This window comes from Streptomyces sp. NPDC001828 (assembly GCF_042892175.1).
Classification (GTDB): Bacteria; Actinomycetota; Actinomycetes; order Streptomycetales; family Streptomycetaceae; genus Streptomyces.
In genome coordinates this window covers 171,869-398,905 of record NZ_JBIATV010000007.1, presented here as the reverse complement: position 1 = coordinate 398,905, position 227,037 = coordinate 171,869, and the positions used below count along the sequence as shown (strand labels likewise).

Genomic DNA, 227,037 nt, shown 5'->3' with positions numbered 1-227,037 from the left:
GCACCCGCCGACGCCCCCTGCACCCTGCCCTACGACCTGGCGGACTTCACCGGCCGGGAGCGGGAACTGGCAGAGCTCCTCGACTGCGCCGGGCGGGACTACGCGCGTCATTCGCGGATCGTGGCCCTGGACGGCATGGGCGGCAGCGGCAAGACCTCGCTCGCCGTCCACGCGGCCCACAGTCTGGCCGGCGAGTTCCCCGACGGGCAGCTCTACATCGACCTGCACGGTTACACCCCCGGCGAGGAGCCCGTCACGCCGGGCGGGGCGCTGGACAGCCTGCTGCGCGCGCTCGGCGTACCGGGCGAGCGCATCCCGGAGGACCTCGCGGGCCGCACGGCGCTGTGGCGGGCGACGATCACGGGCCGACGGCTGCTGCTCCTGCTCGACAACGCCGCCGACGCCGCCGACGTGCGCCCGTTGATGCCGACCGGGCCGGGCTGTCTGGTGCTCGTCACCAGCCGGGCCCGTCTGGTGGAACTGGACTCGGCGCAGTGGATCTCGGTCGACGTGATGTCGCCGCAGGAGTGCGCGAAGCTGGTCGCGGAGACCCTCGGTGAGCAGCGGTACGCTGCCGAGCCGGAGGCCGCCGCGGAACTGGCCCGGCTCTGCGGCCATCTGCCGCTGGCGCTGCGCATCGCCACGGCCCGGCTGCGCAACCGGCCCCGCTGGACGCTGCGTTATCTGGCCGACCGGCTGCGCGACGAGGCGCGCCGCCTGGACGAGCTGAGTTCGGGCCAGCGCAGCGTCGCCGCCACCTTGCGCCTGTCGTACCAGGCCCTGGACCAGGAGTGCCGGACCGCGTTCCGCATCCTGGCCCTGCATCCGCGCGGCGACATCGACGTGCACTCCGCCGCCGCGCTGCTCGGCACGGACCCGCGCGACGCCGAGGACATCCTCGAACTCCTCCTCGACGTCCACCTCCTGCAGCAGCCGGAGATCGGCCTCTACACCTTCCACGACCTGGTGCGCAGCTTCGCGCACAGCCTGCGGTCCGGGGCGACGGAGGGGGACGACGACGCGTCGGTGCACCGGCTGCTCGACTACTACCTGGCGGCGACGGATTCGGCGTGCCAGGTCATGTTCCCGGGACGCCGCCGGATACCCGCCGGCCCCGAGGAAACGTCCGTGGCGGCGCCGCGGTTCGCCGGGCGCGGGCAGGCGGAGCACTGGTTCGCACGGGAACAGGGCGCGCTGCTCGGGATGGTGGGTGTGGCCCGGCGGCTCGGATGCGACCGGCACACCGTGCTCCTGACCCGCAACCTGGCCTTCCAGCTCAGCGCGCGCGGCCAGTTGGAGGAGTTCCGCTCGATGGGCCTGGAGGCGGTGTCCGCCGCGCGACGGCTCGGCGAGCTGTCGCTGCTCGGTGTCAGCCTGTCCAACCTGGGTGTGGCCTGCTGGAAGTTGGGGCGGTTCACCGAGGCCGTCGAGATCGCGACCGAGGGCCGGAACGTCGCCGAGCAGCTCGGCGATCTCCAGACCCTGGCCCACAGCGAGAGCACACTGGGGCAGCTGAACAGTCTGCTCGGGCACTTCCCCCAGGCGCTTTCGCATCTGGAGAAGTCGATCGGCCACGAGCGGGAGCTGGGCACGAGCCGTGCGGAGGCGGAGAGCCTCACACTGCTCAGCACGCTGTACGAGCAGTGGGGCCGGCACGAGGAGGCCGCGGCGGCGGCCCGCCGGGCGATCGCGCTGTGCGACGAACTCGGGCGGCACGAGAACAAGTTGGTCGCGCTCACCGACCTGGCGTTCGCGCAGGCCTGCATCGGGGACGACGAGGCGGCCGAGGTGAGCCTGAAGCAGGCGCGCGCCCTGTGCGAGGAGAACCGCGACCCCGGCCAGGTGGCGCTGGCCTTCGCCCTGTCGGCGGAGGTCTGCCACCGGCTCGGCCGTACCGAGCAGGCCGTCGAGTTCGGGGACCACGCGCTGAGCACCGTCAGCTCAAACGTTTCTCCACTGCGCCGCGCCAAGATCGAGAACACCGTCGGCCGCTATCTGTGCCGTCGGGGCGACGCCGTGGCCGCCCTGTCCCTGCACGAGCGTGCGTACGAGCTGGCGGGCTCGCTCGACTTCCGGATCGAGATGGCCTACGCCCACTCCGGCATCTCCCGCGCGCAGGCGGCACTCGGCCGGACCGAGGAGGCGGCCCGGCACGAGCGGGCCGCGGAGGAGCTGTTCACCGCGATGGGGGTGCCCGCGGACCGGCGCCGCTGAACCGGCCCCGCCGCCACCCCCGTACGGCCGCGCCCCGCCACTCGCTCCGGAGGGAGCGGGTGGCGGGGCGCGGTGGTGGCCGGGGTGCCTCAGGCGGCGGCGCCGGTCGGGCCGCGGTCGTCGGCGGGCTTGGGGGTGGGGGTGGGGGTTCCGTACGGGGCGATCACGGTGGGACCGCGGTCGTCGGCGAGCGTGACGGTGGACGAGCCGTGCGGAGTGATCACGGTGGGGCCGCGGTCGTCGGCGACGACCTGCACGCCGGCCGGCCGGACCTGCGGGTGCCCCGCCTCGATCGTCGCCCCCAGGCCGAAGGCGAGGACAGCGGCGACGATTCCGACGAGACCTGCCGACTTGCGCCCCATGACGTATCCCCTTTACGTGGTATCCCCGGTTTGGCCCGGTTCCTCTTCCCGACACCACGAACTCTCCCGAGACCCGTTCCCGGACCGTTCCCACACCGATACCGCCTCCCGCGCCGAGGCGGGAAGGCAGACGGTATCCGCAGGTGGGAGGGGGTTTCACGGCCGCTCGGAGCCGTGCTCGGGGCGGCCCGTTCCGGGGTTGCGGACGGCCCGGGACGGGGCCCGCGGGACCGCCGTCCGAAATCCGACCCCCGCAACCCGGTATCCGCTCCCCGCTCCCCGCCCTTCTCTCCTCTCCCCTTCTCCCTCTCCTCTCCCCTCCCCTCGCCTCTCCTCCCCTCCCCTCCCCTCCCCTCCCCTCCCCTCACGAGTGCCGAGGCTCAGTCCCGCCCCGGCACCGGCTCCCGGGTGAACACCGGCTCGCCCGCGCCCAGTTGGCAACTGACCACGCGCGGACCACGCGCGGTCAGCACCACGGTCGTCCAGGCGCGTCCGGAACCGACGTCCGCCAGATCCAGCAGCGCCCGGACGGTCGAGCGCAGTGCCGCCACGTCGTCGTCGCTCGGTCCGTCCCGCCCGGCCCGCACCGAGCCGGAACAGCGCCGCGGGACGATGTCCACGACCGTGTGCATGCTGCTGTCGCTGACCGTCTCGACGCTGAACTCGGGCCCGTCCCAGGACTCTTCGTCCGCGTACGGCACGGGTGGCGCGGCCCCGCCCTCGGTCCACCGCTCCACGGCCGACAGGTCCTGAAGGATGCGGCGTAGCCCCGCGGCGACATCGATCCGGTCCGGGGGATGCTTCATTGGAGACTCCTCTTGGAGAGAACTACTCCAGCACCCTGAAGCCTCCCGTTCCCGTCCGCGTCCCGCCCGGCTCCCGCCCGCCGTCCGCAGCACCGCGCGGTAGCCGAACTGCCCTGCCGATCAAGCGAGTTGGCTGGAGTTCACCGCACGCTCCGCAACCGCGGCAGATGCAGATCGCGGAAGATCGCGGTGAGGCGCAGGGACAGGACCACCCCGGCGGCGACGACCGTCGTCAGGGCCGGGCCCGCCTGGAGCCAGTGCAGCAGCTGGTAGCAGATCGCACCGGCCAGCGCGGCGGTCGCGTAGACCTCCTCGCGGAGCAGCAGCGGCGGGAACTGCCCGCACAGTACGTCGCGTACGACCTCACCCGTGACGCCGGTCAGCACGGCGAGGATCACCACGGCGGCCGGGGTGACATGGGCGTCCACGGCGGCGCGGGCGCCCATCACGGTGACCACCGCGAGGCCCACCGCGTCCACCACCATGAGCGACCGCTGCGGCAGCTCCCCCCTGCGCAGATACAGCATCGTGCCGATGGCGGCGCAGGCGATGACGGTCAGCAGGAGCCAGTCGTGGGTCCAGTACAGCGGGTGCCGGCCGAGGATCAGATCGCGCAGGGTCCCGCCGGACACGGACGCGGCGAACGCGAGCACGAGACCGCCGAAGGGGTCCATGTTCGCCCGGTGCGCGGCCAGCACACCGCTGGCCGCGAACGCGGCGACGCCGATCAGGTAGAGCACGTGCAGCATGAGGGCACCCCCGGGTGACGCGAGAAAATGCGGTGGCCCGCAACGGGCCGGAGCAGGAAGGGACTTACGGGCAGGAAGCAGGCGGCCGGTGCCGCGCCTCATCGTTCGCTCAGCGTTCGCTCAGCGCTTGCTCAGCGACTGTTCAGCGCTTGCGGCGCGCGAGCAGCAGCCCGCCGGCGGAGGCGAGGGCGGCAGCCGATACGGCGACGACGTCGAGCATCGGATCACCACGGTCGGCCGCGCGGGACGCGGGCTCGGGCTCGGGCTCGGTCGTCCGGCCCGGGCCCACATGCCACGGCGCCGTATGTGCTGCGCCCACATGCTTCGCCGGGGCAGCCTGCGCCGGGGCGGCGGGCGCGGCCGGAAGGACGACGGCTCCCGCGAGCACCGCGGTCACCGCGATACGACGGGTGAGGTCCATCCCCCGATGGTGCCGGGCGCCACCGGCCCCGCGGATCGGCCGTAGGGCCACGGCCCACCCGGCCGAAAGCACGAGCCCAGCACCCCTGCCGGCCCGGCCCTCACCCCGCCGCGATCCCGCCCGCGACCGGGACCTTCGGCCCTACTTTCACGTCCGCGCAAGTATGCTACTTTCGTATCGACGCAAATAACCGTGCGGCCGCCGTCTCGCGCCGCACCCGTGGCGAGGAGGTGTTCGGGATGAGTCCCGACCGAAGTCCCCGCCGCGCCCTGCCCGTCGGCTGACCAGCAGTCCGACCGGCCCTCCCCTTCCGCCGCGCCCACCCGCACCACCCGCGTCCGCACCCCGTACGCACATGGACGCACCCGGACGCACCCCGGACACCGCCGCGCGGCACGCGATGCGCACCCCCGTGCCCCGAGGCACCCCCATGCCCCGAGGCGCCCCCACACGCAAAGCCGAAGCCATACCCACACACCCCTGACGACCCCAGGGAGGTCTCGTCATGACCACACTCACCCCCACCCCCACGCCCCAGAAGCTCGCCCCGCCGGGCCGGCGCCGTGAGCGGCGGGCCGCCGAGCTGGAGGCCCGCACCCGCACCGTCGCCGAGCGGCTCGGCACGATCGCCGGGCAGCCCACCGCGCACGTGCTCAAGGAGTACGGCGTCGACCGGGACGGCCTCTGCCAGGCCGAAGTACTCGACCGGCAGGAGCGGCACGGCCTGAACACGGTCGCCCAGGAGCGCGCCCCGCGCTGGTACGTCCAGCTGGCGAAGGCGTACGCGAACCCCTTCATCGGCGTGCTCGTCTTCCTCGCGGCCGTCATGTACTGGCAGGACCCGGCGGACCCGGGCGTCGTCATCCTGTCCGTCATGGTCGCCATCAGCGGACTGCTGCGCTTCTGGCAGGAGTTCCGCTCCGGGCGGGCCGCCGACGCCCTGAAGCAGCTGGTCACCACGACCACCGCCGTACAGCGCCGGGCCGGACGCGGCGCGGTCGGCACCACCGTCGAGGTGCCGATGGACCAGGTGGTCCCGGGCGACGTGGTCAAGCTGGGCGCGGGCGACCTGATCCCGGCGGACCTGCGCCTGATCACCGCCAAGGACCTGATGGTCAGTCAGGCCGCGCTGTCCGGCGAGTCGTTGCCGGTCGCCAAGACCGACGTACGGGCCGGCGAGGACAACCGCAGCGCCGCGTCCGTCGGCGACCCCGTCGAGGCGGGCAACCTCTGCCTCATGGGCACGTCCGTGACTTCCGGCACGGCGACGGGAGTCGTGGTCGCCACCGGCGCCGACACCTACTTCGGCTCGATGGCGGGCTCGCTCGTCGGGGAGCGGCCGCAGACGAACTTCGACAACGGGGTGCGCAAGGTCAGCTTCCTGCTCATCCGCTTCATGCTGGTGATGGTCCCGGTCGTCTTCGCGATCAACGGGTTCACCAAGGGCGACTGGAACGAGGCGTTCCTGTTCGCCATCGCCGTGGCCGTCGGGCTCACCCCCGAGATGCTGCCGATGGTCGTCTCGGCGAACCTGGCGCGCGGCGCCGTGGCGATGGCGAAGAAGAAGGTCGTCGTCAAGCGGCTGAACGCGATCCAGAACCTGGGCGCGATGGACGTCCTGTGCACCGACAAGACGGGCACCCTCACCGAGGACCGCATCGTCCTCGACCGCTACCTCGACGTGCACGGCGCGGAGGACAACGAGGTGCTGGAATACGGGTACTTGAACGCCCACTTCCAGACCGGCCTGCGCAACCTCATGGACCAGGCGGTCATCGACCGCGTCAACGAGGCCGAGGAGGTTGTCGTCGACGCACGGTTCACGATGGTCGACGAGATCCCCTTCGACTTCGCACGGCGCCGGATGTCCGTCGTCCTCAACCGCAACGGCCTGCTCGGCGGCGCGGGCCGCCCCGAGCACGTCCTGATCACCAAGGGCGCGGTGGAGGAAGTCCTCGCCCTGTGCACGCACATGAGGGACCGCGGCGAGCGCGTGGAGCTCACCGACCAGCTGCGGTGGCACGTCACGCGCACCGCCGAGGACAACAACCGCCAGGGGCTCCGGGTCCTCGCCGTCGCCACCCGGACGATGCCGACCGCGCGCGACACGTACACGGTCGCGGACGAGTCCGGGCTCACCCTGGTCGGCTTCCTCGCCTTCCTCGACCCGCCCAAGGCGGACGCGGCGGACGCACTGCGCGGCCTCGCGGACAAGGGCATCGCCGTGAAGGTCGTCACCGGCGACAACGAGCTGGTCGCGGCCCGGGTCTGCGCGGACGTCGGCATCGAGGTCGGCACCGTCGTCACCGGCCCGCGGGTCGACGCGCTCGACGACGCGGCGCTGCGTCAACTGGCGTCCACCACAACGGTGTTCGCCAAGGTCAACCCCGTACAGAAGGCCCGGATCGTCCGCGCGCTCCAGGCCGACGGGCACACGGTGGGCTTCCTCGGTGACGGCATCAACGACGCGGCGGCGCTGCGCGACGCGGACGTCGGCATCTCCGTCGACACGGCGGTCGACATCGCGAAGGAGTCCGCGGACATCATCCTGCTGGAGAAGGACCTGACCGTCCTGGAGCAGGGCGTGGTCCAGGGCCGCACCACCTTCGGCAACACGATCAAGTACATCAAGATGACGGCGTCGTCGAACTTCGGCAACGTCTTCTCGGTCCTGGTCGCCTCGGCCTTCATCCCCTTCCAGCCGATGCTGGCGATCATGCTGCTCGTGCAGAACCTGGTGTACGACATCGCCCAGCTGGCCACGCCGTGGGACCGCATGGACGAGGACTACCTGCGCAAGCCGCGCAACTGGGACGCCAAGGGGATCGGCCGGTTCATGGTGATGATCGGGCCCATCAGCTCGATCTTCGACATCGCGATGTTCGTCATCATGTGGCACGTCTTCGGGGCGAACTCCGAGTCCAACCAGGCGCTGTTCCAGTCGGGTTGGTTCATCGAGGGCCTGCTGTCGCAGACCCTGATCGTCCACATGATCCGCACCCGCAAGATCCCGTTCATCCAGTCCCGGGCGACCTGGCCGGTCATGGTGATGACGGTGCTCGCGGTGGCGACCGGCCTGTTCCTGCCCTTCTCGCCGCTCGCCGCGACGATCGGCTTCGTGCCGGTGCCGATGGGCTACTTCCCCTGGCTGGTCGGCGTCCTGCTGGCGTACTGCACGCTGACGCAGCTGGTGAAGGGCTGGTACATCCGCCGGTACAACACCTGGCTGTAGGCGCGCGTCACGAACGGCCCCGGCCACCCGCCCCGTACGGCGGGCGGCCGGGGCCGTTCGCACGCCGCCGCGCTACGGCCGGCGCTGCCAGACCGGTTCCTCGTCCCGGAGCCTGTCCCTCCGGCGTTCGACCCAGTCGAAGAACTCGTTCGGTTGCGCTTCGAACGCGGCTGACAGGAGCTGATAGAGGCGGACGGCGTCGGCGTCCATCTCGTACTCACATTCCGGGCACGCGCGCCAATCGCCGCGGGCCCTGGTGAGGTCAGCCGCACACCGGGGGCAGGCCGGGTCAACCGCGTCTACGCAGGCTGGGAAGTCCCGCAGGGGTAGCAGATCCACCAGCCGTCCTGTGTCGTCGTCATCAGCTGTCCGCAGTTCGTGCACTGCATCGGTCTTCCTCTCGATGGTCCGCATGGCGTACCACATGGGTGGCTACCCAGATAGGGGGACGGCCCATCCCGATCGCCCGAACGGCCGAGATCGACCTGGCGGATCCCCCCGTCCGCCGGTGCCGGAGCGCCGGGCGGACGGGCGGAGGACAGCGGGGTCAGGACGGAGTCACCAGACGGGACTCGTACGCGTACACCGCCGCCTGCGTACGGTCGCGCACCCCCAACTTCACCAGGATCCGGCCGACATGAGTCTTCACCGTCTGCTCGGCGAGCACCAGCGCGCCGGCTATCTCCGCGTTCGACAGTCCCTGCGCGATCAGCGCGAGGACCTCCGTCTCGCGCTCGGTCAGCGCTCCCACCCGCTCCTTCAGCGGGGCCTTCGGCGCCTGGCTCAGCCGGGAGAACTCGGCGATCAGGCGCTTGGTGACGTTCGGGGCGAGCAGCGCCTCGCCGGCCGCCACCACCCTTACCGCATGGGCGAGTTCATCGGCGGAGGCGTCCTTCAGGAGGAAGCCGGACGCCCCCGCGCGCAGCGCCTCGTACACGTACTCGTCGAGGTCGAAGGTGGTCAGCACCAGGACCTTGACGGCCGACCCGGCCACCTCGGTGATACGTCGCGTCGCCTCGATGCCGCCGAGCTCCGGCATGCGGATGTCCATCAGGACGACGTCGGGGGCGAGTTCGGCCGCCCGGGCCACTGCTTCGAGGCCGTTGACGGCCTGCCCGGTCACCTCGATGTCCGGCTCCGCGTTGAGCAGCACCGTGAATCCCTGACGGACCATCATCTGGTCGTCGGCTATCAGCACCCGGATCGTCACGGCCCGTCCTCCGGCTCCAGTGGCAGCGTCGCACTCACTTCGTACCCCCCGTCCGGCGTGGCGCCCGCGGCCAGCTCGCCGCCCAGCATCGCAGTACGCTCCCGCATCCCGAGCAGCCCGTGCCCGGCCCCGGGCGACGGGGCGACCGGGCGGCCCGGCGCGGTGTTGGTGACCCGCACCACGAGCCCGGCCCGGTGGTAGGCGATCAGTATCCGCACCGCCGCGCCCGGCGCGTGCCGCATCGCGTTGCTCAGCGCCTCCTGCACGATGCGGAAGGCGGACAGCTCCACCCCGGGCGAGAGCGCGCGCCGGGTGCCGAGGACGTCCGTGGTGACGGAGAGACCCGCGCCCCGGACGTTGGCGACCAGCTCGTCGAGCCGGTCGAGCGAGGGCTGCGGGGCGTGCCGCACGGCCTCCGCCGACGGGTCCTCCGAGCGCAGCACGCCCAGCACGCGGCGCAGCTCGGTCAGCGCCTCGACCGCGTTCTGCCGGATGCCCGCCAGGTTCTCGCGCAGCTCGTCGGAGGGGTTCTCCACCAGGTGCGGGGCGACCTGCGCCTGTATGGAGATCACCGACATGTGGTGGGCCACCACATCGTGCAGTTCTCGTGCGATGCGGCTGCGCTCCTCAAGGAGGGTGCGCCGGGCGCGTTCCTCGGCGGTGATCTCCTCCTGTGCGACGAGCTGCTTGCGGGCCACCCGCCGTCCGCGCAGCGCGGCGCCCACCACGACGGCGATCGCGAACAGCACGAGCGCGAGGCCGCCGCTCGGCGAGTTGTGCCGCTCCCCCGCGAGGGCCACGCACAGCATGCCCGCGCCGTAGCCGATCACGAATGTCTCGATCGCGACCCTCGGCCGGTGCGTGATCGCGACGAAGAAGAGGATCAGGGCGGAGATCCCGACCCCGACGCCGCTCCACGGATAGAGCACGGCCGGATCGGCCCGGCCCCCCGCCCACACCCCGGCGACGAGCGTGGCCGCCGTCGTCACCCACCACGCCGCCAGCGGCCGGTACAGGGCCGCGACCAGCGCCCCCGACTGCACCCCGGCGAGCGCCACCCCCGCCTGCACCCCCAGGTGGAACCGGTGGGCGTACTCGTCGGTGCCGCCCACCATCACGATCACGGCGCCGATCACCAGCGGCACGACGAGTGCCGGGCGCCACGCGAGCCAGCCCTCCGCCGCCCGCCCCCGCTCCGTCACCGGCTCCGGCACGGTCAGCAGATCCTGCCGCAGGGCGCGTGCCACCGCCCGCAGCCGGTCCCCCGCCAACTCCTGCACCCCGCGCCCGCTTTCGCCATCCCCCGTCTTCACGACGCTCACCCTAGGCACGCCCCATCTCCCTCGTCTCCCGCGTCCCGATCGGACGCCCCTGCCGCACCACGCGCGAGGTCCGGCGGCCCGGCTGTTCGTACGTGCGGAACGCGCGCCAACACAGCGTCAGCATCAGCGCGAACACCGGCAGCCAGCACAGCCGTGCCGGCACCCAGCCGCTGCCGTCGGGCACGGTGTGCAGTCCGGGCAACGCGCCTCCCGCGAGCAGCCCGAGGCAGGTGACCGCGATCATCGAGGTCTGGTGCCACAGGAAGATCGTCATCGCGGACAGGTTCACCAGGGCCACCGCCGCCCACAGCGCGGGCCTGCGCAGCACCCGGCGCAGCGGCCCGAGCAGCAGCAGAGCCGCGCCGCACTGGGCGAGCCCGAAGGTGACGGCGGCCAGCGTCGGCGGGTTCAGGTTGGAGATCGCCGCACCCGGCACCCCGACCATCGACGCGGGATAGCCCGCGAACCGTACGAGCAGGGCCGTGGCCCCGGCGCCGCCCACCAGCAGCACCCACCCCGTCGTGCGCGGCGAGGCGCCCGCACCGCGCCTGGCCCACAGCGCGCCCAGGCAGTACGGCACCAGCCAGCCCGCCGGCAGGTTCAGCCAGCCGGTCAGGGCGGCGCCGTCCTGACCGAAGCGGTACACGTCCACGTACAGGACGACCGCGAGCGGCCACAGCGGGTGCATCCGCGAGACGAGCGGGGTCGCCGCCGTCAGGGCCGCGAAGACCAGCAGGAACCACAGCGGGGACAGGACCAGTTTGATCAGGGTGTGCAGGGTGTCGAGGCCGACACCCGAGACGAGCAGACCCGCCGCCGCCACCAGCCACACCACGAGCACCGCCGCCACCGGCCGGAACAGCCTGCCGAGCCGGGCCCGCAGCCACTGCCCGTACGTCTCGCCCCGGGCGCGGGCGCCGGCGTAGCTCTTCGTGGCGACCTGCCCGCCCACCAGGAAGAACACGGCCAGGGTCTGGAACGCCCAGGATATGGGCGCCAGTTGGGGCTGGTACTGGAGCGGGCTCGCTCCGTGGACCGTGCCGCTGTCGACGACGAGTGCGGTGACCAGCCAGTGGCCGAGCACCACCCCGAGGATCGCGAGGGCGCGCAGCGCGTCCACGGCACGGTCCCGGTCGGGCGGGGTCGCCGCCTCGATGCGCCGGACGAGTTCACGCACACCCGTCGTACGTCTGCCGGTTTCACACATGCCGGTTTCACGCATGGCGGGCCTCCCCCGTCTGCTGTGGCGGCCGGCCGTTCACGATCCGGGCGAGGTTGCGCAGTGGTACGGACCCGGGCCGCAGGTAGTCGCTGTGGCCGCCGGGGCCCGCGTCGAAGAGGTGCGCCCCGAAGTGCCGCGATACCGGATCGGTGCCGAACCCGACGGTGCGGAAGGGGAGTTCGATGCTGATGTGCGGAACGTCGGCCACCCAGTCGTCGCCGCCCCGGCCCGCCCAGACGGTGGCGCCGGTGTGCAGCGCGGCGGCGGTGTCGAAGCCCGTACCGGGGCTGCCGAAGAGGACGATGTCGGACACCTCGGCCCCGGACGCCGCCCGCGCGCACACCACCGAGCCGTAGGAGTGGCAGAGGAGGGAGATGCGGGCGGCCGGTGCGGCGGACCTCAACGACGCTACGAATGAGGTGAGTTGGGCGGCTCCGGCGGCAGCGCGGCCCGAGGTGAGGACCTCGGGGCTGATCGTGGCCGGGGTCTCGTACCCCATCCAGGCGATGACGGCCGCGCGCGGGCCGAGCTGGTCCGCGAGGGCCCGGGCCCCGTCGCGCAGGCGCCCGTACAGGTCGAGGCTGGTGTCCGAGCCGGGGACGAGCACCGCGATCCGCTCGGCGTGCGCCAGGTCGCCGAAGACCTCGGCGGTACGGCCGCCGTCGCGCCCGTCGAAGGAGAGGAAGTGCCGGTCCGATGCGGCCATCGCCTCCAACGCCCGTGCCCTGCGCCGGTTTCCGTGGTCCTCGGCCATCTTCTCGGCGTCCAGGATGTTGCCCCGGTTGGCCGCGTACCGGGCGTCGAGCCCGGCGAGGGAGAGCGGGGCGAGCACCGCCGGGGCGGGCGCGGGCACCGCCTCCGGGCGGGCCGCGCCCGACAGCGGCACCGCGACCGAGGCGGCGACGAGGCCGGCGGTCAGGGTGCGCCGCAGCCGACCGGAGCGCGGGCGTGCGGGGCGCGGGGTTCTGCCGTCGGGATCCTGCTGTTCGTGCGGGCGGCGCGACGCCATGAGGAGGCCTTCCGTACCGAAGTGACCGGGGTGAAGCGGTGCTGTCGGTAAGGAAGTTATGAAGCGAGGTCCCTCGTCGGCGTCGCGCCGGGGAGCTCACTTGGCGGGTGGCTCCCCGGGGGTAGGGGTGGCTCTCAAGTACTACGGGACCGGCCGGGGCTCAGCGCTTGGCCGGCTGCTTCCGTTCGTCCTTCCCTCTCGCCGACTCCAGCCGGTACGGCACGTCGATCACGGTCACGCCGGGCATGAAGAGCAGCCGCGCCTTCAGGCGGAACGCGTTCTGGTTGTGCAGCGGCTGCTCCCACCAGTGGCCCACGATGTACTCGGGGATCACCACCGACACCATCGCGCTCGGATCCGCGTCCGCCGTCTCCTTCACATGGGCGAGGACCGGCCCGACGACCTCCCGGTACGGCGAGTTGATGATCGTCAGCGGTACGCCCAGGTCGTACGAGGCCCACTGCTCGCGCAGCCGGACCGCCTCCTCGTCGGCGGCCACCGTCAGCGCGGTCAGGGTGTCGGGCCGCAGCGCCTGCGCGAAACCGATCGCCTTCAGGGTCGGCGCGTGCACATTGGAGACCAGGACGAACGCGTGATGGCGCGAGGGCCTGCGCGGCTTGGCGTCCGGCTCGACGGCGACCTCCCGGGCCACCTGCTCGTAGTGGCGCCGCACGCCCTTCATCCCGAAGAACAGGATCGGCATCGCGATGATGACGAGCCACGCGCCGTGCGTGAACTTGGTGATCAGGACGATGACGAGGACGAGCCCGGTCAGGGTCGCGCCCACCGTGTTGATGGCGAGCGCGCGGTGGATGTGCCGCCGGTTCGCGCGGCCCTCGTCCGTCGCCAGCACCTTGCGCCAGTGCTTGACCATGCCGGCCTGCGAGAGCGTGAACGAGACGAAGACGCCGATGATGTACAGCTGGATCAGCCGCGTCAGCTGCGCGTCGAACGCCACGATCAGCGCGATCGCGGCGAGCGCGAGCAGGACGACGCCGTTGGAGTAGACGAGCCGGTCGCCCCGGTTGTAGAGCTGGCGCGGCGCGTACCGGTCCCGGGCCAGGATCGAGGCGAGCATCGGGAAGCCGTTGAACGCGGTGTTGGCGGCGAGGATCAGCACGCCCGCCGTGAACGCCTGCACCAGGTAGAAGAGCAGGTCGAAGTCGCCGAAGGAGGCCCGGGCGATCTGGGCGAGCGCGGTGGCGGTGGCGGTACCGGAGGGGAGCCCCAACTCCGTTGGATCGGCCGCCACATGGACCTTGTAGACCATGGCGAGGGTGGTGATCCCGGCGAACATCGTGACCGACAACAGGCCCATCGCTGCCAGGGTGTTGGCGGCGTTGCGGGCCTTCGGCTTCTGGAAGGCGGGCACGCCGTTGCTGATCGCCTCCACGCCCGTCAGGGCCGTACAGCCGGAGGCGAAGGCCCGCAGCGCGAGCAGCACGACGGCGATCCCGGCGTAGTTCCCGGCCGCGTGAATGGGCAGGTCGGCGGACTCGGCACGGATGGTGGCGCCGGTGGCGAGCCGCACGGCGGCGAACGCGAACATCAGATAGATGACGCACACGAAGCCGTACGTCGGGATCGCGAAGATCCGCCCGGACTCGCGGACCCCGCGCAGATTCATCAGGGTCAGGATCACCACGAAGCTCACGGACAGGGCGACTTCGTGCGTCGCGAGCGACGGGACCGCCGAGGTGATGGCGGCCACGCCCGACACGACGGACACGGCGACGGTCAGTACGTAGTCGACGAGCAGCGCGCTGGCCGCGGTGAGCGCGGCGGTCGGCCCGAGGTTCTCGGCACTGACGACGTAGGCGCCGCCGCCCCCCGGGTAGGCGTGGCAGGTCTGCCGGTAGGAGGCGATCACGACCACGAGCAGGAAGACGATGGCCGCGGCCGCGTACCAGGTGAGGTGCAGCAGGCTCGCCCCGCCGAGCGCGAGGATCAGCAGGATCTCCTCGGTGGCGTACGCGACGGACGAGAGCGGGTCGCTGCAGAAGATCGGCAGCGCGAGCCGCTTGGGCAGCAGCGTCTCACCCAGGCGGCTGGTGTCCAGCGGCCGCCCGACCAGCATCCGTTTGGCGGAACTCGAAACTCCCATAACCCAGGAAAGTAGCCGTAATGCCGCATATCTAATGGTTTGCCGCACCGGCTGACGCCATCCGGGTGATTTAACGTTCCGTATGCGCGACGTCACGTTACGCAGCTACGCTCGTGCGGGGGCCGCGTGTACCCCCGCAACGACGTTGACGTACAAGGGAGTTGCTGCCCGTGCGACCCAAAGACCTCAACCCCTGGGACTCACCCCGCGCGTTCTACGGCGCCGAACTGCGCGGCAAGCGGGAGGCCGCCGGGCTCTCCCAGGACGAGCTGGGCGCGCTCGTCTTCTGCTCGGGCGCGTACATCGGCCAGATGGAGAACGCGACCCGCCGCCCCCCGAAGGAAATGGCCAAGCTGCTGGACGCCGCGCTGCATACGGACGGGATCCTGACCCGGATGTGCGAGGCGATGGATCAGGCTTCGCAGCATGCGGAGTATTTCCAGCTCGCGGCCGAGCTGGAGTCCATGGCCTCCGCGATCTACCACTGGACGCCCATGGTGGTGCCGGGCCTCCTTCAGACTCCCGCGTACACCCGCGCCCTGACCCGTGCGGGCCGACCGTTCGCCTCCGAGGAGGACGTCGAGCGGAACGTCTCGACCCGAAGGGAACGGGCCAAGCTGCTCGAAGGCGATGCGGCGCCGGAGTTGTGGTGCATCCTGCACGAGTCTGCACTGCGGATTCCCGTGGGCGGCGCCGACGTCATGCACGAACAGTTGGGCCACATCTGCGAGTTGGCAGGAGCAGGCGCCGTGGCAGTTCAGGTCCTGCCGTTCTGCGCGGGGCCGCTGCCACTCATGCACGCGTCGGTCAAGGTGATGACGTTCACCGATGCGCCGCCGGTCGTCTACCTCGAAGCGGCCCATTCTGGCCAGCTGTTGGACACACCGGCCCTGGTCGGCAGCTACATCAAAGCCTACGATCTCGCCAGGGCCGTGGCATTGTCGCCAGACGCGTCCCTGGCCATGATCCAGGCGGCGATGGAGGACTTCGCAGCATGAACATACCGAGCTCTTTGGCCACTGCCCGCTGGCGGAAGTCGTCCTACAGCAATGCGGAGGGCGGCGACTGCGTCGAGGTAGCCGAAGGCGCATGGCGCAAGTCCTCGTACAGCAACGAAGAGGGCGGGGACTGCGTCGAGGTGGCGGACGGTTTCGGGGACGTCGTGCCCGTGCGGGACAGCAAGGTGGCGGCCGGGCCGGTTCTCGTCGTGGGGGCCGGGGCGTGGGCGCGGTTCGTGGGGGCCGTCAAGGCGTCCTGAGCCGGGCGGCGCACATGCGAGGGGCCCCGTGCCGCGGGTGCGGCTGGGGCCCTGTCGTCGTTCGCTCTCGGTGCCGGGGTCAGACGGTCTTGGCCTGCGCCGCCTGGGCGTGGCGGAGGGTGCGGAGGATGAGCCACTGGTCGCCCCAGGCCATCGCGGTGCCGATGACCGCCATGACGATGCCGAGGGTCAGCTGGCCGGCCGCGGCCCCGAGCGCGAGGCCGGCGACGCCGAGGCCGTAGCGGATGGCGAAGCGGACCACGAGCAGGCCGAGCGCGAGGAGGCGGGTGCGCTTGTTCTTCCACAGCGACTTCATGTACCGGATGCGGGCCTTCAGGACCGTGAAGGCGAGCACGATCTGGACGATCGCCACGACCGGGATCAGCGCGTACAGGACCGGGTAGGCCCGGGCGATGTCGAAGATCCCCGCGAAGAGGCCGACGAGCGGGAAGTACCAGTTCGGCAGACCCTTCAGGACCGAACCCCCGTCACCCGCAACGCCGTTGACCTCCGCGTTGACCTGGACCGGCATCTCCATCGCGACCGTGGCGCTCATGGCGTTCCCCTCACCTTTTCCCCGTGCCCGCCGGCCCCTTGCCGACATCACTGATACTCCCGCCCGGGGCAGGGGCGGCGGCAGAGTGAAGAATCCCGACTCCCGCAGGACAAATGTCCTGGGCGGATCGCGGCGTGCGAGCCGTGCGTTCAGACGAGGGCGGTGACGAGGAGGGCGAAGGCGGCGACGATGACGGCGACGCGGACGTAGTGGTAGCGGTCCCAGCGCTTCATCTGGTCCTTCCAGTCGGCGGGCCGGTTCTCGGCGGTCCACGTCTTGCCCCGGTTGTTGATCGGGACGAGCAGCAGCAGCGACATGATCACGCTGGAGATCAGCAGTGCGGCGGCGATGACGACGAGGACGACTCCGTCGTGGTGCCATCCGGCGACGGCCCATATCGCGGCGAGGACGAGTGAGCCGATGTACCAGAAGGGCATCACGGCCCCGAGCATCCGGCCGCCGTGGGAGCGGGCACGCTGATTGCTGTCGTCGGGGAGGCCGTTGAAGATCGGGTTCATGACGAAGGCGACGGAGAACTCCACCCCCACCATCAGGCCGACGAGCACGGTGGTGATGACCTCAAGTGCGGCGAGCATGATGACCCTCCCGGGTTTCTAGCGCTGCTAGGCGATGAGGCAACGCTAGACCTACTGCCGCTCGATTGTCTAGCGGTGCTAGGATCGAATCATGTCGGTACAGGAACGCAAGGAACGCGAACGGGCGGACCGCGAGCGCCTCATCGTGGCGACGGCCCGCGAACTCGCCGAGCACCAAGGCTGGGACGCGGTGACCACCCGCCGCCTTGCCGAGCGCATCGAGTACAGCCAGCCCGTCCTCTACAGCCACTTCCGCGGCAAGCGCGAGATCATCGGCGCCGTCGCCCTCCAGGGCGCGAGCGAGCTGGCGGCGGCGGTGCGGGCGGCGACCGCCGGCGCCGAGGGTCCGCGCGCCCGGGTCGCCGCCCTCGCCCGGGCCTACCTCGACTTCGCCACGCGCAATCCGGCGGTCTACGACGCCGTCTTCCAGCTCGACGGCGGCCTCCCCTACGCCCGGGAGGACACCCCCGAACCACTCAAGGACGCCTTCGCCGCGCTGCTCGAAACGCTCGGCGAGGTCGCCGGGGACGGAGTCGAGCCGGGCCTTTTCACCGAGACGTTCTGGGCGTCCCTGCACGGCCTGGCGACCCTGACCCGGGCCGGGCGGCTCCCCCCGGAGCACACCGAGCAGCGGGTGGAGCTGCTGGTGAACCGGCTCCCCGCCGCCAACTGAAAGCGCCCCGCCCACAGGCCAACTGCGGCCTGGGGACAGGGCGTTGACGTACACCTGCACACACCTGACGGTATGTCAGCTCTTGAGCGTGTCGTCGAGCCAGTTGAGGATGCGGGCCATGGCCAGGCGCTCGGCGCCGGTGTGGCAGTGGGCGCCGGCACCTTCCGCGACGGTGAAGCGCATGAGGGTCCTGGGGCAGGTCAGGTGGTCGTAGAGCTGCTGCGGCTGGCCGTCGAAGAACAGGTCGTCCTCGGCCTCGCAGACCAGCGTCGGACAGGTGATCTTCTCGGCCACGCCGTCGGCGAGGCTGTAGTCGAGGTAGGAGGCCAGGAACTGGCGCGGGGTCGAGACGTCCATGACGTACGAGCCGTGCGTGATCGCCCAGCGCATCGTCGAGTTCGTCTTCATCAGGGCCTCGATCGAGGCATCGATCTCGGGGGCGTGCTCGGCCCGCAGCAGCGCCTCGGCCTCGGGGCGCGGCATCGGCATGTTCCGGGTGGCGAGATCGCCGAGGTCGTAGACGCCGTCGACCGCGATGACGGCGGCGAGGCGGTGCTCGAAGGCGGCGGCGCGGGGGGCGAGCAGGCCGCCCATGCTCAGGCCGAGCAGGCTGATGCGCTCGGGGTCGACCTCGGGGCGGGTGTCGATCAGCCAGTCGAGGACCGGGGTGATCACGCTCTCCCAGTTGGGGCGGAAGGGGAGCCCGTCGCGGAAGCGGGCGGCGGGCTGGCCGGGGCCGTCGAAGGTCAGGACGTGGTAGCCGCGCTCCACACCGGCCGCGCCGCCGAAGAAGTGCATCTCCTCGGCCGTGCCGTCGAATCCGTTGTGCATGACGATCGTCGGCGCGGGCCCCTCGACCGGGGCGCGGTAGAAGTAGCCCCGCAGCACCGTGCCCTCGAACGGGATCTCCACCGGCTCGATCCGGGGCTCGAAGAGGCGGGCGGCGGCGTGGAAGGCGGCGACGGCGCGCTCGTAGGAGGCGGCGATGCGCGGGTCGTCGGGGTTGCCGTGGAGGAAGAACTCGGCCGAGCGGAAGTAGTTGTTCGCCCGCAGGAACCCGTCCCGCGCCGAGACGTCGTGACCCCCGGCGAGCGCGGCCCGCGCTTCGGCCTCGGTGCGCTCGGCGGTGGCCATCCACTGCTCGTACCAGCCGTCGTAGTCCCCTGCGGTGATCTTCTCGGCGGTCGCGACGACCTCGCCGAAGTCGGCGCCGCCGTACGCGGCGTGGCCCAGCGCGCGCAGGGTCTCGTACCAGAACTGCGGGTCGTCCTCGAACAGCATCGGCTTCATGACCGTCTCCCTTAACGCAGTTTTTCCTTGCGTTAAGAACGTAGCGCGACCGAGAGCACTAACGCAAGTGCACTTGCGTTAGCCTTTCGATGTGACCGAAGAACAACGCGACACCACCGACGACCACGAGCCGGGCCGGGGAAACCGGGCGGAGCCGGAGAGCGGGCCGCGCCGGCGCACCGGCGGCCGGAGCGCGCGTGTGCGGGAGGCCGTCCTCAAGGCGACGGCGGAACTCATCGCCGAGCAGGGCCACGAGCGCATCCCCATCGCCGAGATCGCCGAACGCTCCGGCGTCCACCAGACGTCCATCTACCGGCGCTGGCGCACCACCAACGCCATCGTGCTCGACCTCTCGCAGGAGCGGCTGACCTCCCTGTGGGCCGTTCCCGACACCGGCAGTCTGCGCGGGGACCTCCTCGCCTACGCGCGGCGGGCGGCCGCCTCGATGGCGGAGCCGGACGGGGCCGTGCTCCTGCGCGCGCTCATCGCCGGGGCCGCCGAGGAGGCGGGGACCGGGGCCGATGCGGGGGCCGATGCCGAGAGCGTGGCCGCCTACGTCGACGCGGGGAACATCCCCGCCACACACCCCCTCGCCGAACGCGGCCGGGACCTCCTGGACATGCTCGACCGGGCGGCCTCCCGCGGCGAACCCCGGCTGCGCCTCTTCGACGTCCTGGACGGGATCCTCGCGCCCATCTATCTGCGCACCCTCTTCCGCATCCCGGGCACAGACGACGCCTACCTCGGCTCCCTGGTCGACAAGTGCCTTGCGCACGCGGACAGTTGAGGAAACCGAGGACGACGACTCACTACACCGCCGGGCCGTTCGGGCGGGCGGGTCACATGTGGACGGGCCCTTCCGCCGTGCCCACCGCCGGCCTCGGCGGACCCTTGCGGTAGAGCACCACGGACACCAGCAGGCCGAGGGCGAAGAAGGCCGCCGACCACCAGTACGCCGTCGAGTAGCTGTGGAGCTGGGCCTGGACCCTTGCCGCCGGGGTGGGCTGACGGCCGACCAGGTAGCTCGTGGCGGCGCTCGTCGCGAGGGTGTTCAGGAGGGCCGTGCCGATCGAACCGCCCACCTGCTGGCTGGTGTTGACCATCGCCGAGGCGACGCCCGCGTCGTGGGCGGCCACGCCCGCCGTGGCCATGCTCATCGCGGGAGCGAAGATCAGGCCCATGCCTACGCCCATCACCAGCAGCGGGGGCAGGACGTGCCCCGCGTAGCCGCTGGTCGCGTCCAGGGCGGTCATCCAGGCGAGCCCGGCCGCGCCGAGGCCCATGCCCAGCGGCACGATCGGCTTCGCGCCCAGTCTGGGGACGAGCTTGTTCTGGGCGACGACCGAGCTCACGATCATCGCGAACACCATCGGCAGGAAGGCCAGCCCGGTCTTGACCGGGGTGTAGCCGAGGATCTGCTGGAGGTAGTACGTCAGGAACAGGAACACGCCGAACATGCCCGCGCCCGAGATGAACATGGCCAGGTAGGACGCGGCCCGGTCCCGGTCCAGGACGACGCGCAGGGGGAGCAGGGGGTGCTTCGCCCGCGTCTGCCACCAGGCGAAGGCGGCAAGCAGTACACCGCCGACCGCGAGGAAGCCCCACGTCTGCACCGAGCCCCACGCGTGCGTCTCGGCGTTGGAGAACCCGTACACGATGCAGAACAGTCCGGCCGAGACCAGCACCGTGCCCGGGATGTCGAGCTTGGGGCGGTCCAGCGGGGCGCCCGGGTGCAGCAGCCGCAGCGCGCCGAGGAAGGCGAGGGCGGCGAAGAGCAGGTTGACGTACAGGCACCAGCGCCAGTCCAGGTACTCGGTGAGGACGCCGCCGAGCAGCAGTCCCACCGCGCCGCCCGTTCCGGCGACCGCGCCGTAGATGCCGAACGCCTTGGCGCGTTCCTTCGGGTCCGTGAACGTCGTGGTCAGCAGGGACAGCGCGGCCGGCGCGAGCAGCGCGCCGAACACGCCCTGGAGCGCGCGGGCGGTGACGAGCACCTCGAAGTTGGGCGCGGCACCGCCGATCGCCGAGGCGAGCGCGAAGCCGACGAGTCCGACGAGGAAGACGACCTTGCGCCCGACGAGGTCGGCGATGCGGCCGCCGAGCAGCAGCAGCGAGCCGAAGGCGAGGGCGTACGCCGTGACGATCCACTGGCGGTTGCCGTCGGAGAAGCCGAGGTCCTGCTGGGCGGAGGGCAGCGCGATGTTCACGATGGTCGCGTCCAGGACGACCATCAGCTGGGCGAGCGCGATCACGCCGAGCACGAGCCAGCGGTGTTCGTGCCTGGCCCCGGTGTGCGGGGCCTGGGGCGGCGGCACGCCGTCGCCCGCGTACGCGACGCCTGGCGGCGGGGCGCCGGCCGTCGACGGGTGTGCGCCGGATCCCGTGTGCTCGGCGTGCTCGGCGTGCTCGGCGTGCTCGGCGTGCTCGGCGGCGGAAGCGGCCGACAGCCGCTCGGACGCGCTCGCTATCCGCTCGGCGCGTCCGACCTCGACAGAGTCCTTGGTGTGACGGCCCATGTGCCGGTCTCCTCGGTGATCTCCCGTTGGTGACCCGATCCCCCGGTTCCCCCGGGTGACCGCGCCTCCCGTGATCGCCCCTCACTCACGCTAAGTGAGGCCCAGGTCTTCCGCCACGCGAGTGAACGGGCGCGGACGCGAGCGGCACCGCGCGGCTCCAGTGGCGGCCCGGGCCCCAGGGGCCCGTCCCCATTCGTCCCAGGCACGGCTGGGACGAATGTCCGCGTCGCGCTCCGGACACGATTGCTGACACAGGGTCACTTACTCGGGGACCCCGCACCTTGGAGAAGACACACATGAACCGAAGCACCGTGCGCAACGCCGTCGTCGCCGCCACCGCCCTGCTCGCCCTGTTCCCGGCCGCCGCGATGGCCGCGACCCCCACTGCCGCACCGGCACAGACGACCGTCGCCACCGCCTACCACCACAAGATTCACGCGCAGGGTGTGGTGGTCACCGGGAACGGGCGCGCCCTGCACGTCCGTACCGGTGCCGGCACCACATACCGGACCACCGGGACCCTGCGCTCGGGCCGACAGGTGTCGCTGGTCTGCAAGAGGAACGGGACCTCGGTGCACGGCAACCGGGTCTGGTACCGCCTGGCCGGACACCACGGCCGCTATGTGTCCGCGCACTATGTACGGGTCGCGGCCGGGTCCTCCGTCCCGTGGTGCTGACCGTAGGCAGGGGAGGGACCGGGACCGACACCGGTCACTGAATCCACAACTTCGCCCGTTCGCCCCGGGGGCCGGAGCTTGGCTCCGGCCCCACTGGGGTACAGATGGCCCCTGAACGGGACTTTGTGGACTTTTGGGAGGGACCGCGTGGCCCAGTGGCGACCACTGCCCGACTCGACCCGGCCCGAACTCCGGCTCCTGATCGAGGAGTTGAGGCACCTCAAACAGACCTCGGGCCTGAGCCTGGCCGGGCTCGCCGCCCGCACGGCGTACAGCAAATCGGCCTGGCACCGCTATCTCAACGGGGACAACCTCCCGCCGCGCGACGCGGTCGACGCCTTCGGCACCCTGGGCGGCGCCGAGCACCACGCCCGTCTCCTGGAACTCTGGGACCGCGCGACCCGGCCCCCGGCCCCGCCGCCACCCCGCCCCGAGGCCGCCCCCGCTCCGGCCGCGGCCCCGCGGCCCCGCCGTACGCACCACCGGACGGTGACCGTCGCCGCAGCGCTCGCCCTCGTGGGCGGCGCCGCCTGGGCCGCGATCCCGCACCTGCGCGAGACGGCCCCGGCCGCGCCCGCGCCGTCCGCCTGCCAGGGCGCGAGCTGCCAGGGCGACGACCCGGCCCGCACCTCCTGCCGCACCGACGCCCGCACCCAGAGCGCCCTGAAGACGGCCTCGTACGCGGTGAAGCTCCGGTTCAGCCCGTCCTGCGACACCATCTGGTCGGAGGTGCGCAACAGCTCGACCGGCGCCCGCACCGAGAGCCCGATGCTGGTGGCCTCCGACCCCCGTCAGGCCGAGGCGTGCGCGGAGGTCAACCACAAGATGCTGTGCACGGGCGGCGTGCCGCCGGGCTAGCCCGCGACGGCCGTCCCGGCCTTCTTCCAGTTGTCCCGCAGCCGCGTCAGGTAGTCCGACGCCTGGCTCCCCGGCTTCACGCCCCGCGCGAACGCCGCCATGTTGCCGCCGCCCGCGTTGTATCCGAGCGCCATCAGCTCGTCGCGCGAGAGCGAACCGGTCACGTGCGAGGGGAGCTGCGCGGACATGTCGTGCAGGTACCAGGCCGCCGCCTCGACCGCGAGCGCGCGGTCGTCGGGCAGCTCCTCCCACTTGCGCGCCGAGAAGTCCCGGCCCCGCTTGGTCTGGTCGAACGCGGCCCGGTGCATGTTCGCGATGCCGAACGCGGCGTCCGGCTTGTACTTCTGCCAGCTCCGCTCGAAGGCCGGGTCGTGCGGCTTGTAGTCCTCGTTGTAGAGGATCGCCATCACCAACTGGGCGCTGACACCCGCCCGTTGGGCGTACTTGCGCACCTGGGGCGCGTAGGCGGCCGGATCGTACGTGCCGCTCGGCGTCGACGGACCGGCCGACGGCTCGGCGGAGGACGAGGCTGAAGGTGCGGGCGTACGCGCCGGGCTCCCCGTGTCCGATCCGCCGCGTACGCATCCCCACGCGGCCAGCGCGACCACCGGCAGCACCAGCCACCGGGCCCGCCCGCCACGCCTCCGCTCAGCCTTCACCATGCGGTCAGCTAAACACGCCTTGCTCGGCCGCCGCCACGAAGGCCGCGAACGCGGCGGGGGCGGCGGTGAGGTGGGCCCCCTCCGGGTCCTTGGAGTCCCGGACCGCCATCCGAGTCCCGCAGGCCGTTTCGCGCGGTTCCCCGCGCCCCTGTCAGTACCGGTGCTGGGGCACCTACAGCCCGTCATGGGGGTCCCCCCTGGCCCTTAAGGCCTTGGGGGAGTTTGAGGACGAGCGCCCTTAAGGCGCGACCGGGGGTGCAGGGGGCGGAGCCCCTTGCGGGGGGCGGGGTCAGGGGGTCATGCCCATGGCCCGGCGGACCTCCGCCAGGGTTTGGTCGGCTACCGCGTTCGCGCGAGCGATCCCCTCGCGGAGCAGCCCCCGTACGTAGGACATGTCCCCCGCATACTCCGCACGCCGAGCCCGCATCGGCGCGAAGTGCGCGTTGACCGCCTCCGTCGCCGCCGCCTTCAGCCCCGCCGCCCCACCGTCCCCCACCGACTCCGCCACCTCGTGGGGAGACCGCCCCTGGCACAGCGCGGTGAGCAGCACCAGGTTGCTCACCTCCGGCCGGCCCTCGGGGTCGTACGAGATCCGCCGGACCGCGTCCGTCCTCGCCCCCCGGATCAGCCGGGCCGTCTCGTCCGAACTCGCCCGCAGCGCAATGGAGTTGCCCCGGCTCTTGCTCATCTTCGTGCCGTCCGTACCGAGCAGCAGCGGCGCCTCGGACAGCAGCGTGCGCGGCTCCGGGAAGACCGGACCGTACCGCTCGTTGAAGCGGCGCGCGATCGTACGGGTCAGCTCCAGGTGTGGCTCCTGGTCCTTGCCGACCGGCACCAGGTTCGCCTTGCAGAACAGGATGTCGGCGGCCTGGTGGGCGGGGTAGGTGAACATCAGGCCCGAGACGGCGGCCTGCCGGGAGTGGGCGATCTCGTCCTTCACCGTGGGGTTGCGGCCGAGCTCGGCGACCGAGACCAGGCTCAGGAAGGGCAGGAGGAGCTGGTTGAGCGCCGGGACGGCACTGTGCGTGAAGATCGTCGCCCGGTCCGGGTCGACGCCCGCCGCCAGGTAGTCCAGGACCAGGCCCTCCACGTGTTCGGAGAGCCGTTCCGCCACGTCCCGGTCGGTCAGCACCTGGTAGTCCGGGATGACCAGGAACAGGTCCGTGCCCTCGTTCTGGAGGCGGACCCGGTTCTGGAGCGTGCCGAAGTAGTGGCCGAGGTGCAGCGGGCCGGTGGGCCGGTCACCGGTCAGGACTCGGTCCTTGACCGTGGCCACGCCCGTCGTAGTCGTGGCCGTGGCGCTCGTCGTAGTCGTGGTCATGCTCGTCGTGGTCATGCTCGTCGTGGTCATCGTGGCTCCTTGCCAGGCAGTGGGTGGCGGGCGGGCCTGGACGGCGGTGGCCACTGCGGGATCCCGGCGAGGGCAACGAAAAGGGCCGTCCAGTGATGAACGGCCCGGTGACGATGTCGCGCGTGTGTGTCGTGGCCGCTCCTAGGAGGAGCGCCACCAGCAGAGGTGAGAGCGGTGCTGCGATGCGGACGACATGGGTTCACTGTAGCCCGGCCATGGGGCCGGAGCCCAGGGCCCAACGGCCCACCGGTCAGTTCTCGTGTGTGTAGAACACATAGAACGCCGTCAGCAACATCCCCGCCCCGAACGCCGCCCCGATCCCGGCCGACCGCAGCACGCTGTGGTCGGACAGGCTGTACAGGAACCCCATCGCGCAGCCGAACAGCGCCCCGTACGCCGCCGCCCGGATCTCGCGGGGCAGGGCGGACTGGATGCGCAGGAGGCCGAGGCCCAGGGCGATCAGGAGACCGCCCGCGACGACGCCCAGGATCACCTGCCCCCAGGTGATCACGCCGTTGCCGCCGTTGCGCTGGATGCCGGCGGCCCAGATTCCGTACGCCACTCCCAGGACGACGGGGACCGCGACGGCGGCCCTGCTCGGGTGGTGAGCCGTGGGCCGGCTCCTCACGGGTGCCGAAGCGTGTGAAGCGTGTGCGGCCATGGCGGCACTCCTTCCGCTTGCCCGGAACACGTACCGGGGCACATGCCGGAACACGTACCGGGACACCTGCCGGGAGCCGTACCGGGGCCCGTCCGGGCACCCTGTGTGCCTCCCCCATACAGCCCACACCCGCGCGCGCCGACCGGCAACCCGGGATTACGTGGACGGGTGCGCAGCTTCCTGTCGGTGGTGCTGACCGTGCTCGCGGCCGTGCTCGTCCCGCTCGGCGCGATCGCCGCCTGGGCGAAGACGGAGATCGGCGACAGCGGCCGGTACGTCGCCGCCATGGCCCCGCTCGCGCGCGACCAGGCCGTGCGCGGCGAGGTGACCGCCAAGGCCACCGACGCGATCATGAAGAACATCGACGTGGGCCCGCTCCAGGACTCCGTGGCCGCGCTGATCGGCGGGGCGGTGCGGTCCTTCACCACCACCCCCGCCTTCCAGGGCGTGTGGAACACCGCCAACCGGGCCGCGCACGCGAGCGTCGTGGCCGCCCTCACGAAGAACGGCGGCGGCAATGACGTACGCATCGACCTGGCCCCCGCGATCGAGCAGATCAAGCGGCAACTGGTGGCACAGGGCGTGCCGTTCGCGAACAGGATTCCCGTGGAACACACCGACCTGACCGTCGTCGAGTCGACGAAACTGGGCCCGGTCCGCACCGTCTTCCGATGGCTCCAACGCATCGGGATCTGGGGTGCGGTCGGCGCTCTGGTGGCGGCGGCCGGCGCGGTGCTCGTGGCGGTACGCCGTCGGCGCGCGCTCATCGGGGTGGGGATCGGGCTCGCGGTCGGCGCGGCGGTGCTGCGGGCGCTCGTCGCCGTCGGCAGGTCGCGCACGCTCGGCGGGCTGCCCGCGGACTCGGACCCGTCGGCGGCGGGGGCGGTCTACGACGCGCTGACCGACTTCCTCAGCACCGCGGCGTGGGCCGTCCTCGCGTTCGGGCTCGCGCTCGCGCTCGGGGCCTGGCTCACCGGCCGGCCGTGGCGGCGAGGGCGGCCGGCCGCCGAAGGGCCGCGTCCAGGACCGGCACCGGCGGAGTAGCCGGTCCGCTCCTGACCGGGCCCTGCGCGGCCCGCTTTCCCGGGCGGCGGCACGGGCAAAGGCTTGAGCAACCGTGCCGGGCGGGGGCCCGTCCTTGAGGGAGGATGCGAGCTCTGTGACCAGCTAGCGGGAGGCGGGCCGCCGTGGACACCATGGGTACCGGAACCATGCAGTACCGGGACCGGGTGGTGGGCGTCCGGCGCCGGCACCCCTGGCGAGTGGTGTCCGCACTGGCCGGGGCCCTGCTCCTGGCCGGGGTCAGTGTGGTGGTCGGCTGCCGGGCCGCCGATTCTGACGGGGTCACCCCGGTCCCGCAGGCCCTCGCCTTCCTGCCGTGGCTGCTCGTGCCGGGCGGCGCCGGGCTCGCGCTCGCCGTGCTCGGGCGGTGGCGCACCGGCATGGTGTGGGGGGTCGCGGTCCTCGCGGTCACCGGCTGGTACACCCAGCCCTACGGCGCGGACTCGACGCGGCCGAAGGGTGCGATCCTCGCCGAGTTCCAAGTCCTCACGTCCAACACCGAGTTCGGGTGGGCGACGGACGATCTGATCGCCACGGTCAAGCGTGAGCGGCCCGACCTCGTGTTCGTCCAGGAGTGCAGCTTCCGCTGTGCCGACGCGCTCGCCGCCGACGTGCCGAAGGCCGACTACCCGTACCGGGACGTCGTGCGTGAGGACGGCTCGGCGGGCTCCGCGATCCTCAGCCGCTTCCCGCTCAGGGCGGTCGAGCCCATCGAGTCGGTGATGGCCATGCCGGGTGCGGTGGTCACCATCGGCGGCCGGGACGTACGGATCCAGCTCGCGCACCCGTCGCCTCCGCTGCCCGGCGACGACGCCAAATGGCATCAAGAGCTGGGCAGGGTAAGGGAGTTCGCGAAGTCGGCGAAGGGCGGCCCGGTCCTCGTCGCCGGCGATTTCAACGCCACCCAGGACCACGCGCTGTTCCGTTCGGTGCTCGAAGGCGGCGCCCTGCACGACAGCGCCCGCCTCGCGGGCCAGGCCGGTGCCTGGTCCTGGCCGGCCGACCGCAGCACGCCGTTTCGCACCCAGATCGACCACGTCCTGGTGAGCGGCGACTTCAAGGCGACGTCCGCCCGCTTCCTGAAACTGCGCGGCACGGACCACCGCGCGCTGCTCGTCGGCCTGAGCCTCTACGGCGGCTAGGTCCCCGATATCCACAGGCGGTGGGGCGGGCGGCGCGCGGGGCGGGCCCGGTTTCGCCGTGCGGGGCGGGGGTCTCGGGGATGATCCGGGAGCGGTGATGCGGCTTCGCGATCAAATTCGTAAAAACTATCCACAGGCTGTGGACAACTTTTACGGTTTTGTTGGGCGTCCCGTTTGCACCAAGTGATCTTTTTACGGTGTCGTGTGCTCATGGCTGATCGGAAGCGGGCGGACGAGCGCGGGCGGCAGGGGCGGCTCGCGCCGCCGGAATGGCTGATCGGGGGGCTGCGGCCGGCCCCCACGCCGATCCCCTGGCCCGCGGTCGCGCGCGCCGCGGTCGCGATGGCGGCGCCCCTTGCCGTGGGCATGGCGACCGGGCAGAGCGCGTACGGCGCGCTCGCCTCCATGGGCGCGCTCAGCGGGGTCATCGGCGACACCGCCGACGCGTACCGGATGCGGATCTTCAACATCGCGGTGCCGCAGCTGTACGGCGCGATCGGCGTGACCGTCGGCAGCCTGGTGTTCGGGCACGGCTGGCTCGCGGTCGGCGCGCTGACGCTGGTGGCCCTGGTGTCCGGGATGATCTCCTCGATCGGCGCGGTGGCCTCCGTCTCGGGCCTGCTGCTCCTGCTCAACGCCGTGGTCGGAGCGGGTCTGCCGATGCCGGGCCCCTGGTGGAAGGCGCCGCTCCTGCTCAGCCTGGGCGGCCTGTTGGTCCTCCTGCTCAGCCTGCTCGCCTGGCCGCTGCGGCGCACCGAACCCGAACGCGACGCCGTCGCCGGGACCTACCGCGCGGTCGCCGAGGCGATCGAGGCCGCGGCGACCGACGCGTACGACACCAGACGCCAGGCCGTCACGCACTCCCTCAACACCGCCTACGACCTCATCCTCGGCCGCCGCACCCGCGAACACGGCCGCCGCCGCGAGCTGGTGCGGCTGTCCGCCCAGCTCAACGTGCTGATCCCGATCGTGGAAGCGGCCCCCGCCGTGCACCTGCGCGGGTGGGGCGTGGACCCCGCGATCCCGGCCGCCGTACGGCAGTTGGCGGACGCGGTCGACGAGGGCCGCACCGGCACCGTCGAACCGGAGCTCCCCGAGCCCACGACCCCGGCCGAACGCGCCCTGGACTCGGCGCTGCGGTACGCCTTCGACGTGGTGCACCACCCCGACCCCGACCACACCAACATCGACGACCGCCTCGGCCGTCCGGCGGCCCTGCGCATCCGCTTCCGCCGCGCCGCCCGCAACGTCCTGCTCTCCGGGGCCTCCTGGCGCTACGGGCTGCGCCTGGCCCTGTGCATCGGGCTCGCGCAGGTGCTGGTCTCGGTGGTGCCGGTGGAACGGTCGTACTGGGTCGCCCTGACCATCGTCTTCGTCCTCAAGCCCGACTTCGGGTCGGTCTTCGCCCGCGCCCTGACGCGGGCGATCGGCACCGCGCTCGGACTCGTCATCGCGGCGGCCGTCCTCGCGGAGGTGCCGCGCGGATGGTGGGACGTGCCGGTGATACTGCTGCTCGCGGCGCTGATCCCGGCGTTCTCCGCGAAGGGGTACGCCTTCCAGACCGCGGCCATCACGCCGGTGATCCTGCTGCTCTCCGACGTCCTCAACCACCAGGGCTTCAACCTGGTCATGCCGCGCCTGTGGGACAGCCTCATCGGCTGTGCGATCGCGCTGGTCGCGGGGTACCTGCTGTGGCCCGAGAGCTGGCACACCCGGATCGGGGCGCAGCTCGCGGACGCGGTGTCGGCGACGGCGGAGTACGTGGAGTACGCGTTCGGCGCGGAGGACGACCGGGCCGAGCGGGTCCGGCGCCGGCGCCGGCTCTACCGGGACCTGTCGACGGTGCGCAGCGAATTCCAGCGGGCGCTGACGGAGCCGCCGCCGATGGGGGCGCGGGCGGCGGCGTGGTGGCCGTTGGTCGTCGCCGTCGAGCGGATCGTGGACGCGACGACGGCGGCGCGGGTGCGGGTGAATCACGGGGCGGTGTGGCCCGCTGCCGGGGAGGCGGCGGAAGTCGCGGTCCAGCTGCGCGAGTTGGCGGACGGGCTGCGGCGCAGCTCGCGGCTCGTGGGCGTTCGGGTCGCTCTGCCCGGCCCCGAGGAGAGCGTTCTCGACCCCCTCCGCCAGGAGGTCCGCGCGGCCCGCGCGATCGCCTCCCCGGGCGGGTAGCCCCCTGCGGGGGGTGCCTGCTCCCGCTTGCCGGGGTGCTCTGGGGCTCTGCCCCGGGCCCTGGGTTTTCGCCCCTCCCCGCCCCTTCCCTAAACCCGCCGGGGGTGGAATGGGGATGGTTGGGCTTCCGGGGGCTGCGCCCCGGGCCCCCTCTTCTTCGGCTGCGGACCGTAGGGGCCGTTCGCGCAGTTCCCCGCGCCCCTAAATGCCCCGGATACAGGCAAACCCAGCCCGTCCGGCGATTGAGGACGAGCGCCCTTAAGGCGCGAACGGGGTCTGGGGCGGAGCCCCAGGGGGTGGCTAGAACAGGGGGAGTTGGCCCGGGGTCGGGGCCAGTTCGAAGGCCGCCAGGGTTCGTTGGGTGGCGTCCAAGGGGGCCCGGCGCTTCGAGCCGGGGCAGAGCTTCAGCTCCGCACCCTCGCGCGTACGCGGATCGTGGCGCACGAACTTGCCCGCCACCACGGCGACGGAACGACCGCAGGACGGGCAAGATCGGCGGGGGGAAACGGACGTCATCCCCCCATGCTGCCAGAGGCCTACGCGGCCGGCTTGAACGCCGAGGCGAGCCCGTTGCGCCACAGGCTGTTCACGCGGGACTTCTCCGTGCTGTTCGGGTACGCGTTGCGGCACGACGTGCCGGGCCCACCGCCGGACATGAGCTCACTGCACGGCCCGGAGTAGTGGTCGGGCAGACCCAGCACGTGGCCGGTCTCGTGCGCGACGACCCGCACCGAGTAGTACTGCTGGTTCTGGCCGTAGTCCAGGAAGATGTAGCCGTTGCCGTGCCCGTCGGTCGAGGCGTACGAACCGTTCTGCGGGTCGTTGCCCTCGTAGTAGTCGAAGTCCGCGCCGGAGCTGCTCTCGGCGAGGCGGACGTTCTGCACCGAGCCGTTCCAGATCTGCGCGGCCTGCGATATCTGGGAGCGGAAGCTCGGCGCGTTCGAGGTGCTGTAGTACACGGTCACCGCGGCGGCCAGCGGGTTGGCGGCCCGCTTCTTGGCCACCGACTTCATGACGGCGTCGTAGAACGCCCGGTCGTTGGCGGCGGAGTGCTTGCCGGCGGCGGTGTAGTGCGCGGCGGCCTGGGGAGCCGCCGAGGTGGGGGTGGCGGCGGTGGCGGGGATCGCGCCGAACCCGGCGAGGGCGAGGCCGAGGGCAGCGGTCACGGCGAAGGCACGCGGGTGTCTCATGGGGGGTTACCAATCGTCGGGGGATCCGCGTCCGGCTGGGTGGGCCGGCCACGGGTGGGGGTGTTCCCGGTGATTGTGGAGGCCACAGCGGCGTACGGGAATGATGCCGATCTGCGATAACTCCCGTGTATCAGATCGGTTTTGGTCATCTGGTGCGAAGACTTGGCTCCGCTTAACCTCTGCCGCATGGAGCTGGAGGTGAGACATCTGAGGCTGCTCTGCGCGATCGCCGACGCCGGCAGTCTGCACGGCGCCGCGCGGGCGCTCGGCACGAGCCAGCCCGCCCTGACGACCCAGCTGCGGCGCATCGAGAACACCCTGGGCGGCCGGCTCTTCACACGCGAGCGAACGGGCTGTGTGCCCACGGCACTTGGGCAGGGCGTGGTCGGCCGGGCCCGGCCGCTGCTCGCCTCGCTGAGCGCGCTCGTCACCGAGACGCGGGCCACGGCCGCCCGCGCCGGCGGCGGTCCGCGCCTGCGCATCGGGTCCACCGCGAGCCGCGCGATCCCCGGCTGGCTGCGCCGGCTGCGCGAGCGCCTGCCGGGCACGGAGACCGAACTCCAGGTGGCGGTTTCGGCCACCGCGCTGCTGCGCCGGGTCGCGGAGGGCGAGCTGGACATGGCCTTCGTCCACGAGGTGGAGGGCTGCCCGCTGCGGCTGCCGCCGGGCCTCGACATCCGTACGCTCGTGGAGCGCGAGCCCCAGTTCGTGTGCCTGGCCGTGGACCACCCGGCCGCCCACCGGGCGATCGTGGACCTGGCCGACCTGGCCGCCGACCAGTGGATGATCGACCCGAGTGTCGACGGCGAGTGGGAGGGGCTGCGCCGGGTCCTCAACGCCGCCGGGCTCAACCCCCGCGTCCTGCACGGCGATTACCTGACGGCGGCGGGCCTGGTCGCCACCGGCGAGGTGGTCACCCTGTGCCAGCCCACCTCCCGGCCCCGTCCCGACATGGTCGTACGCCCGCTGCGCGGCGACCCCCTGGGCGTGCGGCTCTTCCTCGCGGTGCGCAGTGGGGCGTACGGGGGTGAACTGGCCGGGGTCGGGGCGGACTTGGCGTCGGCGTACTGGGAGGCCGCCGCGCACTCGCCGCCGTACCGCGTCTGGCTGAGGGAGCGCGGCCTGCCGTAGCCGCCCGAGCCGTCCGGTCCAGACCACTGGGGGCAGGGCGCGGCGACTACGATGCCGTCGACTTCGGGTTGTCGTGGTACCGCAAAGCGTCTCAAGACCCGGAGTTTCTGACATACCGCCATATGTCGCGCCGTCAAAGGATGTTCGGGCCATGAGCAACAGCACCGGTGGCAGAGGTCTGCAACCCAACGTACTGTCCACGTTCGACACCGTTGTCATGGCGGTCGCGGGCAGCGCGCCCGCCTATTCGCTCGCCGCCACCACCTCCGTACTCGTGGCGGCGGTCGGGCTCGCCAGCCCGGCGGCGCTGCTCTACTGCGCGATACCCATGCTCGGCATCGTGCTCGCCTTCGGGCGGCTCGGCCGCATCGACGTCAACGCGGGGGCCGCCTACTCCTGGGTGGGCCGCACCCTGCACCCCTTCCTCGGCTTCATCAGCGGCTGGGCGCTCGTCGTCGCCGCGACCCTGTTCATGGTGGCCGGCTCGCTGCCCGCCGGACAGATGACCCTCGGGCTCTTCGACCCCGCCCTCGCCCACCACACCGCGCTCGCCACCGCCACCGGCGCCGGGTGGTTCCTGCTGATGCTCGCCGTCGTCCTGGGCGGCGCCCGCCTCTCTGCCCGCGCTCAACTCGTCGTATCCGGCGTTGAGTTGGCGATTCTCGGCGGCTTCTGCGTCGGCGCGCTCGTACACATCGGGGAGGGCGGCGGGGTCGTCGCGTTCGACTGGGGATGGCTCGGCTTCGGGCACTTCGACGGGGTCTCCGGATTCGCGGCGGGCACCCTCATCGCCGCGTTCTACTACTGGGGCTGGGACGTCACCAGCAACCTCAGCGAGGAGACCCGCGACAGCCGCCGCACCGCCGGACTCGCCGCCCTGGTCGGCGTCGCCGTCGTCTTCGCCCTGTTCGTCGCCTGCACCGTCGCCGTGAACGCCCTGCTCACCAGCGGCGAGATCGAGGCCGGGCAGACCAACGTCCTCGCCCTGCTCGGCGAGCGGATCTGGCCCGGCGTCGGCGGCAAGCTCATGGTGCTCGCCGTGGTCCTCTCCACCATCGCCACCCTGGAGACCACCCTCATCCAGGTCACCCGCTCCCTGTTCGCGATGGGCCGCGACCGCACGATGCCGGGCGCGCTCGGCGCCGTGCACCGCCGCTGGAACACTCCGTGGGTAGCGATCCTCGTCGTCGGGGCGGTCGCGCTGCTCCTGTTCGTCGCCTCCAACGCGCTCGGCTCGGCGCGGGACATCATGGCCGACGCGCTCGCCGCGATCGGCCTCCAGACCACCCTCTACTACGGCCTCGCCGGGCTCGCCGCCGTCGTCGCCTACCGCAGGACGCTCACCGAGTCCCTCGGCTCCTTCCTGCTCGGCGGCCTCTGGCCGCTGCTCGGCTCGGTCTTCATGTTCTGCGTCTTCGGCGCCTCGCTCACCCGGCTCAGCGCCGCCGCCGTCACGATCGGCATCGGCAGCCTGCTCGCCGGGCTCATCCCCATGTTCTGGTACTGGCGCCGGGGCAGCGCCTACTACCGGCCCGCCCGCCTGGACGCGGCCCGCTCCTTCGAGGCCGGCGCCGGGCACCCCAACTCCCCTACGCGAGGGCCCAGTTACGTCAACGCCGGGCATCCCACCGATTTCTGAGAGGCGTACGCGGATGGCAGCACTGCGCCGCCGCCCCGACCGGAGGGCGGACCTGCGTTTCGACGCCGACCTCGGCGACCGCGCGCTCACCACGGCCCGGCACGACATCGTCATCGGCCGCTGGCAGGGCGTACGCGATCTGCTGCGGGCCACCGGCGACCACTGGCCGCTGCGCACCCACCGGATCCGGGCGCTCGCGAACGCCGCCGCCGGATCGTCCGTCGTCGAGGCCTGGCGGGCCGCCGAACCGGACAGCCCGGACGCGGCGGTCCTTCGGGCCGCGACCGAGGTGACCCGCGTGTTCAACGGCGCCATCGCGGCCGGACGCGGCGCCGGAACCGACCGCGACCGCGTCGACGTCGCCGTCATGGCCTGCCTCGGCGCGGCCGACGCCCGCCCCGCCGACCCGACACCCTGGGCCTCGCTGCTCAGCGTGGTGCGCCTGTACGAGGGCGGGGTCGCGCGCAGCGAACTGCGGTCCTGGTGGGAGGAGTTGCGGCGGCGCGACCCGTACCACCTGGAGGGGCACGTCCAGATGCTGCGCTACTTCTCGGCGCGCTGGCACGGGACGCACGGCACGATGTACGACTTCGCGCGGGACGCGGCGGGCGCGGCCCCGGCCGGCTCCCCGCTGCCCGTGCTCGTCCAGATCGCCCGCGTCGAGGAGTACCGGTATGTCTCCGATGCCGCGAAGGGGCGGCCCGTGCGCGGGTTCGGACAGCACTGGAACCACGAGCTCGCCGTGACAGAGCTGCTTCGCACCTACGACCGCTGGCTCGGCGGGCGCGCCCCGGGGCCCATCCGGGCGGAGGAGGCCGGCGAGCTCAACTACCTTGCGCACGCGGCCTGTTGTGCGGGTCTCACGCGTGAGGGGGCGGCTCTGGTCGGGCTGCTCGGAGAGCGGATCGCGCTCGTGCCCTGGGTCTACACGGGCGATCCCGCCCGCCAGATCGCGCGCTGGCGCGGGGGCGCTCCGCCGAGTTAGCCCACCGGGTCGCTAACCTTACGTGTCTGCGCTGGCCAGGGGTCTCCTCCCGGATCTGTGGCGCAGTGCGGTACGTATCGCACCCAACTCATGCGAAAGGCCTCGCCCATGGGCATTCGGAGCTTGCTGCGCAAGGTGTTCGGACGCGAAGGCACGGAGCGTGCCGAGCCGACGGCGGCTTCCGTACCGCCCCAGACGGAACGCACCGCCGAGGCCGCCGCCGCGCCGGCCGACGCGGCTTCGCCCTCCGTCCCGGCGCCGGGGCGGCGCGATCTGTCCCCGGCGGAGAAACTCGTCGCCGCCGCGTTCGACGGACCCCGGCCGCCCGCCGGGACCCCGGGTGACGCCTCCCCTTCCGACGGCTCACCGGCCGTCGCCGAGGTGCCCCAGCCCCGCACTGAGGCGGAGGCCAAGCCGGAGCCCGCGCCCGCGGCCGCGGCCGAGGCCGCAGAGGTGAAGGCCGAGGTCGCGCCCATCGCCGAGCCCGAGCCCGCCCCGGAGCCGGAGCCCGCCAAGGCGGAGCCCATCGCCGAGCCCGAGCCGGAGGCCGCCAAGGCCGAGGCCGTCGCCGAGCCCGAGCCCGAGCCCGTCGCCGTACCCGAGCCGGAGGCCGCTCCCGTTCAGACGGAAGCCGCGCCCGAGGCCGTCGTCGAGCCCGTCTCCGGGCCGGAGACCGAGGCCGTTCAGGCCGAGCCCGTCGTCGCCAAGCCCGCCGTTTCCGCCGCCCGGGTCAGGTCGCGGGCTCCGGGGCTCGCCGGGGCGTACAAGGCCGCCGGGGCCGCGCTCAAGAAGGCGGGGCTCACGGGGGCCCGGATCAAGGTGTACCTCGTGCTCGACCGGTCCGGGTCGATGCGGCCGTACTACAAGGACGGCAGCGCCCAGGGGCTCGCCGAGCAGGTGCTCGCGCTCGCCGCGCACCTCGACGAGGAGGCCACGGTGCACACCGTGTTCTTCTCGACCGACATCGACGGGTCGGTGGACGTGACCCTCGACGCGTACGAGGGCGTCGTCGACGAGACGCACGCCGGTCTCGGCCGGCTCGGCCGGACCAGCTACCACCGGGCCGTCGAGGAGGTCGTCGAGCACGTCGAGAAGTCGGGGCACGAGGGGCCGGTGCTCGTCGTGTTCCAGACCGACGGCGCCCCGGACGCCAAGCTGCCCGCCCGCCAGGCCCTCACCGACGTCTCCGACCGGCCGCTGTACTGGCAGTTCGTGGCGTTCGGCGAGGACGACTCCAAGGCGTTCGACTTCCTGCGCGGCGCCGAGGGCGAGCACGACCACGTCGGGTTCTTCCACGCCGGGCCCGCGCCCCGCGAGCTGAGCGACGCCGAGGTCTACCGGGGGCTGCTCAGCTCCTACCGCCCGTAGCACGCGGCCGGGGTCGCCTTCGGGCGCGAGACGGTCACGGTGAGCCCGCCCTCGGCGGCGGGTTCCGCCGTGGCCGTTCCGCAGGTGGTCGTCCGCGCCGAGGTCGCGGCCGTCGACCCGGTCGTCCGGCAGCCGTCCGGCATCCGGACATCCCGGGCGGGCGTGGCAACCGTGCCGGATAGGATTTAGCGCATGCCTTCGCCGACGTACTACGTTTCTACGCCCATCTACTACGTCAACGATGCCCCGCACCTGGGCCACGCCTACACCACCGTCGCCGGTGACGTGCTCACCCGCTGGCACCGCCAGCGCGGCGAGAAGGTCTGGTACCTGACGGGCACGGACGAGCACGGCCAGAAGATCATGCGGACCGCCGAGGCGAACGGCGTCACCCCGCAGGAGTGGTGCGACAAGCTCGTCGGCGAGGCGTGGCAGCCGCTCTGGGAGCACCTCAACATCGCCAACGACGACTTCATCCGCACCACCCAGAAGCGGCACACCGACCGGGTGCAGGAGTTCGTGCAGGACCTGTACGACAAGGGCGAGATCTACAAGGGCGGCTACGAGGGCCCGTACTGCGTGGGCTGCGAGGAGTACAAGCTCCCCGGCGACCTGATCAAGGCGGAGGACGGCACCGAGCTGTGTGCCATCCACAAGAAGCCGGTGGAGCTCCTCAAGGAGGAGAACTACTTCTTCAAGCTGAGCGAGTACGGCCCGAAGCTCCTGGAGTTCTACGAGTCGAACCCCGGCTTCATCCAGCCCGAGTCGGCCCGCAACGAGGTGCTCAACTTCGTGAAGCAGGGCCTCCAGGACCTGTCGATCTCCCGGTCGACGTTCGACTGGGGCGTGCCGGTGCCGTGGGACACCAAGCACGTCATCTACGTGTGGGTGGACGCGCTGCTCAACTACGCGACGGCGGTCGGGTACGGCGCCGACCAGGCCCGCTTCGAGGAGATCTTCCCGGCCGACGTGCACCTCGTCGGCAAGGACATCCTGCGCTTCCACGCGATCATCTGGCCCGCGATGCTGATGGCCAACGGGCTTCCGGTGCCGGGCCGGGTCGCGGCCAACGGCTGGCTGATGGTCGGCGGCGAGAAGATGTCGAAGTCCAACCTGACCGGCATCAAGCCGCAGGACCTGACCTCGCACTTCGGCGTGGACGCCTACCGCTGGTACTTCCTGCGGGCCATCGCCTTCGGCCAGGACGGCTCGTTCTCCTGGGAGGACTTCACCGCCCGCTACACCTCCGAACTCGCCAACGACTACGGCAACTTGGCGTCCCGGGTCGCCGCGATGGTCGGCAAGTACTTCGGCGGCGAGCTGCCCGCTTCGGCCGCCGACGGGGACGCCGAGAAGGCCGTACGGGAGGGGCTCGCCAAGGCGGTCGCCGAGGCGGACCGGCGCATCGGCGACGAACTCGACTTCCAGGGCGGCATCCTGGCCGTCTTCGACTTCGTGAAGCAGGTCAACGGCTACCTCACCGAGCAGGAGCCGTGGAAGGTCGCCAAGGACGAATCGGCCGAGGGCCGGGCCCGGCTCGCGACGATCCTGTACACCGCCGCCGAGGCGCTGCGCGGTGTCGCGGTGCTGCTCAACCCGGTGATGCCGGAGACCTCGCAGAAGCTGTGGGACTCGCTCGGCGCCGAGGCCCCGCTCGGCGCGCTCGCCGACCAGCGGGTCCAGGACGCGGGCGCGTGGGGCGTGTTGACGCCGGGCGCGAAGGTCACCAAGGGCGCGGTGCTCTTCCCCCGCCTGGAGGAGAAGCCCGCGTAGGGCGGTGACTCGATCGGTGCGGGGCCCGGGATCGGTACGGATCCCGGGCCCCGCACCACTTTTACTGCCGACTTCGACTGTTCTTGGCAGTTTCCGTGGCCCATTCAACGGTTGTTGATTCGCTGTTGATCGGGGCCGACCAGTCTGTGTCGGTCGGTTAGCACGGGGAAGGAAAGGACAGGGAATGCCATTGCTCGCGAATCGTGTCACGGTGACCGTTCACGCCTCCGATCCGCTGAGCCGGGCCGGGGTCATCAGCCACCTCCAGCACCAGCCGACCGTGGAAGTCCTGCGGGACAGCCGCGAGGCCCGTGAGACCGACGGCCGTCCCGCCGACCCCACGGTCGCCGTCATGCTCGTCGACCAGGTCGACGACGCCGCGTCGGCCGAGCTGCGCCGGGTGGTGCGCGGGGGCGAGCAGCGCGTGGTGCTCATAGCCCGCGAGCTGCGCGAACCCGATCTCCTGACGGTGGTCGAGTACGGGGTGCGGGCCATCCTGTGGCGCCACCAGGCCACCGAGCAGCGCCTGTTGAAGGCCGTGCACAGTGCGGCGCGCGGCGAGGGGGAGCTGCCGCCGGACCTGATCAGCCGGCTGCTCGTCCAGGTCGGACGGCTGCGCCGCTCGGAGACCACCTCCGCCTCCGCCGGATCGTCCTCGGCCGCGCCGCTGTTCGGGATGGCGCCGCGCGAGGTCGACGTGCTGCGGCTGGTCGCCGAGGGGCTCGACACCCGGCAGATCTCGGAGAAGCTCGCCTACTCGGAGCGGACCGTCAAGAACATCCTGCACGCGCTCATGACCCGCCTCCAGCTCACCAACCGCGCGCACGCCGTGGCCTACGCGCTGCGCGAGGGCTACATCTAGCCGCCGCGGCCCGCGGTCCCGGCCGGGCCGGCCGCCGCGGGCCCGCACCGCTCACTCACCGCCGCACCCCTGCGGTGCGGCCGTGTCCGGGAACTCGGGAAACTGGCTCCATGATCCACGAAATAGACGAGGCGCTGCGGCGCATCCTGCGCGGCGGAGCGCTGCCCGAGGGAACGGGGGAGGTCGTCTTCGAGGCCCCCACCCGTGACTGGGCGGCCCGCCGCAACACCCCGACCCTCAACGCCTATCTGTACGACATCCGCGAGGACGTGGCCCGCCGCGAGCGCGGCTCGTACGCGGAGCGGGACGCCAACGGCGTGGTGCTGCGCAGGCGGCAGCCGCCGCGCTGGTACCGGCTCTCCTACCTCCTCACCGCGTGGACCAGCCGCCCCGAGGACGAACACCGCCTGCTTTCGGGCGCGTTGGCGTGCCTGCTGCCGCACGAGATGCTGCCGCAGGAGTTCGTGCCGCACGCGCTCGACGCCTACAACGTGTCCATACCGCTGACCGTCGCGGTGCCGCCGGCCGAGTCGCGCTCGCTCGCCGACATCTGGTCGGCCCTCGGCGGCGAGCTGAAGCCCTCGCTCGACGTGGTGATCACGACACCGTTCCCGGTCACTCCGGTGTACCCGGTCGCACCGCCGGTCACCGAGGGCGTCATCACGGTACGGGGCCGCGACGGCGTCCCCGCCGACGCGAAGCCCCGGCTGATGCGGGGTTCGCGGACCGGTGGCGGGAAGGACATCGCCGTGCCCGCACCGGACGGCGGGGCCGCCTCCGGTGGCGCCAGGAACGCCGACTCGCAGGACGGTGGCGCCCGATGAACGAGGCCGCCCGCGCCCTGCTGCTCCGGCTCGACCATCTGCGTACGACGGTGGCGGCCCTGGTCGAGGCCCGTTCCGCCGACGACCCGACGGCCCAGGACCCGCTGCGGGGCCTGTACGTCTCGGCGGAGACCGCCTCCCGCCTGGCCAACGCCCCCACCCCCACCCCTGACCCCCAACTCCCGCCCTTGGACGGGTCGTTCACACCCGCCCCGGGCGACCGGCTCGCGGCACTGGCCCGGAACTTCGGGCTCGGCGAGCTGGACACGCTGCTCCTCGTGGCGGCGCTCGCGCCCGACGTGGACCGGCGCTTCGAGCCGCTGTACGGCTACCTCAACGACGACGTGGGCCGCCGCCGCGCCTCGGTCGCGCTCGCCCTTGAACTCGCGGGGACCGGACCGTACGACCCGGTCGCGCGCGCCCGGCTGCACGCGGCGGCGCCGCTGATCACCGGCGGGCTCGTGACCCTGGAGGACGAGGAGCGACCGCTGCCGGGCCGCGCGCTGCGGGTCCCCGAGCGGGTGGTGGCCCACCTCCTGGGCGACGACACCCCCGACGGCCAACTGGCCGACGCCCGGGTCGAGTTGCTGCCACCCGGCGGGACCGCGCCCACCGAGGGCCTCGCGGCGCGGATCGCCCTCGCGGCCGATCCGGTCGCCGTCCATCTGCGCGAGCGGCGGGCCGGGAGCGGCGCGGACGCGGTGACCTCCGCCCTGCGCGGCGCCGGGCGGGCCGTCCTTCGCCACCGCCCCGAGCGGGCCGATCCGGCCGCGGCCCGCGCCCTGCTGCGCGAGGCCCGGCTGCGCGGGGAGAGGACCGCCGTGGTCGTCGAGCTGCCGGACGAGCAGCCCGGGCCGCTGGTGCGGGAGCTTGCGGCGCCGGACGTGACCGTGGTGTTCGCCGGGACCGACCCGTACGACCCCACGTGGGCCCCCGGTGCGGCGTTGCTCGCACTGGAGGACACGACCGTCGAGACCGACCCGCTGACCGCCTGGACCGAGGAACTCCCCTCCTACGAAGGCGACTTGGCGGAGGCCGTCGGGCCTTACCGGCTCGGCGCCGGTCAGGTGCGGCGGGCCGCGCGGGGCGCGGTGGCGCTCGCCGGGTTCGAGGGGGCGCCGGTGGGCCTTGCGCACGTCCAGCGGAGCGCGCGCCTGCTCTCGGCACCGCTGCTCGACCGGCACGCCCGCCGGGTGCGGCCGGCCGTCGGCTTCGGTGACCTCGTCCTGCCCGAGGAGCCGCTCGCCATGCTGCACGAGCTGGCGGGTCGGGCCAGGCACCGGGACCGGGTGCTCGGCGAGTGGCGGCTGCGCACGGGCGGCGGACGCGGGCGCGGGGTGGTCGCGCTGTTCGCGGGCGACTCCGGCACGGGCAAGACGCTCGCGGCGGAGGTCGTCGCGGGTGAGCTGGGCCTGGACATGTACGTCGTCGACCTGTCGTCCGTGGTCGACAAGTACGTCGGCGAGACCGAGAAGAACCTGGAGAAGATCTTCGTCGAGGCGGACCGGACGGACTCGGTGCTGCTCTTCGACGAGGCGGACGCGGTGTTCGGCAAGCGGTCCGAGGTGAAGAGCTCGCACGACCGGTACGCGAACCTGGAGAGCGCGTACCTGCTCCAGCGGCTTGAGGCGTTCGACGGGATCGCGGTCCTGACCACGAACCTGCGGGCCAACATCGACGAGGCGTTCACTCGGCGGCTCGACCTGGTGGTGGACTTCCCGTTCCCGGACGTGGCGCTGCGCGCCGTGCTGTGGCGGAGCTGTCTGGCAGGGGTGCCGCAGGAGGCGGGCCTGGACGCGGAACTCGACGCGTGCGCGAAGGAGTTCGAGCTGGCGGGCGGGGCGATTCGCTCCGCGGCGGTGACGGCGGGGTATCTCGCGGCGGGCCGGGGCTCCGCGGTGTCCATCGCGGACGTCCGCGCGGGCGCGCGGCGCGAGTACGTGAAGTCCGGCCGCCTCGTCCCTGGCCTGGGCACGGCCTGGGCCCCCTAGGTTGCCCGGGGCTCGCCCCTGAACGCCGGGCACCTGCGCGTGCGGCCCGCTCGCGCAGGTGCCCGCACCCCCAACCCCGCTTTTGCCTGCGGACCGTGCGTGGCCGTTCGCGCAGTTCCCCGCGCCCCTAACCCCGCCTTTGCCTGCGGACCGTGCGTGGCCGTTCGCGCAGTTCCCCGCGCCCCCAATCCCGTTTTCGTCCGTCCACCGTGCGTGGCCGTTCGCGCAGTTCCTCGCGCCCCCGACCCCGATTTCGTCCGTCCACCGTGCGTGGCTGGGCGTGGCCACGCGGTGGAGCCGCAAATGTCACAGCCCCGCCCGTCATGGGGGTCCCCCCTGGCCCTTGAGGCCTTGGGGGAGTTTGAGGACGAGCGCCGTTCAGGCGCGAACGGGGTCTGGGGCGGAGCCCCAGGGGGCTACGGGACTATGCGCCAGCGTTGTTGGTCGGCGGGGAGGGCTCCGCAGGGGCGGACCTCGATCACCTGGAGGTGCTTCGTGTCGTTCGGGGTCAGGTCGGACATGCACCAAGCCCCGTCCTTGCTGACCAGGCGGACGAACCCGTCCGCCCCCTCGATCGGCTGGATCGACCACTTCTGGTTGCTGGTCATCTGCCCGTTCGTGAGACTGGGCTCACCACCAGAGGCCCCCCACATCTGCACCTGGTTCCCCTCGCGCGTGTTGTCGGCGACGGCCCACGGCTCGGAGGAGGAGGTGAAGGCGAACTCGTCCTTCGGCAGCGGCCGGACGTACCAGTACTGGTCCCACGTGGGGTTGTCCCGGATCTCGTGCGCGGCGTAGACGTACCGCCCCTCCGGCTTCTGGTCCGTCGCCGTCGTCAGGTACATCCCGAGCCCGGACTGGATCCGGACCAGCTTGGTCGGGTCGTACGTGGGCTTCTTCGGAGCGCCACCACCGCCACCACCGCCCCCTCCGGAACCGCCGCTCTCCGGCTTCGGCTTGGGCGCGGGCGGCGCGGGGGCCGACGGCGGCGGGGACGGCTGCGTCGACGGGGAGGGCGGCGCGGACGGCAGCGGGGTCTGCGAACCCTGCGGCAGCGGCACCTGCTTGGCCGGTGCCTGCTCCGCCGCCTGGCTCTTGACGCCGGTGTCGTGCCGGAGCCAGATCATCACGAACGCGACGAGCAGCGCCAGCAGGATCGAACCCACCGCCAGGACCCAGCGCGGGAACACGGACGGCTGGAGATAGGTGCCGCGCAGCTCCTGCGGGGCCGCGTCGCCCGACCTCAACACCGAGACGGTGAACGGGTGTTGACGCGTCCCGCCGAACCAGGTCACGTTCACGGCCGTGAGCGCCACCTCGGCGAATCCGGCCCGGCCGGGATCGACCCGCACCGCGGTCGGGTTGGCCTCGACATTGGCCGCGTCCCCGTTGTCACGGGTGGAGAACGACGCCGTCAGCGGCTGATTGCCCAGGTTGTCGACGGCCAGGCGCCCACGCGCGCGACGCCGGCCCCGCACCGAACGCGGAACCAGTTCCGCCCGCATCTCGGCGAACGGACCGATCGTGAGACGGCCCTCGACGACATCCGCCTCGTACGGACGCTCACGCGGCTCCACCCGGATGCCGAACACACTCGGCCCGGCGACGGCGTCCGAGGTACGCGGCGGCGCGAACGTGATGTCGGCAGTGCCCTCCGCCCCGGGATACAGCCGCAACGCGGCCGGCTCGACCCGCGCCCACCCGGCCGCCTCACCGACCGGCGTAAGCCGGTACTCCTCGACGGTGTCCCCCGTATTGCGCACCCGCAGCCTGACGACGGCGCTGTCACCGGGGGCGACGGTGGTGGCGGGGGGCTCCAGGGCAGTCCACATACTCACGCCACGAGTCAAGTGGGGCAGGGGTTGAAGTACAGGGCCGGAAGGGGCAGTTCCGGGGGCAGGACTCGCTGCCCGACCGGCCATCCCCGCTGGTCCGGTGGCTCTGCGGGGGCCACCGGACGGAGCTGGACCCGGGCGGTCGCGGGGGAACGACCGCCCGGGAGTCTGAAGAGGCGAGCAGCCTCTCAGGCCTCGGTCAGCAGGGACTAACGCCCGCTAACGCCGGCGCTAACGGCCCGGGTTTCCACGGCCCTTCACGTCGCCGCCGACGAGCCAGTTGAGGGTCTTCGTGTCGGCGACCCCGGTCGCCGGGAGACCGACGGCCGACTGGTAGTCCTTGACCGCCTTGGCGAGGTTCCCGTCCGACTTCATCGGGTGACCGTTCTTCTGGCCTGCCTTGAAGTAGTCGATGCCCTTGTTGGCGTAGTCGCGGTCGCGGTTGAGGTCGACGTCCGAGATCTGCGCCTGATTGGCCCACCACAGGGCCGCGGCGAGCTGCGTGACCTGGTAGTTGTTCGCGCCGCTCTTCACGTCGTCGGCCCGGATGCCCTGCGCCCACATCGAGGTGAGGGTGGCCCGGCCCAGGGTGCCGAGCTTCTTGTCGGTGGCCGTCAGCTGCATGCTGCTCTTCTTGTCCCGCATGACGTGCTGCTGGTAGCAGGTCAGCGAGGCCTGGGTGGCCTGATCGATGATGCCCGCGGTCCAGCCGGACTTCAGCGTGCACTCGTTGCCGAGCGTGGCCAGGCGGTACTGGGCGAACGTGACGATGTCGTCCGGCTTGTACCCCACGTCCCACACCGGGCCCACCGGCGCGTTCGGCGCGGCGGCCGCCTTCTTCGGGGGCGGCGGCACGACCGGCGGCCCGCCGCCGAGCTCGGAAGCGGCATCCCCGCCACCGCCGCCACCGCCTGCGCCGCCCGAGCCGTCGCCGGCCGGGGCGGACGCGCCGGTCTGGACCGGGGGCGCGGACGGAGGGGCGGAGGGCAGCGGGGACTCGGCGCCCTGCGGCACCGGCTGCGCGGCGGCGCCCGCCTGCATCTCGGCCGTCGCCGTGTTCACCTTCGGCTGGAAGGCCAGCCACAGTGCCACGGCCGCGATTGAGGCGGTGACGAGACCGCTGCCCACCATGAGCAGCCAGCGCGGCAGCACGGCGCGCTGTTCAAAGGCGCCGACGACCTGGAGCGGGGTGTCGTCGCCGGAGCGGCGCACCGACAGGGTCATGCGGTGGTGTTCGGCCGAGCCGGTCCAACGCACCTGCTGGGGGCGGATGTCGAGCTTGGCGAACGCGGCCCGGCCGGGCGCCGCCTGCACCGAGTTCGGCGTCAGCTCGTAGGTGAGCCGGTTGGTTTCGTCGCGGATGATCAGCGACGCCGTGAGCATGGTGTTGCCCAGGTTGTCGACGGCGACCGAGGCCCGCCCGCGGAACCGGCCCACCAGGCTCGGCGGCAGCAGTTCGGCACGCACCTCGGCGAAGGGCGCGACCGTGACCTGGCCTTCGAGGACGTCCCGCACCTCGGACCGCTCGCGCGCCGCCACGCGGATGCCGTACGAGGACGGTCCCGCCAGGGCGTCGGGGGTGCGGGGCGGCGCGAAGGAGATCTCGGCGGTGCCCTCGCTGCCGGGGTACAGACGCAGGGTGTCGGGCTCCACCCGGGCCCAGCCCGCGGGGTCGCCGACGATCGAGAGCCGGTACTCCTCGACCGTGTCCCCGGTGTTGCGCACGCGCAGCCGCGCGGTGGCCCGCCCACCGGGATCGACGGCGACAGCGGCCGGGTCCAGAGACGTCCACATGGTCATGGGGGAAGGCTAGGGGGCACGCCGGACGGCCCCCTGCCCAAAAGGCTCTGTCAGAGGGCAGCCCTGGCTGCACTCGCGGCCCCGGCGGCCGAACAGCCCGGCGGGGCGCCCGGCTGTCTCGGGACCGTGGGAGCGGTCCACAGCAGCGAGGTCAGCTCGTCGGCCTCCGCCGCGCCCCGTGCGCTCAGCAGCCGGTGCGCGGTGCGCAGCGAGGCCAGCGCCGAGAGCGCCGGTGTCTCGCCGAGCGCGAGCAGCGCCCGGCCGCGCGCCGCGAGCGCGAGGCCGCGACAGAACGGGTCACCGAGGTCGCCCTCGATGGACAGCGCCTGCGTCGCACAGGCCGCCGCCTCCCCGGGCCGTTCCCTGGCCAGCGCGCAGTGCGCGAGCCGGGCCCAGGCCAGCGCTTCCCAGCGCAGGTCGCCGACCCACTGGTGGTGCTGACGCGACTCGCGCAGGTGCGCCGCCGCCCGTACCGGCCGGCCGCCCGCGAGCAGCGCGCAGCCGATCTGGTACAGCACATGACCGAGCGTACCCCGGTCCCCCAACTCCCGTGCGGAGCGCAGTACTTCGTCCGCGGCGGTCTCGGCGCGCTCGCGGTGGCCGAGGACCATGTGGGCGCGTACGACATGGGCGAGGACGCGCACCGCGTCGCCCTGGCTGCCCACTTCCACGAAGCGGGCGTAGGCCTGCTCGAACAGGGGCAGCGCCTCGTCGGTGCGGCCCATCGCGGCCAGGATCATGGCGAGTTCGTACGAGGCCTCGGACTCGGTCAGCGGGTCCGCCGCGAGCGCCGCGAACCGCAGGGCCTGGCGCAGGGTGCGTTCGATGCCCCGGTAGGTGTCGGCGCCCGGCTGCGGCACGGCGGCGATCAGGCGCAGCGCCCGGCCCGCCGAGCGGGAGTCGCCGTGGCAGTGCGCGGCGGCCAGCGCGCGCCGCGCGGGGCCCTGGAGTTCGCGGCGCCGGGCGGTGCCGAGGACGAGGTGTGCCCAGCCGGTCAGGAGGTCCACGGCGGGCGCCAGCGCCTCCTCGCCGAGGTCGGCCCAGGGCCCCTTGCCGAGCGCCTGCTCGGCGGTGGCCCGGATCAGCTGGTGCGAGTCCTGGAGCCAGGCCCGGGCGGCCTCGGCGTCGACGGGCCGGTAGCCGGGCGCCTGCGCCGCGTACAGCAGATCGGGTACGCCGCTGAGCGGGCGCAGGCAGCGCACGACGTGGGTGACGGTGGCCAGGACGTGGTGGAGCAGCCTGCGCTGGGCGGCGGGCCGCTCGGCGGCGTCCGGGGAGTCGGCGAGCACGCGCCGGGCGAAGATCCGTACGAGATCGTGGAAGCGGTAGCGGTCGACCCCGGACGCCTCCAGGAGCCCGGCGTCGACGAGGGCCTCCAGGGCGTCCTCGGCCGCGTCCTCGCCGATGTCGAGCAGGGCGGCCGCGGTGGCCCGCCCGAAGAGCGGTACGGCGGCGGCGGACGTGAGCCGGAAGGCGCGGGCGGCGTCCGCGTCGAGGCCTTCGTAGCTGAGCCGGAAGGCGGCGTCCACGCCGAGGCCGTCCGCCTCCAGCTCGTCCAGGCGGTGGCACTCGTCGCCGAGCCGGGCCGCCAGGTCGGCGACCGCCCAGTCGGGGCGGGCGGTGAGGCGGGCCGCCGCGATGCGTACGGCGAGCGGCAAGTACCCGCAGGCGGCGACGAGTTGGCGGGCCGCTTCCGGGTCGGCGGCCACGCGCCCGTCGCCCACGATCGTCTCCAGCATGGCGAGCGCGTCCCGCTCGGCCATCGCCTCGACGTCCAGGAGCCGGGCGCCGGGAAGCCCGACGATCCGGGTGCGGCTGGTGACGAGGACGGCGCTGCCGGGGGTGCCGGGGAGCAGCGGGCGTAGCTGGGCGGTGTCACGGGCGTTGTCGAGCAGGATCAGTACGCGCCGGCCCGCGAGGAGGGAGCGGAACAGGGCGCCCCGCTGGCCCGCGTCGTCGGGCACGGCGCCCTCGGCCACGCCGAGGGAGCGCAGCAGGTGGGTCAGGACGTCCGCGCTGTCGGCGGGCTCGGCGTCCGCGCCGCGCAGGTCCGCGTACAGCTGCCCGTCGGGGAAGGACCTGCGCATCCGGTGCGCGGCGGCGGCGGCGAGCGCGCTCTTGCCCACACCGCCGAGGCCGGTGAGCACGGCCACGCCCACGGCCCGGGCCTGCGAGGCCTCCTGGAGGAGGGTGGTCAGCTCGCCGAGCGGGCCTTCGCGACCGGTGAAGTCCCTTATCGGGGGCGGCAGTTGGGTGGGACGGGAGCGGGCCGGCGGGCTCGCGGGTGCGGGGCGCGCGGGCGCCGTGACCCGTTGCGGGCGGGCGGCGGCCGGCACCGGGAGCGCGGGGCCGGGGGCGGAGACCGGGGCCGCCGCGGGCGGGGTGAGGCGGGCCCGGACCGGGGGGCGGGAAGACGTGGCGGGCGGGGTGGCGGACTCCTGCCGGGGGCGGGGAGGGGTGGCGGAGTCCTGCCGGGGGCGGTTCAGCAACCGGGTGTGCAGGGCGGTCAGTTCCGGGCCCGGGGGGACGCCGAGGTCCTCGGCGAGGGTGCGGCGGGTGGACTCGTAGACCGCGAACGCGTCCGCCTGGCGGCCGGCCCGGTGAAGGGCCAGCATCAGGAGGGCCTGGGTCCGTTCGCGCAGGGGGTGTTCGGCGGCGAACGCGCGTAGAGAAGCGATCGTGGAGACGTGGCGGTCGAGCGCGAGGGCGCCGTGGAAGTGGTCCTCGCGGGCGGAGAGCCACAGTTCGGTGAGCCGGTCGCGCTGGCGCTCGGCGTGCGGACCCGGAAGGCCGGCGAGCGGGCTGCCGCCCCACAGATCGAGCGCGCCGGACAGCTCTTGGTGGGAGGCCGCGACGTCGCCCACGCCCCGCAGCCGGGCGGCCTCGGCGAGCCGGGCCTCGAAGACGGTGGTGTCGAGCGCGGCCGACGGCACCCGCAGCGCGTAGCCGTCGTCGGCCGACACCAGGAGCCGGGCCGGGGTGCGGGCGGGGCGGCCCGGTTCGAGCAGGGTGCGCAGCCGCGAGACGTAGGTGCGCAGGGTGCCCACTCCGCGCGGGGGCAGCCGTTCGCCCCAGATCGCGTCGAGGAGCTCCGGCATGGACACCGGCCGGCCGCCGCGCAGCAACAGGACGGCGAGCAGGGCCCGTTGCTGGGGCGGACCGAGCCGCAGGGGCCGGCCGTCGAAGTCGCCCTCCACGGGTCCGAGCATCCGGAACCGCAGCCGGTCGGCTCCGCCGCCGGTTATGCCACTTACGCCCGCTCCGCCGGATTCCGTCACGCGCCGCCGCCTCTTCCTGTCACTCCACCCCGGCCGATTCGTCCCCCGACGTTTGCCCTTCCGGCCCCCCGGATCCTGTTCGTCCGGTCACCGAAACGCTACGCCAGGAGGCCTCCGAGGCCCGCATCCGCACACCTGTCGCACCGGGGGTTGGCTTGAACTGCCCCCTGTTGCCCCCGGGTAACGGGCCAAAAGGGCACGGCTCCTGCCCCCAAGACGGGCCGGGCGCCTCTTACGTTCCGTATGGGCCAGGTAAATAGTCGCGAGTCGTCGCGGAAGGCTCAGGGGGCGCGCTCCGAACCCCCTTGAGCGAGGACGCGGGTTCGCTGCGCGGGGTTCCGGGAGTGGTTGTTCGGCTGCGGGCCGTGCGGGGCGTTCGCGCCCACGCGGCGGGGCCGCAAATGTCACAGCCCCGCGCCCCTGAAAACCCGCTTTCGGCTGCGGGCCGTGGGGCCGTTCGCGCCCACGCGGCGGGGCCGCAAATGTCACAGCCCCGCGCCCCTGAACCCGGTTTCGTCCGTCCACCGTGCGTGGCTGGTCGCGCAGTTCCCCGCGCCCCTAAATGCCTTGGTGCGGGCCCGCACCAAGGCATTTCAGCCCGTCATGGGGGTCCCCCCTGGCCCATAAGGCCTTGGGGGGAGGCGGCCGGCCCCTGGCCAGAGGGGGCCCCGGGGGAGCACGCTACGTACGGACAGCTACTGCACGATCACGGACTGGGGCGGCGTGGACGGAGCCGGCATACGTGCCTAGGGGGTACGCGCCATGAGTGACAGCAGTGCGGAACAGCAGGCGGCGGAGGACCGGCGACGGAGGGAGGAGCTGTTGGAGAAGGTCCGCGAGGCGAACCGGCTGAGCACCGGACGGCTCTGCTCCCCGTCGGGCCCGGCGCTGCCGGACGACGACGAGGACGAGGGCTGACCGGCCCCTTCCGGGGTATTCACCACGGAGGGACCGGTCCGGATCCGGCATGAGCCGTACCCGATCCGGCCGGGCGAACCCGCGCCGATGACCGGAAGGGCAGCTTGTGCTGCCCTCGTCCACGCACCTTCTTCCCTCCCCGCGCCGCCCGCGCTACGCGAGGCTGGACCGGTAATTGGCCGGTGGCAGCGTTTCGGGGGGCGGGACAACCGCATGCAGCTCGGATTCGGAGTGAGCCTTCCGCCCCGCGCTCAGCTAGGCCCCTCAGCTTCTGGGCGCTAGCCCACCCTCCGTACACCCAGCATCAAGGAGCAGCTTCCCGTGCCCAACTACCTGTCCCCCGGCGTCTACGTCGAGGAAGTCGCCAGCGGATCCCGCCCCATCGAAGGGGTCGGCACCTCGGTGGCCGCCTTCGTCGGGCTCGCACCCGTGGGGCCGCTCAACGAGCCGACGCTGGTGACCAACTGGTCGCAGTACGTCGCCGAGTTCGGCGAGTTCACGGACGGGTACTACCTGGCGCACTCCGTCTACGGCTTCTTCAACAACGGCGGTACCGCCGCCTACGTGGTCCGCGTCGGCGGCTCCGAGGACGGCGCCGGCAAGGCCGCCGCCCCGCAGTCCTCGGCCACCTCCGCCCCGCAGGCGATCACCGCCGGCGAGGCCGTGGCGCTCGGCACGTTCAAGGTCTCCGCCATCACGGCCGGCACCGCCAACAACGGCGCGCTGACCGTCGAGGTGCAGGACGCCGAGGGCGAGGGCAACGGCGACCGCTTCAAGCTGGTCGTCAAGGACGGCGAGACCGTCGTCGAGAACTTCGACGTCAGCGCCAAGAAGTCGGCCCGCAACTACGTCGTCACGCAGGTCAAGCAGCGCTCCAAGACGATCACCGTCGAGGAGGCCGTGGCCGGTGGCCAGCTGGCCAAGCCGGACGCGCAGGCCGTCACCCTGGCCCCGCCGGCCCCCGCCGCGGCGCCCGCCCCGACGAGCAGCGGCACGGTCGCCCGGATCGAGTCCGGCCAGTTCATCGGCGACTCCGCCGACCGCACCGGCTTCGGTGGCCTGGAGGCCTACGACGAGATCAACATGGTCTCGGTGCCGGACCTCATGTCCGCCTACCAGCAGGGCCTGATCGACCTGGAGCAGGTCAAGGCCGTCCAGCTCGGCCTGGTCGCGCACTGCGAGCTGATGGGCGACCGCATGGCCGTCCTCGACCCGCCGCCCGGGCTCAACGCGCGCGACATCCGCAAGTGGCGCATGGACGTGGCCGGTTACGACTCGCGCTACGCCGCCCTGTACTACCCCTGGATCAAGGTCTTCGACCCGTCGAGCGGCCAGACCAAGGTCGTCCCGCCGTCCGGTCACATGTCCGGCATCTGGGCCCGCAACGACTCCGAGCGCGGTGTGCACAAGGCCCCCGCGAACGAGATCGTGCGCGGCGCCGTCGACCTGGAACTCCAGATCACCCGCGGCGAGCAGGACCTCCTGAACCCGGTCGGCGTGAACTGCATCCGCGCCTTCCCGGGCCGCGGCATCCGCGTCTGGGGCGCCCGTACGCTCGCCTCCGACCCGGCCTGGCGCTACCTGAACGTGCGCCGCTACTTCAACTACCTCGAAGAGTCGATCCTCATCGGCACCCAGTGGGTGGTGTTCGAGCCGAACGACCAGGCGCTGTGGGCCCGCATCCGCCGCAACATCTCCGCGTTCCTGGTCAACGAGTGGCGCAACGGCGCCCTGTTCGGCCAGCGCCCCGAGGACGCCTTCTACGTGAAGTGCGACCAGGAGACCAACCCGCCGGAGTCGGTCGACCTCGGCCGCGTGGTCTGCGAGATCGGCATCGCGCCGGTCAAGCCCGCCGAGTTCGTCGTGTTCCGACTCGCCCAGTTCTCGGGCGGCGGCGGCGAGCTGGAGGAGTAGACCGCGCCCCAACTCGCCTGTCCCACAGCCTTTTTCGCACGAACAGGAGTAAACCAGCATGTCGCTTCAGCCTGGTGATGCGCTCACTACCCACAACTTCGGCCTGCAGATCGACGGTGTCATGGTCGAGTACCTGCAGGAGGTCAGCAGCCTCTCGATGGAGCAGGACGTCATCGAGTACCAGCAGGTCTCGGCCGACGGCAAGCCGATCATCAAGAAGCTCCCCGGCGTCAAGAAGGCCGGCGAGTGCACGGTGACCCGCGGTGCCACGCAGTCCGCCACGTTCTCCGAGTGGATCAAGCAGTCCATCGACGGGAACATGGGCTCGGCCCGCAAGAACGCCTCGATCATCATGATGGACTACCAGGACAGCCCGGTGAAGCGCTACAACCTGCGCAACGCCTGGTGCACCAAGGTCGAGGTCAGCGCGGTCAAGGCGGGCGACGCCTCGGCCATGACCGAGCAGGTCACCATCACCTTCGAAGAGCTGGTCATCGAGTAATGCGCCGCGAAGGTCCTGGAATGGCCGGCGCGCCCGGGGTGGACACCACCACCCCGGCCGCGTCCGGCGCGCGGGAGACCCTGCGCACCGAGTTCGAGTTCGAGCTGCCGCGCGGGTACGTCGACGAGTCGGGCACCGTGCACCGGCGCGGCGCGATGCGGCTCGCCACGGCCCGCGACGAGCTGGTCCCGCTGCGGGACGTACGGGTCCGCGAGAACCCGGCGTACCTCTCGGTGGTCCTGCTCGGCCGGGTCATCACCCGGCTCGGCACGCTCGGGGACGTCCACGACGGCACGGTGGAGAGCATGTTCGCCTCCGACCTGGCCTTCCTCCAGGACTTCTACCGGCAGATCAACGCCGAGGGCCACACCCGCGCCGCGGTGGCCTGCCCGCACTGCGAGCAGTCCTTCGAGGTCGAGCTGGCCGGGAGCCGCCTGGGGGAATCGTGACGTACGCGGCCGACCGGATCGAGGAGGAGACCGCGTACCTCGCCTACCACTTCCACTGGGACATGGACTCCATCCTCGACCTGGAGCATGCGGACCGGCGGGCGTACGTACGGCGGGTGGCGGCACTGGTGGAACAAGGCGAAGGGGAGCGGTGACGGGGGATGGCCCTGTTCAAGCGCCGGCGTAACCGGCCGTCCGAGGCCGGGGCGGCCACGACGGCCCAGGCGGCCACGGACGCCGTGACCCCGGTCGTCCCGTCGCCGTCCCCCGCCCAGGGGGACGGCGGCTGGGCCGCCGCGCCCGTGATGCAGCGCGCCCTGGCGGCCCCCCGCCTCACGGCCGAGTCGGGCTTCGGCTCGACGCTGGCCGCGCACCAGGACCTCTCGGTCGTACGTCCGCTGACGCACGCGGTCTCCCCGACGGCCCCGCACGGCGTTCTCCACAACGCCCTGACCCCGGTCGTCGGCAGCCCGTCGCCCCTCCCCCTGCCGGTGCTCCGGCTGCCGGTGGCGGTACGGGACACGGCGAGTGCCGGTCCGGGTGCCGGTGCCGGTGAGTCCGTTTCCGCGCCGTTCGGTGGGCCCGCCGTCCAGCGGTCGGCCACGTCCTCGGCTCCGGCCACTCCTTCGACTCGGGGTGCGGCTTCGAGCGACAACTCCCGTTCGCCTGGGCGTAGTTCAGCCACGACGTCCGGTGGCTCCGCCTCCGTGCCCGGCGCTTCGGCTCCGGCCTCGGGTGGTGCGGCCCCCGCCTCTGGGCCTTCGGCCCGGGGGCTCGCTCCTTCCGCTCCGGCCAGTGGTGGGACGCGTCCCACCACTGGTGGCTCCGCCCCGGCCCCTGGCCGTTCGGCCGCCGCGCCCGGCTCTTCGGCGCCCGCCTCCGGCGGTTCGGCAGCGGCTCCGGCTGTGCGGCGGTCCGCCGCGTCCTCGGCCACCCCTGCGGCCGGCCCGGCTCCCGCCGTACAGCGCGCGGCGACGCCTCCGCGCGCCACGCGGGGGAGCGCCGGTACGACGCCGGATTCCTCCATGCAGCCCGCTCCCCCGGCTCCGGCACCCTCAACCGGCGCCGCACAGACGCCCGTTGGGCCCGCATCCCGCCCCGCGAGCAACTTCGGGCCCTCGGCTCCGGCCACCCCGGCCGCCCCTGGTCCGGGGCCCGCCGTGCAGCGAGCCGCTCAGCCTTCGTCCGACCGGTCCTCGTCGGCCCAGCCCATGCCGGTCAAGTCTTCGCCCGGCGCCGCCAACACCCCCGCGCCGACGGCCCCGACCGTCCAGCGGGCGGCCACCCCGCCGAGCGCTTCGGCGAACGGTCCCTCCACGACACCGCCGGCGGCCGCGCCCCGCTCAACTACGCCTGCGCAGAACCCCGTTCAGCCGTCACGAGGGTCCACGAACACCCCCGCCACGCCGAGCCCGGCCCCCGCCGCCCCGCGCCCCGACGCAGCCGGGCGCGCCTCGGCCGGCAATCCCTCTTCGGGCCCGACGGACGCCGTGCAGCGGCGAGTCGAACCCGCCGCCAAGCCTGCGCGGCCGACCGGTCCGGCGCCCTCGACACCCTCGACGCCCCCGACGCCGCCGTCACCCGCCGTTCAGCGAGCCAAGACGCCGGCGCCTCCCGTGTCCCCCGCGCGACCCGACGCCCCGCAGGGCGACATGGACCTCCCCGTGCGCAAGAGCGGGCGCGACGAGACCCGCTCCCCGGGCCCGACCGGCATTCCCGCCGTGCAGCGGACGGCCGCGCCTTCCGCCAAGCCCTCGACCGACGGCCCCGGCAAGGCGCCCGCCCCTTCGGCTCAGGCGGCCCCGGCGTCCGCTCCGGCCGCGCCCGCGACCCCGGCCGCCCCCGCCCCCGCCGTACAGCGCCCCGTGCCGCCGAGCCTCGCCGCGCCCGAGCCCATGCCCGTACGCGGTGAGGCGTCCAAGCCCGGCCCCGGCCCGGCCCAGGCCCCGACTCCGGCTTCGCCGGTCCAGCGGGCCGCGTCCGCCCCGGCATCGCAGGCCACGCCGCCCGCGCCGCCGGTCCGGCCCACCCGTGCGGACAAGCCCGTTCCGGCGAGCCCCATCGGGCCCCCCATCCAGCGGTCCGCCATGGTGCCGCCCGGCACGGCCGCCAACCCCGCAGGCGGCAACCCCGCCGGTTCCCGCCCCGCCCCGCGCCCCGGCACCACTCCCTCAGGCCAGGCCGCCCCGGCACCGGCTCCCCGGGCTGCCGACGCGCCCGCCGTCGTTCAGCGGGCCGGTACGAATGCGGGCGGGACGAATGCGGGCGCCGCGAATTCGGGCGCCGCGAATTCGGGCGGTACGCGTTCGGGCGCTACGAATGCGGGCGCTACGCATTCGGCAGGGACGCATTCGGCCGGGACGGTGGAGCCGCCGCGTGCTCCCGTGACGCGGCCGACCGTGGGGTCAACTCCGCCCATTCACATGCCGGTTGCTCCATCGACCGGCAGCCAGGGCAGCCCGTCGGGCGGTTCCGGGCAGGGGTCGCCCGGGGTCGCTCAGGGGGCTGCCGGGCCCGGGTCGGGCCCGGCGGGTCCCCGCTCGACGGCGGCGCCCCTCGGTGGGTCCGGGGCGGCTCCTTCGGTACAGCGTGCTGCCACGGGGCCGTCGAGCCACGCCGGTCCGGCCGCACAGTCGTCGGGCCACGCCGGTCCGGCCGCGCCCACGCCGAGCCCGGCCGCACAGTCGTCGGGTCACGCCGGTCCCGCCGCGCCCTCGGCCTCCCCGCAGCGCGCCGCTCGGAACTCGCCGCAGGCCGCGGTGCCCGTACGCCGCACCACGTCGGGCGGGTCAACTCCCGTGCTGCCCATGCCCGTTCAGCGCGCGGCCGCGTCCGGCGGGCGTTCGCTCACCTCTGCTCCGCGATCGGTGGTGCCGTCCTACCAGCTCGACCCGGTCGGCGTGGTGCGCCGTCCCGTCGCGCCCGCCGAGCCCGCACCCGCGCCCACCCCCGCCACGGCTCCCGCCCCCGCTCCCGCCCCTGCGCCGGCCGAAGCCGCGCCCCCGGTGCAGCGCAAGCCCATGGTGCGCCGGGTCAGCCGGATGCAGAGTCCGGCGGGTCCGGACACGGGGCGGCGGCGGCCGCTCATCGGGGCGCCGATCACCCCGGCCCCCGCCCCTGCCCCCGTGCGGGCCCCGGCCCCCTCGCCCTTCGCCACACCGGCACCGGCACCGGCTGACGTCCCCGCCGTCCAGCGTGCGAGCGCACCCGAACCGGTGGCCCCGGTCACCCCGGTCGCGCCCGCCGAGCCGCTCCGCAAGGTCCGCCTGCCCGGGCCAACCCCCTTGCAGCGTGCGGCGGTCGACGGGCCTCCGCTCGCCTCCGCCCGTCCGCTCACCACCCGGCACCAGAGCGCGCCGAGCCTTCCCGGCGTGCCCAACACCCCGGGACCGGGCCCGAGTTCGTCCCCGCTGCCCGCCCCGCTCAAGCGCGCCCCGGCCACCGGCGACAGCCGGCCCGTCGTGCCGCTGCGCGGTCCCGCCCCCAGGCCCGGCCTGGCGCAGCCCACCGTGCAGCGGGCCGTCGCCGAGCCGGCCCCGGCGCCCGTCGTCCCCGTACGCCGGAGCGCTCCGCCCGCCCCGCCGGCCCCGGCCCCCGCGCCGAAGCCCGCGCACTCCGCCCCCGTACAGCGGCAGGCGGGTCCGGCCGTCGTGCAGCGGACGGAACCGGCCGGTCACGCCACCACGAGCGCCCCGCCCGCAGGGGACGCCGAGCCGCCGGCGCACGACATCGACGCCCTGGCCCGCAGACTCGTCGCCCCGCTCTCGCGGCTGCTCCGCGCCGAGCTGCGCGGGGACCGCGAACGGATCGGGCGGCTGCGCGACCGCTGACCGCCACCACCTGCCCGTAACCACTCCCACCGACGGAAGACCACCCCATGCCCTCCACCCTTGACCCCGGCTCCACCGTCTTCTTCAAGCTGACCATCGACGGCCAGAACCTCGGACTGTTCAACGGGTGCGACGGGCTCGCGTCGGAGGTCGAGGTGGAGCAGCGCCAGGAGGGCGGCAACAACGGGTTCGTGTGGCAGCTGCCCACCCGGGTCACGTTCTCCACGATCCGGCTGACCCGGCCGCTGACCGCCGACACCTCCAAGGTGGCGTCCTGGATCTCCTCGCTCGCCACCGGCATCACCCGGCCCACCGCGCAGATCGCGGCGCTGCGCGCGGACGGTTCGATCGTCGCGCAGTGGGGTCTCGTCGAGGTCCTGCCGGTGCGCTGGACGGGGCCGAGCCTCGACCCGGCGAGCCCGAGCGTGGCCACCGAGACCCTGGAGATCGCCCACCACGGATTCACCGACGCGGGAGGTGCGTGAGCATGGCCGCTCCCACCGGAGGAAAGTCGGCGGGCCTGTCCCGCGCCACCCTCGCCATCCACCAGCCGCCCACCGATCTGGGCGGCTCGATGGGCGGGCGCATCGGCGAGGTGAAGTTCCAGTTCAACCCGTCGCAGGTGCAGCTGGGCCGGTCCGCCAACTGGATCACCACGCCCGCCGTCTCCTACAGCCGGGGCGCGCCGCCGAAGTTCACCGGCGCGATGCCGGCCTCGCTCCAGCTGGAGGTGTTCCTCGACGCCTCGGGCACGCCCAGCTCCAACACCGTCCAGAACCAGGTGGAGTTGCTGCTCTCCTGCTGCGAGGTGACCTCGCAGAGCATCAGCGCGAAGGCGCCGTCGCCGCCGTGGGTGGAGTTCAGCTGGGGTTCGTTCTCGACGGTCCAGTTCGTCGCGTACGTCACCAGCGTCAACGCCAACTACACCCTGTTCAGCCCCAACGGCATGCCGCTGCGCGCCACTTGCTCGCTGGCGCTGACCGAGGTGTCCAGCGAGACCAAGCGCCAGAACCCCACCTCGGGCGCCCTCTCCGCGCGCCGGGTGCACCGCACGGTGTCCGGGGACACCCTGGCCTCGCTCGCCTGGCGCGAGTACGGCGACGCCACCCAGTGGCGCGTCATCGCCGAGGCCAATGAGATCGACGACCCGATGCGACTGAGGCCCGGCACCGAGCTGCTGCTGCCCGCTTCCTCCGAGGACATCGCGTGACCGAGAAGACCTTCACCACCGTCCTGCACGTCCAGCTGAACGGCACCGTGCTGCCCGACGCGCTGGCCCTGCGCCTCATCGAGGGCTGGGTGGACTCCTCGGTCAACGTGCCGGCCGCCTTCCAGCTGACCTTCAGCGACAAGGACAGCCAGCTCACCACCAAGTTCCCGATGCTGAAGATCGGGGCGAAGGCGATCCTGAGCCCGTTCACCGACGGCAGGCGCGGCGACCCGATGCTGACCGGCGAGGTGACCGCGATGGAGGTCGACGCCGAGCCCGGCGCCGGCCGCACCCTGGTCGTGCGCGGCTACGACCCCGGCCACCGGCTGCTGCGCAACCGCCGTGTCGAGGGCTACCCGAACATGACGGCCTCCGACATCGCGCGCCGCGTCGCCGGCATGAACAGCCTGTCCATCGGCAAGATCGAGTCGACGTCGACGGTGTACGACCTGGCGACCCAGCCCAACATCACCGACTGGGACTTCCTGTCCCGCCTGGCCGCCGAGAACGACGTCCGCCTGTCCTTCGACAACAAGGGCAAGTTCAACTTCGCGGGTCTTGCCCCCGCGTCCGGCGCCCCCTCCGACACGACGGCGGCCGCGCAGAGCCCGTACGTCCTCGACTTCGGGGCGAACACCCTGCACAGCCGGGCCTCGATGACGGCGGCCGGGCAGGTCCGCAAGGTCAACGTGCGCGGCTGGGACATGCGGACCCGGCAGCAGCTCAACGCGCCCTCCCCGGCGGTCACCAGCAAGGACATCGTCGCCGACATGACCCCGGGCCAGGTGACGCTGCCCTTCGGCCCCGCCGAGCTCACCGCCACCCAGGTGCCGCACACCACCCTGTCGGAGGTCACGCACGCCTCGCGCGCCCTCGCCGACGACGTGACGGGCGCGTTCGCCGAGCTGGAGGTCGCCGTCACCGGCAACCCGCAGCTCAAGCCGGGCACCCCCATCGCCGTGAAGGGCGCGGGCTTCCCGTTCGAGGGCAAGTACACCGCGACCGGCGTACGCCACGTCTTCGCGTCCGGCGAGAAGTACACGACCTGGCTGAACGTCTCGGGCCGCCAGTTCCGTTCGCTGTACGGGCTCGCCTCGGGCGGCTCCGAGCAGGCCCCGCAGATGCCGGGCGTCGCGGTCGCCCTGGTCACCAACACCAAGGACCCGCGTCGGATGGGCCGAGTCCGGCTGCGCTTCCCGTGGCTGTCCGCGACGTACGAGAGCGACTGGTGCCGGGTCGCCCAGTTCGGCGGCCGGGACGGCGGCGGGCTGCTGCTTCCCGAGGTCAACGACGAGGTGCTCTGCGCCTTCGACCGGGGCTCCCTTGAGCACCCGTACGTCATCGCCGGCCTCTACAACGGCATCGACAAGCCCACCCGCGAGCCCGACAACTACCCGGCCGTCGACCCGACCAGCGGGCAGATCAACTGGCGCTCCCTGACGGCCCGCAGCGGGCACACCGTCGAGCTGCTCGAAAGCGGCGGGGCGGCGCGCATGGCCAGCGGCATCCGGCTGCGCACCGGCAAGGGCAGGCTGCACATCCAGCTGAACGAGGCCCGCACCTCCCTGACGATCAACAGCGACGGCAGCGTCGAGATCAAGGGCATGCGCACCGTCGACATCGAGGCGGGCGGCAACCTGTCCCTGAAGGCCGGCGGCAACCTGAGCCTGAAGGCGGGCGGGGCCATCGAGATCGACGCGGGCATGGCCATCAACGTGAAGGCGGGCCTCGCCCTGGACATGAAGGCGGGCGGCGAGGCCTCCATCGGCGCGGGCGGCCTGATGGCGCTGAACTCGGTCGGCGCGACGACCATCAACGCGATCGCCAACCTCACCATCGACTCGGCGACCGTCCTCGTCAACGCGCCCGCCTTCTCGATCCAGTCGGCGGCCCCGCTGGTCAACGGCGCGCCGATCATCTAGGAGAGTTGAGATGAGCGAACACTTCGTCGGGGCCGGCTGGGCCTTCCCGATGCGCACCGAGCCGGGCGGCGGCATCGCCCTGGCCCGGCGCGACCGTGAGATCGAGGAGTCCATGCGCCTGGTGCTCGCCACCGCGCCGGGCGAACGTCCCATGCGTCCCGAATTCGGCTGCGCGGTCCACGACTTGGTGTTCGCGCCCGTCAACGACGCCACCGCCGGGCGCATCCGCTACGAGGTGCGCACCTCGCTCGACCGCTGGGAGCCCAGGATCGAGGTCGAGGACGTCACGGTGACCCCCGCCCCCGACGAGCCGACCGTGCTCCACATCGACGTGCGCTACTCGGTGCGGGGCACCAACAACCCGCGCAGCCTCGTCTTCCCCTTCTACGTCATTCCCTCCGAGGGCGGCGACCAGCCAGGCCCGACGCCCGGCGAAAGCGAACGAAACTGATGGCCCTGCCCGCACCCCACCTCGACGACCGCCGTTTCCAGCAGTTCGTGGACGACGCCAAGCGCTACGTCCAGCAGCGCTGCCCCGAGTGGAGCGACCACAACGTCTCCGACCCGGGTGTCACCCTGATCGAGGCCGTCGCGCACATGGCGGACCAGCTGGTGTACCGGCTCAACCGGGTCCCCGAGAAGAACCAGCTCGCCTTCCTGGACCTGCTCGGCGTGACCCTGTTCCCGCCGTCGGCGGCCAAGGCCTCGGTGACGTTCTGGCTGTCGGCTCCGCAGTCGGAGCCGGTCGTGCTGCCCCGGGGCACCGAGGTCACCACCGGCCGCACCGAGACCGAGGAGGCGGTGGTCTTCGCGACCGACGACGATCTGACGATCGTGCCCTGCCGGCTCGACCAGGTGCTGCGCCAGCCGGCCGGCTCCGCGCCCGAGAACTGCTCGCAGGACGTGCTCGGCGGCAACGACGTCTCGGTGTTCAGCTCCGGCCCGCTCCCCGGCGACGTCCTGCTCTTCGGCCTGTCGGCGGCCCTGCCGAACTGCACGGCGGCGCTGCGCCTGGAGAGCCGCGTCGACGGTGTCGGCGTCGACCCGCGCCAGCCGCCCCTGGTGTGGGAGGCGTGGACGGCCGACGGCTGGGCCGAGTGCGAGGTCGCCGAGGACAGCACCGGCGGTCTCAACCGCCCCGGCGAGGTCATCCTGCACATGCCGCCCGCGCACATCGTGTCCCGCATGGGCGGCCTGGACGCGGGCTGGCTGCGCTGCCGCGTCGTGGAGGCCGCCCCCGGCCAGCCGTTCTACAGCGTCTCGCCGACCGTGCGCGGCGCCTCCGCCTTCACCATCGGCGGCACCACCCGCGTCTCGCACTCCGAGTCGGTGCGCGACGAGTCGCTCGGCGACTCCGAGGGCGTCCCGGGCCAGCGCCTGATGCTGGCGCACGCGCCCGTCGTCGGCGGCGTACGCCTGGAGATCTCGGCGGGCGAGGGCTGGGAGGAGTGGGAGATGGTGGGCGACTTCGCGTCCTCGTCCCCCTTCGACCGCCACTTCACCCTGGACGCGGCCACCGGCGAGCTCGCCTTCGGCCCCTCGGTGCGTCAACCGGACGGCTCGGTACGGCAGTTCGGAGCCGTACCGATCAAGGGCGCGGCCATCCGCGCCTCCCAGTACGGCACCGGCGGCGGCCGCTCCGGCAATGTCGCCCGGGGCGCGATCCAGGTGCTTCGCAGCTCCATCCCGTACATCTCCCGGGTGGAGAACCGGGAGGCGGCTCGCGGCGGGGTCGACGGCGAGACCGTCGAGGAGGCCAAGACGCGGGCTCCGATCGCGCTGCGCGCCCAGGAGCGCGCGGTGACCGCCCGCGACTACGAGGAGCTGGCCCGCCGGGCCGCCCCCGAGACCGCCCGCATCGCCTGCCTCGCGGCGGACGCGGACGACTCGGGCGAGAACGCGGTCCGCGTCCTGGTCGTCCCGCAGGCCGTGCCCGACCGGGGCGGCCGGCTGCGCTTCGAGCAACTGGTGCCCGGCGACGAGCTGTTGGGCCGCGTCACCTCGTTCCTGGACGACCGCCGCCCGCTCGGCACCCGCCTCGCGGTGGGCCCGCCGTTCTACCAGGGCGTCACGGTGGTGGCGACCCTGCACTCGTTCCGCGCGGCGAAGGCCGACCACGTGCGCGACGAGGCCCTGAACGCGCTCTACTCCTACTTGGACCCGCTGACCGGCGGCGCCCACGGCACGGGCTGGCCCTTCGGGCGTCCGCTGCGGGCTGGCGAGATCTTCGCGGCGCTCCAGCGGGTGCCGGGCGTGGAGCTGGTCGACGAGGTGCTGCTACACCCGGCCGACCCGCTGACCGGCCGCCGCGGCGACGCGACCGACCGCATCGAGCTGTCGCCGTCCGCCCTGCTGTTCCCCTTCGACCACCGCGTCCGCGTCATCGAGGCCCGATGAGCGCGCGCGGATCCGTCGACGGGCTCGCCTCCTCGCACCCGCTGGGCGGCCAGCTGCCCGCGGTGTACGCGGACGACGACTTCGCCCAGCGTTTCGTCGAGGGCCTGGACGTGGTGCTGGCCCCGCTGTTCAACGTCCTGGACTGCCTGGAGGCGTACTTCGACCCGGCGATCGCGCCGGAGGACTTCGTGGACTGGCTGACGGGCTGGGTCGGCACGGAGCTCGACGGCACCGAGCCGCTGGAGATCCGCCGTCACGCGGTGGCGACGGCGGTCTCCCTGCACCGCGTCCGGGGCACCGCCGAGGGTTTGTCGCGCGCGGTCGAACTCGCCTTCGGGGTACGCCCCGAGATCAGCGAGAGCGGCGGTGCGGCCTGGTCGGCCCGGCCGCTCGGCCCGTTCCCCGGCGACGCGAAGCCGTCCCTCCGGGTGACCCTCAAGGTGTCCGACCCGTCCACCGTCGACTCCCACCGCCTTGAGGCGGTGGTGGCGGCGGCCCGTCCCGCGCACCTCCCTTTCACGGCCGAGGTATCCGCTCGCAAGACCCTCACCCACGAAGGGAACTGACCTCTCATGTCCACCCCGGCCATGGTCCCCTGCCCCGACTGCGGCACCCCGGCCCGCGCCACCGGGCAGTCGTTCTGCGACTCCTGCGGCGCGTTCCTGCGCTGGACCGCGCCGACGGCACCGCCGGCCGCGGACGCCGCCCCGCCCGCGGCCGCCCCGGATCCCGCCCGGCGGAGCATCGCCCCGGACGCCCCGACGCCGCCGGCCGGCACTCCGGTCTTCGTCCCCGGGGCCGCGACTCCGCCCGTGCCCACGACCCCGCCCACCCGGCCGGACGCGATGACCGTCCCGACCCCGGCGGTGCCGAGCGAGCCGCGCAACACCCAGGCCGCGCAGGCCGCGCAGAACTCCCAGGCCGCCCGTGACGCCCAGGCCGCACAGGCCGCGCGGGACGCCCAGGCCGCGCGGAACGCCCGTGACGCACAGGACACCGCCCCGGTCCCCGAGACCCGTGCCGCCTCGGCGTCCGACGCCGCCCGGGCCCTGCTCGTACCCGTGGCCGAGGCCTCCGCGCCCGCCCCGACGCCCGAGACCCCCGGCACCGTGCTGCCCGGCCGCCCCGAGGCGGCCCGCCCCCGGGTGCGCTCGGCCGGTCCGGTCGAGGAGACCGGCGAGCCGTGCCCGGCCTGCGGCACCCCCAACCACCAGCACCGCAACTTCTGCCGCAGCTGCGCGACCCCGCTCACGCCGCGCCGCCAGGACCACGCGACCGGCCCGTACGCCGGCCAGCGCCCCGCGCTGCACCGCAACCGCAAGCGCTGGATAGCAAGGGTCCTGATCGCTGCTGCCGTCGTGGGTGTCGTGGTGGGCGGCATCGTCGGCGGCCCCCCGGCGGCGCGGGCGGTACAGGACCACTTCGCCAAGCGCGTGGCCGTCCACCCCACGGAGTGGAAGGCGTCCCACTCGGACTCCAAGCACGGCCCGGAACTGGCCGGCGACAGCTACTCCAACACCTGGTGGGGCACGGGCTACGCGGGCGACGCGGAGGGCACCTACCTGGAGGCGACGTTCGGCCAGCCGACCGACCTGCTGGCCCTCCTGATCACCCCGGGCACCTCCAAGCGCACGGGCCAGCAGTCGGAACAGGCCCGCCCCCAGGAGTTCGACCTGATCGTCACCGACACGAGCGGCAAGCAGCACCTCTCGCACCGCTCGATCAACGACGGCGGAGTCCAGCAGATCAACGTCCGCGTACGCGACGCCGCCTCGGTCCGCCTGACCCTCCGCTCCGCCTTCGGCGCGGCGAAGGACAAGCAGGTGGCGATAGCCGAACTGGAATTCTTCGCCCGCTCGAAAACCAACAACTAGCCCTCGGCGCAGGTCTGTTGCGCCCCCTTCCCCGCCGGGGGGAGGGGGCTTTCGCGTGCCCGGCGAGCCGTCGGCCGGGGCGCGGGAAAACAGCCCCCGCTCGGCCGGGCCGCTACAGAACAACCCCCCGGGCCGAAGCCCAGGGGGTTGCGAAAGGGGGACAACTGCCCCTGTGAGACTGCCTACTTGTCGGCCACCGGCTTGCGCAGGGCGATGTTCAGTTCGCGCAGGCGCGACTCGTCCAGCTCCGTCGGAGCGCCCATCATCAGGTCCTGCGCGTTGCCGTTCAGGGGGAACGCGATGGTCTCCCGGATGTTCGGCTCGTCCGCGAGGAGCATCACGATGCGGTCGACGCCGGGGGCGATGCCGCCGTGCGGCGGGGCGCCGAGGCGGAAGGCGCGGAGCATGCCCGCGAACTCGGCCTCGACCGTCTCGCGGTCGTAGCCCGCGATCTCGAACGCCTTGAGCATCAGCTCGGGCTCGTGGTTGCGGATCGCGCCGGAGGACAGCTCGATGCCGTTGCAGACGATGTCGTACTGCCAGGCCAGGATGTCGAGCGGGTCCTTCTCCTCCAGGTCGGCGAGGCCGCCCTGCGGCATGGAGAACGGGTTGTGCGAGAAGTCGATCTTGCCGGTCTCCTCGTCCTTCTCGTACATCGGGAAGTCGACGATCCAGCAGAACCGGAACACGCCCTCCTCGAAGTGCCCGGCCCGCTTCGCGGCCTCGACGCGCACGCCCGACATGATCTTGGAGACCTCGTCGAACTCGCCCGCGCCGAAGAACACCGCGTGCCCGGGGACCAGGCCGAGGCGCTCGGTGAGCACCTTGACGTTCTCGTCCGTGAGGAACTTCGCGATCGGCCCGGACAGCGAACCGTCCTCGCCGACCCGCACCCAGGCCAGGCCCTGCGCGCCGAGCGAGACGGCGTACTCGCCGAGCCCGTCGAAGAACTTGCGGGACTGACCGGCCACGTCCGGCACCGGCAGGGCGCGCACGTGCTTGCCGGCGAACGCCTTGAACTCCGAGCCCTCGAACACGTCGGTGATGTCGGCGAGTTCGAGCTTGGCGCGCAGGTCCGGCTTGTCGTTGCCGTACTTCAGCATCGACTCGCGGAACGGGATCCGCGGGAAGGGCGACGTCACGTGGCGGCCGCCGCCGAACTCCTCGAAGAGCTCCGTCATGAGCTTCTCGATCGGCTGGAAGACGTCCTCCTGCTCGACGAAGCTCATCTCGACGTCGAGCTGGTAGAACTCGCCCGGCGAGCGGTCCGCGCGGGCGTCCTCGTCGCGGAAGCAGGGCGCGATCTGGAAGTACCGGTCGAAGCCGGAGATCATGAGCAGCTGCTTGAACTGCTGCGGGGCCTGCGGCAGGGCGTAGAACTTGCCCGGGTTCAGGCGGGACGGCACCACGAAGTCACGCGCGCCCTCGGGCGAGGTCGCCGTCAGGATCGGGGTGGCCATCTCGTTGAAGCCGAGCGCGACCATCTTCGAGCGGATGGAGGCGATCACGGCGCTGCGCAGCATGATGTTGCGGTGCATGCGCTCGCGGCGCAGGTCGAGGAAGCGGTACTCAAGGCGCCGCTCCTCGTTGACGCCGTCCTCGGCGTTGATCGTGAACGGCAGCGGGTTCGCGGTGCCGAGCACCTCGACCTCGCCGACCTCGATCTCGATCTCGCCGGTCGCCAGCTCGCCGTTCACGTTCTCGGTGCCGCGCGAGACGACCTTGCCGTCGACGCGGACGACGGTCTCCTTGGACAGCTTGTCCAGGGCCTCGGCGCCGGCCGTGCCGGGCCGGGCGACCAGCTGCGTGATGCCGTAGTGGTCCCGCAGGTCGATGAAGAGAATGCCGCCCAGGTCTCGGCGATTGTGCAGCCAGCCGCTCAGCCGGACGTCGCTGCCGACGTCGGAGGCGCGGAGCTCGCCGCAGGTGTGGGACCGGTACCGGTGCATCATTCATCCAATTCTTCGCGCGACGGCGCGACTCTTCGCGAGATTCTTCGCGAGACAGGCGGGAATCAACCAGTCCAGGTTACCGCCCGGTGCGCGGCCGACTCGCGGTCCCGTGGCCCCGCCCCCGGTGACGATCCGTACCGGCCCCCGGTGACGATCCGTACCGGGCCTCGGTGGCGATGAGTCCGCGGATCTTCTTAAATAGGGGCAATGCGCACAGAGGACGTCCTGGCCGCGATCGCGACTGGCCTGTGGCGCTGGGACAACGGATCCGGGACGGTCACCCTCGACGCAGAGGCCGCCCGGCTCCTCGGGCTGCCCGCGAAACCGGCCACCCTGACGGAGTCCGCCGTACGGTCCCGGTTCCACCCCGTCGACTGGAACGAGGTCGACGGCATCGTGAACCTCGCCGTCGCCGAGAACACCCTCGCCGAGGTCCGGCTGCGGATCATGGACGAGAACGGCCGGGTCCTGCGCACCGTACGCAGCCGCTCCAAGCCCGTGCTCAGCGGCAAGGACTACCTGCTCATCGGCACCATCCAGGAGGTGGCCGAGCCCCAGCCGGGCACCACCGCGGCCCACCCCTCGATCACCGGCGACTGGCGGCGCTCGCGCGAGGCCTTCCTGCTCGACGCGGGCCGCGCGCTCGCCGAGGCCCGCTCCACCTCCGAGGTGCTCCGGGTCGCCGCGTCCCTGTCCATGCCGGGGTTCTCGCCGGACGGCCTCGCGGTGTTCGGGGTGGCCGGCGAGCGGCTGACGATCATCGGGCACCACGGGCACAACCCCGGGGACGACGGCCCGTTCGCGGACATGGCGCTCGACATGGACTACCCAGCAGCCGACGTCGTGCGCAACGGGCGGGCGATCTACCTGCCGACCCCGCAGGAGTACCGGCGCCGCTTCCCCGCCACCTGGCCGCTGGCCCAGCGCTTCGACCGCCACTCGTGGGCGTTCGTCCCGCTGATCGTCGCCGGGCGCACGATCGGCGCCTGGATGGCCGCGTTCAAGCACCCCGTCGCGTTCACGCCCGACGAGCGCTCGGTGCTCACCACGGTGGCCCGCATGCTGGCGCAGGCCCTGGCCAGGGCGGGCGAGGCGGAGAGCGAGCGCGAGCTGTCGCTGGGCCTGCAGCGCGCGATGATGCCGACGCTCGGCCCCGAGATCCCCGGCATGACGGTCTCCGCCCGTTACGTACCGACCGGCGGCGGCCTCCAGGTCGGCGGCGACTGGTACGACATGATCCCGCTGCCCGGCGGCGGCTCCCGCACGGACGGCGACGGCGGCAGGTTCGCCCTGGTCATCGGCGACGTACAGGGCCACGACGTACGGGCGGCCGGTCTCATGGGCCAGCTGCGGATCGCGCTGCGGGCGTACGCGAGCGAGGGGCACAGGCCCGACGCGGTCCTCTCGCGCGCCTCCCGCTTCCTGTACGGGATCGCCGAGTCCTACGGGGTGCCCGACCCGTACGGCGACGGCTACGAGGACTACGCGCCGCGCTTCGCGACCTGCCTGTACATCGAGGTCGACCCGGCGACCGGCACCCTCGACATCGCGCGGGCCGGCCACCCCGACCCGGTGGTCCGCACCGCCGACGGCACCGCCCTGATCCGCTCCACGGCGGGCGGGCTCCCGCTCGGCATCGAGGCGGACTCCGACTACCCGACGACCCGGCTCGTCCTCGACCCGGGCGAGACGATCATGATCTGCACGGACGGTCTGATCGAGACCGGCGGCCACGACATGGCCAGCGGCTGGACGCGGCTGCGCCCGGTCCTGGAGAAGCACACCGGGGACAGCCTCGAACAGCTCGCCGACGAGCTGGTCCAGGCCGTGCACGGCCCCTCGTCGCACCACACCATCGGCCCGCTGGTGGACCGCCGCGAGGACGACATCGCCCTGCTGCTCCTGCGCCGCAACGCCGTCGTCGGCCGGACCGGGCCCGTCCGGCCCGCCGTGGTCCGCCGCACCGCCCTGACGGTCGCGCAGGCCGAACCGGAGCAGATCGCGGGCGCCCGCAGGCAGCTGCGCGAGCTCCTGCACGACTGGGCGGACGAGGAGCAGGTCGACTCGGCGGTTCTGATGATCTCCGAGATGATCACCAACGTCCTGGTCCACACCGACGGCGACGCCCTGCTGGTGGCGGAGGCCAGGGGCCCCCTCGGCACCCGCCGCCTGCGCGTCGAGGTGGCCGATGCCAGCGACGAGCTCCCGCACCGGCGCCGCCCCGGCGAGATGGCCTCCAGCGGGCGCGGCCTGATCCTGATGGAGATGCTGGCGGACGCGTGGGGCGTGGACCCGAGGGGCGACGGCAAGTCGATCTGGTTCGAGCTCTACGAGACGGGCCCGGAGGGTTCGCCCGACGCGAGGCCGGCGTCGGCCGAGCCTCCGGGGCCGGCCGAGTAGCGGTCGCGCAGCTCCCCCACCACCGCGAACCCGGCCGCCGCGACCGGGACCGACAGGAGCATCCCGACGAGCCCCGCCACGCTCGCGCCCGCCGTCAGCGCGATCATGATCATCGCGGGGTGCATCTGGACGGTACGGCTCTGGATGACCGGCTGGAGGATGTGCCCTTCGAGCTGCTGCACGGCGAGGACGATCCCGAGGGTCCACAGCGCGGTGCCGAACCCGCGGTCGGCGAGCGCGACCAGCACGGCGACGGCGCCGGACACGAAGGCGCCCAGGTAGGGGATGTACGCCCCGATGAAGACGAGCGCGCCGAGCCCGAGGGCGCCGGGGACGCGCAGGATCAGCAGGCCGACGGTGATGCAGACGGCGTCGATGAACGCGATGAACGTGGTCCCCCGCATGAACCCCTCGACCGCCTCGAACGCCCGGCGCGCCATGGCCTCGACGACGTCGCCCGCGCCGCGCGGGGCGAGGGTGTGGGCGAGGCCCACGGCCCGGTCGGAGTCCTTGAGGAAGAAGAACGTCAGCAGGAGCGCGAGCACGCTGGTGGCGAGCAGCGAGCCGAGCAGGCTGAGCCCTTCGAGCACCCCGCTCGCGGCGCCCGCGCCGAACTTGGCCAGGAGCTGCTTGGCGTTGTCGGCGAGGTTCGTGACGCCGTCCCCGCCCGCCACCCCGAAATGGTCGGCGACCCACTGCCCGGCCTGTTTGAGCGAGGCGACGATCTGGTCCCCGGTGTCGAGGAGCGCGGTGACGACGACGTATCCGGCACCGCCGACCACCGCGACGAGCGCGACGCAGGTCAGCGCGGCGGCGATGGACCGCTTCACCCCGATCCGGATCAGCCACCGGTGTACGGGGCCGAGCAGGGCGGTGCCGAGCAGGGCGAGCAGGACGGGGGTGACGGCGGTCTTGAAGATGATGCAGAGCCATACGGCGACGGCGACGACGCCGGCGACGAGCAGCACGACGACGCACCATGCGGCTGTGCGCCGGGCGGTTTCGGGCAGCAGCTGCGGCCGGGGCGTCTCCATTCCGCCAGCCGATCATGGCGCGGGGGGCTGCGCCTCAGGTACGGGTCTGGATGAGTGACGGCCCGTCAGTTCCATGGCTGCGCCGCGTGGCCTCAGGGGGAGAGCTCAACGGCTGCGGACCGTAGGGGCCGTTCGCGCAGTTCCCCGCGCCCCCAACCCCCTCTCGTCCTCACACCGTGCGTGGCTGGTCGCGCAGTTCCCCGCGCCCCTGAATGCCCGGTGCGGGCCAGCACCGGGCACCTACAGCCTGTCCGGCGTTTGAGGACGAGCGCCCTTTAGGCGCGAACGGGGGTGCAGGGGGCGGAGCCCCTTGCGGGGGTTCGAGGGGCGCAGCCCCTCAGGGGGGTCTGGGGCGGAGCCCCAGGGGATCCGGGGTTACATGCCGTGGACGGCCGGGATCGAGCCGAGGCGGCCCTTCTGGAAGTCCTCGAAGGCCTGCTCAAGCTCCGCCCGCGTGTTCATGACGAACGGCCCGTAGTGCGCCATCGGCTCACGGATCGGCTGCCCACCAAGCAGCACGACCTCCAGGTCAGGCGCGTTGGAGTCCTGCTTCTCGTCCGCGCGGACGGTCAGCGAACCGCCCTCGCCGAACACCGCCGTCTGCCCCATGTGCACCGGCCGCCGCTCCGCGCCGACCGAGCCGCGCCCGGCCAGCACGTACGCGAGGCCGTTGAAGTCCTCGCGCCACGGCAGCGTGACGGACGCACCCGGCCGCAGCGTGGCGTGCACCATCGTGATCGGGGTGTGCGTGATCCCCGGCCCGTCGTGCCCGTCGAGCGAACCCGCGATGACCCGCATCAGCGCGCCACCGTCCGGGGACGTGAGCAGCTGGACGGAACCGCTGCGGATGTCCTGGTAGCGCGGGGCCATCATCTTGTCCCGGGCCGGCAGGTTCACCCACAGCTGGAGCCCGTGGAAGAGCCCGCCCGACATGACGAGCTGCTCCGGCGGCGCCTCGATGTGCAGCAGACCGGCGCCGGCCGTCATCCACTGGGTGTCACCGTTGGTGATCGTGCCGCCACCACCGTTGGAGTCCTGGTGGTCGAAGATCCCGTCGATGATGTACGTGACGGTCTCGAAGCCGCGGTGCGGGTGCCACGGGGTGCCCTTCGGCTCGCCCGGCGCGTACTCCACCTCGCCCATCTGGTCCATCATGATGAACGGGTCGAGGTACTTGTAGTTGATCCCGGCGAACGCGCGGCGCACCGGGAACCCCTCGCCCTCGAACCCCTGCGGAGCAGTGGTCACGGCAAGGACGGGACGGGCCGCGGCCCCCTCCGGCGCGGCTACGCGCGGCAGGGTCAACGGGTTTTCGACGGTCACAGCAGGCATGGGACGGCCCTCCTTGCGGGGATGCTCTACGTTCAAAGTAGTTGAATGGTGAACAGCTTGCAAGGCGTGCCCATTCCCGCCCCCCTTCCGGCCCCGCCCCAAACGCACTGCGGGCCCGCACCCCCGAGGGGTACGGGCCCGAAGAACGAGCGCTCAGCCGGTCCGGCCGGCTATCCGTACATCCGCCGCATCGCGAAGTCGACCATCTGCTCCACGGCCTTCGCGTCGAACACCATCCGGTGGTCGCCCTCCATGTCGAGCACGAAGCCGTACCCGGTCGGCAGGAGGTCGATCACCTCGGCGCCGGTGATGACGAAGTACTTGGACTCCTTGCCGGCGTACCGGCGCAGCTCCTTGAGCGAGGTGAACATCGGGATCACCGGCTGCTGCGTGTTGTGCAGCGCCAGGAACCCGGGGTTGTCACCGCGCGGGCAGTACACCCGGGCCCCCGCGAAGATCTGCTGGAAGTCCTCGGCCGAGAGCGAGCCCGTGGTGAAGGCCCGCACCGCGTCGGCGAGCGAGGGCGGCGACGGCTCCGGGTACAGCGGCTGCTCCCCGTAACCGCCCTGCATCTGCTGCTGCGGCGGGGCGTACTGCTGCTGCGCGCCCGGGTTCTGGTCGTAGCCGTACATGCGCCCAAGACTACCGACGCGGGGTCCTGGCGGACAGCGGGTCTCAGCGGCGGAGGCCCGTGCCCTTCACGGCCTCGACGAAGGGTGCCCAGGCGCTGGCCGCGATGATCAGTGCGGGGCCGTTCGGGGTCTTGGAGTCCCGTACGGGGACGACCCCGGGGAGGTTGTCGGCCACCTCGACGCAGTTGCCGCCGTCGCCGTTGCTGTATGAGCTCTTACGCCAGCGGGCCGCACCGACAAACTCTTCAGCCACCTCGACGCAGTCCCCGCCGTCCCCATTGCTGTACGAGCTCTTACGCCAGCGAGTCGCGCTCAAGTCCGGTGCTGCGCCCACCATTTCGGTACTCCTCGGCCGCCTGGTCGAGCAGGGCAAGGGACGCCTCAAGCGGCAACGCGGCGGCCCTCAGCCGATCGTATGCCTTGTGGTACCGCCTCACGAGGGCCGGATCGTCGATGAGCTGTCCGTGATAGATGCCCTCCGTATAGACGATCGGCGGCTCGTGATCGAACTCCATGAGCGTGAGTGACGACAGCATGAAGTGCCGGGTGACGTCATTCCACGGAAGGATCTGCGGAACGATGCGCCGGCTGTGCGCCAACGAGGCAATGTGGTCCAGCTGTTCGGCCATTTCGGCAGGCGGCAGCATCGGGCTCCCCAGCAGCGACTCATGCAGGACGACCCAGTACTCGGGGCGCTTGGGGTCATCGAAGATGCGGGCTCGTTGCAGTCGGGCGTGCGCCTTCGCGTCGACCTCCTCGGGCAGCGCCAGGGGGTGCGTCGCGTGAATGACGGCTCGCGCATACGCCTCCGTCTGAAGCAGCCCGGGGATGAGGGCGTTGGCCCATTCCTCGATGACCAGTGCCCGGGTCTCGCTCTCGGCGACGGGCGCGAAATACGCAGCGTGGGCGCCCTGCCGAGCCTTCCGCACATCCCCGCAGCGGCGCTGGAAGAACCCGTCCGTCTTGAGTGCTTGATCGACATGTCGGGCCAGATCGGGCGGCATCCGGCGCTGCCCGCGCTCGATCTCGCTGAGGTAGCTCACTCCATAGAAGCTGCCCTCAACCAACTGCTCAAGCGTGAGCCCGGCCCGCTCGCGCTTCCAGCGCAACTCCTTGCCGTAGAACTCCGGAACGCTCGCCGAGCCGTCAATCTCCTTGCGCACAGCCATGGTTGCCGCCTTCCACCACCCGGGCCGTGGACCCCGAACCTCTTCCGAACGTACGGGAAGCGGCACCACTCTGTGAGGGATTCGTCACACACCGCACTCACAGGAGGCACCCCATGGGCAAGACCCCCCTTCCGCCCCGCCGGGACGACACCTACGCCGTCGTCATGGAGCTGCGAGCCGCGCTCGCAGAACACGGCATCACGCTGCCCTCCCTCGGGCGGGACTTCGGGACGCCCGCGCTCGTCATCCTCGGGAACTGCAACACCGCCACCGCGCGGGCGCTCGCCGGGGCGCTGGGGCGGGCGCCCGGGACACGGGCGGGTGCCTGACACGTCACAGTTCCCGGCCAGAGGTTGCGCGTTATTACCGGTGGGTAGCATCATCGGAGGTACTGACCTACTTGCTGGTAGATGTAACCGACACCCTGCTTACGGAGCCGTCGCCATGGGGCACTACAAGTCGAATCTCCGCGACATCGAGTTCAACCTCTTCGAGGTGCTCGGACGCGACAAGCTGTACGGCACCGGCCCGTTCGGGGAGATGGACGTCGACACCGCCAAGTCGATCCTGGAGGAGATCGCCCGTCTCGCCGAGAACGAGCTGGCCGACTCCTTCGCGGACGCGGACCGCAACCCGCCGGTCTTCGACCCGGCCACGAACACCGCTCCGGTCCCGGCGTCCTTCAAGAGCTCCTACAAGGCGTTCATGGACTCCGAGTACTGGCGGCTCGGCCTGCCCGAGGAGATCGGCGGCACCGTCTCGCCGCGCTCCCTGATCTGGGCGTACGCCGAGCTGCTGCTCGGTTCGAACCCCGCGATCTGGATGTACTCCTCCGGCCCGGCCTTCGCCGGCATCCTCTTCGCCGAGGGCAACGAGGCGCAGAAGAAGGTCGCGGAGATCGCGGTCGACAAGCGCTGGGGCTCGACGATGGTCCTGACCGAGCCGGACGCCGGTTCGGACGTCGGCGCCGGCCGCACCAAGGCCGTGCAGCAGGACGACGGCTCGTGGCACATCGAGGGCGTGAAGCGCTTCATCACGTCCGGTGAGCACGACATGGAGGAGAACATCCTCCACTACGTCCTCGCCCGCCCCGAGGGCCACGGCCCGGGCACCAAGGGCCTGTCCCTCTTCCTCGTGCCGAAGTTCCACTTCGACTGGGAGACCGGCGAGCTGGGCGAGCGCAACGGTGTGTACGCGACGAACGTCGAGCACAAGATGGGCCTGAAGGCGTCCAACACGTGCGAGATGACGTTCGGCGACCAGCACCCCGCCAAGGGCTGGCTGATCGGTGACAAGCACGACGGCATCCGCCAGATGTTCATGATCATCGAGTTCGCCCGCATGATGGTCGGCACGAAGGCGATCGCGACGCTGTCGACGGGTTACCTCAACGCTCTCGAGTACGCCAAGGAGCGCGTCCAGGGCAGCGACCTCTCGCAGTTCATGGACAAGACCGCGCCGAAGGTGACGATCACTCACCACCCGGACGTGCGGCGCTCGTTGATGACGCAGAAGGCGTACGCGGAGGGCATGCGCTCGCTCGTCCTCTACACCGCCTCCATCCAGGACGCGATCCAGGTGAAGGAGGCGGCGGGCGAGGACGCCAAGGCGCTCGTCGGCCTGAACGACCTGCTGCTGCCGATCGTGAAGGGCTACGGCTCGGAGAAGTCGTACGAGAAGCTGTCGTCCGAGTCGCTCCAGACCTTCGGCGGCTCCGGGTACCTCCAGGAGTACCCGATCGAGCAGTACATCCGTGACGCCAAGATCGACACGCTGTACGAGGGCACGACGGCGATCCAGGGCCAGGACTTCTTCTTCCGGAAGATCGTCCGGGACCAGGGCGCGGCCCTGAACACCCTCTCCGAGGAGATCAAGAAGTTCCTCGCCGAGCAGAACGGCAACGCGGAGCTGGGCGGCGCGCTCGACTCGCTCGCCAAGGCGGCCGTCGACCTGGAGGCGATCGTCGGCACGATGATCACGGACCTCACGGCGACGGGTGAGGACGTCAAGAACATCTACAAGGTGGGTCTCAACACGACCCGTCTGCTGATGGCCTCGGGCGACGTCGTGGTCGGCTACCTGCTCCTCAAGGGTGCGGCGGTCGCCGCCGAGAAGCTGTCCTCGGCCTCGGCGAAGGACGTCCCGTTCTACACCGGCAAGATCGCGGCCGCGAAGTTCTTCGCGGCGAACGTGCTGCCCGGTGTCGGTACGGCTCGCTCGCTGGCCGAGTCGGTGGACGGCTCGCTGATGGACCTGGACGAGGCGGCCTTCTAGGTCTCCGTCGAGGAAGGGGCTCGGGGTGGTCGGACCCCGGGCCCCTTTTCACGCCCGCACCGCGCGCGGCCGAACCGCCCGGGCACACCCGTCAGTCGTCGTCGCGGTCCTTTTCGTCCATGCGGATCACGCAGATCACCACCGCGATCATCAGCGCCGCATCCGCATCCTCCCGCACCACGTTCACCGCGTACGTCTCGCGGACCCGGAACCACTTGCGCGAGACGTGGGCAAGGAGTTCGCCGTCGTACTCGATGGTGAACTCGCGGTCCAGGATCCGGCCGGTGACGTCGAGCTCGGTGCCCTCGACCAGGCGGACGCGGTAGTGGTTGCGCAGCAGCGAGAGGCGCTTGCGGCGGACCGTCGCGAGGGTCTGGTCGTCCCGCTCGATGGTCATCGCGTCCCGCAGGCTGAACATCTTCTCCCGCAGCGTGATCAGGACCCGCCCCGCGGGGTCCTTCAGCTCCAGGGTGTCGCGCAGCCGCAGCGCCTTGCCGTCGGCGAGGAACGCCTGGCGGCCGTCCTCGGTCTCGATCCAGTAGTCGTCGCCGATGGCGAAGATCTTGTCGCGCACGAGGTATTTCATGGCTACACATCTGCCCGCCCCGAAGGCCCGCCGAACGGCGACACAGGGTGTTCATACCGGGATGGCAAGCTTGAACCATGAACGACGCAGCCCCGGCGCCCACCCCCGCGCCCGCCCCCCGCCGTGCCCGAGTCCGTGCCCCCGAGCTGATCGGCAAGGGCGGCTGGCTGAACACCGGAGGGAAGGAGCTGAGCCTCGCCGAGCTGCGCGGGCGCATCGTGATCCTCGACTTCTGGACGTTCTGCTGCATCAACTGCCTCCACGTGCTCGACGAGCTGCGCGAGCTGGAGGAGAAGCACCGGGACACCGTCGTGATCGTCGGCGTGCACTCGCCGAAGTTCGTGCACGAGGCCGAGCACCAGGCCGTGGTCGACGCCGTGGAGCGCTACGGGGTGGAGCACCCGGTGCTCGACGACCCCGAGCTCGCGACCTGGAAGCAGTACGCGGTACGCGCCTGGCCCACGCTCGTGGTGATCGACCCCGAGGGGTACGTCGTCGCCCAGCACGCCGGCGAGGGGCACGCTCACGCCATTGAGCGGCTCGTCGAGGAGCTGGAGGCCGAGCACGGCGCGAAGGGGACGCTGCGGCGCGGCGACGGCCCCTACGTGCCGCCGGAGCCCGTCGCCACCGACCTGCGCTTCCCCGGCAAGGCGCTCGCGCTGCCCGGCGGGAACCTCCTGGTGTCCGACACGACCCGCCACCAGCTGGTCGAGCTCGGCCCGGACGGCGAGGGCGTCGTGCGCCGGATCGCCGGGGACGGGCAGTTCAAGGAGCCGCAGGGCCTCGCGCTGCTCCCGGACGGGAAGGTCGTCGTCGCCGACACCGTCCACCACGCGCTGCGCACGTTCGACCCGGTCAGCGGGGAGATCGAGCTGCTCGCCGGCACCGGCAGGCAGTGGTGGCAGGGACAGCCCACCTCCGGGCCCGCCCTTGAGGTCGACCTCTCCTCGCCCTGGGACGTGGCCTGGTGGCGGGGCAAGGTGTGGATCGCCATGGCCGGGGTGCACCAGCTGTGGACGTACGACCCCGAGACGAGGACCGTCGAGGTCGCGGCCGGGACCACGAACGAGGGGCTCGTGGACGGGCCGGGCCACGAGGCCTGGTTCGCGCAGCCGTCCGGGCTCGCGGCCACCGAGGACCGGCTCTGGGTCGCCGACTCGGAGACCTCGGCGCTGCGCTACGTCGACACCGGGGGCGCGGTGCACACCGCCGTCGGCACCGGCCTCTTCGACTTCGGGCACCGCGACGGGGACGCCGCCCAGGCACTGCTCCAGCACCCGCTCGGCGTCACCGCGCTGCCGGACGGCTCGGTCGCCGTGTCCGACACGTACAACCACGCGCTGCGCCGCTACGACCCGGCGAGCGGTCAAGTGACCACCCTGGCAACGGACTTGAGGGAGCCCAGCGACGCGGTGCTGGTCGGGGACGACATCGTCGTCGTCGAGTCGGCGCGGCACCGCCTCACCCGGCTCCGGCTGCCCGACGAGGCGGTACGGGTCGAGTCGGTGGCGCACCGCACCCAACGCGCGGCGACCGAAGTCGCCCCGGGCAGGCTCCAGTTGGACGTGGTGTTCCAGGCACCGGCCGGCCAGAAGCTGGACACCCGCTACGGCCCGTCCACGCGGCTGCTCGTCTCCTCGACCCCGCCCGAGCTGCTGCTCGCCGGCGAGGGCACCGGCACCGACCTCGCGCGCGAGCTCAGCCTCGACCCGGCGGTCGGCGAGGGCGTGCTGCACGTGTCGGCGATGGCCGCCTCCTGCGACGACGACCCCGAGAACGAGTACCCCGCCTGCCACATGCACCAGCAGGACTGGGGCGTGCCCGTACGCCTCGTCGAGGGCGCCGCGAGCAGGCTGCCGCTGGTGCTGGCCGGGATGGACCCGGCCGAGGCCTCCTAGCCGACCGGGCCCGGGGCCGTCGCGCCCCGGGGCCTAGGCGAAGCCCGGCTTGAACGGGCCCGTCCTCGGGGCGGGCCCGCACAGCGCCAGAGCGGCCGGGTGGCCGTGCTCGTCCAGGACCGCGACCGTGATCGCGGCGTCGGAGCCGGGCAGCGCCACCCGTACCGCCGAGCCCACCGCCGGGCAGCCGCGGCGCGCGAAGTAGTGCACCCGGGCCACCCCGTTCGCGCCGGGGTGCAGCGCGAACGGCTTCGCGGACGGCTGGGCCGGCGTGGCGGAGAGCGGGGTGCCCCGGCCGCCGGCGTCCAGGACGGTCAGCGTGGGGGTGCCGTGCAGCACACAGGTGTGCCCGGAGGTGTTGCGGGCCACCAGGACCGCGTCCCCGCCCGACCGCACCTCTGCGCCGTGGCGCGGGCCGCCCTGGCCGGGCGGGTCGACGACGCGGAAGGTGAAGGACAGCGCGGTGGGCGAGCAGAAGACGCGGGCGTCCTCCCCGCCGTCGTCGACCGGGCCGGTGTGCGGATCCGCGCTGCCTGGCGTTCCCGGCGTCGCGCTCGCCGAGGGCGAGCCGGACGGGGTCACGGAACCGGCGCCGGGCGACGGGCCCGGCCCTGGCGTGCCCGGCCCCGACGCGGCGGCGGACGGAACCGGCCGCTCGCGGGGAGTGGCGGACGCCGGCGCCGACGAGCTGTGCGCCACCGACCGCACGGCGGTGCCGGGTGCGGCGGCCGGGACGCGGTCCGTGCAGGCGGTCAGGGCGCCGAGCAGCACGGCGGCGGCGACCAGGCCGACGACGGCCGCACTCCCCCTGCCCCTGCGCATCGCGTCCCCCGCTCCTGCTGAATGGCCTTATGAATAGCCGTACTTGCAGCTGTACTTGCAGCTGTATTTGTATCCGCATTTGTAGCTGCCTGACGTGCCGTACGTATGTGCCGCACCAGCCTCGCGGCCGCCGCTATCGCCCGGCTAACGCGCCGGCGCTTACGTGGGTGCCAGCTTGGCCAGTTCGGCGCGGGCGGCGGCCGCGCCCTCCTCGTAGCCGTGGTCGTCGGCCTCGCGGGCCGCGGTCGCAAGCTGGCGGCGGGCCTCCTCGGTGCGGCCGAGGCCGGCCAGCGCCTCGCCGTAGCTGGTGCGAAGCAGGACCCGGCGCGGAATGGCCTCGGGCGAGGGTCCGAGGTCGAGGCCGTCACGGGAGTGGCCGAGGGCCCGGTCGTGGTCGCCCGCGTCGAGGAAGTGACGGGCCAGGTGCTGGTGGGCGAGCATCTCGGTGGACCGGTCGCGGGCCCGGCCGGCCAGCGCGAGGGCGTGGGTGAGGAGCTCGCCGGCCCGCTCGGCCTCGCCGTACTGGGCGAGGATCAGGGCGAGGTTGATCCGGGCGATGGCCTCGCTGGTGACGGAGCCGGCCCGGCGGGCCAGGTCGGGCGCCTTCTCCAGCTGGGCGAGCGCCTCGTCGTAACGCCCCTCCTCGTGCAGCACCCAGCCGAGCAGTGCGCGGGTGCGGGACTGCGCGTCCAGCTCCTGTTCCAACTCGGCCGATTCCAGGGCCTGTTCGAGCAACGGCACCCAGCCGTCGCGGACCCGCCACAGGATGAGCGGCCACTGGAGCAGCACGAGCCGCCAGGCCCGGTCGTGCATTCCGGCCGCGACGGCCGCGGCGACCGCGCCGCGCAGGGTGGCCCGCTCGGCCTCGTACCAGGCGAGCGCGGCCTGGCGGTCCTCGAACTCGCGCACCGCCGCCGGGCGCCGGGACGCGGGCGGCGGCACGAAACAGGGCTGGCTGCCGGGCTCGGCCGTGGCGGTCGCGACCAGGCCGGTGTGCAGATAGTGGTCCAGGAGACGGGCGAGGCCGTCCGGGTCGGCCTCGGGGGCGAGCGCCCGGGCGTAGAGGCGTACGAGGTCGTGCAGGGCGTACGAGTCCGGGGTGCGCGGGTCGGGGCCGTGCGGGCCCGACTCGACCACGAGGTGGGCGGCGGCGAGGCGTTCGAGGGCGGCGGCGGCCTGGTCGGGGGTGCAGCCGGCCAGGGCGGCGGCCGTGTACCGGTCGAGTTCGGAGCCGGTGTGCAGGCCGAGCGCGCGGAACATCCGGCGCGCCTGCTCGGGCAGTTGCTGCACGGTCAGGCGCAGGGCGGCGGCGACGCCGGTGTCCTCGACGCGCAGCAGCCCCAACCGCCGCTGCTCGTCGGCGAGTTCACCGGCGAGGGCGGCCAGCGTCCACTGGGGGCGGGCGGCCAGGCGGGCGGCGGTGACGCGCAGGGCCAGCGGGAGGCCGTCGCAGAGCTCGGCGAGGCGGGCGGCGGCCTCGGGTTCGGCGGCGACCCGGTCCTCGCCGAGCACCGCGCCGAGCAGGGCGGCGCAGTCGGCGGCGGGCAGTTCGTCGAGACGGACCGGCCGTGCGGCGTCGGAGGCGACGAGACCGCCGAGCCGGTCGCGGCTGGTGACCAGGGTGACGCAGTGGTCGCCGCCCGGCAGCAGCGGGCGGACCTGCTCGGAGTCGCGGGCGTTGTCGAGCACGACCAGCATCCGGTGGTCGGCGGTCAGCGAGCGGTACAGCGCACCCATGCCGGCCTCGGTCTCGGGTATGCGCTGGACGGGCACACCCAGGGCGAGCAGGAACTCCCGCAGCACGACGGTGACTTGGCGGGCCGGGGTGTCGCTGTATCCGCAGAGGTCGACGAAGAGGCGGCCGTCGGGGAAGTCGCCCCGGCGCTCGTGCGCCCAGTGCACGGCGAGCGCGGTCTTGCCGACGCCGGCACCTCCGGTGACCACCGCGACCGCGCCGTACTCTCCGGTGGCGGCCGCCCCGAGCGCGTCGAGCTCGGCCTGCCGGCCGGTGAAGCCACGCGGCCTGCGCGGCATCAACTCCGGTACGCAGAAGGCCGGTTCGGGCTCGTCGGCGACCGGCTCCACGGGGGTGGCGGGGGTTCCGGCGCGCAGGATCGTGGCGTACGCGTCGGAGAGCGCGGGGCCCGGGTCGACGCCCAGCTCGTCGGCGAGCAGGCGGCGGGTGCGGTGGAACCATTCGAGGGCGTCGGACTGGCGCCCCGAGCGGCTCAGGGCCAGCATCAGCGCGGCCGAGAGGGGCTCGCGCAGGGGGTGGGCGACGGCTTCGGTGCGCAGTACGGCGGCGGCCCGGCCGTGCTCGCCCAGCTCCCCGTACGCCTCGGCGAGCGCCTCCACGGAGGCGATCCTCAGCTCTTCGAGGGTGTGGGCGGCGGCCTGCAGCGGCGGGCTCGTGACGGTGCCGGTGAGGGCGGGGCCCTGCCACAGGGCGAGCGCCTCGCGCAGCATCAGGACCGCGTCACCGGGGCCCCGCTGGCCCCTGGCGAGCGAGACGAGTTCCTCGAAGCGGTGGGCGTCGATGAGGGTGTCGGGAAGCCGCAGGACGTACGCCGGTCCCTGGGTGGCCAGTTCGATGCCGTACGCCTCGGCGCCGTGCTCGGCGAGCAGGGCGCGCAGCCGCGAGACATGGCCCTGGAGGACGGTACGGGAGTGCAGCGGCGGCTCTTCGTCCCACAGGGCCTCGGTGAGGCGCTCCACCGGGACGGCGGTGTTGGGCTGGAGCAGCAGCATGGCCAGCAGGCTGCGGCGCTTGGCGGGGCCGAGCGGGAGGAACGCGCCGTCCTCCGTCGCCACGGCCACCGTTCCCAGGACGCGGAACTCCACGGTGGCGGCACCCCCTTGCTCCCCGTTCCCACCCGGACCTGGTCAGGGCCCGGACAGTCGAGGATACGCGGGGTGGAAGCAGGGGTCACATGAGGTGGTCGCGGTGCGGGGGACCGGGGATCACATGAGGTGGTCGCGGTCCTCCTCGACGATGGTGGCCCCGGGCACCATGCGCCGCCTGCGCAGCACGCTGGTGAAGACGGCGACACCGATGATGCCGACGGCCATGAGTATCAGGCCGACGACGTGGACGTTCACGCCGCTGGTGTGCCAGTCCGTCGCGAAGGTGAGGATGGCCCCCACCGCGATGAGGATGATGCAGCCGCCCAAGCCCATGGTTCTCGCCTCCGTGAAAGGTGGTGGACCGTCCGAGTACCCGGGCCCCGGACGGCCAACCCCCATGCACCGCAAGCGAGTTCGGGCTATTGGTTCATTCTGGATGTTTCAGGCGGCGAGGAACGCGGTCAGGGCGTTGGCGAGCAGGTACGGGTCGTCCGCGCCGCACAGTTCGCGCGCGCTGTGCATCGACAGGATCGCCACACCGATGTCGACGGTCTGGATGCCGTGCCGGGCCGCCGTGATCGGGCCGATGGTGGTGCCGCAGGGCATCGCGTTGTTGGAGACGAAGGTCTGCCACGGCACGTCGGCGCGCTCGCAGGCCGCCGCGAACACGGCGCGCCCCGCGCCGTCGGTGGCGTACCGGGCGTTCACGTTGACCTTGAGGATGGGGCCGCCGTTGGCGCGCGGGTGGTGCGTGGGGTCGTGCCGCTCGGCGTAGTTGGGGTGGACGGCGTGGCCGGTGTCGGAAGACAGGCAGACGGTGCCGGCGAAGGCGCGGGCGCGGTCCTCGTAGCTGCCGCCACGGGCGAACACCGAGCGCTCCATGACGTTGCCGAGCAACGGGCCGTCGGCGCCGGTGTCGGCCTGCGAGCCGTCCTCCTCGTGGTCGAAGGCGGCGAACACCGGGATGAAGGGGAGGTCGTCGGCGCCGGACACGGCGGCGAGGGCCGCGACCCCGGCGTGCACGGAGAGCAGGTTGTCCATGCGCGGGCCGGCCACCAGCTCCCGGTCGCGGCCCAGGTAGGCGGGCGCCTCGACGGAGTGCAGCATCAGGTCCCAGCCGGCCACGTCGCCCTCGTCGAGCTCGGCCTCCTGCTCAAGGAAACGGATCAGGTCGCCTTCCCGCACGTCGTCGCCGAGGCCCCAGATGGGCTGGAGGTGACGCTGGCGGTCGAGCTTGAGCCCGTCGGTGTTCACCGAGCGGTCCAGGTGCACGGCGAGCTGCGGTACGCGCAGGAGCGGACGGTCCACGTTGACCAGGCGGTGGCTGCCGTCCTTGAGGGTGAGCCGGCCCGAGATGCCGAGGTCCCGGTCGAGCCAGGTGTTGAGCAGCGTCCCGCCGTAGACCTCGACGGCGACCTGGCGCCAGCCGTACGCCCCCGAGTCCGGCTGCGGCTTCACGCGCAGGTTCGGGGAGTCGGTGTGGGCGCCGACGATCCGGTACGGGGTGTGGGGCTGGGCGCCCTCGGGCACGAACCAGGCCACGATGGCGCCGCCGCGCAGCACGTACTTCCCGCCGTACGTGCCGTCCCAGGCGTCCGTCTCCTGGACCTGCCGGAACCCGGCCTTCTCCAGGCGAGCGGCCGCGTTGGCCACGGCGTGGTACTGCGACGGGCTTGCCGCGAGGAAGGTCATCAGGTCGTCGGTGTGGCCGCGGTCGAAGCGGGGCGGTGTGCTCATGCCGCCACCCTAGCGGCGGGCCGCCCCCGCCCTCCGGCCCCGAGCGTCTTGCCCCGTTTGGCCCCGGCGGATCTGCCCTCCCGCCCCCACGAAGCCGTCCTTCCGGCCCGGGCCCCTGGGGCTCCGCCCCGGACCCCGTTCGCACCTCAAGGGCCAGGGGGGACCCCCATGACGGCCTGAGGTTGCCTGATGCCGGCCAGCACCAGCCCTGCCAGGGGCGCGAGGACCCACGCGAACGGCCACGCACGGCCCGCAGCCGAAGAGGGGGTTAAGGGGCGCGGGGAACTGCGCACTCAGCCACAGCCGACCCGCACCCACGGACAGACCGCACCACCCCAAGGGGCGCGGGGAACTGCGCGAACCGACCGGTACCGGTACCGGCCCGCACCCACCCGAACCCCCGGCGGAGCGTCAGAGCACCCTGTCCTTCAGGGCCGGGAAGACCTCCCGGGTCTCGGCGACCCGCGCCGGGTCCAGCGACACCGTCAGGACCTCCTCACCCGCCCCCGCCTCCGCGAGGACCTCGCCCCAGGGGTCGACGACGATGCTGTGGCCCGCCTGCTCCACCCCCGCATGCGTCCCCGCCGTACCGCAGGCCAGCACGTACGCCTGGTTCTCGACCGCCCGCGCCCGGGCGAGCAGCGTCCAGTGCGCGCGCCGCCGCTCGGGCCAGCCGGCCGGGACGACGAAGGCGTGGGCGCCCGCGTCGACAAGGCCCCGGAACAGCTCGGGAAAGCGCAGGTCGTAGCAGGTCGCGAGGCCGAGCGTGAGCTCGGGCAGCGGGACGGTGACGAGCTGTGAACCCGCCCCCATCAGCACCGCCTCGCCCTTGTCGAAGCCGAAGCGGTGGATCTTCCGGTAGCTGCGCACCAGTTCGCCGTCGGGCGAGAAGACGAGGGAGGTGTTGTAGAGCGTCCCGTCCGCACCCCGCTCCGGCACGGACCCCGCGTGCAGCCAGACCCCGGTCTCCCGGGCCGCGTCGGACATCTCCCGCACCGTGGCCCCGACGGGCGTCCCCGCGGGCGCCCCGGCCAGCGACTCGGCCTCGTCCGCGAAGCGTTCGTACGCGAACGCCCCCACAGTCCACAGCTCGGGGAGCACGACCAGATCGCTGCCGCGCTGCTCACGGATCAGCGAACCCACGCGTCGGCGGCGGGAATTGATGGACTCGTCCGGGTTTACGTCGATCTGAATCAGCGAGGCGCGCACAGTACCACCGTCCTGTCCTTCGAGCCGTCAGCACTATGGGAAACAGCCTACGATCGTCACACCAAAGCACTGCCGGGGTGCTGCCCGGCAGCGTAACTTAGCGACCAAGCCTCCCACGCAGTCCCGCAGTCCAGCCCGCGTACAAAAGAACCGCCGAGGGGTCCCGTGACCGTCCATCCCAGCCTTCAGACCTACGCCGATGCCTGGACCCATTCCATCGAGGCGATATCCGAGCTGGTGATGCCGCTCGTCGAAGGCGAGTGGAACCGGGCGACGCCGTGCCCCAACTGGTCGGTGCGGGACATCGTGTCGCACATCATCGGCATGGAGAGCGAGCAGCTGGGCGACCCGCGGCCGATCCACACGCTCCCACGGGACATCTTCCATGTGCAGACCGAGTTCGCTCGCTACATGGAGATGCAGGTCGATGTGCGCCGCCACCATACGGCGCCGGAAATGACCTCCGAGCTGGAGTACACGATCATCCGGCGGGCGCGTCAGCTGCGCAACGAGAACCGGGACCCCGAGACCAAGGTGCGCGCTCCCCTCGGCGCCGAGCAGACCCTGGAACTCGCGCTGCGGATGCGGGCGTTCGACGTGTGGGTGCACGAGCAGGACCTGCGCTGGGCCCTCAACAAGCCGGGCAACCTGGACTCGCCGGGCGCGTACGTGACCCGGGACGTCCTGCTGCAGGCCCTGCCCAAGATCGTCGCGAAGGACGCGGGCGCGCCGCCGAGCTCCGCCGTCGTCTTCGACATCCACGGCCCGGTGGAGTTCCTGCGGACGGTACGGGTCGACGCGGACGGCCACGGCACGGTGGACGGCGCGCCCTCGCTCGGCCCGCTGGTCACCCTCGTCATGGACTGGGAGACCTTCGTGCGGCTCGCCTGCGGCCGGGTCCGCCCGCACGCGGTCGCCGACCGTGTGAAGGCCGAGGGCGACCAGGCACTGGCCGACGCGATCCTGCGGGAGTTCGCGGTCACCCCGTAGCGCCGATGGGCCGCGGCTGCCCGCGCTACACGGGTACGTGACCCGCGCGACACGGGTACGTGACCCCGCTACACGGGTACGTGCACCGCTTCCACCCTGCTCGCCACCAGGTGCTCCCGCTCGCGGCGCTGGGCCCGCGCCCGCAGCCGCAGGATCTGGACGAGGCCGAGGGCCTCAAGGAAGAACACCGACGAGAACGCGATCCGGTAGTCGTCCCCGGTCGCGTCGAGCAGCACGCCCACCGCGAGCAGCGTCGTCATGGAGGCGATGAAGCCGCCCATGTTGGTGATGCCGGACGCGGTGCCCTGGCGCTCCGGCGGGTTGGCCGGGCGGGAGAAGTCGAAGCCGATCATCGAGGCCGGTCCACATGCCCCGAGGACCACGCAGAGTGTGACGAGCAGCCACATCGGCGCGTGCGCGCCCGGATAGGCAATGGTGGCGGCCCACATGAGCGCGGTAGCTCCTACGGTGCCGAGCGCCAGCGGGAGCCGGGCCGCGTGGTGGCGGGCGATGACCTGGCCATACACCAGGCCCACGACCATGTTGGAGAGCACCACCAGGGTGAGCAGCTCCCCGGCCGTCCCCCGGTCGAGGCCCTGCGCCTCGACGAGGAACGGCATCCCCCACAGCAGCAGGAACACCATCGCGGGGAACTGGGTCGTGAAGTGCACCCACATCCCGAGCCGGGTGCCGGGCTCGCGCCACGACTGGGCGATCTGCCGGCGCACGAAGGCGGCTCCCGCGTGGTGCGCGGGCGGCGGCTCGTGGCCCTCGGGGTGGTCGCGCAGGAAGAGCAGCAGCAGGACCAGGACCACCACTCCGGCGAGCGAGCTGCCCGCGAAGGTCTGGGTCCAGCCGATCCCGTGCAGCGCGCGGGCGATGACGATGGTCGACACCAGGTTGCCGGCCATCCCGAACAGCGCGGCGACCTGCCCGATCATCGGCCCGTGCTTGGCGGGGAACCAGCGCGAGCCGAGCCGCAGCACGCTGATGAACGTCATCGCGTCACCGCAGCCGAGCAGCGCCCGGGAGCCGAGCGCGGTGGCGTACGAGGGCGAGAGGGCGAAGCCGAGCTGTCCGACGGTGAACAGGACGGTCCCGAGGACGAGGACCTTCTTGGTGCCGAGCCGGTCGACCATGAGGCCGACGGGTATCTGCATCCCCGCGTACACCAGCAGCTGGAGTATGGAGAAGGTGGACAGCGCCGAGGCGTTGACGTGGAAGCGCTCGGCGGCGTCCAGGCCCGCGACGCCGAGCGAGGTGCGGAAGATGACGGCGACGAAGTAGACGCCGACGCCTATGCCCCACACGAACACGGCCCGGCGCCCGCCCAGCGGCTGTGGTGCGGGCAGTGCGGCTGAACTCATCGGTCGTCCCCCCTGACCAGGACCTTGACCCAGCTGAGGTGCTGGCGCACACACTGCGCGGCGCGCTCGCCGTCACCGGCCCTGATCGCCTCCAGCATCTCCTCGTGCTCGGCGATGTTCTTGGCGACGCGGTCCGGCTGGGCGTGCATGACGGCGACCCCCATGCGCAGCTGGCGGTCCCGCATCTGGTCGTAGAGCCGGGCCAGGATCTCGTTGCCGGCGTTGCGCACGATCTCGGCGTGGAAACAGCGGTCGCTGACGGCGACGGCGGCCAGGTCCCCGGCGGCGGCGTGGGCCTTCTGCTCGGCCAGGAGTTCCTGAAGGCGCCCGATCAGACGCTCGGGGGCGGGGACGGCTCTGCGCACCGCGAACTCCTCGACGAGCAGCCGGGTTTCGACGACATCGGCGGTCTCCTGCGCGGAGACGGCGAGCACGAGCGCGCCCTTCTTCGGGTAGAGCTTGATGAGCCCCTCGACTTCGAGCTTCAGGAGCGCCTCGCGCACCGGCGTCCGCGACACCCCGACCGCCTCGGCGAGCTCTCCCTCGGTGAGCAGCGTGCCACCCTCGTAATGACGGTCGAGCACCGCCTGCTTGACGTGCATGTAGACGCGGTCGGCGGCGGGCGGCTGCTTGGTGGCGGGGGCGGGGGCGGAAGGCATGCGCACAGGATAGATACAACAGGGGTGCATCAGAAAGCGCCGTCCGGATCGCGGAACGGGCCTAGGTCCCGGCTCCGTGGAGCCGGCAGTTCCCGGGCAGCCGGGGGAAGTCCTGGACCTGGTACGGGGCCTCGGCGCCACCCTCGACCTTGGTCCGCAGCCGGGGGGCGGGCCCGTACGGCGTGAGGATCTCGGCGCGGATGCCGGCCGACGCGGGCAGCGCGGGGTGCTTGCGGTCGAGCCTGCCGAGGCCCGGGATCGGGGTGCCGGGGCCGTCCTCGAAGGTGACGGCCGGCCCGGACGGACTCAGCGTCAGGAGCGCGGTGACCCCGGCGCCGATGGACGCTTCGAGGGAAGCGGTGCAGGCCTTCGCGGAAGACGTGGAGGGCGCGGGCGGCAGCACGGAGACCGTGGGAGGCACGGCCGGGCGGGCTGCGGCCGGGTCGAGCAGGGCTCCGGCCAGGGCGGCCCCGGCGAGCGCGGCGCCGAGCGAGGCGCGGGCGTACGTCCGCATGCGCTGCCTCCCTCGGGTCCGGGCTGCCCCCTGCCTTCACTTTCGGCCCGGCCCGGGGCCCTGTCCACCGGGACCGGGCGCCGGTGGCTCCTCCACCCCGGCCGGGGCGAGAGCGCGGGTACGCCTCGGCCCCCGGTGCGCGGGGATGCGCGCCGGGGGCCGAGGGAGGGGCCGGTCAGGCCCAGGTGATGAGCCGCTTCGGCTGTTCCAGGACCGCCGCCACATCGGCGAGGACCTTCGAGCCGAGCTCGCCGTCGACCAGCCGGTGGTCGAAGGACAGCGCGAGCGTGGTGACCTGGCGGGGCTTGACCTTGCCCTTGTGGACCCAGGGCTGGAGCTTGATCGCGCCGACCGCGAGGATCGCGGACTCGCCCGGGTTCAGGATCGGGGTGCCGGTGTCCACGCCGAACACGCCGACGTTGGTGATGGTCACCGTGCCGCCCGACATCGCTGCGGGCGACGTCTTGCCCTCGCGTGCGGTCGACACCAACTCGCCCAGGGACTGAGCAAGTTGGGGCAGGGTCTGGTCGTGGGCGTCCTTGATGTTCGGGACGATCAGACCGCGCGGGGTCGCCGCCGCGATGCCCAGGTTCACGTAGTGCTTGAGCACGATCTCCTGGTTCGCCTCGTCCCACGAGGCGTTGACGTCCGGGTTGCGCTTGATCGCCACGAGCAGCGCCTTGGCGATCAGGAGCAGCGGGTTGACCCGCAGGCCCGCCATGTCCTTGTCGGACTTGAGCTCCTCGACCAGCTTCATCGTCCGCGTCACATCGACCGTCACGAACTCCGTGACGTGCGGTGCCGTGAACGCCGAGCCGATCATGGCCTGCGCGGTCGCCTTGCGCACGCCCTTGACGGGAATGCGCGTCTCGCGGGCGTCACCCTGAACGGGCGCCGCCGGAGCGGGAGTTGTTTCACGTGAAACAGGGGCGTCCTCGGCGACCGGAGCCAGCGCCGCGTGGACGTCCTCGCGGGTGACGATGCCGTCGGGGCCGGTCGGCACCACGGTGGCGAGGTCGATGCCGAGGTCCTTGGCGAGCTTGCGGACCGGAGGCTTGGCGAGCGGGCGGGCCGGAGCGGGCACCTGACCGTTCAGCTCGGTCTGCACGGCACGCAGGGCCTCGGCCGGAGCCTGCTCGGGAACTTGGGCGCCCTTGCGCGGGCGGCGCTTGGTCGAGGCCTCGGAGACGCCGTATCCGACGAGCACGGGCTGGCGGCCCTTGGGCGCCTCGTCCTCGGCGGGCTCGGCGGGCGCCGTGGCGGCAGCGGGCGCGGTCGCCTGCGCGGCTTCGGCGAGCGGGGCGTCGTCCCCGCTGCCGGGGGCCACGTCGATGGTGATGATGGACGTGCCCACGTCCACCGTCACGCCCTCGTCGAAGTTCAGCTTCTGCACCACGCCGTCGTAGGGGATGGGCAGTTCGACGGCCGCCTTGGCGGTCTCGACCTCACACACCACCTGGCCGTCGGTGACGGTGTCACCGGGCTGGACGTACCACTTGAGGATCTCCGCCTCGGTGAGCCCCTCGCCGACGTCCGGCATCTTGAACTCGCGGTAGCGGGCTGCGTTCTCAGTCATTGTCGTCACGACCATTCCCTCAGTACGCCAGCGAGCGGTCGACGGCGTCGAGCACCCGGTCGAGGCCCGGCAGGTACTCCTCCTCCAGGCGGGCCGGCGGGTACGGGGCGTGATAGCCGCCGACCCTGAGCACCGGGGCCTCCAGGTGGTAGAAGCAGCGCTCGGTGATCCGGGCGGCGATCTCCGCGCCGGCGCCGTAGAAGACCGGCGCCTCGTGCACGACGACCAGGCGCCGGGTGCGCTCGACCGAGGCCTGGACGGCGTCGAAGTCGATGGGCGACATCGAGCGCAGGTCCACGACCTCGATCGACTTGCCCTCCTCCTGCGCGGCGGCCGCGGCTTCGAGGCACACCTTCACCATCGGCCCGTAGGCCACCAGGGTCAGGTCCGAACCGTCGCGCACCGTGCGGGCCTTGTGCAGCGGGCCGGGGATGGCCTCTGTGTCGACCTCGCCCTTGTCCCAGTAGCGGCGCTTGGGCTCGAAGAAAATGATGGGGTCGTCGGACTGGATGGCCTGCTGCATCATCCAGTACGCGTCCGACGCGTTCGACGGGCTGACCACCTTGAGGCCGGCCACGTGCGCGAACAGCGCCTCGGGCGACTCGCTGTGGTGCTCGACCGCGCCGATGCCGCCGCCGTACGGGATGCGCACGACGACCGGCAGCTTGATCTTGCCGAGCGCGCGGGCGTGCATCTTCGCGAGCTGGGTGACGATCTGGTCGTAGGCCGGGAAGACGAAACCGTCGAACTGGATCTCCACGACGGGCCGGTAGCCGCGCAGGGCCAGACCGATCGCGGTGCCGACGATGCCGGACTCGGCGAGCGGGGTGTCGATGACCCGGTCCTCGCCGAAGTCCTTGAACAGGCCGTCGGTGACCCGGAAGACACCGCCGAGCTTGCCGACGTCCTCGCCCATGATCAGGACCTTGGAGTCGGTCTCCATCGCCTTGCGCAGCGACTCGTTGATCGCCTTGGCGATCGGCAACTTCTGTACGGCCATGGCTAGTTGCCCTCCCCGTCCGAGAACGACGCCTGGTAGGCGGCGAACTGGGCGCGCTCCTCGTCGACCAGCGCGTGGCCGTCGGCGTAGATGTTCTCGAAGATCGCCATCGGCTCGGGGTCGGGCATGGCGCGCACGGCCTCGCGCACCCGCTTGCCCAGCGTCTCCGACTCGGTCTCCAGCTCCTCGAAGAAGGCGGCGTCCGCGTGGCCGGCCTTCTCCAGGTAGCTGCGCAGGCGCAGGATCGGGTCCTTGGCCTCCCAGGCCTCGCGCTCCTCGTCGGCCCGGTACTTCGTCGGGTCGTCGGAGGTGGTGTGCGCGCCCATCCGGTAGGTGAACGCCTCGACCAGGGTGGGTCCTTCGCCCCGGCGGGCCCGCTCGAGGGCGGACCGCGTCACGGCCAGGCAGGCCAGCACGTCGTTGCCGTCGACCCGCACGCCGGGGAAGCCGAAGCCCTGCGCGCGCTGGTAGAGCGGCACGCGCATCTGCTTCTCGGTGGGCTCGGAGATGGCCCACTGGTTGTTCTGACAGAAGAACACGACGGGGGCGTTGTAGACGGCGGAGAAGGTGAAGGCCTCCGCCACGTCGCCCTGGCTGGAGGCGCCGTCGCCGAAGTAGGCGACGACCGCGCTGTCCGCGCCGTCCTTGGCGATGCCCATCGCGTACCCGGTCGCGTGCAGCGTCTGGGAGCCGATGACGATCGTGTACAGGTGGAAGTTGTTGCTGTTGGGGTCCCAGCCACCGTGGTTGACGCCACGGAACATGCCGAGCAGGTTCGTCGGGTCGACGCCACGGCACCAGGCGACGCCGTGCTCGCGGTAGGTCGGGAAGACGTAGTCGTCGTCCCGCAGCGCACGCCCGGAGCCGATCTGTGCGGCCTCCTGACCGAGCAGCGAGGCCCACAGGCCCAGTTCGCCCTGCCGCTGCAGGGCGGTGGCCTCGGCGTCGAAGCGCCGGGTCAGAACCATGTCGCGGTAGAGACCGCGCAGTTCTTCGGGGCTCAGGTCGACGTCGTAGTCAGGGTGCTCGACCCGCTCGCCCTCGGGCGTCAGCAGCTGTACGAGCTCGGGCTCGGCGGCCGTCTTCCTTGCGCCGGCCCCGGCGGTGCGCTTGCTGCTGCGTCGCGGTTTGCGCGCGGCAGTGCTCTCCACGGTCACGTGCGTGCTCCTCCGTCTGTCCGGCTCCCGGGTTCGCCGGTGAGCCTGGGGGTCCCCCCGGCTCGACCAGAGCTTGGGGGAGGCTCGCCTGTCCGTCTCAAGTGCACGGGGTGTGCGCGCTCGGCCGGGGATCAGGCGTGACAGGTGCCCCGGCGAGCGCCCTGACAAAAAGCACGTTACCCAGTGCTGCGCATTACTGCGAAACCCCACTTGACCTGCGATTTTGCTTGGATTTCCAAGTAAATCGAGAAAGTAGGGAACAGTCGCTGGTCACAGCCTTGCAGGCCGCCGGAACAACGGCACGTTATCCCGGCCGCGCAGGTTCGGGAAGGGGTCTCTTATGGCACCTTCCGGCGTCCTTCGGATGAATGTGTGAGACTGATTCCGTGCGCGAAACAGGCAAAATCACCGTATTCCTGCTCGACGACCACGAGGTGGTCCGTCGCGGCGTCCACGAAATGCTCTCCGTAGAGGACGACATCGAAGTGGTCGGCGAGGCCGGCACCGCGGCGGACGCCCTGGTCAGGATCCCCGCCACCCGTCCCGACGTCGCCGTGCTCGACGTACGGCTCCCGGACGGCAGCGGAGTCGAGGTCTGCCGCGAGATCCGTTCGCAGAACGAGGACATCAAGTGCCTGATGCTCACCTCGTTCGCGGACGACGAGGCCCTCTTCGACGCGATCATGGCCGGCGCCTCGGGGTACGTCCTCAAGGCGATCCGGGGCAGCGAACTCCTCACGGCCGTGCGTGACGTGGCGGCGGGCAAGTCGCTGCTCGACCCGGTGGCCACCGCCCGGGTCCTGGAGCGGCTGCGCGACGGCGGCAAGAGCAAGGGCGACGACCGCCTGGCCAACCTCACCGAGCAGGAGCGCAAGATCCTCGACCTCATCGGCGAGGGTCTGACCAACCGCGTGATCGGCGAGCGCCTGCACCTCGCGGAGAAGACGATCAAGAACTACGTCTCCTCGCTGCTCTCCAAGCTCGGCATGGAACGCCGCTCCCAGGCCGCCGCGTATGTGGCCCGCATCCAGGCGGAGAAGAACCACTGACCCCCTGAGCGCCCTTCCTGACGGCGTCCGGCCCGTGCGGCGCCCCGCGTGCGGAACCCCGCCATTCGGGACCTACGGCCCGGACGCGTGGGGCGCCGGGCTCTTCCAGCGGGCCGGTGCCGGGCGCGAGGGTGGGGGCATGTCCTCCGAGGAAGCCCGCGCCATCGAGCTGCTCGGCCGTGTCCCGTACGGCCGCGTGGCAACCAGCATGCGAGCCCTGCCGTTCGTGGCCCCGGCCCGCCACATCGTGGTCGACGGCTGCGTGCTGCTGCGGCTGCACGCGGGGCTCGGCTACCACCACGCCTGCCTGGGCAGCGTGGTCGCCTACGGCGCCGACAACCTCAGCACCGGCGAGCAGGACGTCTGGTCGGTGCAGTTCACCGGCACCGCGGAGCCCTTCGAGCCCACCGCCGCGCAGCTGGAGCTGTTCGGCACGGACCCGCGCGAGGTCGACGGGGAGCCCTTCGACGCCGTGTACATGCGGATCGAACCCCAGTTCGTGACCGTCCATTCGCTGGACTACTCCACAGAGCGCCGACTCAAACACGTTGCGTGATCTAACATCTGACGAGTGCCGCGCTCATCTGCAACTCCACCCGTGGGCGAGCTCCTGCGCCGCTACGAGGCCCCCGGTGAGCCGCTCTCCTGCGAACGGGTCGCCCAGGGCCTGCTGAACCGCGGCTACCGGCTCGCCACCACCCGCGGCGACTACTTCCTCAAGCACCACCTGGACGGCGACCACGAGGCCATCGCCCGCCAGCACCGCGCCACCGAACGCCTCCAGGCCCTCGGCGTGCCCGTCGCCCCGCCCGTCCCGGACGCCGACGGCGACACCGTCGCGGTGATCGGCGGCCACTGCTACGCGCTGCACCCCTGGGTGCACGGCCGCCACCGCGACGGTGCCCAGCTCTGCACCGTGGAGTCCCGCAGGCTCGGCGCGCTGCTCGGGCTCGTGCACACCTGCCTGGCCCAGGTCATGGAGCCCGACGTGTCCCCGGCGGAGCACCTCAGCGCCGACCCCGCCGACACCCTCGCCCTCATCGACGACCTGGTGGCGCGGGCCCGCAGGCACCAGCCCCGTGACGCCTTCGACGAGCTCGCCGAGCACCGCCTCCTGGAGCGCCGCTTACTGCTCGGGCTGCACGCCCACCGCCGCCCGGCGGCCCCCGCGACCGGCGCCTGGGTGCACGGCGACTTCCACCCGCTGAACCTGCTGTACCGGGGCGAGGGCCGCTCGGCCGAACCCGCCGCGATCGTCGACTGGGACCGGCTCGGCGTCCAGCCCCGCGCCGAGGAGGCGGTCCGGGCCGCCGCGATCTTCTTCGTCCGCCCCTCGGGCGAGCTGGAACTGGCGAAGGTACGCGCCTACGCCCGCGCCTATCGCCGGGCCGCCGGCGCCGACGCCGAGGAACTGGCGGCCGCCGTGCACCGGGTGTGGTGGGAGCGCCTCAACGACTTCTGGATCCTGCGCTGGCGCTACCAGCTGCACGACCGAAGGGCCGACCCGCAGTTTCCTGCGGCGTCGGCCCTTGCGGTCTGGTGGACCCGCGAGTACGAGGCGGTGTGCGAGGCCTTCGCGGGGTGAGGGGTCCCGCTCAGGTCAGGGGTTAGCCGGCGGCGTGCCGCCGGAGCCGGACGAGGTGCCCTTGCTCGTGCCCTGGTCCGCACCGGACGAGGTGCCCTTGCTCGTGCCCTGGTCCGCACCGGACGAGGTGCCCTTGCTCGTGCCCTGGTCCGCACCGGACGAAGTGCCCTGGTCGGTGCCCGCACTCGTACCGGACGTCGTGCCCTGATCCGTGCCCTCGCTCGTCCCCGACGACGTTCCCTGGTCGGTGCCCGGCGAGTGCGAGGACTGCGACTTGCTCGGCGTCGGTGAGGCGGAGCGCGACCGGTGACGCGAGGGCGACTCGCCGTTGCCGTTCGAGCTGTTGCCGTAGGTCTGGCCCTGGCTGGTGCCCGGGGTGTCCGGCGTCGAGGGGGTGTCGGAGGCGGAGACCGACGGCGAGGTCTTCGGGGAGTTCGAGGTCGTGCCCCCGCCGCCACCGGAGCTTCCGCCCGTGTTCTGCGTGGCGTTCAGGGCGAAGGCCACGCCCGCGGCGATCGCGACGATCGCGAGCACCACGAACAGCACCATCTTGCCGCCCCGGCCGCCGCCGCCCTGCTTGCGGCCGCCGTGGTCGTAGCCGTCGTAACCGCCGTCGTTCGGGTTCATCGGCGGCAGGATCGGGCCGCCGAACTGCGAGGTCTCCCCGTGCATCGGGTGGCCCATGGCCGCCGTCGCGCCGGGGCTGCCCATCGCGGGGGTGTGGGCGCCCTCGTGCATCAGCTCGACCGGGCCGGTGTTCCAGGTACCGGTGTGGCCGCCCTGCGCCTGGAGCATCTGCAGGCCGTACTGGACCAGGCCGCGCATCTCCTCGGCGGACTGGAAACGGTCGTCCGGGTCCTTGGCGAGAGAACGCATGACGAGGCCGTCGAGTTCGGGCGGCGCCACATGGGCCACCTGCGACGGCGGCACCGGCATGTCCTGGACGTGCTGGTAGACCACGCTCAGCGGCGTCTCACCGATGAACGGGGGCCGCAGCGCGAGGAGTTCGTACAGCAGGCAGCCCGTGGCGTACAGGTCGGAGCGGTGGTCGACGGCCTTGCCGAGCGCCTGCTCCGGCGAGAGGTACTGCGGGGTGCCCATGACCATGCCGGTCTGGGTCATCGTCGACTGGGCGCCGTGCAGCGCCCGCGCGATGCCGAAGTCCATCACCTTGACCGCGCCCGTGTCCGTGATGATCACGTTGGCGGGCTTGATGTCCCGGTGCACGATGCCGTGCTGGTGCGAGTAGGCGAGCGCCTCCAGGACACCGGAGACGATGATCAGCGCCTGCTCCGGCGGCGGGGCGTCCGCGTCGACCAGGAGGTCGCGGATGGTGCGGCCCTCGACCAGCTCCATCACGATGTACGGGACGGTCTGGCCGCCCACGAAGTCCTCACCGGAGTCGTACACGGCGACCACCGCGTGGTGGTTGAGCCCGGCCACCGACTGTGCCTCACGCGTGAAGCGCGCCTTGGACACCGGGTCCTCGGCCAGGTCGGCGCGCAGCAGCTTCACGGCGACGGTGCGGCCCAGACGCACGTCCTCGGCGGCGAACACCTCCGCCATGCCGCCTCGGCCGAGGCGGTGCGTGAGGCGGTAACGGCCGTCGCCGACGAGTCCGCCGACCCACGACTCGTGGTCCTGCGCATCGGCCATCCCGGCGCCGTTTCCGTCGGGTTCGGGTGCCATCAGTCCTCGCCGTCGTATCTGGCCGCGTCCGCGGTCTTCTTTACGGTCTTCCGTCGTGCTCATCACCTGGTTGTGCAGTAGTGCACGCTACAGCGTTCGCAAGGGGCGCCGGTCCGGGATGGACCGGCCATCCAATCGGTTCCGCGTGTACCCATGCAAATCCCGTACGTTTTCGATGCTGGTCCTGTAACGCTTGCGAGACTCTTCCAGCGCGTACGGTCACGGAACGGGCACGCGGCTTGACGTGACCGACCCCTCGGGCAGACTTGGCCTGAAAAATCGAGGATCGGCACTGGCCACCGCGCCAAGGGGGAAGCACAGTCATGAGCCAGGACGGCGCACACGGCCGCTATGCGGGCGGTTCCATCGCGGGCGGGCGCTACCAGCTGCGCGACCTCCTCGGCGAGGGCGGCATGGCGTCGGTGTACCTCGCGTACGACTCCGCTCTCGACCGCCATGTCGCCATCAAGACGCTGCACACCGAACTCGGCCGGGAACAGTCGTTCCGCGAGCGGTTCCGCCGCGAGGCCCAGGCCGTCGCCAAGCTGCAGCACACCAACATCGTCTCCGTCTTCGACACCGGCGAGGACACGGTGACGTTCAGCGGCTCCGCCGAGGACGGCGGGGTGATGCCGTACATCGTCATGGAGTACGTGGAGGGCGAGCCGCTCGGCTCGACGCTGCACCGCGACATCCAGCAGTACGGCGCGATGCCCGCCGACAAGGCCCTCAAGGTGACCGCCGACGTGCTGGCCGCCCTGGAGGCCAGCCACGAGATGGGCCTGGTCCACCGGGACATCAAGCCGGGCAACGTGATGATGACCAAGCGCGGCATCGTCAAGGTGATGGACTTCGGCATCGCCCGTGCGATGCAGTCCGGCGTCACCTCCATGACGCAGACCGGCATGGTCGTCGGCACTCCCCAGTACCTGTCGCCCGAGCAGGCCCTCGGCCGCGGCGTGGACGCCCGCTCCGACCTGTACTCGGTCGGCATCATGCTCTTCCAGCTCCTGACCGGGCGGATCCCCTTCGACGCCGACTCGCCGCTGGCGATCGCGTACGCGCACGTCCAGGAGGAGCCGGTCGCGCCGTCCTCCCTCAACCGGTCGATCACCCCGGCGGTGGACGCGCTGGTCGCCCGCGCCCTGAAGAAGAACCCGAACGAGCGCTTCCCGAGCGCCCAGGCCATGCACGACGAGATCCACCGGATCGCCTCGGCGGGCCAGACGGGCGCCGCGCCGGTCATCACCGGCGGCGCCCCGCCGGTCAGCGGCACGGGGGTCGGCGCGACGGTCTTCCCGCCGCTCGACTCGCAGGCCGCGCCCGGGCTCCAGGGTCGTGTGCAGACGCCGTACCCGTCGGGCCCCTACGGCCCGCCCACCCCCGCGCCGACCCCGCAGCCGCAGCCCTCGTACGGCTATCCGCAGCAGCCCGCCCCGATGGCCGCCCAGACACCGCCGCCGTACTCGATGTCCCCGGCGCAGCCGTCCGCGACGGGATCGGGCGGTTCGAAGCGGAACACCCCGGTGATCGTGGGCGCGGTCGCGGTGGCTCTGCTCGCGGTCGGCGGTCTGATCACGGCGCTGACGCTGAACAACAAGGACGACACCGGGGGCGGCGGCGGTGACGCCAAGGCCAGCAGTTCCGCGGCGGCCGGCCACAAGGGGCCGGAGCGCGAGCGCACGATGGACTCCGACAAGTGCACCTCGCCGCAGACCTCCACGCTCGACCCGGGCAAGGTCCAGGCGCCCGACTTCTCCTACAAGGACATCCTGTCGGTGAAGTCCTGCATCCAGGCCGCTGGCTGGAAGGTCAACACCGAGACGGTCGACAACGGCCAGTGGGGCCAGGACGTGGTCATCACCCAGTTCCCGGCGGCCGGTGTGGACGTGGACAAGAAGAACGCCCAGTTCACACTCCAGATCTCCTCGGGCAACGCGCCCGCGCAGTAGACGCGCACGGCTCGTCCGACGAAGGCCCGGCACCCTGGTGCCGGGCCTTCGCGCGTAGGTGGCGGGTGACGGCCCGGCCCGTTCGGCGCAGGCCCGACGGCTCCCGGGATGCCGGGCAACTCCCCCCGTGTGACGCTGATTCGGTCACCCAGGCGTTACACGTCCGTACGGGAGGGGGCCCTCGCATGGCTCCAGGGGTCCGGTCGCTCACGGCGGCCGTTTCGCTGACGGGAGCGCTGCTCCTGACGCCCCTGCCGTACGCGGTCGCCACAGGCGTCCCCTCGCCCGGCCCGCCCTCCAGTGCGGTTCCCTCCGGCACGGCACGCCCGTCGCCGCGCACCGACCCATCGCCGCGCGCGGACCCCTCGCTGCGCGCCGCTTCCTCACCGCAGGCCGTCTCCGAGGAGCAGCACCTCGCGGGCAGCCGGGCGGGCGAGGGCCGGACCCGGCCGGGCCGCCTGGAGCCGCAGCAGAACCTGTACCCGGACGCTTCCGACGTGCTGGCCCCCGACGAGGCGGCCTCCGAAGGTACGGCCCCGGCCCAGGAGCCGGGCAACCCGCCGCCCCCCGCACAGGTCCGGCCCGCCGAACCTCCACCACCATCCCCAGCGCCGATGGCCACCCCCACCGCCGACGGGGTGCTGCCCACGCCCCGCCACCATCACCAGCCGCAGGCGCTTCCCAGCAATTCCGACCTGCGGGCCCACGTCCTCTCGCTGGGGGCGGGGCTCACCCTGACCGGGCTTGGGCTCGGGTTTCTGGCACTGCGGCTGCGCAGGCCGTGAACCGGGCGACCATTCCCACCGGGTGGTTGCCGTTTCACGTGAAACATCGTCTGCCCGGTGGGAATGGTCGCCCGTGAAGCGGTGGATCAGGCCTTCCCGGGGGCACAACGTGATGTGAGGCACGTGTGCGAGAGAATGGGCGGCATGGAGATGCCGAGGAACGATAAGTCGCCGGACAGCCCCCACATCCTGGTCGTAGGCCAGGACGGTATGGCCATCGGCGGTGGAGACGACGAGTCCCGCGAGGTCCCGGTGACGGAAATGGTCGAACAGCCCGCGAAGGTCATGCGTATCGGCAGCATGATCAAGCAGCTCCTGGAGGAAGTCCGCGCGGCTCCTCTCGACGAGGCGAGCCGCGTTCGCCTGAAGGACATCCACGCCTCTTCGGTGAAGGAGCTGGAAGACGGCCTGGCGCCGGAGCTGGTCGAGGAGCTGGAGCGGCTCTCCCTGCCGTTCACGGAGGAGGCGATCCCCTCCGAGGCCGAACTGCGCATCGCTCAGGCCCAGTTGGTGGGCTGGCTCGAAGGTCTCTTCCACGGGATCCAGACGGCTCTGTTCGCCCAGCAGATGGCGGCCCGCGCCCAGTTGGAGCAGATGAGGCGCGCGCTGCCGCCCGGGTCGTCGCACGAGGACGACGAGGAGGACGGCCCGCATGCGGGCGCCCGATCGGGCCCGTACCTGTAAGCAGGCCCGCCGGACACGGCATGGGAGAGGGGGCGCCATTCCGGCGCCCCCTCTCCGCGTTCGCACGGCCCGTCAGGCCGTGAGCAGCACCTTGCCGACGTGGCTGGAGGCTTCGAGCACCCGGTGCCCCTCGGCCGCGTCCGCGAGCGGCAGCGTCCGGTCCACGACGGGACGCACCCGGCCTCCCGAGATCAGCGGCCACACGTGCTCGCGCACGGCCGCCACGATGGCCGCCTTCTCCGCCGCGGGGCGGCCGCGCAGCGAGGTCGCGGTGACCGCGGCCCGCTTGGTGAGCAGCGCGCCCAGGTTCAGCTCGGCCTTGGCGCCGCCCTGCAGGCCGATGATGGCGAGGCGCCCGTTGACCGCGAGGGCCCGCACGTTCCGCTCCAGGTACTTCGCGCCCATGATGTCGAGGATGACATCGGCGCCGACGCCGTCCGTGGCCTTCAACACCTCGTCCACGAAGTCCTGTTCGCGGTAGTCGATCAGGATGTCCGCGCCGAGCTCGGCGCAGCGCGCCAGTTTGTCGGGGCCGCCCGCGGTGACCGCGACCTTGGCGCCGACCGCCTTGCCGAGCTGGATCGCCATGGTGCCGATCCCGCTGGCCCCGCCGTGCACCAGGAGTGTCTCGCCGGGCCGCAGGTGGGACACCATGAACACGTTGGACCAGACGGTGCAGACGACCTCGGGCAGGGCCGCCGCCGAGGCCAGGTCCACGCCCTCGGGGACGGGCAGCAGCTGCCCGGCCGGCACGGCCACCTTCTGGGCGTAGCCGCCGCCGCTCAGCAGGGCGCACACCTCGTCGCCGACGCTCCACCCGGACACTCCGGGGCCGAGCGCGGCGATCCGCCCCGAGCACTCCAGACCCGGGTAGGGGGAGGCGCCGGCCGGCGGGTTGTAGAAGCCCTGTCGCTGGAGCACATCGGCACGGTTGACTGCGGCGGCGGCCACCTCGACGAGGACCTCGCCCTCGCCCGGTACGGGATCGGGCACCTCGGCCCAGACCAGTGCCTCGGGACCGCCCGGCTCAGGAATCGTGATCGCATACATGCGGCCGACGCTACTCCGGACCGTCCTCCGCCGCCGTACCGCCGGCTCGTACGATCGTGATGAGCCGGTCGGTCAGCTGGAGCGGGCTCGCCTTGACGTCGTCGTACGCCAGCAGCCGGTGGCCGCGCAGCACGCTCACCACCAGGTCGTCGGTGTCCCGCACTCCGCGTCCGACCTCGCTCTTCTTCACGGGCCGCTCCACCATGTCGAGCCCGCTGCCCTGCTGGATCAGGTCCTCCATCACGGCGCCGGCGCTCGGGCTGAGCACGGAGAGGCCGAGCAGCCGGCCGGCGGCGCTGGCGCTGGTGATGACGGCGTCCGCGCCGGACTGGCGCAGCAGCGGCGCGTTCTCCTCCTCCCGCACGGCGGCGACGATCTTCGCGCCCCGATTCAGCTGGCGGGCCGTCAGCGTGACCAGGACGGCGGTGTCGTCGCGCTGAGTGGCGATGATGACCCGGCCGGCCTTCTGCACCTCGGCCCGCAGGAGTACGTCGCTGCGGGTGGCGTCGCCGATGACGCCGACGAAGCCTTCCGCATTGGCGGTCTCGATCACCTTGGCGCTCGGGTCGACGATGACGACCTGGTCCTTCTTCAGGCCCCTCGCGCACAGGGTCTGGATCGCCGAGCGGCCCTTCGTCCCGAAGCCGACGACGACGGTGTGCTGTCGCAATTGAGCCTTCCAGCGGTTGAGCCGCCACTCTTCGCGGGTCCGTTCGGTGAGGACCTCGAGAGTGGTTCCGACGAGGATGATCAGGAACAGCACGCGCAGCGGTGTGACCAGCAGGATGTTGGTGAGCCGGGCGCTGTCGCTGTAGGGGACGATGTCGCCGTAGCCCGTCGTGGAGAGCGTGACGGTGGCGTAGTAGACGGCGTCGAGGAAGTCGACCTTGCCGTTGGCGTTGTCGTGATAGCCGTCTCGGTCGATCCAGACGATGAGCGTCGTCAGCATCAGCACGGCGAGCGCCATCAGGATCCGCTTGGCGACCTGGCGCAGCGGCCGGTCGACGACCCGGCGGGGCAGTGCCACCCGCCGGGTGATCAGGTGCTCGCCCGCTTGGCGGGCCATGACGTCATGGCCGGGCAGTTTCACGTGAAACGCCCTTCAGCAGGCGGCGAGTTGAGGGTCAGGATGTGGTGTTTCACGTGAAACAGCCTTTGTGGTGGCGGGAGTTGGCGGAGGGGTGGTTCGCGAAGGCGGCCCCGCGTTTCACGTGAAACACCCACCGCCCGAGCCCGCCTGAGACCACGGAAGGTCGAGGATCTCGACCTCCTCACCGGCCCGCGCCCCGCCGGGGGCCACGACCGCGAGCCCGTCGGCGGCCGCGATGCCGCGCAGCATCGCCGGGCCGTTGTAGTGCAGCGGCACCACCCGTTCCGCGCGGTGCACCACCGGGACGAGCCGGGTGTCGTGCGGATGCCCCTGCACCTCGTTGCGCAGCGGCGCGGTGTACGTCACCGGCTTGGGCCGCCCGGCGAGTTCCCGCAGGAGCGGTTCGGCCAGGGTGAGGAGCCCGGAGACCGCGGCGAGCGGGTTGCCGGGCAGCCCCACCAGATGCTTGCCCACCCCGATCTGGGCGAGCAGCATGGGGTGGCCCGGCCGCACCGCGACGCCGTCGACGAGGAGCTCGGCTCCCGCCTTGCGCAGCACGGGGTGGACGTGATCGACGGGGCCGGCCGCCGTGCCGCCCGTCGTGATCACCAGGTCGGCCGAGGAGCTGGTGACGGCGGCGAGCAGCGCCCCCGCGTCGTCCTTCAGGCGGCGGGTTCCGATGACGTCGGCGCCCAGCGCCCGCAGCCAGAACCCGAGCATCGGTCCGAGCGCGTCGCGGATCAGCCCGTCGTGCGGAAGCCCCTGGGTGAGCAGCTCGTCGCCGAGGACCAGGATCTCGACCCGGGGCCGCGGCACCGTGCTCAGCTCGTCGTATCCGGCGGCCGCGGCGAGGCCGAGCACGGCCGGGGTGACCAGCGCGGTGGCGGGCAGCAGTACGTCGCCCGAGCGGCACTCCTGGCCGCGCGGACGGATGTCCTGGCCGTGCAGCACCACGCGGTCGGCCTGGAGCTGGGTGCGCGCCTGGTCGCTGCGGGCGTGTTCGCTGCGGATCACCGCCGTGGCGCCGGCGGGGATGCGGGCCCCGGTGGCGATGCGTACCGCCTCGCCGTCGGCGAGGGTGCCGGGTGCGGAGTGTCCGGCGAGGACGCCGCCGTCCCGCACCGCCCAGGGGCCGGGTCCCGCGACGGCCCAGCCGTCCATGGCGGAGGTGTCGAAGGAGGGCAGGTCGGTCAGCGCGGTGAGCGGCTGGGTGAGGACCTCGCCCAGGGCCGACTCCAGCGGCACCCGGTGGGAGTGGCCCGGAGCGGCGCGGCCGGCCCGGGCCGCCACCGCACGGGCGTCGTCCCAGACCGCTGCCGGGCGGCGGGGAGCCGTGCGGTCGGACGGCGGCCCGGGCTCGGCGGAGCCTCCGCCGGCGGGCGGGGTCTCGTGTTCGGGGGGCGCGGGCGGGGCTTCGCGCAGCAGGGCGAGGGCTTCGTCGGATCCGTCGTCGGCCCCCGCGCTCCGGGCGGTCATCCGGCGTCGTTCGTCGGGCCGTCGGCGGCCTCGGTCTCGGCCGCCCAGCGCAGGGCGAGCGCGGCCGCCTTGTGGGCCGACTCCGCCACGTCCTTGCCCGAGCCGCCCGCCTGCGCGGCCGCGTAACCCACCAGGAAGGTGGTGAGGGGGGCGGCGGGCCGGGCGACGCCGTGGGCGGCGTCCCTGGCCAGGTCGAGCAGGACACGGGTGTCGACGTCCAGCTCGATGCCGAGTTCGTCCTTGACTGCGGTGATCCATTCGTCCAGCACGTCCCCATGGTCCCTGATCCGGGCCCGAGCGGCGGCGAGGTCCTCCCAGGTGTCGCAGTCGAACGAGGCGAGCGGGTCCGCCTCGACGCGGGCGAGTTCGAGTTCACGGGTGAGCAGCCGTAACGGGAGCCCGGCCAGCGAGCCGTGCTCGCCGGCGATCCGCGCGAGTCCGCGGCGCAGTGGTTCGGCGCGATAGACGGCGACCAGCGGCTGGTCGCGGCCGTCGGCGTCGGTGCAGAGCGCGCCGTCGCCGCCGACGCGCCGCAGTTCGCCGAGGAGGGCGTCGACCGTCGGAGCGGCCAGGAACGGCAGATCGGCCGAGAGCACGAGGACGTTCCCGGCCGATGTGCGGCGCACCCCGGCGTCCAGGGCGGCCAGCGGCCCGCCGCCGGCCGGCTCCTCGCGCGTCCACACCACGGGCCGCGCGGTGGGCCGCCGGCCGCCGACCACCACGGTGGTGGCGGCACCGGCGCAGGCGGTCAGCACCCGGTCGAGCAGCGCCCGGCCGCCCACGCTGAGCCCTGGTTTGTCGGCGCCGCCCAGCCGCTTGGCGGCGCCTCCGGCGAGTACTACGGCGTCATACGCGGGTGCTGCGGCGTCATACGCGGTCATCCCCCGAGTATGTGCTGCCGGACGATCACGACCACCCCCGCGAACGTCCCGAGTTCGCGGGGACGTTCGTCACAGCGTGCGCAGCAGGACCGCCGGGTGTTCCACGCAGTCCGCGACGTAGCGCAGGAAGCCGCCCGCGGTGCCGCCGTCGCACACCCGGTGATCGAAGGTGAGGGAGAGCTGGACCACTTGGCGCACGGCGAGCTCGCCCTCGTACACCCAGGGCTTGGGGATGATGCGGCCCACGCCCAGCATCGCCGCCTCGGGGTGGTTGATGATCGGCGTGGAACCGTCGACGCCGAACACCCCGTAGTTGTTCAGGGTGAAGGTGCCTCCGGTCAGCTCGGCCGGGGTCAGTGTGCCGGTGCGGGCCGCCTCGGTGAGCCGGGCCAGCTCGGCGCCGACCGAGTCGACGTTGCGGCCGTGGGCGTCGCGGACGACCGGGACGACCAGGCCGCGCTCGGTCTGGGCCGCGAAGCCCAGGTGCACCTCGGGGATCCGCACGATCTCGCGGGCCGCCGTGTCCACCGTCGAGTTGAGCTCGGGGTACCGGGCGAGGGCCGCCGTGCAGATCCGGGCGAGCAGCGCGAGGACGGACACCTTGGGGCCGCCCGCGTGGTTCATCGCGGCGCGGGCCGCCATCAGCTCCGTGGCATCGGCGTCCACCCAGCAGGTGGCGTCGGGGATTTCGGTGCGGCTGCGGCTGAGCTTTTCGGCGACCGCGCCGCGAATGCCCTTCAGGGCGATGCGCTCACCGGCGGGAGCCGCGGCGGGCGCCGCGGCTGCGGCAGGCGTGGCGACGGACGCGGCGGGCTCGGGAGCCGGGGCCCGCACGGCGGATTCGACGTCCACGCGCAGGATCAGGCCCTGGGGGCCGGTCCCGCGCAACTCCCGCAGATCCAGGCCGTGTTCACGGGCCAGTTTGCGCACCAAGGGCGAGATGACCGGCACGGGCCCCGGCGCCTGCGCGGGGGCGCTGTCCACCACGACCGCCACAGCGGGCGCGGGCGCTGTCGCGGGCCGCACGCGGGAGCGGCGCCGGGTGGTGGCCGCGGCCGTCCCGTAGCCGACCAGGACGTTGCCCGAGTACTCGGAGGACTCGGCGTCCTCGGCCTCCGACCGCTCCTGCGGCGGACCGACCGCGACCGTCAACAGGGGAGCGCCGACCGGCAGTTCGGTGCCCTCCTCGCCGAAGCGGGCGGTGACGACACCGCCGTAGGGGCAGGGCACCTCGACCATCGCCTTGGCCGTCTCCACCTCGACCACCGGCTGGTCCACGGCCACCACCTCGCCGACCTCGACGAGCCAGCGCACGATCTCCGCCTCGGTGAGCCCCTCTCCGAGGTCGGGCAGCTTGAACTCGAGCACCTTCGGCATCAGTGCTCCGCCTCCCACTGCAGCCGCGCCACCGCGTCCAACACCCGGTCCACGCCGGGCAGATGGTGCTTCTCCAGCATCGGCGGCGGGTAGGGGATGTCGAAGCCCGCGACCCGCAGCACGGGTGCCTCCAGGTGGTGGAAGCAGCGCTCGGTGACGCGCGCGGCGATCTCGGCGCCGGGGCCGGCGAAGCCGGCCGACTCGTGGACGACCACGGCCCGCCCGGTGCGCCGCACCGAAGCGCACACCGTCTCGTCGTCGAACGGCACCAGGGAGCGCAGATCGACGACTTCGAGGTCCCAGCCCTCCTCGCGGGCCGCCTCGGCGGCCTCCAGGCACACCGGCACGGACGGCCCGTAGGTGAGGAGCGTGGCGCTGCGCCCGGCGCGCCGCACGACCGCCTTGCCGATGGGTTCGACGGGCGCGGGGTCCTGCGGCGACCAGTCGGACTTCGACCAGTACAGCCGCTTGGGCTCGAGGAAGACGACCGGGTCGTCGCAGGCGATGGCTTCCCTGAGCAGGCCGTACGCGTCCTCCACGGTGGCGGGCGTGACGACCTTCAGGCCGGGCGTGGCCATGTAGTAGGCCTCGCTGGAGTCGCTGTGGTGCTCGACGCCGCCGATGCCGCCGCCGTAGGGCACGCGCACCACGATGGGCATCGCCATGGCGCCCCGGGTGCGGTTGCGCATCTTGGCGACGTGGCTGATGAGCTGCTCGAACGCCGGGTAGGCGAAGGCGTCGAACTGCATCTCGACGACGGGCCGCAGCCCGTACATCGCCATGCCGACGGCCGTGCCCAGGATGCCGGCCTCGGCGAGCGGGGTGTCGGTGCAGCGGTCCTCGCCGAACTCCTTGGCGAGCCCGTCGGTGACCCGGAAGACGCCGCCCAGGGTGCCGACGTCCTCCCCGAGGACGTGGACGGTCGGGTCCTCGGCCATGGCGTCACGCATCGCGCGCTGCAGGGCCTGCGCCATGGTGGCGGGTTTTCTGTCGGTGGCGGTGGTCATCACCGGGCCTCGGCTTCCAGCTCGGCGCGCAACTGGGCCGCCTGCTCGCGCAGTTGACCGCTCTGTGCGGTGTAGACCTCGGCGAACAGGTCCATGGGGTTCAGGGACGGCTCGGCGTTCATCTGCTCGCGCAGGGCCGCGGCCATGGTCTCGGCGGCCTCGGCGGCGGCACGTATGCCGTCCTCGTCGATCAGGCCGCGGGCGGTCAGCTCGCCCTCCAGGAGGCGGATCGGGTCGTGGTCGCGCCAGGCGTCGACCTCGGCGGAGCCCCGGTAGCGCGTCGCGTCGTCGGCGTTGGTGTGCGCCTCCATGCGGTACGTGACGGCCTCGATGAGGGTGGGGCCGCCGCCGCGCCGGGCCCGGCCGACGGCCTCGGAGAGCACCTGGTGCACGGCCGGCGCGTCGTTGCCGTCCACCAGGCGGCCCGGCATTCCGTAGCCGACGGCCTTGTGGGCGAGGGAGGGCGCGGCGGTCTGCTTGGCGAGCGGCACGGAGATCGCGAAGCCGTTGTTCTGGACCAGGAAGACCACCGGGGCCTGCCAGACGGCCGCGAAGTTCAGCGCCTCGTGGAAGTCGCCCTCGCTGGTGCCTCCGTCGCCGACCAGGGCGAGCGCCACCACGTCGTCGCCCTTGAGGCGGGCCGCGTGGGCCAGGCCCACGGCGTGCGGCAGCTGGGTGGCGAGCGGGGTGCACAGGGGCGCGATGCGGTGCTCGCGGGGGTCGTAGCCGGTGTGCCAGTCGCCGCGCAGCAGCGTCAGGGCCTGCACGGGATCCAGGCCGCGGGCGACGGCGGCGAGGGTGTCGCGGTAGCTCGGGAACAGCCAGTCGCGCTCCTCCAGGGCCAGCGCGGCGGCGACCTCGCAGGCCTCCTGGCCGGTCGACGAGGGGTACACGGCGAGGCGGCCCTGCTTGGTGAGGGCGGTCGCCTGCGCGTTGAAGCGGCGGCCGCGGACCAGCTCGGCGTACAGCTTCAGCATCAGCGCGCGGTCGAGCTCGGCTCCGGTGCCGAGGACCCGGAACGGCTCGGCGTCCGGGAGGAGCGGCGCGGGGTCGGTGCGGGGCCTCCAGGCGGGGGGAGGGGTCGGCCGGTATGCGGCGGCACCGGGGAGCTCTTGGACCGTCATGCCAATGCACCTCCTTGTCGGAGCGGACATCCAGGGCGAGGCGCGACTGTGACGCCCCTCACCTACCGATTGTTCGGTCGTGGACGCATTTTGGCTACAGGCACCTTCAGCCTGTGGACAAACGGTTCTCCACAGCCTGGGATGGGAACAGGTCGTCCACAACAGGAAGGCGGGGGGACATGGCAGCTGAACAAATGGCCACCGGCGAGAACCGGCCGGTGCCGCCACGCCCGCTGGACCAGATCGATCACGACATCCTGCGCATCCTGCAGACCGACGGCCGGGCCTCGATACGCTCCGTGGCCGAGCGGGTGCACGTCTCGCGCGCCAACGCCTACGCGCGCATCAACCGGCTCGTCGAGGACAGCGTGATCCGCGGCTTCACCGCGCGCGTGGACCACGAGCGGGCGGGCCAGGGCGCGGCCGCGTACATCACGCTCAAGATCGTGCAGAACTCCTGGCGCACCGTCCGCGAACAGCTCAAGGAGCTGCCGGGGGCCGCCCACATCGCCCTGGTGAGCGGGGACTTCGACGTGCTGCTCCTGGTGCACACGCCGGACAACAGGGCGCTGCGCGAGCTGGTCCTGACGCGGATCCAGTCCATCCCCGAGGTGCTGTCGACGCGCACGCTGCTGGTGTTCGAGGAGACCGACCTGGACCCGGCGTAGGGCCGTGGCCGCGGCTGCCGTCCGCAGTACTTACTGCTGACCCGAGTACTTACTGCCGACCCGAGTGCTTACTGCTGACGAGCTACGGCTCGGCACCCGCGGCCCCGCCGCTCAGGTGCAGTACTTCTTCAGGAAGGCGAGCACGGTGTCCCAGTTGGCCGGGGTGGCCAGCAGGGCCACGCCGTGTGCCGCGGTGCCCTTGACCTGGACGAGCCGGTTCTCCGGGGCCTTGGCGCTGGCCCCGCTCAGCTCGCGGGCGGCCGTGGTGAAGGTGCCGTCCTGGTCGCCGGCCATGTAGAGGACCGGCACGGTGAGGTTCTCGACGGCTTCGCGCGCGTCCATCGAGCCGTACCTCTCGGGGGCGGAAAGGGCGACCACCGCGTCCGGTTTCAGGGGCATGCGGGTGGCCGCCTGGAGAGTGGCGGTGCCGCCCTTGGAGGCGCCCATGAGCAGCAGTTTCCAGGCGCCCTCGGCGCGCAGGGTGGCGGCCGCGCCCTCGATCTCGGCGGCCTCGTCGTCCGTGGTGCTGTTGACGGCGAGGACCCGGAAGCCGGCCTTGCCGAGTTCGACGGCCTTGTCCTTCCACTGGCAGACGTTTCCGTCGGCCTGGTGGGCGAGGACGATCCCGGTGTTGCCGCTGCCGGTCAGAAAGCCGCCCGTGGGCGCCCCGGTCGCGCTCTTGAAGACGACGGAGCCCGCCATGGCCTGCGCGGGCGTCAGACAGCCGAAGTCGTCACCCTTGACCGGGGCCGGCGCGGCGGACGGCACTCCGGCCTTCTTGACGGCGGCCCGCGTGTCCTGCGACCGGCCCGCCGCGTCGTCCTTGCCGCTCCCGCCGCCGCATCCGGCCAGCGTCAGGCCCACGAGCAGCACCGTGGCACAGCCGGACACAAGGGACGCAGGAGTTCGCAAGGCAGCCATGACCGTGGATGTTGATCCGCTTCGGTGTCTCAGTCAACGGCACCGGGACTCAGTGGCCGGTCCGCAACCCCTCGAAGGCCATCCGCACCACGGTATCGGCCACCTGGTCCCCGTCCGCCTCCCCCTCGCGCTGCGGCCGGTACCACTCCACCAGCGAGTTGACCATGCCGAAGAGCAGCCGGGTCGCCAGGCGAATGTCCAGGTCGGCGCGGAGATCCCCGTCCGCCACTGCCGCCTTGAGCAGATCGGAGACACGCTGGTCGAACTCCCGGCGGCGCTCCATCGCCCAGCGTTCCGTCTTGGTGTTACCGCGGACGCGCAACAGCAGAGTGACGTAGGGAAGTTCCGCCGTCAGGACTTCGACCGTACGTCGAGTGACGTACTCGACCCGCTCGATCGACCGGCCGCGCCCGGCGCCCGGCTCGTCCAGGACGCCGAAGAGGCCGTCGATGGCGCGGCTCACGGCCCGGTGGAGGAGCTCCTCCTTGCCGGCGACGTGGTGGTAGATCGACGACTTGGAGATCCCCGCCGCCTTGGACAGGTGCTCCATCGAAGTGCCGTCGTAGCCACGCTCGTTGAAGATCCGCACCGCGACCGTGAGCAGCGTCTCGGGCGTGTAGGTGTCACGCTTGGGGGTGGTCATGAGCCCGTCTCCTCATCGCCCGCGTACGCCTGCCGGTAGAGCGCGAGCGAGGGGGCGTAGCGGCCGGTGGGGCAGCGCTCGTGCAGCGCCGAGAGCAGGTCGTACGCCCAGTCCTGGCCCAGGCGCCGGTTCCATTCGACGGGCCCCAGCGGGTAGTTGACGCCGAGCCGCATCGCGGTGTCGATGTCCTCCGGCGAGGCGACGCCCTTGGCGACGGCGTCGGCGGCGAAGTCGACGAGCATCGCGACGGTACGGGCGACGATCATGCCCGGCACGTCACCGATGACGCTGACCTCCTTGCCGAGCTTCTGGAACAGGCCGACGGCCTCGCTGACGGCCCTCTCGGAGGTGTCCTCGCTCGCGGAGAGCGCGATGCGGGTCGCGCCCCGGTAGTCGAGGGCGAGGTCGAAGTAGACGACGTCGGCGAACTCGACGGACGTCTTGCCGTCGGCGGGCACGAGCTGTCCATCCCCCGGAAGCTCGATGTAGGGGCCGCCCTCGTTGACGGTCTTCACCGCGATGCCGGCCTCGCCCATCATCGCCACCAGGTCGCGGGCCGGGCCCAGGTCACCGACCACGGTGACGGCCTCGGGCGCCCGCGCGGGCGGCGCGGTGTGCGGCGCGGGGCGCACCGCCTCCTGAGAGGACGCGCCGGGCGCCTCGTAGGCGTACCAGCCGCGGCCGCTCTTGCGCCCGTGCAGCCCGGACTCGACCAGGCGGCGCTGGGCCAGGGACGGCGTGAACTTGGGGCTCTGGAAGAAGGAGTCCCAGACCGAGCGCGTCACCGCCTCGTTGACGTCCTGGCCGATGAGGTCGGTGAGCTCGAAGGGGCCCATGCGGAATCCGCCGCACTCGCGCAGCACCGCGTCGATGGTGGCCGGGTCGGCGCCGCGCTCCTCGTGGATCGCGAAGGCCTCGGCGTAGAAGGGCCGGGCGATGCGGTTGACGATGAAGCCGGGGGTGTCGGTGCAGCGCACCGGCGTCTTGCCCCAGGCCTTCGCCGTCCCGTATGCCCTGGCCGCCGCGGCCTCGTCGGTGGCGAAGCCGCTGACGACCTCCACCAGCGGGAGCAGCGGCGCCGGGTTGAAGAAGTGCAGGCCGACGAAGCGGCCCGGGTGCCGCAGCTTGCCCGCGATCGCGGTCACCGACAGCGATGAGGTGTTGGTGGCGAGCAGGCAGTCCTCGCCGACCACGTCCTCGAGAGCGGCGAACAGCTCCTGCTTGACCGGGAGTTGTTCGAGGATGGCCTCGACGACGAGCGCGGCGTCGGCGAGCTCGGCGAGTCCGTCGGCCGGGTGCAGCCGGGCCAGCGCCGCGTCGCGCCCGGCGGCGTCCAGGCGGCCCTTCTCGACCAGTCGGCCCAGGCGTCCGGCGAGGGCGTCGGCGGCCTCGCGCGCGCGGCCCGGCACGGCGTCGTAGAGCCGTACGGGGTGCCCGGCGACGAGGGCGACCTGGGCGATGCCCTGCCCCATGGTCCCGGTGCCGACGACGGCGACGGTACGGCTCGGCGCGATCGCTGAGGCGCTGGCGGTTTCGGTCATGGACGCGATCCTCCCCTACGGCTTGCCCACGGGCCCGGCGGGCCCCCTCCCGGGGCCGCACGACAGGGCCTGCGGGGGGCTTGGCCGGCAGTTGTCCACAGGTTTCCCCGGACCCTCTTGTCCCGACCGATCGTTCGGTTACTCTAACGGTGTCCGGCTCTCCCTGCCCACCTCGAAGACTCGACGAGGAGTTGCTCGCCATGCAGCTGACCGAGAAGCACAGGCCCACCCTGGACGGGGCCCTGGAGGCGATCCGCACGCGTGCGTACTGGTCGCCGCATCCGGAGCACCCCAAGGCCTACGGGGAGACGGGCGCCGAGGACGGCAAGGCGGCCTTCGACGCGCTCCTGAACCGCCGCTTCGACCTCGACCAGCCGGGCACCGACGACTGGACGGGCGCCGAAGTCTCGCCCTACGGAATCGAGTTGGGCGTCCAGTACCCGCACCCCGACCTGGACGTGCTGCTGCCCGCGATGCGGGCCGGCATGGCCGCCTGGCGGGCCGCGGGTCCCGAGACGCGGGCGCTGGTCTGCGTCGAGATCCTGGCCCGCATCGGCGCCCGGACGCACGAGTTCGCGCACGCGGTCATGCACACCAGCGGCCAGGCCTTCATGATGGCGTTCCAGGCGGGCGGCCCGCACGCCCAGGACCGCGGCTTGGAGGCCGTCGCGTACGCCTACCAGGAGCAGACCCGCACCCCCTCCGGCAGCGCCGCCTGGTCCAAGCCGCAGGGCAAGCGCGATCCCCTGGAGCTCACCAAGACGTTCACGCCGGCCGGGCGCGGCATCGCCCTGCTGATCGGCTGCAACACCTTCCCGACGTGGAACGGCTACCCGGGCCTGTTCGCCTCGCTGGCCACCGGCAACCCGGTCCTGGTCAAGCCGCACCCGCGCGCGGTCCTGCCGCTCGCGATGACCGTGAAGGTGGCGCGCGAGGTCCTGTCCGAGGCGGGCTTCGACCCCAACCTGGTGGCGCTCGCGGCCGAGCGGCCCGGCGAGGGCATCGCCAAGACCCTCGCGGTCCGCCCCGAAATCAAGATCATCGACTACACGGGCTCCTCCGCGTTCGGCGACTGGCTGGAGGCCAACGCCCGCCAGGCGCAGGTCTACACGGAGAAGGCCGGCGTCAACACGGTGGTGATCGACTCCACCGACGACTACAAGGGCATGCTCGCCAACCTGTCCTTCTCGCTGTCCCTGTACAGCGGCCAGATGTGCACCACCCCGCAGAACCTGCTGATCCCCCGCGACGGCATCACCACCGACGCGGGAAAGAAGACCTTCGACGAGGTGGTCGGCGACCTCGCCGGCGCGGTCGGCGGCCTGCTCGGCGACGACGCACGGGCCAACGCGCTGCTCGGCGCGCTCGTCAACCCGGACGTGAAGTCCCGCCTGGAGGCGGCCGCCGGCCTCGGTGAAGTCGCCCTGCCCTCAAGGGAGGTGGCCAACCCCGAGTTCCCGGACGCGGTGGTGCGCACCCCGGTCATCGTCAAGCTGGACGGCGCGAAGCCGGACGCGGAGTCCGTCTACCTGTCGGAGTGCTTCGGCCCGGTCTCCTTCGCCGTCGCCGTCGACTCCACGGCGGACGCGGTCGAACTGCTGCGCCGCACGGTCCGCGACAAGGGCGCGATGACGGTCGGCGCGTACACCACGTCCGAGGAGGTGGAGCGCGCGGTGGAGGACGTCTGCCTGGACGAGTCGGCCCAGCTGTCGCTGAACCTGACGGGCGGGGTGTACGTCAACCAGACGGCCGCCTTCTCCGACTTCCACGGCTCGGGCGGCAACCCGGCGGCCAACGCGGCCCTGTGCGACGGGGCGTTCGTGGCCAACCGGTTCCGGGTGGTGGAGGTACGCAGGCAGGCCTGAGCCCCTTGGGACCAGGCAGGCCGAGCCCGTTCGGGGGAGCGGGCCGGTCCGACGTGCGGCAGGGGTACGTCCGCCGGGGACGACGGGCGGCACGGGTACGTCCGCCGAGGACTACGGGCGGCAGGGGTACGTCAGCCGGGGACGACGGCGTGCCTCTGCACCCAGGCGTGCATCGCGATGGCGGCCGCGGCCCCGGCGTTGATGGAGCGCGTGGAGCCGAACTGGGCGATGGAGCACACCAGTTGGGCATGCTTACGGGCTTCCTCGGTGAGGCCTGGGCCCTCCTGGCCGAAGAGCAGCACACATCGGCGCGGCAGTTCGGTCCGCTCCAGCGGCACCGCGCCGGGCAGATTGTCGATGCCGATGATCGGCACGCCCTCCGCGAGCGCCCACGCGGTCAGCGACTCGGTGTCCGGGTGGTGGCGTACGTGCTGATAGCGGTCCGTGACCATGGCGCCGCGCCGGTTCCAGCGGCGCCGCCCCACGATGTGGACCTCCTTGGCCAGGAACGCGTTCGCGGTCCGCACCACGGAGCCGATGTTGAAGTCGTGGCCCCAGTTCTCCACGGCCACGTGGAAGTCGTGCCGCCGGGTGTCGAGGTCGGCGACGATCGCCTCGCGCGTCCAGTACCGGTAGGCGTCGACGACATTGCGCCGGTCGCCGTGCGCGAGCAGCTCGGGGTCGTAGCGCTCGCCCTCGGGCCAGGGCTCCGGGTGCGGGCCCACCCCGACCTCGGCCGGGCCGAAGCCCTCGTCGTACTGGATGGGGTCGCCGGCCGGGGCGTCCTCGGCCGGGGCCGGCTGTTCGGTGCTGCTCACCCCACGAGCGTACGTGGCCGCTCGGGCTCCTCCGCCCGCTCCCGGCGCTGCTCGGGAAGGCGCGCGCCCGGCCGCAGCCGGCCCGCGTACGCGCCGACCTTGCGCAGGAAGGACGTCGGCAGGAACACCGCGTCGGCCGCGATCATCGCGAGCGAGAAGAACGGCAGGCCGAGCAGGACCGCGATCCCCGCGTGCTCCAGCATCATCGCCACGAGCAGCACGTTCTTGACCCGGCGGTTGAACAGCGTGAACGGGAACGCCACCTGCACCATGACCGTTCCATAGGTGAGCAGCATCACGATCACCCCGCTCGTGCCCAGCAGGGAGGAGAGTTCGGGCCACGGCGAGAAGTAGTCCAGCTTCAGCGGGTAGAACAGCGCGGTGCCGTCCTGCCAGCGGCTGCCCTGGATCTTGTACCAGCCGGCCGTCGCGTAGACCAGGCAGACCTCCGCCATGATCACGACCATGGCCGCGTTGTGGACGAGGTTGGCGAGGACGTCGAGCAGCGCCCGCGCGTCGGCGTCGGCGTAGCGACCCACCGCCCACCACAGCCCCTGAGCACCCCACATGCCCCAGAACACGACCCACAGCCACCACTCGCCGCCGCCGAAGACACCGGACCCGGACGTACGCCAGGTGGCGACGAGCAGCCCGAGGCCGCACACCGCCCACAGCACCGGGCCGACGCGGTCACGGCCCGGCCCGCGCGCCACGCGCCGCGCGTCGAGGGACCAGACCTGGGCGCAGCGCGTGAAGACCAGATAGACCGCCATCAGATGGATGACGTTGTCCCCGCCGTCCCCCATGAAGACGGAGCGATTCTGCAGCGACAGCACACCGATCATGAAGACGACGGACATCGTGCGGGTGCGCCAGCCGAGCAGCAGGAGCGCGCTGGACACGATGGCCAGCGCGTACACGAGCTCGAACCAGACGGTGCTGTCGGTCCAGAGCAGCGCGGTGAAGGCGTGGTTGCCGGACACCAGGCGGCTGCCGAGGCCGAAGCTCCAGGGCCCGTCGGGGCCGTACAGCTCACGGCGGTTGGGCAGTTCGCGCAGCAGGAAGAACAGCCAGGTCGCCGAGAAGCCGATCCGCACGACCGCGCTCTGGTACGGGCCGAGGGCGGCGGCCGACACCCTCCGCACGGCCCGCGCCGCCCGCGTCTCGCCACCGTCCGCGCCGGGGGCGGGAGGGGTGGCGACCGAAGTGGCGGCGGGTGCGGTCCCGGCCGGGCCGTCGTGGTCGTGCGTACTCACCGCTTCGCCTCCGTACGTGCGTCGTGCGTACTCACCGCTTCGCCTCCGTACGTGCGTCACCGGCGCCCGAGGGCAGGTCGGCCGGGGTCACCGTCCACCACGGCACCTCCCGGTAGGACGGCCGCGTGTCGCTCTTCTCGTCGCTCCACGAGGGGCTCTTGACCGAGGTGGTCATGGACCTGACCTGGACGCGGTCGACGGTGCCACCGTCGCGGTGCGTGCCGAGGCGGAGCAGCACGATGCGGCGCAGGTACTGCTCGGAGAGCTCGCCGCGCAGGCCGTTGGGCTTGTTGTCGTCGGTGTGCGAACCCACGAAGAAGTCCCAGCCGCGGCGCAGTTCGTTCTGCTCGGTGTGGCTGGGCAGCGGGTTGTGCTGGATCGCGGCGCCGTCCTGCGCCGAGAAGTCGATCCAGCCGGTGGTCCTGACGCTGCCGTCGGGCATCTTGATCTCGGCGCGCGCCTGGACGTCGATGTTCTGCTGGAGCGGGTTGGGCGCGAAGAGCTTCCAGTTCTGCTCGAACTCGGGGTAGATCCAGTCGTCCACGGCCTTGCCGTACTGCTTGCTGATCGTGTTCGGCGGCGCCACGTGCAGGAAGACCATCCCTATCTGGACGCAGGCGATCACGCCGATGACCGCGAGGGCGAGCGCGGCCACCACCTGGAAGCGGAAGGGCAGCCCGGCGATCCCCCGGGAGGAAACGTCTCCGCCGGGGCCGGTGCCGGGGCCCGTGCCGGAGCCGGAGCCCGTTCCGGAGTCGGAGCCCGTTCCGGGGCCCGTGGGGCCGGCCGGGTCGGGCTCGGAATTGGGAGCGGCTGGGCCGGGCCCGGCGGTGGCGGCCGACGCCGATCGCGGGCCGGCGTCCGCTCCCGCGTCCAGCCGCGGCCACGGGGTGCGGCCCCGGCCGGGGGCCGCGGGCTCGGCGGGCGGGGTGGGCGCGCTGGCGGAGGGGCGGTGCTGGTCCCCGGAGGCAAGGGGGTGGTGCTGGTCCTCGGAGGGCCCGGCGGCGGGATTCGGGGCCCGATCGGGCGCCGCCCGCGTGGCGGATTCCCGGTCCGAAGTCGTCGGCGAATCGAAAACGGCCCCGTCGGCGGGGCCGGACGCGGGTCCCGTTCCGGTGTCCCCACCCCGTTCGGCCGAACCCCCGCCGCTGCTCCCCGCTGGGCCGGCGGACCCGGCCGCAGTGGCCTTGACCTGCCCGGATTCCGCTCCGTCGGCCTTGCCGCCGGCTTCGGTCCCGTCCCTGTACGAATCCATCCCGCCCCGATCGGCACCCACTGAGTTATCCACAGGGTTGACACCCTACGGGCCGTCGACTCACCATTGAAGTCATTGAACCGAACGATCGGTCGGTTGGTGGACAGCCGCACAGCAGCTCGGCAGGGGGCCGGAATGACCGGAGTGACCGCGACAGCCACGGCAGCCGCAGGTACGGACGCGTCGTACCAGGCGGTGTTCGACGCGGCAGTCGCCGCGGACGAGCGGATCGAGCCGCGCGACTGGATGCCCGAGGAGTACCGCTCCTCGCTGGTCCGCCAGATGGCACAGCACGCCCATTCCGAGATCATCGGCATGCAGCCGGAGGCGAACTGGATCACCCGCGCCCCGTCCCTGCGCCGCAAGGCGATCCTGATGGCCAAGGTCCAGGACGAGGCGGGCCACGGCCTCTACCTCTACAGCGCGGCCGAAACCCTCGGCACCGGCCGCGACGAGCTCCTCGACAAGCTGCACTCGGGCCGCCAGAAGTACTCGTCGATCTTCAACTACCCCACCCTGACCTGGGCCGACGTCGGCGCGATCGGCTGGCTGGTGGACGGCGCGGCGATCACCAACCAGGTCCCCCTGTGCCGCTGCTCCTACGGTCCCTACGCCCGGGCGATGGTCCGCATCTGCAAGGAGGAGTCCTTCCACCAGCGTCAGGGGTACGAGCTGCTGCTCGCCCTGTCCCGGGGGACGCCCGAGCAGCACGCGATGGCGCAGGACGCGGTGGACCGCTGGTGGTGGCCCTCCCTGATGATGTTCGGCCCGCCCGACGACGAGTCGGCCCACTCGGCGCAGTCGATGACCTGGAAGATCAAGCGGCACTCCAACGACGAGCTGCGCCAGCGCTTCGTGGACATAGCGGTCGGCCAGGCCGAGGGCCTCGGCCTCACCCTGCCCGACCCCGATCTGCGCTGGAACGAGGAGCGCGGCCACCACGACTTCGGCGCGATCGACTGGACGGAGTTCTGGGAGGTCCTCAAGGGCAACGGCCCCTGCAACGAGCAGCGGCTCACCCAGCGGCGCCGGGCCCACGAGGAAGGCGCCTGGGTACGTGACGCGGCCGCCGCCTACGCGACGAAGCAGCAGACGCGGCAGGTGCGGCCGGCGCGGCCGGAGGACGCGCACGAGACACAGCACGCGCAGGAAACGCACCCCGCGCACTCCGCACAGCAGGCACAGCAGGCACAGCAGGCACAGCAGGCACAGCAGGCACAGCAGGCACACGCGAACGGAGAGGCAACGGCATGAGCACGCACGACTGGCCGCTCTGGGAGGTGTTCGTGCGCTCGCGCCGCGGACTGTCCCACACCCACGCCGGAAGCCTGCACGCGCCGGACGCCGAGATGGCCCTGCGCAACGCCCGGGACCTCTACACCCGCAGGTCGGAGGGCATCTCGATCTGGGTCGTGCCGTCCAACGCGATCAGCGCGTCCTCGCCCGACGAGAAGGACTCCTTCTTCGACCCGGCCGCCGACAAGCCCTACCGCCACCCCACGTTCTACGAGATCCCGGAAGGGGTGAAGCACCTGTGACCGCCACCGTCGCGGCCAACGCCGCCCTCGCCCTCGGCGACGACGCCCTCGTGCTGTCGCACCGGCTGGGGGAGTGGGCCGGACACGCCCCCGTCCTCGAAGAGGAGGTCGCCCTGGCGAACATCGCTCTCGACCTCCTCGGCCAGGCCCGGCTGCTGCTCTCGCAGGTCGGCGACGAGGACGAGCTGGCCTACCTCCGCGAGGAGCGGGCCTTCCGCAACCTCCAGCTCGTCGAGCAGCCCAACGGCGACTTCGCCCACACCATCGCCCGCCAGCTGTACTTCTCGACGTACCAGCACCTTCTGTACGGCGAACTGGCGTCGGGCGACGGCGAGTTCAGCCCGATCGCGGCCAAGGCGGTCAAAGAGGTCGACTACCACCGCGACCACGCCGAGCAGTGGACGCTGCGCCTCGGCGACGGCACCGAGGAGAGCCACGGCCGGATGCAGCGGGCCTGCGACGCTCTGTGGCGCTTCACCGGCGAGATGTTCCAGCCCGTGCCCGGCGTCGACCTCGACTGGACCGAGCTGGAGGCGCGTTGGACGGACTCGGTGACCTCCCTCCTGGCCCGGGCCACCCTGACCGTCCCCGAAGGCCCGCGCACCGGCGCCTGGGCGGCCGGAGCCGGCCGGCAAGGGCTGCACACCGAGCCGTTCGGGCGGATGCTCGCCGAAATGCAGCACCTGCACCGCAGCCACCCAGGGGCGTCATGGTGACCGACACCGCCCCCACCCCGCTGGAGACCGAGCTGCGGCGCATCGCCGGCGCGGTCCCCGACCCGGAGCTGCCGGTGCTCAGCCTCGAAGAGCTGGGCGTGCTGCGTGCCGTGCACGTCGAAGGTCCGGGCCGGGTGCGCGTCGAGCTCACCCCCACCTACACCGGCTGCCCCGCCATCGAGGCCATGTCCTCGGACATCGAGCGCGTGCTCCACGACCACGGCATGGAGCACGTATCGGTCCAACGGGTGCTGTCCCCCGCCTGGTCGACCGACGACATCAGCGCGGAGGGACGGCGCAAGCTCGCCGAGTTCGGCATAGCCCCGCCGCGTCCGCACACCGCCGAGGGCCCGGTGGCGCTCACCCTGTCGGTGCGCTGCCCGCACTGCGGATCCACCGACACCGAGCTGCTCAGCCGCTTCTCCTCGACCGCGTGCAAGGCGCTGCGCCGCTGCGCCTCGTGCCGTGAACCGTTCGACCACTTCAAGGAGTTGTAGATGTTCCATCCGCTCCGGGTCAGCGAGGTCGAGCAGCTCACCGACGACGCGGTGGCCGTCACCTTCGCCGTGCCGCCCGAGCTCCGCGAGGCCTACCGGCACCTCCCGGGCCAGCATCTCGCCCTGCGCCGCAGCGTGCGGGGCGAGGAGATCCGTCGTACGTACTCGATCTGTGCGCCCGCCGTCGAAGCGCCGGGCGAGCCGGTGCTGCGGGTCGGCATCCGCCTGGTGGAGGGCGGCGCCTTCTCCACGTACGCCTTCAAGGAGCTGGCCGTCGGCGACACCGTCGACGTCATGGAGCCGATGGGCCGTTTCGTACTGCCCCCGCGCGCCGGGCACTTCGCGGCGATCGTCGGCGGCAGCGGCATCACCCCGGTCCTGTCGATCGCGGCGACCCTGCTCGCCCGCGAACCGGAGGCGCGGTTCTGCCTGATACGCAGCGACCGCAGCGCCGCGTCGACGATGTTCCTGGAGGAGGCGGCCGACCTGAAGGACCGCTACCCCGAGCGGTTCCAGCTGGTCACGGTGCTGTCCCGGGAGGACCAGCAGTCCGGCCTGCCCTCGGGCCGGCTCGACCACGAGCGGCTGAACGGGCTGCTGCCCGCGCTGCTTCCGGTGGCGGACATCGACGGCTGGTTCCTGTGCGGGCCCTTCGGCCTGGTGCAGGGCGCCGAGCGGGCCCTGCGCGGGCTCGGTGTCGACCGCGGCCGCATCCACCAGGAGATCTTCCACGTCGACGCGGCCCCGGCGCCCGCGACCCCCGCCGCCGCGCCCTCGCACGCCACACTCACCGCGACCCTGGACGGCCGCTCGGGCAACTGGCCGGTGCGGGAAGGCGAGTCCCTCCTGGAAACGGTGCTGCGCGCCCGCGCGGACGCCCCGTACGCCTGCAAGGGCGGGGTGTGCGGGACGTGCCGGGCCTTCCTGGTCAAGGGCGAGGTACGGATGGAGCGCAACTTCGCGCTGGAGCCGGAGGAGACGGAGGCGGGCTACGTCCTTGCCTGCCAGTCGCACCCCGCCACGGGGGAGGTGGAGCTGGACTTCGACCGGTGATCCGAACGAGGTGCGGCGGCCGAGCCCGAGGGGGCCGTGGTCGCGGCGAATCGTGGGGACGCGGAGCCCGGTTGTGGGTGAGGTGTGAGGTCCGCTCCCGGGAGCGTGCCCATTCCCATCCCGTAGAACCTGTTCTATCTTGACGAACCGTCAGATCCGTTCGGAGAGCGCACAGTTCATGGCATCGTGCGCGCCCGGCCCGGACGGAACCGGTGCGTGCGGGAGGACAAAGCCGTGGACTTCACCTTCACCGAGGAGCAGCAGGCTGCCGTCGAGGCGGCCAAGGCGGTCTTCTCCGGCGTCGCACCCGACGCGGTACCCAGCCCCGCGCTCACCGCCGGCGCCGTCGCCGAGGACTTCGACCGCCCGCTGTGGGCCAAGCTCGCCGCGTCGGACCTGCTGAGCCTCGTCCTCGACGCCGAGTACGCGGGGGCGGGCCTCGACCCGATCGCCCTGTGCCTGGTGCTGCGCGAATCGGCCAAGGTCCTCGCCCGGCTGCCGCTCCTGGAGACCAGTGCGGTCGCCCTTGCCGTACAGCGTTACGGGCAGGCCGAGTTGGCGCGGGAGCTGCTGCCCGCGATCGGCCGGGGCGAGCTCGCCCTGACCGTCGCCGCCAACGGCCGCACCGGCCACGACGGAGCCGAACTCGCCGTCACCGCCCGCCGGGACGGCGATCACTGGGTGCTCGACGGCAGCCAGACCGGCGTGCCCTGGGCCCAGACCTGCGACCGCATCGCGGTACCCGCCCACACCGCCGACGGCCACACCGTGCTGGCCCTCGTCCCCCGCACTCAGCAGGGCATCACCCTCGACGAGCAGATCTCCACCAGTGGCGAACGCTTCGCCGAACTCCACCTCGAAGGCACCCGGGTCGAGGCGGGCTCGGTCATCACCACGGACGGAGCCTGGGAATGGCTGCGCAACCTGCTCGCCACCGGAACCTGTGCCCTAGCCCTGGGTCTCGGCGAGGCCGTGCTCGCGATGACCAGCCAATACACCGGAAAGCGCGAGCAGTTCGGGCATCCGGTCGCCACGTTCCAGGCCGTCGCCGTCCAGGCGGCGGACCGCTACATCGATCTGCGGGCCATGGAAGCGACCCTGTGGCAGGCGGCCTGGCGCATCAGCACCGGCGCCCAGAGCGCGCTGCCCGTCGCCGGTGATGTCGCGGTCGCGAAGATCTGGGCATCCGAAGGGGTGCGACGTGTCGTCCAGACCGCCCAGCACCTGCACGGCGGCTTCGGCGCCGACACCGACTACGCACTGCACCGCTACCACGCCTGGGCCAAGCAGCTGGAGCTCTCACTCGGCCCGGCAGCCGCCCACGAGGAAGCCCTGGGCGACCTCCTCGCCGCCCACCCCCTCGGACAGCCCGCGTAGGCCCTCGCGGAGACGGGCCGTCGAAGGGCGCACTCGGAGGCAGGCGGTTGCAACCCAGGCTTTCGGAACGCGGGTCGTCTTAACGCAGGCCGTCACAGCGCGGGGCGTCGGAACGCAGGCGTCAGAGCGCGGGTCGTCGGAAGGCGGGCCGCCGGAACGGAGGTCGTCGTAGCCCGAGTCGTCGCAGCGCAGGTCAGACGACGGTGCCCGGCGCGCCCTGGTCGTCGACGACCTTGCGGCCCAAGGACTCCCACACCTGCATACCGCCGTCGACGTTCACCGCGTCGATGCCCTGCTGGACCAGGTACTGGGTGACCTGCGCCGACCGTCCGCCGACCCGGCACATCACATACGCCCGGCGCCCGTCCGCCACCGCCTCGGTCACCTCACCGAAGCGGGCCACGAAATCGCTCATCGGCACATGGAGCGCACCCTCGGCGTGCCCCGCCGCCCACTCGTCGTCCTCGCGGACATCGAGCACCAGGGCGTCGGCCGGCACCTCAGCGACATCCACCGAGGGCAGCTGGGCGAAATTCATGAGTCATGCCTTCTCTCGTACGAACCCGGCAGGTCCCCCGAACGCTACTGCACCAGCTTCGCGAGCTCAGCCTCACGACCGGCGACCTCGGTCAGCAACTGCTCGGCGATCTCCTCAAGGAGCCGGTCCGGGTCGTCCGGCGCCATCCGCAGCATCGAACCGATGGCACTGTCCTCGAGCTCCCGCGCGACCAGGGCGAGCAGTTCCTTGCGCCGGCTCAGCCACTCGAGGCGGGCGTACAGCTCCTCGCTCTCGCTGGGCAGCGCCTCCTCCGGCGCCGGACCCGCCTCCCACTCCTCGGCGAGCTCCCGCAGCAGCGCCTCGTCGCCCCGCCCGTAGGCGGCGTTGACCCGGGCGATGAACTCGTCCCGGCGCTCGCGTTCCTTCTCCTCCTGCGCCAGATCCGGGTGCGCCTTGCGCGCCAGCTCGCGGTACAGCCGGCGCACCTCCTCGCTCGGCCGGACCCGCTTCGGCGGGCGCACCGGCTGGTCGGTGAGCATCGAGGCGGCCTCGGGGGAGAGCCCGTCGGAGTCCATCCAGTCGTGGAAGAGCTCCTCGACCCCCGGCATGGGCATGACCGCCGCCCGGGCCTCCTGCGCCCTGCGCAGATCCTCCGGATCACCACTCCGTACGGCTCTGGCCTCGGCGATCTGCGCGTCCAGCTCATCCAGCCGGGCGTACATCGGGCCGAGCTTCTGGTGGTGCAGCCGGGAGAAGTTCTCCACCTCGACCCGGAAGGTCTCCACCGCGATCTCGAACTCGATCAACGCCTGCTCGGCCGCCCGCACCGCCCGCTCAAGCCGCGCCTCGGGCCGCTCACCCCCCGCACTCGGCGAGGTGACCTGCGAGTCCGCATCGTTCCGGGCAGTCGTACCGCCAACACCTTCGTCCGTCACGGCTCCAGCGTACGGGCGCCGAGGGGGGAGGGGGCCCCTCCCCCCTCCCCCTCCCCACCCCCCACCCACCTCAGCCCGAACCCACCCCAGCCCTCCCCGCCCTCCCCGCACGGCCCGCCCTCAGACCCCCAGCTCCGCCGCGACGCGGCCGTCGCGGATCGCGGTGGTCAGGGTGGCGTGGTCGGCCTCCGTGCGGTTCGCGTAGGTCACCGCGAAGTCGGCCACCGCTTCGTCCAGCTCCTCGTTCTTGCCGCAGTAGCCGGCTATGAGCCTCGGGTCGACGCTGTGCGCGTGGGCACGGGCCAGCAGCGCGCCCGTCATGCGGCCGTAGTCGTCGAGCTGGTCGGCGGCGAGGGCGGCGGGATCCACGCTGCCCTTGCGATTCCTGAACTGCCTCACCTGGTAAGGGAGTTCGTTCAACGTCGTCCAGCCAAGGAGGATGTCGCTGACCACCTGCATCCGCTTCTGACCGAGCACCACACGCCGCCCCTCGTGTCCCGGCTCGGGCGTCTTGAAGCCGGCCTTCGCCAGGTGCGGCAGCAGCGCCGAGGGCCGTGCCTCCTTGACCTGGAGCACCAGCGGCTCGCCCCGGTGGTCGAGGAGCAGCACGACGTACGACCGTGTTCCGACGCTCCCGGTGCCGACCACCCGGAAGGCCACGTCGTGGATCGCGTACCGCGCGAGGAGCGGTATCCGGTCCTCGGACAGGGTGTGCAGATACTGCTCGAGCGAGGCGGTGACCGCTGCCGCTTCGGCGTCGGTCACGCGGCGCAGCACCGGAAGCGCGTCGACGAACCGTCGGCTGCCGTCCTCGGCCTGCTCGGTCGCCTTGGCCGCGAAGCGCGCGCTTGTGTTGTTGCGGGCCTTCCCGGAGACGCGTTCCAGCGTGCCGAGCAGGTCGTGGGCGTCCGCGTGGGAGACGAGTTCCTCGTCGGCTATCGCGTTCCAGGCGTCGAGGACGGGCAGTTTCGCGAGCAGCCGCATGGTGCGCCGATAGGCGCCCACCGCGTCGAACGCGGCTGCCCGGCAGGTGTGTTCATCCGCTCCGGCCTCTCGGCCGGCCAGCACCAGGGATGCGGCGAGCCGCTTCACGTCCCATTCCCAGGGGCCCGTCACGGTCTCGTCGAAGTCGTTCAGGTCGATGACGAGGCTGCCGCGCGCGTCTCCGTACAGGCCGAAGTTGGCCGCGTGGGCGTCGCCGCAGATCTGTGCGCCGACGCCGGTGACAGGCGTGCCCACCAGGTCGTGTGCCATCAGCCCGGCGGAGCCTCGCAGAAACGCGAAGGGGCCGGCGGCCATGCGGCCCACTCGTATCGGCGTGAGCTCGGGCACCCGGCCCGTGTTGGATTCCTCGACCGCGCGGATGGCGTCCGGCCGGTCGGCGGACAGCAGCAGCGAGTCGTGCGAGGAGCGCGGAAACCGCTCTCGCAGGGCCTTTCCCTCGGCCTTCGGTGACTGCTGTGCCCGGCGGCCTCCGGCCCGCGCCGCGTGCGGGCGGTGGGCGAATCCGGGGACATGAGGGATCCGTCCCCGACCGTCGTCCGCCCCGGCCCTCTGTGCCGGAATCGCCGCCTCGACTTCGCCCATGGCGTGCCGCCTCCCCCGTCTCGCGCAATGCCCTCGACCAACATCAAGAGCTCAACTGCCCCTGACGGTACAGCCGCTGGCCGAAGGCCGTCTCCCCCTGTGGATAACTCTGCGGACGCCATGGCGCGACCGGTGTTTCACGTGAAACGACGGGGTGCCACGGGACCGTCCTACAGCCCCGCGTCGCGCGCGAGGAGCGCCGCTTGGACCCGGTTCTCGCAGTCCAGCTTCGCGAGGATCCGGCTGACGTATGTCTTCACCGTGGCCTCGCTCATGTGGATCCGCTTGCCGGCGTCCGCGTTCGAGAGCCCCTCGCCCAGCAGGGCCAGCACCTCCCGTTCGCGCTCGGACAGCACGTCGACGCGGCGTCTCGCCTCTTCGGCGCGGGCCGCGGCCCGGCCCGTGGCGAGCTGGTCGACGACGTGCCGGGTCGCGCCGGGCGAGAGGTAGGCGTCTCCGGCCGCGGCGGCCCGTACCGCGCGGATCAGCTCGGCGGGTGCGGTGTCCTTGAGGAGGAATCCGGCGCCGCCGTGTTCCAGGGCGCGCAGCACGTTCTCCCGTTCCCCGAACGTCGTCAGGATGATCACGCGCGCCTCCGGTACGGCCCGGCGCAGCTCGGCCAGCGCGCTCAGCCCGTCCATCTCGGGCATCTGGATGTCGAGCAGCACCACGTCCACGCCGTGGGAGCGGGCGAGTTCGACGGCCTCACGGCCGTTGGTGGCCTCCGCGACGACCTCGATCTCCGTGTCCGACGTGAGGATCATGCGGATCCCGGCCCGGATGAGGGGCTCGTCGTCGGCGATCACGACTCTGATGCGAGGTCCCGTCACACCCATCCCGTTCTGATCCCGTCCGGTACGCCACCCCGTGCCGAGGCCGCCTCTCGGCGGTCCGGCGTCGCTGCTAGCGCGCCACTTCGTACGATTTCTTCTCGATCAGCTTGCCGTCCTTGAAGCAGAACCGGAACACCGGCTCGGTGTTGAGGTTGTCGCCGGTCTCGGACGACATGAGGACCAGGCACTGGGCGCCTTCCGGTTCTGCCGGGCCTTTTCCGGCGAGGCCGGAGATCAGGACGGTGTCGCCGCTGGGCAGTTCCTTGCGGACCTCCGCTTCGGACGTGCCGACCTTGATCCTGTCGTACTCGGCCGGATCGATCATGCCCTTCTCGGCCGATCCGACCAGGAAGAACAGGCCGACTCCGGCGGCGGCCGCGAGGAGCACCACCGCCCCCACGGCGATTCCGCACCCCAGCGCGACGCCGCCCCTTTTCCTGCCGCTCATGCCCAGCTCCTTCTCCGCGATGTTCCAGTCCACGACCGGACCACCGTCGCCCGGCGGCAGGGCGGGCGACTGCTGGCGGAAGTCGTCGGGGGCGTCGACGAACGTCGCTGCTTCGGCCGTCCCGTAGGGCAGTACGCCCGCGACGCGGAAGCCGCCGTCGTCCGTGGTGCCGGTGTGCACCATGCCGCCGACGAGCCGGGCCCGCTCGTGCAGCCCGGTCAGGCCCTGTCCTCCGCTGACGACCTCGCCTGCCTGGTCCGCGGCCTCGCGGTCGACGATGCCGTTGACGACCTCGACGACGAGGGAGTCCGGTTCGTAGCGCAGTTCCACCGTGATGGGGGCGCCCGGGGCGTGCTTGTAGGCGTTGGTCAGGGCTTCTTGGACGATTCTGTACGCCGCGTGGTCGGCGGCCGCGGCCAGCGGCCGTGGCTCGCCGCTGCCGCGTAGTGCCACGGTGTTCCCGGCGGCCCGCGCGGCCGTCACGAGCGCCTGGATGCCGGCGGTGCCGCGGGGGGCGGGCCGGGCCGCGTCCGGTGCGGCGGGGGCTTCGATACCGTCCCGCAGGATGCCGACGACCTCGCGCAGTTCGTGCATGGCGGCGACCGACGCCTGGCGCAGCACCCCGACGGCTTCGCGCTGGCGGCCGGTCAGCTGGGGGTCCACTTCCAGGGCGCCGGTGTGCACGGAGATGAGGGCGAGCTGGTGGCCGAGGCTGTCGTGCATGTCCTGGGCGATGCGCTGGCGTTCGCGCAGCCGGGCCTGGCCCGCGACCATGGCGCGTTCGCGCAGGAGTTGGGCGTTGTGTTCCTGCATGGCGCGCAGCAGGGTGCGCCGCTGCGACCAGTACCGGCTGGTGATGCCGGGGACGACGGCGACGGCAAGGAAGAACAGGGTGCTGAAGACCGCGACGAGGATGGGCTGTGGGATGGGCCACAGCGTGATGAGTCCGAGCGCCGCGTAGATGACGAAGGCGGCCGTGAAGGCGGCGAGTGCTCTTCCGGCGCCGACGATGCGCCGGCCCGCCGTCCAGGCCGCGACGAGCAGGAGCGGGGTGGCCTCGGAGGCCACCACGGACAGGGCGGCGGCCGCGAGCAGCACCCCGGCCGGCAGCGAGCGGCGCAGCAGCGACAGGACGGCGACGCCGAGCGCCACGGCGGTGATCCGCACGGGGTCGCCGCCGAACAGGCCGACCGCGCCGGCCATGAGGGCCAGGGCGAGCGCGAGTGCGGCCTCGCCGACGATCCGGCGCCGCGGCCAGGGCTCGGGCCCTTTCAGCAGGCGCCATCCGGTACGGGCCCTCGATGACACATCCACGCCCGCACCCTAGGCAGTGCGCCCGCGCGGGGGCGGCTCTCTTTCGTCGCGCCTCGCCGCGACAAAAGTCGTCCCGGCCGGTCGGCGCGACAAATGACACAGCGGGCGGAGAGTGGGTACTGGCACGGGGTGGACACGCGACGGTGGACGAACGACGGAAGCCCCGCAGATCCGGGGATCTGCGGGGCTTCCGACTTGTGCGCGAGGGGGGATTTGAACCCCCACGTCCCGAAGGACACTGGCACCTGAAGCCAGCGCGTCTGCCGTTCCGCCACTCGCGCAAGAGTGGTGTGCTGGGCTCTCTCACTTTTCGGTGCGATTGCCTGGCGACGTCGAGAAGATTAGCACGCTGGACAGGGTGGATTCACATCCGTTGTTTGCGGCCACCCTGATGGGGAGGAGCAGATCAGATGAGAGGCAACCCCCGGCATCGTTACCCGCTCCTCCTGAGTGCACCCCAGGTGCGGGACACTGTCGGGAAGCCACCTCTACGATCCGTACGAGAGGTGCGTGTGAGAGGTGACACTCGTCCACAGGGCACAGAAGGGGAACCAGCCGATTTCCCGACGCGTGGATACGATCAGTAAGCAGTACCAAGAGAGCTACTCACAGCAGAACCGGCAGCAAGACCAGGACGACAACGACGGAGGAGGTGCCCCATGGGAGTCATGAAGCGTTTCGAGCAGCGTCTCGAAGGCCTGGTCAACGGCACCTTCGCGAAGGTCTTCAAGTCCGAGGTCCAGCCCGTCGAGATCGCCGGCGCGCTCCAGCGCGAGTGCGACAACAACGCGTCGATCTGGAACCGGGACCGCACGGTCGTCCCCAATGACTTCATCGTCGAGCTGAGCGCTCCGGACTTCGAGCGGCTCAGCCCGTACTCGGGCCAGCTCGGCGACGAGCTGTCCGGCCTGGTGCGCGACTACGCGAAGCAGCAGCGCTACACCTTCATGGGCCCGATCAAGGTGCACCTGGAGAAGGCCGAGGACCTCGACACCGGTCTGTACCGGGTGCGCAGCCGCACACTCGCGTCCAGCACCGACCAGCAGGGCCCTCAGGGCGCGGGCCCGGGTGCCCCGCAGCGGCCCGCTCCCGCGTCGCCGCAGGGCGGCCGTGGTGGCTACGGCTACCCGCCGGCCGCGGCGTCCGCCCCGCCCATGCCCTCAGCGCCGCCTCCGGGCCGCCCCGCCGCTTCGCCCGACCGCCGTCCGGCGGCTCCGGGGCCGATGCCGGGCGGGCACGGCCAGGTGCGACGCTGGATCGAGATCAATGGCACCCGCCATCAGATCTCCCGCCCGACTCTGGTCCTTGGCCGCAGCACCGATGCGGATGTGAGGATCGACGATCCCGGCGTCTCGCGCCGGCACTGTGAGATCCGGACCGGAACGCCCCCGACGATCCAGGATCTCGGGTCCACCAACGGCATCGTGGTGGACGGGCAGCACACCACCCGCGCTACGCTCCGCGACGGCTCGCGGATCGTCGTGGGCAGCACCACCATCGTTTACCGGCAAGCCGAAGGGTGAAGCGGGGGCAATGTCAGAGCTGACCCTCACGGTCATGCGGTTGGGTTTCCTCGCCGTACTGTGGCTGTTCGTCATCGTGGCCGTTCAGGTCATTCGCAGTGATCTGTTCGGAACGCGCGTCACCCAGCGCGGTTCGCGCCGGGGCAATGACGCCAACCGGCAGCAGCAGACCGGGCGGCAGGCCGCGGCGGCCGCCGCGCCGCCGCCGCAGCGCGGCCAGCAGCAGGGCGGGGGCGGGCGGCAGCGCCGCGGCGCCCCGACCAAGCTGGTGGTCTCCGAGGGCACCCTGACCGGGACCACGGTCGCGCTCCAGGGGCAGACCGTCACGCTGGGCCGGGCGCACGATTCGACGATCGTCCTGGACGACGACTACGCGTCGAGCCGCCATGCCAGGATCTACCCGGACCGGGACGGCAATTGGATCGTCGAGGATCTCGGGTCCACCAACGGCACCTATCTGGACCGGACCCGGCTCACCACCCCGACCCCGATTCCGCTGGGCGCACCGATCCGCATCGGCAAGACCGTCATCGAGCTGCGGAAGTAGTACGACAATGAGCGAGCGGAGCGAGCGAGCCGCGGCGGTCTTCAGGGACCGGGACGGGCTCCCGACCGGAGGGTGGGCAGTGTGGCTCGACATGACCGGCCGTACCCCGAGCCGACAGGCGAGGTGCGCATGAGTCTCTCCCTGCGTTTCGCCGCCGGATCGCACAAAGGCATGATCCGCGAGGGGAACGAGGACTCCGGTTACGCCGGTCCCCGTCTCCTCGCCATCGCCGACGGCATGGGCGGTCAGGCCGCCGGCGAGGTCGCCTCCTCCGAGGTGATCTCCACCCTGGTCACGCTCGACGACGACGTGCCCGGCTCCGACATCCTGACTTCGCTCGGCACCGCCGTGCAGCGGGCCAACGACCAGCTGCGCATGATGGTCGAGGAGGACCCTCAGCTGGAGGGGATGGGCACCACGCTCACCGCTCTGCTGTGGACGGGTCAGCGCCTGGGCCTGGTGCACGTCGGCGACTCGCGCGCCTATCTGCTGCGTGACGGCGTCCTCACGCAGATCACCCAGGACCACACGTGGGTCCAGCGTCTGGTCGACGAGGGCCGCATCACCGAGGAAGAGGCCACCACCCACCCGCAGCGCTCGCTCCTGATGCGCGCGCTGGGCAGCGGCGACCATGTCGAGCCCGATCTGTCGATCCGTGAAGTGCGGGCCGGCGACCGGTACTTGATCTGTTCCGACGGCCTGTCGGGGGTGGTCTCCCACCAGACGATGGAGGAGACCCTCGCCAGCTATCAGGGGCCGCAGGAGACCGTGCAGGAGCTGATCCAGCTCGCGCTGCGCGGCGGTGGTCCCGACAACATCACGGTGATCATCGCCGATGTGCTGGACGTCGACGCCGGGGACACCCTGGCGGGGCAGCTCAACGACACCCCGGTCATCGTCGGCGCGGTCGCGGAGAACCAGCTGCAGCTGAACGACGGCGGCGCCATGCAGACCCCGGCCGGCCGCGCCTCCGGGCTCGGCCGTCCCGCGCCCTCGCCCACGGGCGGCTTCGGCCCGCCCGGCAGCGGTGAGGACGGCGGTTACGGCAATCCGCCCGAGGGGGCCTTCGGCTCGTACACGGACGAGGACTTCGTCAAGCCGCGCCGGCGCGGCAAGGGCCGCTGGATCCGCAGGTCGCTGTACATCGTGCTGGCCCTGGCGGTCGTCGGCGGCGGCCTGTACGGCGGTTACCGGTGGACGCAGACGCAGTACTTCGTCGGCACCAACAACGACGGCAATCCGCACGTGGCCCTGTACCGCGGCATCAGCCAGGACCTGGCGTGGGTGAAGCTCTCCACGGTGGAGACCGATCATCCCGAGATCGAACTCAAGTACCTCCCGCAGTACCAGCGCAACCAGATCGACTCGACGATCGCCGCGAGCAGCCTCGACAAGGCGCAGGCCAAGATCAAGGAGTTCGCGACGCAGGCGTCCGCCTGCAAGAAGGAGGAGGAGCGCCGGGCCGCCGAGGGGAACACTCCCGCGAAGCCCAGCACGGGTGCCACCGGCGCCCCGTCCAACAAGACCGCGACCACCGCATCTCCCACACCCGGCCCCAGCCTCTCGGAGGACGAGCAGAAGCTGGTCTCGCAGTGCGGTAAGCAGTAGGCAGCCGTAGGGGGCCTTTCCACACCATGAGCGTTGTCACCAACACGACCACCATCGGCGCGATCGAAGCACCGAGCCGCCGCAACACCGAGCTGGCCCTGCTGATCTTCGCGGTCGCCATCCCGGTGTTCGCGTACGCCAATGTGGGGCTTGCCATGACCGGCAAGCTTCCCTCCGGCATGCTCGGATACGGTCTGGGTCTCGGCCTGATGGCGGGTGTGGCGCACTTGGTGGTGCGCAAGTTCGCCAAGTACGCCGACCCGCTGCTGCTGCCGATCGCGACGCTGCTGAACGGGCTCGGCCTGGTGCTGATCTGGCGCCTCGACCAGTCGCCGCGGCTGATCCAGCGCGCCAAGGGCGCCTGGGGCAAGTTCTCCCCGGACGCCCCGCACCAGCTGCTGTACACGGCGATCGGTGTCGCGCTGTTCATCGGGGTGCTGCTGCTCCTGAAGGACCACCGCATCCTCCAGCGCTACACCTACATCTCGATGGCGGTGGCGCTGTTCCTGCTGGTGCTGCCGATGTTCTTCCCCGCCGTCAACGGCGCCAAGATCTGGATCTCGATCCCCGGTCTCGGCACCATCCAGCCCGGCGAGTTCGCGAAGATCATCATCGCGATCTTCTTCTCCGGCTATCTGATGGTGAAGCGGGACGCGCTCGCGCTGGCCAGCCGGCGCTTCATGGGCCTTTACCTGCCGCGCGGCCGTGACCTGGGACCGATCCTGGTCATCTGGGCGCTGTCGATCCTGATCCTGGTCTTCGAGACCGACCTCGGCACCTCGCTGCTGTTCTTCGGCCTGTTCGTCGTCATGCTGTACGTCGCCACCGAGCGCACCAGCTGGATCGTCTTCGGTCTGTTGATGTCCGCGGTCGGCGCGGTCGCGGTGGCCTCCTTCGAGCCCCACGTCCAGTCGCGTGTGAACGCCTGGCTCGACCCGTTCGCCTGCTACAAGACCGACAAGACCGGCGCCTGCCAGCAGATCGGCGACGCGATCATGTCGTTCGGCTCCGGCGGCACGCTGGGCACCGGGCTCGGCCAGGGCAACTCCGACCTGATCGGCTTCGCCGCCAACGCCGACTTCATCCTCTCCACCGTGGGCGAAGAGCTGGGCCTGGCCGGAATGATGGCGCTGCTGCTCCTGTACGGCCTGATCGTGGAGCGCGGGGTGCGCACCGCGCTCGCCGCCCGCGACCCGTTCGGCAAGCTCCTCGCGATCGGCCTGTCGGGCGCCTTCGCCCTCCAGGTGTTCGTGGTCGCCGGCGGCGTGATGGGCCTCATCCCGCTGACTGGTATGACGATGCCGTTCCTCGCGCAGGGCGGTTCCTCGGTCATCGCCAACTGGGCGCTGATCGGCATCCTGATCCGGATCAGCGACACCGCGCGCCGGCCCGCCCCGGCCCCTGCCCCGTCCTCCGACGCCGAGATGACCCAGGTGGTCCGACCGTGAACAAGCCCCTGCGCCGGATCGCGATCTTCTGCGGTCTGCTCGTCCTGTCGCTGATGATCCGCGACAACTGGCTCCAGTACGTCCGGGCCGACGAGCTGAACGCGAGCAAGTACAACCGCCGCGTCCAGATCGAGCGTTTCGCCCATGAGCGCGGCAACATCATCACGGCCGACGGCCAGACGATCACCGGCTCGACCGAGACGTCCGGCACCGACTTCAAGTACAAGCGGGTCTGGAAGGACGGGCCCATGTGGTCGCCGGTCACCGGATACGCCTCGCAGGTCTTCGACGCCACCCAGCTGGAGAAGATCGAGGACGGCATCCTGTCCGGCACCGACAACCGGCTCTTCTTCGACCGCACCCTGTCGATGTTCACCGGTGAGAAGAAGCAGGGCGGCAACGTCGTCACCACCCTGAACAGCGCCGCCCAGAAGGCCGCCTTCGAGGGCCTCGGCGACAAGAAGGGCGCGGTCGCCGCGATCAACCCGCAGACCGGGGCCATCCTCGCGCTGGCCTCGACCCCCTCGTACGACCCGGGCATGTTCGCGGGCAGCAGCAACAAGGACAGCAAGGCCTACAAGACGCTGCTCGACGACAAGAACGAGCCCATGCTGAACCGGGCGCTGCGCCAGACCTACCCGCCCGGCTCCACCTTCAAGGTGGTCACCGCCGCCGCGGCCCTGGAGAACGGGCTGTACTCCGGCATCGACGACCCGACGCGGTCACCGGTGCCCTACATCCTGCCGGACACCGCCAACCAGCCGCTGAACAACGAGGGCCACATCCCCTGTGAGAACGCCACGCTCAAGGTGGCGCTCCAGTACTCCTGCAACACCGTCTTCGGCAAGATCAGCGCCGACCTGGGCAACGACAAGATGAAGGCCGAGGCCGAGAAGTTCGGCTTCAACAAGGAGATCTTCAACCCGGTCCGCACGGACGCCAGCGTCTACCCGAAGGACAACCGTCCGCAGAACGCCATGGCGGGCATCGGGCAGGCCTCCAACCGCGCCACCCCGCTCCAGATGGCCATGGTCGCCTCCGCCGTCGCCAATGACGGCAAGCTGATGAAGCCGTACATGGTCGACCAGCTCCAGGCGCCGAACGTGGACGTCCTCTCCAAGACGCAGCCGGAGCAGATGAGCCAGCCGCTGTCGGCCGCCAACGCCCAGAAGCTCCAGAAGATGATGGAGTTCGTGGTGACGGACGGCACCGGCACCAGCGCCCAGATCCCCGGCGTGACGGTCGGCGGTAAGACCGGTACCGCCCAGCACGGTGTGGACAACAAGGACAACCCGTACGCCTGGTTCATCTCCTACGCGAAGTCCGGCGACGGCTCCCCCGTCGCGGTCGCCGTGGTGATCGAAGGCTCCGACACGACCCGCGACGACATCGCGGGTGGCAAGCTCGCTGCCCCCATCGCCAAGAACGTCATGAAGGCGGTGCTCGACAGCAAGAAGTGATCCGGGCTGTTTCACGTGAAACAGCGTCCGTTTCACGTGAAACATCACACGTGCCCTGTACCGGTCCGGTATCAGGTGGCGGTCGCGAGCTGATCGGCTTGCGGTGCCCGGTAGCGTATGCGCGAACAGCACACCGCCGGACCACCCATGGGTACGGTCGGGACAGACGGAGAGGGCTGGATTAGCTATGGAAGAGCCGCGTCGCCTCGGCGGCCGGTACGAGCTGGGCCAGGTGCTCGGCCGTGGTGGCATGGCCGAGGTCTACCTCGCGCACGACACCCGGCTCGGCCGCACCGTCGCCGTGAAGACGCTGCGGGCCGACCTCGCCCGCGACCCGTCCTTCCAGGCCCGGTTCCGCCGTGAGGCCCAGTCGGCCGCCTCGCTCAACCACCCGGCGATCGTCGCTGTCTACGACACCGGCGAGGACTACGTCGACAACGTCTCCATCCCGTACATCGTGATGGAGTACGTCGACGGTTCGACCCTGCGTGAGCTGCTGCACTCCGGGCGCAAGCTGCTGCCCGAGCGCACCCTGGAAATGACCATCGGCATCCTCCAGGCCCTCGAGTACTCGCACCGCAACGGGATCGTCCACCGCGACATCAAGCCGGCGAACGTCATGCTGACGCGCACCGGCCAGGTCAAGGTCATGGACTTCGGCATCGCCCGCGCCATGGGCGACTCCGGCATGACGATGACGCAGACCGCGGCCGTGATCGGCACCGCCCAGTACCTCTCCCCGGAGCAGGCCAAGGGCGAGCAGGTCGACGCGCGAAGCGACCTCTACTCCACGGGCTGCCTGCTGTACGAGCTGCTCACCGTCCGGCCCCCCTTCGTCGGGGACTCGCCGGTCGCGGTGGCCTACCAGCACGTACGCGAGGAGCCGCAGCCGCCGTCGAACTTCGACGCCGAGATCACGCCCGAGATGGACGCCATCGTCCTCAAGGCACTGGTCAAGGACCCCGACTACCGCTACCAGTCGGCGGACGAGATGCGCGCCGACATCGAGGCCTACCTCGACGGCCAGCCCGTCGCCGCGACCGCCGCCCTGGGCGCGGTCGGCTACGGCAACGGATACGACAGCTACAACAGCGGCTACGGCAACGACCAGCCGACGACCGCGCTGCGCCAGGCCGACTCGGGCGCGGGCCAGACCTCGATGCTGCCGCCGGTCAACCCCGATGACGGGGGCTACGGCTATGACGACCGGCCCGACCGGCGCCGTCAGAAGAAGTCGCACACCTCGACGGTCCTGCTGATCCTGGCGGGCGTTCTGGTGCTGGTCGGCGCGATCCTGATCGGCAAGTCCGTCTTCAACAACAGCGCCGACAGCAGTTCGGTGAGCGTGCCGAACCTCGTGGGCAGCAGCCAGGGCGACGCGGAGAAGCTGGCGACCAACGCCGGCGTCAAGATGTCCGTGTCCAAGAACGAGCCGTGCGCGGACCAGCCCAAGGGCAACATCTGCACCCAGACCCCGGCGAACGGCTCGATGAAGAAGGGCGAGACCGTCTCGGTCACCGTCTCCACGGGCGCGCCCAAGATCGAGGTCCCGGACGTCACGCAGAAGGACAAGGACAGCGCCACCCAGCTGCTCACGACCAAGGGCTTCCAGGTGAAGACCAAGGAGGTCGAGTCCGACTCGACTCCGGGCACGGTCGACAAGCAGGACCCGGCGGGCGGTTCGCAGGCCGAGAAGAACTCGACGGTCACCCTCACGATCGCCAAGAAGCAGACCACGAACCTGCCGGACGTGAAGGGCAAGGACTACAACTCCGCGCTCGCGCAGCTCAACAGCATCGGCTTCACGAACGTGTCCCGCCAGGACATCGACTCCAACGACCCGCAGAACCAGGTCGTTTCGATGAGCCCGAGCGGCAACACGAGCCAGGCCAAGGACGTCACGATCGTGCTGAAGGTCTCCAAGGGCCCGGCGACGACCCCGACGCCTCCCGGTCAGGCGCAGATCCCGGCGAACCTGATCACGATGACCGTGAAGAAGGCCACGCAGACGCTGAACGAGGCCGGCTTCAGCAACATCCAGTTCGCGGCGGGCAACTCGAACGACGAGAAGGCGCGCGTCACCAGCGTCACGCCCGGTCCCGGCACCATGGCCGACCCGAACCAGCCGGTCACGCTGACCACCATCGGTGGAAGCGGCGGGAACGGCGGGAACGGCGGCAACGACAACGGAGGCATCGGCGGCTGGTGGGGCTAACCCATCACGGCTCTCCTCGGCACTGAGGGCCACGTCCGCTCGGCACTGAGCCCCGGCACCCGTACAGGGTGCCGGGGCTCAGTGCCGAGCGGACGGCGGCGGGGGCGGTCGGTGCGGTCAGCGCAGCTCGGCCGGCGGGGTGCGCTTGGCGTCGACCTTCTCGGTGCGCACCAGCTCGCCCCACACGATGTAGCGGTACTTCGAGGTGTAGACCGGGGTGCAGGTCGTCAGGGTGATGTACTGGCCGGGCTTCTTGACGCCCGACTCCTTCGGGACCGGCTGCAGCACGTCGACGTTGTACTTCGAGGTCTCGGGCAGCTCGGCGAACACCTTGTAGACGTACCAGGTGTCCTTGGTCTCGAAGACGACGGGATCGCCGGTCTTCAGCTTGTCGATGTTGTGGAACTTGGCGCCGTGGCCGTCCCGGTGGGCGGCGAGCGTGAAGTTGCCGTCCTTGCCGGAGCCGGGCAGCGCCGCCTTCACCGGGTCCGTGTAGTACCCGGCCACACCGCCGTTGAGGACGTCGGTGTCGGTGCCCTCCTTGACGAGCACCTCGCCGTTCCGCATCGCCGGCACGTGCAGGAAGCCGATGCCGCCCTTGGTGTCGAGGGCGCCGGGGCCCGTGGCGGCCGCCCAGTCGCGGCGCACGTTGTCGCCCTGCTTGGACGCCTCGCGGTCGGCCATGACGTTCGTCCACCACAGCGAGTAGACGACGAAGAGGGCGAGCAACAGGCCCGCCGTGATGAGGAGTTCACCGAAGACGCTGATGGCGGCCGCGATCCTCCCGCTGCCGCGCCGGGCCGGAGGCGACCCGGACGTACCGGTCCGCTCCTCGTGGTCGGTTCCTGTCGCCACCGCACCCGCCCCTGCTGTCCGTTCGGTCATCCCACGAGCGCGTCGGGCTTGCCCTTGCTGCGCGGTCGGTCGTCGACCATCTTGCCCCACACGATCAGACGGTAGGTACTCGTGAATTCCGGCGTGCAGGTCGTCAGCGTCAGATAGCGGCCGGGCTTGGTGAATCCGGATCCGACGGGGACCGGCTTGAGGACCGACACGTTGGACGGCGGGGTCTGCGGCAGCTCGCTGGTGATCTCGTAGGTGTAGTACGCGTCCTGGGTCTCGACGACGACCTTGTCGCCCGCCTTCAGACGGTTGATGTAGCGGAACGGCTCGCCGTGGGTGTTGCGGTGGGCGGCGACCGCGAAGTTGCCCGTGGGGTCCGACGGCATCGCCGTCTTGAGGCTGCCCTCGTCGTAGTGGCCGATCATGCCCTTGTCGAGGACCTTCGCCTTGCTGGTGCCCTGCGCGATCGGGGCGACGATGTCCAGCTTGGGGATGTGCATGATGGCGAAGCCCTCGCCCGGCGCGAACGCGCCCGGCTTGCGGCCGTCCGCCCAGTCCTGCGCGATCTTCTTGGCGGCGCTGCCCGCCTCCTGGTGTGCGCGGACGTTCGTCCACCACAGCTGGTACGTCACGAACAGGAGCATCACCACGCCCAGCGTGATGAAGGCTTCGCCCAGGATCCGGCTGGCGATGACCGCCGCGCTGTCCTTGCGCGCCTTCGCCGCGCGGCGCGCCTCGGCCCGCGTGAGCCGCCGCCCGTCCGGCGCGGGGCCGGGAGCGGGGGCGGGGGTGCCACGCCCTTTGCCCTTGGCGGCCTTGCGCCGCTCGGCCCGCCCTCCGGTGGCCGGCGGGGCCGCGGAGGCCGTCGGGACGGCTATCGGCTCGGAGACGGCTATCGGCTCGGAGATCGGTATCTCGGCGGTGGCGGGGGCGAACGGTTCGGCCGCCGCGACCGGCTCGGCCATCGGCCCCTGTGCGGGATACCAGTCCTGCTGGTAGGCCGCGGGAGCCGGCTCATACCACTCCTGAGGCGCCGCCACGGGATCCGGCGGCACGTACCCGGGGTCCGGCACAGGCTCCGATACGGGCTCCTGTGCGGGGGCTGACGCGTGGGGCGCCGGGTTGTCGGAGCGGAACCAGGGCGACTCGTGGCCGCCCTGGGGCAGGGGGTCAGTCAGCGGGTCGTACTCGTGCTCCGGGCGCACCGAAGTCACGCCGCGGCCTTGCCCACCACCGGCGCGAGCCCCGCCGAGCGCCCGACGGCCCCCGCGTCCCCGCATCGGACCAGCCAGTTGGCCAGCATCCGGTGGCCGTGCTCGGTCAGGACCGACTCGGGGTGGAACTGGACGCCCTCGACGGGCAGTTCACGGTGGCGAAGCCCCATGATGATGCCGTCCTCGGTGCGCGCGGTGACCTCGAGCTCACCCGGCAGGGTGGCCGGTTCCGCGGCCAGCGAGTGGTAACGGGTCGCCGTGAAGGGGGAGGGAAGACCCGCGAAGACGCCGGCGCCCTGGTGCAGCACCGGTGACGTCTTGCCGTGCAGCAGCTCGGGGGCCCGGCCCACGACACCGCCGTAGGCGACCATCATCGACTGCATGCCGAGACAGACGCCGAAGACGGGGACGCCGATCGCCGCGCAGTGGCGGACCATCTCGACGCAGACACCGGCCTGTTCGGGCGAGCCGGGGCCGGGGGAGAGCAGGACGCCGTCGAAGCCGTCCTGGGCGTGACCGAGCGAGACCTCGTCGTTGCGGACGACCTCGCACTCGGCGCCGAGCTGGTACAGGTACTGGACCAGGTTGAAGACGAAGCTGTCGTAGTTGTCGACTACGAGAATGCGCGCGCTCACCGGACTGCCGTCCCCATCCCCTGGTCCACCGTCACGTCGTTGAACGGGAGCAGCGGCTCCGCCCACGGGAAGACGTACTGGAAGAGCACGTAGACGATCACGAGCACCATCGCGAGCGAGATGAACGCCCGCAGCCACGCGTTGCCCGGCAGATGCCGCCAGATCCAGCCGTACATGCTGTCCCCGCTGTCCCTTCCGACGATCGTTACGGCACCAGACTAAGGGGCCGGGCTGCGGTGTGGGGTCAGCCGTCCAAAGCTGTGGGTTTGCCCTGGGTCACGGGCCGCGTCGAGTCGAGGTGCCCCCAGACGATCAGGCGGTGGCTGCTGCCCCACTCCGGATCGCAGGTGGTGAGGGTCAGATAGCGGCCCGGGGAGCGGAACGGCGACTCGGCGGGGACGGGGTCGATGACTCCGACGTCGCTGGGCAGCGTCCGGTAGGGCGTGGTGTCGAGGCGGTAGGTGTACCAGGTCGTGTCGTCGCGCAGCACGACCGCGTCGCCGGGGCGCAGTTCGGGGAAGTCCTTGAACGGGTCGCCGTAGGTGCGCCGGTGGCCGGCGACCGAGAAGTTGCCCTGCTGGCCGAGCCGGGTCGTGTTGGCGTAGTGGCCGAGACCCTTCTGGAGGTCCTTGACGGCGGTGCCTTCGAGGACCGGCTTGTGCCAGTCCTTGCCCAGCCGGGGGACGTACATGACGGCGAAGGAGCGGCCCTCGGTGTACGCGGCCGGCGCCGGGGATTCCCTGGGCGCGGCCGGGCGGGGCGCGGGGCTCTGGGCCCACTGCTCCTGCAGGCCGGATATCTGGTCGTTCGCCGCGTGGTCGGCCTTCACGCCGGTCCAGTACAGGAGGTAGACGACGAACAGGACGATCAGGGTGCCGACGGTGAGGCACAGTTCGCTGAAGGACCTGACGAGGATCCGCACGGACATCGGCGGTGCCCCCTCCCGCGCCGCTACTGCACCTGTTTCGCGTAGTGGAGATCCACTGTGCCCGAGTAGGCGGCGAGAGTCATCGTCTTGTGCTCGTCCACTTTCCAGCCGAGCCCGTAGGCCTTCACGTACAGCTGGTAGTTCTGGATCGCCTTGGAGGCGCCCAGTGCCCCGCGCAGCTTCCCGGTGTCCCCCACGGCCGTGATCTTGTACGGGGGCGAGTAGACGCGGCCCTGGAGGATCAGGGTGTTGCCGACGCAGCGCACCGCGCTGGTGGAGATCAGGCGCTGGTCCATGACCTGGATGCCCTGGGCGCCGCCCTGCCACAGCGCGTTGACCACCGCCTGGAGGTCCTGCTGGTGGATGACGAGGTCGTTGGCCTGGGGTGTGGGGTAGCCGGGGGCCGCGGTGGCGTTGGGCGGGGCGTCGTTGAGCGTGACGGTCAGTCCCTTGCCGGAGACCGGCGCGGTGCCCGAGGCGTCCTTGAGGCTGTTGAGGAGCTGGTCCTGGGCCTTGGTGGAGCCGTCGTCGCGCTGGGCGAGCGCGTCCACGTCGCCGCGCAGGGCCGCGGCGGAGTCGCCGAGCTCCTTGTTCTTGTGGTCGCGCTGCTTGATCAGGTCCGACAGCTTCAGGAGCGAGGCGTCGGTGCGGATGTTGGTGCCCTTGGCCGTGTTGAAACTGGTGACGAAGATGAGCCCGGCGAGCGCGAACACGGCGGCGGACAGGAGCCGTACGGGGCGGCCGCGCAGGCGGCGCCGGGGCTGCTCGGGGACCCCGTCGGGGGAGTCGGCAGAATTGCTCAACGTACCCTTATCTCCTTCAGCGCCACGGAAGCACTACGCTAACGGACGCTTGGGGGAGGATTCCCCCGCAGTCCCGTCCCCGGCGCCGCCACAGTTCCCTGCGCGGTCACGCAGCGCATCGACAGGAGAGTTCCTCGTGCCGAAGTCACGTATCCGCAAGAAGGCCGATTTCACGCCGCCGCCCGCCAAGCAGGCGACCGCCATCAAACTGGGCAGCCGCGGCTGGGTGGCCCCGGTGATGCTGGCGTTCTTCCTCATCGGGCTGGCCTGGATCGTCCTCTTCTATGTGACCGAGGGCGATATGCCGCTCAAGGCGCTCGGAAACTGGAACATCGTCGTCGGTTTCGGCTTCATCGCGGGCGGCTTCGGCGTCTCCACCCAGTGGAAGTAGCCCGCTGACCGCAGCGGAATCCGAGGGCGGACGCAAGCTCTGCCCCTAGTTATCCACAGCGCTATCCACGGGGAGTGGATAACTCAGACCATCTGTGGATAACTTCCGGGATGTTGACGCCGGTGTGACTGGTTCCACCGGCCTCCGCGCCCCACGCGCCCCTTGCCCCACCTGGAAATTGCCAGGTCAGGGGTGAGGGGCGCGGGCGTTCCCCACCCGGTGCACAAGTCCCGCCACCCTCTGTGGACAACTCTGGGGAAAGCTCGTACCCGCTGTGGTCAGGTGAGCTGTGCGGTGCGGATCAGCACGAGCGCGACCGAGACGGCGAGCACCAGCGCACAGCTGCCCCACTGCACCAGGGAGCGCCGCTCGGCCGGTGCGTGGACCATGCCGATGCCGAGCAGGACGCCCGCGACCAGGCCGCCCACGTGCGCCTGCCAGGCGATGCCCGCCCAGGCGAACGTGAAGATCAGGTTGACCACGAGCAGCCCGATGACGGGCCGCATGTCGTACTTCATCCGCCGCATCAGCACCGCCATGGCGCCGAAGAGGCCGAAGATCGCGCCGGAGGCGCCGAGCGACGGCTCGTTCGAGGCGGCGAGCAGAAACGTCAGTGCGCCGCCCGCGACGCCCGACACGAAGTACAGCGCCAGATACCGTGCCCGGCCGAGCGCGGCCTCCAGGGGGCCGCCGATCCACCACAGGCTGAGCATGTTGAAGCCGATGTGGGCATAGCCGCCGTGCAGGAACATCGAGGTGAGCAGGCGGTACCACTGGCCCTCGGCGATGCCCTGCACCCCGTCGAAGCCCGGCACGCCGGCCCGCCCCAGCAGGAAGAACGCATCGGTGAACCGGTCCCCGACCACCTGCTGGACCAGGAACAGGGCCAGGTTGATCCCGATGAGGAGCTTGGTGACCAGATGCGGGTCGCCCGCCGCCAGGACCCCGCCGGCCACCGTCCGCGGCTGGTTGGCCGTCGGGGCGTGGCCGGTGCCGGAGCCGGAGCGTACGCACTCGGGGCACTGAAAGCCGACGGAGGCGCTGATCATGCAGTCCGGGCAGATCGGGCGGTCGCAGCGGGTGCAGCTGACGGGCGCGGGCACCCCGGGGTGGCGGTAGCAGCTGGGCGGCCCGGCCTGCCGCGCCTGGTCCTGGTGGTCCTCGTTCATCGGGCTCCCTCGTCCTCGTGCAGCAGCTCCGCCCCGCTCGTCATACGGACGGGCGGGGCGGAAAGGTTCCCGGAGGAGCCGTAGATCAGCCTTCGCGGGTCTCCACGACGACCGACTCGATGACCACGTCGTTGACCGGGCGGTCGGTGCGCGGGTTGGTGTCGGTGGCGACGATCGCGTCCACGACCTTGCGGCCGGCGTCGCTCGACACCTCGCCGAAGATGGTGTGCTTGCCGGTCAGCCACGCGGTGGGCGACACGGTGATGAAGAACTGCGAACCGTTGGTGCCCGGGCCGGCGTTGGCCATGGCCAGCAGGTACGGCTTGGTGAAGGCCAGGTCCGGGTGGAACTCGTCGCCGAACTCGTAGCCCGGGCCGCCGGTGCCGTTGCCCAGGGGGTCGCCGCCCTGGATCATGAAGCCCTCGATGACGCGGTGGAAGACGGTGCCGTCGTACAGGCGGTCCGTGGTCTTCTGGCCGGTCTCCGGGTTCACCCACTCGCGCTCGCCGTTGGCGAGTTCCACGAAGTTCTTGACCGTCTTGGGTGCGTGGTTCGGCAGGAGCCGAATCTCGATGTCGCCCTGATTGGTCTTCAGGGTGGCGTAAAGCTGCTCGGCCACGATCTGCCTTTCCTCGAAGGTCTGCACTGACGTCCCCCGATCCTCGCACGGACCGCGGCACCCGAGAGAAAGCGCCCGGTTACCGACAGATACCCGCCGAACGCTCCCGTACTGCCCCCAACCGTGGCATTGTCGTCCGCAAGCTCCCCCCTCGGCGGTGCGTTCCGCACCGCGGCCCCTCAATTGCTTCAAAGATGCGAGGCCCACCCGGATGCCTTTCCGCACATGCCGGGTACCCGCAGGACAGGCATGATTTCGAGATGGGTGGAAAGGCGACATACCGAACCGCCACCAAGGAGGAGGATCACGTGACCCGCATGGAGAGCGTGCGCGCCGCAACCGGATCGGCGAAGGAGAGCGTGCTGCACGCCGCGGAAGTGGTGGCGCCCTACGCCGACTCGGCCAAGCAGCAGGCCGCACAGTATGCCCAGCACTACGCCCAGGAGGCGCGCGTACGCGTGGCTCCGAAGGTGGCCAAGGCGGCGGTCCAGGCCCGGAGCCAGGCCCGGCACCAGTACGACGCCCATGTGGCGCCGCGCGTCCCGCCGAGGGTGGACGAGGTGGCCCACCAGGCGGCCAGGCAGTCGCGCCGGGCCGCGCGCCAGGCCGCGGACTACGCCGCCCCGCGCGTGGAGCAGGCGGTCGCCGCCGCGCAGCCGCTGCGCGAGGAGGCCATGGCGCGCTCCGCCGCGGCGCTCGCGGCGCTGCGCGGCCAGGTGACGACGAAGGAGATCGAGAAGCTGGCGCGCAAGCACCGGCGCCGGGCCAAGGCCGCCCGGGCCGGCAAGGGCTTCCTGATTCTGGGCATCGTCGCGGGCGGGGCGTTCGCCGCGTGGCGGTGGTGGGACAAGCAGGCCAACCCGGACTGGCTGGTCGAGCCCCCCGAGCCGACCGAGGTCGTCGACCGTGCGCCGCTCAGCTCGGTGGACGGCAGCGCCGAGGCCCTCGACCCCGAGGTCCAGGCCAAGCAGGCCGAAGCGGAGGCGGAGGCCGCGGACGGCGACGAACGGCACTGACCGGCACGACCGGTGGACGCCCGGCGGCCCGAGAGGCCGCCGGGCGTCCGGCATGTCCGGCGTGATCCGGCCGCCGGGAGCCGGCCCTTGGCCGACGGTCGACGCGGCCGGGGGAGGAACTCCTCGCGGTGCCGTCACGCGGCCGGAGGCCGGACTCCTCCCGATGCCGTCACATACGGCGAGAGCACTGCCGCCGCGGGACTGCCATGGGCGGCGGCGACACGAGCGAGGAGGTCCGCCGGTACGACGGCGTACTGCTGGGGGCCGACGGTCTCCAGTGCCGAGGCGTCACCAGCACGGAGAAGCAGAGCGAGAAAAAGACCCCCCTGACCGCGTTTTCGCTGGTCAGGGGGGTCTGATGCTGTGGAGCCTAGGAGATTCGAACTCCTGACATCTGCCTTGCAAAGGCAGCGCTCTACCAACTGAGCTAAGGCCCCGGATGAGGTGTTGCGGGACCAGAGTACCGGGTGGAACGGGGGATCTCGCAAAAGGATTGGGACTCCCGGTGAACGACCACTCTCCGTAAGATGCTCGACGAGGTTCGCACCCGTGAAGCGGCCTCAATGGGGAAGCGATGGGGAGACGCGCAATGGACGCAGCACAGCAGGAAGCGACCGCCAGAGCCAGAGAGCTTCAGCGGAGCTGGTACGGGGAGCCGCTGGGGGCGCTCTTCCGCCGGCTGATAGACGACCTCGGGCTCAACCAGGCCCGGCTCGCCGCTGTTCTCGGACTCTCGGCGCCCATGTTGTCGCAGCTGATGAGCGGACAGCGCGCCAAGATCGGCAACCCGGCCGTGGTGCAACGGGTCCAGGCCCTGCAGGACCTGGCCGGACAGGTCGCCGACGGCAGCGTGAGCGCCGTGGAGGCCACCGACCGCATGGAAGAGATCAAGAAGTCGCAAGGAGGCTCGGTGCTGACCAACACCGGCCAGACGACGTCCAGTTCGGGTGCCCCGACGGTGCGCCGGGTGGTGCGCGAGATCCAGTCGCTGCTGCGTTCCGTGGCGGCCGCGGGCGACATCATCGACGCCGCCGACACCCTCGCCCCCGCCCACCCCGAACTGGCAGAGTTCCTCCGGGTGTACGGCGCGGGGCGGACCGCGGAGGCGGTCTCGCACTACGAGGCGCACCAGAGCTGACAACGGGCCGATCGATCCTGGGAGGGGCGTCGGGTGGGCGAGGTCTTCGCCGGTCGGTACGAGCTGGTCGATCCGGTCGGACGGGGCGGGGCCGGAGCCGTCTGGCGCGCCTGGGACCGGCGCAGACGCCGCTACGTGGCCGCGAAGGTGCTCCAGCAGAGCGACGCCCACACCCTGTTGCGGTTCGTCCGCGAGCAGGCCCTCAGGATCGACCATCCGCATGTGCTCGCGCCCGCCAGCTGGGCCGCCGACGACGACAAGGTCCTGTTCACCATGGACCTGGTCAGCGGCGGCTCGCTGGCCCATCTCATCGGCGACTACGGGCCGTTGCCACCCCGCTTCGTCTGCACCCTGCTCGACCAGCTGCTCGCCGGCCTGGCCGCGGTCCACGCCGAGGGCGTCGTCCACCGGGACATCAAACCGGCCAACATCCTCATGGAGGCCACCGGAAGCGGGCGGCCCCATCTGCGCCTCTCCGACTTCGGCATATCCCTGCGCAAGGACGAGCCGCGCCTGACCGAGACCAACTACGTGGTGGGGACGCCCGGTTACTTCGCCCCCGAGCAGATGATGGGCGCCGAACCCGACTTCCCCGCCGACCTGTTCGCCGTCGGCCTGGTCGCCCTGTACCTCCTGGAGGGCAGCAAACCGGACGCGCGGGCCCTCGTGGAGTACTTCGCCGCCCACGGCACCCCGAGCGCACCGCAGGGCATCCCCGAGCCCCTCTGGCAGGTCCTCGCGGGGCTCCTCCAGCCCAACCCGCAGAACAGGTTCCGCACGGCTACGGGGGCGCGCAAGGCGCTGGCCTCGGCGGTCGAACTGCTTCCGGAGCAGGACCCGGACGAGGAACCCGTCGAGGTCTTCGACCAGATCGGCCCGCTGCCCCCCGGCTTCGCCGAACACGGCCCCGAGCAGCCGGCCCAGGGGCCCGCCCGCGCCCCGGATGCGTCGGACTCCGGCCCGTGGGGGTCGGGAGCGTGGGCCTCGGGAGAATGGGCCTCGGGAGCGTGGGCGCCCACAGGGTGGGAGGCGGACCGGCGCGGATCGGTCCAGGGGGCATCGGGTGAGGGGGCCTCGGGCCAGGGGTCCTCGGGCCAGGCGGCCGTGGGCCCGTCACCCACCGGCTTCGGTCCCGCCAACGATTCCGGTGCGGGGACCGGCTCGGGCGGCGGCGCCCTGCCCGCGGTCCCGCAGCACGCGCCCACCCCGCCCACTCAGGCACCGGCCGCACCCGCACATCTGCCGCCGCCGTACGAGCGGACGCCGCCCACCCCCGCCACCGCCCCGTACACCGCGCCGTACCCCAATGCGGCCGCGTCGCCCCAAGTTCCCTTCCAGGGAGCCTCGTTCGGGAACCTCGCGCCACCGGCGCCATCGGCTTCATCCCTGCCGTCGGGGCCGTCCGTACCGTCGGGGCCGTCATCCGTGCCGCCGCCGCCATCGGTGCCATCCGTGCCGACGCCTCGCCCGGGGCCGCCCCCGAAGGTCGCCGTCCCGGTGCTCCTGGTGGCACTGGTGTGTTTCGCCGTGGGGATCTGGGCGCTGATCCAGACCTGAGGGCCCGGCTACCAAGTACCGGGCGGCCCGAAGCCCTGTGACCCGGGCCCGGTTGCGGCCGCGCGCCGGCGGGCCACCAGCGTCCACACCCCGAGCCCCGTCACCAGGACCGTGCCCGTACCGATTCCGAGGGCGGCGAGCAGTTTCATCGAGCTCTCGCGCGCGGAGGATCCGCCCTCGCCCGATCCGGCCGCACCGAAGTCGGGCGCCGGTCCCGCGTAGGCCGGCCCGGACTGCGCTGTCCCCTTTACCGTCAGACGCAGCGTCAGATCGTACGGCGCGTTCCCGAAGGTCCGCCCGACCTCGGGGCTGAGCGACACCGCCAGGTAGTAGGACCCGTTGACCCGCAGCGCCGAGGTGTCGTCCGAGGGCGCGTAGCGGTTCTCGTAGGCGACCGGCGCGAGCGGTTCGAGCGCCGCCTCCTTCTGCCGTCCGTCGTACGGCGCCGACGCTCCGGTGACCAGGCCGAGGACGGGGTTGTAGAGCTGGAGGGAGAGCGCGGTGCCGACGTAGCCGTCCTTAGTAGCGGCCAGGCTTCCCAAACCTCCGGCGGCGAAGAGTTGCTGTCCCCAGTCGAGCGGCACGCGGAAGAAGAGGGTCTCGCCGGGCCGGATGGCATCCCTCCACTGCCCCGGGGACACCGCGGCCGCGTCGTGGAATCCGGTGCCGCCGTGGACCTGGCGCGCAGGGCCCGTGGGCGGGGCCGGCGACGCGGAGGGCCAGCCGGAGGGCGCGGTGCTCGGCCCGGTCCCGCTGCGGGTGGGCTCGGTCGTGTAGCGCAGATCGAGCCCCCAGTCGGAAGGCGTGGAGGACGGGTCGCTCTCGCGCTCGACCACCATGTAGTAGGTGCCCGGTCCCTGACAGGTCGACAGGCTCTTGCGCAGTGCGCGGTAGGCGGAGGCGGCGATGGGGTGCGGATACTGCGCCGAGCCGATCGAACGCCGCTGGGAGTCGCAGTCGTCGCCGTCCGCGTCCTGGATCGACACCTTGATGGAGTCGCCGTAGGCGAGCTTCGCGCCCGCCGGCCCCGGCAGCGCCACCGCCGACGCGTAGGCGTCCTTCACCCCGTCCAGAACCAGCTGAAAATAGAGCTTGCCACCGGGCTTGATGACCGATCTATAGGCGGCGTCGGCCTTCAGCACCGGCCCCTCGGTGTTCCGGGCGCCCCCCACCACATCCTGGACGCCGTCGGGAAACCGGTACGAAGGGTACGCCCCGGCCGCCTGCGCGGGGCCCGGCGCCGCCAGGAGCGCACCCAGCGCGGCGCCCGCCGCTCCGATCCCTAGTGCGGTCGCCCTCGACCTGCCGCGCCTCGTCCTCACTCGCCCCGCCCCACCTTTGCCCTCGCAAGTCAACTATTCGCTCACGTGAACTCGCCGGGTCCCGGGACCGCCCCGGGACAGCACGAAGCCCCGGCCACCTCAGTGGCCGGGGCTTCGCAACCGGGTCTTTCGGTCTCACACACCCGAACCTGCGGGCACGGAGTCGGTCGCCTCCGTCCACAGATCCTGCTCGGCGCGATCCGCCTGGATCTGGCGGTACACGAGGAGCCCGCCGATGGCGGCCAGTGCGACCAGGAGGAGCTTCTTCACCGCGCGACCTCGTCTTTCCTTGACGTAAGGGACCTCTGCCGCCCGACTATACACACCGATCGATATCAATCGGTGATGCTCCATCCGTGTGTAGTTCATCGGAAGATCCGCCGATACGGTGCGTCGCTCCCCGCTCAGCCCGAGCCCCCCACACATCATCGGATACAACGCAATTCGGGCAACCCAACAGCATGTACTGCTTACGGAAGAAGCGAGGAAATCATGGCTACGACCAAGATCACGACCTGGTGGACCGCACTCATCGGCGCGCTGGTCGCCCTCCTCGCCTCGCTCGGCCTGGCCGGCCAGGCCGCGGCCGCCGCCCCCACGGCTTCCGTACCGCAGCACGACACGACGTACAACCGCAGCGAACCGGCCACCCCCGTTGCGCCGAGCGTGCAATGGGCCCTGCCCGCCGCCTCGGCCCTGCCCCCCACGATGAAGCAGCGCATCCGCGCCGAGGCCCACGGCTCCTCGCCGTCCTCCCGGCACCGCGCCGACGTCCGTGACGCGGGCGATGACCAGGCGCAGGGCGACGACGGCGCCGCACAGACCCCCACGGAAGACCCGGCCGAGGCCCCTTCCCCCTGACCCACCCCCGCTCTGCCCGAGCTGCGAGCCCGGCAACTCCCCCGAGTTGCCGGGCTCTTCGGTGTCCCGAGACGCGGGCCACCCACGAAATCCCATAAGCCCTAATGCGATTCGGAAGCGCCCGGGGGCTGCCCGGAGATGCGGAGGTCCGGATCCCCGCAGAAACGGAAGCCCGGAGGTCCGGAGGCCCGGAGGTCCAGAGGCCCGGAGGTCCAGAGGCCCGGAGGTCCAGAGGCCCGGAGGCCCGGAGACACGGAAGTCCCGCAGCCCGGAAGGCCGGGGACCCCAAAGCCCCGAAGCCCGAAGGTCCGGAAGCCCGGAAGTCCGGAAGTCCCGAGGCCCGGAGACACGGAAGCCCCGAAGCCAAGAGGCCCGGAATCCCGGATCCCCGGAAGCCTTCTCGGGAGCATCGCCGCGTCGCGGACGCCCCGACCCCCGGCCGCTTCGGCCCCCAGGGGCCTGCCTCTCCACGGCCTCCCATCGACGCGACACCCCGCGACCCCGGAAACGCCGAAGACCCCCGGGCTTTCGCCTCGGGGGTCTTCGTCACTGTGGGGCTAACAGGATTTGAACCTGTGGCCTCATCCTTATCAGGGATGCGCTCTAACCAACTGAGCTATAGCCCCGCCGCGTCTTGCGGGATGTCCCGCGCGCCGACCTCTGAAGATTAGCGCACGGGACGGCCAGTCCCAAAATCGATAGCCGAGCAGCTGTGAACTGCGGCTACTCGTCCTCGGCGAGCGTGAGCTCGATACCGCCCACGAAGCCCGCCGAGAGGTTGTAGATGAACGCCCCCAGCGTCGCGAGCGCCGTGGCGAGCACCACGTCGATCACGGCGATGATCGACGTGAAGAGCAGCACCCGCGGCAGCGACAGGAACGACTGCAGGTCGAAGCCGTTGGACTCGTTCGAGCCGGTGGCCTCGCTGATCGTGCCGCCGACCGTGGAGAACACGCCCATGGCATCCATGACCATCCACAGCACCGCGGCCGCGATGACCGTGCAGATGCCAAGGGCGATGGACAGCAGGAAGCTGACCTTCATGACCGACCACGGGTCGGCCTTGGCCACCCGCAGCCGCGCCTTGCGCGTACGGGGCATGGTGCGTGCCCCGGTGCGCGGGCGGCGCACGCCCTCGGCGCCGCGCTGCGGCGCCGGATAGGCCTGCGGCGGGTGGTAGGGCTGCTGACCGCCGTGCGCCGGCTTCTCGCGCTCGCCGGGCAGAGCCCCGCTCTCATACTCCGCGCGGCCCTGTGGGCCCCGGGTTTCCGTCACCGTTACCCCCTGGGAGTCCGCGGCAGGGCCACGGGCACCGTTTGCTCCGGAAGCGGCCGCTCCGGCGCCCGTGGCTCCACTCACGCTTTACTCCTCGTGCTCCCCGGCCGAAGGCTGGACGCCCTCGGCAGCAGCCTCGGCAGTAGCGCCCTCGGCGTCGTCGGCCCCGTCGACCTCTACGGCCTCGCTGCCCGCCTCGGCGTTACGGGCGATGCCGACCACGGCATCGCGCTTGCCCAGGTTGATCAGTTGGACGCCCATGGTGTCACGGCCCGTCTCCCTGACCTCGTTGACTCGCGTACGAATCACACCGCCGCCGAGAGTGATGGCGAGGATTTCGTCCGTTTCCTCGACCACCAGCGCGCCGACCAGCGAGCCGCGGTCCTCCACGATCTTGGCGGCCTTGATACCGAGGCCGCCGCGACCCTGGACGCGGTACTCGTCGACGGGGGTGCGCTTCGCGTACCCGCCATCGGTTGCGGTGAAGACGAACGTACCGGGCCGGACGACATTCATCGAGAGCAGTTCGTCTCCCTCGCGGAAACTCATGCCCTTGACGCCGGACGTGGCGCGGCCCATGGGGCGCAGCGCGTCGTCGGTCGCCGTGAACCGGATGGACTGCGCCTTCTTGCTGACGAGGAGCAGATCGTCATCGGCCGACACCAGCTCCGCGCCGATCAGTTCGTCGTCGCCGCCGTCCGCGGTCTCGCGCAGATTGATGGCGATGACACCACCCGAACGGGGCGAGTCGTAGTCCTTGAGCGACGTCTTCTTCACCAGGCCGGCCTTCGTGGCCAGGATCAGATAGGGCGCCGCGTCGTAGTCGCGGATCGCGAGGATCTGGGCGATCTTCTCGTCCGGCTGGAAGGCCAGCAGGTTGGCGACGTGCTGGCCGCGCGCGTCGCGCCCGGCGTCCGGCAGCTCGTAGGCCTTGGCCCGGTAGACCCGGCCCTTGTTGGTGAAGAACAGCAGCCAGTGGTGCGTGGTGGAGACGAAGAAGTGGTCGACGATGTCGTCCTGCTTCAGCTTGGTGCCCCGCACGCCCTTGCCGCCGCGCTTCTGCGAGCGGTAGTCCTCGGTCTTGGTGCGCTTGACGTAACCACCGTTGGTGATGGTGACGACGATGTCCTCTTCGGCGATCAGGTCCTCGATGGACATGTCGCCGTCGAACGGCACCAGGGCCGAGCGGCGGTCGTCGCCGAACTTGTCGACGATCGCGGCCAGTTCGTCGCTGACGATCCCGCGCTGCTTCTCGGGCGAGGCCAGGATCGCGTTGTACTCGTTGATCTTCGCCTGGAGCTCGTCGTGCTCGGCGACGATCTTCTGGCGCTCCAGGGCGGCGAGCCGGCGCAGCTGCATCTCGAGGATGGCGTTGGCCTGGATCTCGTCGATGGACAGCAGGCCCATCAGGCCCTCGCGCGCCACGTCGACCGTGTCGCTGCGCCGGATCAGCGCGATGACCTCGTCGATCGCGTCGAGCGCCTTGAGCAGGCCGCGCAGGATGTGGGCCCGCTCCTCGGCCTTGCGCAGCCGGAACTTCGTACGCCGGACGATGACCTCGATCTGGTGCGTCACCCAGTGGCGGATGAACGCGTCGATCGAGAGCGTGCGCGGCACGCCGTCGACCAGCGCCAGCATGTTGGCGCCGAAGTTGGTCTGGAGATCGGTGTGCTTGTACAGGTTGTTCAGGACGACCTTGGCGACCGCGTCCCGCTTCAGGACGATCACCAGGCGCTGGCCGGTACGCGAGCTGGTCTCGTCGCGGACGTCCGCGATGCCGCCGACCTTGCCGTCCTTGACCAGGTCGGCGATCTTCTGCGCGAGGTTGTCGGGGTTGGTCTGGTACGGCAGCTCGGTGACCACCAGGCACTGGCGGTTCTGGATCTCCTCGACCGCGACGACCGCGCGCATCGTGATGGAGCCACGGCCGGTGCGGTACGCCTCCTCGATGCCCTTGCGGCCCACGACCAGCGCGCCGGTGGGGAAGTCGGGGCCCTTGATGCGCTCCATCAGCGCGTCGAGGAGCTCCTCGTGCGAGGCCTCCGGGTTCGCCAGGTACCACTGGGCGCCCTCGGCGACCTCGCGCAGGTTGTGCGGCGGGATGTTGGTCGCCATGCCGACCGCGATGCCGGCCGAGCCGTTGACCAGCAGGTTCGGGAAGCGCGCCGGCAGGACCGTCGGCTCCTGGTTGCGGCCGTCGTAGTTGTCCGTGAAGTCGACGGTCTCCTCGTCGATGTCCCGGACCATCTCCATGGCCAGCGGCATCAGCTTGCACTCGGTGTACCGCATGGCGGCAGCCGGGTCGTTGCCCGGGGAACCGAAGTTGCCGTTGGAGTCCACCAGCGGCATGCGCATCGACCAGTGCTGGGCGAGGCGCACCAGGGCGTCGTAGATCGAGGAGTCGCCGTGCGGGTGGTAGGTACCCATGACGTCACCGACGACGCGGGCACACTTGTAGAAGCCCTTCTCGGGCCGGTATCCGCCGTCGTACATGGCGTACAGGACGCGGCGGTGGACGGGCTTCAGGCCGTCCCGTACGTCCGGCAGCGCACGCGAGACGATGACGGACATCGCGTAGTCGAGGTAGGAGCGCTGCATCTCCGTCTCGAGCCCGACGGGCTCGATCCGCAGAACAGGGCCTTCCTCGGCGGCGTCAGTGGTCGTGGGAGTGTTCTCGTCGGCCATTGCTGGTTCTCAAGTCCTTTCGAAGCGGTCAGCGACAGACCGAGTCAGATGTCGAGGAAGCGGACGTCCCGCGCGTTGCGCTGGATGAAGGAGCGCCGGGCCTCGACGTCCTCACCCATCAGCACCGAGAACAGGTCGTCGGCCTGGGCCGCGTCGTCCAGGGTGACCTGGCCGAGCACGCGGTGCTCGACGTCCATGGTCGTGACGCGCAGCTCCTCGGCGTTCATCTCGCCAAGACCCTTGAAGCGCTGGATCGAGTCCTCACGGATCCGCTTGCCGTTCTGCTTGCCGAGCTCCACGAGCGCGTCGCGCTCACGGTCCGAGTACGCGTACTCGAAGTCGTCCCGGCCCCACTTGATCTTGTAGAGCGGCGGGCGCGACAGATACACGTGCCCGGCCTCGACCAGCGGCCGCATGAAGCGGAACAGGAAGGTCAGCAGCAGGGTGTTGATGTGCTGGCCGTCGACGTCGGCGTCCGCCATCAGGATGATCTTGTGATAGCGGAGCTTCTCGATGTCGAAGTCCTCGTGGACCCCGGTACCGAACGCCGAGATCAGCGCCTGGACCTCGGTGTTCTGCAGGATCTTGTCGATCCGCGCCTTCTCGACGTTCAGGATCTTGCCTCGGATGGGCAGGATCGCCTGGTACATCGGGTTGCGGCCGGACTTCGCCGAACCACCGGCGGAGTCACCCTCGACGATGAAGATCTCGCACTTGGTGGGGTCGTTGGACTGGCAGTCCGAGAGCTTGCCGGGCAGCGACGCCGACTCGAGCAGCCCCTTGCGGCGGGTCAGGTCACGCGCCTTGCGGGCGGCGACACGGGCCGTCTGCGCCTGGATGGACTTGCGGATGATGTCCGCGGCCTCGACGGGGTTGCGGTCGAACCAGTCGGTGAGGTGCTCGTGCACCACCTTCTGGACGAACGTCTTCGCCTCGGTGTTGCCCAGCTTGGTCTTGGTCTGACCCTCGAACTGCGGCTCGCCCAGCTTGACGGAGATGATCGCCGTCAGACCCTCGCGGATATCCTCGCCCGAGAGGTTGTCGTCCTTCTCGCGCAGCAGCTTCTTGTCCCGGGCGTACCGGTTGACCAGGCCCGTGAGCGCGGCGCGGAATCCCTCCTCATGCGTACCCCCCTCATGCGTGTGGATGGTGTTCGCAAAGGAGTAAACGCCCTCGCTGTACTGAGAGTTCCACTGCATCGCGATCTCGGCCGAGAGGAGTCGCTCCTTGTCCTCGGCCTCGATGTCGATCACGGTCGGGTGGATCAGCTCGCCCTTGCGCGAGTTGAGGTACTTCACGAAGTCGACGATGCCGCCCTCGTAGAAGTAGGTGACCGAGAGGGGCTGCTGCTCCTCGCCCTCCTCCGCGGAGTCCGCGCCCGAGACCGCCTTCGCCGACTCGCGCTCGTCGGTGAGCGTCAGGGTCAGGCCCTTGTTGAGGAAGGCCATCTCCTGGAAGCGCCGCGACAGCGTCTCGAAGGAGTACTCGGTGGTCTCGAAGATGTCGCCGTCGGCCCAGAAGGTGACCGAGGTGCCGGTCTCCGAGACGGCTTCGTTCTGGGCGAGGGGCGCCGTCGGGACGCCGAGCTTGTAGTCCTGGGTCCAGCGGTAGCCCTCCGTCCGGACCTCGACCGCGACCTTGGAGGACAGGGCGTTCACGACGGACACACCGACACCGTGCAGACCGCCGGAGACGGCGTAACCGCCGCCGCCGAACTTGCCGCCCGCGTGCAGGACGGTGAGGACGACCTCGACGGCGGGCTTCCCCTCGGAGGGGATGATGCCCACGGGGATGCCACGGCCGTTGTCGATCACCCGTACGCCGCCGTCCGCGAGGATGGTGACGTCGATCGTGTCCGCGTGTCCGGCCAGAGCCTCGTCGACGGAGTTGTCGACGACCTCGTACACGAGGTGATGAAGACCACGCTCACCGGTCGAGCCGATGTACATGCCGGGTCGCTTGCGGACCGCGTCCAGACCTTCGAGGACGGTAATCGCGCTGGCGTCGTACGAGGCGGTGACCTCGCCGTTCTCGCCGACGGCAGTGGACGGGGTGTTCTCGTTGGGGTTGCCGGAATCGGCCACGAAGCGCCCTTTCTGGCACAGCACAAGCCTTCCCCTGTACAGGCCAAGGGCGGCTGCGTCGTTCAGCGATGGTCGCGCCGGGCGTTGCCCCGGGGGCAAGCGTCCGGCCGCGTCTTTCGGTGGGTCCCGCGAGGACGGCGGGATTAGGGACCAGTCTACCGGTAGCGCCGACATGAATGGGGGTTTGCCGGTACCTGAGTCCGCATGTGCCGCCCTGGGCGGGCGCCTTCCGACTCCCCATATCCGGGGAGGGGCCCCAAGAGCCTCACACGGGCATTCAGCGCTTCGGCCTGTCAACCTCCGACTACGGTGAGGGACACCTCATGCTCCCCACCGGCCCCCGGAGCCCTCCCGCACCCCTTTTTCGCACGTCACAGGGGGTGCGGGAAGGGCCCGCGCGGAGGTCTCCGCGCGGGCCGATGTGTGGAACGTGCGTGGCGGGACGAGCCTCCCGGCGATGCCCAGCGGCCGGCCACCAGAGGTCGTACGCGGAGCCCGCCGCGCGGAGGCTGCCGCGCGGAGGCTGCCGCGCGGAGGCCGCCGTGTGGAGGCCGTCTCAGCCGTAGGTGTCGCCGGGGCCGGTGCTCCCCGGGGCGCGCAGCTTGCCGTAGCGCTGCGGCGGGCCGCTCGGGCCGTACACCTTGATCAGCCGGACCGTGCCGTGGCCGAGGTCGGCGTTGATGCGCGCCACCAGTTGCGGCGCGAGCAGCCGCAGCTGGGTCGCCCAGGACGTCGAGTCGCAGCGCACGACGAGGACCTTGTCCTCCTTGTCGTACGGACCCGGCACGGTGTGGTTGGCGAGTTCCTCGCCGACAATCTCCGGCCAGCGGCCGAGCACCCCGGCCACCGCCGTCGGCGTCTCCCAGCCGCTCTCGCTGATCAGCCGGTTGATGGCGGCGCCGAGCGGCAGCGGATCGCGGCCGTCCGCGCGGGCCCCGGAGCGCAGGCCGCCGCCCCTGCGTGCCTGATGCCGCTGCTGCGCGGCCTCGCCGCGCGCCCTGGCCTGCTCCCTGGCCGTGCGCAGCGCGACCCGCGCCAGATCGATGCCGGAGGCCTCGGGAACCTTCGGCTGCTCGGCCCCTTGGGGTGCCTCGCTCATACCCGTGCCACCTCGCCCGCCGCGACCTCGTACCGGGCGCCCGCGAGGATCCCCGGCACGTCGTCGTCCACCGCGGCCGTCACCAGGACCTGCTCGCCCGGAGCGACCAGTTCCGCGAGGCGGTCGCGCCGCTTGGCGTCCAGCTCCGCGAAGACGTCGTCGAGTACCAGGACCGGCTCGTTGCCCTCGGCCCGCAGCAGGTCGTACGAGGCGAGCCGCAGCGCGAGCGCGTACGACCAGGACTCGCCGTGGCTCGCGTAGCCCTTGGCGGGCAGCTGGCCCAGGCGCAGCAGCAGATCGTCGCGGTGCGGGCCGGCGAGCGTCACCCCGCGCTCGATCTCCTGCTTGCGTACGTCCGCGAAGGCCGCGATGAGCTGGTCGTACAGCTCCTCTCGGGTGTGCCCGGTGCCGGGCGCCGACGGCTTGTACTCCAGGGCCAACGGGCCGCCGCCCGGGGCGAGTTGCTCGTACGCCTTGTCGGCGAGCGGCTGCAGTGCGGAGATCAGGTCGAGGCGCTGGGCGAGGAGCTCGGCGCCGGCCTGGGCGAGGTGCTGGTCCCATACGTCGAGCGTCGACAGGTCCATGCCCCGGCCGCCGTGCCGGCGGGCCATCGCGGCGGACTTCAGGAGGGTGTTGCGCTGCTTGAGGACGCGCTCGTAGTCGGACCGCACGGCCGCCATCCGGGGCGAGCGCGCGGTGATCAGCTCGTCGAGGAACCGGCGCCGCTCGCCCGGGTCGCCCTTGACCAGCGCCAGGTCCTCGGGCGCGAACAGCACGGTCCGCACGATCCCCAGCACATCGCGGGGCCTGACCTGCGAGGACCTGTTGATACGGGCCCGGTTGGCGCGGCCCGGGTTGAGCTCCAGCTCGATCAGCTGGGAGCGCTCGCCCTGGGTGACGGCCGCGCGGATCACGGCCCGCTCGGCGCCCATGCGCACCAGCGGCGCGTCCGACGAGACGCGGTGGCTGCCCAGCGAGGCGAGATAGCCGACGGCCTCGACCAGATTGGTCTTGCCCTGGCCGTTGGCGCCCACGAAAGCGGTGACGCCCGGGTCGAGCGGAACCTCGACCCGGGCGTACGAGCGGAAGTCGGCCAGCGAGAGATGCGTGACGTGCATGGTGTCGCCGACCTCCCCCGGCTTACCTACTGCTCTTTACAGCTACTTGGACTCGACCGCGTGGCCGCCGAACTGGTTGCGCAGCGCGGCGATCATCTTCATCTGCGGGGAGTCGTCCTGACGGGACGCGAAACGGGCGAACAGCGACGCGGTGATCGCGGGCAGCGGCACGGCGTTGTCGATGGCCGCCTCCACCGTCCACCGGCCCTCGCCGGAGTCCTGCGCGAAGCCCTTGAGCTTGTCGAGGTGCTCGTCGTCGTCCAGGGCGTTGACCGCGAGGTCGAGCAGCCAGGAACGGATGACCGTGCCCTCCTGCCAGCTGCGGAACACCTCGCGGACGTCGGTGACGGAGTCGACCTTCTCCAGGAGCTCCCAGCCCTCGGCGTAGGCCTGCATCATGGCGTACTCGATGCCGTTGTGGACCATCTTCGAGAAGTGGCCGGCGCCGACCTTGCCCGCGTGCACCGCGCCGAAGTCACCCTCGGGCTTCAGCGCGTCGAAGATCGGCTGGACCTTCGCGATGTTCTCGGCGGTGCCGCCGTACATCAGCGCGTAGCCGTTCTCCAGGCCCCAGACACCGCCGGAGACACCGCAGTCGACGAAGCCGATGTCCTTGATGCCCAGCTCGACGGCGTGCTTCTCGTCGTCCGTCCAGCGGGAGTTGCCGCCGTCCACGACGACGTCGCCGGGGGACAGGAGCTCGCCGAGCTCATCGATCGTGGACTGCGTCGCGGCACCGGCCGGGACCATCACCCACACCACGCGCGGGCCCTTGAGACTGTCCACAAGCTCCTTGAGGCTGTGGACATCAGCGACGTCCGGGTTGCGGTCGTAACCGATGACGGTGTGGCCTGCGCGGCAGATGCGCTCGCGCATGTTGCCGCCCATCTTGCCGAGGCCGACGAGACCGAGCTCCATCACATGATCCTTTGACGTTGTGGCGTTTCGTACCCGCGTCCGAGCCTACGCCGGGACCCTGGTACACACCTGCGGGGTCAGCCGCTCAGACGTACGCCCCGGGTGCCCGGGGCGTACGTCCTCAAGCCACTCAGCCGGAGAGGCGCACCGGCATGATCAGGTACTTGTAGGCGTCGTCCGCCTCCGCGTCCAGGGCGGGCTTGCCGCTGAGCAGCGCCGGCTTGGTCGAGGTGGTGAAGGCCAGCTGGGCGACCGGCGAGTCGATGGCGCTCAGGCCGTCGAGCAGGAAGGTCGGGTTGAAGGCGATCGAGATGTCGTCGCCCTCCAGGTTGGCGTCGACCCTTTCCACAGCCTGTGCGTCGTCGCTGGAACCGGCCTCCAGGATGAGGACGCCCTGCTCGAAGCTGAGCCGCACCGGGGTGTTGCGCTCGGCCACCAGGGACACGCGCTTGACGGCCTCGACGAACGGCGCGGTCTCGATCACCGCTACCGAGTTGAACTCGGTGGGGAAAAGAGTCCGGTACTTGGGCAGGTCGCCCTCGAGAAGACGTGTGGTCGTGCGGCGGCCCGCGCCCTCGAAGCCGATCAGGCCCTCGCCGGCGCCGGAGCCCGACAGCGCCAGGGTGACCGTGTCGCCGCTCGTGAGCGCCTTGGCGGTGTCCAGGAGCGTCTTGGCGGGGACCAGGGCGACCGCGGAGGCGTCCGGGTTCTCCGGCTTCCACAGGAACTCGCGGACCGCGAAGCGGTAGCGGTCGGTGGAGGCGAGGGTGACGGTGTCGCCCTCGATCTCGATGCGCACACCGGTCAGCACGGGCAGCGTGTCGTCGCGGCCGGCCGCGATGGCGACCTGGGCGGCGGCGGAGGCGAAGACCTCACCGGGGACGGTGCCCGTGGCGGTCGGCATCTGCGGCAGCGCCGGGTACTCCTCCACCGGAAGGGTGTGGAGGGTGAAGCGGGAGGAGCCGCAGACCACCGTCGCCCGTACACCGTCTGTGGAAATCTCCACCGGCCGGTTGGGCAGGGCGCGGCAGATGTCGGCGAGCAGGCGGCCGGAGACGAGCACCGTGCCGTCCTCGTCGACCTCGGCGTCGACCGAGACCCGCGCCGAGACCTCGTAGTCGAAGCTGGAGAAGCTGAGCGCGCCGTCCTCCGCCTTCAGAAGAAGGCCCGCGAGTACGGGCGCGGGCGGACGGGCCGGGAGGCTGCGGGCCACCCAGGCCACCGCCTCCGCGAGTACATCGCGCTCCACCCGGATCTTCACCGGAACCGCCTCCTGCTGTTGCTGGCTCGCCCTGCTGGCTTTCGTCGTCGGCTGTATCGCCGGGGACCAGTCTGACGTACGCCGCTGACAGTCGGTGCGAGTCGGGGTCAAGTCGCGTCGAGCGGCGTCGGGAGCTCCAACGGCCAGTTGTGCACAGGGCCCACTTCGAAGCGGATTCCGAGCTAACTCTATGTGGGAGTAGTAGTAGGGGCTGTGGAAACCGTGGATAACCCCGTTTGCGCAGGTCACACCCGCTTTTTTGTCCACTGCCCCTGTGGGCGGAGCCGGTGGACAACTCGGGGTTTCTGTGGACGCCCGAAAGTTCTGCACATCCCGTGCACAGGAGAGGGGTAGTTCTCCCCAGCCCTGTCCCCAGCTTTACCCCGGTTCCCCACAGCCCAACCCGTCCCCTTCGTGTGACGGCTTTCACTCGCCCCGGTGACCCCGGGTGTTTCGTTGCCGAACAGTGGACAGGGCTGTGGAGAAGCTGGGGACAACGGATCAAGAGCTGTGGGCCGCCGGTGGACAACTTCGCCCACAGGCTGTGGACAGAGGATTCGTCCACAAGCTGTGGAGCAGCGATGCCCACAAATCCACAGGCTTTTGACCTGGGGTGATGGAGTATCAGCCGTCGCGCCTGTGGAAGCAATCTGGACAACTTCCCAGTCCCCAGGGTGTGGACGGAAGAAAGTTCCCAGATCTGTGGAGAACCGCCTCTGACCAGCCGGTATTCGAACACTCGGGCCTCCGACGAAGTCGTACACACGCGTCCCTCACCGTCGTACGCACGTATTCCGGGGCCCCGCGGAGCCCTCCCAGGGCCCTCAGGAGGGTCTCCACAAGCCCGGATCGGGGGCCGCGAACGCCGAAGGGCGCCCGGAGAATGGATCCCTGGGCGCCCTTCGAGGTGTCCGTGCCGGCCGCGTCAGCCGTTCTTGATGCGGTTGGTGAGCTCGGTCACCTGGTTGTAGATGGAGCGGCGCTCCGCCATCAGCGCGCGGATCTTGCGGTCGGCGTGCATCACCGTCGTGTGGTCGCGGCCGCCGAACTGGGCCCCGATCTTGGGCAGCGAGAGGTCGGTGAGTTCGCGGCACAGATACATGGCGATCTGGCGGGCCGTCACCAGGACCCGGCTGCGCGAGGATCCGCAGAGGTCCTCCACCGTCAGGCCGAAGTAGTCGGCGGTCGCCGCCATGATGGCGCTCGCGGTGATCTCCGGCGCCGCGTCCTCACCACCGGGGATCAGGTCCTTCAGGACGATCTCGGTGAGCCCCAGGTCCACCGGCTGCCGGTTCAGCGAGGCGAACGCGGTCACCCGGATCAGCGCGCCCTCCAGCTCACGGATGTTCCGCGAGATCCGGGACGCGATGAACTCCAGCACCTCCGGCGGGGCGTTGAGCTGCTCCTGCACCGCCTTCTTGCGGAGGATCGCGATGCGCGTCTCCAGCTCGGGCGGCTGCACATCGGTGGTCAGTCCCCACTCGAAGCGGTTGCGCAGCCGGTCCTCCAGGGTCATCAGCTGCTTGGGCGGCCGGTCGGAGGACAGCACGATCTGCTTGTTGGCGTTGTGGAGCGTGTTGAAGGTGTGGAAGAACTCCTCCTGCGTCGACTCCTTGCTCGCCAGGAACTGGATGTCGTCCACCAGAAGGATGTCGACATCGCGGTAGCGCTTGCGGAAGGTGTCGCCCTTGCCGTCGCGGATCGAGTTGATGAACTCGTTGGTGAACTCCTCCGAGCTCACGTACCGCACCCGGGTGCCGGGATAGAGGCTGCGCGCGTAGTGCCCGATCGCGTGCAGCAGGTGCGTCTTGCCGAGGCCCGACTCCCCATAGATGAAGAGGGGGTTGTACGCCTTCGCCGGCGCCTCGGCGACCGCGACGGCCGCGGCGTGCGCGAACCGGTTCGACGAGCCGATGACGAAGGTGTCGAAGAGGTACTTCGGGTTCAGCCGCGCGTGCGGCTCGCCCGGACCGCCCTGTGCGGGCGCCTGGCCGGACGGTGACGGCGCGAGGTGGCCGGAGCCGCCGCGCTGCGGAGGCTGCCCGTCCGGCAGCTCACGCCGCTCGGACCGGTCGTGCCGCTGCTGCTCGTACGGCTGCGGCTTGGGCTGCTCGTAGGAGCCCCGGCCCTGGTCGTACGGGTTGTGGTCCTGCTCGTACTGACCGCGCTCGGGCAGCTGGGGCGAGCGGTAGTCGTGCTGGGGCTGCTGCGGGCGGGCACCGCCATAGGGCTCGCGCCACTGCTCGCCCGAGGAGTCGCGGTCCTGGAAGCCGCCGAGGCGGGGCTGCTGCCAGAGGTCCTCCTGGGCACGCGGCCAGGCGCCGGGCTCGGGGCGCTGCTGGTACTCGCCGGGGTAGGCGGGGCGCGCGGTGGGCAGGCCGTCGTCGGCGGGCCTGCCGTAGGGGTCGTCCTGGTAGCGGGGCTGCTGGGAGGACTGCTGCTGCGGCGGGGCGGGCGGCGCGGGCTCGCCGACCGAGTCGTCGACGGTGATCGCGATGCGGATGGTGCGGCCGCACTCCCGGCTCAGCGTCTCGCTGATCAGCGGGGCGAGCCGGCCCTCCAGAACGCGCTTGCCCCATTCGTTGGGGACGGCGAGCAACGCGGTGTCGGCCACCAGTGCGAGCGGCTGGCAGCGCTCGATCCACTGCTTGTCCTTGGGCTCGATGCCCTGCTGCCCCTCTCCGAGGAGATGCTCCAGCACTCGTGGCCACACTGCGGCAAGATCGGCAGGTACGTCAGCCACAGGGCACGCTCTCTCGCAGGTCCCACGAATGTGTGGTTCTCGGGACGGGATGGGATGGCATAGACAGACAGGCAAGGACACATCGGGAAAAGATTCGGAGTTCAGCCACGGTAGTCGGGCCCACTGACGTGGTTCAAGTTGTTGTCCACAGCCTGTGCATACCGGGGCCCGGCAAGACGCCGGTTTGACCGGATGGCGTAGCCGCGCGTACCGTAACCAGGTCGAGTTGTCGATGGCTGCTGCCGCCTGCCTCCGATGGGCAAAGATCACGATCTGTGATCGTGAAGCGGTGCACACGGGCGTATACGCGAGCTACTCGTGGGCGCACGGTGACAGCCAGGCGATGTCCCGCCGCCAACGAATCATTTCTGGAGCCCCCGAGTGAGCAAGCGCACCTTCCAGCCGAACAACCGTCGCCGCGCCAAGACCCACGGCTTCCGCCTGCGGATGCGTACCCGCGCCGGCCGCGCGATTCTCGCGAACCGCCGTGGCAAGGGTCGCGCGAGCCTGTCCGCGTAAACAGCTAAAGGTCATGACGTGCTGCCTACCGAGAATCGGCTGAGGCGGCGCGAGGACTTCGCGACCGCGGTTCGCCGAGGACGCCGGGCCGGCCGCCCGCTCCTCGTCGTCCATCTACGCAGCGGTACAACGGACCCGCATGCGCCTGGGGAGAGCGCTCCCCCGACGCGTGCGGGTTTCGTTGTCAGCAAGGCCGTCGGCGTGGCTGTCGTTCGCAATCTGGTGAAGCGCAGGCTTCGCCATCTCATGCGCGAACGGCTGCCCCAGTTGCCCCCCGGTAGCCTGGTGGTCGTACGGGCATTGCCCGGTGCGGGCGATGCAGACCATGCACAGCTGGCCCGAGACCTGGATGCCGCCCTCGCGCGGCTACTGGGAGGGGGCGCGCGATGAAGTACCCGCTGCTGGCCCTGATCAAGCTGTACCAGTGGACGATCAGCCCACTTCTGGGGCCCGTCTGCCGGTACTACCCGTCGTGTTCCCACTATGGATATACGGCGATCGACCGGCACGGTGCCGTCAAAGGCACCGCCCTGACCGCCTGGCGCATTCTGCGGTGCAATCCGTGGTCGCCCGGCGGCGTGGACCACGTGCCGGAGCGCAAGCGACCTCGGTGGCACGAGGCGCTGCGCGCTGCCTGGCGAGGTGACAAGGGCGGGCAGTCCGCCGCTGAGACCGAGACAAGCCCGGCCGCAGAGACCCCGCCCAATGCTCAAGGAGCCTGATTAGTGGACACGATTGCCAGTCTGTTCAGCTTCATCACCTGGCCTGTTTCCTGGGTCATCGTCCAGTTCCACAAGTTGTACGGCGCGATCTTCGGGCCGGACACGGGTTGGGCCTGGGGCCTGTCGATCGTGTCCCTCGTGGTGCTGATCCGTATCTGCCTGATCCCGCTCTTCGTGAAGCAGATCAAGTCGACCCGGAACATGCAGGCGCTCCAGCCGAAGATGAAGGCGATCCAGGAGCGCTACAAGAGCGACAAGCAGCGTCAGTCCGAAGAGATGATGAAGCTGTACAAGGAGACGGGCACCAACCCGCTCTCCTCGTGCCTTCCGATCCTCGCGCAGTCGCCGTTCTTCTTCGCGCTCTACCACGTGCTCGCCGGCATCGCCAACGGCAAGACCATCGGCGTCATCAACCAGCCGCTGCTCGAGAGCGCCCAGAAGGCCCACATCGTCGGTGCCCCGCTGGCCGCGAAGTTCATGGACAGCGCCTCCAAGGTCGAGAGCCTCGGTGCCTCGCTGACCGACGTCCGGGTCGTCACCGCGATCATGATCGTGATGATGTCGGCCTCGCAGTTCTTCACCCAGCGCCAGCTGATGACGAAGAACGTGGACTTGACGGTCAAGACGCCGTTCATGCAGCAGCAGAAGATGCTGATGTACGTCTTCCCGGTCATGTTCGCCGTGATGGGCATCAACTTCCCCGTCGGTGTGCTCGTCTACTGGCTGACCACCAACGTGTGGACCATGGGCCAGCAGATGTACGTCATCAACCAGAACCCGACGCCGGGCTCCAAGGCCCAGGAGCACTACCTGGAGCGCCTGGTCAAGAGCGTCACGCAGCACGGTGAGGTGCGCGGCAAGCGTCGGCGTGCCGTCGTCCAGGCGATCGTGGCCAAGGGCCCGGACCGCAACGACAACGAGCGCAAGTTCGTCACCGGGCTCTCCAAGCAGGGCTTCGCGGCCCAGGCCGACGGCTCCGTGGTGAAGAGCGACACGGCGGTTCTCGAGGCCGAGGGCGCCGCTCCCAAGCGCCAGCAGCCCAAGCGGCAGACGAAGGCGCAGCGCCAGGCCGGTGCGGCTCAGCAGGACGACACGGCCGCGAAGACCTCGCTGTCGAAGGACCCCGTCGACGCCGCCGAGACCACTGACGCGGTGTCCGCCGAGAAGCAGGCCGGGCCGCAGGACGCCAAGCCCAAGCAGGACACCAAGCCGAAGCAGGGCAAGCCCACCGCGGGCCAGGCACGAGCCAAGTCGGGGCAGCGCAAGGGTCAGCAGCGGCCCAAGCACCCGACCAAGAAGTAAGAAGGAGTCCATCCGTGACGGAAGGCACCACCTCCCCGGCCGCTGAGGGCGTCGACACCCTCTCCCGCCTGGAGCAGGAAGGGGAGATCGCCGCCGATTACCTCGAGGGCCTGCTCGACATCGCCGACCTCGACGGTGACATCGACATGGACGTCGAGGCGGACCGGGCCGCGGTCTCGATCATCAGCGACAGCGGCCGTGATCTGCAGAAGCTCGTCGGCCGTGACGGCGAGGTGCTGGAGGCTCTCCAGGAGCTCACGCGCCTGGCCGTGCACCGCGAGACCGGTGACCGCAGCCGGCTGATGCTGGACATCGGCGGCTACCGGGCCAAGAAGCGCACGGAGCTCGCCGAGCTGGGCGCCAAGGCCGCGGACGAGGTGAAGAGCACCGGTGCGCCGGTGAAGCTGGACCCGATGACGCCGTTCGAGCGCAAGGTCGTGCACGATGCCGTCGCGGCCGCGGGGCTGCGCAGCGAGTCGGAGGGCGAGGAGCCGCAGCGCTTCGTCGTCGTGCTGCCCGCCTGAGCGGTCATTGCTTTGTCGGCCCCGTCTGTTCGCAGGCGGGGCCGATCTTTGTCAGCCTGATAGTCAGCCGCCTGAGTGCGGTCACGCATAGGTAGGGAAGGACGGTCCCCGTGACGGAGGCAGAGGCAGCAGCGGAGCTTCCCCCGGCGCCCGAGGAGGCGCGGGCGGTTTTCGGAGAGTTCTTCCCCGAGGCCGTGCGGTATGCGGAGCTGCTCGCGGATGCGGGGGTCAAGCGAGGCCTGATCGGGCCGCGTGAGGTACCACGTCTGTGGGAGCGGCACCTGCTCAACTGCGCGGTGCTCTCCGAGGTCGTGCCGGAGGGTGTGACCGTGTGCGACGTCGGCTCCGGGGCGGGGCTGCCGGGCATCCCGCTGGCGCTGGTGCGCCCGGACCTGAAGATCACCCTCCTTGAGCCGCTGCTGCGGCGCACCAACTTCCTCCAGGAGGTCGTGGAGCTGCTCGGCCTCGACCACGTCACCGTGGTGCGCGGCCGCGCCGAGGAGATGCTGGGCAAGGTCACACCGGTCCACGTGGTGACTGCCCGCGCAGTGGCACCGCTCGACCGGCTGGCCGGCTGGGGCGTTCCGCTGCTGCGCCCGTACGGCGAGATGCTGGCGCTCAAGGGCGATACCGCCGAGGAGGAGATCGTCGGCGCCCGTGCCGCGTTGAGCAAGCTCGGTGTGGTGGAGACGACAGTGCTGCATGTGGGCGAGGGTGTGGTGGACCCGCTCTCCACGGTCGTGCGGGTCGAGGTCGGCGAGAGCCCGGGCGGTGTGCGGTTCGCCGCCAAGCGCGCCAAGGCCGCCCGGACGAGCCGTACCCGGCGCCGACGCTGATCTCTGGCCTGCTATATCGGGCGTTAAGTGGGCGAAATGCTCCATAGAAGGCCGTATACGTACGCATTTCGGAGTGTCGTAACGGTCTCTCGGTAGCGCGGATGCATCGTGTTTCACGTGAAACGTCGCTCACTGCTGCATGGAATCATCAGCCGCGGCCGTGCGGCTTCCTCGCCGCGCGACCGCAAGCCGTTCGCGGGGGGCCTCGAGTCCCCCGTGAGGGCTACGGAGTTGTCCACAGAGGTGGATTCATCCACAGAAGACCGGGCCTCGCTGGTTCACGACCCCGAAGACATGGGAGGCTCTGTTCATTGCGAGCCTGAAGTCGAGGAGAGTGAATCCTTGCGGTCCGACGCCAACATCGCGGGACCGATGACCGATCCGGTCCCCGGTCCCCGTACCGAATCGGCGGGGGAGGATGTTTCACGTGAAACACCGCCCCCGATGGACGACACCCCCATCGGTCGTGCCGCCCAGCTGGCGGTAGAAGCTTTCGGCCGGGCCGGCGAAGGCCTGCCCCGGCCGGAGCAGACCAGAATCATGGTCGTTGCCAACCAGAAGGGCGGCGTAGGAAAGACCACCACCACGGTCAATCTCGCCGCTTCCCTGGCACTTCACGGTGCTCGGGTGCTGGTCGTCGACCTCGATCCGCAGGGCAACGCCTCGACGGCGCTGGGTATCGACCACCACGCCGAAGTCCCGTCGATCTATGACGTTCTGGTCGAGAGCAGGCCGCTCTCCGAAGTCGTCCAGCCCGTCCCGGACGTGGAGGGCCTCTTCTGTGCCCCGGCCACGATCGATCTCGCCGGTGCGGAGATCGAACTCGTGTCCCTGGTGGCTCGGGAGAGCCGACTGCAGCGCGCCATCCAGGCGTACGAGCAGCCGCTGGACTACATCCTGATCGACTGCCCGCCCTCGCTGGGCCTGCTGACGGTCAACGCGCTGGTCGCGGGGGCCGAGGTCCTGATCCCCATTCAGTGTGAGTACTACGCGCTGGAGGGCCTGGGCCAGCTCCTGAGGAACGTCGATCTCGTACGCGGCCACCTCAACCCGACGCTGCACGTATCGACGATCCTGCTCACCATGTACGACGGCAGGACCCGGCTCGCCTCCCAGGTGGCCGACGAGGTGCGCAGCCACTTCGGCAAGGAGGTGCTGCGCACGAGCATTCCGCGCTCGGTGCGCATCTCCGAGGCGCCGAGCTACGGGCAGACGGTTCTCACCTACGACCCGGGCTCCAGTGGCTCGCTGTCGTACCTCGAAGCTGCCCGCGAGATCGCCCTGCGCGGTGTCGGTATGCAGTACGACCCCACGCACGCGCATGTGGTCAGCCAGAACAACCAGCACAGCATGTCGGAGGGGATCCAGTGAGTGAGCGACGCAGAGGACTGGGGCGTGGGCTCGGGGCGCTGATCCCATCAGCCGCGCAGGAGAAGCCGGGCTCCTCGGTGGGGACGGCTTCCACGTCCCCGTCATCGGTACCGGTACTGACCGCGGAGCGGGGGGTGGCGGCCGCGAAGGTGACGACGCTGCCGGCGGCCGCCGTTTCACGTGAAACAACTCCGGAGCCGGAGCCGGAGGCCACGCCCGAGCCGATCAGTCCGGCCGGCGCGTTCTTCGCCGAGCTGCCGATCGACTCGATCACGCCCAACCCGCGCCAGCCGCGCGAGGTGTTCGACGAGGACGCCCTTTCGGAACTGGTCACCTCCATCAAGGAAGTCGGGCTTCTCCAGCCCGTCGTCGTCCGGCAGACCGGCCCCGAGCGCTACGAGCTCATCATGGGCGAGCGGCGCTGGAGGTCCTGTCGCGAGGCCGGTCTGGAGCGGATTCCCGCGATCGTCCGCGAGACGGACGACGAGAAGCTGCTGCTCGACGCCCTCCTGGAGAACCTCCACCGGGCCCAGCTGAACCCGCTGGAAGAGGCCGCCGCCTACGACCAGTTGCTCAGGGACTTCAAATGCACCCATGACCAGCTGGCCGACCGCATCGGCCGCTCCCGGCCGCAGGTCTCCAACACCCTGCGTCTGCTGAGGCTTTCGGCCCCCGTGCAGCGCCGGGTCGCCGCCGGCGTCATCTCGGCCGGACACGCGAGGGCTCTGCTGTCGGTGGACGACACCGGAGAGCAGGACCGGCTCGCCCACCGCATCGTGGCGGAGGGGCTCTCGGTGAGGGCGGTCGAGGAGATCGTCAGCCTGATGTCCTCGGAGCCCCAGGCAGCCCCCAAGACCAAGGGGCCCCGAGCCGGGACCCGTCTGGCGCCCGCGCTCTCCGATCTGGCGCACCGGCTCTCGGACCGCTTCGAGACGAGGGTGAAGGTCGACCTCGGCCAGAAGAAGGGCAAGATCGTCGTCGAGTTCGCCTCGATGGAGGATCTGGAGAGGATTCTCGGCACCCTCGCCCCGGGCGAGGGGCGAGTCCTGGAGAAGGGCCTCGCCGAGGACACCTCGGAGGACGGCGACAGCTGAACCCCTTTCAGCGCCGCTTGAGGGCGGGCCGTGTTCCGGTGCATACCGGAACACGGCCCGCCCTTTGCATGCGGACGGTATCCCCGCCGTGAGGGGCTGGATACGATGCGTTCTGGTATGGCACATCCACCTTGATCCATCCTCTAGGGAGGGCGGGGGCCATGCGAACGGTGAGCCGCACTCAACTGGTGACGGCGGGCCTCGGTCTCGGGGCGGTCGGCGGATTCGTCGGCAGCCTCCTGCGGGAGCGGAGCGCGCTGTCGGCCGCGCAGGGTGCGGCAGGCGAGGGAAGTGAGGAACAGCCTCCATGGGGCGTCGGCTCGTACCGCTCACGCTGGACAACCTTCCGGACCTCCCCAAGCGCTGCCGCGGCTGCGTCTTCTGGGAACTCGACCCGGTCAGCGGAGAAGCCGCGGTAAAGGCCGGCAGACCCGAACTGGAGAAGGAGGCCTGGATCTCGGGAGTGCTCCTGGAATGGGGCTCCTGTGGCCGGGTCGTCTACGTCGATGACATCCCGGTCGGCTATGTGCTCTACGCACCCCCGGCCTATGTGCCCCGCTCCACCGCATTCCCCACCAGTCCCGTGTCCCCCGACGCCGTACAGCTGATGACCGCCTGGATCATGCCGGGCTATCAGGGCCAGGGGCTGGGGAGAGTGCTGGTGCAGACGGTCGCCAAGGATCTGCTCCGCCGGAACTTCAAGGCGATCGAGGCGTTCGGGGACGCCCGTTGGAGCGAGCCTGCCTGTGTCCTGCCCGCCGACCATCTGCTGGCGGTGGGCTTCAAGACCGTACGACCCCACCCCAGGTATCCGCGGATGAGGCTTGAGCTGCGGACGACGCTGTCCTGGAAGGAAGACGTCGAACTGGCCCTGGACCGGCTGCTCGGCGCGGTCCAGAAGGAGCCTGCCCTCAGGCCGTTGTAGAGGCGTCCTTCACGTGAAACGGGCCCGCCCCCATCAGGGGAGCGGGCCCGTTTCACGTGAAACAGCGAAAGCGGCGAGGCTTACTTCGCGGTGACGAAGCTGTCCAGGTCACGCAGCAGCGCGGCCTTCGGCTTGGCGCCGACGATCGTCTTGACGACCTCTCCGCCCTGGTAGACGTTCAGCGTCGGGATCGACATGACGCCGTACTTGGCGGCCGTCGCCGGGTTCTGGTCGATGTTGAGCTTGACGATCTCGATCTCGTCGCCGTGCTCGGCGGCGATGGCCTCGAGCGACGGGGCGATCTGGCGGCACGGACCGCACCACTCGGCCCAGAAGTCGACCAGAACGGGCTTGCCGCTCTTGAGGACGACCTCGTCGAAGTCGGCGTCGGTTACGTGCTTCAGGGTGCCGGCCACGGCAGTCTCCTAAGGGGTGTTGGGGGGAGGGGAGCTGGAAGGGGCGGATCAGACGCTGGCGGCGGCCTTCTCGTTGTCGGCGAGCGCGGCGAGGAAGCGCTCCGCGTCCAAGGCGGCCGAGCAGCCGGTGCCGGCCGCGGTGATGGCCTGCCGGTAGGTGTGGTCGACGACGTCACCGGCGCCGAAGACACCCGTCAGGTTGGTGCGGGTCGACGGGGCGTCGACCTTCAGGTAGCCCTCGTCGTCCAGCTCGAGCTGGCCCTTGAAGAGCTCGGTGCGCGGGTCGTGGCCCACGGCGATGAAGAGGCCCGTCACGGGCAGCTCCGAGGTCTCGCCGGTCTTGGTGTTGCGCAGCGTCAGACCGGAGAGCTTCTGGTCGCCGTGGATCTCGGCGACCTCGCTGTCCCACGCGAACTTGATCTTCTCGTCGGAGAAGGCACGCTCCTGCATCGCCTTGGAGGCGCGCAGGCTGTCACGGCGGTGGACGATCGTGACCGACTTGGCGAAGCGCGAGAGGAAGGTCGCCTCCTCCATCGCGGTGTCGCCGCCGCCGACCACGGCGATGTCCTGGTCCTTGAAGAAGAAGCCGTCGCACGTGGCGCACCAGGACACACCACGCCCGGACAGCTTGTCCTCGTTGGCCAGACCCAGCTTGCGGTGCTGCGAGCCGGTGGTGACGATGACGGCCTTGGCACGGTGGACGGTGCCGGCGGTGTCCGTGACCGTCTTGATCTCGCCGGTCAGGTCCACGGCGACGATGTCGTCCGGGACCAGCTCGGCGCCGAAGCGCTCCGCCTGACCACGCATGTTGTCCATGAGCTCCGGGCCCATGATGCCGTCCTGGAAGCCCGGGAAGTTCTCCACCTCGGTGGTGTTCATCAGCGCGCCGCCCGCGGTGACGGCGCCCTCGAACACCAGCGGCTTCAGCGACGCACGTGCTGTGTACAGCGCGGCCGTGTATCCGGCCGGCCCCGAGCCAATGATGATCACGTTACGGACGTCGCTCACGGGTTTCTTCCTCGTCTCTGCGGACTGCCTACTGCCTGTCGGGGCCCCGGTCCAGGACTCTCACCCCACCCAACGGATCCTACGGGGGATGCATTCCCGAACCGGACGTGGCAGCACGGAGCCGGGCCTTCAGAGACCTCTCAGCGACGGGGGTAGGAGTGCGTCAGCAACAGCTTGCCCTGCGCCGAGGAGCCGTCGTTCTCGCAGGCCGCGTCGACGATGTACGCCTCCACGTTCGCTGGATTGGCCTGGTCGGGCAGCACGACGAGATACACCTTGGCTCCCTCGTACGTGCCCTGCTCGGCGGCCAGGGGCTGCTGGGAGGGGCGCCCCGTGCCCGCCTGGACGCAGGGCGGGACGCTGGCGGCGGAGCGCAGACTGTCCGACGGGTTGTCGTTGTTGGGGGCGTTCTTCGTCGAGGGCGCGATCTGCGCGGAAGGGGCCTTCCCGGAGCTCTGGCCGCCGTGCTGGGTCAGCAGGGACTGAACCCGGCCTTCCAGCGTGCCCGAGGAGAACACGGTTCCGCCGGGAGACGCCTGAGAAGAGGCGCGCTGGGCTTGAGGGGACGGCGAGGACGACTGGATGTTCTGCACGAAGAAGATCCCCGCGCCGACGGCGGCGGCGCCGAGCACCGCGCTGAGCACGACGGTCCGGCGGCGGCGTGCCCTGGCGGTACGTCCAGGGCCTGTGGCCGCGCGGCTGTGTCCTGCGGGCCGTTCGGCCGCAGGCGGAGGCGAGCCCGCGGAGACTGAAGGGGGCTCGGGCGCCGGGCCGCTCCCGGAAGCGGGTTGGGGCGCCCGCTCGCTCGGTTCGGCGGCCGTTTCACGTGAAACATTGGCGGTTTCACGCTCGGTGTCGTCGGGGGTCGTGGCGTTCAGGAGGGCCTCTGCGGCCAGCGCCGCGTCGATGCGTCCCGCCACGTCGGCGGGCATCCGCTGCGGACCCGGCAGCGTGCCGAGGAGATCACGGATCTCCTCGAGGGAGGCCCGAACGTCGGCGCAGAGCGTGCAGCCTTCCACGTGCCGGCGGACATCCGCGGTACGGGACGGCGGCAGCAGCCCTTCGGTGAGTTCGGAGATCTCCGAGACGTCCGGGTGTTGTGTCGTTCCGGTCGTGGTTGTCACGCGCGCCCACCTCCGCCCTTCACGGCAGCCGAATCGCTCGGCCCTGCGTCATTCGTTCCCGACGCCGGTGGGACGGATGTCCCCGGCGTCCGGTTCCTTCCCCCACTGGACTCACCGCTACCCCCTGTATCGGCGCGCAGATGAGTGAGCAGCGGCAACAGCCGTGCGCGCCCCCGGGCGCAGCGGCTTTTCACCGTGCCGGTGGGGACATCGAGCACTTCGGCCGCCTCGGCCACGGGGTAGCCCTGCATGTCGACGAGTACGAGCGCGGCGCGCTGGTCCGGTGGGAGGGTGCCCAGGGCCTCGATGAGCTGACGGTGCAGGTCCTGCCGCTCGGCCGGGGCCTCGGCCGACTCGTGCGGTTCGAGGAGCTGGTCCAGGCGCTCGGTGTCGTCGACCGGCGAGGTCTTGCGGGAGGCAGCCTTGCGGGCCCGGTCGAGACAGGCGTTCACCGTGATCCGGTGCAGCCAGGTGGTGACGGCCGACTGGCCGCGGAAGGTGTGGGCGGCACGGTAGGCCGATACGAGAGCGTCCTGGACGGCGTCAGCGGCCTCCTCGCGGTCCCCCAGCGTGCGCAGCGCCACCGCCCACAATCGGTCGCGGTGACGCCGCACGATCTCGCCGAAGGCGTCGGGGTCTCCCTCGACATGACGCGCCAGGAGGTCCTGGTCGCTTATGTCGCCCAGTGTGGCCTCGTCCAACGGTGAGCCTCCCCCTGCCGCGTCGGTCAGCCGGCGAACTTCACATCGGTGATGGCCTGCTTGTAACCCGGGTCGCTGTAGTCGTCTCCTGGCGCAGACGGGACCTCGGTGATCCAGAGGACCACGTACCGGGTCTTCACCGGACTCTTCGCCTTGAGGTCGACCGTGGTGCCCTGGGTCGTCGCGGTGGCGATCTGCTTCATCTCGCTCACCGCCGTGCTCGACGACATGGAGTCCGCCGCGTACAGCGAAAGAGTGGTGTGATCGCCGCCGTAGCGCAACGCTATCGAGGCCGTCGAGACGTCCTTGGCGGCGCCCAGGTCGTAGACGATGCCGACTCCCTTTTTGAAGGGAGCGAGCCTTGGGCCGTCATTGAAGCTCTTGGTGCGCCAGTAGCTCGACTTGTCGCCGTCGTACGTCTTCCTCACGTCTTCGGCGTTCTGGGGCTTGCCGTCCGGCGCGTACTCCTGGGCGTCCTGGATCGTGAGCGGCAGGGGAGCCTTCGGCTTGTCGCCGTCTCCGTCGCTCTGGTCCGTGGTCTGGGTGTTGCCGGTCTCGTTGCTGCCGCTCTTGTCGTGGTGCAGCAGGGCGTCGGCGAGCTGCCAGCTGCCGAGGCCAAGCGCCGCGATCAGAAGGGCCGACACGGCCCACTTGAGCGCCTTGCCGGTGCGTCCCTGGAGCGGCGGGGGCGGCTGCGGCACGGGCTGGGTGACGGAGGGGCCGGGCCCGGCGGCCGGGCGGCCGTACGTCCCCTGCTGATAGGTCGTGCGCTGGTACTCGGGCGGCGCGGTGAACGCGGGCTCCGGCGGGCGGATGCGCGGCATCTCCCCGACGGCCTTGACCAGCTCGTCCGGGGTGGTGCACGGCGGTTCCTGGCGGGACGCGGTGGCCCCGTCGTTGACCAGCGCCCGCATGGCGAGCTCCGAGAGGCCCCGGTGGACGCCTGCCCGTACCTGGTCGGGGGCGATCAGGCCGACGCCCTTGGGCAGCCCGTGCAGCCCGTATGCGTCGCTCTCGTACGGCCAGCGCTGGGTGAGCACGGCGTACAGGAGCGCGCCGATGGCCTCGGTGTCGCTGCGCTGCGGGGTGTCGGAGCTGATGCCGCGCAGGGCGGCGGCGACGGCGAGCCCACGGATGCGGTACTGCCCCGTCGAAGTCCGCAGGACCGCGCTCGGGGTGAGCCTGAGGTGCGCGAGGCCCTCACGGTGGGCGGCGGCCATGGCCTGGGAGACCTGCGTGACCATCTGGTAGGCGTCGTGCGCCTCCAGCGGGCCGAGCGCCAGCAGCGCGGTGAGCTCGGTGGCGTCCGGCAGCCACTCGTGGACGACGTAGACGAGGTCGTTCTCCTCGACGGCGTCCAGGACCTGCACGAAGCGGGGGTCACCGAGCAGCGCGGAGGAACGGGCGGCCGCCAGTACGGAACGTGCCCGCGGGTGGTCGGCGGGCAGCAGGTGGACGCCGACGGCCCGGCGGAGTTTCTCGTCGACGGCACGCCAGCTGCTGAAACCGTCCAGACGGGTGACGCACTCCTCGAGGCGGTAGCGTCTGGCCAGCTTGTGGCCGCTGTGCAGTTCGGGCGTCGCGATGGTCGGCTCGGTGGCCTTGCGCTCGCCGCTGCCGCCGTTCCCGCCCTGCTCCGCCGCGTCTGCCGTGTCGATGGACTCCGTCACCCCGTCGGTCGTCGCCTTGTCCGCCTTGGCGGTCAGCGGGTTGTCGCCGCTGTTGTCGGCCACGTCGACGGCAGCCGTGCTACGTTCCGCCACCGTCGCTCCTGCCTCCCCATCCGTTGCGTGCTGTAGGCCAGCCATGCAAAGTCATGCCAATTGTGCCCACAGTCCGGCACTATGCACGACACGCGGTGGCCGACGATGGTTGTGCGCGGGCTGCGGCCTCAGCGGCCGAGCCGTCCCCGCACCATGCCGACCATGGCGTTGAGCTCTTCGATACGCATCCGCTTGGCCGCGACGAAGAAGACTCCGAGCAGTACGGCACCGCCGACGACCAGCGCCACGACCGATCCTCCCGCGCCCTCGCCCAGGAACTTCAGCAGACCGAAGCCGACCGCGCCACCGACCACCGCGGCCGGGACCGCGGCGAGGCAGAGGCGGGCGTACGTACGCAGGACGTGCGCGCCGTCCAGATCGCCGCCCAGCCGGTTGCGCAGCCGCCGCCAGGCCACTCCGACGCCCACGGCGTAGGCCAGGCCGTACGCGGCGGCCATGCCGACGACCGCCCATCGGGCGGGCAGTACTACGTAGCAGGCCGCCGAGGCCGCCGCGTTGACGGCGGCCACGATGACCGTGTTGTAGAACGGCGTGCGGGTGTCCTCGTACGCGTAGAAGCCGCGCAGCACGACGTACTGCACGGAGTACGGGATCAGGCCGAGGGCGAACGCCATGAGGATGAAGCCCATGGACTGGGCGGCCTGGATGCCGCTGGACGCGTACAGCAGGGTGCACATCGGGACGCCGAGCGCGAGGAACGCGAAGGCGACCGGAACGATCGCGACCGCCGAGTTGCGCAGGCCCTGCGAAATGTCGTCGCGGACCGCGCCCGGGTCGTTGTCGTGCGCGGCACGCGAGATGCGCGGCAGCAGCGCTGCCATGACCGAGACGGTGATGATGGCCTGCGGCATGCCCCAGATCAGCTGGGCGTTGGAGTAGGCGAGGAAGCCGGCGCCGGAGCGTCCGGACTCCTTGCCCGCCGCCGTGGCGAGCCGCGTGACGACGATGACGCCTGCCTGGTTGGCGAGTACGAACATCACGGTCCACTTGGCGAGCTTGACCGTCTTGCCGAGCCCGTGGCCCTTCCAGTCGAAGCGCGGCCGGAACCGGAAGCCCGTCTCCCGCAGGTAGGGGAGCATCGCCAGGGCCTGCACGACCAGGCCGAGCAGGGTGCCGATGCCGAGCAGCCTGACGCCGTCGTGGGGGATCGTCTGGACGCCCATGTGGGACTCGGCGGAGGTGCCGTAGACCCAGATGAACAGGCCGAACGTGCAGATCATCACGATGTTGTTGAGGACCGGGGTCCACATCATCGCGCCGAACTTGCCGCGCGCGTTGAGGATCTGGCCCATCACCACGTGCACGCCCATGAAGAAGATCGTGGGCAGGCAGTATCGGGCGAAGGTGACGGCGACGCTGTTGGCGGCCGCGTCGTTGCCGATGGTGGGCGACATCAGCTGGATCAGCAGCGGCGCCCCGATGACGGCGAGCGCGACGATGGTGCCGAGCGCGACCATGACGAGCGTCAGGAGGCGGTTGGCGTAGGCCTCGCCGCCGTCCTCGTCGTCCTTCATGGAGCGCACCAGCTGGGGCACGAACACCGAGTTCAGGCCGCCGCCGACGGTCAGGATGTAGATCATCGTCGGCAGGGTGAGCGCGATGGTGAAGGTGTCACCGAGCAGGGCGGCACCCAGCGCCGCGGTGATCACCAGGCTGCGTACGAAGCCGGTGAGCCGGGACACCAGGGTGCCCGCGGCCATCACCGCGCTGGACTTCATCAGGCTGGAGGCGCGGCCGGCCGGTTTGAGGGGCGGCGCGGGCGCGGGCTCCGGCGCGGCGGGGGCCGGGGGCTGGCCCGCCTGCTGCTGGTCCCGGTAGAGGTGCGCGAACGCGTCCTGCTCGGGCAGTTCCTCACCCGCCTGGGTGACCAGGTCGTCGACGCCGACGAACTGCGTGGTCCGCGCGTCGTCGCCGTAGGGCAGGTGGCGCGAGGGGCCCTCGGGCTCCGGCGGCGGGGTCTGCGCCCAGATCCGCGGATCGGGCGCGTACTGCTGCGCGGGGGGCTGCTGGTAGAGCGGCTGCTGGTCCGCGTAGGTGCCCGGGGGCGGCGGCGGATGCGCCGCGCGGTCGTAGAGCGCCTCGGTCACCGGGTCCTGGGCGGACAGATCCTGCGACCGGTACGGGTCGTAGGCGTAGGCGTCCTGGACGTACGGGTCGGGCGCGGACTGCGGCGGCGGGATCTGCCCCGCCTGGGCGGGAGCCGGAGGCATGCCCCCGGAGGGCGCGGCGCCGCTGCCGCCACCCTGCCCACGGTCACCGTCGTACGGCGCGTTCATGGTTACCCCACCTCATCGTCCCCGGCCGACCGGCCACGACATAGCTCAATGGTCCACTTTCTCACCCGGGCCCGGTGAGGCCCCGCTTTCCGGACCGGTGTCCGGTGTCGGGTCACTCGGCTGCCCGGGATCGGCGTCCGCCGAACCGTTCGACTGCCCCGGATCGTCGTCGCCCTCGGACTCCTCACGAGCCATGGAACGCTTGCGGTGGGTGTACATCCGGATGCCGGCGAGCACCAGGAGCAGGACGCCGCCCGCGATGACCAGCATCACCGTCGGAGTGATCTCGGAGACCTGGACGGTGAACTCCATCGGCTCACCGTACGGCGTGCCGTCCTGGGTGTAGAGCCGTGCGGTCACCGGAACGGGGCCGTTGGCGTTGGCGATGGCGGTGAACTTCACCGACTGGCTGCGGTCGCCGTCCACCTTCACGGGCTGTTCGCCGACCGCGTCGCCGCCGTCGCCCAGCTGCAGACGGGTGGGGCTCTTCGGCTGGATTCTCAGCACCAGGTGGTCGACGCCCTGGACCAGCTTGTTCTGCACGGTGACGGCGATGGTCGCACTGCGCCCCGACATGGTGGCGGTCGACTTCTGGATGAGGTGGACCTGGTCGGCCAGTCCGTCCAGATAGAGCTGGACCCCGGAGCGGTAGTTCTGCGCGCCGCCGGAATCGCCGCGCCAGGACGTCGACATCTCGCGGTTGATCGCGTTGCCGAAGGGCGTCACCACCCGGTCGGGCGCGGTGAGGATGACCTTGAACCGCTCCAGGGTGCCCTGGGTGTCGCGCATGTCCTGGAAGGCGTCGAGCGGAAGTTCCTGCTGGCGCAGCGCGTCGGGGTACGCGTTCGAGCCGGGCACCCGCGTCGTGGCGAGCGGATCGGGCTTGGCGGCGGCCGCCGCGCCGAGGTCGACGAGGGGCTGGGTCCAGCGCTGGGGGTCCAGTGCGTGGAGCGCGCCGGCCATCGTCTGCGCCTGGCTGACCGTCGGCATCCGTTGCGGGGCGACGACGATGCTGCGCTGCTTGTCGGTGTCCTGGAGCGTGATCGCGAGGGTCTGCGCCAGGAATTCCTGCGTGGCCAGGGCCGACGTGTTGGCCATCGACATGTCGCCCTGGAAAGCGGTGGAGAGCCGGGCGTCGGCGACGATGGCGTTGGCGCCGCCGCCGATCGGCCTGGCCGCCGTGGGCGTGTAGGACAGGGCTCCGTCGCGAAGACTGTCGCTGCGCGCGATCACGTTGTGCGCGCCGGCCGAGGTGGCCACGTCGACGATCGACGGGTCGACGGCGCCGTCCACGGGCCAGGAGTAGTCGGCCGACGGGGTCACGTGCAGGATCGTGTCGATGGTCTTCTGCGCGACCTCGGTGGCGCTCTGCAGATGGCCGAGGGAGCCCGGGACGTCCCGGCCGTGATGGGCGAGCGAGGCCAGGTCGGGGTCGGCGAACGGCAGTGCGACCACCTTCTCGCCCTGGACCGCGGCCTCCAGCTGGCTCAGCCAGGCCTTGGCGACGTCCTGACTGGTGCCGGTGACCAGGGTGTCGCCGACCTTGATCTTGTAGTTGCGGGTCATCGCGTCGACGGTGGCCAGCAGATCCGGGTCGATCACCCACGTCACGGGCAGCTGCTTGCCGAGCGAGACCATCTGCTCCAGCCGGCCGCCGGGCCCGATGTCCCTCGCCAGCGAATCGTCGGCGAACACCGGCGTCTGCTGGGCGTCCGACCCGGTCTGGGCGGTGAGGTGGGACGAGGAGATCAGCGGCCACAGGAACGTGAGCTGGCTCTTCTTGCCCTCGACGGCGTCCGGCTGCCAGGGCAGGAACGTGTGCTGGATGCCGAGCAGCTGGTCGTAGTGCTGGTTCGCGGTCTGGCCCGACAGGGAGACGCCGAGCTGGTACACCCCGTCCTCGCCCAGCCCCAGCTTGGCGACCGGTACCGAGAGCGTGAAGTCCTGACTGATTCCCGCGTCCAGCTTGTCGACCTTGACCGTGGGGCCGTCGCTGAGCTCGGCCCCGTCACTGGCCGACGGGGATCCGCTGTGACCGGCCGCCTCGTCGATCGCCGAGCGCCCGGACAGTTTCTGCCCCACCCGCAGCCCCACATGGGCGCTGGTGACGGACTGCTTGCTGGTGTTGGTCACCGTGCCGGAGATCGTCAGCGTGTCGCTCTTGAGCGGCGCCTGGGGGGCCACCGAGTCGAGCGACACTTGCACACTCTGGCCGCTCACCGCGTCCGTGGCCGCGTGTGCGGCCGGGGTGGCCGTGGCGGAGAGCAGACCGGCGAACAAGGGGGCGCCGACGAGCAGTGCCGCCGTACGCCGGAGCCACCGGCGGGCAGGAGAGGGAGTCATCCCCTGGGAATCTGCCGCCTCGGCCACGCGCTCGCCCGTCCCTCGCTGTCGTCGCTGTCGGTTGCTGCGTCCACGCATGGTAACGATGTGGACTGTGGCGAAGTGCCGCGCACTGCTCCACATGATCGGAAGAGTGCCGTACCGATGGCCGGGCGCGCATACCGGGTCCCGCATTAAACGGTGACGACCCGGTCGGCCGGGCCACGTACCCTTTTCTGTTGTGCCGAACGCCAATGAAGACAATCCCAGTGCACTGAGCCAGGTGCAGCGCCGCGCGGTGAGCGAACTGCTGCGGGTGTCCCCCGTCGCGGACGATCTCGCCATTCGATTCGAGGAGGCGGGGTTCTCGCTCGCCCTCGTCGGCGGCTCGGTCCGGGACGCTCTGCTCGGGCGGCTCGGCAACGACCTGGACTTCACCACGGATGCCCGTCCCGAGGACGTGCTGAAGATCGTGCGGCCCTGGGCCGACGCGGTCTGGGAGGTCGGGATCGCCTTCGGTACGGTCGGCTGCCAGAAGGACGGCTACCAGATCGAGGTCACCACCTACCGCTCCGAGGCCTACGACCGCACCTCGCGCAAGCCCGAGGTGTCCTACGGCGACTCCATCGAGGAAGACCTCGTGCGGCGCGACTTCACCGTCAACGCCATGGCGGTGGCCCTGCCGCAGAAGGAATTCGTCGACCCGTACGGAGGCCTGGAAGACCTGGCCGCGCGGGTGCTGCGCACGCCCGGGACGCCTGAGGAGTCCTTCTCCGACGACCCGCTGCGGATGATGCGCGCCGCGCGCTTCGCCGCGCAGCTGGACTTCGAGGTGGCCCCCGAGGTCGTGACCGCCATGACGGACATGTCGGGCCGCATCGAGATCGTCTCGGCCGAGCGAGTGCGGGACGAGCTCAACAAGCTGCTGATCTCCGCCCACCCGAAGAAGGGGCTGCGGCTCCTCGTCGACACGGGCCTGGCCGAGCACGTCCTGCCGGAGCTGCCCGCTCTGCGTCTGGAGAGTGACGAACACCACCGGCACAAGGATGTCTACGAGCACTCGCTGACCGTTCTGGACCAGGCGATCGATCTGGAGCAGGACGGCCCGGACCTCGTGCTGCGCCTCGCGGCACTGCTGCACGACATCGGCAAGCCGAGGACACGGCGCTTCGAGTCGGACGGGCGGGTCTCCTTCCACCACCACGAGGTGGTCGGCGCGAAGATGACCAAGAAGCGGATGACCGCCCTGAAGTACTCGAACGAGATGGTCAAGGACGTCTCGAAGCTCGTCGAACTGCACCTGCGCTTCCACGGCTACGGCACCGGGGAGTGGACCGACTCGGCGGTGCGCCGGTACGTCCGCGACGCGGGCCCGCTTCTTGAGCGGCTCCACAAGCTGACGCGTTCGGACTGCACCACGCGGAACAAGCGCAAGGCGAGCGCGCTGTCCCGGGCATACGACGGCCTGGAAGACCGGATCGCGGAGCTTCAGCAGCAGGAGGAGCTGGACTCGATCCGGCCCGACCTCGACGGCAACCAGATCATGGAGATCCTGGGGGTCGGCCCGGGCCCGGCAATCGGTCAGGCGTACAAGCACCTGCTGGAACTGCGCCTGGAGAACGGGCCGATGGACCACGACGCGGCGGTCGCGGCGCTCAAGGAGTGGTGGGCGGCGCAGGACTGAGGTCATGTTTCACGTGAAACATGGCGGGTCGGCATGACGCGGGGGCGGTGTTTCACGTGAAACACCGCCCCCGCGCACGAGGTGCTACTTGGTGTCGCCCAGGCAGAGGGTGAAGGAGTTGCCCTTCTCGTCCCACGTGAAGGCCGCAGTGGTGCCCGTGACGTTCTGGCAGGTCAGCTGCGGGACGCTGGCGCCGGGGCTCTTCTTGAGCACCTTGTTGGTCGCTTTGGAGTCCGTGCAGTCCACCTGCTGGATGTCGGGCTTGTTGTCGGTGCCCTTGTTGTACAGACAGTCGCCGACGGCCAGCTGCTTGGCGTCATCGCTGCTGTGGTTGAAGTACCAGGCGCCGGCTATGACGACCAGGCCGACGACGATGCCGATGGCCTTGATCGCCTTCTTGCCCCCGCCGCGCGTCGGGGTGCCCTGCGGGGCCATCGGAACGCCCTGGTAGGGCGCGCCCTGCGCCGGGAAGCCGGGCTGACCGGGCTGGCCGGGCTGTCCGTACGGTGCGTTCGGGGTCTGGGCGTACGGGTTCTGGCCCTGGGGCGGCGTGCTCACGGAGAAGGTCCCCCTATAAAGATGGCGATGTATGACGCCCGTAAGTTAGCGGGCCCCTAGGAATTCGCCGACACCGCAGGCCACTCTGTGTCCCCGATGTGACACTCAGGCGCGCTGAAACCGGGTCATAAACGCTGCTACCGCCGCGTAGATGAGCGCCACCGTGATGACGAGGGCGGCGGAGCGGCCGTCCGACGGGAGCATCAGGGCGGCGACCGCGGCAGCGCCGACGAAGGCCATGTTGAACAGGACGTCGTAGAGGGAGAAGATCCGGCCCCGATAGGAGTCGTCCACCGTGGACTGGATCACCGTGTCCGTGGTGATCTTCGCGCCCTGTGTGACCAGGCCGAGGATGAAGGCGGCGATGAGCATCGGTGTGGGCGTGAAGGGCAGGCCGAGTGCCGGTACGAGCACCGCGGCGGTCGCCGAGCACACCACGATCCACCGGAACGGGCCGAACCTCCCCACGGCCCACGGGGTCAGGACGGCAGCCGCGAAGAAGCCCGCTCCCGAGACGCCCACGGCGAGTCCGAGCAGCGCGAGGCCGGCGGTACCGGCGTCCTTCTCCGGCCCGTCGGCCCAGGCGTACCGGCACAGCATCAGGAGCATCACGGTCAGCGCGCCGTAGCAGAACCGCATCAGGGTCATCGCGGTGAGGACCAGTGCCGCCGGCCTGCGCCGGCTCAAGTGCCGTACGCCGTCGGTCAGTCCGCGCGCCGTGGAGCGGAGTACCGCCGCGAGGCCGGGCTGTGCGCCCGTGGGGTCGGGCCCGAGCAGGCCGGCCGGAAGGCGCAGAGAGGCGAGGGAGGCGCAGAGATAGAGGACGGCGCCGAGGATGACGGTCGCGGCATCCGCGTCGATCACCAGACGCAGGGCGAAGGCCAGCCCGCCGCCCGCGGTAGCGGCCAGCGTTCCGGCCGTCGGGGAGAGCGAGTTGGCCATGACCAGTCGCTCGGCGTCGACCACCCGGGGCAGCGATGCGGAGAGCCCGGCGAGCACGAAGCGGTTGACGGCCGTCACGGCCAGCGCGGAGGCGTAGAAGAGCCAGTCGGGCGCGGACCCGAGCACGAGCAGGGCCGTACAGCCGGCGAGCACGGCCCGCAGGAGGTTCCCGTACAGAAAGACCGAGCGTCGTCGCCAGCGGTCGAGCAGCACTCCCGCGAACGGGCCGACGAGCGAGTACGGCAGGAGCAGGACGGCCATGGCGGAGGCGATCGCGCCGGGGGAGGCCTGTTTCTCGGGGGAGAAGACGACATAGGTGGCCAGCGCGACCTGGTAGACGCCGTCCGCGGCCTGGGACAGCAGTCGTACGGCCAGCAGGTGCCGGAAGTGCTTCAGGCGCAGGAGCACGCATAGGTCACGTACGACAGGCATGTGAGCAAGCGTCACATATGAAAAGGGTCCCCGTGCACACCTGGCGCACAGGGACCCTCAGCCGTTCTCAGGAGTGCGAGCTCTAGCGCTCGACCTCACCCTTGATGAACTTCTCGACGTTGGCGAAGGCCTCGTCGTCGAAGTACTGCACCGGCGGGGACTTCATGAAGTAGCTCGACGCCGACAGGATCGGGCCGCCGATGCCGCGGTCCTTCGCGATCTTCGCGGCACGCAGCGCGTCGATGATGACGCCCGCGGAGTTCGGGGAGTCCCAGACCTCGAGCTTGTACTCGAGGTTCAGCGGGACGTCACCGAAGGCGCGGCCCTCGAGGCGCACGTACGCCCACTTGCGGTCGTCCAGCCAGGCCACGTAGTCCGAGGGACCGATGTGGACGTTCTTCTCGCCCATGTCGCGGTCCGGGATCTGCGAGGTGACGGCCTGCGTCTTCGAGATCTTCTTGGACTCCAGGCGGTCGCGCTCCAGCATGTTCTTGAAGTCCATGTTGCCGCCGACGTTGAGCTGCATGGTGCGCTCAAGACGGACACCGCGGTCCTCGAACAGCTTCGCCATCACACGGTGCGTGATGGTGGCGCCGACCTGCGACTTGATGTCGTCGCCGACGATCGGGACGCCCGCCTCGGTGAACTTGTCCGCCCACTCCTTGGTGCCGGCGATGAAGACCGGGAGGGCGTTGACGAACGCGACCTTGGCGTCGATGGCGCACTGGGCGTAGAACTTCGCCGCGTCCTCGGAGCCGACCGGCAGGTAGCAGATCAGGACGTCGACCCGCTGGTCCTTGAGGACCTTGACGACGTCGACCGGAGCCTCGGCGGACTCCTCGATGGTCATCCGGTAGTACTTGCCGAGACCGTCCAGGGTGTGGCCGCGCTGGACCGTGACGCCCTTGTTCGGGACGTCGCAGATCTTGATGGTGTTGTTCTCGCTGGCGCCGATGGCGTCCGAGAGGTCGAGGCCGACCTTCTTGGCGTCGACGTCGAACGCGGCGACGAACTCCACGTCACCGACGTGGTAGTCGCCGAACTGGACGTGCATCAGACCCGGGACCTTGGTGGCCGGGTCGGCGTCCTTGTAGTACTCGACGCCCTGCACCAGCGAGGCGGCGCAGTTGCCCACGCCGACGATGGCTACGCGAACCGAACCCATTCCGGTTGCTCCCTGTTCGATCTCTTCGAAGTCCTGCGTACGCAGGGCCTTCAGTTGGCGGTGTCCTCGGACGGATCCGGCCGGGTGCTGTCCCGGTGCCGGGGCAGACCGCCCGTCTCTCCTGATGTGTGGTCCTGCTGAGCGGAGCCGGTGGCGGGGCCGGATCGCTGATCCCGTCCCGCCCGCTCGCTCTCGATGAGCTCGTTCAGCCAGCGCACTTCGCGCTCCACGGACTCCATGCCGTGGCGCTGCAGCTCAAGCGTGTAGTCGTCCAGGCGCTCGCGCGTACGGGCCAGGGAGGCACGCATCTTTTCGAGACGCTCCTCCAGCCGGCTGCGACGACCTTCCAGCACGCGCATCCGCACCTCTCGCTCCGTCTGGCCGAAGAAGGCGAAACGGGCGGCGAAGTGCTCGTCCTCCCAGGTGTCGGGGCCGGTGTGGGAGAGCAGCTCCTCGAAGTGCTCCTTACCTTCCGCCGTCAACCGGTAGACGATCTTGGCGCGGCGCCCTGCGAGTGAAGCGGCGAGCGCATCCTCGGGAGCGCTGCCCGGCTCCTCGATCAACCAGCCGTTGGCGACCAGCGTCTTGAGGCAGGGATAGAGGGTCCCGTAACTGAAGGCCCGGAAGATTCCCAGCGAGGTGTTGAGCCGCTTGCGCAGCTCGTAACCGTGCATCGGAGCCTCGCGGAGCAGCCCGAGTACGGCGAATTCGAGGATGCCGGAGCGCCTGCTCATCCTTCGCCTCCTCGGGGGTCGGGGACCTTTATGCCGTGCTGATGTATCGACTCGATACATCAGCACGATAGAGCGGAGTAGCGGCTGCGACAAGAGGGGCCATGGTGAACGGCGTCACATCATCAATTCACAGGCGGCAAGTTGCCTGATTTGGGGTGAACTTCGGCCCTAGGGAGGTTTTGAGCGTGCGTAGTCTGTGCGCCATGCAGATCACTGTGTGCCGAGTGACGTCAGGGGGCGTCGGCGTGTTGAGCGTCATCGGTACACGGGATGCAGTGCGGCCGGGTCCTTCGCGGGACCGGCGCTCGCACTGGGGGGACAGGAACTCAGCTGCCGTTTCCAGGCGCTCTCGCCTGCCCGAGGAGTAGTCGTTCGATGAGCGAGCACCGCCGCAAACCGCCGCAGTCCCAGGGCGGTGGACGTGCCGCGGCCCGACGCGCCGCGCAGCAGCCTTCCGGCCGCAGGGCGGCCCGGCCGGCGACCGGATCCCAGGAGCCGTCGGCCCAGTCGCCGTCCGATTCATACGGATCGGCCTCGGCCTCGCGTGCGGAGGAGTCCGCATACGGCGGCCGCGCCGAAGCACGGCGGGCCCAGCGGGGCGGCGGCCGCAGGCGCGCCCCCGACGGCGCGGGACCTCCCGCAGGGCCGGGGCGCCGGGCGGGCCGGGGCGGTGCGGGTGGCGGCCGGCCGGGCAAGAAGCGCTTCATCGACTACCCGCGGTTCGGCAGGCACGGGTGGCGGCGCTGGGTGCCGTCCTGGAAGCTCGTCAGCGCCTGCAGCCTGGGCTGCCTGGGCCTTCTGATCGCCTTCATCGGGGCCGCGTACTACATGGTCGCCATCCCGGACGTGGCCCGGGCTGCCACCGCCCAGAACAACGTCTACTACTGGGCCGACGGCTCCCAGATGGTCGCCACCGGCGGTGAGGTCAACCGCCAGATCATCCCGTACGAGCAGATCCCGTCGGCGATGCGGTACGCCGTCATCTCGGCCGAGAACAAGACCTTCGAGACGGACAGCGGTGTCGACCCCCAGGGCATCGCCCGTGCCCTCCTGAACATGGCCAAGGGCGGCCAGACCCAGGGCGGCTCGACCATCACGCAGCAGTACGTGAAGAACGCCCGTCTCGACGACCAGTCGCAGACGATCTCCCGGAAGTTCAAAGAGCTCTTCATCTCCATCAAGGTCGGTGCGACCAGGCAGAAGAGCGAAATCATGGCCGGGTACCTGAACACCGCGTACTACGGCCGCGGCGCCTACGGCCTCCAGGCCGCGGCCCGCACGTACTACAGCAAGGACGCGAAGGACCTCGACCCGAGCCAGTGCGCCTTCCTCGCCTCGCTCCTCAAGGGCGCGACCTACTTCGACCCGGCCGGCGCGCCCGAGATCGACCCGGCGGCCACGGCCGAGCAGAACACCAAGAACGCCACTGAGCGCTGGGGCTGGATCCTCGACCAGGAGGTCAAGGACAAGCACATGGGCCAGGCGGAGCGGGACAAGTACCGGTCGTTCCCGATGCCCGACAAGCCGAAGAAGAACGCGAATCTGAGCGGTCAGATCGGCTACCTCGTGTCTCTCGCCCAGGCGTCGGCGAAGAACAGCAACCCGGACATGGACCTCGCCAAGGGCGGCTACCAGATCTACACGACCTTCGACAAGAAGAAGGTCCAGGAGATGGAAGGCGTGGTCAAGAAGGTCCGGGACAAGAACATCGACCCGAAGAAGCGACCCGAGTACGACACGTTCGTCCAGTTCGGCGCCGCTTCGGTGGATGTGAAGAGCGGGGCCATCGTGGCCATCTACGGCGGTGACGACGCGACGAAGCACTTCACCAACAACGCCGACGAGACCGGTGCCCAGGTCGGCTCGACGTTCAAGCCCTTCGTCCTCGCGGCCGGCATGGAGTACGGCAAGCGCGACCCGAGCAAACCGTCGTCGCAGAGCGACTCGTCCCGCACGCCCGTCTCGCCGGACAGCATCTACAGCGGCAAGAACAAGCTGAAGATCAAGAACTACGACGGGACCGTCTGGAAGGACGAGAACGGCGGCGAGTGGCTCCAGACCAACGACGGCAACGAGTCCTACAACCCGCCGAGCTACGCCATCGACCTCCGCTACGCGATGCAGGAATCGGTGAACACCCCCTACGTCCAGCTCGGCATGGACGTCGGTACCGACAAGGTGAAGCAGGTCGCCATGGCGGCTGGGCTCCGCGACAACAAGACCAGCATGGCGTCCTCCAGCGTGCCGTCGTTCTCGATCGGCACCTCGTCACCCAGCGCGATCCGGATGGCCGGGGCGTACGCCACCTTCGCCGCCAGCGGCACCCAGCGCGACCCGTTCTCCGTGACCAAGGTGCTGAAGAACGGGGCCGTCATCTACAAGCACGAAGACCAGGCCAAGAGCGCCTTCCCCGCCGCCGTGGCCAACAACGTCACCGATGTCCTCAAGGGCGTCGTCGACAAGGGCACCGGTACGAACGCCAAGCTCAGCGGGCGTCAGGTGGCCGGCAAGACCGGTACCACCGACGGCAACCGGTCGGCATGGTTCGTCGGCTACACCCCGCAGTACTCGACCGCCGTCGGCATGTACCGCCTCGACGACAACGAGACCAGCAAGAAGCGCGAGTTCCTGAAGATGTTCGGGACCGGTGGCCAGGAAAAGATCCACGGTGCGTCGTTCCCGTCGACCATCTGGCACGACTACATGCAGCAGGCGCTCGGCGACTCCCCCGCTGAGTCCTTCCCGGCGCCCGAGAAGATCGGCGACAAGGTCTACGGCGGCGGCATGTCCCCGAGCCCCACGCCCTCCCCGACGCCCAGCGCCTCGACTCCCTCGCCCTCCCCTTCCCTCAAGCCGTCGCCGACTCCCTCGCTGACCCCGTCCCCGACTCCCAGCGCCTCCTGCAGCAAGTGGGACTGGACCTGCGGCAATACGGGTGGCACCGACCAGGGCCCGACGACCGGTGGAGCGGACGGCGGGCCGACCCTCACACCGTCGCCCAGCAAGTCGAAACCCGGCGGCGGGCCTGGCGGTGGCGGGACCGGTAGCTGGTTCGGTGGTACCGGCGGCTAGAGCGGTCGACTGACGACGGGGGGCGGTGTTTCACGTGAAACACCGCCCCCCGTTTCACGTGAAACGGCTCCGCGGTTTCACGTGAAACACGGCCGCTCCCCGTATCCACAGCGCCGTACGGCAGGATGTCGGGCATGACGAGCGAGACGAGCCCCCGTGTGTACGAGGACCGACGCGGAGCCTCCGCTGAACCCGTCGTACGCCCCACGGAACAGGACGAGGTCGCAGCAGCCGGCAGCGAGCTGATCGGTGGCCCGCTCGGGCGCTGGGCCAAGCCCGGCCGCCACTGGCTCACCCCGATCAGGGTCGTGGTGCTCGTCGCGATGGGGATGTTCGCCCTGGGGATGGCCCAGAAGATTCCCTGCTACGACTGGGCATGGTTCCGGGGTGCCAACTCGCAGTACACCCACGCCTGCTACTCCGACATCCCGCATCTGTACTCGCTGCGTGGCTTCGCCGACAATCTGGTCCCGTACTTCGACCGGCTCAACGGCGACATGAACTACCTCGAATATCCGGTGCTGACCGGGCTGTTCATGGAGGTCGCCTCCTGGCTGACGCCGGGCAGCGGCGACATGCAGCACCGCGAGCAGATGTACTGGATGGTCAACGCCGGGATGCTGATGGCCTGCGCGGCGGTCATCGCCGTCTGTGTGGCTCGGACCCACCGCCGGCGGCCCTGGGACGCCCTCCTCGTCGCCCTGGCCCCGGCCTTCGCGCTCACGGCCACCATCAACTGGGACCTGTTCGCCGTCGCTCTCACCGCGGCCGCGATGCTGATGTGGTCCCGTGGGCGGACACTCGCCTTCGGCATCCTGATCGGCCTCGCCACGGCCGCCAAGCTCTACCCCGTACTGCTCCTCGGGCCTTTGCTCGTGCTGTGCTGGCGGGCCGGTAAATGGCGGGAGTTCGGGGCCGCGGCGCTCGGCGCCGCCGGTGCCTGGCTGGTGGTGAACCTGCCGGTGATGATGCTGGCGCCCGAGGGGTGGAAGAAGTTCTACACCTTCAGCCAGGAGCGGTCCGTCGACTTCGGTTCGTTCTGGCTGATCATTTCGCAGCGTACGGGCAAGGGCCTGGACACCGACATGGTGAACACGCTGGCCACGCTCCTGATGGTCCTCGCCTGTGTGGGAATCGGGGTCCTCACCCTCACGGCGCCGCGACGTCCGCGCTTCGCGCAGCTCGCGTTCCTCGTCGTCGCCGCGTTCATCCTCACCAACAAGGTCTACTCGCCGCAGTACGTGCTGTGGCTGATCCCGCTGGCCGCGCTCGCCAGGCCGCGCTGGCGGGACTTCCTGATCTGGCAGGCCGGCGAGGTCGTGTACTTCCTGGGAGTCTGGCTGTACCTCGCCTACACGATGAGCGGGGAAAAGCATCAGGGACTGCCCACCGAGGGCTATCAACTCGCCATCGCCGCGCACCTGTTGACCACGCTGTACCTGTGCGCCGTCGTGGTGCGCGACATCATGCTGCCGGACCGGGACGTCGTACGCCGGGACGGTTCCGACGATCCGTCGGGCGGCGTTCTCGACCGGGCGGAGGACGTGTTCGCTCTGGGCCACGCGGCACATCCCCCGCGCCATGCGGCCCTGCTCGAAGAGGGACCCCGGGTCGACTGGGGCACGCGGACCCCGGCCGCCTAGAGCAGCGCGTACAAGGCTCGGGCCCCTGACCGACGGCGGCTGTCGTCGGTCAGGGGCCCGATGTCGTGAGTGCCCGGAGGCGGCCTTCTAGCGCTCGATGAGGCGGTCGAACTGCGTCGTGGTGTGCCGCAGGTGGGCGACCAACTCGTCGCCCACGTGCGGTTCCTGGGAGTCGGACGGCACGAACAGGATCGACACCTGCATGTGCGGCGGCTCCGCGAACCAACGCTGCTTGCCCGCCCAGACGAACGGCGACAGGTTGCGGTTGACGGTGGCGAGCCCCGCCCGGGCGACGCCCTTGGCCCGCGGCATCACGCCGTGCAGGGCCTTCGGGGCCTCCAGGCCCACCCCGTGCGAGGTGCCGCCGGCGACCACGACCAGCCAGCCGTCGGAGGCGACCTTCTGCTGGCGGTAGCCGAACCGGTCGCCCTTGGTAACCCGGGTGACGTCGAGGACGGAACCCCGGTACTCGGTCGCCTCGTGGTCACCGAGCCACAGCCGCGTGCCGATGCGGGCGCGGAAGCGGGTCTGCGGGAACTGCTGCTGCAGCCGGGCCTGCTCCTCGGCGCGCAGATGGCTGACGAACATGGTGTGCAGCGGCAGCCGGGCCGCGCGCAGCCGGTCCATCCACGCGATGACTTCCTCGACGGCGTCCGAGCCGTCGGTGCGGTCCAGCGGAAGGTGCAGCGCAAAGCCCTCGAGGCGTACGTCTTCGATGGCGGAGCGGAGCATGCCGAGCTCCTCCTCCTTCACGCCGTGGCGCTTCATCGAGCTCATGCACTCGATGACCACGCGGGCGCCGACCAGGGCGTGCACGCCGTCCACGGAGGAGACCGAGCGGATGACCCGGTCGGGCAGCGGCACCGGCTCCTCGCCGCGCCGGAAAGGCGTCAGGACGAGCAGGTCGCCACTGAACCAGTCCTTGATCCGGGCGGCTTCGTAGGTGGTGCCTACCGCCAGGATGTCCGAGCCGGAGCGGGACACCTCGTCCGCGAGGCGTTCGTGGCCGAAGCCGTAGCCGTTGCCCTTGCAGACCGGGACGATGCCCGGGAACTGATCGATCACGGACTTCTGGTGCGCCCGCCAGCGAGCGGAGTCGACATAGAGGGTGAGCGCCATGGCCGTCCGGACCTTTCTGATGGCTGCGATGTGTGGGAGGTACGAGGAACGAGGTTACGCAACCGCTCAGCGGCGCGACATATACATGTCCAGCGCCTTGTGGAGCAGCTTGTTCAGCGGGAAGTCCCACTCGCCGAGGTACTCGGCCGCCTCGCCACCGGTGCCCACCTTGAACTGGATGAGGCCGAAGAGGTGGTCGGTCTCGTCCAGGGAGTCGGAGATGCCGCGCAGGTCGTAGACCGTCGCGCCCATCGCGTAGGCGTCGCGGAGCATCCGCCACTGCATCGCGTTGGAGGGCCGGACCTCGCGGCCGATGTTGTCGGAGGCGCCGTAGGAGTACCAGACGTGCCCCCCGACGACGAGCATCGTCGCGGCCGAGAGGTTCACGCCGTTGTGGCGCGCGAAGTAGAGCCGCATCCGGTTGGGGTCCTCGGAGTTGAGGACCGACCACATGCGCTGGAAGTACGAGAGCGGACGCGGGCGGAAGTGGTCGCGCACTGCGGTGATCTCGTACAGGCGCTGCCACTCGGCGAGGTCCTCGTAGCCGCCCTGGACGACCTCGACGCCGGCCTTCTCGGCCTTCTTGATGTTGCGGCGCCACAGCTGGTTGAAGCCCTTGAGGACGTCGTCGAGCGAGCGGTTGGCCAGCGGCACCTGGAAGACGTAGCGCGGCTGCACGTCGCCGAATCCGGCGCCGCCGTCCTCGCCCTGCTGCCAGCCCATCTTGCGCAGCCGGTCGGCCACTTCGAAGGCACGCGGCTCGATGTGGGTGGCCTCGACATCACGCAGGCGCTTCACGTCCGGGTCCTGGATGCCGGACTTGATGGCGGTCGAGTCCCAGCGGCGGATGACGACCGGCGGCCCCATCTTCACCGAGAACGCGCCCTGCTGCTTGAGGTGGGCGAGCATCGGCTTCAGCCACTCGTCCAGGTTGGGCGCGTACCAGTTGATGACGGGGCCCTCGGGCAGGTACGCCAAGTAGCGCTTGACCTTGGGGAGCTGGCGGTACAGGACCAGACCGGCGCCTACGAGCTGGCCGTTCTTGTCGAACCAGCCGAGGCTCTCCGAACGCCATTCCGTCTTGACGTCAGCCCACGCCGGGACCTGGCAGTGGCTCGCCGCGGGCAGGCTCTGGATGTACGCCAGATGCTGCTCACGGCTGATGGTCCTGAGGGTCAGACTCATGCGGGGCGCTCCTCGGCAGGTGTGTCCCCATGGGTACAGGGGCTCCGGCTCTCGTGCCGAAGCCTACTGGGCCACAGGAGCGCCCCGGATGGCCGTACGGCTCGGCGTCGTACGGGATTTCCGTGGTGGCGGGGGTGGTGCGGCCGTCAGCCGCCCACGACACCGCCGAAGAGGCCGCCGTGCGCCATGCCGAGGAAGAACCCGACGGCGGAGGCGCCGAGCCCGAGGATCAACAGGAACCGCTCGCGCGTCGTCGCCGAGATGAACTGGCCGTAGGCGCCCGTGACGATGCCGACGAGGCCGGCCCACGAGCTGACCAGGTGGAGGTTGTAGAACCACGCCGTGGTGAAGGCCAGCACGCCCAGCACGACCGTCACGGCCGCGAGCGTGTCCTGGAGCGGATGGGGCTTGCCGTCGGTGGCGAAGAGGGAGACGGGGGCATTGGGTCGCACTGCTTGTGCCATGGGGCACCTCCTGGCGGAAGGCGGCGCCGGGTGACGCCGCACACACCCGATCTGTACAGATTGCGTCCCCTGCCCACTGGATTTCAACCGGAAGCGAGTCAACAGGTACTCTGGTGGGTCTGCACCGGTGTCAGCCGTGCCCGCATGCCCTCCCGCTCCTCTCGGAGGGGGATTGTCAGTGGGGGCCGATACCGTTGCTTACGCATCACGACCCTCCTGCCACGGAACGACCGTGGCCGCTGAGTCCAAAGGAGGTGGGTTCCACATGCGTCACTACGAGGTGATGGTCATCCTCGACCCCGATCTGGAGGAGCGCGCTGTCTCTCCCCTGATCGAGAACTTCCTCTCCGTAGTCCGTGAGGGCAACGGAAAGGTCGAGAAGGTCGACACCTGGGGCCGTCGGCGTCTCGCCTACGAGATCAAGAAGAAGCCCGAGGGCATCTACACGGTCCTCGACCTGCAGGCCGAGCCTGCGGTCGTCAAGGAGCTCGACCGTCAGATGAACCTGAACGAGTCGGTCCTCCGGACCAAGGTCCTCCGTCCCGAGACCCACTGAGCTTCCGCTCAGAGGTAATCGGGTTCGAGTAGCAACACAGCAGCCAGCAGCAATCCCCGCCGAGAGGTTCATCCATGGCAGGCGAGACCGTCATCACGGTCGTCGGCAATCTCGTCGACGACCCCGAGCTGCGCTTCACCCCCTCCGGTGCGGCCGTCGCGAAGTTCCGTGTCGCGTCCACTCCCCGCACCTTCGACCGACAGACCAATGAGTGGAAGGACGGCGAAAGCCTGTTCCTGACCTGCTCGGTCTGGCGTCAGGCGGCGGAGAACGTCGCGGAGTCGCTTCAGCGAGGCATGCGCGTAGTCGTGCAGGGCCGGCTGAGGCAGCGGTCCTACGAGGACCGCGAGGGCGTCAAGCGCACGGTCTACGAGCTGGACGTCGAGGAAGTCGGCCCCAGCCTCAAGAACGCCACGGCCAAGGTCACCAAGACCACCGGTCGCGGCGGCCAGGGTGGATACGGCGGCGGTGGCGGCGGCGGTCAGCAGCAGGGCGGCGGCAGCTGGGGCGGAGCCCCCAGCGGTGGTCAGCAGAGCGGCGGCGGTGCTCCCGCCGACGACCCCTGGGCCTCCAGCGCGCCCGCCAGTGGCGGACAGCCGCAGGGTGGCGGCGGTGGCGGCTGGGGCGGAAGCTCCGGCGGCGGCTACTCGGACGAGCCGCCCTTCTAGGGCAGCTCGTAATCCCCACTTCTTGATCACACAGGAGAAACACCATGGCGAAGCCGCCTGTGCGCAAGCCTAAGAAGAAGGTCTGCGCTTTCTGCAAGGACAAGACCGTTTACGTGGACTACAAGGACACGAACATGCTGCGGAAGTTCATTTCCGACCGCGGCAAGATCCGTGCCCGCCGCGTTACCGGCAACTGCACGCAGCACCAGCGTGACGTCGCCACGGCCGTCAAGAACAGCCGTGAGATGGCGCTGCTGCCCTACACGTCCACCGCGCGATAAGGGAAGGGTGACCGAAAAATGAAGATCATCCTCACCCACGAGGTCTCTGGCCTCGGCACTGCCGGCGACGTCGTTGACGTCAAGGACGGCTACGCTCGCAACTACCTGGTCCCGCGTGGTTTCGCGATCCGCTGGACCAAGGGTGGCGAGAAGGATGTCGCGCAGATCCGTCGTGCGCGCAAGATCCACGAGATCGCGACCATCGAGCAGGCCAATGAGGTCAAGGCCCGTCTCGAGGGCGTGAAGGTGCGTCTGGCTGTTCGCTCCGGCGACGCCGGCCGTCTCTTCGGCTCTGTCACCCAGGCTGACGTCGCTTCGGCGATCAAGGCTGCCGGTGGCCCGGACGTGGACAAGCGCCGCGTCGAGCTCGGTGCGCCGATCAAGACCCTGGGTGCTCACCAGGTGTCCGTGCGTCTGCACGCCGACGTTGTCGCGAAGCTTGGCGTCGAGGTCATCGCCGCCTAAGCGCTGCACAGCACAGTAGGAAGGGCCGTACCCCTCGGGGTGCGGCCCTTCTTCTGTTTCACGTGAAACGCGGCTGCGGCGCGCGCCGGCTGGGAGCGACGCGCCTCTGTTTCACGTGGAACGTCGTGTGCGGGGTTTGCTGCTGTGCCAGGTCAGCGCGTCGCGCCGGTGACCAGCCAGCGCCCGGAGCGGGCCCGCCAGCCGAGGGTCAGCATGCGGACGGTCATCATCAGTGCCATGGCCCACCAGAGCGCTGTCAGGCCGCCCCCGAAGGTCGGCACCAGCAGCGCGACCGGAGCGAAGACGGCCAGTGTCACCAGCATGGCCCCGGCCAGATAGGGGCCGTCACCCGCACCCATCAGTACGCCGTCGAGCACGAAGACGACTCCGGCGACCGGTTGGACAAGGGCGACCACGAAGAGGGCGGGCAGCAGGGTGTGCTGAACGGTGTGGTCGTTGGTGAACAGCGGGACGAACAGGGGCCGGGTCGCCACCACGAGCAGGCCGAGCAGCACGCCGAAGGCGACGCCCCACTCCACCATGCGACGACAGGCCTGCTTGGCCCCCTTGGCGTCGCCCGCCCCCAGGTAGCGGCCGATGATCGCCTGTCCGGCGATGGCGATCGCGTCGAGAGCGAACGCCATCAGGCTCCACAGGGACAGGATGATCTGGTGCGCGGCGATGTCGACGTCGCCGAGGCGGGCCGCGACGGCGGTGGCGATCATCAGAACGGCCCGCAGCGAGAGGGTCCGCACCAGGAGCGGGACACCGGCTTGCGCGCTGTTCCTGATGCCCGCGAGATCGGGTCGCAGAGAGGCATGGTGTCGGCGGGCCCCGCGCACGACCACCACGAGATAGACGGCGGCCATGCCGAACTGGGCGATGACGGTGCCCCAGGCCGATCCCGCGATGCCGAGACCGACGCCGTAGACGAGCCCCACATTGAGTACGCCGTTGGCCGCGAAGCCTCCTATGGCCACGTACAGCGGCGTCCGCGTGTTCTGCAGACCCCGCAGAACGCCGGTGGAGGCGAGCACGACGAGCATGGCGGGGATGCCGAGCGAGGAGATACGGAGATAGGTGACGGCGTACGGGGCCGCGGTGTCCGATGCGCCGAACAGGCCGACCAGCCAGGGAGCGGTGGGAAGTACGGTGGCGACGACCACGGCACCGAGGAACAGGGCCAGCCAAATGCCGTCCATGCCCTGGCGGATCGCGGCTCGTAGATCGCCGGCGCCGACCCGGCGGGACACAGCGGCAGTGGTGGCGTAAGCGAGGAAGACGAAAATGCTCACGGCGGTGGTGAGCAAGGGCGCGGCAATACCCAAACCGGCCAGTTGCGGGGTGCCGAGATGGCCCACGATCGCGCTGTCGGCCATCACGAAGAGCGGCTCGGCGACGAGTGCGCCGAACGCGGGAACGGCGAGGGACACGATCTCGCGATCGTGTCGGCGCCGGGAGGTCCGCCAGTCGTTCTCCGGTGCCGTGGGGGCCTGTTTCATGGGGTCAATCTAATCTTCCACAGGTAATAGATGCAATGCATCTACGATCCTTACTTGAGGGGTAGTGTCCGGTTCCTGCGGGTGCCGCCCGCGAGGATCTTGAGCCAGTCGGGAAAGTTTTTCTCCCCCACAGCCGGTGGACGGAGAAACCGCAGGTCAGGTCCGTCATCAGTGAGGGTCTATGACTTTGTCCACAGTGCTGTCCCCCGGTCCGTGCACAGGTTCCGGAGACTTCTCCACAGCATCCGGTCGTTCGTCCACATGCCCTGTGGATAACCAGATTGGCTGACGCCGCTGACGGGCCTACCGTGGTGCGGCGCCCGACGCGCCGGAACCGGAGTCGGGCTACTCGATTTGTCAGTGTCGTGCCGTAGAAAGAGTGGCACGGCTAGGTCCGCGGAGCGGACGGGAGGAGGTGGCCCGGTGAGCATTCCCGAGCCGTTGGACGAGCCCTGGGCCGATACCGGTCCAAGTGACCGTCTGCCTGTTTCCCGCCAGCGCGGCGACAGCGAGGTCCGCGGCCGCGGACGCGGCAGAAGCCGTGACGACCAGCACGACCGGGGACAGGACGACTGGGACGGCGGGTCCTCCGGCTTCGAGCGAGTGCCCCCTCAGGACATCGACGCGGAGCAGTCCGTCCTGGGCGGCATGCTCCTCTCCAAGGACGCCATCGCGGACGTCGTGGAGATCATCAAGGGCCACGACTTCTACAAGCCGGCCCACGAGACCGTCTACACGGCCATCCTCGACCTCTATGCCAAGGGCGAGCCGGCCGACCCCATCACGGTCGCCGCCGAGCTGGTCAAGCGCGGCGAGATCACCCGAGTCGGCGGCGCCTCCTACCTGCACACACTGGTCCAGTCGGTCCCGACGGCGGCCAACGCCTCCTACTACGCGGAGATTGTCCACGAGCGGGCGGTTCTGCGGCGGCTCGTCGAGGCGGGCACCAAGATCACGCAGATGGGATACGCGGCGGACGGTGACGTCGACGACATCGTCAACTCCGCCCAGGCCGAGATCTACGCGGTCACCGAGCAGCGCACCAGCGAGGACTACCTGCCGCTCGGCGACATCATGGAGGGCGCGCTCGACGAGATCGAGGCGATCGGCTCACGCAGCGGCGAGATGACCGGAGTCCCCACCGGGTTCACCGACTTCGACTCGCTCACCAACGGCCTGCACCCCGGCCAGATGGTCGTCATCGCCGCCCGTCCCGCCATGGGTAAGTCGACCCTGGCGCTGGACTTCGCGCGAGCCTGTTCCATCAAGCACAACCTGCCCAGCGTGATCTTCTCGCTCGAAATGGGCCGCAACGAGATCGCGATGCGTCTGCTGTCGGCCGAGGCCCGGGTCGCGCTCCACCACATGCGCTCCGGCACGATGACCGACGACGACTGGACGCGGCTTGCCCGCCGCATGCCGGACGTATCCCAGGCGCCGCTCTACATCGACGACTCCCCGAACCTGTCGATGATGGAGATCCGGGCCAAGTGCCGTCGCCTGAAGCAGCGCAACGACCTTCGCCTCGTCGTCATCGACTATCTGCAGCTGATGCAGTCGGGCGGCTCCAAGCGCGCCGAGAGCCGCCAGCAGGAAGTCTCGGACATGTCGCGAAACCTGAAGCTCCTCGCCAAGGAGCTCCAGCTACCGGTCATCGCGCTCTCCCAGCTGAACCGTGGCCCCGAGCAGCGCACCGACAAGAAGCCGATGGTCTCCGACCTGCGTGAATCCGGCTCCATCGAGCAGGACGCGGACATGGTCATCCTGCTGCACCGTGAGGATGCCTACGAGAAGGAGTCGCCCCGAGCGGGCGAGGCGGACCTGATCGTGGCCAAGCACCGTAACGGCCCGACCGCGACCATCACCGTCGCCTTCCAGGGCCACTACTCCCGCTTCGTGGACATGGCCGCCACCTGATCCGGAGGCGTCCGGCGGTGCACTACGGTCCCCGTCCATGGACCCCGAAGACTGGCTGGCCGACACCCGCGCGTCCTACGACACCGTCGCCGCCGGCTACGCGGACCAGGTGCGCGACCTTCTGAACGAAACGCCCTATGAGCGCTCGTTCCTGGCCCTGTTCGCCGAGCTGGTGCGAGCTGGTGGTGGGGGGAGGGTCGCGGACGTGGGGTGCGGGTCCGGAAGGATCACGGCGCATCTGCGAGGCCTCGGCACGGACACGTTCGGGATCGATCTGTCGCCCGGGATGGTCGAGACAGCCCGGCGTGAGCACCCCGGCCCGCCGTTCGAGGTCGGCTCCATGACGGAACTGCACTGCGGCACCGCCTCGTTGGCGGGTCTGGTGGCCTGGTACTCGCTGATCCACATCCCGGACCACGAGATCGGGCCCGTCCTCGCGCACTTCCGGCGGGCGGTGCGACCCGCCGGCCTGGTGCTGATCAGCTTCCACGTCGGGGACGGGTCCCGGCTGAAGACGCGGGGCTACGGCGGCCCCATGAAGGTCCATGTCCATCGCCGTCAGCCCGCCCAGATGGCCGCCCGGCTCGATGACGCCGGCTTCACGGTCGAGGCGCAGATGACGCTGAGGTCGGCCGAGAGCCCGCTGGGTGGAGTCATCTTCGCGCGACGTCGGACCGACGGCCAGGGCGCGGGAGCCGGCCCTTCGCGGCCTGCGTGAGCAACTGCCCATGCCCTGGGCCGTGTTCCGCACCACGCTCAACCCGTAGGTACTTCCCGGGGGAGTGATGGAGAGCCAGAGAGGGGCGACTCCGGCGAAAAGAGGTCGACTCGGTACGCCTGCGCGACTAGACCTTGCCCCATGACCCCATCGCATTCGCCCGTATCGCCGGCCCCCTTCGAAGACCTCCTGCCTTCTACGGAGCGCGCCCTTCTGCATCGCATCGCGGTCGCCCAGTCCGAAGGACGGGTGCCTTCGCTCGTCGCGGCTGTGGCGCGGGACGGCCGGATGGTCTGGTCCGGGTCGCGTACCTCCGTCGACGGCCACGGGCCGGACGCCGACGTCCAGTACCGCATCGGCTCCATCACCAAGACTTTCACCGCCGTGCTGGTGCTGCGACTGCGCGACGAGGGACTCCTCGATCTCGATGACCCGCTGGAAAAGCACCTCCCCGGCACTCTGGCGGGCGGTGCGACCATTGCCCAACTGCTGTCCCACACCGCCGGGTTGGCCGCCGAATCGCCCGCCCCCTGGTGGGAGCGGACACCGGGGCATCTGCGCCCGGAGCTCTCCGATGTGCTGGGCGACGAGCCGCACCTGCATCCCGCGGGCCGTGTGCACCACTACTCCAACCCGGGCTACACACTGCTCGGTTCCCTGGTGGAAGCGGTGCGGGGAGTGCCCTGGGAGGAGGCGCTGCGAACGGAGATCCTCGAACCGCTGGGCATGGACCGCACGACCATGCGGCCGGAGCATCCCCATGCGGGTGGCTGGGCCGTGCACCCGTGGGCGGATGTGATGCTGGCGGAGCCGTCCGAGGACCTCGGCCTGATGGCCCCGGCGGGGCAGCTCTGGTCGACGGCCGCGGACCTTTGCCGTTTCGCCGCCTTCCTCGCCACGGGCGACGAGCGGGTACTGTGCGCCGCGTCGGTGGCGGACATGCGCACCCCTGCCGTGGCACCGGAGGCGGGCAGCTGGGACGGCGGCTACGGGCTCGGCATGCAGCTCACTCGGAACGCCGGCCGCGAACTCGCCGGACACACAGGCTCGTTGCCCGGATTCGTCGCGACGCTATGGGTGAGTGTGGCGGACGGCGTGGCAGTCGTCGTGCTCGCCAACGCCACCTCCGGCCTGGCGGTCGGCGCTCTGGGCGCCGATCTCGTACGGATCGTGGCAGAGGCGGAGCCGCGCTTCCCGGAGCCCTGGCGGCCCCTTCCCGAGGCGAACGAGGCGCTTCTGGCGCTCACGGGGCCCTGGTACTGGGGCACCCATGCCTATGGGCTGCGGCTGACTGCCGACGCCGGGGTGGCCCTGGCGCCATTGCGGGGCACCGGCCGTGCTGCCCGGTTCGAGGCCGCCGCCGATGGCAGCTGGGTCGGCCTCGATGGCTACTACCAGGGAGAGACGCTCCGCGTGGTGCGCCGGCCGGACGGCGTCGTGAGCCATCTGGACCTCGGATCGTTCGTCTTCACACGTGAGCCGTACGGGCCCGACGCGGCTGCGGTGCCGGGCGGCGTGGACCCCGAGGGCTGGCGCGGGATCTGACGTTTCACGTGAAACGGCCGTCCGGGCCGTCTCGGGAGGCCTGTTTCACGTGAAACAGGCCTCCCGCAGGGCCGGCCCAGAACAGGGCGGGCAAGCAGGCTTACAGCGCCTTCTTGAACCCGACATGCGAGGCCTCGAAGCCCAACCGCTCATAGAAGCGGTGCGCGTCGATGCGGGTGACGTCCGACGTCAGCTGGACCAACTGGCATCCCTGGCGCTCCGATTCGGCGACGGCCCATTCGATGAGGCAGGTGCCGAGCCCGCTGCCGCGCTCCGCACTGTGAATGCGTACGCCCTCGATGATCGAGCGGGTCGATCCGCGCCGGGAGAGCCCCGGAATGACGGTGAGTTGGAGGGTGCCCACGACCTGGCCGCCGCGGTCCGCGACCACCAGGTGCTGGTTGGGATCGCCCGCAAGCCGTTCGAAGGCGGCGCGGTAGGGCGTCAGGTCGTCGGGCGACTCGCGTTGGGCGCCCAGCGGATCGTCCGCGAGCATCGCCACGATCGCCGGGATGTCATCGGGTGTCGCGGTCCTGATCTCAAGATCACTCATGGCCCGGAGCGTACGCCCAGCTGCCTCAGGCGGGGATGTGCAGGGCCTCGACCGTGCGTACCAGGGGCGCGAGTTGAGGGTTCTCGGCCGCCTCGTCCAGGGCCTCGCGCAGGGCCGTGTCATTGGTGGGCCGGGCCTCAGCGAGCAGGGCGAGGCCGGATTCGGTGACATCGGTGTAGATGCCGCGCCGGTCGGTGTCGCACAGGTATCGGGTCAGCAGGCCACGATCCTCGAGCCGGGTGACGAGCCGCGTCGTGGCCGACTGACTGAGAACGACCGCGTCGGCGACCTGCTTCATCTGGAGGTGGCCGCCCGGGCCGCTGTGCTGGCGGCTGAGGACATCGAGCAGGGAGTACTCGCGCACGCTGAGATCGTGCCCCGACTGAAGGGCGCGCTCGATGTGGGCATCGATCTTGCCGTGCAGCAGGGAGAGCGCGCACCAGCCCTGGGCGAGGGCGGTGAGTGCGGGGTCCGTCGCGGTCATGCGTGTGTCCTCCGTCCGGAGCGGCTTGTCCTCAGGATAGTCCACGTGCGCAATAGCCCGCGTTTGCAATTAGCCAGCGTCTGCAATTATTGTGGACGCCCGTAAGGGGCCAATGCAATCTGCTGGAAGGTCATCCCATGCCACTCGCCCTCCTAGCCCTCGCCATTGGGGCGTTCGGTATCGGCACCACAGAATTCGTGATCATGGGGCTGCTCCCCGAGGTCGCCGGCACCTTCGACGTCTCGATTCCCACCGCCGGATACCTGGTCAGCGGCTATGCGGTCGGCGTCATGCTCGGCGCGCCGCTGATGACCGTCCTGGGCACGAAGATCACCCGCAAGCGGATGCTGATGCTGCTGATGGGGTTCTTCATCGTCGGCAACGTGCTGTCCGCGCTCGCACCCTCCTTCGAGCTCATGCTCGCCGGGCGGATCGTCGCCTCCCTCGCGCACGGAGCGTTCTTCGGCATTGGGTCGGTCGTCGCGGCGGACCTCGTCGCGCCCGAGAAGAAGGCCGGGGCCATCGCGATGATGTTCACCGGTCTGACCGTCGCCAATGTCGTGGGCGTGCCGGCCGGCACCCTCATCGGTCAGCAGGTCGGCTGGCGCGCGACGTTCTTCGTCGTCGCGGCGCTCGGCGTGCTCGGTCTTCTCGGTGTCGCCAAGCTCGTCCCTGACATGCCGAAGGCCCAGGGCGTACGGCTGCGGCACGAGATCGCCGCCTTCCGCAACGTCCAGGTGCTGCTCGCCATGGCGATGACCGTGCTCGGCTTCGGCGGGGTCTTCGCCGCGATCACGTACATCACGCCGATGATGACGAACGTCGCCGGCTACGCCGACACCTCCGTCACCTGGCTGCTCGTTCTGTTCGGCCTCGGCATGGTCGCCGGAAACCTCGTCGGCGGCCGGTTCGCCGACCGTGCGCTGATGCCGATGCTCTATGTGTCGCTGACCGGTCTCGCCCTGGTCCTGGCGCTGTTCACAGTGGCCGCCCACGACAAGCTCGCGTCCGCCGTCATGGTCTTCCTCATCGGCGCACTGGGCTTCGCGACCGTGCCCCCGCTGCAAAAGCGCGTCCTGGACCAGGCCGCCGGAGCACCCACTCTGGCGTCCGCCGTCAACATCGGGGCCTTCAACCTGGGCAACGCCCTCTCCGCCTGGCTCGGCGGCATCGTCATCGCCGCTGGCCTCGGCTACACCGCCCCCAACTGGGTCGGTGCCGCGCTCGCCGCCTCCGCCCTCGTGCTCGCCTTCGTCTCCAGCGCGCTGGAGCGGCGTACGAACACGGGCAGCCGCATCGTCGCCGGCACCGTTCCCGAGCCGGCCCGGGCCGTCGCGGCCCATCGCTGAATCAACTGCCCAGCACGCTCTAGGAGTTCCCCCTCATGACTACCCCCACCATCGCCGTAGCCCCGCTCACCATCCAGGACGCGGAAGCCCTCGTCGAGGCGGCGCGTTCCGCCGCCGAGGCGGCCGGGGTCGCCGCAGCCGTCACCGTGCTCGACGCGGGCGGGCACCTGCTCGCCTTCCGCCGGGACGACCGGGCCGTACTGATCGCCGGTGAGACCAGCACCCGCAAGGCGTACACGGCGCTTCAGCTGAACACGCCGACCGCGGACCTGGTGGACGCGGTCCAGCCGGGCGGCCTCTTCCACACCCTGCCGACGGCCCTGGACCGCCCTCTCCTCTTCATAGCGGGCGGCGTCCCCGTCCACCGTGACGGCCGTCTGATCGGCGCGATCGGCGTGGGCGGCGGCGCCCCCGACCAGGACCACGGCTTCGCGACCGCGGCCGTGGAGGCCTTGAACCGACGCTGACCGCGTCGGCGCACACACAGATGCCCGCCCTCAAGTGCCCGCAGAATCAGGGCACATGAGGGCGGGCACTTGTCGTGGAGGTGAGGCGCGGAGGCCCTAGCCCGCCGCCACCGTCAGAGGTGCGAAGCGACGGGTCCAGTCGCCGGGGAGGGCCGGGATGCCGTACGTCATCACCGCGTTGAAGCCGACCGAATCCATCCCGGACGCCTTCAGCCAGGTCAGCAGCTCCTCGTGGCGTACGTCCACGTCCGTGCGCAGGGGGCGGTCGGTGCCGGCGGCGAGCGAGGCGACCAGAGCCTTCGCGGTCTCGGTGTCGCGGGCGATCAGAGGGCCCACCACATGGGTGTTCATATTGGGCCAGGCGGCCGCGAAGCCCGTCAGCCCGGCAGCGTCCTCGGAGACCCGCAGCTGGTCGCAGAAGGCCGGAAGGCGGGTGATCATGTGGGTGCGGTCCTGACCGAAGACCTCGGCATCGAGCCGGAGGATCGCGGGCAGGTCGTCAGCGGCCGCAGGACGGGTCGCCACCGTCGGAGCCGGCCCCGACGGCCGGAAGTGTCCCCGGACCATCTCGGCGCGGCCGGTCGTCTCGAAGCCCAGCTCCTCGTACAGCGGGTGGCCGTAGGGCGTGGCGTGCAGGGTCAGTGGAGTGCCCTGCCACTCCCGCAGCACGTCCTTCATCAAGCGGCGTCCGACACCCTGCCGGGCGAACCGCTCGGCCACCAGGACCATGCCGATGGCCGCGAGACCGGGGCCGTACGAGGTGACCACGCAGGCGGTGACCAGGCCCTTGCCGTCCGGGGCGTCGATTCCGTAGCCGGTGCCCGCCGTGAGTAGAAGCCCCCATTTGTGCTCCTCACGTGGCCAGCCCCGGTCCTCGGACAGGTCGGCGCAGGCGGTGAGGTCTTCGATGGTCAAGCGGCGCAGGGGAAGCTCGTCGAGCAGTGAGGGCATGGGGCTCAGGTTGTCCGACGCACCGGCGCGGCGTCCACCACTTTCCGACTCTCGGCACGGTGCTTCCTGCCACGCCCTGTCAGTCCCCACGGCTTGAGCACCGAGATGGCCGTCATGAAGAAGTACGCACTGGAGGAGACCACCGGGGCGGCCACCAGACTGGTGTCGGGGACCCCGGCCGCGACCGCGCCGTTGATCTCGGGCCGCAGCAGAAAGGCCGACAGGCAGAGCGTGACCAGAGTCAGCCAGAACTTGATCCAGACCCAACGATGGCGAGCCAGCCCCCAGCGGGTGCCCAGCGACAGAACGACCCCCGTCACCAGCGTCAGCACCGCGATGGGCAGCACGAGCCAGTCACCGAAGACCTTCATGGCGCGGTACGCGGCCTCCGTCATGGAGGGCGAGTCCGTGGTGTAGGCGGTGATGCCGAGTGCGAGAAGGCCCAGGCTGAGCCCAAGCCAGCTCACGGAGACGGCGACATGGGCCACCAGCCAGCCCCTCCGGGCCGGCCGCCGCAGATGTTTCACGTGAAACGGCGTCCGGTTCGTGAGTTCGGATGCGGGAAGAGGTCGATGTTTCACGTGAAACAGCCTGCCGCCGAGGGCCAGGACCGGGCGTCCCACAGGGGGAGTAACCCGTCGTACTAGTCTCGGCGTACATGGCGAGACTTCATCTCTTCGACCTCGATGGAACGCTCATGCGGGGCTCCGCCGCTCCCGTCGAGATATCCCGGCAGCTCGGGCTTCTCGATGAGATCGGCGAGCTGGAGGTGGCACTGTCCACCGGCCGGATCGGGCCCCAGGAGTACGCGGTACGCGTGCACGCCCTGTGGGCCGGGCTCACCGAGGCGCATGTCACGAGCGCCTTCGACGCCGCCCCCTGGCTCACCGGGATCCAGGAGGTGTGGCGCGAGATCCGAGAGCAGGGCGAGTACTGCGCCGTGATCTCGCTGTCCCCGTCCTTCTTCGTGGAACGGCTGCTCTCCTGGGGCGCCCATGCGGCCCACGGCTCGCTCTTCCCGGAGGTGCCCTTCGCCCGGCCCGTGGACCTGGCGGGGATCCTCAGCCCGGCCGCCAAGGTGACCGTCATGAAGCGGCTGTGTGCCGAGTTCGGCGTCGGTCCCCAGGACTGTGTGGCCTACGGGGACTCGATGTCCGACGTGGACCTCTTCGCGGCGGTGCCGGTGTCGGTCGCGGTGAACGCGGACCATCATCTCGCGGACCGGGCCACCCACAGCTACACGGGCGGCGACCTCCGGGAGGCCTACGCCCTGGTCCGCTCCGCCCGGTGAGCGGGGCCTAGCCCAGATCGGGCGCGTGCATGGCCCGCACGCCCTCGATGTTGCCGTCGAGGTAGTGCCTGAGGGACAGCGGGACGAGGTGCACCGAGGCGATCCCGACGCGGGTGAACGGGATGCGGACGATCTCGTACTCGCCGCAGGGTTCCTCGATCTCAGGGCCGTGCCGCAGCGAAGGGTCCATGGAATCGAGGCGGCAGACGAAGAAGTGCTGCACCTTCACGCCGGTCGCGCCGCCGTCGGCGCCGATGTGCTCGACGGTGTCGACGAAGCAGGGCACCACGTCGGTGATCTTCGCGCCGAGTTCCTCGTCCACTTCGCGGTGGAGGGCCTCGACGACGCTGGTGTCCTCGGGCTCGACCCCGCCGCCGGGAGTGACCCAGTACGGGTCCATGCCGGGCTTGGTGCGCTTGATCAGGATCAGGTCGTCACCGTCAAGCAGAACGGCTCGTGCGGTGCGCTTGACCACTGGACGTACGGTCATGGGAGAAATGTGGCCCGAAGGGGCGCCTGCGAAACTCCCCGGGTCTCCTCCACCGTCTCTCAGCTCCAGTCGGCCGCGGCACGCAGCAGCCATTCCTGCGCCCGCGCGATGTGCGGGAGGCCGAGTGTGCCGGTGCGCGCCGCGAGGAAATAGGTCCGCAGCGGCGGCACGGGAGGGTCGAGGAGCGCGACCACCTCGCCCTGTTCCAGGGCCGTCTCGCACAGATAGCGCGGCAGCACGGCGAGCCCCGCTCCCGCGGTCACCGCGGCGAGGACCGCCCGCAGATCCGGGGCCACGACCGTGCCCGCGGCGGCGGGCTTGGCGTCGAACACCGACGCCCAGTAGCGCGTGACCAGCGGCAGCGACTCATGGACCTCCACCACCGGGATGACCTCCAGGACCTCCGGGCCGCCGTGCCGCACCGCGCCCGGCCCGAGCCGTGCGGCCCAGCGCACCCCGGCGACCAGCACGTGTTCCTCGTCGCACAGCGCGGTGGAGGTCAGCAGCCCGCCGCGCGGCCGGGCGGTGGCGATGGCCAGGTCGTGGTGGCCGGCGGCCAGGCCCTCCAGGGTTTCCTCGGCATTGCCGAAGGACGCCCGCAGGGCGAGGCCCTGCGGGATGAGCCGGGTCAGCGCCGGCAGGGCCCGGAGCGCGGTGAACTCCGGTGGCCCGGCCAGGTGCAGGGTCCGCAGGGCCGGTGTCTCCCCGAGCCCGGACTCGGTGATCTCGACCAGGGCGTCCAGGTGCGGCGCGGCCCGCTGGGCCAGCTCGTCGCCCATGGTCGTCGGGGTCACCCCGCGCGCCTGGCGCAGGAAGAGCGGGTGGCCCAACTGCCGCTCCAGCGTGCGTATCTGGCCGGTCACCGCGGGCTGCGAAAGCCCGAGCAGCGCCGCGGCGCGGGTGAACGAGCCCGCCCGGTGCACGGTGACGAACGTACGCAGCAGGGCAAGGTCCATGCTGTGCCCTCCCGTCCTGAACTGCTCCACGACGTCCCCGGCCGGACACAACTATAAATATGTCGATAGGTCTCTGTCGCTACCGTGATTGGACACTGACGCAGAGTCAACTAGCCTTGTGCGGGCGGTTCTCGTGCGCGAGAACCGGGACGGTCCGAGCCATGAGGGGGGAGGCTCGGACCGTCCGTCCTACATACGGGGCCCGGCCGCCATGCCCGCCTGCTCCAAGGCACGTTCCACGTCCGCGATCAGGTCGGGGGCGTCCTCGGCGCCGACCGAGAACCGGATGAAGCCCTCGGCCACCGCGTCGCCGCCCCAGCGCCCGCGGCGTTCGGCCGTGGAGCGGACGCTGCCGAAGCTCGTCGCGTCGTCGACCAGGCGCAGCGCCTCCAGGAACCGCTCGGCGAAGGCGCGGTCGGGCAGGTCGAAGGAGACCACACAGCCGTAGCGGCGCATCTGCGTCGAGGCCAGGCGGTACGAGGGATCCGAGGGGAGCCCCGGATAGCGCAGGCCGGTCACCTCGTCCCGCTCGGCCAGCGCCTCGGCGAGGGCCAGGGCGTTCGCCGCCTGCCGGTCGGCGCGCAGGTGCAGGGTCGCGAGGGAGCGGTGGGCCAGCCACGCCTCCATCGGGCCCGGGATCGCGCCGACGACCTTGCGCCACTTGCGTACCCGTGCGGCGAGATCGGGATCGCGGCACACCACGTAGCCGAGCAGGAGGTCGCCGTGGCCGGTCAGGCCCTTGGTGCCGCTGGCCACCGCGAAGTCCGCGCCGAGTTCGAGGGGACGCTGCCCGAGCGGCGTGGCCAGGGTGTTGTCGACCGCGACCAGGGCGCCCGCGTCGTGCGCGGCCCGCGCCAGCCGGCGTACGTCGCACACGTCGAGCCCGGGATTGGACGGCGTCTCGATCCACAGCAGCTTCGCGCCGTCCAGGTGCGCGAGTTGGGCGTCGTCGGCGGTCGGTGCGGTGCGCACCTCGATGCCGTACGACTCCAACTGCTCGCGGATCAGCGGCAGGGCCTGGTAGCCGTCGTCGGGCAGCACCACCGTGTCGCCGGAGCGGGCGTGGGAGAGCAGCACGGCCGAGATCGCCGCCATCCCGGAGGCGAAGACGATCGCCTCTGCGCTCTCGTCGGGGGACTCGAGGTCGGCCAGCGCCCGCTCCAGATGCGTCCACGTCGGGTTGGTGTCGCGGCCGTAGGTGTACGGCCCGGCGGCCTCGCCCGGCAGGTGGAAGTGGGCGGCGAACACCGGCCCGGGCAGGGTGGGTTCATAGGCCACCGGCTCGGGGAGCCCGGCGCGTACGGATCGAGTGCCGTCACCTGTCATGCGGCGCGCTCCATTTCATCGCAGTAGGGGGTGGCCAACGCTCAGTCCCTGTCGTCGGGCAGAACGATGTGCATCGCCCAGGACACGATCGAGATGATCAGGGCGCCGAGTACGGCGGTCCAGAACCCCTCGACGTGGAAGCTCAGGTTGAGCTTGTCGGCGAGCCAGGAGGTCAGCAGCAGCATCAACGCGTTGATCACCAGCGTGATCAGCCCGAGCGTGAGGATGAAGAGCGGGAACGACAGCAACTTGACCACGGGCTTCACGACAAAATTCACCACGCCGAAGACCAGCGCGACCAGAATCAGCGTCAGTGCCTTCTTGCCGGTGTTGTCACCGGTCAGCGTGATGTTCTTCACCAGCCAGATGGCCACCGCCAGGGCGGCCGCATTGGCGATCGTCTTGACTACGAAATTCTTCATGGGTCTGATCGTGGCAGACGTGATCGGCACGAGCGCAGGGGCAGATGGCGATGAAACATTTCCGACTCGACGAGCTGGAGGCGGAGCGGGCCGCCAACGACGGTGCGTATCTGCAGTTCCTGCGGGAGCGAAACATGTCGGCGGGCCTGTACGCGCTCGACGCCGGCGCGCACGACCCCCAGTCCCCGCATGCCCAGGACGAGATCTACTTCGTGGCCAGCGGCCGCGCCTCGATCACCGTGGGCCTGGAGACGACGCAGGTCGCGCGGGGCAGCGTGGTCTATGTGCCGGCCGGAGTGGCGCACAAGTTCCACCACATCACCGAGGACCTGAGGGTTCTGGTCGTCTTCTCTCCCCCTGAGAGCTGAGGGTCGCCCCCGATTCTCCCTAGGGGTTCGGTCAGGGGTGTTCAAGGGCTGCGAGGGCCCCGCGCGGTACCCCCTCGCGCCTAGCATCAGGAGTGTCGAAAGCACACGACTGATGAACTGACGAAAGAGGTAAGGACGATGGCGGCACGGGAGATTTTCGCGGGGATGCCCTGGTGGGTGAAGTGGGTCGCCGTGCCCGTCATCGCCCTGGTGGTGTTCGGCGGTCTGATCGCCAGCGTGGTGGGCTTCCTGTTCGGACTGCTCTTCAAGCTCCTGGTCTTCGTGGCCCTGGTCGGCGGTCTGATCTACGTGGTGCGGAGGTTCATGTCCTCCTCGTCCTCCTCGCGCGGCGACTGGTAGCCGAGCCCGGGCGGAACGAGGACTTCCGCCCGGAGTCGGTGCCGGCCCCGGACCGGTGGGCAGCGCCTTGTCCAGGGCGTACGGGGATTAGCCCGGCCGGGGGAACGGACCCGGCGAAACCCCTTCCCCGCCAGGGGCGGCCATTAGAGTGGCGGGTCTCTGCCGCCCCCTGGGAACCACGGGCTCTGACCGGTTCCGACCTCCGGTCCGACCGGTCCGTACCGCCTCTCCGGGCGTGCGGCGGCCGCGCGGGGGTGGCCCCCGCGGGCGGGCGCGTTGCCCGTCGGCACGCCTGGGGGTGACCTGTGGCCACGGCTTCGAATGCCGCCGTCCCTACCCTGATCGGCTCGGTCCAGCGGGCCCTTCGCCTGCTGGAGGCTGTCGGGTCCCATCGGGACGGCGCCCCTGCCAAACAGCTGGCGCGCGAGGCGGGGCTGCCGCTGCCGACCGCGTACCACCTGCTGCGGACCCTGACTCACGAGGGCTATCTGCGGCGCGAGAACGGGGTGTTCGTGTTCGGACCGGCGGCCGAGCGGCTGGCCGACGGCGGAGCACTGCAGAATCGTCGCAGCAAGATCGCCGACTCCCTGGTGCGCTGGCGGGACTCCATCGGGGTGCCCGTCTACTTCGCCGTCTATCGCGAGGGCGAGATCGAGATCGCCGGGGTCGCCGACACCCCCGCCGCGCCCGCCGTCGAGGAGTGGGCCGACTTCCGCGAGACCGGGCATGCCCACGCGATCGGCCAGTGCCTGCTCAGCCAGCTCGACGAGCGCACCCGCGAGGACTACCTGGACCGGCATCCGGTCGAGGCCATCACGCCCTTCACCGTGCGGGACCGCCGCAGCCTTCTGGAGCGGCTGGCGGCTACGGAGCGTATGCAACCCGTGATCGAACGGCAGGAGTACGCGCTGGGTACGGTCTGCGCGGCGATCCCCATCACGGCTGGTTCCAGTGCCGCCACCATGGCCATTTCCGTACCCCTTCACCAGGAAGAACGCCTGATTCCGGCCATCGAGCAGCTACGTGGGGAAGTGGGCGGCCTGTTCAGTTCCCTGGCGCTCTCTATCAGTATCTGAAATATCACTCCTTGTGATCTGTTTGGGCTTCCAGCACGATTACGTCAAGAGGGCCATGCGGGATCATTCCTGGCCAGTTCCGGCTAGAGCGGGGTACGTGCGGTGCGTGAATCGGTTCAGGCAGAAGTGATGATGAGCTTCCTCGTCTCCGAGGAGCTTTCCTTCCGGATCCCGGTGGAGCTGAAGTACGAGGCGACGGACCCCTATGCGGTGCGCATGACCTTCCACCTTCCCGGCGACGCGCCTGTGACCTGGGCTTTCGGTCGGGAGTTGCTGCTCGACGGCATCAACGGGGCGACCGGGGACGGCGATGTGAGGATCGAGCCCACTGAGCCCGAGGAGCTCTCGGACGTACGCATCCGGCTCCAAGTGGGTGCCGATGCCGCCCTGTTCCGGGCGGGTGCGGCGCCGCTCGTCGCCTTCCTCGACCGCACCGACAAGCTCGTACCGCTGGGTCAGGAGTGGACGCTCGGAGACTTCGACGAACACCTGGAGGACGCGCTCGGGCGCATCCTCGCCGAGGAGAACGCGGGCTGATCCCCTACTTCTTGCGGCGGTGGCCGCCTCCGCCGCGAGTTGCGCCCACGCGCGGCGCGGTGGCCGCCGGCCCCGGCCGGTCGGCGGAGACCACCAGGGCGGCGAGCGCCGTGGTCAGCGGCACCGAGGCGACGAGGCCGATCGAGCCGACCAGGGTGCGGACGATCTCCTCGGCGACGAGCTCGCTGTTGGCCACCGTGCCCACGCTGCTCTGGGCGATCGAGAACAGCAGCAGCAGGGGCAGGGCGGCGCCCGCGTAGGCGAGCACCAGGGTGTTGACCACCGACGCGATGTGGTCGCGGCCGATCCGGATGCCCGCCCGGTACAGGCCGCGCGGGCCCATGGTCGGGTTCGCCTCGTGCAGTTCCCACACCGCCGACGTCTGCGTGACCGTCACGTCGTCGAGCACGCCGAGCGAGCCGATGATGACGCCGGCGAGCAGCAGCCCTGACATGTCGATGTTCGGGTAGAGGCCGTGGATCAGACCCGTGTTGTCGTCGGTGTTGCCGGTGAGCGAGGCCCAGCCGATGAAGAGCGAGCCGAGCAGCCCGATCAGCATCAGCGAGACCAGGGTGCCGAGGACGGCGACGGAGGTGCGCGCGGACAGGCCGTGGCACATGTAGAGCGCGATCAGCATGATGGCGCTCGCCCCGACCACCGCTACCAGCAGCGGATTGGAGCCCTGCAACACCGCCGGAAGGATGAACAGGGTCAGCACGGCGAAGGAGACCACCAGGGCGACCAGCGCCATCACCCCGCGCAGCCGTCCGACGGCCACCACCGCGAGCGCGAAGATCCCGGCGAGCAGCGCCATCGGGAACCGGCGGTTCACATCGGTCACCGAATACTGCAGGTCGTGGGGTGCGTCGGGGGCGTACGCGACGATCACGCCCTGGCCCGTGTGCAGCTGGCGCGGGGAGTCGGGCTGGACGATCTCGGTGAAGGTGCGACCCTTCTCCTTGCCCGAGGTGACCTCGACCGTGGCCTTCTTGCACAGGCGCTGTTCGGCGGTCCTGGCCCGCTGGCTCTCGGCGGTGGAGGTGTCACCGTTCGACGGAGCCTGACCGGCGTTGACCGTTTTGCAGTCGACTTCGTCGACTTTGATGACCTTGGCCTGCTGCGTCTGACGGTCGAAGCCGACACCGGTGCGCTGGTGCGGCGGGGCGCCCCCTGGCCAGAGCACCACGAGACCCACAAGTACCGCTGTGGAGAAGGGAATCAGCACGGCGGCGATGACCTTGCGGAGGTGCTTGGAGACGGGGGCGGCGGGCCCGTGCGCGTGGGAGTGGCCGTGCCCGTGGCCGTTTCCGCCGTGCTGGTGCGGAGAGTGCGGTTCTGGTGAGGTCACCGCACGATCATCGCAAGAACAGAGGGGGCCCTCTGTTCAGCGCGCCAGTGATGACGCTAGCGTGGTGACACCTTTGCACACGCGGGAGCTCGGAGCACCGGGCTGAGAGGGCGCTGAAAACCGTACGAACCGTACGGAAGAGGCTGCGCCGACCGCCGAACCTGTTACCGGGTAATGCCGGCGTAGGGAGTAGGTCTCATGACCATTCAGGACGCACGCACGCCTGCCTCCAGCACAGCGGAGAGCGGGAAGTCCATCGGCTGGCACAAGGGGTACGTGGAGGGATCGCGCCCCGATCTCAAGGTGCCGGTCCGTCAGGTGCACCTCACCAACGGCAAGGCCGTGACGCTGTACGACACCTCGGGCCCGTACACCGACCCGGGCGTCGAGACCGACGTCCGCCGAGGTCTCGCCCCGCTCCGCGAGAACTGGATCATCGGGCGCGGCGACACCGAGGAGTACGCGGGCCGGCCGGTCCGCCCCGAGGACGACGGCATCAAGCACACCTCGCCGCGCGGCGGGCTCAAGAACCTCGACGCGGTCTTCCCCGGCCGCCCGCGCCAGCCCCGCCGGGGCCGTGGCGGCCAGGCCGTCACCCAGCTCGCGTACGCCCGCCGGGGCGAGATCACCCCGGAGATGGAGTACGTCGCGATCCGCGAGAACGTCTCTCCCGAGGTCGTCCGCGAGGAGATCGCGGCGGGCCGCGCCGTGCTGCCCGCCAACATCAACCACCCCGAGATCGAGCCGATGATCATCGGCAAGCGGTTCCTGGTGAAGGTCAACGCCAACATCGGGAACTCCGCGGTCACCTCCTCCATTGAGGAAGAGGTCGACAAGATGACGTGGGCCACGCAATGGGGCGCGGACACGGTCATGGACCTCTCCACGGGCCGCAACATCCACACCACCCGCGAGTGGGTGCTGCGCAACTCCCCCGTCCCCATCGGCACGGTGCCGCTCTACCAGGCGCTGGAGAAGGTCGACGGCCGTGCCGAGGAGCTGACCTGGGACATCTACAAGGACACGGTCATCGAGCAGGCCGAACAGGGCGTCGACTACATGACGGTCCACGCCGGCGTGCTGCTGCGCTACGTTCCGCTGACCGCCCGCCGCAAGACCGGCATCGTCTCGCGCGGCGGCTCGATCATGGCGGCCTGGTGCCTGGCGCACCACAAGGAGTCCTTCCTGTACGAGAACTTCGAGGAGCTCTGCGAGATCCTCGCGGCCTACGACGTGACGTACTCGCTGGGCGACGGCCTGCGGCCCGGCTCCATCGCGGACGCCAACGACGAGGCGCAGTTCGCCGAGTTGCGCACGCTCGGGGAACTCAACACGATCGCCAAGCGTCACAACGTACAGACGATGATCGAGGGCCCGGGACACGTCCCGATGCACAAGATCAAGGAGAACATCGATCTGCAGCAGGAGATCTGCGAAGAGGCCCCGTTCTACACCCTGGGGCCGCTGACCACCGATGTGGCGCCCGCCTACGACCACATCACCTCCGGCATCGGTGCGGCGATGATCGCCTGGTGGGGCACCGCGATGCTCTGCTACGTCACGCCCAAGGAGCACCTCGGCCTGCCCAACCGTGACGACGTGAAGACCGGCGTCATCACGTACAAGATCGCCGCCCACGCGGCGGACCTGGCCAAGGGGCACCCGGGCGCGCAGGAGTGGGACGACGCGCTCTCGGACGCCCGGTTCGAGTTCCGCTGGGAGGACCAGTTCAACCTGGCCCTCGACCCGGACACCGCCCGGGAGTTCCACGACGAGACGCTGCCCGCGGAGCCGGCCAAGACCGCGCACTTCTGCTCGATGTGCGGTCCGAAGTTCTGCTCGATGAAGATCTCCCAGGACATCCGGCGCGAGCACGGCGGCGACCTGAAGTCCGACGAGATCGAGGCCGGAATGGCGGAGAAGTCCAAGGAGTTCGCGGACGCGGGCAACCGGGTCTACCTGCCGATCGCCGACTGAGGCGATGCGGCCCTCGCGCTGCCCCGGGAGCGGACCGCTCCCGGGCGCGGCGTGCGCCCGCCGGATCAGTCCGGCTGGTGCTCGGGTCCGCCGAAGTCGGGGCTGGTGAAGTCCGGGCTGGTGAAGCCCGCGTGGCGGGTGGGGGAGCCGCCCTCGTCCGGGCTGTCGAAGCCCGGGCGGTCGTAGCCCAGCGTGGGAATGCGGCCGATCGGGCGGCGTGGCGCGGGGGCGCTGGGATCGACGCTCGGATCGGCGAGCGCGTCGCGCAGGAACGGGTAGATGCCGCGCTCCAACAGGGCGTGGCGCCAGGCCTCGCGGGCGCGGGCGAGCTCCTGGGTGCGTTCGTCCGGGGCGTCCGCCTCGCTGTCCTGGTCGATGGCCACGACCTGGGTCGCGCCGTTGCGCACGGCGGTGATCAGCAGTCCGACGGCGGCGGCGAGTATCGCGGCGGCGGTCAGCGCGCCGAAGAACCAGCCGGCCGTCAACATGGTGTCGGCGAAGGCGGGTTGGGGCCTCAGCATCTTCAGGATGTAGCCGACCAGCAGGAATATCGCGGCCGCGGTGCCCGCGAGCACCGGGGCGAGGACCGCGACGACGGCGCCGACGCCCGCGCCCGAGGGCTCGAGGACGGTGCCCTCGGCGGCTGTCAGAACGGAGTCGTGCGCGGTGGATCCGGCGTGCGCGCGCAGCTCTTCGCGCGCCTGGACGTAGTGCTCGTACTCGGCGGCCGCCCGCTCGGTGACGAACGTGCCGGCGGCTAGCACCATGGTGCGCAGCTGCACGGCGTTCAGGCGATCGCCGATCCCGGACAGCTCGGGCCGTTCATGCGCGGTGCGCAGTGCCTCGTCGAGAATCCGCTCGAACTCCGGGCGGTCCTCGGTGAGCAGGTGCGGAGCGCTGTTCATGTGCATCCCCCGATGCTCCGTAGGGCCGGGATGCCCGCCTGAGGAACGGGCAGTTGGGCGGAAACGGAGGAGAGCCTGCTACGGATAACCCGATGGTAGAGCCGCTACGGCACGGGGTGACAGGGTGTTTCCGGAAATGGCATACCCGGCGCTTTGCTGAACGCCTTCCCGGTCAACCGTCAGTCATGCAAAGGGAGTTGCTGGACCAGCAGCTTTCCGGCCATGGTCACTCCGCCGTCCATGGCAATGGCGAGACCGTCGGCGTACACGTGCGGGCCCTCGACCACCGGGCGCGAGTCCTCCTCGCCGTCCTCGGTGCCGACCTCGCCGAGCAGATACGGAATGGGGCTGTGGCCGTGCACCACGCGCTGCCCGCCGTACGCCGAGAGCAGCTCGCGGGCGGCCTGCGGGCCCGACTCGTCGCGGAAGGCGAACCGCTTGGTGAACTTGCGGAACAGGTCCCAGCACTCGTCGGCGTCGCCCCGGTTGAGGATGGCGTGGACGGTGTCGTTGACCGCCTCGATGGAGTCGCCGTACTCCAGATAGGCGGTCGTGTCGGAGTGCATCAGCAGGTGGTCGTCCTCCTGCTCGATCGCGTCGAGCCGTGACATCCACTGCAGGTGTACGTCCTGGAGCCGGTCCATGTCGGCCTTCTGGCCGCCGTTGAGCAGCCAGGCGGCCTGGAAGGTGGCGGTGCCCGCACCGGAGTTGACCGGGGTGTCGGCGAACCGCTTGGCGCCGATGAGCAGCAGCTCGTGGTTGCCCATGAGCGCCTTGCAGTAGCCGCCGGCGGCCGCGGCCTCGGCGGAGAGCCGCATGACCAGGTCGATGACGCCGATGCCGTCGGGGCCTCTGTCGGTGAAGTCGCCGAGGAACCAGAGCCGGGCGGTGCCCGCCGCCCAGTTGCCGGACTCGTCGATGAGGCCCTGGGCCCGCAGCGCGCCCAGGAGTTCGTCGAGGTAGCCGTGGACGTCGCCCACGACGTACAGCGGGCCGGGGCCCTCGGGGGTCCCGGCGGCGAGGGGCTCGACCGTCGGCAGCTTGACCGTGTCGCCGCGCTGGATCACCGGGAGGTCGCGGGCCGTCGGCGTGTAGCCGTCCGGCTCGTCACCCGAATAGGTGGCCGCGTCGGGCGCCGGCGGAGGAGTGACGGGCGCGGGCGACTCCGGATGGCCGGCGGGCGGCTGCTGGTGGAAGAGCGGCACCGCGGGCTCCGGTCGTGCGGCCGGTTCCTCCGGCGGTGGCACGGGGGTCTGTTGCGCATACGGCGGCACCCGGAAGTCACGCAACGTCTCCGTCCGCACGGGTCCCTGACCGGCCCCCTGAGTCATCGACCCCTCCACCACCGTCGCGCCGCCGTACACCCTGGGAGCCGCCAGGTCGGGCGGGGATCCGTGGTGTCGTGCGCCCATCATAGGAATGCGCCTCATGCTGTGTGACGCACCAGGGGTGGTCAATCCGGGTGCGAGCGGTGTTCGCGGGTGGTTATGTCCGCAATCTGGTGGTCTAGTCCAGGCTGATGCCTGCTATTCGTCCCTGCGATTGGGACAGGGCTGTGTCCGATGCCGGACGGCTGGGGCCGCCGTCCGGCCGGAGTTCACTCCTTGCCCGGGCCCGGCTGGTTGTCCTTGGCCGGCGATCGGGGCGGGCTGACCGTGGTGCGCGGGGGCCTTCGCTGGGAGGAGGTGCGCACGATCAGTTCGGTCGGTATCACCTGCTCGATCGGATGACCGTTGTCGATCCCTTCGATCGCGTCGATGAGCAACTGAACGACGGCCGTGCCGATGCGGCGCGGTTTGAGCGAGAGCGTGGTGATGGGCGGTTCGGTGGTCGCGTACACGGTGGACTCGCTGCAGCACACGAGCAGCAGGTCCTCGGGCACGCGCAGCCCGTAGCGCCGGGCGGCGGCGAGCAGATCGGTGCCGTTGGGGTCGAAGAGTCCGTAGACGGCGTCGGGCCGGTCCGGACGGGCGAGCAGCCGGTCGGCCGCGACGGCGCCCGCACAGGGGTCGTGTGCCGGGTAGGACTCGTACACGGGGTCCTGGCCGACGCGTTCGCACCAGCTCAGATAGGCCTCGGTGGAGAGCCGGGTGTAGGTGTCGGTGGTGGTTCCGGTGAGCAGGCCGATCCGGCGGGCGCCGGCGGCGGCGAGGTGGTCGAGCAGATCGAGTACGGCGGCCTCGTGGTCGTTGTCCACCCAGGCCGTGACGGGCAGGCTGCCCGCCGGGCGGCCGTCGGAGACGACCGGAAGTCCCTGGCGTACGAGTTCGGTGACGACGGGGTCCTGGTCGGAGGGGTCGATCACGACGGTGCCGTCGAGAGCGACGTTCGACCAGACGTCCGCGGGGCTGCGGCGTGAGGTGGCGGGCAGGATGACGAGGGCGTAGCCGCGCGCCAGCGCTGCGGACGTCGCCGCTCTGGCCATCTCGGCGAAGTAGGCGAATTCGGTGAAGGTGAAAGGTTCATCCCCGTACGTCGTCACGGTCAGGCCGATGAGGCCCGACTTGCCGGTACGGAGCGTGCGGGCCGCTGCGGATGGGCGGTAGCCCAGCCGGTCTGCGACCTCGCGGACGTGGCGGCGGGTGGCGTCGGGGAGCCGGCCCTTGCCGTTGAGCGCGTCGGAGACGGTCGTGATGGAGACACCGGCGGCGGCGGCTACGTCCCGAATACCTGCCCGCCCCAGCCGGCGACCGGTCGACCGGCTCACCTGGTGCTTCCCTGCTGCTGTCATGGCCAGCCGATAGTAGGGCGATGACGGATGGTTGGCCCGGGTGCATATGCACGCGTTGACAGGCACGTTTCTGCATGATCATAAAGGATCAACGGCCTTGTTATGCAAGGGAGTTGGGCGGTATCGCGTCATGGTGAAGCTTGTCGACCCGTGGGCGGCTGCCGACTGTCCGATGTTTCGAAGAGGTCTCAACTCACCTTCACGGGTGACGCGCGCCAGGGCGCGAGCCACCGGCGTGCGCCGTGAACAGGAGCGCTCCCCCCTCCCGGCACGCCCGCCGGGAACCGGTCCCCGTCCCCTATTCGCAGGGAAGCCGAATCCTCATAAGGTGAGGAGCATTGGATGTGTACGGAGCTGTCCGCGGTGGCGGGCGCGGCATCCGTACGGAACGGTCGAGGAGGACCTGCGGTGAGCGAGACGAGCCCCAAGCTGCGCGCCGAGCTGGACGGCATCCCCACCTACAAGCCGGGCAAGCCCGCAGCTTCCGACGGGCCGGTCGCCTACAAGCTGTCCTCGAACGAGAACCCCTACCCGCCGCTTCCGGGCGTGATGGAGAGTGCGGTCGCGGCCGCGGGGAACTTCAACCGCTACCCCGACATGGCGTGCACCGGCCTGATGAACGAGCTGGCCGACCGGTTCGGCGTCCCCCTCACGCACCTGGCCACCGGCACGGGCTCGGTGGGGGTGGCCCAGTCGCTGATCCAGTCCACGTCCGGCCCCGGTGACGAGGTCATGTACGCCTGGCGCTCCTTCGAGGCGTACCCGATCATCACCCAGATCAGTGGAGCGACCTCGGTCCGGGTGCCGCTGACCCCGGGTGACGTGCACGACCTGGACGCGATGGCCGACGCGATCACCGACCGGACCCGGCTGATCTTCGTCTGCAACCCGAACAACCCGACCGGCACCGTGGTGCGCCGGGCCGAGCTCGAGGGCTTCCTCGACCGGGTGCCCTCCGATGTCCTGGTCGTCCTGGACGAGGCCTACCGGGAGTTCATCCGGGACGCCGAGGTGCCGGACGGCATCGAGATCTACCGCGACCGCCCGAACGTGGCCGTCCTGCGCACCTTCTCCAAGGCGTACGGGCTCGCCGGTCTGCGGGTCGGCTTCGCGGTGGCCCACGAGCCGGTCGCGGCGGCGCTGCGCAAGACGGCCGTGCCCTTCGGCGTCAGCCAGCTGGCACAGGACGCGGCGGTCGCCTCGCTGCGCGCCGAGGACGAACTGATGGGCCGCGTCGGCGCGTTGGTGGGCGAGCGGGAGCGGGTCTACGCGGGCCTGGTGCAGCAGGGCTGGACCGTGCCCGAGACGCAGGCGAACTTCGTCTGGCTGCGCCTCGGGGAGCGCACGGTCGACTTCGCCGCCGCGTGCGAGTCGGCGGGCGTCGTGGTGCGGCCGTTCGCGGGCGAGGGTGTGCGCGTCACGATCGGCGAGGGTGAGGCCAACGACCTGTTCCTCAAGGTCGCGGAGGGCTTCCGCAAGCAGGCCTGACGCGGTCGGGCGGGCGCCCGGGAGGGCGTCTTGGAACGCCTCTCGGAACGCGTCCAGGAGCGCGTCTCAGAGGGCGTCGACCCGGATCGGGTCGCCGGAGCGGACCGTGGCGAGCTGCCGGGGGTCGCCGTCGATCCGGCCGAGCACATTGCAGGGGCTCGCCAGCCGGCATTCGTCGCCGCGCGATATGGGCGTGGGGCCGTAGGGCAGCGCGAGCGCATCGCCGTCGGTCCAGAAGGCCACCGTGCCCGGCTCCACCACCTGCCGGGCGTCCGGCTCCCGGTCGGGGGAGACGGGGGTGTCGAAGTAGACCTCCTCGCCCCAGGTGTGGGCGGTGGAAGTGATCGGGAGTGCCCCCGCGAGCGCCGCGCTCGTGGGGGTTTCTTCGAGGGTCGCGGTGAGGCTGCCCGCGGGCCATGAGATGCGTATGCGCAGCTGGTTCTCCATGGCGCCGAATTCAACAAGATGTTGAAAGTCTTGGGAAGAGGGTGTCCACGCCCGGCCCCGCCTTTAAGGGGACCCCCCTGGAGATGTCGACAGCCAGTACGACATAATGCTTGTGAATGTGAACGCGTTCACAAGCGTGTCCCGCTTCATCCCAAGATCGGCGGGATTAAAGGGGCAAGCTGCGGCTGTGACCTCGGCGATGTAAGGAGAGTGCCGACGTGGATCTGGCTCTGGCGCCGGAAACCCTGGCGCGATGGCAGTTCGGCATCACCACCGTCTACCACTTCCTCTTCGTCCCCCTGACGATCTCCCTCGCCGCGCTCGTCGCGGGCCTGGAGACCGCCTGGGTGCGAACGGGCAAGGACAAGTACCTCAAGGCGACCAAGTTCTGGGGCAAGCTCTTCCTGATCAACATCGCGATGGGTGTGGTCACGGGCATCGTCCAGGAGTTCCAGTTCGGCATGAACTGGTCCGACTACTCGCGGTTCGTGGGCGACATCTTCGGTGCCCCGCTCGCTTTCGAAGCGCTCATCGCCTTCTTCTTCGAGTCGACCTTCATCGGACTGTGGATCTTCGGCTGGGACAAGCTGCCGAAGAAGATCCACTGCGCCTGCATCTGGATGGTCTCCATCGGCACCATCCTGTCCGCCTACTTCATCCTGGCGGCCAACTCCTGGATGCAGCACCCGGTCGGATTCAAGCTCAACAAGGTCACCGGACGCGCGGAACTCACCGACTTCTGGCACGTCCTCACCCAGGACACCACCCTCGTCGTCGTCTTCCACACGCTCACCGCGGCCTTCCTGACCGGCGGCGCGTTCATGGTCGGCGTCGCCGCCATCCACCTGCGCCGCAAGAAGCACATCCCGGTGATGCGCACATCGCTGCGGCTCGGCCTGGTGACGCTGGTGATCGGCGGGCTGCTCACGGCCGTCAGCGGCGACTCGCTCGGCAAGGTCATGTTCAAGCAGCAGCCGATGAAGATGGCTGCCGCCGAAGCCCTGTGGGACGGCCAGAACTCCGCACCGTTCTCGATCTTCGCCGTCGGTGACGTGGCCAAGGGCCACAACGACGTCGAGATCTCGGTGCCCGGAATACTGTCCTTCCTCGCCGACAACAACTTCTCCTCGTACGTCCCCGGCATCAACGACGTGAACAAGGCCGAGCAGCAGAAGTTCGGGCCCGGCGACTACCGGCCCAACATCCCCGTCACCTTCTGGGGCTTCCGCTGGATGATCGGCTTCGGCATGACGTCGTTCGTCATCGGCCTCGTCGGACTCTGGCTGACCCGCAAGAAGTTCATGCTGGCCCCGGGGATGCGGACCGGTGAGGACGAGGTGCCGAACCTGGTGCTCTTCAAGAGCACGGCCCTCAGCGCTCGCCTGACCAAGTGGTACTGGTTCGCCGCCGTCTGGACGCTCGGCTTCCCGCTCATCGCCAACTCCTGGGGCTGGATCTTCACCGAGATGGGCCGCCAGCCCTGGGTGGTGTACGGCGTGCTGCGCACCCGGGACGCGGTCTCCCCCAGCGTCTCGCAGGGCGAGGTCCTCACCTCGATGATCGTCTTCACCCTGCTGTACGCCGCGCTCGCGGTGGTCGAGGTCAAGCTCCTTGTCAAGTACGTCAAGGCAGGCCCGCCCGAACTCACCGAGGACGACCTCAACCCGCCCACCAAGATCGGCGGGGACCACCACGACCCCGACCGGCCGATGGCCTTCTCGTACTGAGGCTGAGGAGATCGAGGCATGGAACTCCACGACGTCTGGTTCGTACTCATCGCCGTCCTGTGGATCGGCTACTTCTTCCTGGAGGGATTCGACTTCGGGATCGGCGTCCTGACCAAGCTGCTGGCCCGGGACCGTACCGAGAAGCGCGTCCTGATCAACACCATCGGGCCCGTCTGGGACGGCAACGAGGTGTGGCTGCTCACGGCCGGCGGCGCGACCTTCGCGGCCTTCCCCGAGTGGTACGCGACGCTCTTCTCCGGCTTCTACCTGCCGCTGCTGATCATCCTGGTCTGTCTCATCGTCCGCGGTGTGGCCTTCGAGTACCGGGCGAAGCGGCCCGAGGAGAAGTGGCAGCGCAACTGGGAAGAGGCCATCTTCTGGACCTCGCTCATCCCGGCGTTCCTCTGGGGCGTGGCCTTCGCCAACATCGTGCGCGGGGTGAAGATCGATGCCCACATGGAGTACGTGGGCAACTTCTGGGACCTGCTCAACCCGTTCGCGATCCTGGGCGGCCTGGTCACACTCACCCTGTTCACCTTCCACGGCGCGGTGTTCGCCTCGCTCAAGACGCTCGGCGACATCCGCGAGCGGGCCAGGGCGCTGGCGCTCAAGCTGGGTCTGGTGACGGCCGTGCTCGCGCTCGGCTTCCTGATCTGGACCCAGGCCTCGCTCGGTGACACGAAGAGTCTGGTCGCGATGGTCGTGGCGGTGCTCGCACTGGTCGGGGCGATCGTTGCCATCACGGCCGGACGTGAGGGCTGGTCGTTCGCGCTGTCGGGCATCACGATCGCGGCCGCGGTGGCGATGCTCTTCCTGACGCTCTTCCCGAACGTCATGCCGTCCTCGCTGAACGACGCCTGGAACCTCACGGTCTCCAACGCCTCGTCCAGCGCGTACACCCTGAAGATCATGACCTGGTGTGCCGGGGTCGCGACCCCGGTCGTGCTGCTCTACCAGGGCTGGACCTACTGGGTGTTCCGCAAGCGCATCGGCACCAAGAACATCGCCGACGCGCACTGACCACTGAGGTCCTCACGGTTCAACGGGGTGTGTTTCACGTGAAACACACCCCTCCGGGCCCGCTCTGACCCTTCTGCTGGGGGATGTTTCACGTGAAACCGATCGACCCACGCCTGTTCCGGTACGCCCGCGCGACCCGCTTCTTCCTGGCGGCCGTGGTAGCCCTCGGCCTGGCCGGGGCGGGGCTGATCATCGCCCAGGCGATGCTCATCGCCGATGTCGTCGTGGGGGCGTTCCAGCACGGCCATGACGCGGCCGGGCTGCGGACACCGCTGCTGCTCCTCGCGGCGGTCGCGGCCGGACGGGGTCTGGTCTCCTGGCTGACGGAACTCGCCGCCAACCGGGCGAGCGCGGCGGTCAAGTCGGAACTGCGGGGCCGGCTCCTGGAGCGGGCGGCCGGGCTCGGCCCGGAGTGGCTGAGCGGTCAGCGCACGGGATCGCTCGTCGCCCTCGCCACCCGTGGGGTCGACGCCCTCGACGACTACTTCGCGCGCTATCTGCCTCAGCTCGGTCTCGCCGTCGTCGTGCCGGTAGCGGTGCTCGCGCGGATCGTCACCGAGGACTGGGTGTCCGCGGCGACCATCGTCGTGACCCTGCCGCTCATCCCCCTGTTCATGGCGCTCATCGGCTGGGCCACCCAGTCGCAGATGGACCGTCAGTGGCGACTGCTGTCCCGGCTGTCGGGGCACTTCCTCGACGTGGTCGCCGGCCTGCCGACGCTGAAGGTGTTCGGGCGGGCGAAGGCGCAGGCCGAGTCGATCAGGGCGATCACTTCCGACTACCGCAAGGCGACCCTGAAGACCCTGCGGATCGCCTTCATCTCGTCCTTCGCCCTCGAACTCCTCGCCACGATCTCGGTGGCGCTGGTCGCGGTCGGCATCGGTATGCGCCTCGTGAGCGGCGACCTCGACCTGTACACCGGTCTGGTGATCCTGGTCCTGGCCCCCGAGGCCTATCTGCCGCTGCGGCAGGTCGGAGCCCAGTACCACGCCGCGGCGGAGGGCCTCTCGGCCGCGGAGGAGATCTTCGAGGTCCTGGAGACACCGCTGCCCGAGGGCGGCAAGGACCAGGTGCCCGCGGGCCCGGTCCGCATCGAGGCCGAGGCGGTGACCGTCCGCCACGCCGGGCGCACGGAACCCTCCCTCGCGGGGGCCTCCCTGGTGGTCGAGCCGGGCGAGACGGTGGCGCTGACCGGGCCGAGCGGCGTCGGAAAGTCGACGCTCCTCAACGCGGTCCTCGGCTTTGTGACACCGGAGGACGGCGGCCGGATCCTGGTCTCCGGAGCGGATCTCGCGACGCTGTCCCTGGCGGACTGGCGCGAGCACATCGCCTGGGTGCCGCAGCGGCCGCACCTGTTCGCCGGGACGATCGCGGAGAATGTCCGCCTCGCCCGGCCGGACGCCGACGACGCCGCCGTGCTCGACGCGCTGCGCGACGCCGGGGCCCACGACTTCGTGGCCGCGCTGCCGAACGGCATGGCCACCGTCCTCGGCGAGGGCGGCGCGGGGCTCTCGGCCGGTCAGCGCCAACGCCTCGCCCTGGCCCGCGCCTTCCTGGCCGACCGGCCGGTGCTGCTGCTCGACGAGCCGACGGCCGCGCTCGACGGCGAGACCGAGGCAGGCATCGTCGACGCGGTGCGCAGGCTCGCGGTGGGCCGTACGGTCCTGCTCGTCGTGCACCGCCCGGCGCTGCTCGCGGTCGCGGACCGGGTGGTGGAGCTACGGCCCGCCGACACCATGTCCCGTGTCCCCGCACAGGGACCGCTGGCGGCTGTCCCAACTGCCCTGCGGGAGGCTCCCGTTGAGGCCGGTCAGTCGGCTGCGGCAACAGCGCGGTCCGCTGCCGTCCGCAATCCGCTCGCGCGGGTGCGCGCCGCGGCCAGGGGGCTGCGCGGTCGCATCGCGCTCGCGCTGCTGCTCGGCGCGTTGGCCCTCGGCTCGGCCGTCGGCCTCATGGCCACCTCCGGCTGGCTCATCTCGCGGGCCTCGCAACAGCCCCCGGTGCTCTACCTGATGGTGGCCGTCACCGCGACCCGGGCCTTCGGAATCGGGCGCGCGGTGTTCCGCTACGCCGAGCGGCTCGTCTCGCACGATGCCGTATTGCGGATGCTCGCCGAACTGCGGGTCGCGGTGTACCGGCAGCTGGAGCGGATCGCGCCCGCCGGACTGCGCGAGACCCGGCGCGGCGATCTGCTGTCCCGTCTCGTCGCCGATGTCGACGAACTCCAGGACTACTGGCTGCGCTGGGCCCTGCCCGCCGGGGTCGCCGTCGTCGTCTCCGTGCTCAGTGCCGGCTTCACGGCCTGGCTGCTGCCCGAGGCCGGCGCCGTGCTCGCCGTGGGGCTCCTCGTCGCCGGGGTCGTCGTCCCCTGCGTCAGCGGCGCCCTGGCCCGACGGGCCGAGCGCCAGCTGGCTCCCGCCCGCGGGACACTCGCCACCCGGGTGGCCGATCTGCTCACCGGAACGGGCGAACTGACCGTGGCGGGTGCCCTCGGCCGCCGCGCCGGCGATGTGAAGGACGCCGACACGACGCTGACCCGGATCGCTTCGCGGGGCGCGGCCGCCACCGCGCTCGGCGGCGGCCTCTCGGCGCTGGCCTGCGGGCTCACCGTGGCGGCGGCAGCGCTGGTCGGCGTGCAGGCCGTGGCGGCCGGGCGCCTGGACGGGGTGCAGCTCGCGGTGGTCGTGCTGGTCCCGCTCGCCGCCTTCGAGGCCGTGACCGGGCTGCCGCTCGCCGTGCAGTCCCGCCAGCGGGTGCGGCGCAGCGCGGAGCGCGTCTACGAGGTCCTGGACGCACCCGCACCCGTCCAGGAACCGGACGCGCCCGTCGGCCCGCCCGCCTCGCCGTTCCCCCTGGAGCTGCGCGGCCTCGCCGCCCGGTACGCGGGTCAGGACCGGGACGCGCTGCACGACTTCGGGCTGTGCCTGACCCAGGGCATGCGGATCGCCGTCGTCGGCACCTCCGGATCCGGCAAGACCACCCTCGCCCAGGTGCTGCTCCGCTTCCTGGACGCCCGGGCAGGCACGTACGAGATCGGCGGGGGCGACGCGGCCCGGCACGACGGCGACGACGTACGCCGGATGGTCGGGCTGTGTGCCCAGGACGCGCACCTCTTCGACAGCTCCGTGCGGGAGAACCTGCGGCTCGCCCGCCCCGACGCCACCGACGACGAGCTGCGGGCCGCCCTGCGGCGGGCCCGGCTCCTGGACTGGGTCGACGGGCTGCCCGACGGCCTCGACACGCTCGTGGGCGAACACGGCGCCCGGCTGTCCGGCGGCCAGCGCCAGCGGCTCGCCCTGGCCCGGGCCCTGCTCGCCGACTTCCCGGTGCTCGTCCTGGACGAACCCGCCGAGCACTTGGACCTGGCGACCGCCGACGCCCTCACCGCCGACCTCCTGGAAGCCACAGAAGGCCGTACGACCGTGCTGATCACACACCGGCTGCGCGGCCTGGAAGCCGTGGACGAGGTGATCGTCCTCGACGAGGGGCGGACCGTGCAGCGCGGCACCTACGACGATCTCGCACTCATCGACGGGCCCCTGCGGGACATGCTGGAACGGGAGCGGGAGACCGACGCCCGGCAGCACCCGACTTTCCTCGCCAAATAGGACTAACTAGTCTCAAGGCATGCCTGTCCCGCCAGACCCGAAGAGGCCCACGGGCCACCAGGACGACAAGGGCCTGGACCGCCAGGACCAGGACCCGCTCGAAGCGGCGACCCGGGCCACCCGCAGCCTGCAGGGACTCTCCACCGAACTCACCGCCCGGGTGCCCCAGCTGCTCGAGGCGATGCGCTCGGTCGGCACGGGCCTTGAGCTGCACTCCACGCTGGACCGCATCTGCGAGACGGCGGCCGAGCTCGCCGACGCGCGGTACGCGGCCATCGGCGTCGTCAACGACGAGGGCCGGGGGCTCTCCGACTTCGTGACGTACGGGGTCAGCGACGACGAAGCCCGTGCGATCGGGCACCGGCCCGACGGACACCGCGGACTGCTCGGCTGGCTCATCCACCACCCCGAGCCGCTCAAGCTCGCCGAGATCTCCGCCGACCCGCGCTCGGCGGGGCTCCCTCCGCACCATCCGCCGATGCGCACCTTCCTCGGCGTCCCCATCCGCGTCCAGGGCCAGATCTTCGGCAACCTCTATCTGACCGAGAAGCACGGCGGGCGCGAGTTCAACGACTACGACCTGCACATGGTGCGGGTCCTCGCCACCGAGGCCGGGATCGCCATCGGCAACGCGCGGCTCTACGAGGCGGCGCGCCAGCGCGAGCGGTGGATCGACGGCTCGGTCGCCGTCACCACGGCCCTGCTGTCGGGCGGCGACGCGGACGACGCGCTGGAGGTCGTCGCCGAGCAGGCGCGCCACCTCGCCGTCTCCGACGCCGGCATAGTGCTGCTGCCCGCGGAGGAGGGCGGCCTGGAGATCGTCGCCGTCTCCGCCGACAACCCGCGCGTCTCGCTCGGCATGGTGATCCCGCCGGAGAGCCCGGTCGTCACGACCCTGCTGGAGGGCGAGGCCGTCTTCGTCGACGACGCCGCCACCGACCCCCGCATGATCACCAAGCTGTCCGAGCGCTACGGGCCGAGCATGCTGCTGCCCCTGCAGAGCGGCGGCCGGGTCCTCGGCGCCCTCGCCACGCCCCGGGTGCGCGGCGGGCGCCCCTTCACTGAGGCCGAGCGGACCCTGGCCAGCCAGTTCGCCTCCCAGGCGGCGCTCGCCCTGATGATGGCGGAGGCCCAGCGGGACCGGGAACGGCTCGCGGTGTACGAGGACCGCGACCGGATCGCGCGTGATCTGCACGACCTCGTCATCCAGCGGCTCTTCGCCACCGGGATGATGCTGGAGGGCGCCCAGCGCAAGTCCATCGTGCCCGAGGTGCAGGGCGGCATCGGTAAGGCGGTCGATGAACTCGACGTCACCATCCAGGAGATCCGTACCGCGATCTTCGCGCTCCAGCAGGGCCCGGCCGAGGCGCCGTCCGGGCTGCGCACCCGGGTCCTTCGAGAGATCAACATGGCCGCCGTGCCGCTCGGCTTCAAGCCGGCCCACCGCTTCCTCGGCGCCGTGGACACCCTGGTCGGCGAGCTGACCGGCAAGAACCTGATCGCGGCCCTGCGTGAGGCCCTCTCGAACGCCTTCCGTCACGCCGAGGCGTCCCGGATCGAGGTCGTCATCGACGCCACGGCCCAGCTGCCGGACGGCAGCGCCGGGGTGCGCCTGACGGTCGCGGACAACGGGGTGGGCATCCCGCCGGGCGGCCGCCGCAGCGGACTGCGCAACCTTCAGCGGCGCGCGGAGGCACTGGGCGGATCGAGCTCGTACGGCCCCGGGCTCGGAGACGGCGGTGGCGGCACGACCGTCGTGTGGGAAGCCCCGCTCTGACGAGCCTCCGCGGTCCTCTTGCGGTCCGTCCTATGTGGTCGCGGCACGCGATCCGATAGCGGCGGCTCGTCGGCGCTCTGGTGTGTTTCACGTGAAACACCGGGCTCGTTTCACGTGAAACGAGCCCGCACGGCACACGGTGCGCCAGGAGACAGCGAGCGCCTCCCGGGCGTCAGAGAGCCTTGAGGATCTGCTCGATCACGACCGCCACGCCGTCCTCGTTGTTGGCGGCCGTGCGGGCGGACGCCGTGGTCAGCACGTCGGGATGGGCGTTGCCCATCGCATACGACGTGCCGGCCCAGCTCAGCATCTCCATGTCGTTCGGCATGTCGCCGAAGGCCACCACCTCGGCGGGCGAGATGCCGCGCTCGGCGCAGCACAGCGCGAGGGTGGAGGCCTTCGAGACGCCGGGGCCGCTGATCTCCAGGAGCGCGGTCGGGCTGGACCGGGTGATCTCGGCCCGCGCGCCGACCGCCGTGCGGGCCAGCGCGAGGAAGTCGTCGGGGGTCAGCTCGGGGTGGAAGGCGAGCACCTTGAGCACTGGCTGGTTCGCCGGGCCGGCGTCCCCGGCAAGGAGCTTCTCGACGGGCGCGATGCTCGCCGCGGGGTCCATGTGCATGGGGGGATAGGCGAGTTCGTGGTGGAATCCGCCGGTGCGCTCGACCGCGAAGGACGTGCCCGGTACGGCCGCGCGCAGGAGGGTGACGACGTCGAGGGCGGCGGCCCGCTCCAGCGGCCGCACCTTCACGAAGCGGGGGCCACCGCCGTCGCCGTGCAGATCCACGACGGCCGCGCCGTTGCCGCAGATGGCCAGGCCGTGGCCGTGGACGTGGGCCCTGACGACGT

203 protein-coding genes, 3 tRNA genes, 1 pseudogene and 1 riboswitch (2 of these 208 only partly in view) are annotated in these 227,037 nt (G+C 71.0%); of the genes and pseudogenes, 94 read left to right on the top strand and 113 right to left on the bottom strand.

What is annotated here, in order from left to right; genetic code table 11:
• On the top strand, positions 1 to 2,214 hold the 3' portion of the coding sequence (locus tag ACFYZA_RS22110) for a BTAD domain-containing putative transcriptional regulator (RefSeq protein ID WP_382600786.1). Its footprint begins 822 nt before the window's first position; 2,214 of the gene's 3,036 nt are visible here — the last part of the coding sequence; the start codon falls outside the window, past its left edge; it ends in the stop codon at positions 2,212 to 2,214.
• Between the two features lie 89 nt (positions 2,215 to 2,303).
• Here ACFYZA_RS22110 and ACFYZA_RS22105 read toward each other — a convergent pair whose 3' ends face one another.
• The 4 genes from ACFYZA_RS22105 to ACFYZA_RS22090 form a co-directional block, all read right to left on the bottom strand.
• On the bottom strand, positions 2,304 to 2,576 hold the full coding sequence (locus ACFYZA_RS22105; RefSeq protein WP_382600788.1) for a hypothetical protein: 273 nt from the start codon (positions 2,574 to 2,576) through the stop codon (positions 2,304 to 2,306).
• Between the two features lie 380 nt (positions 2,577 to 2,956).
• Positions 2,957 to 3,382 carry a hypothetical protein gene (locus ACFYZA_RS22100; protein ID WP_382600789.1) on the bottom strand — a complete coding sequence of 142 codons (426 nt, stop codon included), beginning with the start codon at positions 3,380 to 3,382 and terminating at the stop codon, positions 2,957 to 2,959.
• Positions 3,383 to 3,522: 140 nt separating this feature from the next.
• Complete coding sequence (locus tag ACFYZA_RS22095) at positions 3,523 to 4,131, bottom strand: trimeric intracellular cation channel family protein (RefSeq protein WP_382600791.1); 609 nt, start codon at positions 4,129 to 4,131, stop codon at positions 3,523 to 3,525.
• A gap of 142 nt (positions 4,132 to 4,273) precedes the next feature.
• Positions 4,274 to 4,552: a hypothetical protein gene (locus ACFYZA_RS22090; RefSeq protein WP_388492259.1), complete on the bottom strand. Its 279-nt coding sequence runs from the start codon at positions 4,550 to 4,552 to the stop codon at positions 4,274 to 4,276.
• 505 nt (positions 4,553 to 5,057) lie between these two features.
• Between ACFYZA_RS22090 and mgtA the strand changes: the two genes are divergently transcribed.
• On the top strand, positions 5,058 to 7,784 hold the full coding sequence (gene mgtA, locus ACFYZA_RS22085) for a magnesium-translocating P-type ATPase (protein ID WP_388492257.1): 2,727 nt from the start codon (positions 5,058 to 5,060) through the stop codon (positions 7,782 to 7,784).
• A gap of 72 nt (positions 7,785 to 7,856) precedes the next feature.
• Here mgtA and ACFYZA_RS22080 read toward each other — a convergent pair whose 3' ends face one another.
• The 6 genes from ACFYZA_RS22080 to ACFYZA_RS22055 all read right to left on the bottom strand — a co-directional run bounded on the left by ACFYZA_RS22080 (position 7,857) and on the right by ACFYZA_RS22055 (position 14,651).
• Positions 7,857 to 8,198, bottom strand: a complete 342-nt coding sequence (locus tag ACFYZA_RS22080) for a hypothetical protein (protein ID WP_382583597.1) — start codon at positions 8,196 to 8,198, stop codon at positions 7,857 to 7,859.
• A gap of 133 nt (positions 8,199 to 8,331) precedes the next feature.
• Positions 8,332 to 8,994, bottom strand: coding sequence for a response regulator (locus ACFYZA_RS22075; protein WP_382583594.1), 663 nt, complete (start codon positions 8,992 to 8,994; stop codon positions 8,332 to 8,334).
• Complete coding sequence (locus ACFYZA_RS22070; protein WP_388492256.1) at positions 8,991 to 10,307, bottom strand: histidine kinase; 1,317 nt, start codon at positions 10,305 to 10,307, stop codon at positions 8,991 to 8,993. Before ACFYZA_RS22070 ends, ACFYZA_RS22075 begins: the two co-directional genes overlap by 4 nt.
• A gap of 10 nt (positions 10,308 to 10,317) precedes the next feature.
• Positions 10,318 to 11,538 (bottom strand): acyltransferase, encoded by a 1,221-nt coding sequence (locus ACFYZA_RS22065; RefSeq protein ID WP_388492255.1) that lies wholly within the window; start codon positions 11,536 to 11,538, stop codon positions 10,318 to 10,320.
• Positions 11,531 to 12,547, bottom strand: a complete 1,017-nt coding sequence (locus ACFYZA_RS22060; protein WP_388492253.1) for an alpha/beta hydrolase — start codon at positions 12,545 to 12,547, stop codon at positions 11,531 to 11,533. The genes ACFYZA_RS22065 and ACFYZA_RS22060 overlap by 8 nt, the downstream gene beginning before the upstream one ends.
• A gap of 160 nt (positions 12,548 to 12,707) precedes the next feature.
• Positions 12,708 to 14,651 carry an APC family permease gene (locus ACFYZA_RS22055; protein ID WP_388492251.1) on the bottom strand — a complete coding sequence of 648 codons (1,944 nt, stop codon included), beginning with the start codon at positions 14,649 to 14,651 and terminating at the stop codon, positions 12,708 to 12,710.
• A gap of 170 nt (positions 14,652 to 14,821) precedes the next feature.
• On the opposite strand from ACFYZA_RS22055, the gene ACFYZA_RS22050 reads away from it, so the two are divergent.
• Both ACFYZA_RS22050 and ACFYZA_RS22045 read left to right on the top strand, forming a co-directional pair.
• Entirely contained in the window at positions 14,822 to 15,649 is an 828-nt protein-coding gene (locus tag ACFYZA_RS22050) for a Scr1 family TA system antitoxin-like transcriptional regulator (protein WP_388492250.1), read from the top strand.
• Positions 15,646 to 15,909, top strand: a complete 264-nt coding sequence (locus ACFYZA_RS22045) for a DUF397 domain-containing protein (protein ID WP_388492248.1) — start codon at positions 15,646 to 15,648, stop codon at positions 15,907 to 15,909. The genes ACFYZA_RS22050 and ACFYZA_RS22045 overlap by 4 nt, the downstream gene beginning before the upstream one ends.
• 79 nt (positions 15,910 to 15,988) lie before the next feature.
• Here the strand turns inward: ACFYZA_RS22045 and ACFYZA_RS22040 are convergent, their stop codons facing one another.
• Both ACFYZA_RS22040 and ACFYZA_RS22035 read right to left on the bottom strand, forming a co-directional pair.
• Positions 15,989 to 16,465, bottom strand: coding sequence for a hypothetical protein (locus ACFYZA_RS22040; protein ID WP_388492247.1), 477 nt, complete (start codon positions 16,463 to 16,465; stop codon positions 15,989 to 15,991).
• A 149-nt stretch (positions 16,466 to 16,614) separates the two neighbouring features.
• Positions 16,615 to 17,061, bottom strand: a complete 447-nt coding sequence (locus tag ACFYZA_RS22035) for an anthrone oxygenase family protein (RefSeq protein ID WP_388492245.1) — start codon at positions 17,059 to 17,061, stop codon at positions 16,615 to 16,617.
• A gap of 91 nt (positions 17,062 to 17,152) precedes the next feature.
• Between ACFYZA_RS22035 and ACFYZA_RS22030 the strand changes: the two genes are divergently transcribed.
• Positions 17,153 to 17,734 (top strand): TetR/AcrR family transcriptional regulator, encoded by a 582-nt coding sequence (locus ACFYZA_RS22030; RefSeq protein ID WP_382583571.1) that lies wholly within the window; start codon positions 17,153 to 17,155, stop codon positions 17,732 to 17,734.
• A 75-nt stretch (positions 17,735 to 17,809) separates the two neighbouring features.
• On the opposite strand, the gene ACFYZA_RS22025 is transcribed toward ACFYZA_RS22030, so the two are convergent.
• On the bottom strand, positions 17,810 to 19,024 hold the full coding sequence (locus ACFYZA_RS22025) for an alpha/beta hydrolase family protein (RefSeq protein WP_388492244.1): 1,215 nt from the start codon (positions 19,022 to 19,024) through the stop codon (positions 17,810 to 17,812).
• Between the two features lie 91 nt (positions 19,025 to 19,115).
• Here ACFYZA_RS22025 and ACFYZA_RS22020 point away from each other — a divergent pair, with 91 nt between their 5' ends.
• Positions 19,116 to 19,811 carry a TetR/AcrR family transcriptional regulator gene (locus tag ACFYZA_RS22020; protein ID WP_388492243.1) on the top strand — a complete coding sequence of 232 codons (696 nt, stop codon included), beginning with the start codon at positions 19,116 to 19,118 and terminating at the stop codon, positions 19,809 to 19,811.
• Positions 19,812 to 19,863: 52 nt separating this feature from the next.
• Here the strand turns inward: ACFYZA_RS22020 and ACFYZA_RS22015 are convergent, their stop codons facing one another.
• On the bottom strand, positions 19,864 to 21,540 hold the full coding sequence (locus ACFYZA_RS22015; protein WP_388492242.1) for an MFS transporter: 1,677 nt from the start codon (positions 21,538 to 21,540) through the stop codon (positions 19,864 to 19,866).
• A 296-nt stretch (positions 21,541 to 21,836) separates the two neighbouring features.
• On the opposite strand from ACFYZA_RS22015, the gene ACFYZA_RS22010 reads away from it, so the two are divergent.
• The gene (locus ACFYZA_RS22010) at positions 21,837 to 22,217 is read left to right on the top strand and encodes an SH3 domain-containing protein (RefSeq protein WP_382583560.1); all 381 of its coding nucleotides are present in this window, start codon (positions 21,837 to 21,839) and stop codon (positions 22,215 to 22,217) included.
• A gap of 147 nt (positions 22,218 to 22,364) precedes the next feature.
• Positions 22,365 to 23,075 (top strand): DUF2690 domain-containing protein, encoded by a 711-nt coding sequence (locus tag ACFYZA_RS22005; RefSeq protein ID WP_382583557.1) that lies wholly within the window; start codon positions 22,365 to 22,367, stop codon positions 23,073 to 23,075.
• Here the strand turns inward: ACFYZA_RS22005 and ACFYZA_RS22000 are convergent.
• From ACFYZA_RS22000 to ACFYZA_RS21985, 4 genes and pseudogenes are all read right to left on the bottom strand, one after another.
• Positions 23,072 to 23,737, bottom strand: a complete 666-nt coding sequence (locus ACFYZA_RS22000) for a transglycosylase SLT domain-containing protein (protein ID WP_388492239.1) — start codon at positions 23,735 to 23,737, stop codon at positions 23,072 to 23,074. The two genes, ACFYZA_RS22005 and ACFYZA_RS22000, sit on opposite strands and share 4 nt — an antisense overlap.
• Before the next feature lie 4 nt (positions 23,738 to 23,741).
• A pseudogene (locus ACFYZA_RS21995) lies at positions 23,742 to 23,849 on the bottom strand (DUF397 domain-containing protein); the annotation flags it as partial.
• 177 nt (positions 23,850 to 24,026) lie between these two features.
• Positions 24,027 to 25,088 (bottom strand): tryptophan--tRNA ligase, encoded by a 1,062-nt coding sequence (trpS, locus tag ACFYZA_RS21990; RefSeq protein WP_388492238.1) that lies wholly within the window; start codon positions 25,086 to 25,088, stop codon positions 24,027 to 24,029.
• Between the two features lie 250 nt (positions 25,089 to 25,338).
• The gene (locus ACFYZA_RS21985; RefSeq protein ID WP_382583548.1) at positions 25,339 to 25,749 is read right to left on the bottom strand and encodes a hypothetical protein; all 411 of its coding nucleotides are present in this window, start codon (positions 25,747 to 25,749) and stop codon (positions 25,339 to 25,341) included.
• A 168-nt stretch (positions 25,750 to 25,917) separates the two neighbouring features.
• On the opposite strand from ACFYZA_RS21985, the gene ACFYZA_RS21980 reads away from it, so the two are divergent.
• From ACFYZA_RS21980 to ACFYZA_RS21970, 3 genes are all read left to right on the top strand, one after another.
• Positions 25,918 to 26,793, top strand: a complete 876-nt coding sequence (locus ACFYZA_RS21980) for a hypothetical protein (protein ID WP_388492236.1) — start codon at positions 25,918 to 25,920, stop codon at positions 26,791 to 26,793.
• Between the two features lie 152 nt (positions 26,794 to 26,945).
• Positions 26,946 to 27,953: an endonuclease/exonuclease/phosphatase family protein gene (locus ACFYZA_RS21975; protein WP_388492234.1), complete on the top strand. Its 1,008-nt coding sequence runs from the start codon at positions 26,946 to 26,948 to the stop codon at positions 27,951 to 27,953.
• Between the two features lie 210 nt (positions 27,954 to 28,163).
• The gene (locus ACFYZA_RS21970) at positions 28,164 to 30,122 is read left to right on the top strand and encodes an FUSC family protein (protein ID WP_388492232.1); all 1,959 of its coding nucleotides are present in this window, start codon (positions 28,164 to 28,166) and stop codon (positions 30,120 to 30,122) included.
• A 300-nt stretch (positions 30,123 to 30,422) separates the two neighbouring features.
• On the opposite strand, the gene ACFYZA_RS21965 is transcribed toward ACFYZA_RS21970, so the two are convergent.
• A complete protein-coding gene (locus ACFYZA_RS21965) occupies positions 30,423 to 30,581 on the bottom strand; it encodes a hypothetical protein (protein ID WP_382583536.1) in 159 nt (52 codons plus the stop codon).
• Between the two features lie 77 nt (positions 30,582 to 30,658).
• Positions 30,659 to 31,312: a snapalysin gene (gene snpA, locus ACFYZA_RS21960; RefSeq protein WP_382583533.1), complete on the bottom strand. Its 654-nt coding sequence runs from the start codon at positions 31,310 to 31,312 to the stop codon at positions 30,659 to 30,661.
• A 186-nt stretch (positions 31,313 to 31,498) separates the two neighbouring features.
• Here snpA and ACFYZA_RS21955 point away from each other — a divergent pair, with 186 nt between their 5' ends.
• The 4 genes from ACFYZA_RS21955 to ACFYZA_RS21940 all read left to right on the top strand — a co-directional run bounded on the left by ACFYZA_RS21955 (position 31,499) and on the right by ACFYZA_RS21940 (position 36,435).
• Complete coding sequence (locus tag ACFYZA_RS21955; protein ID WP_388492229.1) at positions 31,499 to 32,443, top strand: LysR family transcriptional regulator; 945 nt, start codon at positions 31,499 to 31,501, stop codon at positions 32,441 to 32,443.
• 151 nt (positions 32,444 to 32,594) lie between these two features.
• Complete coding sequence (locus ACFYZA_RS21950) at positions 32,595 to 34,082, top strand: APC family permease (RefSeq protein WP_388492228.1); 1,488 nt, start codon at positions 32,595 to 32,597, stop codon at positions 34,080 to 34,082.
• 13 nt (positions 34,083 to 34,095) lie between these two features.
• The gene (locus ACFYZA_RS21945) at positions 34,096 to 35,067 is read left to right on the top strand and encodes a hypothetical protein (RefSeq protein WP_388492226.1); all 972 of its coding nucleotides are present in this window, start codon (positions 34,096 to 34,098) and stop codon (positions 35,065 to 35,067) included.
• Between the two features lie 108 nt (positions 35,068 to 35,175).
• Positions 35,176 to 36,435, top strand: coding sequence for a VWA domain-containing protein (locus ACFYZA_RS21940; protein ID WP_388492225.1), 1,260 nt, complete (start codon positions 35,176 to 35,178; stop codon positions 36,433 to 36,435).
• On the opposite strand, the gene ACFYZA_RS21935 is transcribed toward ACFYZA_RS21940, so the two are convergent.
• Positions 36,423 to 36,578 (bottom strand): hypothetical protein, encoded by a 156-nt coding sequence (locus tag ACFYZA_RS21935; RefSeq protein WP_388492223.1) that lies wholly within the window; start codon positions 36,576 to 36,578, stop codon positions 36,423 to 36,425. The genes ACFYZA_RS21940 and ACFYZA_RS21935 overlap by 13 nt on opposite strands.
• A 49-nt stretch (positions 36,579 to 36,627) precedes the next feature.
• Between ACFYZA_RS21935 and metG the strand changes: the two genes are divergently transcribed.
• From metG to ACFYZA_RS21915, 4 genes are all read left to right on the top strand, one after another.
• Positions 36,628 to 38,208: a methionine--tRNA ligase gene (metG, locus tag ACFYZA_RS21930; RefSeq protein ID WP_382583518.1), complete on the top strand. Its 1,581-nt coding sequence runs from the start codon at positions 36,628 to 36,630 to the stop codon at positions 38,206 to 38,208.
• A 184-nt stretch (positions 38,209 to 38,392) separates the two neighbouring features.
• Positions 38,393 to 39,070, top strand: coding sequence for a response regulator transcription factor (locus tag ACFYZA_RS21925; protein ID WP_167158588.1), 678 nt, complete (start codon positions 38,393 to 38,395; stop codon positions 39,068 to 39,070).
• Positions 39,071 to 39,180: 110 nt separating this feature from the next.
• A complete protein-coding gene (locus ACFYZA_RS21920; protein ID WP_382583515.1) occupies positions 39,181 to 39,894 on the top strand; it encodes a DUF4255 domain-containing protein in 714 nt (237 codons plus the stop codon).
• Positions 39,891 to 41,885, top strand: a complete 1,995-nt coding sequence (locus tag ACFYZA_RS21915; protein WP_388492221.1) for an AAA family ATPase — start codon at positions 39,891 to 39,893, stop codon at positions 41,883 to 41,885. Before ACFYZA_RS21920 ends, ACFYZA_RS21915 begins: the two co-directional genes overlap by 4 nt.
• A 416-nt stretch (positions 41,886 to 42,301) precedes the next feature.
• Here the strand turns inward: ACFYZA_RS21915 and ACFYZA_RS21910 are convergent, their stop codons facing one another.
• From ACFYZA_RS21910 to ACFYZA_RS21900, 3 genes are all read right to left on the bottom strand, one after another.
• A complete protein-coding gene (locus tag ACFYZA_RS21910; protein WP_388492220.1) occupies positions 42,302 to 43,723 on the bottom strand; it encodes a hypothetical protein in 1,422 nt (473 codons plus the stop codon).
• Between the two features lie 228 nt (positions 43,724 to 43,951).
• Entirely contained in the window at positions 43,952 to 45,520 is a 1,569-nt protein-coding gene (locus ACFYZA_RS21905) for a peptidoglycan-binding protein (RefSeq protein WP_388492218.1), read from the bottom strand.
• 50 nt (positions 45,521 to 45,570) lie between these two features.
• Positions 45,571 to 48,798, bottom strand: coding sequence for a BTAD domain-containing putative transcriptional regulator (locus ACFYZA_RS21900; protein WP_388492216.1), 3,228 nt, complete (start codon positions 48,796 to 48,798; stop codon positions 45,571 to 45,573).
• 762 nt (positions 48,799 to 49,560) lie between these two features.
• Between ACFYZA_RS21900 and ACFYZA_RS21895 the strand changes: the two genes are divergently transcribed.
• The 5 genes from ACFYZA_RS21895 (at position 49,561) to ACFYZA_RS21875 (ending at position 52,736) form a co-directional block, all read left to right on the top strand.
• Positions 49,561 to 49,716 (top strand): hypothetical protein, encoded by a 156-nt coding sequence (locus tag ACFYZA_RS21895; RefSeq protein WP_382583501.1) that lies wholly within the window; start codon positions 49,561 to 49,563, stop codon positions 49,714 to 49,716.
• A 321-nt stretch (positions 49,717 to 50,037) separates the two neighbouring features.
• Positions 50,038 to 51,630, top strand: coding sequence for a phage tail sheath family protein (locus ACFYZA_RS21890; RefSeq protein ID WP_382583498.1), 1,593 nt, complete (start codon positions 50,038 to 50,040; stop codon positions 51,628 to 51,630).
• 58 nt (positions 51,631 to 51,688) lie between these two features.
• Positions 51,689 to 52,132: a phage tail protein gene (locus ACFYZA_RS21885; RefSeq protein WP_382583495.1), complete on the top strand. Its 444-nt coding sequence runs from the start codon at positions 51,689 to 51,691 to the stop codon at positions 52,130 to 52,132.
• Between the two features lie 20 nt (positions 52,133 to 52,152).
• Positions 52,153 to 52,581, top strand: a complete 429-nt coding sequence (locus tag ACFYZA_RS21880) for a hypothetical protein (protein WP_382583492.1) — start codon at positions 52,153 to 52,155, stop codon at positions 52,579 to 52,581.
• Positions 52,578 to 52,736, top strand: a complete 159-nt coding sequence (locus tag ACFYZA_RS21875) for a DUF6760 family protein (RefSeq protein ID WP_162952566.1) — start codon at positions 52,578 to 52,580, stop codon at positions 52,734 to 52,736. The genes ACFYZA_RS21880 and ACFYZA_RS21875 overlap by 4 nt, the downstream gene beginning before the upstream one ends.
• A 1,019-nt stretch (positions 52,737 to 53,755) precedes the next feature.
• Here ACFYZA_RS21875 and ACFYZA_RS21870 read toward each other — a convergent pair.
• Together ACFYZA_RS21870 and ACFYZA_RS21865 are read right to left on the bottom strand one after the other, a co-directional pair.
• A complete protein-coding gene (locus ACFYZA_RS21870; protein ID WP_388492215.1) occupies positions 53,756 to 53,899 on the bottom strand; it encodes a hypothetical protein in 144 nt (47 codons plus the stop codon).
• Positions 53,900 to 54,373: 474 nt separating this feature from the next.
• On the bottom strand, positions 54,374 to 54,622 hold the full coding sequence (locus ACFYZA_RS21865; RefSeq protein ID WP_388492214.1) for a hypothetical protein: 249 nt from the start codon (positions 54,620 to 54,622) through the stop codon (positions 54,374 to 54,376).
• A 766-nt stretch (positions 54,623 to 55,388) separates the two neighbouring features.
• Here ACFYZA_RS21865 and ACFYZA_RS21860 point away from each other — a divergent pair.
• The 8 genes from ACFYZA_RS21860 to ACFYZA_RS21825 are packed head-to-tail and all read left to right on the top strand — an operon-like array spanning position 55,389 to position 63,814.
• Positions 55,389 to 56,411 carry a hypothetical protein gene (locus tag ACFYZA_RS21860; RefSeq protein WP_388492213.1) on the top strand — a complete coding sequence of 341 codons (1,023 nt, stop codon included), beginning with the start codon at positions 55,389 to 55,391 and terminating at the stop codon, positions 56,409 to 56,411.
• 47 nt (positions 56,412 to 56,458) lie between these two features.
• On the top strand, positions 56,459 to 56,896 hold the full coding sequence (locus tag ACFYZA_RS21855) for a phage tail protein (RefSeq protein WP_100575468.1): 438 nt from the start codon (positions 56,459 to 56,461) through the stop codon (positions 56,894 to 56,896).
• 2 nt (positions 56,897 to 56,898) lie between these two features.
• Positions 56,899 to 57,621, top strand: a complete 723-nt coding sequence (locus ACFYZA_RS21850) for a LysM peptidoglycan-binding domain-containing protein (RefSeq protein ID WP_382583478.1) — start codon at positions 56,899 to 56,901, stop codon at positions 57,619 to 57,621.
• On the top strand, positions 57,618 to 59,543 hold the full coding sequence (locus ACFYZA_RS21845; RefSeq protein WP_382583476.1) for a VgrG-related protein: 1,926 nt from the start codon (positions 57,618 to 57,620) through the stop codon (positions 59,541 to 59,543). Before ACFYZA_RS21850 ends, ACFYZA_RS21845 begins: the two co-directional genes overlap by 4 nt.
• Positions 59,544 to 59,553: 10 nt before the next feature.
• Complete coding sequence (locus tag ACFYZA_RS21840; RefSeq protein ID WP_100575471.1) at positions 59,554 to 59,994, top strand: GPW/gp25 family protein; 441 nt, start codon at positions 59,554 to 59,556, stop codon at positions 59,992 to 59,994.
• Positions 59,994 to 61,940 (top strand): putative baseplate assembly protein, encoded by a 1,947-nt coding sequence (locus ACFYZA_RS21835; protein ID WP_382583473.1) that lies wholly within the window; start codon positions 59,994 to 59,996, stop codon positions 61,938 to 61,940. The genes ACFYZA_RS21840 and ACFYZA_RS21835 overlap by 1 nt, the downstream gene beginning before the upstream one ends.
• Positions 61,937 to 62,506 carry a phage tail protein gene (locus ACFYZA_RS21830; protein ID WP_382583470.1) on the top strand — a complete coding sequence of 190 codons (570 nt, stop codon included), beginning with the start codon at positions 61,937 to 61,939 and terminating at the stop codon, positions 62,504 to 62,506. Before ACFYZA_RS21835 ends, ACFYZA_RS21830 begins: the two co-directional genes overlap by 4 nt.
• Before the next feature lie 6 nt (positions 62,507 to 62,512).
• Entirely contained in the window at positions 62,513 to 63,814 is a 1,302-nt protein-coding gene (locus ACFYZA_RS21825) for an NADase-type glycan-binding domain-containing protein (RefSeq protein ID WP_388492211.1), read from the top strand.
• Positions 63,815 to 63,996: 182 nt separating this feature from the next.
• Here ACFYZA_RS21825 and aspS read toward each other — a convergent pair whose 3' ends face one another.
• A complete protein-coding gene (gene aspS, locus ACFYZA_RS21820; protein WP_382583637.1) occupies positions 63,997 to 65,763 on the bottom strand; it encodes an aspartate--tRNA ligase in 1,767 nt (588 codons plus the stop codon).
• Positions 65,764 to 65,973: 210 nt separating this feature from the next.
• Here aspS and ACFYZA_RS21815 point away from each other — a divergent pair, with 210 nt between their 5' ends.
• On the top strand, positions 65,974 to 68,166 hold the full coding sequence (locus ACFYZA_RS21815; protein ID WP_382583464.1) for a SpoIIE family protein phosphatase: 2,193 nt from the start codon (positions 65,974 to 65,976) through the stop codon (positions 68,164 to 68,166).
• Here the strand turns inward: ACFYZA_RS21815 and ACFYZA_RS21810 are convergent.
• The 5 genes from ACFYZA_RS21810 to ACFYZA_RS21790 form a co-directional block, all read right to left on the bottom strand.
• Positions 68,094 to 69,200 carry an AI-2E family transporter gene (locus tag ACFYZA_RS21810; RefSeq protein WP_388492209.1) on the bottom strand — a complete coding sequence of 369 codons (1,107 nt, stop codon included), beginning with the start codon at positions 69,198 to 69,200 and terminating at the stop codon, positions 68,094 to 68,096. The genes ACFYZA_RS21815 and ACFYZA_RS21810 overlap by 73 nt on opposite strands.
• A 375-nt stretch (positions 69,201 to 69,575) precedes the next feature.
• On the bottom strand, positions 69,576 to 70,532 hold the full coding sequence (locus ACFYZA_RS21805; RefSeq protein ID WP_388413662.1) for a pirin family protein: 957 nt from the start codon (positions 70,530 to 70,532) through the stop codon (positions 69,576 to 69,578).
• A 170-nt stretch (positions 70,533 to 70,702) separates the two neighbouring features.
• Positions 70,703 to 71,164, bottom strand: a complete 462-nt coding sequence (locus ACFYZA_RS21800; RefSeq protein WP_100575483.1) for an SseB family protein — start codon at positions 71,162 to 71,164, stop codon at positions 70,703 to 70,705.
• Between the two features lie 43 nt (positions 71,165 to 71,207).
• On the bottom strand, positions 71,208 to 71,501 hold the full coding sequence (locus tag ACFYZA_RS21795) for a DUF397 domain-containing protein (protein ID WP_388492207.1): 294 nt from the start codon (positions 71,499 to 71,501) through the stop codon (positions 71,208 to 71,210).
• The gene (locus tag ACFYZA_RS21790) at positions 71,458 to 72,333 is read right to left on the bottom strand and encodes a Scr1 family TA system antitoxin-like transcriptional regulator (RefSeq protein WP_388492205.1); all 876 of its coding nucleotides are present in this window, start codon (positions 72,331 to 72,333) and stop codon (positions 71,458 to 71,460) included. Before ACFYZA_RS21790 ends, ACFYZA_RS21795 begins: the two co-directional genes overlap by 44 nt.
• A gap of 113 nt (positions 72,334 to 72,446) precedes the next feature.
• Here ACFYZA_RS21790 and ACFYZA_RS21785 point away from each other — a divergent pair, with 113 nt between their 5' ends.
• Together ACFYZA_RS21785 and ACFYZA_RS21780 are read left to right on the top strand one after the other, a co-directional pair.
• A complete protein-coding gene (locus ACFYZA_RS21785; protein WP_388492204.1) occupies positions 72,447 to 72,662 on the top strand; it encodes a hypothetical protein in 216 nt (71 codons plus the stop codon).
• A 115-nt stretch (positions 72,663 to 72,777) separates the two neighbouring features.
• The gene (locus tag ACFYZA_RS21780) at positions 72,778 to 74,607 is read left to right on the top strand and encodes an acyl-CoA dehydrogenase (RefSeq protein ID WP_388492203.1); all 1,830 of its coding nucleotides are present in this window, start codon (positions 72,778 to 72,780) and stop codon (positions 74,605 to 74,607) included.
• A gap of 91 nt (positions 74,608 to 74,698) precedes the next feature.
• On the opposite strand, the gene ACFYZA_RS21775 is transcribed toward ACFYZA_RS21780, so the two are convergent.
• Positions 74,699 to 75,193: an LURP-one-related/scramblase family protein gene (locus ACFYZA_RS21775; protein ID WP_382583440.1), complete on the bottom strand. Its 495-nt coding sequence runs from the start codon at positions 75,191 to 75,193 to the stop codon at positions 74,699 to 74,701.
• A gap of 77 nt (positions 75,194 to 75,270) precedes the next feature.
• On the opposite strand from ACFYZA_RS21775, the gene ACFYZA_RS21770 reads away from it, so the two are divergent.
• Positions 75,271 to 77,091 (top strand): NHL domain-containing thioredoxin family protein, encoded by a 1,821-nt coding sequence (locus ACFYZA_RS21770; protein ID WP_388492202.1) that lies wholly within the window; start codon positions 75,271 to 75,273, stop codon positions 77,089 to 77,091.
• A gap of 33 nt (positions 77,092 to 77,124) precedes the next feature.
• Here ACFYZA_RS21770 and ACFYZA_RS21765 read toward each other — a convergent pair whose 3' ends face one another.
• The 5 genes from ACFYZA_RS21765 to ACFYZA_RS21745 form a co-directional block, all read right to left on the bottom strand.
• Complete coding sequence (locus tag ACFYZA_RS21765; RefSeq protein WP_388492201.1) at positions 77,125 to 77,913, bottom strand: DUF4232 domain-containing protein; 789 nt, start codon at positions 77,911 to 77,913, stop codon at positions 77,125 to 77,127.
• A 159-nt stretch (positions 77,914 to 78,072) separates the two neighbouring features.
• Positions 78,073 to 80,754: a BTAD domain-containing putative transcriptional regulator gene (locus tag ACFYZA_RS21760; protein WP_382583432.1), complete on the bottom strand. Its 2,682-nt coding sequence runs from the start codon at positions 80,752 to 80,754 to the stop codon at positions 78,073 to 78,075.
• Between the two features lie 120 nt (positions 80,755 to 80,874).
• Positions 80,875 to 81,090, bottom strand: a complete 216-nt coding sequence (locus ACFYZA_RS21755; RefSeq protein WP_100575489.1) for a DUF6458 family protein — start codon at positions 81,088 to 81,090, stop codon at positions 80,875 to 80,877.
• Between the two features lie 108 nt (positions 81,091 to 81,198).
• Complete coding sequence (locus ACFYZA_RS21750) at positions 81,199 to 82,494, bottom strand: M18 family aminopeptidase (RefSeq protein ID WP_382583428.1); 1,296 nt, start codon at positions 82,492 to 82,494, stop codon at positions 81,199 to 81,201.
• A gap of 411 nt (positions 82,495 to 82,905) precedes the next feature.
• Positions 82,906 to 83,703 (bottom strand): carbon-nitrogen family hydrolase, encoded by a 798-nt coding sequence (locus tag ACFYZA_RS21745; RefSeq protein WP_388492200.1) that lies wholly within the window; start codon positions 83,701 to 83,703, stop codon positions 82,906 to 82,908.
• Positions 83,704 to 83,868: 165 nt separating this feature from the next.
• Between ACFYZA_RS21745 and ACFYZA_RS21740 the strand changes: the two genes are divergently transcribed.
• Positions 83,869 to 84,693: a maleylpyruvate isomerase family mycothiol-dependent enzyme gene (locus ACFYZA_RS21740; protein ID WP_382583423.1), complete on the top strand. Its 825-nt coding sequence runs from the start codon at positions 83,869 to 83,871 to the stop codon at positions 84,691 to 84,693.
• A 68-nt stretch (positions 84,694 to 84,761) separates the two neighbouring features.
• On the opposite strand, the gene ACFYZA_RS21735 is transcribed toward ACFYZA_RS21740, so the two are convergent.
• From ACFYZA_RS21735 to pdhA (ACFYZA_RS21710), 6 genes are all read right to left on the bottom strand, one after another.
• The gene (locus tag ACFYZA_RS21735; RefSeq protein ID WP_382583420.1) at positions 84,762 to 86,060 is read right to left on the bottom strand and encodes a nitrate/nitrite transporter; all 1,299 of its coding nucleotides are present in this window, start codon (positions 86,058 to 86,060) and stop codon (positions 84,762 to 84,764) included.
• Positions 86,057 to 86,719, bottom strand: coding sequence for a GntR family transcriptional regulator (locus tag ACFYZA_RS21730; RefSeq protein WP_382583417.1), 663 nt, complete (start codon positions 86,717 to 86,719; stop codon positions 86,057 to 86,059). Before ACFYZA_RS21730 ends, ACFYZA_RS21735 begins: the two co-directional genes overlap by 4 nt.
• A 61-nt stretch (positions 86,720 to 86,780) precedes the next feature.
• Positions 86,781 to 87,233 (bottom strand): hypothetical protein, encoded by a 453-nt coding sequence (locus tag ACFYZA_RS21725; protein WP_388492198.1) that lies wholly within the window; start codon positions 87,231 to 87,233, stop codon positions 86,781 to 86,783.
• A 175-nt stretch (positions 87,234 to 87,408) separates the two neighbouring features.
• The gene (locus ACFYZA_RS21720) at positions 87,409 to 88,818 is read right to left on the bottom strand and encodes a dihydrolipoamide acetyltransferase family protein (RefSeq protein ID WP_388492197.1); all 1,410 of its coding nucleotides are present in this window, start codon (positions 88,816 to 88,818) and stop codon (positions 87,409 to 87,411) included.
• Positions 88,819 to 88,828: 10 nt separating this feature from the next.
• On the bottom strand, positions 88,829 to 89,809 hold the full coding sequence (locus tag ACFYZA_RS21715; RefSeq protein ID WP_388492196.1) for an alpha-ketoacid dehydrogenase subunit beta: 981 nt from the start codon (positions 89,807 to 89,809) through the stop codon (positions 88,829 to 88,831).
• A 2-nt stretch (positions 89,810 to 89,811) separates the two neighbouring features.
• Positions 89,812 to 90,966: a pyruvate dehydrogenase (acetyl-transferring) E1 component subunit alpha gene (pdhA, locus tag ACFYZA_RS21710; RefSeq protein ID WP_382583405.1), complete on the bottom strand. Its 1,155-nt coding sequence runs from the start codon at positions 90,964 to 90,966 to the stop codon at positions 89,812 to 89,814.
• Between the two features lie 386 nt (positions 90,967 to 91,352).
• Here pdhA (ACFYZA_RS21710) and ACFYZA_RS21705 point away from each other — a divergent pair, with 386 nt between their 5' ends.
• The 3 genes from ACFYZA_RS21705 to ACFYZA_RS21695 all read left to right on the top strand — a co-directional run bounded on the left by ACFYZA_RS21705 (position 91,353) and on the right by ACFYZA_RS21695 (position 93,600).
• Positions 91,353 to 92,015 carry a response regulator transcription factor gene (locus ACFYZA_RS21705; protein WP_100575501.1) on the top strand — a complete coding sequence of 221 codons (663 nt, stop codon included), beginning with the start codon at positions 91,353 to 91,355 and terminating at the stop codon, positions 92,013 to 92,015.
• Positions 92,016 to 92,154: 139 nt separating this feature from the next.
• Positions 92,155 to 92,571, top strand: a complete 417-nt coding sequence (locus tag ACFYZA_RS21700) for a pyridoxamine 5'-phosphate oxidase family protein (RefSeq protein WP_382583402.1) — start codon at positions 92,155 to 92,157, stop codon at positions 92,569 to 92,571.
• 15 nt (positions 92,572 to 92,586) lie between these two features.
• Positions 92,587 to 93,600: a phosphotransferase gene (locus tag ACFYZA_RS21695; RefSeq protein WP_382583399.1), complete on the top strand. Its 1,014-nt coding sequence runs from the start codon at positions 92,587 to 92,589 to the stop codon at positions 93,598 to 93,600.
• Positions 93,601 to 93,615: 15 nt separating this feature from the next.
• Here the strand turns inward: ACFYZA_RS21695 and ACFYZA_RS21690 are convergent, their stop codons facing one another.
• A complete protein-coding gene (locus ACFYZA_RS21690; protein WP_388492193.1) occupies positions 93,616 to 95,289 on the bottom strand; it encodes a protein kinase in 1,674 nt (557 codons plus the stop codon).
• A gap of 323 nt (positions 95,290 to 95,612) precedes the next feature.
• On the opposite strand from ACFYZA_RS21690, the gene ACFYZA_RS21685 reads away from it, so the two are divergent.
• The 3 genes from ACFYZA_RS21685 (at position 95,613) to ACFYZA_RS21675 (ending at position 98,710) form a co-directional block, all read left to right on the top strand.
• Positions 95,613 to 97,241 carry a protein kinase gene (locus ACFYZA_RS21685; RefSeq protein WP_388492191.1) on the top strand — a complete coding sequence of 543 codons (1,629 nt, stop codon included), beginning with the start codon at positions 95,613 to 95,615 and terminating at the stop codon, positions 97,239 to 97,241.
• A 185-nt stretch (positions 97,242 to 97,426) separates the two neighbouring features.
• A complete protein-coding gene (locus ACFYZA_RS21680) occupies positions 97,427 to 98,026 on the top strand; it encodes a hypothetical protein (protein ID WP_388492190.1) in 600 nt (199 codons plus the stop codon).
• Between the two features lie 144 nt (positions 98,027 to 98,170).
• Positions 98,171 to 98,710 carry a bacterial proteasome activator family protein gene (locus ACFYZA_RS21675; protein ID WP_382583387.1) on the top strand — a complete coding sequence of 180 codons (540 nt, stop codon included), beginning with the start codon at positions 98,171 to 98,173 and terminating at the stop codon, positions 98,708 to 98,710.
• 72 nt (positions 98,711 to 98,782) lie between these two features.
• On the opposite strand, the gene ACFYZA_RS21670 is transcribed toward ACFYZA_RS21675, so the two are convergent.
• From ACFYZA_RS21670 to pdhA (ACFYZA_RS21640), 7 genes are all read right to left on the bottom strand, one after another.
• On the bottom strand, positions 98,783 to 99,760 hold the full coding sequence (locus tag ACFYZA_RS21670; protein ID WP_382583384.1) for an NAD(P)H-quinone oxidoreductase: 978 nt from the start codon (positions 99,758 to 99,760) through the stop codon (positions 98,783 to 98,785).
• 10 nt (positions 99,761 to 99,770) lie between these two features.
• The gene (locus tag ACFYZA_RS21665; protein ID WP_382583634.1) at positions 99,771 to 100,826 is read right to left on the bottom strand and encodes a potassium channel family protein; all 1,056 of its coding nucleotides are present in this window, start codon (positions 100,824 to 100,826) and stop codon (positions 99,771 to 99,773) included.
• Between the two features lie 141 nt (positions 100,827 to 100,967).
• Positions 100,968 to 102,326, bottom strand: a complete 1,359-nt coding sequence (locus ACFYZA_RS21660; protein ID WP_388492188.1) for a molybdopterin molybdotransferase MoeA — start codon at positions 102,324 to 102,326, stop codon at positions 100,968 to 100,970.
• Positions 102,323 to 103,207, bottom strand: a complete 885-nt coding sequence (locus tag ACFYZA_RS21655; protein WP_388492186.1) for an NTP transferase domain-containing protein — start codon at positions 103,205 to 103,207, stop codon at positions 102,323 to 102,325. The genes ACFYZA_RS21660 and ACFYZA_RS21655 overlap by 4 nt, the downstream gene beginning before the upstream one ends.
• A 69-nt stretch (positions 103,208 to 103,276) precedes the next feature.
• Positions 103,277 to 104,584, bottom strand: coding sequence for a dihydrolipoamide acetyltransferase family protein (locus ACFYZA_RS21650; protein WP_388492185.1), 1,308 nt, complete (start codon positions 104,582 to 104,584; stop codon positions 103,277 to 103,279).
• Entirely contained in the window at positions 104,584 to 105,591 is a 1,008-nt protein-coding gene (locus ACFYZA_RS21645; protein WP_382583372.1) for an alpha-ketoacid dehydrogenase subunit beta, read from the bottom strand. Before ACFYZA_RS21645 ends, ACFYZA_RS21650 begins: the two co-directional genes overlap by 1 nt.
• On the bottom strand, positions 105,591 to 106,715 hold the full coding sequence (pdhA, locus tag ACFYZA_RS21640; RefSeq protein WP_382583369.1) for a pyruvate dehydrogenase (acetyl-transferring) E1 component subunit alpha: 1,125 nt from the start codon (positions 106,713 to 106,715) through the stop codon (positions 105,591 to 105,593). Before pdhA (ACFYZA_RS21640) ends, ACFYZA_RS21645 begins: the two co-directional genes overlap by 1 nt.
• 179 nt (positions 106,716 to 106,894) lie before the next feature.
• On the opposite strand from pdhA (ACFYZA_RS21640), the gene ACFYZA_RS21635 reads away from it, so the two are divergent.
• The gene (locus tag ACFYZA_RS21635) at positions 106,895 to 107,383 is read left to right on the top strand and encodes an Lrp/AsnC family transcriptional regulator (RefSeq protein WP_382583366.1); all 489 of its coding nucleotides are present in this window, start codon (positions 106,895 to 106,897) and stop codon (positions 107,381 to 107,383) included.
• Between the two features lie 111 nt (positions 107,384 to 107,494).
• Here the strand turns inward: ACFYZA_RS21635 and ACFYZA_RS21630 are convergent, their stop codons facing one another.
• The 3 genes from ACFYZA_RS21630 to ACFYZA_RS21620 are packed head-to-tail and all read right to left on the bottom strand — an operon-like array spanning position 107,495 to position 110,488.
• Positions 107,495 to 108,304, bottom strand: a complete 810-nt coding sequence (locus tag ACFYZA_RS21630; RefSeq protein WP_388492183.1) for an alpha/beta hydrolase family protein — start codon at positions 108,302 to 108,304, stop codon at positions 107,495 to 107,497.
• A gap of 49 nt (positions 108,305 to 108,353) precedes the next feature.
• Positions 108,354 to 108,947: a TetR/AcrR family transcriptional regulator gene (locus ACFYZA_RS21625; RefSeq protein WP_382583360.1), complete on the bottom strand. Its 594-nt coding sequence runs from the start codon at positions 108,945 to 108,947 to the stop codon at positions 108,354 to 108,356.
• The gene (locus tag ACFYZA_RS21620; protein WP_382583357.1) at positions 108,944 to 110,488 is read right to left on the bottom strand and encodes a 3-hydroxyacyl-CoA dehydrogenase; all 1,545 of its coding nucleotides are present in this window, start codon (positions 110,486 to 110,488) and stop codon (positions 108,944 to 108,946) included. Before ACFYZA_RS21620 ends, ACFYZA_RS21625 begins: the two co-directional genes overlap by 4 nt.
• A 200-nt stretch (positions 110,489 to 110,688) precedes the next feature.
• On the opposite strand from ACFYZA_RS21620, the gene paaN reads away from it, so the two are divergent.
• Complete coding sequence (gene paaN, locus ACFYZA_RS21615) at positions 110,689 to 112,353, top strand: phenylacetic acid degradation protein PaaN (protein WP_382583355.1); 1,665 nt, start codon at positions 110,689 to 110,691, stop codon at positions 112,351 to 112,353.
• A 131-nt stretch (positions 112,354 to 112,484) separates the two neighbouring features.
• Here paaN and ACFYZA_RS21610 read toward each other — a convergent pair whose 3' ends face one another.
• Genes ACFYZA_RS21610 through ACFYZA_RS21600 form a run of 3 tightly spaced genes read right to left on the bottom strand, consistent with a single transcriptional unit; the run spans position 112,485 to position 115,682 of the window.
• The gene (locus ACFYZA_RS21610; protein ID WP_388492180.1) at positions 112,485 to 113,171 is read right to left on the bottom strand and encodes a TrmH family RNA methyltransferase; all 687 of its coding nucleotides are present in this window, start codon (positions 113,169 to 113,171) and stop codon (positions 112,485 to 112,487) included.
• Positions 113,168 to 114,427, bottom strand: coding sequence for an HTTM domain-containing protein (locus ACFYZA_RS21605; protein ID WP_382583350.1), 1,260 nt, complete (start codon positions 114,425 to 114,427; stop codon positions 113,168 to 113,170). Before ACFYZA_RS21605 ends, ACFYZA_RS21610 begins: the two co-directional genes overlap by 4 nt.
• A 31-nt stretch (positions 114,428 to 114,458) precedes the next feature.
• The gene (locus ACFYZA_RS21600) at positions 114,459 to 115,682 is read right to left on the bottom strand and encodes a DUF5819 family protein (protein ID WP_388492178.1); all 1,224 of its coding nucleotides are present in this window, start codon (positions 115,680 to 115,682) and stop codon (positions 114,459 to 114,461) included.
• A gap of 135 nt (positions 115,683 to 115,817) precedes the next feature.
• Here ACFYZA_RS21600 and paaA point away from each other — a divergent pair, with 135 nt between their 5' ends.
• The 6 genes from paaA (at position 115,818) to ACFYZA_RS21570 (ending at position 120,863) form a co-directional block, all read left to right on the top strand.
• A complete protein-coding gene (gene paaA, locus ACFYZA_RS21595; protein WP_388492177.1) occupies positions 115,818 to 116,936 on the top strand; it encodes a 1,2-phenylacetyl-CoA epoxidase subunit PaaA in 1,119 nt (372 codons plus the stop codon).
• Entirely contained in the window at positions 116,933 to 117,220 is a 288-nt protein-coding gene (gene paaB, locus ACFYZA_RS21590) for a 1,2-phenylacetyl-CoA epoxidase subunit PaaB (RefSeq protein WP_261715481.1), read from the top strand. The genes paaA and paaB overlap by 4 nt, the downstream gene beginning before the upstream one ends.
• Positions 117,217 to 117,936 carry a 1,2-phenylacetyl-CoA epoxidase subunit PaaC gene (paaC, locus tag ACFYZA_RS21585; RefSeq protein ID WP_388492175.1) on the top strand — a complete coding sequence of 240 codons (720 nt, stop codon included), beginning with the start codon at positions 117,217 to 117,219 and terminating at the stop codon, positions 117,934 to 117,936. The genes paaB and paaC overlap by 4 nt, the downstream gene beginning before the upstream one ends.
• A complete protein-coding gene (paaD, locus tag ACFYZA_RS21580) occupies positions 117,930 to 118,433 on the top strand; it encodes a 1,2-phenylacetyl-CoA epoxidase subunit PaaD (RefSeq protein ID WP_388492174.1) in 504 nt (167 codons plus the stop codon). The genes paaC and paaD overlap by 7 nt, the downstream gene beginning before the upstream one ends.
• Positions 118,434 to 119,486: a 2Fe-2S iron-sulfur cluster-binding protein gene (locus ACFYZA_RS21575; RefSeq protein ID WP_388492172.1), complete on the top strand. Its 1,053-nt coding sequence runs from the start codon at positions 118,434 to 118,436 to the stop codon at positions 119,484 to 119,486.
• A gap of 234 nt (positions 119,487 to 119,720) precedes the next feature.
• Positions 119,721 to 120,863 (top strand): acyl-CoA dehydrogenase family protein, encoded by a 1,143-nt coding sequence (locus ACFYZA_RS21570; RefSeq protein WP_388492280.1) that lies wholly within the window; start codon positions 119,721 to 119,723, stop codon positions 120,861 to 120,863.
• 193 nt (positions 120,864 to 121,056) lie between these two features.
• Here ACFYZA_RS21570 and ACFYZA_RS21565 read toward each other — a convergent pair whose 3' ends face one another.
• The 6 genes from ACFYZA_RS21565 to ACFYZA_RS21540 all read right to left on the bottom strand — a co-directional run bounded on the left by ACFYZA_RS21565 (position 121,057) and on the right by ACFYZA_RS21540 (position 126,760).
• Positions 121,057 to 121,401, bottom strand: coding sequence for a rhodanese-like domain-containing protein (locus ACFYZA_RS21565; RefSeq protein ID WP_382583330.1), 345 nt, complete (start codon positions 121,399 to 121,401; stop codon positions 121,057 to 121,059).
• 44 nt (positions 121,402 to 121,445) lie between these two features.
• Positions 121,446 to 122,297, bottom strand: a complete 852-nt coding sequence (locus ACFYZA_RS21560; protein ID WP_382583328.1) for a hypothetical protein — start codon at positions 122,295 to 122,297, stop codon at positions 121,446 to 121,448.
• 120 nt (positions 122,298 to 122,417) lie between these two features.
• Entirely contained in the window at positions 122,418 to 123,884 is a 1,467-nt protein-coding gene (locus tag ACFYZA_RS21555) for a DUF2252 domain-containing protein (protein ID WP_388492170.1), read from the bottom strand.
• Between the two features lie 170 nt (positions 123,885 to 124,054).
• Positions 124,055 to 124,720, bottom strand: coding sequence for a response regulator (locus ACFYZA_RS21550; RefSeq protein ID WP_382583322.1), 666 nt, complete (start codon positions 124,718 to 124,720; stop codon positions 124,055 to 124,057).
• Between the two features lie 67 nt (positions 124,721 to 124,787).
• Positions 124,788 to 126,479, bottom strand: a complete 1,692-nt coding sequence (locus ACFYZA_RS21545) for a sensor histidine kinase (RefSeq protein ID WP_388492168.1) — start codon at positions 126,477 to 126,479, stop codon at positions 124,788 to 124,790.
• Positions 126,480 to 126,677: 198 nt separating this feature from the next.
• Positions 126,678 to 126,760, bottom strand: a tRNA-Leu gene (locus tag ACFYZA_RS21540).
• 378 nt (positions 126,761 to 127,138) lie between these two features.
• On the opposite strand from ACFYZA_RS21540, the gene ACFYZA_RS21535 reads away from it, so the two are divergent.
• The 6 genes from ACFYZA_RS21535 to pknB all read left to right on the top strand — a co-directional run bounded on the left by ACFYZA_RS21535 (position 127,139) and on the right by pknB (position 135,280).
• Positions 127,139 to 128,002: an FhaA domain-containing protein gene (locus ACFYZA_RS21535; RefSeq protein WP_382583316.1), complete on the top strand. Its 864-nt coding sequence runs from the start codon at positions 127,139 to 127,141 to the stop codon at positions 128,000 to 128,002.
• A gap of 10 nt (positions 128,003 to 128,012) precedes the next feature.
• A complete protein-coding gene (locus ACFYZA_RS21530) occupies positions 128,013 to 128,549 on the top strand; it encodes an FHA domain-containing protein (RefSeq protein ID WP_161248201.1) in 537 nt (178 codons plus the stop codon).
• Positions 128,550 to 128,678: 129 nt separating this feature from the next.
• Entirely contained in the window at positions 128,679 to 130,157 is a 1,479-nt protein-coding gene (locus tag ACFYZA_RS21525; RefSeq protein WP_382583312.1) for a Stp1/IreP family PP2C-type Ser/Thr phosphatase, read from the top strand.
• Between the two features lie 26 nt (positions 130,158 to 130,183).
• A complete protein-coding gene (locus ACFYZA_RS21520) occupies positions 130,184 to 131,605 on the top strand; it encodes an FtsW/RodA/SpoVE family cell cycle protein (RefSeq protein ID WP_382583309.1) in 1,422 nt (473 codons plus the stop codon).
• On the top strand, positions 131,602 to 133,065 hold the full coding sequence (locus tag ACFYZA_RS21515; RefSeq protein WP_382583306.1) for a peptidoglycan D,D-transpeptidase FtsI family protein: 1,464 nt from the start codon (positions 131,602 to 131,604) through the stop codon (positions 133,063 to 133,065). The genes ACFYZA_RS21520 and ACFYZA_RS21515 overlap by 4 nt, the downstream gene beginning before the upstream one ends.
• Positions 133,066 to 133,252: 187 nt before the next feature.
• The gene (gene pknB / locus ACFYZA_RS21510) at positions 133,253 to 135,280 is read left to right on the top strand and encodes a Stk1 family PASTA domain-containing Ser/Thr kinase (RefSeq protein WP_388492165.1); all 2,028 of its coding nucleotides are present in this window, start codon (positions 133,253 to 133,255) and stop codon (positions 135,278 to 135,280) included.
• Positions 135,281 to 135,397: 117 nt separating this feature from the next.
• Here pknB and ACFYZA_RS21505 read toward each other — a convergent pair whose 3' ends face one another.
• From ACFYZA_RS21505 to ACFYZA_RS21480, 6 genes are all read right to left on the bottom strand, one after another.
• Positions 135,398 to 136,165 (bottom strand): class E sortase, encoded by a 768-nt coding sequence (locus ACFYZA_RS21505; protein WP_388492163.1) that lies wholly within the window; start codon positions 136,163 to 136,165, stop codon positions 135,398 to 135,400.
• Positions 136,162 to 137,403 carry a class E sortase gene (locus tag ACFYZA_RS21500; protein ID WP_388492161.1) on the bottom strand — a complete coding sequence of 414 codons (1,242 nt, stop codon included), beginning with the start codon at positions 137,401 to 137,403 and terminating at the stop codon, positions 136,162 to 136,164. Before ACFYZA_RS21500 ends, ACFYZA_RS21505 begins: the two co-directional genes overlap by 4 nt.
• A complete protein-coding gene (locus tag ACFYZA_RS21495; RefSeq protein ID WP_388492160.1) occupies positions 137,334 to 137,972 on the bottom strand; it encodes an aminodeoxychorismate/anthranilate synthase component II in 639 nt (212 codons plus the stop codon). Before ACFYZA_RS21495 ends, ACFYZA_RS21500 begins: the two co-directional genes overlap by 70 nt.
• The gene (locus tag ACFYZA_RS21490) at positions 137,969 to 138,148 is read right to left on the bottom strand and encodes a hypothetical protein (RefSeq protein ID WP_100575577.1); all 180 of its coding nucleotides are present in this window, start codon (positions 138,146 to 138,148) and stop codon (positions 137,969 to 137,971) included. The genes ACFYZA_RS21495 and ACFYZA_RS21490 overlap by 4 nt, the downstream gene beginning before the upstream one ends.
• A 68-nt stretch (positions 138,149 to 138,216) precedes the next feature.
• The gene (locus ACFYZA_RS21485) at positions 138,217 to 138,900 is read right to left on the bottom strand and encodes a class E sortase (protein ID WP_382583291.1); all 684 of its coding nucleotides are present in this window, start codon (positions 138,898 to 138,900) and stop codon (positions 138,217 to 138,219) included.
• Positions 138,901 to 138,923: 23 nt separating this feature from the next.
• Positions 138,924 to 139,703, bottom strand: coding sequence for a DUF881 domain-containing protein (locus ACFYZA_RS21480; protein WP_388492158.1), 780 nt, complete (start codon positions 139,701 to 139,703; stop codon positions 138,924 to 138,926).
• 136 nt (positions 139,704 to 139,839) lie between these two features.
• Here ACFYZA_RS21480 and crgA point away from each other — a divergent pair, with 136 nt between their 5' ends.
• Complete coding sequence (crgA, locus tag ACFYZA_RS21475; protein WP_100575579.1) at positions 139,840 to 140,094, top strand: cell division protein CrgA; 255 nt, start codon at positions 139,840 to 139,842, stop codon at positions 140,092 to 140,094.
• Positions 140,095 to 140,372: 278 nt separating this feature from the next.
• Here the strand turns inward: crgA and ACFYZA_RS21470 are convergent, their stop codons facing one another.
• Together ACFYZA_RS21470 and ACFYZA_RS21465 are read right to left on the bottom strand one after the other, a co-directional pair.
• The gene (locus ACFYZA_RS21470; RefSeq protein ID WP_388492156.1) at positions 140,373 to 141,263 is read right to left on the bottom strand and encodes a rhomboid family intramembrane serine protease; all 891 of its coding nucleotides are present in this window, start codon (positions 141,261 to 141,263) and stop codon (positions 140,373 to 140,375) included.
• Positions 141,264 to 141,348: 85 nt separating this feature from the next.
• The gene (locus ACFYZA_RS21465; protein WP_382583283.1) at positions 141,349 to 141,882 is read right to left on the bottom strand and encodes a peptidylprolyl isomerase; all 534 of its coding nucleotides are present in this window, start codon (positions 141,880 to 141,882) and stop codon (positions 141,349 to 141,351) included.
• Between the two features lie 308 nt (positions 141,883 to 142,190).
• Between ACFYZA_RS21465 and ACFYZA_RS21460 the strand changes: the two genes are divergently transcribed.
• Positions 142,191 to 142,898, top strand: a complete 708-nt coding sequence (locus ACFYZA_RS21460) for a DUF5324 family protein (protein WP_382583280.1) — start codon at positions 142,191 to 142,193, stop codon at positions 142,896 to 142,898.
• A gap of 364 nt (positions 142,899 to 143,262) precedes the next feature.
• On the opposite strand, the gene ACFYZA_RS21455 is transcribed toward ACFYZA_RS21460, so the two are convergent.
• A tRNA-Ala gene (locus tag ACFYZA_RS21455) sits at positions 143,263 to 143,335 on the bottom strand.
• A 152-nt stretch (positions 143,336 to 143,487) separates the two neighbouring features.
• Between ACFYZA_RS21455 and ACFYZA_RS21450 the strand changes: the two genes are divergently transcribed.
• Together ACFYZA_RS21450 and ACFYZA_RS21445 are read left to right on the top strand one after the other, a co-directional pair.
• On the top strand, positions 143,488 to 144,036 hold the full coding sequence (locus ACFYZA_RS21450; RefSeq protein ID WP_100575598.1) for a DNA-binding protein: 549 nt from the start codon (positions 143,488 to 143,490) through the stop codon (positions 144,034 to 144,036).
• Positions 144,037 to 144,069: 33 nt separating this feature from the next.
• Entirely contained in the window at positions 144,070 to 145,593 is a 1,524-nt protein-coding gene (locus tag ACFYZA_RS21445; RefSeq protein WP_388492154.1) for a protein kinase, read from the top strand.
• A gap of 8 nt (positions 145,594 to 145,601) precedes the next feature.
• Here ACFYZA_RS21445 and ACFYZA_RS21440 read toward each other — a convergent pair whose 3' ends face one another.
• A complete protein-coding gene (locus ACFYZA_RS21440; RefSeq protein WP_388492153.1) occupies positions 145,602 to 146,735 on the bottom strand; it encodes a hypothetical protein in 1,134 nt (377 codons plus the stop codon).
• Between the two features lie 315 nt (positions 146,736 to 147,050).
• The gene (locus ACFYZA_RS21435; RefSeq protein WP_003958712.1) at positions 147,051 to 147,185 is read right to left on the bottom strand and encodes a DLW-39 family protein; all 135 of its coding nucleotides are present in this window, start codon (positions 147,183 to 147,185) and stop codon (positions 147,051 to 147,053) included.
• A gap of 222 nt (positions 147,186 to 147,407) precedes the next feature.
• Between ACFYZA_RS21435 and ACFYZA_RS21430 the strand changes: the two genes are divergently transcribed.
• Positions 147,408 to 147,776 (top strand): DUF6344 domain-containing protein, encoded by a 369-nt coding sequence (locus tag ACFYZA_RS21430; RefSeq protein WP_388492151.1) that lies wholly within the window; start codon positions 147,408 to 147,410, stop codon positions 147,774 to 147,776.
• 552 nt (positions 147,777 to 148,328) lie between these two features.
• Here the strand turns inward: ACFYZA_RS21430 and ACFYZA_RS21425 are convergent.
• From ACFYZA_RS21425 to dnaA, 9 genes are all read right to left on the bottom strand, one after another.
• Positions 148,329 to 148,402, bottom strand: a tRNA-Ile gene (locus ACFYZA_RS21425).
• 97 nt (positions 148,403 to 148,499) lie between these two features.
• Positions 148,500 to 149,051, bottom strand: coding sequence for a DUF3566 domain-containing protein (locus ACFYZA_RS21420; protein WP_382583201.1), 552 nt, complete (start codon positions 149,049 to 149,051; stop codon positions 148,500 to 148,502).
• Positions 149,052 to 149,138: 87 nt separating this feature from the next.
• Positions 149,139 to 151,736: a DNA gyrase subunit A gene (gene gyrA, locus ACFYZA_RS21415; RefSeq protein ID WP_382583199.1), complete on the bottom strand. Its 2,598-nt coding sequence runs from the start codon at positions 151,734 to 151,736 to the stop codon at positions 149,139 to 149,141.
• Positions 151,737 to 151,780: 44 nt separating this feature from the next.
• Positions 151,781 to 153,844 (bottom strand): DNA topoisomerase (ATP-hydrolyzing) subunit B, encoded by a 2,064-nt coding sequence (gene gyrB / locus ACFYZA_RS21410; RefSeq protein WP_382583196.1) that lies wholly within the window; start codon positions 153,842 to 153,844, stop codon positions 151,781 to 151,783.
• A gap of 532 nt (positions 153,845 to 154,376) precedes the next feature.
• Positions 154,377 to 154,919 (bottom strand): DUF721 domain-containing protein, encoded by a 543-nt coding sequence (locus ACFYZA_RS21405; protein ID WP_382583193.1) that lies wholly within the window; start codon positions 154,917 to 154,919, stop codon positions 154,377 to 154,379.
• Positions 154,916 to 156,037, bottom strand: a complete 1,122-nt coding sequence (gene recF, locus ACFYZA_RS21400) for a DNA replication/repair protein RecF (protein ID WP_388492150.1) — start codon at positions 156,035 to 156,037, stop codon at positions 154,916 to 154,918. The genes ACFYZA_RS21405 and recF overlap by 4 nt, the downstream gene beginning before the upstream one ends.
• 42 nt (positions 156,038 to 156,079) lie before the next feature.
• Positions 156,080 to 156,955 carry a phosphogluconate dehydrogenase (NAD(+)-dependent, decarboxylating) gene (gene gnd / locus ACFYZA_RS21395; RefSeq protein WP_388492149.1) on the bottom strand — a complete coding sequence of 292 codons (876 nt, stop codon included), beginning with the start codon at positions 156,953 to 156,955 and terminating at the stop codon, positions 156,080 to 156,082.
• A gap of 130 nt (positions 156,956 to 157,085) precedes the next feature.
• Positions 157,086 to 158,216, bottom strand: a complete 1,131-nt coding sequence (gene dnaN / locus ACFYZA_RS21390; protein WP_382583186.1) for a DNA polymerase III subunit beta — start codon at positions 158,214 to 158,216, stop codon at positions 157,086 to 157,088.
• Positions 158,217 to 159,141: 925 nt separating this feature from the next.
• Positions 159,142 to 160,959, bottom strand: a complete 1,818-nt coding sequence (gene dnaA / locus ACFYZA_RS21385) for a chromosomal replication initiator protein DnaA (protein ID WP_388492147.1) — start codon at positions 160,957 to 160,959, stop codon at positions 159,142 to 159,144.
• Positions 160,960 to 161,340: 381 nt separating this feature from the next.
• On the opposite strand from dnaA, the gene rpmH reads away from it, so the two are divergent.
• The 9 genes from rpmH to ACFYZA_RS21340 all read left to right on the top strand — a co-directional run bounded on the left by rpmH (position 161,341) and on the right by ACFYZA_RS21340 (position 168,252).
• On the top strand, positions 161,341 to 161,478 hold the full coding sequence (gene rpmH, locus ACFYZA_RS21380; RefSeq protein ID WP_006381191.1) for a 50S ribosomal protein L34: 138 nt from the start codon (positions 161,341 to 161,343) through the stop codon (positions 161,476 to 161,478).
• An 18-nt stretch (positions 161,479 to 161,496) separates the two neighbouring features.
• A complete protein-coding gene (gene rnpA / locus ACFYZA_RS21375; protein WP_100575618.1) occupies positions 161,497 to 161,868 on the top strand; it encodes a ribonuclease P protein component in 372 nt (123 codons plus the stop codon).
• Positions 161,865 to 162,200 (top strand): membrane protein insertion efficiency factor YidD, encoded by a 336-nt coding sequence (gene yidD, locus ACFYZA_RS21370; RefSeq protein WP_382583177.1) that lies wholly within the window; start codon positions 161,865 to 161,867, stop codon positions 162,198 to 162,200. Before rnpA ends, yidD begins: the two co-directional genes overlap by 4 nt.
• A gap of 3 nt (positions 162,201 to 162,203) precedes the next feature.
• Complete coding sequence (gene yidC, locus ACFYZA_RS21365) at positions 162,204 to 163,502, top strand: membrane protein insertase YidC (protein WP_382583174.1); 1,299 nt, start codon at positions 162,204 to 162,206, stop codon at positions 163,500 to 163,502.
• A 14-nt stretch (positions 163,503 to 163,516) separates the two neighbouring features.
• Positions 163,517 to 164,026, top strand: a complete 510-nt coding sequence (locus ACFYZA_RS21360) for a R3H domain-containing nucleic acid-binding protein (RefSeq protein ID WP_100575620.1) — start codon at positions 163,517 to 163,519, stop codon at positions 164,024 to 164,026.
• Positions 164,027 to 164,136: 110 nt separating this feature from the next.
• The gene (gene rsmG / locus ACFYZA_RS21355; protein WP_382583170.1) at positions 164,137 to 164,862 is read left to right on the top strand and encodes a 16S rRNA (guanine(527)-N(7))-methyltransferase RsmG; all 726 of its coding nucleotides are present in this window, start codon (positions 164,137 to 164,139) and stop codon (positions 164,860 to 164,862) included.
• 294 nt (positions 164,863 to 165,156) lie between these two features.
• On the top strand, positions 165,157 to 166,233 hold the full coding sequence (locus ACFYZA_RS21350) for a ParA family protein (protein WP_161245756.1): 1,077 nt from the start codon (positions 165,157 to 165,159) through the stop codon (positions 166,231 to 166,233).
• Positions 166,230 to 167,327, top strand: coding sequence for a ParB/RepB/Spo0J family partition protein (locus ACFYZA_RS21345; RefSeq protein WP_388492145.1), 1,098 nt, complete (start codon positions 166,230 to 166,232; stop codon positions 167,325 to 167,327). The genes ACFYZA_RS21350 and ACFYZA_RS21345 overlap by 4 nt, the downstream gene beginning before the upstream one ends.
• Before the next feature lie 307 nt (positions 167,328 to 167,634).
• Positions 167,635 to 168,252: a GNAT family N-acetyltransferase gene (locus tag ACFYZA_RS21340; protein WP_382583164.1), complete on the top strand. Its 618-nt coding sequence runs from the start codon at positions 167,635 to 167,637 to the stop codon at positions 168,250 to 168,252.
• A gap of 80 nt (positions 168,253 to 168,332) precedes the next feature.
• On the opposite strand, the gene trxA is transcribed toward ACFYZA_RS21340, so the two are convergent.
• From trxA to ACFYZA_RS21305, 7 genes are all read right to left on the bottom strand, one after another.
• Positions 168,333 to 168,668, bottom strand: coding sequence for a thioredoxin (gene trxA, locus ACFYZA_RS21335; protein ID WP_382583161.1), 336 nt, complete (start codon positions 168,666 to 168,668; stop codon positions 168,333 to 168,335).
• A gap of 48 nt (positions 168,669 to 168,716) precedes the next feature.
• Entirely contained in the window at positions 168,717 to 169,676 is a 960-nt protein-coding gene (trxB, locus tag ACFYZA_RS21330) for a thioredoxin-disulfide reductase (RefSeq protein WP_382583158.1), read from the bottom strand.
• 140 nt (positions 169,677 to 169,816) lie between these two features.
• Positions 169,817 to 170,800, bottom strand: coding sequence for a hypothetical protein (locus tag ACFYZA_RS21325; protein ID WP_388492143.1), 984 nt, complete (start codon positions 170,798 to 170,800; stop codon positions 169,817 to 169,819).
• Complete coding sequence (gene sigM, locus ACFYZA_RS21320; protein ID WP_382583152.1) at positions 170,797 to 171,501, bottom strand: RNA polymerase sigma factor SigM; 705 nt, start codon at positions 171,499 to 171,501, stop codon at positions 170,797 to 170,799. Before sigM ends, ACFYZA_RS21325 begins: the two co-directional genes overlap by 4 nt.
• Positions 171,502 to 171,527: 26 nt before the next feature.
• Positions 171,528 to 173,264, bottom strand: coding sequence for a protein kinase family protein (locus tag ACFYZA_RS21315; RefSeq protein WP_388492141.1), 1,737 nt, complete (start codon positions 173,262 to 173,264; stop codon positions 171,528 to 171,530).
• Positions 173,265 to 173,392: 128 nt separating this feature from the next.
• Positions 173,393 to 175,561: a murein biosynthesis integral membrane protein MurJ gene (murJ, locus tag ACFYZA_RS21310; RefSeq protein ID WP_388492140.1), complete on the bottom strand. Its 2,169-nt coding sequence runs from the start codon at positions 175,559 to 175,561 to the stop codon at positions 173,393 to 173,395.
• Between the two features lie 45 nt (positions 175,562 to 175,606).
• The gene (locus tag ACFYZA_RS21305; RefSeq protein ID WP_382583143.1) at positions 175,607 to 177,931 is read right to left on the bottom strand and encodes a DUF6049 family protein; all 2,325 of its coding nucleotides are present in this window, start codon (positions 177,929 to 177,931) and stop codon (positions 175,607 to 175,609) included.
• 193 nt (positions 177,932 to 178,124) lie between these two features.
• Between ACFYZA_RS21305 and ACFYZA_RS21300 the strand changes: the two genes are divergently transcribed.
• Positions 178,125 to 179,567 carry a CCA tRNA nucleotidyltransferase gene (locus tag ACFYZA_RS21300; protein WP_382583140.1) on the top strand — a complete coding sequence of 481 codons (1,443 nt, stop codon included), beginning with the start codon at positions 178,125 to 178,127 and terminating at the stop codon, positions 179,565 to 179,567.
• A gap of 84 nt (positions 179,568 to 179,651) precedes the next feature.
• Here ACFYZA_RS21300 and ACFYZA_RS21295 read toward each other — a convergent pair whose 3' ends face one another.
• The 4 genes from ACFYZA_RS21295 to ACFYZA_RS21280 form a co-directional block, all read right to left on the bottom strand.
• Complete coding sequence (locus tag ACFYZA_RS21295) at positions 179,652 to 180,125, bottom strand: hypothetical protein (protein ID WP_382583137.1); 474 nt, start codon at positions 180,123 to 180,125, stop codon at positions 179,652 to 179,654.
• Between the two features lie 105 nt (positions 180,126 to 180,230).
• Positions 180,231 to 181,499, bottom strand: coding sequence for an MFS transporter (locus tag ACFYZA_RS21290; protein WP_388492138.1), 1,269 nt, complete (start codon positions 181,497 to 181,499; stop codon positions 180,231 to 180,233).
• 82 nt (positions 181,500 to 181,581) lie between these two features.
• Entirely contained in the window at positions 181,582 to 182,664 is a 1,083-nt protein-coding gene (locus ACFYZA_RS21285; RefSeq protein WP_388492136.1) for an inositol-3-phosphate synthase, read from the bottom strand.
• A 50-nt stretch (positions 182,665 to 182,714) separates the two neighbouring features.
• Positions 182,715 to 183,398, bottom strand: a complete 684-nt coding sequence (locus ACFYZA_RS21280) for a PadR family transcriptional regulator (protein ID WP_161245733.1) — start codon at positions 183,396 to 183,398, stop codon at positions 182,715 to 182,717.
• Between the two features lie 375 nt (positions 183,399 to 183,773).
• Between ACFYZA_RS21280 and ACFYZA_RS21275 the strand changes: the two genes are divergently transcribed.
• Positions 183,774 to 186,470 (top strand): transglycosylase domain-containing protein, encoded by a 2,697-nt coding sequence (locus ACFYZA_RS21275; RefSeq protein WP_382583127.1) that lies wholly within the window; start codon positions 183,774 to 183,776, stop codon positions 186,468 to 186,470.
• Positions 186,471 to 186,604: 134 nt separating this feature from the next.
• Positions 186,605 to 188,113: a glycosyltransferase family 87 protein gene (locus ACFYZA_RS21270; RefSeq protein WP_388492134.1), complete on the top strand. Its 1,509-nt coding sequence runs from the start codon at positions 186,605 to 186,607 to the stop codon at positions 188,111 to 188,113.
• 87 nt (positions 188,114 to 188,200) lie between these two features.
• Here ACFYZA_RS21270 and ACFYZA_RS21265 read toward each other — a convergent pair whose 3' ends face one another.
• From ACFYZA_RS21265 to ACFYZA_RS21255, 3 genes are all read right to left on the bottom strand, one after another.
• Positions 188,201 to 189,232 carry an alanine racemase gene (locus ACFYZA_RS21265; protein WP_161244130.1) on the bottom strand — a complete coding sequence of 344 codons (1,032 nt, stop codon included), beginning with the start codon at positions 189,230 to 189,232 and terminating at the stop codon, positions 188,201 to 188,203.
• Between the two features lie 66 nt (positions 189,233 to 189,298).
• Positions 189,299 to 190,417 carry a lipid II:glycine glycyltransferase FemX gene (locus tag ACFYZA_RS21260; protein WP_382583121.1) on the bottom strand — a complete coding sequence of 373 codons (1,119 nt, stop codon included), beginning with the start codon at positions 190,415 to 190,417 and terminating at the stop codon, positions 189,299 to 189,301.
• Positions 190,418 to 190,563: 146 nt separating this feature from the next.
• Entirely contained in the window at positions 190,564 to 190,881 is a 318-nt protein-coding gene (locus ACFYZA_RS21255) for a hypothetical protein (protein WP_388492132.1), read from the bottom strand.
• A gap of 265 nt (positions 190,882 to 191,146) precedes the next feature.
• Here ACFYZA_RS21255 and rpsF point away from each other — a divergent pair, with 265 nt between their 5' ends.
• From rpsF to rplI, 4 genes are all read left to right on the top strand, one after another.
• Positions 191,147 to 191,437 carry a 30S ribosomal protein S6 gene (gene rpsF / locus ACFYZA_RS21250; protein WP_100575641.1) on the top strand — a complete coding sequence of 97 codons (291 nt, stop codon included), beginning with the start codon at positions 191,147 to 191,149 and terminating at the stop codon, positions 191,435 to 191,437.
• Between the two features lie 74 nt (positions 191,438 to 191,511).
• Positions 191,512 to 192,105, top strand: coding sequence for a single-stranded DNA-binding protein (locus tag ACFYZA_RS21245; protein ID WP_382583117.1), 594 nt, complete (start codon positions 191,512 to 191,514; stop codon positions 192,103 to 192,105).
• A 44-nt stretch (positions 192,106 to 192,149) separates the two neighbouring features.
• Positions 192,150 to 192,386 carry a 30S ribosomal protein S18 gene (rpsR, locus tag ACFYZA_RS21240; protein WP_003956534.1) on the top strand — a complete coding sequence of 79 codons (237 nt, stop codon included), beginning with the start codon at positions 192,150 to 192,152 and terminating at the stop codon, positions 192,384 to 192,386.
• Positions 192,387 to 192,404: 18 nt separating this feature from the next.
• Positions 192,405 to 192,851 (top strand): 50S ribosomal protein L9, encoded by a 447-nt coding sequence (rplI, locus tag ACFYZA_RS21235; protein ID WP_100575643.1) that lies wholly within the window; start codon positions 192,405 to 192,407, stop codon positions 192,849 to 192,851.
• 152 nt (positions 192,852 to 193,003) lie between these two features.
• Here the strand turns inward: rplI and ACFYZA_RS21230 are convergent, their stop codons facing one another.
• The gene (locus ACFYZA_RS21230; RefSeq protein ID WP_388492130.1) at positions 193,004 to 194,353 is read right to left on the bottom strand and encodes an MATE family efflux transporter; all 1,350 of its coding nucleotides are present in this window, start codon (positions 194,351 to 194,353) and stop codon (positions 193,004 to 193,006) included.
• 423 nt (positions 194,354 to 194,776) lie between these two features.
• On the opposite strand from ACFYZA_RS21230, the gene dnaB reads away from it, so the two are divergent.
• From dnaB to ACFYZA_RS21215, 3 genes are all read left to right on the top strand, one after another.
• Positions 194,777 to 196,270, top strand: coding sequence for a replicative DNA helicase (gene dnaB / locus ACFYZA_RS21225; RefSeq protein ID WP_382583109.1), 1,494 nt, complete (start codon positions 194,777 to 194,779; stop codon positions 196,268 to 196,270).
• 37 nt (positions 196,271 to 196,307) lie between these two features.
• The gene (locus tag ACFYZA_RS21220) at positions 196,308 to 196,988 is read left to right on the top strand and encodes a class I SAM-dependent DNA methyltransferase (RefSeq protein WP_388492129.1); all 681 of its coding nucleotides are present in this window, start codon (positions 196,308 to 196,310) and stop codon (positions 196,986 to 196,988) included.
• Positions 196,989 to 197,129: 141 nt separating this feature from the next.
• A complete protein-coding gene (locus ACFYZA_RS21215; protein WP_388492128.1) occupies positions 197,130 to 198,533 on the top strand; it encodes a serine hydrolase domain-containing protein in 1,404 nt (467 codons plus the stop codon).
• Positions 198,534 to 198,633: 100 nt separating this feature from the next.
• Here the strand turns inward: ACFYZA_RS21215 and ACFYZA_RS21210 are convergent, their stop codons facing one another.
• Both ACFYZA_RS21210 and ACFYZA_RS21205 read right to left on the bottom strand, forming a co-directional pair.
• Positions 198,634 to 199,086 (bottom strand): GNAT family N-acetyltransferase, encoded by a 453-nt coding sequence (locus ACFYZA_RS21210; protein WP_388492127.1) that lies wholly within the window; start codon positions 199,084 to 199,086, stop codon positions 198,634 to 198,636.
• A 25-nt stretch (positions 199,087 to 199,111) separates the two neighbouring features.
• A complete protein-coding gene (locus tag ACFYZA_RS21205) occupies positions 199,112 to 199,570 on the bottom strand; it encodes a MarR family winged helix-turn-helix transcriptional regulator (RefSeq protein WP_382583098.1) in 459 nt (152 codons plus the stop codon).
• 137 nt (positions 199,571 to 199,707) lie between these two features.
• Between ACFYZA_RS21205 and ACFYZA_RS21200 the strand changes: the two genes are divergently transcribed.
• Both ACFYZA_RS21200 and ACFYZA_RS21195 read left to right on the top strand, forming a co-directional pair.
• A complete protein-coding gene (locus ACFYZA_RS21200) occupies positions 199,708 to 200,919 on the top strand; it encodes an MFS transporter (RefSeq protein ID WP_388492126.1) in 1,212 nt (403 codons plus the stop codon).
• Between the two features lie 35 nt (positions 200,920 to 200,954).
• Complete coding sequence (locus ACFYZA_RS21195; RefSeq protein ID WP_388492125.1) at positions 200,955 to 201,386, top strand: heme-binding protein; 432 nt, start codon at positions 200,955 to 200,957, stop codon at positions 201,384 to 201,386.
• A gap of 96 nt (positions 201,387 to 201,482) precedes the next feature.
• On the opposite strand, the gene ACFYZA_RS21190 is transcribed toward ACFYZA_RS21195, so the two are convergent.
• Positions 201,483 to 202,337, bottom strand: coding sequence for a GNAT family N-acetyltransferase (locus ACFYZA_RS21190; protein ID WP_388492123.1), 855 nt, complete (start codon positions 202,335 to 202,337; stop codon positions 201,483 to 201,485).
• Between the two features lie 5 nt (positions 202,338 to 202,342).
• Entirely contained in the window at positions 202,343 to 202,864 is a 522-nt protein-coding gene (locus ACFYZA_RS21185) for a DUF2269 domain-containing protein (protein WP_382583614.1), read from the bottom strand.
• 131 nt (positions 202,865 to 202,995) lie between these two features.
• On the opposite strand from ACFYZA_RS21185, the gene ACFYZA_RS21180 reads away from it, so the two are divergent.
• Positions 202,996 to 203,628, top strand: a complete 633-nt coding sequence (locus ACFYZA_RS21180; protein WP_388492121.1) for an HAD family hydrolase — start codon at positions 202,996 to 202,998, stop codon at positions 203,626 to 203,628.
• Between the two features lie 7 nt (positions 203,629 to 203,635).
• On the opposite strand, the gene ACFYZA_RS21175 is transcribed toward ACFYZA_RS21180, so the two are convergent.
• The 4 genes from ACFYZA_RS21175 to ACFYZA_RS21160 form a co-directional block, all read right to left on the bottom strand.
• A complete protein-coding gene (locus ACFYZA_RS21175; protein WP_388492120.1) occupies positions 203,636 to 204,118 on the bottom strand; it encodes an NUDIX domain-containing protein in 483 nt (160 codons plus the stop codon).
• A gap of 59 nt (positions 204,119 to 204,177) precedes the next feature.
• Positions 204,178 to 205,074: a LysR family transcriptional regulator gene (locus tag ACFYZA_RS21170; protein ID WP_382583081.1), complete on the bottom strand. Its 897-nt coding sequence runs from the start codon at positions 205,072 to 205,074 to the stop codon at positions 204,178 to 204,180.
• A gap of 189 nt (positions 205,075 to 205,263) precedes the next feature.
• On the bottom strand, positions 205,264 to 206,400 hold the full coding sequence (locus ACFYZA_RS21165) for a cystathionine gamma-lyase (protein WP_388492118.1): 1,137 nt from the start codon (positions 206,398 to 206,400) through the stop codon (positions 205,264 to 205,266).
• Between the two features lie 41 nt (positions 206,401 to 206,441).
• Positions 206,442 to 206,822 (bottom strand): phage holin family protein, encoded by a 381-nt coding sequence (locus ACFYZA_RS21160; protein WP_382583075.1) that lies wholly within the window; start codon positions 206,820 to 206,822, stop codon positions 206,442 to 206,444.
• Between the two features lie 50 nt (positions 206,823 to 206,872).
• On the opposite strand from ACFYZA_RS21160, the gene ACFYZA_RS21155 reads away from it, so the two are divergent.
• The 4 genes from ACFYZA_RS21155 to ACFYZA_RS21140 all read left to right on the top strand — a co-directional run bounded on the left by ACFYZA_RS21155 (position 206,873) and on the right by ACFYZA_RS21140 (position 209,163).
• Positions 206,873 to 207,190, top strand: coding sequence for a cupin domain-containing protein (locus ACFYZA_RS21155; RefSeq protein ID WP_382583072.1), 318 nt, complete (start codon positions 206,873 to 206,875; stop codon positions 207,188 to 207,190).
• A 138-nt stretch (positions 207,191 to 207,328) separates the two neighbouring features.
• Positions 207,329 to 207,550, top strand: coding sequence for a DUF5326 family protein (locus tag ACFYZA_RS21150; protein ID WP_100575660.1), 222 nt, complete (start codon positions 207,329 to 207,331; stop codon positions 207,548 to 207,550).
• 305 nt (positions 207,551 to 207,855) lie between these two features.
• A complete protein-coding gene (locus tag ACFYZA_RS21145; RefSeq protein ID WP_382583068.1) occupies positions 207,856 to 208,626 on the top strand; it encodes an IclR family transcriptional regulator in 771 nt (256 codons plus the stop codon).
• A gap of 102 nt (positions 208,627 to 208,728) precedes the next feature.
• The gene (locus ACFYZA_RS21140; protein WP_382583064.1) at positions 208,729 to 209,163 is read left to right on the top strand and encodes an SsgA family sporulation/cell division regulator; all 435 of its coding nucleotides are present in this window, start codon (positions 208,729 to 208,731) and stop codon (positions 209,161 to 209,163) included.
• A 4-nt stretch (positions 209,164 to 209,167) separates the two neighbouring features.
• On the opposite strand, the gene ACFYZA_RS21135 is transcribed toward ACFYZA_RS21140, so the two are convergent.
• The gene (locus ACFYZA_RS21135; RefSeq protein ID WP_388492117.1) at positions 209,168 to 210,511 is read right to left on the bottom strand and encodes a YibE/F family protein; all 1,344 of its coding nucleotides are present in this window, start codon (positions 210,509 to 210,511) and stop codon (positions 209,168 to 209,170) included.
• Between the two features lie 71 nt (positions 210,512 to 210,582).
• A riboswitch (TPP riboswitch) is annotated at positions 210,583 to 210,717 on the top strand.
• Between ACFYZA_RS21135 and thiC the strand changes: the two genes are divergently transcribed.
• The gene (thiC, locus tag ACFYZA_RS21130) at positions 210,710 to 212,488 is read left to right on the top strand and encodes a phosphomethylpyrimidine synthase ThiC (RefSeq protein WP_388492115.1); all 1,779 of its coding nucleotides are present in this window, start codon (positions 210,710 to 210,712) and stop codon (positions 212,486 to 212,488) included. (Overlaps the previous riboswitch by 8 nt.)
• Before the next feature lie 65 nt (positions 212,489 to 212,553).
• On the opposite strand, the gene ACFYZA_RS21125 is transcribed toward thiC, so the two are convergent.
• From ACFYZA_RS21125 to ACFYZA_RS21115, 3 genes are all read right to left on the bottom strand, one after another.
• On the bottom strand, positions 212,554 to 213,399 hold the full coding sequence (locus tag ACFYZA_RS21125; protein ID WP_382583056.1) for a hypothetical protein: 846 nt from the start codon (positions 213,397 to 213,399) through the stop codon (positions 212,554 to 212,556).
• 173 nt (positions 213,400 to 213,572) lie between these two features.
• Positions 213,573 to 214,739, bottom strand: a complete 1,167-nt coding sequence (locus ACFYZA_RS21120) for a metallophosphoesterase (protein ID WP_388492277.1) — start codon at positions 214,737 to 214,739, stop codon at positions 213,573 to 213,575.
• A gap of 251 nt (positions 214,740 to 214,990) precedes the next feature.
• The gene (locus ACFYZA_RS21115) at positions 214,991 to 216,124 is read right to left on the bottom strand and encodes a LacI family DNA-binding transcriptional regulator (protein ID WP_161247824.1); all 1,134 of its coding nucleotides are present in this window, start codon (positions 216,122 to 216,124) and stop codon (positions 214,991 to 214,993) included.
• A gap of 408 nt (positions 216,125 to 216,532) precedes the next feature.
• Here ACFYZA_RS21115 and hisC point away from each other — a divergent pair, with 408 nt between their 5' ends.
• On the top strand, positions 216,533 to 217,612 hold the full coding sequence (gene hisC, locus ACFYZA_RS21110) for a histidinol-phosphate transaminase (RefSeq protein WP_382583047.1): 1,080 nt from the start codon (positions 216,533 to 216,535) through the stop codon (positions 217,610 to 217,612).
• Positions 217,613 to 217,678: 66 nt separating this feature from the next.
• Here the strand turns inward: hisC and ACFYZA_RS21105 are convergent, their stop codons facing one another.
• On the bottom strand, positions 217,679 to 218,059 hold the full coding sequence (locus tag ACFYZA_RS21105) for a cyclophilin-like fold protein (protein WP_382583044.1): 381 nt from the start codon (positions 218,057 to 218,059) through the stop codon (positions 217,679 to 217,681).
• A 218-nt stretch (positions 218,060 to 218,277) separates the two neighbouring features.
• Between ACFYZA_RS21105 and ACFYZA_RS21100 the strand changes: the two genes are divergently transcribed.
• The 4 genes from ACFYZA_RS21100 to ACFYZA_RS21085 all read left to right on the top strand — a co-directional run bounded on the left by ACFYZA_RS21100 (position 218,278) and on the right by ACFYZA_RS21085 (position 226,191).
• Positions 218,278 to 219,786, top strand: coding sequence for a cytochrome ubiquinol oxidase subunit I (locus ACFYZA_RS21100; RefSeq protein WP_382583041.1), 1,509 nt, complete (start codon positions 218,278 to 218,280; stop codon positions 219,784 to 219,786).
• A gap of 18 nt (positions 219,787 to 219,804) precedes the next feature.
• The gene (cydB, locus tag ACFYZA_RS21095; RefSeq protein ID WP_382583038.1) at positions 219,805 to 220,806 is read left to right on the top strand and encodes a cytochrome d ubiquinol oxidase subunit II; all 1,002 of its coding nucleotides are present in this window, start codon (positions 219,805 to 219,807) and stop codon (positions 220,804 to 220,806) included.
• 83 nt (positions 220,807 to 220,889) lie between these two features.
• Positions 220,890 to 224,414 carry a thiol reductant ABC exporter subunit CydD gene (cydD, locus tag ACFYZA_RS21090; RefSeq protein WP_388492114.1) on the top strand — a complete coding sequence of 1,175 codons (3,525 nt, stop codon included), beginning with the start codon at positions 220,890 to 220,892 and terminating at the stop codon, positions 224,412 to 224,414.
• Positions 224,415 to 224,433: 19 nt separating this feature from the next.
• Positions 224,434 to 226,191 carry a GAF domain-containing sensor histidine kinase gene (locus tag ACFYZA_RS21085; RefSeq protein ID WP_382583032.1) on the top strand — a complete coding sequence of 586 codons (1,758 nt, stop codon included), beginning with the start codon at positions 224,434 to 224,436 and terminating at the stop codon, positions 226,189 to 226,191.
• A 172-nt stretch (positions 226,192 to 226,363) separates the two neighbouring features.
• Here the strand turns inward: ACFYZA_RS21085 and ACFYZA_RS21080 are convergent, their stop codons facing one another.
• Positions 226,364 to 227,037: the 3' portion of an HAD family hydrolase gene (locus ACFYZA_RS21080; RefSeq protein WP_388492112.1), read on the bottom strand. 196 nt of this gene lie beyond the right edge of the window; the window shows 674 of its 870 coding nt (coding positions 197–870); its start codon lies off the right edge, out of view — the gene reads right to left on this strand; the stop codon is at positions 226,364 to 226,366.

Coding starts and splice junctions, on each gene's coding strand:
- ACFYZA_RS22105 (WP_382600788.1), bottom strand. CDS start 2,576: ATGGGGCGCAAGTCGGCAGGTCTCGTCGGAATCGTCGCCGCTGTCCTC.
- ACFYZA_RS22100 (WP_382600789.1), bottom strand. CDS start 3,382: ATGAAGCATCCCCCGGACCGGATCGATGTCGCCGCGGGGCTACGCCGC.
- ACFYZA_RS22095 (WP_382600791.1), bottom strand. CDS start 4,131: ATGCTGCACGTGCTCTACCTGATCGGCGTCGCCGCGTTCGCGGCCAGC.
- ACFYZA_RS22090 (WP_388492259.1), bottom strand. CDS start 4,552: ATGGACCTCACCCGTCGTATCGCGGTGACCGCGGTGCTCGCGGGAGCC.
- mgtA (WP_388492257.1), top strand. CDS start 5,058: ATGACCACACTCACCCCCACCCCCACGCCCCAGAAGCTCGCCCCGCCG.
- ACFYZA_RS22080 (WP_382583597.1), bottom strand. CDS start 8,198: ATGCGGACCATCGAGAGGAAGACCGATGCAGTGCACGAACTGCGGACA.
- ACFYZA_RS22065 (WP_388492255.1), bottom strand. CDS start 11,538: ATGCGTGAAACCGGCATGTGTGAAACCGGCAGACGTACGACGGGTGTG.
- ACFYZA_RS22060 (WP_388492253.1), bottom strand. CDS start 12,547: ATGGCGTCGCGCCGCCCGCACGAACAGCAGGATCCCGACGGCAGAACC.
- ACFYZA_RS22055 (WP_388492251.1), bottom strand. CDS start 14,651: ATGGGAGTTTCGAGTTCCGCCAAACGGATGCTGGTCGGGCGGCCGCTG.
- ACFYZA_RS22045 (WP_388492248.1), top strand. CDS start 15,646: ATGAACATACCGAGCTCTTTGGCCACTGCCCGCTGGCGGAAGTCGTCC.
- ACFYZA_RS22040 (WP_388492247.1), bottom strand. CDS start 16,465: ATGAGCGCCACGGTCGCGATGGAGATGCCGGTCCAGGTCAACGCGGAG.
- ACFYZA_RS22035 (WP_388492245.1), bottom strand. CDS start 17,061: ATGCTCGCCGCACTTGAGGTCATCACCACCGTGCTCGTCGGCCTGATG.
- ACFYZA_RS22030 (WP_382583571.1), top strand. CDS start 17,153: ATGTCGGTACAGGAACGCAAGGAACGCGAACGGGCGGACCGCGAGCGC.
- ACFYZA_RS22025 (WP_388492244.1), bottom strand. CDS start 19,024: ATGAAGCCGATGCTGTTCGAGGACGACCCGCAGTTCTGGTACGAGACC.
- ACFYZA_RS22015 (WP_388492242.1), bottom strand. CDS start 21,540: ATGGGCCGTCACACCAAGGACTCTGTCGAGGTCGGACGCGCCGAGCGG.
- ACFYZA_RS22010 (WP_382583560.1), top strand. CDS start 21,837: ATGAACCGAAGCACCGTGCGCAACGCCGTCGTCGCCGCCACCGCCCTG.
- ACFYZA_RS22000 (WP_388492239.1), bottom strand. CDS start 23,737: ATGGTGAAGGCTGAGCGGAGGCGTGGCGGGCGGGCCCGGTGGCTGGTG.
- trpS (WP_388492238.1), bottom strand. CDS start 25,088: ATGACCACGACGAGCATGACCACGACGAGCATGACCACGACTACGACG.
- ACFYZA_RS21985 (WP_382583548.1), bottom strand. CDS start 25,749: ATGGCCGCACACGCTTCACACGCTTCGGCACCCGTGAGGAGCCGGCCC.
- ACFYZA_RS21975 (WP_388492234.1), top strand. CDS start 26,946: ATGGGTACCGGAACCATGCAGTACCGGGACCGGGTGGTGGGCGTCCGG.
- ACFYZA_RS21970 (WP_388492232.1), top strand. CDS start 28,164: ATGGCTGATCGGAAGCGGGCGGACGAGCGCGGGCGGCAGGGGCGGCTC.
- snpA (WP_382583533.1), bottom strand. CDS start 31,312: ATGAGACACCCGCGTGCCTTCGCCGTGACCGCTGCCCTCGGCCTCGCC.
- ACFYZA_RS21955 (WP_388492229.1), top strand. CDS start 31,499: ATGGAGCTGGAGGTGAGACATCTGAGGCTGCTCTGCGCGATCGCCGAC.
- ACFYZA_RS21950 (WP_388492228.1), top strand. CDS start 32,595: ATGAGCAACAGCACCGGTGGCAGAGGTCTGCAACCCAACGTACTGTCC.
- ACFYZA_RS21945 (WP_388492226.1), top strand. CDS start 34,096: ATGGCAGCACTGCGCCGCCGCCCCGACCGGAGGGCGGACCTGCGTTTC.
- ACFYZA_RS21940 (WP_388492225.1), top strand. CDS start 35,176: ATGGGCATTCGGAGCTTGCTGCGCAAGGTGTTCGGACGCGAAGGCACG.
- ACFYZA_RS21935 (WP_388492223.1), bottom strand. CDS start 36,578: ATGCCGGACGGCTGCCGGACGACCGGGTCGACGGCCGCGACCTCGGCG.
- metG (WP_382583518.1), top strand. CDS start 36,628: ATGCCTTCGCCGACGTACTACGTTTCTACGCCCATCTACTACGTCAAC.
- ACFYZA_RS21925 (WP_167158588.1), top strand. CDS start 38,393: ATGCCATTGCTCGCGAATCGTGTCACGGTGACCGTTCACGCCTCCGAT.
- ACFYZA_RS21920 (WP_382583515.1), top strand. CDS start 39,181: ATGATCCACGAAATAGACGAGGCGCTGCGGCGCATCCTGCGCGGCGGA.
- ACFYZA_RS21915 (WP_388492221.1), top strand. CDS start 39,891: ATGAACGAGGCCGCCCGCGCCCTGCTGCTCCGGCTCGACCATCTGCGT.
- ACFYZA_RS21905 (WP_388492218.1), bottom strand. CDS start 45,520: ATGACCATGTGGACGTCTCTGGACCCGGCCGCTGTCGCCGTCGATCCC.
- ACFYZA_RS21895 (WP_382583501.1), top strand. CDS start 49,561: ATGAGTGACAGCAGTGCGGAACAGCAGGCGGCGGAGGACCGGCGACGG.
- ACFYZA_RS21885 (WP_382583495.1), top strand. CDS start 51,689: ATGTCGCTTCAGCCTGGTGATGCGCTCACTACCCACAACTTCGGCCTG.
- ACFYZA_RS21880 (WP_382583492.1), top strand. CDS start 52,153: ATGGCCGGCGCGCCCGGGGTGGACACCACCACCCCGGCCGCGTCCGGC.
- ACFYZA_RS21860 (WP_388492213.1), top strand. CDS start 55,389: ATGCCCGTTCAGCGCGCGGCCGCGTCCGGCGGGCGTTCGCTCACCTCT.
- ACFYZA_RS21855 (WP_100575468.1), top strand. CDS start 56,459: ATGCCCTCCACCCTTGACCCCGGCTCCACCGTCTTCTTCAAGCTGACC.
- ACFYZA_RS21850 (WP_382583478.1), top strand. CDS start 56,899: ATGGCCGCTCCCACCGGAGGAAAGTCGGCGGGCCTGTCCCGCGCCACC.
- ACFYZA_RS21840 (WP_100575471.1), top strand. CDS start 59,554: ATGAGCGAACACTTCGTCGGGGCCGGCTGGGCCTTCCCGATGCGCACC.
- ACFYZA_RS21835 (WP_382583473.1), top strand. CDS start 59,994: ATGGCCCTGCCCGCACCCCACCTCGACGACCGCCGTTTCCAGCAGTTC.
- ACFYZA_RS21830 (WP_382583470.1), top strand. CDS start 61,937: ATGAGCGCGCGCGGATCCGTCGACGGGCTCGCCTCCTCGCACCCGCTG.
- ACFYZA_RS21825 (WP_388492211.1), top strand. CDS start 62,513: ATGTCCACCCCGGCCATGGTCCCCTGCCCCGACTGCGGCACCCCGGCC.
- aspS (WP_382583637.1), bottom strand. CDS start 65,763: ATGCACCGGTACCGGTCCCACACCTGCGGCGAGCTCCGCGCCTCCGAC.
- ACFYZA_RS21815 (WP_382583464.1), top strand. CDS start 65,974: ATGCGCACAGAGGACGTCCTGGCCGCGATCGCGACTGGCCTGTGGCGC.
- ACFYZA_RS21810 (WP_388492209.1), bottom strand. CDS start 69,200: ATGGAGACGCCCCGGCCGCAGCTGCTGCCCGAAACCGCCCGGCGCACA.
- ACFYZA_RS21805 (WP_388413662.1), bottom strand. CDS start 70,532: ATGCCTGCTGTGACCGTCGAAAACCCGTTGACCCTGCCGCGCGTAGCC.
- ACFYZA_RS21800 (WP_100575483.1), bottom strand. CDS start 71,164: ATGTACGGCTACGACCAGAACCCGGGCGCGCAGCAGCAGTACGCCCCG.
- ACFYZA_RS21795 (WP_388492207.1), bottom strand. CDS start 71,501: ATGGTGGGCGCAGCACCGGACTTGAGCGCGACTCGCTGGCGTAAGAGC.
- ACFYZA_RS21790 (WP_388492205.1), bottom strand. CDS start 72,333: ATGGCTGTGCGCAAGGAGATTGACGGCTCGGCGAGCGTTCCGGAGTTC.
- ACFYZA_RS21785 (WP_388492204.1), top strand. CDS start 72,447: ATGGGCAAGACCCCCCTTCCGCCCCGCCGGGACGACACCTACGCCGTC.
- ACFYZA_RS21780 (WP_388492203.1), top strand. CDS start 72,778: ATGGGGCACTACAAGTCGAATCTCCGCGACATCGAGTTCAACCTCTTC.
- ACFYZA_RS21775 (WP_382583440.1), bottom strand. CDS start 75,193: ATGAAATACCTCGTGCGCGACAAGATCTTCGCCATCGGCGACGACTAC.
- ACFYZA_RS21770 (WP_388492202.1), top strand. CDS start 75,271: ATGAACGACGCAGCCCCGGCGCCCACCCCCGCGCCCGCCCCCCGCCGT.
- ACFYZA_RS21765 (WP_388492201.1), bottom strand. CDS start 77,913: ATGCGCAGGGGCAGGGGGAGTGCGGCCGTCGTCGGCCTGGTCGCCGCC.
- ACFYZA_RS21755 (WP_100575489.1), bottom strand. CDS start 81,090: ATGGGCTTGGGCGGCTGCATCATCCTCATCGCGGTGGGGGCCATCCTC.
- ACFYZA_RS21750 (WP_382583428.1), bottom strand. CDS start 82,494: ATGAGCACACCGCCCCGCTTCGACCGCGGCCACACCGACGACCTGATG.
- ACFYZA_RS21735 (WP_382583420.1), bottom strand. CDS start 86,060: ATGAGTTCAGCCGCACTGCCCGCACCACAGCCGCTGGGCGGGCGCCGG.
- ACFYZA_RS21730 (WP_382583417.1), bottom strand. CDS start 86,719: ATGCCTTCCGCCCCCGCCCCCGCCACCAAGCAGCCGCCCGCCGCCGAC.
- ACFYZA_RS21725 (WP_388492198.1), bottom strand. CDS start 87,233: ATGCGGACGTACGCCCGCGCCTCGCTCGGCGCCGCGCTCGCCGGGGCC.
- ACFYZA_RS21715 (WP_388492196.1), bottom strand. CDS start 89,809: ATGGCCGTACAGAAGTTGCCGATCGCCAAGGCGATCAACGAGTCGCTG.
- ACFYZA_RS21700 (WP_382583402.1), top strand. CDS start 92,155: ATGTCCTCCGAGGAAGCCCGCGCCATCGAGCTGCTCGGCCGTGTCCCG.
- ACFYZA_RS21690 (WP_388492193.1), bottom strand. CDS start 95,289: ATGGCACCCGAACCCGACGGAAACGGCGCCGGGATGGCCGATGCGCAG.
- ACFYZA_RS21685 (WP_388492191.1), top strand. CDS start 95,613: ATGAGCCAGGACGGCGCACACGGCCGCTATGCGGGCGGTTCCATCGCG.
- ACFYZA_RS21680 (WP_388492190.1), top strand. CDS start 97,427: ATGGCTCCAGGGGTCCGGTCGCTCACGGCGGCCGTTTCGCTGACGGGA.
- ACFYZA_RS21675 (WP_382583387.1), top strand. CDS start 98,171: ATGGAGATGCCGAGGAACGATAAGTCGCCGGACAGCCCCCACATCCTG.
- ACFYZA_RS21670 (WP_382583384.1), bottom strand. CDS start 99,760: ATGTATGCGATCACGATTCCTGAGCCGGGCGGTCCCGAGGCACTGGTC.
- ACFYZA_RS21665 (WP_382583634.1), bottom strand. CDS start 100,826: ATGGCCCGCCAAGCGGGCGAGCACCTGATCACCCGGCGGGTGGCACTG.
- ACFYZA_RS21660 (WP_388492188.1), bottom strand. CDS start 102,326: ATGACCGCCCGGAGCGCGGGGGCCGACGACGGATCCGACGAAGCCCTC.
- ACFYZA_RS21655 (WP_388492186.1), bottom strand. CDS start 103,207: ATGACCGCGTATGACGCCGCAGCACCCGCGTATGACGCCGTAGTACTC.
- ACFYZA_RS21650 (WP_388492185.1), bottom strand. CDS start 104,584: ATGCCGAAGGTGCTCGAGTTCAAGCTGCCCGACCTCGGAGAGGGGCTC.
- ACFYZA_RS21645 (WP_382583372.1), bottom strand. CDS start 105,591: ATGACCACCGCCACCGACAGAAAACCCGCCACCATGGCGCAGGCCCTG.
- pdhA (WP_382583369.1), bottom strand. CDS start 106,715: ATGACGGTCCAAGAGCTCCCCGGTGCCGCCGCATACCGGCCGACCCCT.
- ACFYZA_RS21635 (WP_382583366.1), top strand. CDS start 106,895: ATGGCAGCTGAACAAATGGCCACCGGCGAGAACCGGCCGGTGCCGCCA.
- ACFYZA_RS21630 (WP_388492183.1), bottom strand. CDS start 108,304: ATGGCTGCCTTGCGAACTCCTGCGTCCCTTGTGTCCGGCTGTGCCACG.
- ACFYZA_RS21625 (WP_382583360.1), bottom strand. CDS start 108,947: ATGACCACCCCCAAGCGTGACACCTACACGCCCGAGACGCTGCTCACG.
- ACFYZA_RS21620 (WP_382583357.1), bottom strand. CDS start 110,488: ATGACCGAAACCGCCAGCGCCTCAGCGATCGCGCCGAGCCGTACCGTC.
- paaN (WP_382583355.1), top strand. CDS start 110,689: ATGCAGCTGACCGAGAAGCACAGGCCCACCCTGGACGGGGCCCTGGAG.
- ACFYZA_RS21600 (WP_388492178.1), bottom strand. CDS start 115,682: ATGGATTCGTACAGGGACGGGACCGAAGCCGGCGGCAAGGCCGACGGA.
- paaA (WP_388492177.1), top strand. CDS start 115,818: ATGACCGGAGTGACCGCGACAGCCACGGCAGCCGCAGGTACGGACGCG.
- paaB (WP_261715481.1), top strand. CDS start 116,933: ATGAGCACGCACGACTGGCCGCTCTGGGAGGTGTTCGTGCGCTCGCGC.
- paaD (WP_388492174.1), top strand. CDS start 117,930: ATGGTGACCGACACCGCCCCCACCCCGCTGGAGACCGAGCTGCGGCGC.
- ACFYZA_RS21575 (WP_388492172.1), top strand. CDS start 118,434: ATGTTCCATCCGCTCCGGGTCAGCGAGGTCGAGCAGCTCACCGACGAC.
- ACFYZA_RS21565 (WP_382583330.1), bottom strand. CDS start 121,401: ATGAATTTCGCCCAGCTGCCCTCGGTGGATGTCGCTGAGGTGCCGGCC.
- ACFYZA_RS21555 (WP_388492170.1), bottom strand. CDS start 123,884: ATGGGCGAAGTCGAGGCGGCGATTCCGGCACAGAGGGCCGGGGCGGAC.
- ACFYZA_RS21550 (WP_382583322.1), bottom strand. CDS start 124,720: ATGGGTGTGACGGGACCTCGCATCAGAGTCGTGATCGCCGACGACGAG.
- ACFYZA_RS21535 (WP_382583316.1), top strand. CDS start 127,139: ATGGGAGTCATGAAGCGTTTCGAGCAGCGTCTCGAAGGCCTGGTCAAC.
- ACFYZA_RS21530 (WP_161248201.1), top strand. CDS start 128,013: ATGTCAGAGCTGACCCTCACGGTCATGCGGTTGGGTTTCCTCGCCGTA.
- ACFYZA_RS21525 (WP_382583312.1), top strand. CDS start 128,679: ATGAGTCTCTCCCTGCGTTTCGCCGCCGGATCGCACAAAGGCATGATC.
- ACFYZA_RS21520 (WP_382583309.1), top strand. CDS start 130,184: ATGAGCGTTGTCACCAACACGACCACCATCGGCGCGATCGAAGCACCG.
- pknB (WP_388492165.1), top strand. CDS start 133,253: ATGGAAGAGCCGCGTCGCCTCGGCGGCCGGTACGAGCTGGGCCAGGTG.
- ACFYZA_RS21505 (WP_388492163.1), bottom strand. CDS start 136,165: ATGACCGAACGGACAGCAGGGGCGGGTGCGGTGGCGACAGGAACCGAC.
- ACFYZA_RS21500 (WP_388492161.1), bottom strand. CDS start 137,403: ATGCGGGGACGCGGGGGCCGTCGGGCGCTCGGCGGGGCTCGCGCCGGT.
- ACFYZA_RS21490 (WP_100575577.1), bottom strand. CDS start 138,148: ATGTACGGCTGGATCTGGCGGCATCTGCCGGGCAACGCGTGGCTGCGG.
- ACFYZA_RS21485 (WP_382583291.1), bottom strand. CDS start 138,900: ATGTCCGTGCGGATCCTCGTCAGGTCCTTCAGCGAACTGTGCCTCACC.
- ACFYZA_RS21470 (WP_388492156.1), bottom strand. CDS start 141,263: ATGAACGAGGACCACCAGGACCAGGCGCGGCAGGCCGGGCCGCCCAGC.
- ACFYZA_RS21450 (WP_100575598.1), top strand. CDS start 143,488: ATGGACGCAGCACAGCAGGAAGCGACCGCCAGAGCCAGAGAGCTTCAG.
- ACFYZA_RS21430 (WP_388492151.1), top strand. CDS start 147,408: ATGGCTACGACCAAGATCACGACCTGGTGGACCGCACTCATCGGCGCG.
- gyrA (WP_382583199.1), bottom strand. CDS start 151,736: ATGGCCGACGAGAACACTCCCACGACCACTGACGCCGCCGAGGAAGGC.
- ACFYZA_RS21405 (WP_382583193.1), bottom strand. CDS start 154,919: ATGAGCGAGGCACCCCAAGGGGCCGAGCAGCCGAAGGTTCCCGAGGCC.
- recF (WP_388492150.1), bottom strand. CDS start 156,037: ATGCACGTCACGCATCTCTCGCTGGCCGACTTCCGCTCGTACGCCCGG.
- gnd (WP_388492149.1), bottom strand. CDS start 156,955: ATGGAGCTCGGTCTCGTCGGCCTCGGCAAGATGGGCGGCAACATGCGC.
- yidD (WP_382583177.1), top strand. CDS start 161,865: ATGAAGTACCCGCTGCTGGCCCTGATCAAGCTGTACCAGTGGACGATC.
- ACFYZA_RS21350 (WP_161245756.1), top strand. CDS start 165,157: ATGGGAGGCTCTGTTCATTGCGAGCCTGAAGTCGAGGAGAGTGAATCC.
- ACFYZA_RS21340 (WP_382583164.1), top strand. CDS start 167,635: ATGGGGCGTCGGCTCGTACCGCTCACGCTGGACAACCTTCCGGACCTC.
- murJ (WP_388492140.1), bottom strand. CDS start 175,561: ATGAACGCGCCGTACGACGGTGACCGTGGGCAGGGTGGCGGCAGCGGC.
- ACFYZA_RS21290 (WP_388492138.1), bottom strand. CDS start 181,499: ATGCCTGTCGTACGTGACCTATGCGTGCTCCTGCGCCTGAAGCACTTC.
- ACFYZA_RS21285 (WP_388492136.1), bottom strand. CDS start 182,664: ATGGGTTCGGTTCGCGTAGCCATCGTCGGCGTGGGCAACTGCGCCGCC.
- ACFYZA_RS21280 (WP_161245733.1), bottom strand. CDS start 183,398: ATGAGCAGGCGCTCCGGCATCCTCGAATTCGCCGTACTCGGGCTGCTC.
- ACFYZA_RS21275 (WP_382583127.1), top strand. CDS start 183,774: ATGAGCGAGCACCGCCGCAAACCGCCGCAGTCCCAGGGCGGTGGACGT.
- ACFYZA_RS21270 (WP_388492134.1), top strand. CDS start 186,605: ATGACGAGCGAGACGAGCCCCCGTGTGTACGAGGACCGACGCGGAGCC.
- ACFYZA_RS21265 (WP_161244130.1), bottom strand. CDS start 189,232: ATGGCGCTCACCCTCTATGTCGACTCCGCTCGCTGGCGGGCGCACCAG.
- ACFYZA_RS21260 (WP_382583121.1), bottom strand. CDS start 190,417: ATGAGTCTGACCCTCAGGACCATCAGCCGTGAGCAGCATCTGGCGTAC.
- ACFYZA_RS21255 (WP_388492132.1), bottom strand. CDS start 190,881: ATGGCACAAGCAGTGCGACCCAATGCCCCCGTCTCCCTCTTCGCCACC.
- rpsF (WP_100575641.1), top strand. CDS start 191,147: ATGCGTCACTACGAGGTGATGGTCATCCTCGACCCCGATCTGGAGGAG.
- ACFYZA_RS21245 (WP_382583117.1), top strand. CDS start 191,512: ATGGCAGGCGAGACCGTCATCACGGTCGTCGGCAATCTCGTCGACGAC.
- rpsR (WP_003956534.1), top strand. CDS start 192,150: ATGGCGAAGCCGCCTGTGCGCAAGCCTAAGAAGAAGGTCTGCGCTTTC.
- rplI (WP_100575643.1), top strand. CDS start 192,405: ATGAAGATCATCCTCACCCACGAGGTCTCTGGCCTCGGCACTGCCGGC.
- ACFYZA_RS21230 (WP_388492130.1), bottom strand. CDS start 194,353: ATGAAACAGGCCCCCACGGCACCGGAGAACGACTGGCGGACCTCCCGG.
- ACFYZA_RS21220 (WP_388492129.1), top strand. CDS start 196,308: ATGGACCCCGAAGACTGGCTGGCCGACACCCGCGCGTCCTACGACACC.
- ACFYZA_RS21215 (WP_388492128.1), top strand. CDS start 197,130: ATGACCCCATCGCATTCGCCCGTATCGCCGGCCCCCTTCGAAGACCTC.
- ACFYZA_RS21210 (WP_388492127.1), bottom strand. CDS start 199,086: ATGAGTGATCTTGAGATCAGGACCGCGACACCCGATGACATCCCGGCG.
- ACFYZA_RS21205 (WP_382583098.1), bottom strand. CDS start 199,570: ATGACCGCGACGGACCCCGCACTCACCGCCCTCGCCCAGGGCTGGTGC.
- ACFYZA_RS21200 (WP_388492126.1), top strand. CDS start 199,708: ATGCCACTCGCCCTCCTAGCCCTCGCCATTGGGGCGTTCGGTATCGGC.
- ACFYZA_RS21195 (WP_388492125.1), top strand. CDS start 200,955: ATGACTACCCCCACCATCGCCGTAGCCCCGCTCACCATCCAGGACGCG.
- ACFYZA_RS21190 (WP_388492123.1), bottom strand. CDS start 202,337: ATGCCCTCACTGCTCGACGAGCTTCCCCTGCGCCGCTTGACCATCGAA.
- ACFYZA_RS21180 (WP_388492121.1), top strand. CDS start 202,996: ATGGCGAGACTTCATCTCTTCGACCTCGATGGAACGCTCATGCGGGGC.
- ACFYZA_RS21175 (WP_388492120.1), bottom strand. CDS start 204,118: ATGACCGTACGTCCAGTGGTCAAGCGCACCGCACGAGCCGTTCTGCTT.
- ACFYZA_RS21170 (WP_382583081.1), bottom strand. CDS start 205,074: ATGGACCTTGCCCTGCTGCGTACGTTCGTCACCGTGCACCGGGCGGGC.
- ACFYZA_RS21165 (WP_388492118.1), bottom strand. CDS start 206,400: ATGACAGGTGACGGCACTCGATCCGTACGCGCCGGGCTCCCCGAGCCG.
- ACFYZA_RS21160 (WP_382583075.1), bottom strand. CDS start 206,822: ATGAAGAATTTCGTAGTCAAGACGATCGCCAATGCGGCCGCCCTGGCG.
- ACFYZA_RS21155 (WP_382583072.1), top strand. CDS start 206,873: ATGAAACATTTCCGACTCGACGAGCTGGAGGCGGAGCGGGCCGCCAAC.
- ACFYZA_RS21150 (WP_100575660.1), top strand. CDS start 207,329: ATGGCGGCACGGGAGATTTTCGCGGGGATGCCCTGGTGGGTGAAGTGG.
- thiC (WP_388492115.1), top strand. CDS start 210,710: ATGACCATTCAGGACGCACGCACGCCTGCCTCCAGCACAGCGGAGAGC.
- ACFYZA_RS21125 (WP_382583056.1), bottom strand. CDS start 213,399: ATGCACATGAACAGCGCTCCGCACCTGCTCACCGAGGACCGCCCGGAG.
- ACFYZA_RS21115 (WP_161247824.1), bottom strand. CDS start 216,124: ATGACAGCAGCAGGGAAGCACCAGGTGAGCCGGTCGACCGGTCGCCGG.
- ACFYZA_RS21105 (WP_382583044.1), bottom strand. CDS start 218,059: ATGGAGAACCAGCTGCGCATACGCATCTCATGGCCCGCGGGCAGCCTC.
- cydB (WP_382583038.1), top strand. CDS start 219,805: ATGGAACTCCACGACGTCTGGTTCGTACTCATCGCCGTCCTGTGGATC.
- cydD (WP_388492114.1), top strand. CDS start 220,890: ATGTTTCACGTGAAACCGATCGACCCACGCCTGTTCCGGTACGCCCGC.
- ACFYZA_RS21085 (WP_382583032.1), top strand. CDS start 224,434: ATGCCTGTCCCGCCAGACCCGAAGAGGCCCACGGGCCACCAGGACGAC.